The sequence below is a fragment of the Rathayibacter sp. AC451 genome (assembly GCF_979253095.1).
This window is the reverse complement of sequence record NZ_CEEDBD010000001.1, coordinates 1,706,230-1,929,931: the sequence shown is the minus strand read 5'-3', so window position 1 is coordinate 1,929,931 and position 223,702 is coordinate 1,706,230. Positions and strand designations below refer to the sequence as shown.

Here is a 223,702-nt window from a genome sequence, read left to right as displayed (position 1 = left end):
GCGGCCCTGCTCGTGGTGCGCCCCCTCTCCCCGCGACTCGACGACGGCCTGCCAGACCTGGAACGGGCTGATCTCGCCCCAGCGCAGGTGCGCCGAGAGGTTCGACGTCGCGTCGTCGGCCGGGCGGTCGCGGCCGTCGGAGTAGTCGTCGAGCTGCTCGGCGATGAAGGCGCGCAGACGATCGGCCGCGGCCTTCTCTCCCGGCACCCAGCGCTCGCGCAGTCCCGCCGCCCAGTCGGGCCGGGTCGGCAGCAGCTCCCAGTCGTCCAGGTCGTCGGAGGCGACCGGGTCGACGACGCCGTCGATCGAGCGCGGACGGGGCAGCGGCGCTCGCGGCACGTCCTTCTTCCTGCAGGCGCGCGCGAAGGGCGTGTAGACGGAGTAGGGCGTCCCTCCGCCGGTCTGCACCGTCCACGGCTCGAACAGCAGCGAGCCCTGGTGGCTCTCGGCCTCGATGCCGCGCGAGCGCAGGCCCTCCTTCACCGCGGTGTCGACGGCGCGCTCGGCCCCTCCGTAGCGCCGGTTCCAGTGCACGGCACCCGCGCCGAGCTCGTCGGCCAGCTGCAGGATCACGGCCTCGGCGGGTCCGCGGCGCAGGAGGAGGGACCCGCCGTGCGCAGCGAGGTCGGCGCCCAGAGCGGTGAGACTGCCGTGCAGCCACCACCGCGCCGCGCCGCCCAGCGGCCGGATGCCGGGCGACTCGTCGTCGAGGACGTAGCAGACCGCCACCGGCCCGCCGCGATCGACCGCCGCTCGCAGCGCGGGGTTGTCAGCAAGGCGCAGATCGTCGCGGAGCCAGACGAGGGTGGGGGAGGAGGTGCTCATGGTGCCTCCATGATCCGCGAGAGCGGAACCGGGGCGAAGTGCTGGCCGCCGCGTTCGTGGAGTGCTAGCGGAGGAGCGCGCCTGGGGAGGAGACCCGTGGCAGCCCGCCGGTCAGGCGGAGGCGACGCGGTCGCGGAGCTTGTCGCAGAGGGCCGTGAGCTGGTCGAGCTCGTCGTCGTCGAGGGCGTCGCCGACGTGCTGCGAGATCGTCTCCATGTGGTGCAGCGCCACGCGGCGGAACATGTCGTAGCCGTCGTCCGTGATCGCGATGACCGTCCCGCGCGCATCGGTCGGATCCTCGCTCTTGACGACGAGTCCGCGGCTGACCAGCCGGTCGATCAGACGGCTCACGCTGGGCTGGGTGAGCAGCACGTGCTTGTTGAGGTCGCGGAGGCGCGCGCGCCGATCGGGCTGCCGCGTGAGGTTGAAGAGCACGTCGTACTCGTTCAGCGAGATCTCCTTGGAGGGGAACTCGGTGCTGAGCGCCCGCATCACGTGCACCTGCGCGCGGAAGAGCGACTCCCAGGCCGCGACCGCACGTCTCGAACTCACCCGACCTCCTCCGTCGTGCTCAGGATACGGTGTCCCCACCCTGGTCCGGGGCGCGAGTGCGGGTTCGGTCCCGCGGGCGGCGGAGCGTCGCGACCGCACGGGCCCGGGAACGACAGAAGGCCGGCCGCTGAGGCGAGCGGCCGGCCTTCATTCCCTTGCACCAAGAGTGTCCTGCAATCACTTCCACGCTTCGCCGCCACAGCAAACGACTAACGCTCTTGAACTATATAACGGATCGATAACGCCGCAAGAGGCCATTTCCTGAGATCTCCCTGAACGCCGCATCCGCTCCCGCCCCCGCCCCGGAACGCGCGCCCGAGGTCCTCGATCCGGAGCCGCCGAGCACCTGCGTGCCACTTCCGGTACGCCCCACCGACGGCCGCCTGCGCCAGGCACTGAGGCGATCGAATTCCGACGAAGCGCGCGCTCCGGACCTGCTGAAGCAGCCCCCGAAGCGCTTCTTCCGAGGAAGGCGTCAGTCCGACCGGACTGCCGGCGAACCGTGCCGGCGAAGCCGCACCTCAGGCTTCGCGCCTCGACCCGCCGCTCGTCTCGAAGGCGATGGGCGAGAAACGCGTGTCAGCGTTTCGAGCGAGCCGAAGGCACCTCGCTCTGCGGTACTCGACCCGTCGAGAAGCCGACCGCGGTTGAGGGAGCGCCTGCGCTCCCTCAACGAACGAGCACCGCCCGATCTCTTCTGAGCGAGGAGCGCGAGCGCCCCTCGCTCAGAAGAGATCGGGCGACGGGGTGGACGCGTAGCGGATCGCGACGTCGGCGTGGCGGTCGAAGCGGTAGCCGACCCCGCGGACGGTGCGGACGATGTCCTCGTAGCGGCCGAGCTTGGCGCGCAGGCGGCGGACGTGCACGTCGATGGTGCGCTCGTTGGGGGCGTCGTCGTCGGCGGCTCCCCAGAGGGAGGCGATGAGCTCGGCGCGCTCGATGGTGCGGCCCTCGCGGAGGACGAGGTACTGCAGCAGCTCGAACTCCTTGTAGGTGAGGGCGGTGGTCTCGTCGTCGAGGATGACGCGCTTGCGGGAGATGTCGATGACGACTCCGCCGGGGGCGCGGTCGAGGTCGGGCTCGGCCTCGGCGCGGCGCTTGGCGACGGCGGCGGGGTCCTGGAGGGCGAGGCGGACGACGTCGACGTCGCGGCCGCCGGCTCCCTGGGGGGCGAGGGCGACGGACGCGTACGTCTCGGCGTCGGGGGCGATCAGGGCGGTGACGCGCTTGAGCTCCTCGACGAGGCGGCCGAGGTCGACTCCGGCGGCGCGCGCCTTGGCCTCGTCGATGCCGACGTAGAGCGCGAAGCCGCGGGCCTCGGTGCCCTGGGGCACGGCGCGCAGACGCGGGGCGGTGGGGACGCTCTCGGGAGCGGCCTGGAGGCGGGGCGCCTCGGTGACGGAGGGGGCGGGGACGGTGCGGGCGTCGAGGAGGGACATGGCGAATCCTTGGGACTGGTCGGATCCGGGACGAGTGTCCGGGGGAGCGGATCCGGGTGTGCGCGAGGGAGCCGGTTCCCGTTCGGGGAGATCCGGCAGAGGCGGATGCGGGGCATCCACGGGGTTCGCTGCGCCTGCGACGCCGTTCCGGCCGGCGGAGCCGATCGGAGGGATCGACCCGGTCACGGGGAGGGGAGGGCGGAGGTGGTGCGGGAACCCGGCGAGGTCAGTGCCTCAAGCGCACATTCGACAGCACATGACGAGGCCGCCGGCCATCATCATGCCGGCATCCCCGATGGCCTCAAGGGAGGTCAGGGCGAGCGCGTTGTCAGTCATGGGGGAAAGTAAAGCGGACTGTGACGGACCGAGTCAACAGATTTCGGGTTCGCGTCCAGGATCCGGCGCGGGATCGGCTCCTCCGGGCGCGTCGCGGCACCCGGAGGAGGGGTGGTTCAGCCCGCGAGCCCGTACAGGCGGTCGCCCGCGTCGCCGAGGCCCGGCACGATGTAGCCCAGCTCGTTGAGGTGGTCGTCGAGAGCGCCGAGGACGATGGTCACCTCGCGGCCCTCGAACGCCTTCTCGACGGCGGCGAGGCCCTCGGGGGCGGCGAGGAGGCAGACGGCGGTGACGTCGACGGCTCCGCGGTCGAAGAGGAACCGGATCGCGGCGATCAGCGAGCCGCCGGTGGCGAGCATCGGGTCGAGCACGAAGCACTGGCGGTTCGAGAGGTCGTCGGGCAGGCGCTCGGCGTAGGTGGTGGGCTCGAGGGTCTCCTCGTTGCGCGCCATGCCCAGGAATCCGACCTCGGCGGTCGGGATCAGCTTCACCATGCCCTCGAGCATGCCGAGGCCGGCGCGCAGGATCGGCACGACCAGCGGCTGCGGGTCGCTGAGTGCGAGGCCGGTGGTCTGCGTGACGGGGGTCTCGATCGTCACGGTCCTGGTGCGGACGCCGCGCGTCGCCTCGTAGGCGAGGAGGGTCATCAGCTCCTCGGCGAGCTGCCGGAAGGTGGGGGAGGGTGCGCTTGTCGCGCAGCACGGTGAGCTTGTGCGTGATCAGCGGGTGGTCGGCTACGTGGACGCGCATAAGCTCAATCTACTTCCCGGTCCGCGCGCGGTCGGACCGGACGCGGGCACGAGGGGGCGCGATGCGCGACAGCGACCTCCGCCTCCCCGCCGCCGCCGACGCGTGGATGGGGCTCGCGCTCGAGGAGGCCCGCCGCGCCGCGAGCTGGGGCGACGTGCCCGTGGGGGCGGTGGTCGTCGACTCCGCCGGCCGCGTGGTGGGGCGCGGGCGCAACGAGCGCGAGCTGCGCACCGATCCGACCGCGCACGCCGAGGTCGTGGCGCTGCGGGACGCGGCGGCTGCCTGCGGCGACTGGCAGCTCACGGGGTGCACGCTGGTGGTCACCCTCGAGCCGTGCGTGATGTGCGCCGGAGCGATTCTGGCCGCGCGCGTCGACCGCGTCGTGTTCGGCGCGTGGGACGAGAAGGCGGGAGCGGTGGGCTCGCTGCACGACCTGCTCCGCGACCGCAGGCACACGCACGTCACCGAGGTGTACCCGGGGCTCCGCGCCCCGGAGAGCACGGCCCTGCTCCTCGACTTCTTCCGCGCGCGGCGCTGAGGCGCTGCACAGTCGAGGAGCCGCGCTCAGTCGCGGGAGTGCCCCGCGAGCCACTCCGCGAGCACGAGCCCGGTCGCCTCGCGCATCCGATCGAAGCGCCCCTCGCGCACGTCGTCGCCGAGCTGGGTCGCGGTGTAGCCCGCCGCTGCCGCGTAGTCGGCGTCGCCCTCGAGCCAGCGACCGGCCATCGCACCGGTGAGCTCCGGGTGGAACTGCACGCCGAGCAGCCACTCGTCGATGCCGAAGGCCTCGACCTCGTAGGCCGCGGAGGAGGCGAGGAGCGTCGTGCCGGCGGGGAGGGCGAAGGTGTCGCCGTGCCACTGCATCACGGGCACGCCCGCGACGTGGCGCAACGGCGACCGCATCCCCTCGGCGGTGGGCTCGATCGAGCGGAACCCGACCTCGCGGGTCGGCCCAGGATGCACGTCCGTGCCGAGGGCGGCGGCGATCAGCTGAGCGCCGAAGCAGATGCCCAGCGTCGGGCGGCGGTGGTGCAGCCGGTCCTGCAGCAGGGCGATCTCGGGCGCGATGAAGGGATGGCGGGCGGTCTCGTAGACGCCGGCACTGGATCCGAGGGTGATCACCAGGTCCGGCTCGTCGAGGTCGACGGAGCCCAGGTCGGTGCCGGCCAGAGCGTCGACGCTCCAGCCCTGCTCCCGGAGGATCGGCTCGAGGACCCCCAGGCCCGCTCCCCGCTCGTTGACGATCGCCAGTGCGCGCGGCACCTCAGCCGACGCTCTCGCGCGAAGGGATCGGGGGTCGGGCGGTATCAGCGCCCGCTCGGGCGACGGGGGCTCCACCGGCATCGGATGCGCTCACGTGGTCTCCTCGGGGATCCGGGGTGGTGCCGGTCGGTGGTCGGATCATCCTAGGGTCCCGCCGGTCGGGCGAGGACCCCTGCGGCCGTCACCGCGAGCGCGTCGGGCCGTGAGGCCGCTTCGTAGGATGGGCGGGTGACCGACGACACCGTGCTGCTCCCCTCCATCGCCGTGCTCGGCCTGGGCTCGATGGGCGGTGCGATCCTCAGCGGTCTGCTCGCGCCCGGCGTCCGCATCGAGGGCGGAGTCCGGGTGACGAACCGCGACGCCGCCAAGGCCGCCGCGTGGAAGGACCACCCCGTGGTCACCGCGTTCGCGACCGAGGACGACGCCGAGGCGAACCGCCGGGCCGTCGCGGGCGCCTCCGTCGTCCTCGTCGCCGTGAAGCCGCACATGGTGCCGGCGCTGCTGGAGGAGATCGCCGGGTCGCTCGCTCCGGGCACGGTCGTCGTCAGCGTCGCGGCGGGGGTCACGGTCGCGACGTTCGAGAGCCGCCTGCCGGCCGGCGTGCCCGTGCTGCGCTCGATGCCGAACACGCCCGCGGTCGTCGGCCGGGCCGTCACCGGGCTGAGCGCGGGGACGCGGTCGAGCGGCGAGGACCTCGCGCTCGTGCGCCGCCTCTTCGAGACCGTCGGCGAGGTGGTCGAGGTGCCGGAGTCGCAGCTCGACGCGCTCTCGACGATCTCGGGATCGGGTCCGGCCTACGTCTTCCTCCTGATCGAGGAGCTGATCGCGGCGGCCGTCGCCAAGGGCTTCACCCCCGAGCAGGCCGCGACCATGGTGACCGGCACGTTCCTCGGTGCGGCCGAGCTCCTCGTTCACTCCGGCGAGGAGCCCGCCGAGCTGCGCCGCCGGGTCACGAGCCCGAACGGCACCACCGAGCGCGCGATCGCCGTGCTGCAGGAGGCGGACCTGGCGTCGCTCTTCACCCGGGCGACGGACGCGGCGCTCGCCCGCGCGCGGGAGCTCGCCGCGTCCTGAGACGGCCCGGGCCTACGAGCCCAGGGCTGCGAAGCGCTCGATGTCGCTGGGCGTGCCGCTGACCACGATCAGGTCGTGGTTCGAGACCACCGTCTGCTCGGTGGCGTAGGTGAACGGCTTGCCCGGGCTCTTGACGCCCACGACGGTGACGCGGTGCTTGCGGCGCACTCCCGACTCGGTGAGCGTGAGGCCCCGGATGGGCTTGGGCGGGTACATCTTCGCGAGCACGAAGTCGTCGTCGAACTCGATGAAGTCGAGCATGCGGCCCGAGACGAGGTGCGCGACGCGCTCGCCCGCTTCCGCCTCCGGGTAGATGACGTGGTTGGCGCCGATGCGCTCGAGGATCTTGCCGTGCGAGCGCGAGATCGCCTTCGCCCAGATCTGCGGGATCTTGAGGTCGACCAGGTTCGCGGTGATGAGGACGGAGGCCTCGATCGAGGACCCGACGGCGACGACGGCGACCTGGAAGTCCTGGGCGCCGATCTGCGCGAGCGCGTCGAGCGAGCGCGCATCCGCCTGGACGGCGTGGGTCACGCGCTCGGACCACTTCTGCACGAGCCCGGCGTCGGCGTCGACGGCGAGCACCTCGCGGTCGAGTCGGTCGAGCTGGCCGGCCGTGGCGGCACCGAAGCGCCCGAGGCCGATCACCAGCACCGGGGCGTCGTACCTGATGCGGTCAACCAACGATGGGCCTCTCTTCCGGTCGTCTGAACAACTGCCTCCGCTGACTCGCGGCGAGCGCGGCGGCGAGAGTCACGGTACCAACGCGGCCCATGAACATCGTCAGTGCCAGCACGTAGACGCCGGACGGCGGGAGCTCCGCGGTGAGCCCGGTCGACAGCCCCGACGTCGCGAACGCCGAGATGACGTCGAACAGCACGTGGTCGAGGGAGGCCTTCGTGATGTGCAGGATGATCACCGACGAGACGGCGACGGTCGTCGCCCCCCACAGCACGACCGAGACGCCCAGGCGCAGGACGTCGTTGGGGATCCGGCGGCCGAACGCCTCCATGTCGTTGGTGCCGCGGGCCTCCGCGAACGCGGCGAGGAACAGGATCGCGAGCGTCGTGACCTTGATCCCGCCCGCGGTCGAGGCCGAGCCGCCGCCGATGAACATCAGCATGTCGGTGACGAGCAGGCTGGAGCCGTTCAGATCGGGGATGACGATGGTCGAGAAGCCGCCCGACCGGGTCATCGTCGAGAGGAAGAACGACTGGAAGACGGTGTCGCCCGCATCGAGCACGCCGAACGTCTTCGGATTGTCGAACTCGAGCACGATGTAGAGCGCCGCTCCGGCGACCAGCAGGATCAGCGAGGTGACGAGCGTGAGCTTGACGTGCACCGACCACTTGCGCGGGCGCCGCCAGCCGCGCGAGAAGGCGTAGATGACGGGGAAGCCGATCGAGCCGAGGAAGACGCCGATCATCAGGATCCCGAGGAACCAGTAGTCGTCCTGGAACGGCGTGAGCCCGGCGGCGTTCGGCGAGAACCCGGTGTTCGTGAACGCCATCGCCGAGTAGTAGAAGGAGTGCCACACCGCCTCGCCGATCGGGATCCCGTCGATCAGCATCCGCGGGAACAGCAGGAGGGCGACGACGATCTCGATCACGGCCGCGCTCACGGCCACCGTGGTGAGCAGCCCGCCGATCTCGCCGAGCCGTACCGCCTGGCCCTCGGCGACGGGGCCCGAGTGGATCCGCAGCGGGTTCGAGTCGCTCGCGACCATGAGCTTGGCGCGGAGGCCGAGGCGGCGCGAGACAGCCATGCCCATGATCGACGCCAGGGTGAGCACACCGAGGGCGCCGATGTTGACGCCGATGAAGATGATCGAGTGGCCGAACGCCGACCAGTGGGTCGCCATGTCGACCGTGGCCAGGCCCGTGACGCAGATGACCGACATGGCGGTGAAGAACGCGTCGTGCAGCGGAGTGACCTCGCCGGCGGTCGTCGAGACAGGCAGGGAGAAGAGGAGCGTGAAGACGAGGATCAGCGCCGAGAAGATGAGGATCGCGAAGCGCGAGGGGGAGCGGCCGGCGAAGTCGTCGATGAGGTCGCGGGCCCGTTCGAAGCCCGACCACGGGGAGACGGGCGAGACCCCGACGGGGCTGCGGAACTGCTGGCGAATGACCACGGCGGATCCTCCACTCGATCGCGGCCATGCTACCCGCTCGCCGAGTCGCCCTCGGGGCGCCGGGACGGGGCGGGGGAGCGACGGCCCGCGACGCGACGGGGCGGGCTGACTACCCTGGGCGCATGCCAGACATCTTCGCGGTGATCGCCGACGGCACCCGCCGCGACATCCTCTCCCTCCTGCTCGAGCAGCGGGAGGCGGGCGCGACCGGCATGAGCGTCTCGCAGATCGTCGCGCGTCTCGAGCTCAGCCAGCCGACCGTGTCCAAGCACCTGAAGGTGCTGCGCGAGGCGGGGCTCGTGAGCGTCCGCGAGAGCGGGCAGCACCGCTTCTACGCCCTGCAGTACGCGCCGCTCGAGGTCGTCGAGGACTGGCTGCTGCCGTTCCTCGAGGCCGACGCCGTCGACGAGCCGGCGCTGCTGGACGCGGCGGCCGCAGCCCGGGCGGAGTCGCTGGGCCGGGCGCTCGCGGAGCGCACGCACCAGGTCAGCGCGGTGGTGCAGGACATCCAGCGCGGTGTCAGCGAGGGGGGCGACGAAGGTGGCGGAGGCGCTGCGCATCCGCAAGTGACGCGTGTCGTGCCGGTCGCCGACGGGTGGTCTGCTAGGCGCGTGACCCGGCCGCCCGCTCGGTCGTGTAAGCTCGCGTGAGGCATTTTCTCGTAAGCGGCCGTCCGTCGGGCGGTCGACCCCCCTGAACGTTGTGAGGTCTTCGTGGGTTCTGTTATCAAGAAGCGTCGCAAGCGTATGGCGAAGAAGAAGCACCGCAAGCTGCTTCGCAAGACTCGTCACCAGCGTCGCAACAAGAAGTAGGCCGAGGCCTCCTTCCCCTTCGAGCGTCCGCTCCCATCCGGGATCGGGCGCTCGTCTGCGTTGCGGGCACGCGCGCCAGGCCGTCCGGGTCTCGAGTGCCGCTCCTCTAAACTGGGAGCATGGTGGACGTCGCGCTGACTCTCGTGGGCAAGCCCGGCTGCCATCTGTGCGACGACGCCCGCGCGGTGGTGCAGCAGGTCCTCGCGGACCTCGAGCACGCTCCTGCGGCTCCGGCCGTCTCGCTGTCCGAGGTCTCGATCCTGGACGACGCCGAGTTGCACGAGCGGTTCGTCGAGGAGATCCCGGTCCTCCTGATCGACGGCCGCGTCCACAACTACTGGCGCATCGACCCGATCCGCCTCCGCAGAGCACTCCTGGAGCACGCATGACCATCCGCCACGTCGTCGCCTGGAAGCTGAACGCCGTCGACCCCGCCCAGCGGGCCGAGCACACCGAGCAGATCTCGGACGCCCTGCGCAGCCTCCTGCCGATCATCCCCGAGATCGAGTCGATGACGATCGGGAAGAACTCGCTGTTCCCGAAGGACAACTTCGACATGGTCCTCATCGCGGATTACGCCGACGCCGACGCGCTGAACGCGTACGTCGAGCACCCCGACCACCGCCGCGTCGCGGGGTTCATCCGCCCGCTGGTCCGCGAGCGTGCCTGCGTCGACTTCGAGGTCTGAACCTCTCCGCGACCGCTCCGACACGGTCGTCGTGATGCGATCGTTGTAGCCGACCCCGCAGAAGGGGGACGGATCGGCCGGTGACGGCGCGCCCATCCCGCATAGTCTCTTTCCCGGGGACGCCTGTCCCCGTTTCCGGGGTGCAGGCTGCGTCTCGCGGGGGAGGAACATCCATGTCACGTCAGTGTCGCCGCACCGCGGCTTCCGCGCTCGTCCTGGCGGCACTCGTCGCGGGACTCGCGCTGCCGGCCTCCGCACAGGCGGCCGAGCTGGGACTCGGCGAGGCTACGAATGCGCCCCTGGAGATCCCGGCGCCGGTGGAGCCGGGGCCCGACGATCCCGGGGCTGGTGAACCCGGTCCTGTCGACCCGGATCCAGTCGAACCAGGGCCTGTGGGTCCAGGACCCGAGAACCCCGGACCGGTCGATCCTCCGGAGATCCCTGACCCGGTGGGCCCAGTCGGCCCGGTGAACCCCGGTCCCGATCCGGTGAACCCCGTGCCGTCCACCAACCCCTCGCCCCCCGTGGTCGTCCCGGTCGAGCCCGGGCCCGCGAACCCGGCTCCGGTGAATCCGGCTCCGGTGAACCCCGCTCCGGTGAACCCGGCTCCGGTGAACCCGGCTCCCGCGAACCCGGCGCCGGCGAACCCTGCTCCTGCCAACCCGCGCCCGGCTCAGCCGCAGGCTCCGAGCGGTGGTGCCGGGGGAGGCACCGCGACGACCGAGGCCGGGTCGAGTGCGCCGCGCTCCTCCGCTCCGGGCCGCACGCTCCTCTCGACGTCGGCCGCCGATCCGGCAGCCGCTCCCGCGCCCGCCGCGGAGGGCCAGCCGGCCGCCGAGGCGACCGCTCCCGCCGTCTCCGTGTACCTCACGCGCGACGCGGGCGTGGACCCGGGCGCGCTGACCGTCGACCTGGCCCGCTTCTACGGGGTCGGCGCGGCGTACGCGGGCTTCCAGCGCGAGGAGACCGCCACGGCGGTCCTCCGCGCTCCCTCGGGCACCGAGACTCCGCTGACCGTCGAGGGCCGCCAGGACGGCGAGACGACCAGCACCGGCTCGACCGTGGTTCCCGCCGCCGCGCTCTCCTCGATCGGCGCCTACACGGTGCAGGTCACCGGCGACCGCGGCTCCTCGGCCTCGACCACGTTCTCGCTGGCGGCCTCGACGGCGCCCGGCGTGCTCGTCGAGCCGCGCGAGTCCACCAGCAGCGAGGCGGGCTCGCCCCGCGGCGCCGTCTGGGGCTTCGGCCCGATCGAGAGCGTGTCGGTCGGCGCGTTCACGACGACCGGCGTCCGTGCCGAGCTCGCCGCCGGAGCGCTGTCGGTCCGGGTCGACGCGCTCGGCTGGTCCGACCTCGCGCTCGGCGACGCGATCGTGAAGGAGCCCACGGCCGAGGTGTACTGCATCGTGGCCGTCGGCTCCGTCTCGGGACGCACCGCCGCGGTGACGATCGCCTACCCCGAGAGCGGCTCCTCCGTCGAGGTGCCGGACGCGTCGCAGGTCTGCGGCATCGCCATCACGACCGCCAAGTCGGGTCTGGTCTCACCCGCCTCGGCGGACGGCACCGGCGGGCTCTCGGCCGGCGTCGGCCTCACCATCGGCGCGGGCCTGCTGGTCGCGATCCTGCTCGCCGGTCTCGTGACCGCCGTCGTGCTGCGCCGCCGCCGCGAGAACAGCGACCTCCTCATCGGCGGTCCGCTGCCGCACCAGCCGCAGGAGTGATCCCGCGGCACGGGTGATCGGAGCCGGCGCGAGCGCCGGGCAGGACGCGGAACGCCCGCGGGACGACGAGGTCCCGCGGGCGTTCCGTTCGTGCGACGTCAGGCGCCGCGTCACTCCGCCGCGCTGAAGCGCAGCAGGATCGTGCGGGCCTCGGGCCGCAGCTGGAAGTCGGGCCAGACGTCCGGGCCGCACGCCCGGGAGCCGAGGCCGTGCTGGGCGGCGTCGATCGTGAGGACCGAGCGGGTCGGCTGCGGCAGCTCGTGCGGGTGCTGCGCGGCGGAGATCTCCTGCGGAGTGTGCCGGGCGAGCGTGAATCCGGGCAGGCGTCCGTGCAGATCGCGCGCCGCCTCGATCCGGAGGCGCGGCGACCCCGCCTCGGCGAGCACCAGTTCGCGCACGGAGGAGCGGTGCCCGCTCTCCTGCGGTCGCGCGTACGGGGTCGTCAGCGCGTCGATCCCGGCCGAGAAGCGACCCACCCGGGCGGCGCGGAGGCTGTCGGGGTAGGACTCGAGCGGACCGGTGCCGAACCAGTCGGCGCGGTCGATCGAGGCGGGCAGCTCGAAGGTGAGCCCGAGGCGCGGCCAGACGAGGTCCCAGCGGCCGGTCGGCACGAGGTCGGCGCGGAGGATCACGGCGTCGCCGTCGGCCGTCCAGTGCTCGTCGAGCAGCAGGGCCGCGTCGAGGTCGGCGGCCGACCAACGGGTGCGGCGGCGGAGGCCGTCCGAGGTGTCGAGGCTCTCGAGGCGGGGGACGAGGCGGTCCAGGCCCGCCTCGCGCCAGCGGACGGCCGAGGACGGAGCGGGCACCCCACGTCCGTCGCCCGCGTTCGGGTCGCCGCTGACGTACGCCGGGAATCCGGCGCCCTCGTCGTTGTCAGTGGGGGCGCGCCACAGCTCGGCGCGCGGACCGTCGACGGCGAGGCCGGCCAGCGAGCGCAGCCGTCCGCCGCCGAAGCGGGCCACGGCGAGGGAGGAGTCGTCGCCCAGGGCGCCGCCGCGGCGGGCGCGCACCCACACGGGCTGCGGTGCCGCGGCCGAGAGCCGGCGCTGCGCGGTGTGCACGACGTGCCCCTCGGGGGCCCAGGCGGCCGCGGCGGCGAGGACGACGTCGACGCTCAGCCAGGTCTCCCCGTCGGCGGCGACCTCGACCGCGGGCAGCGGCACGGTCGCGGAGCCGCCCGCGGCGATCACTCCGGTCTCGAGCACGCCCTCGGCGGTGAGCCGGCCGTCGACCTCCGCGCGCCACAGCACGCGCAGGTCGGCGGTGGAGGCGTCGTGTCGGCGGTTCTCGACGACGACCGAGTCCTCGCCGATGCGCGTGCGCACGGGCGCGACGATCTGCTTCCACTCGAACAGGCCGGGACTCGGGGTGCTGTCCGAGAGGACCATGCCGTCCATCACGAAGTTGCCGTCGTGGACGACCTCGCCGAAGTCGCCGCCGTAGGCCCAGTACTCGACGCCGTCGGCGGTGCGGGCGCGGAGCCCGTGGTCGCGCCACTCCCAGACGAAGCCGCCGTGCAGGCGCGGGTAGCGCTCGACGAGGTCCTCGTACTGGTCGATCGCGCCGGGTCCGTTGCCCATGGCGTGCACGTACTCGCAGAGCAGGAACGGCTTGGAGCGCTGGCGCGCGGACTCGCCGGGGGAGCAGCCGAGCAGGGTGGTGCGCGACGCGTCGTCGCCGATCTGCTCGGTCTCGGGCACCGAGGAGTACATCCGCGAGTACACGTCGGTGTAGGCGCCGGTGTAGTCGCCCTCGTAGTGCACCGGGCGCTCGGGGTCGCGGCCGTGCACCCACGCCGACATGGCGGCGAGGTTCGCTCCGGTGCCCGCCTCGTTGCCGAGCGACCAGAGCACGATGCTCGGGTGGTTCTTGTCGCGCTCGACGGTGCGCTCGATGCGGTCGAGGTACGCCTCGCGCCAGGCGGGGTCGTCGCTCGGGTTGCCGGCCCAGCCCCAGCGCTCGAAGCCGTGGGTCTCGAGGTCGCACTCCAGGACCACCCAGAAGCCGAGCTCGTCGGCGAGGTCGAGCAGGCGCGGGTGCGGCGGGTAGTGGCTGGTGCGGATCGCGTTGACGTTGAACCGCTTCATCAGCGCGAGGTCCTCGCGGGCGGAGTCCTCGTCGAAGGCGCGCCCGCGGTCGGGGTGCGTCTCGTGCCGGTTCACGCCGTGGAAGACGACGCGCTCGCCGTTCACCAGGAAGCGGTCGCCGCGGATCTCGACCGTGCGGAAGCCCAGGCGGAGTGAGACGGTCTCGCCGGTGGAGGCGATCTCGGCGTCGTAGAGGCGCGGCGCCTCCGCCGACCACGGCTCGACGGCGTCCAGGGCGATCGGAGCGACGTCGTCGGCGCTCGCCCACTCGACGTCGACGCCGAGCTCGGGGACGCGCAGGACGACGGGGAACGCCGCGGGCGACGCGGTCAGCTCGGCGTCGATCGTGCCCGTGCCCTCCGAGTACCCGGTGCGGACCCAGACGTCCTCGAGTCCGCCGACGGGGCGGGCGAGCAGGTGCACCGAGCGGAAGATCCCCGGCAGCCACCACTGGTCCTGGTCCTCGACGTAGCTCGACGCCGACCACTGGTGCACGCGCACCACGACGAGGTTCTCTCCCGGGCGCACGGCCTCGGTGACGTCGAACTCCTGCGCGAGGCGGCTGCCGGATCCGATGCCGATCTCGACGCCGTTGACCCACACCCGGTAGCGCGACTCGACCCCGTCGAAGCGCAGGACGACCGCCTCGGCGTCGCCCCACGACTCCGGGACCTCGATCGTGCGGCGGTAGTCGCCGGTGGGGTTCTCGTCCGGCACGAAGGGCGGCTCGGTCGCGAAGGGGAACTGCACGTTCGTGTAGGCGGGGAGGCCGTAGCGGCCGTCGCCCTGCAGCACCCAGTGCGCGGGCACCGGGATCGAGTCCCAGGCGGAGTCGTCGAAGGACTCGGAGCCGACGTCGTCCACTCCCTCGCCCTCGGGGAGCACGTCGAGTCCGCCGAGGGTGCCGGGCGCGGCCGGCAGCAGGCGGAAGCGCCACTGCCCGTCGAGCGCGATCGAGGGGGCGTCGGAGTGGAGCCACGAGCGGGCCCGGCGGCGCAGGCCCCGCCCGGGGCCGGTGTCGGTGAGGTAGTGCTCGGGAGTCGAGGTCGGGGTCACTTCACGGAGCCTTCCGTCAGGCCGCCGCGCCGGAGCGCTGCGGCGCCGCGCGCCTCTGAGCATCCGAGCGGAGTCGAGCCGTCACGTCGTCGTGGGGGGACGCCTCCGCCTCGTGCGGCTACGCCGTCTCGGACGCTAGCACAATCTCGAGTAGACACTCGAATTTCGGTCCTCACATGGTGATGATCGAGATCACCGTCGGCCCCAGGACCGCGATGAAGAGGACCGGCAGGATGAACAGCATGAGCGGGAAGAGGATGTTGACGGGGATCTTCATCGCCTTCTCCTCCGCGCGCATCCGGCGCTTCAGCCGCATCTCCTTCGCCTGCGTCCGCAGCACCCCGCTGACCGAGACTCCGTAGACGTCGGCCTGCACGATCGCGCGGACGAAGCTGCGCAGGTCGGGCACCGACGTCCGCAGCTCCAGCGCGCGGTAGGCGTCGCGCCGCGTCATGCCGACGCGCATGTCCTGCAGAGTGCGCACCAGCTCCTCGGCGAGAGGGCCCTTGCCGTTGTCGCCCGCCCGGGCCATCGCGGCCTCGAAGCCCAGTCCGGCCTCGACGGCGATCAGCATCTGGTCGAGGGTGTCCGGGAGCTCGAGGGCGATCGCGGCCTGCCGCTCGAGCCCGCGGCTGTGCAGGAGCAGATCGGGCACGAAGTACGCCACGACCACCACCACGACGAGGAGCAGGACGAGGATCGGCGGCGGCTGGCGCGCGATGACGAGGGCGGCGGCGCCGGCGGCGAGGAGCATCAGGAGCGGCTTCGCGAGGATCACCCGGCCCAGCGGCCAGGAGGCGGGACGGCCGGCGTGCGCGTGCAGCCGGTCGAGCCGGCGGAGCGCACCGGGCAGCAGCAGCCTCCCCGCGATCCGCTCCAGTCGATCGGCGGCCGAGCGGGTGTCGACCGCCTCCTGGACGAGCCCCTGCATCAGGTTGCGGCGAGCGGCGCTGCGCTCGGCCCCCGCGGGTGCCAGGGCGGCGAAGAGCAGGGGCAGTGCCGCCAGCAGGCACAGGGAGGCGAGGAGCACGATCCGGTCCTCTCAGAACTTGAAGCTGATGACGCGGCGCATCCAGAGGCCGCCGATGAGGAACATGATCGCGGCGACCACCATCAGCACGTAGCCCAGCCAGTGCTCGGTGAACTTGCCCACGTAGCTCGGGCTGGTCAGACTCAGGACGCCCAGGACCACGAACGGCAGCGCCATCAGGATGTAGACGGACATCTTGCCTTCGGCCGCGAGGGCCGAGACCTGGCGGCGGATCTGGTTGCGCTCGCGGATCGTGTCGCCCACCTGGTCGAGCACCTCGGCCAGGTCGCCGCCCACCTCGCGGTGGATGCCGATCGCCTGCCCGACCCAGCTGAGGTCCTCGCTCCGCATCCGCTCGGCCGTCTGGGCCAGGGACACGTTCAGGTCGCGCCCGAGGCGGGTCTCGTTCACGATGCGCGCGAACTCCTCCGCCGTCGGCGCCTCCGACTCGCGCGAGGCGGCGTCGATCGCGCGGAGCAGGGAGTGACCGGCGCGCAGCCCGCTCGCGAGCAGCTGGAGGGTGCCGTCGAGCTGGTCGGCGAACCGGCGCCGACGGCGATCGGCGAGGATCCGCAGGAGGGCGACGGTGACGCCCAGGACGACCGCCACGAGCAGGACGCTGAGGAGAGCGGAGCCGGCGAGCAGCCCGAGCAGGAAGGCCACGACGGACGCCGCCGACACCAGGATCAGCAGCTCGGAGGGCGACTGCGACAGCCCCGCCTCGCGCAGCGCGTCGGCGAGCCGCTCGGCCCAGCCCCGCCGCGTCAGCGCCGCCGAGATCGCCTCGCTCGTCGAGCGGGTCAGCTGCGAGAGCCCGGAGTCGCCGGCGCCGGCGTCGGGACGCCGCCGCTCGACGGGGAGCCGCGGAGTGGAGGAGCCGAAGACCCCGAAGACCACGACGAGCACGGCCGCGTAGCAGAGCACGACCCCCAGGACCGCGATCATCGGCGCTCGCCCGGGACCGGCAGGGCGAAGACCCGCGGCGACACCTCGATGCCCAGCTCGGTGAAGCGGTCGAGGAAGCGGGGCCGCACCCCGGTCGCGACCGGGCCGCCGAGGATCCGGCCCGAGGAGTCCACTCCGGCGTAGTCGAAGACGAACGCGTCCTGCAGCACGACCACATCGCCCTCCATGCCCTGCACTTCGGTGACGTGCGTGACGCGCCGGCTGCCGTCGCGCATGCGGGTGAGCTGCACGATGACGTCGACCGCCGAGGCGATCTGCTCGCGGATCGCGCGGAGGGGCAGGTCCATCCCCGCCATCAGCACGAGGGTCTCGGAGTCGCGAGATGGCGTCGCGCGGCGAGTTGGAGTGGACGGTCGACAGCGAGCCGTCGTGACCGGTGTTCATGGCCTGCAGCATGTCGAGCGCCTCGCCGCCGCGGCACTCGCCGACCACGATGCGGTCGGGCCGCATCCGGAGGAGTTGCGCAGCAGCTCCCGGATCGAGACCTCGCCGCGCCCCTCGATGTTCGCCGGCCGGCTCTCGAGCCGAACCACGTGCGACTGCTGGAGCTGCAGCTCCACCGCGTCCTCGATCGTGATGATGCGCTCGCCGTGCGGGATGAAGGAGGAGAGGACGTTGAGCAGGGTCGTCTTGCCCGTGCCGGTGCCGCCCGAGACGATGATGTTGAGGTGCGCGCGCACGCACGCGTCGAGCAGCTCGGCCATCTCGGACGTCACCGAGCCGAAGCCGATGAGATCCGACACGGTGAGCGGGTCGCGGGAGAACTTGCGGATGGTGAGCGACGACCCGTTCACGGCGAGGGGCGGGATGACGGCGTTCACGCGCGAGCCGTCCTCGAGCCGGGCGTCGACCAGCGGGGACGACTCGTCGATGCGGCGCCCGACCCGGGTGACGATCTTCTCGATCACCGCGCGCAGCTGCGCCTCCGAGCGGAACCGCGTGCCGCTCAGGGTCAGCCGGCCTCCGCGCTCGACGAAGATCTGCTCGTGCCCGTTGACCATGATCTCGGTGAGTGTCGGGTCGTCGAGGAGGGGCTGCAGCGGTCCGAAGCCGAGCACGTCGTCGGCGATCTGGGCGACGAGGCGCTGACGCTCCTCGGGGGTGAGCGGGGCGGACTCGGCGTCCACGATCTCGCCCAGGATGTCGCGCGCCTGCCCGAGCAGGTCCGACTCCGCGAGCGTGGGGTCGTTCAGCCGCGAGCCCATCCGGCGGAAGAGCTCGTCGCCGACCCTGCTCTTGAGGGCGAGCAGTCCGTCGACCCGCTCGCGCTCGTCCTGCTGCCGGTCCGTCTCGGGATCAGGAGCGGGAGCGGGCTCGGGGGCGGGCGGCGCTGCGGCGACGGGCTCGTACGGCGCGTCGCGCGCGGCGTGCCGGGAGGCGAGGCGTTCGGCGAGGCTCACTGGATCCTGACCCTTCTCTGCTGTGCGGCTCCGTCGCTGCCGGTGAACGCGCCCGCGAGCCGGGTCAGCAGCACGGCCGCTCGGGAGCGGCGCTTGGCGAGGAGCAGCGGTCGACCCGTGTTGGTCGCGAGCGCGAGGTCGGCCGAGCGGGGCAGGACCGCGGTGACCGACATGCGGACCGTGGCCTCGATGTCCTTCACCGTGATGCCCGACTTCTTCTCGGCGAGGTTGACGACCAGGTGGCGGTTCTCGGGCAGGAGGCCCAGCTCCTCGAGCACGGTCAGCTCGCGGCGGAGCCCTCGGACCCCGGGGACGTCCATCGCCGTGACGAACAGCGCGTCGGTCGCCACCTCGAGGGCGGCGAGCGTGTGATCGGTGAGCCCGGCCGAGGTGTCGACGACGACGGTGGCGAAGTCGGACGAGAGCTGCCGCAGCAGGTGCGTCACCGCCTCGGACGAGATGCGGTCGGCGTCGGCGGGGTCGATCGGAGCGGCGAGGGAGTAGAAGCCCGCCTCGTGCACGGACAGGTAGGCCTTGAGCACCAGCAGGTCCGAGGACGCCGCCGGGCCGACCGCGTCGCGGAGGGTGTGCACCGGATCCAGGCCCAGCGCGCTCGCGACGTCGCCGAACTGGGCGTCGAGGTCGACGAGGACGGTCGAGAGCGGAGCGGCACTGCCGAGGGCGACGGCCAGATTGACCGCGAGCGTGGTCTTGCCCACCCCGCCCTTGGGCGAGAGGACGACGATGACCTTCTTCTCCCGACCGCCGCGGGGGGCCGTGGGACGATCGCCGATCCGCGCCTGCGCGGCCCGGCTCGATCGGCGGATCACGTCGCCGAGGGAGTCGTCGTCGGCGTCGGGAGAGAGGACGTCCCGGATGCCGGCCCTCATCGCGGCGACCGCGAGGTCGGGGTCGGGCTCCGCGACGAGGACGAGCGTGATCCGCGGGAAGGCGGTGTCGAGGGCGGCGGCGAAGCGCAGCGCCGTCTCGCGCTCGATGCCGGGGCCGATCAGGACCACGTCGACCGGGTCCTCGCCGGGCGGCGGGAGGATCGCCTCGGGGCGCAGCCCGGTGGCGGAGGCGGGGAGCGCGGTGACCCCGGAGCCGTCGTCGACGAGGGCGGCGGTCACGCGGTCGACGAAGGGGGCGGCGTCGGTCACCGCGAGGAAGCGGGTCACTGGAGGAGCTCCTCGGGCGTGATGATGCGGGTGCCGTTCGGATCCGTGCCCTCCGGCTGCTTCGTCAGCCAGATCGACGCGTACTGCGCCGCGTTCACGAGGAGCTCCGCGTCGGCTCCGTTCACGGCGAGCGTCACGTAGACGGACGCGGGGGGTATGGGCACGGTTCCGCTGGTGTCGCCCTCCGCCGTCGTGCCCAGTCCCTGCAGCGTCGTCACGAGGACCTTCTGCAACCGCATGTGGGTCTGCGTCCCGACGGTGAGCACGACTCCGACCGTGTCGCCGGGAGCGAGACCTCCGCCGAGGACGCGCTCGGGGCTGAGCAGCACGGTCACCTCCTGCAGTCCGGCGGGGACGTCGACGCGACCCGGGACCTCGAGGGCATCGGGTGACACCATCCGCACGGTCAGCAGCTGCTCCCCGGTCACCAGATCGACCGAGGTGACGAGGCCGCCGAGGCCGTCGAGCGTCGTCGCGGCGCCGAGGGCGACGGCCGCTCGGGGGAGGGGCTTCACCTCCAGGTACTCGGACAGCTGCTCGGAGGGGAGTGCCGGCGGGAGCGTCGCGGGAGAGCACGAGGACGTCGACCGGCTGCTGGCCCTCGAGAGCGCGCTGATCGGCGCCCCTCGTGTAGAGGGTCACGGCGATCACGCCGATGACGGCGAGCACGAATCCGAGGATCGCGAAGAGGATGCGGAGCTTCACGGGGCAGGGGGTCCTAGTCCGACAGAGTGATGATGGACGCGCCGAGGTCCGCGCCGCCGAGGCTGAACGCGTCGTCGAGCGAGACGAAGGTCGTGAACTTCCCGATGATGCCCTTGCAGGTGCCCTTGCACCCCGCGCCCGGATAGGTCTGGTTGTTCCAGCTCATGCCCGGGAAGTTCCAGCCGAGCACCTGGAAGGCGGCGAAACCGCTGATCGTGTACCAGCCGCTCGACCCGGTGCCGCCCTTGTCGGAGTAGACGGGGAGGAGCACGGTCGTGCCGCCGAGCTTCGACAGCTGGGCGGCGCAGCCGGGGGGCAGGCTGACCCCGGTGCTGCCGGAGACGGGCGCGGGCTTCGTGGTGTCGACCCTCGCCTTGCAGGTGCCCACAGGATCGCGCAGCCAGCCGAATCCGCCGGGGAGGAGCTGTCCGGAGGGGCTCGTGGTCTGGCAGGCGGTGCCGCCGGAGTCGCCGTGCATGCTGATGACCTGGATCGCGCCGTCGAGGCGGAAGACGCACGGCGCGAAGGCGAGGGCGAGAGCGGCCGGACCGGCGGCCGGGCTGCCCCAGGAGGATGTGGCGGACGCGTCCGCCTGCAGGGAGTCGATTCCGAAGACCGGCGCGAACACGGTCGCGAGGGAGCCGGCACCGGTGGCGTCGTCCTCCGCCGATGTCGTGACGCGCACGGACGTGGCGGTCGGGAACGTCGCGGCGGAGCCCGACGCTCCGTCGCCGGCATTGGCGTCGGCGTAGGTCGCGGCGAGCGCGACAGCCGCCGCTTTCACTGCTGTCGTCGTGCAGGGGGTCGTCGCGCAACTCTGCGCCACCGCGAGGGCTGCTGCGTCGGCGCCGTTCTGCAGTTCGGCGCGTTCGACGTTGAGCCGGGCGATGTCGATGGCGAGAGCGGCGCTGGCCAGGACGACGACCATGGCGACCGCGACGACGATCGAGACGGCACCCCGCTCGTCCGCGAGCCCGCGAGTCAGCCGCCGCACCGCATCGCCGCCTTCCCGGTCAAGGTGATGCTGTCGCCGAAGAGACCCGTCATCAACCGGTAGCTGTAGGTGATCGTCGTCGTGCTGCGGGCACCCGCGGTGCAGGTGGCCGGCGAGACGGATATCTGGGCATCGGCGAGGGCGGGGGACAAGTAGAAGGCCGAGTCCTTGACGGCATTTCTCGCCGCCGCGGGATCGTTGTGCAGCGCCATGCTTCTCGCACCCTCTCGGGCGGCATTGGTCAAAGTCGTCTGCGCGGTGAAGAGCAGTGAGAACTCCACTATTCCGACGAGGATGACCATCAGAATAGGGAGGAGTATCGCGAATTCGAGAGCGACAGCACCGTCTTCTTCTCCGAGTCGTCTGTTCATTCGAGACCTCAGGATCGCGAAGACGGGACGGCGTCGCGGGAGAGTGCGACGCCGTCCCTCGGGGGGTGGACTACTCGGCGGCGGGCGCGTCCGGCAGCTCGTCGCTGATGCTCTGGAAGATCCCGGCCAGCTGCGGGCCCAGGAGGACGACGACTCCGATGATGACGACGGCGATCAGGCCCACCAGCAGGCCGTACTCGACAGCGGTCGCGCCCTTCTGCTCTTCGCGCAGGCGGTCTTTCGTCGTGGTGACGAGAGTCTGAAGAGTGATGAGGAGAGAGAGCATGGTGAACCTCCGAGATGGGGTGAGCGAGACCGGTTTACAAGGGGAGCAGGAATTCGACGACCCAGTGTGAGACCGATCGTGCGAATACCAGTGGTGCTGCTGCAGAGAAGGGGCCGGATCACGGGGGTGATCGAGAGCCCGCCGAATAGATTCGGCCGTATTCATTTCTGCGGCATCACTGATGATAGAGAGATCACCCGGCTCGTCTCGTACCCTTCCGGGGGACAAAGCACTTGACGATCCGTCCCTCCGCCTCAGGGGGAGAGTGCGAGCACCACCACGGCCCCGGCGAGCATCATCGGACCGAAGGGCACCGGCGTCCCGCGCCGGGCGCGACCCGTCAGCAGCAGCACCGCCGCGGCGAGGGCCGCGAGTGCGAACCCGGCGGCGGCGCCCACGAGCAGCTCGTTCCAGCCGCGCGATGCGAGCATCGTGCCGATCACCGCGGCGAACTTCACGTCGCCCATCCCGAGTCCGCCGGGCGAGATCAGCGCCAGCACCAGGTAGACCGCGAACAGCGCCAGCCCGCCCAGCAGTGCGCGGAGCCCGTCCCCCGGCCGTCCATCGACGACGCTCGCGATCAGGACGAGCAGTCCGCCGACCGCGATCGCGGGGACGACTAGGACGTTCGGCAGCAGCCGGTGCCGGAGGTCGATCGAGGACAGGTGCACCCCCACGACCGTGAGGAGCACGAGGGCGGCGAGCACGGCGCTCGGGGGGTTCGTCGCCGTGAGCGCCGCCGCTCCCACGGCGCTCGCGGCTCCGGTCGCCACCGCGACGGCGGGGGAGGAGCGACCGGGCGGCAGGCCCCGCTCGACGCGGGGGACGCGCCGGAGCACGGCGTCGAGGAGGGCCCCCGCGACGAAGGCGACGAGGGCCGAGATCGCGACGAGAGCGGCGGTGGCGGGCATGCGCCCATCCTGCCCGTGTCCTCCACCCGGACTCGGCGCATTCCCGGCTTGGCGGTGCAGACTCGCGGCGGCCGCGCGCGGGAGACCCCGCGGTCCGCCGGCGGTGATACGCCGGCGAGCGGGAGAGCGAGACCGTTCCACCGCCACACGGGAGCCCCCTGGCGTGAGACCCCGGGGGGCTCCTCCACTCCCTCCGGATCGCCCCTACTTCACCGAGCCCTCGGTCAGCCCCCCTCGCCAGAAGCGCTGCAGCACGACCATCGCGATCGCCAGCGGGATGATCGACAGCAGCACGCCGCCGGTCGTCAGCTCGTAGAACTCGGGCAGGCGGTCGACCTGGCTGAGCCAGTTGTTGAGGCCGAGCGTGATCGGGAACAGCTCGGTGTCCGACAGCATCACCAGCGGCAGGAAGTAGTTGTTCCAGATGCCGACCAGCTGGAAGAGGAACACGGTCACCAGCGCCGGGGTCAGGATGCGCAGCCCCAGGGTGTGGAAGATGCGCAGCTCACTCGCCCCGTCGATCCGCGCCGCCTCGATGATCGCGGTGTCGACCGTCGCCTGCGCGTAGATGCGGCAGAGGAAGAGGCCGAACGGCGAGACCAGCGAGGGGATCAGCACGCTCCAGTAGGTGTTCGCGATGCCCATCTGGCTGAAGAGCAGGAACAGCGGCAGGGCCGTCGCCGTGCCGGGCACGAGCACGCCCGCGAGGATCGTGCCGAAGACGAGGCGGTTGCCCCGGAACTCGTACTTCGCGAGCGCGTAGCCGCCGGCCGCGGCGAGGTACGTCGCGAGCAGGGCGCCGACTCCGGCGTAGAGCACCGAGTTGAGGAACCAGCGGACGAAGATGCCGCCGTCGTAGGTCAGCACCTGGCCCAGGTTGTCCCAGAGGGCGAAGGTCGGGGCGAACCAGAAGCCGTAGGTGGCGAAGAGGTCCTCGGTGGTCTTCGTCGCCGCGACCACGACCCAGTAGACGGGGACGAGGAAGTAGACCGCGACGACCACGAGGATCCCGGTGACGATGATCGTGGAGGCGCGGTTGCGGCCGGCCGAGCGGTCGGGGCCGCGACCCGACTTCACGGGACGGTTCGCGGTGACCACCCCGGTGGTCGTGGGCTGCACGGTGTCGCGCGTCGCCTGGCTCATGAGGACTTCCTGTTCGAGATCGAGAGGAACGTGAAGGAGAGGACGAACGCGACCAGGGCGATCAGCACGGCCTGCGCGGCGGCGACGTTGTAGTCGTTGTAGGCGAAGGCGGTCGTGTAGGCGCTGAGGTTCGGCGTGTACTGGCTGTCGATCGCGGGCGCGACGGTCTTGAGGACCTGGGCCTCGGCGAAGAGCTGCAGGGTGCCGATGATCGAGAAGATCGTGGTCAGCACGAGCGCCGGGCGGATGAGCGGCAGCTGGATGCTGCGCGCGACGCGGAACGTGGACGCTCCGTCGACCTTCGCCGCCTCGTACAGCTCGACCGGGATCGCCTTCAGCTGGGCGACGATGATCAGCATGTTGTAGCCGGTGTAGCTCCACAGCGAGATGTTCGCGATCGACCACAGCACCGAGTCCGCGCCGAGGAAGTCGGGCTCGAGGCCGACCACGTTCGCCGCGTCGATGATCGGGCTGAGCCCGGGGACGTAGAGGAACGACCAGAGGATCGTCGCGATCACTCCGGGCACGCCGTAGGGGAGGAAGTACGCCGCGCGGAAGAAGCCGGGGAACCGGGCCGAGGCCGACTCGAGCATGAGCGCGAGCACGGTGCAGAGCGCGATCATCACCGGCACCTGGACGATGCCGAAGAGGAACATGCGGCCGATCGACGCGATGAAGTTGCCGTCGGCGAGGGCCTGCGCGTAGTTCGAGAACCCGGCGAACTCCGTCGTCACTCCCGCCTCGCCGAAGAGCCCCGAGCGGGTCACCTTCGTGAAGCTCGAGCCGATGGCCACGACGATCGGGAGGAGGAAGGTGAGGACGAACAGGGCGAGGAACGGGGCGAGCAGGATCCACGGGGCGCGCCCCACGGCTCCGTTGCGCTTGCGGTTCCCGGTGTCGCCGGTGGCCGCGATGGCGGCTGCGGCGGGGGAGGTCGTCGTGGTCATGCGGAGGCCTTCCTGATGCTGAGGCCCTTGTTCTCGAAGACCGTGATGATCTGCCTCTCGGCCTCGGCGACCGCGTCGACGAGGCTGGTGCCGGACGCCTTCTTCCGGAAGCCGTCGCTGAGGATGTTGAAGGACTGCTGGGTGACCGGCCACCAGGACCAGTCCGGGTTCTGCTGCTGCGAGGCGGGCACGAGGACCTCCTCGGTGTAGTTCTGGCCCGAGAAGAACTCGCTCGGTCCCTTGCGCGCCGTGCCGATCTCGCCGACCGCGGGAGACCAGCCGATGCCGCTGTTCGCGATCATCGCGTCGATGCCCTCCTGCGAGGTGGTCATCCAGACGGCGAACTCGAGCGCCTCCTTCGGGTGCGCGCTGCTCGCGAAGACGGCGGCCGTCGAGCCGCCGAGGAAGCTCGAGCCGAAGCCCGAGTCGCCCCAGACGGGCATGGGCGCCGCGCGCCATTTGCCCTCGCCACCGCTCACGCCCTGGATGAGCGCGTCGCCCCAGCTGCCCGTGGTGCAGGAGGCGATGCCGCCCGTCGCCGCCGCCGCGAACCACGCGGGGGAGTAGGCGCCGTAGCCGGTCTCGACGAGGTCCTGATCGATCGCGGTGTCGAAGAAGGAGGCGACCTGCGTCGTCGCCTCGTCGGTCATGTCGATGACCCAGCCGTCCTCCTCCGCGGTGAGCCACTGCGCACCGGCCTGCGTGGCGAAGGCCGCGAAGACGGAGGCGTCAGCGAGGGGGAAGCAGTCGATGTAGGAGTCGGCGCCGCGGAGCTCGGTCGCCACGGCGGCCCAGTCGTCCCACGTGCGCGGCGGCTCGGCGCCCACGCGTCCGAGCACCTCCGGCTGGTAGAAGAAGGCCATCGGACCGCTGTCCTGCGGGATCCCGTAGACGCCCCCGGAGTAGCTGACCTGTCCCCAGAGGGTCGGGTCGTAGAGATCGGCGTAGTCGGCTGCACCGTAGCGGTCGAGGTCGACCAGCCCGTTCACGAGCATGAACTCGGGCAGCGAGCGCAGCTCGACCTGGCCCAGGTCCGGTCCGCCGCCGGCCGCGAGGGCCGAGTACAGCTTCTGGTAGCCGCCCGCGTTGCCGCCGGGGATCCAGACGGCGTCGACCTGGACGTCCGGATGCGACGCGTTCCAGACGTCGCAGACCTTCTGCAGGTCCTTCAGCCAGGCCCAGTACTGCAGGCGGATCGGTCCGCTCGCGGCCGGGATCGCCGGCGCGGTGTTGACCGAGGTGGTGCCGGGGGTGGCGCAGGCCGCCAGCGTCCCGAGTGCGGCCGAGCCGAGTCCGGCGGCCATGAGCTGTCTCCGTGTGAACGGCTTCACTGTCCCTCACTTCGTCGTGGGTGGGTGCCCGGGAGGTCTCCCGGCCCGGTGGGTCGGACGCTATCACAAAATCGAGTGGCTGCTCGAAATTGGTGGGAGCGCGGTCGGAGCGCGAGGTACGCTGTCCGCCTGAGGGCGGCATCCGCTCTCGCTCACAGTGGAGGGACCCGTCGTGTCTGAGACCGTCGAACCCGTCCGCCCCCGCCGCGGGCCCTACGCCAAGTCGGCGCAGCGCCGCCGCGCGATCATCGAGGCGGCCCATGCGGTCTTCGCCTCCCGCGGCTACGCCCGGGGGTCGCTGCAGGACGTCGCCGACCGGGTCGGCCTCAGCCAGACGAGCCTGCTGCACTACTTCCCGACCAAGACCGACCTGCTGCTGGCGGTGCTCGAGCACCGCGACGAGATCACCGGCGACGGCTCGTCCCCGCCCGACCCCGGCGAGAGCATGGTCGAGGGGATCCTCCGCCAGACCCGCTACAACGAGACGGCACCCGGAGTGATCGAGCTCTACGCGGTGCTCTGCGGCGATTCGACGACGGCGGATCATCCGGGTCGCGAGTTCTTCGCCCGGCGCTTCCGGTCGCTCCGCCAGGGGTACGCCGACGACCTGCGCGCCCTGCAGGCCGAGGGGCGGCTGCGCGAGGGGGCCGACCCCGACCGGGTCGCCGCGTCGATCATCGCGCTGTGGGACGGGATCCAGCTGCAGTGGCTGCTCGAACGCGACGCGGTCGACATGGTCGCGTGCCTGGCGGACTACCTCGACCTGATGGTGTCGCCGCCGCCCCGCTGACCAGGCTCTAGGCTCCGGTCATGGGGACGACCTGGAACGACACCGGCTGGATCTGGATCGGCTTCGCGCTCGTGACCGCGGGGCTCGCGGAGCAGAAGGGGCGCTCGCGCTGGCGCTGGTTCGTGCTGGGCCTGCTGCTCGGGCCGCTCGCGCTGGCGCTGGTCGTGATCTGGGCGAGGCCCGAGCCGGGAGTGGTCACGGACGTCCGCTGGAACTTCGCGATCGGAGCGGGGGTCGCGGCCGTCGCGCTGCTGCTCGTGGCGGTGGCGTCGAGCCTGTGGCTCCTGCTCGTGCCGGCGGTACTCGCGGCAGTCGTCGCGGGCCTGCTGGCCTGGCTCAGCCGCCGCGTGCCGTACGAGCGCCTCCCGCGCTGACGGCTGGTGCTCGGATGCGAGGGAACCCCGGACCGTCGAGGGAACCAGGTGCTCCTGGCGGTCTCGACGGTCCGGGGTTCCCTCGGCGGGTGGAGCCCTACGGCAGCAGGCGCGACGGGCCGCGGAAGAGGTAGGTGACCTCGCGCAGGTTCGCCTGGTGCAGCATCAGCATGATCACGCGGGAGAGGCCCATGCCGAAGCCTCCGTGCGGCGGGACGCCGTAGCGGAAGAAGTCGAGGTAGAAGCCGAGCTCCTCGGGGTCGAGGCCCTTCTCGCGGGCCTGCTCGACGAGCACGTCGACGCGGTGCTCGCGCTGCGCGCCGGTCGAGATCTCGACGCCGTTGTAGATCAGGTCGTAGCTGTTGGTGATCGCCGCGTCGCCCTCTCGGCGCATGTGGTAGAACGGCCGGATGCTCGAGGCGTAGTCGGTCAGGAACACGAAGTCGTGCCCGAACTCCTCCTTCACGTACGCCGCGATGCGGCGCTCGCCCTCGGGATCCATGTCGTCGTCGGCGCGGGGCACCTCGTAGCCGCGCTCGGCGACGATCCGCTTGGCCTCGGCGAGGGGGATGCGCGGGAACGGGGTCGTGGGCACCTCGAGGTCGATGTCGAAGAGCGCCTTCACCTCGGCGCCGTGCTTCTCGACGACGGCGGTGAGGCCGGCGACCATCAGCTGCTCGTGCAGCTCCATGACGTCCTCGTGCGACTCGATCCACGAGACCTCGGAGTCGACGCTCGTGAACTCGGTGGCGTGACGGGAGGTGAAGCTCGGGTCGGCGCGGAAGGCCGGCCCCACCTCGAACACCTTGCCCAGCCCTGCGGGCTGCGCCATCTGCTTGAAGAACTGGGGGCTCTGCGCGAGGTAGGCCTTGGTCTCGAAGTACTCGACCTCGAACAGCTCGGCGCGCGACTCCGACGCGCTCGCCATGAGCTTGGGCGTGTGGATCTCGATGAAGTCGTTGTCGATCCAGTAGGTGCGCAGGGCGTGCTCGAAGGTCGTCTGCACGCGGGCGATGAGGTTCTGCTCCGGGCGGCGGAGGTCGAGGAAGCGCCAGTCCATGCGCTTGTCGATGCCGGAGTCGGGGGCGATGGGCGCCTCGGGGATCGACGCGGCGACGATCTCGAGCGTCTCGAGCTTCACCTCGATGCCGCCGAGCTTCACGCGCTCGTCGTGCTTGAGCTGACCCGTCACCGTGACGAAGGAGCCCTGGGCGAGGCCCGAGATCTCCTCGGTGATCGCGAGCTTCGCGGCGGCGACCTCGTCGCCCTCCTCGGCCTCGCGGACGGCCGGGTTCACCAGCTGCACGGCGCCGGACTCGTCGCGGAGGACCACGAACTGCACCTTCTTCTGGTCGCGCACGGTCTCGACCCAGCCGGACACGCGGACGGGTCCGTCCTCGAGCGCGGCGAGCTTCTTGACGGTGGTTCGGGGGAGGCGGGTCTCGTCGGTCACGGTAGGGGAGTCTACCCGCGGGGCGGCGAGGCGGCCGAGGGCGACGGGTAGCGTCGGAGCATGAGCACCGCACTGATCACCGGAGCGTCCACCGGCATCGGAGCCGCCTTCGCGCGGGCGTTCGCGAGCCGCGGCTGGAGCCTCGTGCTCGTCTCGCGCGACGAGGCCCGGCTCGAGGAGGCGGCCGCAGCGTTCCGCGTGCTCGGCGCCCCGGACGTCGAGGTGCTGCCGGCCGACCTGACCGATCGGGAGCAGGTGGAGCGCATCCGCAGCAGGCTCGTCGATCCGGAGCGGCCGGTGCGGGTGCTCGTCAACAACGCGGGCTTCGGGATCGACGGCAGCTTCTCGGAGCCGGACGTCGCGGCGCAGGACGCGGCGTTCGAGGTGATGGTCCGCTCGGTCGCGGTGCTCTCGGGCGCGGCCGCCGAGGCGATGACCGCACGGGGCCGCGGCGCGATCCTCACCGTGGCGAGCGTCGCGGGCTTCGTGCACCTGGGCCCCTACTCCGCGATCAAGGCGTGGGCGACGGCGTTCACGCAGTCGCTCGCGGTGGAGCTGCGCGGCACCGGCGTCCGGGCGGCGGCGCTGTGCCCGGGCTGGGTGCGCACCGAGTTCCACGAGCGGGCCGACATGGACACGTCCGCCATCCCCTCCTTCCTCTGGCTCGACGCCGACGCGGTGGTCGAGGAGTTCCTCCGCGACGTGGCCCGCGGTCGGGTCGTCTCGGTGCCGTCGTGGCGCTTCGGGGTGCCGGTCGCCGTGGTGCGGCAGCTGCCGGACGCCCTCGTGCGCCGGCTGTCGGCGGCGGTGCTGGCCCGCCGCTGAGCACGTCGCGCTGAGCACCCGTTCAGCGTCCGCCCAGGACTGCCGTTCCCGGCGTTCCCCCACGCGGCGTTCCGTACACTTGACGCTCGTGGTTGCCGATCAGATCCATCTCGTGCGGCACGGCGAGGTGTTCAACCCCGACCGGGTCCTCTACGGACGACTCCCGAGCTTCCGACTCTCGGACCTGGGCCACCGGATGGCCCGCGCGGCGGCCGACGACCTGCTCGAGCGGCGCCGTCACGTGACGACGCTCGTCGCCTCCCCGCTCCAGCGCACGCAGGAGTCGGCGCAGCCGATCTCGCAGGCGTTCGAGCTCGAGATCACCAGCGACCCGCGGGTGATCGAGCCGAGCAACCGCTTCGAGGGCAAGTCGCTCGCGGCGCGCAGCTCGGCACTGCGCAACCCGAAGCACTGGCCGTGGCTGCGCAACCCGTTCGAGCCCAGCTGGGGCGAGCCCTACCTCTCGATCTCGGCGCGCATGTACGCGGCGATCGAGTCGGCCTGGCAGGGCACCGCCGAGGGCGACGCCGTGATCGTCAGCCACCAGCTCCCGATCTGGACCGTGCACCGCGCCCTCGCGGGGGAGCGGCTCTTCCACGACCCGCGCAAGCGCCGCTGCGCGCTCCCGAGCATCACCACGATCGAGCGCCGCGGCGACGGCTTCGTCGAGGTCGGCTACACCGATCCCGCCGCGGGCCTCCAGGGCCTCGCGACCGACGTGGGCGCCGTCTGATGCGCCGACGCCTGCTCTCCGTGTCCGCTCTCGCCCTCGTCGCGGCCGTCGTGCTGACCGGCTGCACCCGCGACCAGCTCGCGGAGGACTACCGCAAGGGCGACAACAAGGGCTACATCTCGGGCGACGGCACGATCACCGAGATCGACGAGGCCGACCGCTCCGATCCGATCGTGTTCGCGGGCACCGATGAGAACGGCGAGGCGGTCGATTCGGCGGACCTCGCCGGCCGGGTCGTCGTCGTCAACTTCTGGTACGCGAGCTGCGCCCCCTGCCGGGCGGAGGCGGCCGACCTCGAGTCGGTGAACGCCGAGTACGCGGGCCAGGACGTCTCGTTCGTCGGCGTCAACGTGCGCGACCAGGCTCCCCAGGCCGCCGCCTTCGCGAAGACCCACGGCATCACCTACCCCTCGATCGTCGACGTCGACGGATCCGCGCAGCTCGCCTTCAGCGGCACCGTGCCGCCGAACGCGGTCCCCACCACGCTCGTGCTCGACCGCGAGCACCGCGTGGCCTCGCGGATCCTCGGTCAGCTGCAGGAGGCGTCGATCCTGTCGACCCTCGTCGGCGACACGCTCGCGGACGCGGAGTAGCGCCGTGGGCGAGATCGTCATCAGCGGTCAGCTGCTGCTCGCGGTGCCGATCGCGCTCCTCGCGGGGCTCGTGTCGTTCGCCTCGCCCTGCGTGCTGCCGCTCGTGCCCGGCTACCTCGCGTACGTCGGCGGCTTCACCGACGCCGACGAGCGCCGCGCCCGCGGCCGCAGCCGGGTGCTGCTGGGCGTGCTGCTCTTCGTGCTGGGCTTCTCCCTCGTGTTCGTGCTCTACGGAGCGGCCGCCGGGTCGATCGGATTCTGGATGAGCCGCTACAGCGACGTCATCACGCGCGTCCTCGGCGTCGTCGTCATCGCGATGGGCCTCGTGTTCGTGGGCCAGTTCTCGTTCCTCCAGCGGACGCTGCGCCCGAGCATCCGCCCCGCGACCGGCCTCATCGGCGCTCCGCTGCTGGGCATCGTGTTCGGCATCGGCTGGACGCCGTGCCTGGGCCCCACTCTCAGCTCGATCCTCGCGCTGGGCCTGGGTGCGGGCTCGCCCTGGCGGGGGGCGCTGCTCGCGCTGATGTACTGCCTGGGCCTCGGCCTCCCGTTCCTCCTGGTCGCCTTCGGCTTCAGCTGGGTCACCTCGACCCTCGCATTCGTGAAGCGCCACATCCGCGCGGTCAACATCATCGGCGGCGTCGCGCTCGTGGTCATCGGACTCCTGATGGTCACCGGCGTCTGGAACGCCCTCGTCTACGGAGCCCTCGGCGAGGTGATCTATGGCTTCCAGCCCGCGATCTGAGCGCGGTGACGTCGACGAGCAGAAGCGCGCCGACGCGAACTTCCGCCCGTCCGACCACTACGACTCCGCTGCCGACACGATCACGCAGCCCACGCTCGGCCTCGTCGGCTGGCTGCGCTGGATGTGGCGCCAGCTCACGAGCATGCGCACGGCGCTGTTCCTCCTCCTGCTGCTGGCGATCGCGGCCGTGCCGGGCTCGCTCGTGCCGCAGCGCTCCTCCGACCCCAACGGCGTCACCCAGTACTTCGTCGACAACCCCGATCTGGCGCCCCTGCTCGACCGGGTGCAGGCCTTCGACACCTACACGTCGGCCTGGTTCTCGAGCATCTACCTGCTGCTGTTCGTCTCGCTCATCGGCTGCATCATCCCGCGCACCAAGCACCACTTCGAGGCGATGCGCTCGCGCCCGCCGAAGACGCCGGTGCGCCTGCAGCGGCTCGCGGGCTACACCGTCCGCGAGGTCGAGGGTGCGACGGCCGAGGAGGCGGTCGCCTCCGCCGACGCCGTGCTGCGCCGCGCCGGGTACCGCGTCGAGCACTACGACGACCCCCGCGGGCGCTGGAGCAGCGTGTCGGCCGAGCGCGGATACCTCCGCGAGACCGGGAACCTCGTGTTCCACTCCGCTCTCGTCGGGATCCTGCTGGCCGTGGGCATCGGCGGCGGCTTCGGCTACAGCGGCCAGCGCGTGCTCGTCGAGGGCGGCCAGGGCTTCGCGAACAATCTCGCGGCCTACGACTCGTTCAACCCGGGGCGCTTCTTCGACAGCGGCTCGCTGGACCCGTACCAGCTGACCCTCGACGGGCTCGACGTGGAGTACGTCACGGAGCCGGGCGACGCGTTCGGGCAGCCGATCGACTTCACCGCGAACGTCACGACCACCGAGCGCGGCGGCGGCAGCGAGGAGCGGACCGTCAAGGTCAACGAGCCGCTGGCGATCGGCGGCACCAACGTCTACCTGCTCGGCAACGGCTACGCCCCGACCATCACGGTGCGCGACCCGTCCGGCACGGCGATCTTCACCGACTCGGTGCCGTTCCTCCCGACCGATGCGAACCTGACCTCCGTCGGAGTGGTGAAGGTGACGGACGGACTCGCCGAGCAGATCGGCATGACCGGCTTCTTCTACCCTACGCAGCAGGAGGGCGCGACCGGCGCGTCGTCGTCCATCTTCCCGGACCTGCAGTACCCCGTGCTCTCGCTCAACGTGTTCGCCGGGAACCTGGGCCTGGACGAGGGCGTGCCCACGTCGGTCTACGTGCTCAACACCGACACGCTCACCCGCCTCACCGGCGGCGACACCGGGGTGGCGTCGCTGACGCTCAAGCCGGGGGAGACGGTCGACCTGCCGGACGGCCTGGGCACCGTGACCTTCGAGAACGTGGGAGCCGATCCGGACGTCGTCGGGACCGACAGCGTGCGCCGGTTCGCGTCGTTCGACATCCACCACGACGCCACCCAGGGCTGGGTGCTGGTCTTCGCGATCCTCGTGCTCGCGGGCCTGCTCACGTCGCTGTTCGTGCCGCGCCGGCGGGTCTGGATGAAGGCGACGCCCGCCGAGGACGGCGGGCTGCGGCTCGAGTACGCGGGGCTCGCCCGCGGCGAGGATCCGCAGCTGGTGCGCGCGGTGCGCACGATCGCCGATCGGCACGCTCCGCTCGACTGAGAGCCTGCCGGGGGAGGCCGAACCTGTGCATCCGTGCAGGGGCGGTTCGAAGGAGCGTCGCCTATCCTTGTCCGGTGATCGAGACCCTCTCCCAGTACTCGGTGCTGACCCTGTCCTCGGCGATGGGCGTCTACGCCCTCGCCTTCATCTTCTTCGCGATCGACCTGGCCCGCCGGTCCTCGCTCGCGGACGGGGAGTCGCTCGGGGTCGTCCAGGAGGCCGAGCGGGTCGCCTCCGTCGCCGCCGCCGACAGGGCCGCGAGCGGCAGGGCCACCGTGGCGTCCGGAGGGACGGGCCGTCCCACCGCGACGCTCTCGCGCTTGGGCAGCCGTGTCGAGGACGAGGTCTACAACGCCCCCGCGCGCTCCAAGACCATGCGCATCGGCTTCTCGCTGACACTGCTGGCCTTCGTGCTGCACGCCGCCGCCGCGGTGCTGCGCGGAGTGGCGGCGGGCCGCGTGCCGTGGGCCAACATGTACGAGTTCTCGCTCACGGGCACGCTCATCATCATCGGTGTGTTCCTCGTCGTCCAGCTGCGCTGGGACCTCCGCTTCCTCGGCGCCTTCATCACCGGTCTCGTGCTGGTGCTGCTGGGCATCGCGACGGTCAACTACTACGTGGCCGTCGTGCCGCTCCCGCCGGCACTGCAGTCGTACTGGCTCGTGATCCACGTGCTCGTCGCGATCCTCGGCACCGCGTTCTTCGCCCTGGGCTTCGCGCTGTCGGTCACGCAGCTGCTGCAGGCCCGCCGCGAGGGGGCGGAGGAGAACCCGCGCTCCGTCCTGCGGTTCCTGAAGACCCTGCCCAGCGCGCTCACGCTCGAGAACCTCGCGTACCGCGTCACCATCATCGGCTTCATCCTCTGGACCTTCACGCTCATCGCCGGCGCCGTCTGGGCCGAGAAGGCGTGGGGCCGCTACTGGGGCTGGGACACCAAGGAGGTCTGGACCTTCATCATCTGGACCATCTACGCCGGCTACATCCACGCCCGGGCGACCCGCGGCTGGCGCGGCACCCCGTCGGCCTGGCTCGCGATCATCGGCTTCGCGGCCGTGATGTTCAACTTCGGCGTGGTGAACGTGTTCTTCAAGGGGCTCCACGCGTACTCCGGACTGGACACCGGAATGTAGCTCCGAGCAGCACGAACGAGGCCGAGAGCCCCGGGTCACCGCAGTCCTGCGGATCCGGGGCTCTCGGCCTTCGTCGTGCAGGCGTCCCGGCGTCAGGCGTTCGAGACGATCACGTCGACGAGGTGCGGAGCGAATGGGTCGTCGAGGGCGAGCACGAAGCGCGTGCGCGAGCCCTCCGGATGCACGTCGCGGTAGATGCCGCGGAGGTCGGGGATCGTCTGCCCGCGGCCGGGGCCACGGGTGGCGTCGACCTCGACGGGGACGCGCGGGGCGGAGGCGACTCCGACCGCGTCGAGGGCGATCGCGGCGGCCATCGGGTCGTGCATCGCGGCGGTGCGCTCGCCGAAGTGGCCGACGTAGAAGTCGAAGTAGTAGTCGAGCGCCTGCCCGATCGCCTCCGAGAGCGGATCCCCCGACTGGAGCAGGATCGCGCGGTGCTCCTGGGTCATCAGGTGCCGCATGGTGACGTCGAGCGGCACGAGGGTGAGGTCCCAGTCGGCGGCGACGACCTCGGCGGCCGCGGCCGGGTCGTGCCAGATGTTCGCCTCCGCCACGGCGGTCACGTTGCCGGGGACCAGGGCGGCGCCGCCCATGACGGTGACGGAGTGCAGCAGTCCCGGCAGCTCCGGGTGCTTGCGCAGCGCGAGGGCGATGTTCGTCAGAGGGCCGACCGCGATCAGCCGCAGCTCGCCCTCGTGCTCGCGGGCGAGGCGGAGGAGGAGATCGGCCGGGTCCTCCTCGACCGGGTCGGCACCCTGCGGCAGCTCGACGCCGCCGATGCCGTTCTCGCCGTGCACGTGCGGGGAGCCGCCGGAGTAGGGCTCCTCGAGGAAGTCGTGGGCGCCGACGGCGACGGGGACGTCGGTGCGACCGGCGAGGGCGAGCAGGCCGAGGCTGTTCACCGCCGCCCGGCGGGCATCGGTGTTGCCGCTGACCGTGCTGATGCCGACGAGGTCGGCGAGAGGGGACCGCAGCAGGTAGGCGAGGGCGAGGGAGTCGTCGATGCCGGTGTCGCAGTCGAGGAAGACGGGGACGGTGGGTGCGGTCACGGGGCTCCGATGCTCGAGGAGGAGGGGGTTCGGCCCGGGCATCGGCGACCGGGCCGCTCCATTCTCGCGCAGTGCACCACTCGGTTCACGCCGGCGGGTCGGCTGCGCGCTCGCGGGCGAGCGACAGCGCCCGGACGACGTGCGGCGACCACCGCTCGAGGGACGCCCGCTCCTCGGCGAGGCGGGGCACCTTGACCCACTCGCGGAGCGTCCGGCGGCCCATCACCACCGGCAGAGCGCTGCCGTCGGCGACGAGGTCGAGCGTCTCCTCCCGGGTCAGCTTCACCACCAGGTGCTCGTCACCGCCGAGGAAGCAGACGATGACCCCCTGGAACCGGATCGCGGGGGCGCCGAACATCGTCGCGATGTCGACACCGTCGATCCCGCTCGCCTCGATCAGGTCCTCGAGGAGGGCGCGCCGGTGCGCGAGGGTGCCGCCCGGTCCGGTGCTCATGCCGCGAGGGTAGCGCCGCGCCGCCTCCGGGCGCAGGCCGTGCGGGATCAGAGGAGGTCGTACGCCCCACGGAGCCGGTCGCGCCACCAGGCGAGACGGTCCGGAGAGACGGCGTGCCGCACGAGCAGCTCCTCCGAGACCTCGACGCGCTCGACGGGGATCGCGCCGTCGACGGGTCGCAGCGGCCGCTCGGTGACGTCGGCGGCGAGGAGGGAGGCGGTCCCGAGTCCGCAGTCGTACGGCAGCTCGGGCAGCGCGGCGGCGAGGGCGGCACCCATCGCGAGTCCGACCGAGCTGTCGAGAGCGCTCGACACGACGGCCGGCAGTCCGGCCTCGGCGGTGATCGCCAGGGCGCGGTGCACGCCTCCGAGCGGCTGCGCCTTCACCACCAGCAGGTCGGCGGCTCCGGCTCGCGCGACGGCGAGCGGATCCGCGGCCTTGCGCACGCTCTCGTCGGCGGCGACGGGGATGCCCATGTACTTCACGCGCTTCCGGAGCTGCGCGAGCTCGTCGACGCTCGCGCACGGCTGCTCGACGTACTCGAGGTCGTACTCGGCGAGGGCGTGCACCGCGTGCTCGGCCTCGTCGACGTTCCAGCCGCCGTTGGCGTCGACCCGGATGCGCCCCTCGGGACCGAGGACCCGGCGCACCTCGGCGACGCGCGCGACGTCGTCGGCGAGGGTCTGCCCGCGCTCGGCGACCTTCACCTTGGCCGTGCGGCAGCCGTGGTAGCTCGCGAGGATCGCCGCGACCTCGTCCACGCGGACGGCCGGCACGGTCGCGTTCACCGGGATGCGGTCGCGCAGCGGCGCCGGCAGCGGGGTCCAGCCGTAGTCGAGGGCCGCGCGCAGCCAGGCGGCCGACTCCTCGGCGCCGTACTCGAGGAACGGCGAGAACTCGGTCCACCCCTCAGGTCCGCGCACCAGCGCGATCTCGCGGTGGTCGACTCCCCGGAACCGCGTCAGCAGGGGCAGAGCGACGACGCGGAGTCCCGCGTCGACCTCGTCGAGGGTGGGGAGGGCACGGGTGGGCACGACGTCGTCCATGCCGCCATCATCCTCCGCACCGGCTGCGCGGTCGCCCGGACGCCCCGCTCCCGGGCCCGTGCAGTGCGTGCAAGACTGGCGCGCAGCCGCTCGACCCCCGGAGGAACGCGATGAGCCAGGTCCCGATGAGCCCGCCGCCGGTCGCTCCGCCCGGGCCCGGGCGCACCCCGCTCGGTGCGGGCGCCTGGGTCGCGATCGCGATCAGCGGTGTCCTCGGGCTCGTCTACACCGGCGTGCTCGCCACGCTCCTGGCGGTCGGCGTCGGCCTCGCGGTCGACGCCGCGGAGCCGGCGGCGACGAGCGTCCCCGCTCCCGGGGGCTCGGAGGAGCCGTTCGGCGAGGGCGACCCGTTCGGCGACGACGACTCCGGCGACCCGTTCGGCGACGACTCCGGCGACCCGACCGATCCCCTCTACGGCTACCCCGGCTACGAGGAGGGCGACGCCGCCTCCGTGCTGGACCAGCCCTCCGCCGAGGAGGCGATCGCACTCTCGGAGCAGGCCGTCGCCGCGGTGGAGGCGGCCGTCCTCGGAGAGTGGGAATCTGCCGACGACGAGTACTACGAGCGCTCCGAGAACGCCTACGGCGGCCCGTCCCTGCTCGTCGACTACCTCTCGGCGACCGGCTACGCCGAGGCCGACCTCTCGACCGACGCCGACAAGCAGGCCGTGGTCGACCGCTTCACCGCCGCGCTCGCCCCCCTCGGCTTCGACTCGATCGACATCGCGGACGCGCCGTCCGAGTGGTCGGAGGTCGGCTACACCCTCCCCGGCGAGCTGAGCGACGAGGAGGCGCGGGCGGCACTCTGGGTCGTCACCGCCTCCTCCACCGACCGGCTCGTGCCGGCGGTCGAGCTGGGGCTCGTCGACCTCGACTCCGATGCGAGCGGCGAGGTGGAGGCGATGCTGAACGATGTCGGCCTGAGCCCGGCGCCGAGCGGTGCATTCCTGGCCGGCTACGCGAGCGGAGTGCTCGAGTCGGGCGACCGCGCCGAGTTCACCGCTCGGATGGAGGAGTTCGGCGGCATCGCGACCGCCTGACGACGCCGCGCTATCCGCATCCGCCCGCCCCCGCAAGCCCAGGTCCGCCGCAGGCGTCCCGCCTAGCGTGAGGGCATGGCGGAACCCCGAGCGACCAGACCCCTGCGCGACTACGCGGCGATCGGCGACGGGAGGACGGTCGCACTGATCGCGCGGGACGGCAACGTCGACTGGATGCCGGTGCCCGACCTCGGATCGACCCCCGCGTTCGCCGCGCTGATCGACCCGGAGTCCGGCGGCTGCGTCGAGCTGCGGCCCGAGGAGCCCGCCGAAGTCACCCGCAGGTACCTGCAGGACACCAACGTCCTCGAGACCACGTTCACGACCGAGTCGGGATCCGTCACGGTCACCGACGCGCTCGTCACCGGCATCGCGGGCCGCCTGCCGTGGGCCGAGCTGGCCCGGCGCGTCGACGGGGTCGAGGGCGAGGTGCGGATGCGCTGGGCCGTCCGACCCGGCACGGGCCTGGGCACGGTCTCGCCGTGGATCCAGAACGCCGACGGCCGCTCGCTCATCCGCGCCGGCGACATCACCATCGGCATCACCGGTCAGGAGCACGGACCCGACGGCGACGACGCCCCCTCGGGAGCCGGCGACGAGCTCACCGGGGCCTTCACCGTCACGGGCGGGAAGAAGCCGTCGCGCCACGTCCTCGTGGTCTCGGCCACGCACGACGAGCCGCTGCACTTCCCCGATGCGCACAACGTCGACCGGGGCATCGACCGCACGATCCGCAGCTGGCTCGCCTGGTCCGAGGAGTTCTCGTACGACGGCCCGTGGGCCGACGCCGTGCAGCGCAGCGCGCTCGCACTCAAGCTGCTGATCTACTCGCCCACCGGCGCGATCGCGGCGGCCGCCACCACGTCGCTCCCCGAGTCGCCCAACGGCGGCAAGAACTGGGACTACCGCTTCGCCTGGGTGCGCGACGCCGCCTACACCGCGCACGCGCTCGTGCGGTTCGGTCTGCGCGAGGAGACGCACGCGGCCCTGTCGTGGCTCCTGCGCACCATCAAGGAGCACGGCCCGGACCTGCACATCTTCTACGGGCTCGACGGCTCGCTGCCCAGCGGGGTGACGGAGTACGACGTGCCCGGCTGGGCGGGCATCGGTCCGGTCGTCTCGGGCAACGGCGCGCAGAACCAGCTGCAGCTCGGCGTGTTCGGCGACCTCTTCGACATCTGCCGCATCTACGTCGACTCGGGGAACGTGCTCGACATCCAGACCGGCCGGCTGCTCTCGCGCGTCGCCGACACCACCTGCGACCTCTGGCGCAACCGCGACGCCGGCATGTGGGAGCTGAAGGAGGAGCAGCACTACACGTCCTCCAAGATGGGCTGCTGGCAGGCGCTGGACGCCGCCGTGCACCTCGCCGAGGTCGGGCAGATCCCGGGCAGCCCCGACCGGTGGCGGTTCGAGCGCGACCGCCTCCGCGAGTGGATCGAGGAGCACTGCTGGTCCGAGGAGCTGGGCTCCTACGTGATGTACCCCGGCTCGTCCGAGCTCGACGCCTCGGTGCTGCTGCACGCCCCGAGCGGGTACGAGCGCGGCGAGCGGATGATCTCGACGATCGACGCCCTGGTGGGCGAGCTCGGCCGCGGCGCCCTGATGTTCCGCTACTCCGGCATGGAGGGGGAGGAGCACCCCTTCGTCGCCTGCTCGTTCTGGCTGGCCTCGGCGCTCGCCTGCGTCGGCCGGCACGACGAGGCGATCGCGCTGATGGACGAGCTGGTCGCCACGATGCCCAACGACGTCGGCATCATGTCCGAGATGGTCGCGACCGATGATCTGGCCTTCTGGGGCAACCTGCCGCAGGGCCTCAGCCACCTGGCGCTCGTCAACGCGGCGATCACCATCGAGGAGCTCGCACCCGAGAAGGTCGGGTCGAGGAAGCCCGGGTCGAGGAAGCCCGGGAGCGGCAAGAGGAGGAGTTCATGAGCGAGCTGAGCGCACGTCTGTTCCGCGACACCCGGGCGATCCTGGTCGAGAGCCCGTTCTGGCTCGACGGCCGGCTGCTGTGGTGCGACATCTCGACCGGCACGATCCACGCGAGCGCGCTCGACGGAGCCGTCGACGGCTCCGACGACCTGGTCGTGCCCGTCGAAGCTCCGCTGGGGTCGTTCCAGCCGGCGCGCGGGGGCGGCTTCGTCGCGGCCCTGGGCGACCGGATCGTGCTGCTCGACGACGCGTTCGCGATCGAGCGCGAGCTGGCTCCGATCGAGCACGTCCACGCCGGTCTGCGGATGAACGAGGGCAAGTGCGACCCCTCCGGGCGGTTCGTCGCGGGGTCGATGAACCTCACCACCGAGGAGCCGGACGGCGCTCTCTACCGCGTGGACGCCTCCGGGCGCCTCGAGACCCTGCTGGGCGGCTTCGCCGTCGCGAACGGCTTCGAGTGGTCCGGAGACGGCGCGACGTTCTACTTCACCGACACGGGCGTCTCGACCGTCTTCCGCTGCTCGTACGGCGACGAGCTCGGCGAGCCGGAGCCGTTCCTCGTCGGCCGGTCGTTCGACGGCCTCGCCCTCGACGTCGACGGCTGCTTCTGGACCGGAGCGAACGGCGAGAGCGCCGTGCTGCGCTGGAGCCCCGAGGGGGAGCTCCTCGACGAGATCGCGATCCCCGCTCCGAACGTGACCGGACTGGGCTTCGGCGGAACGGACCTGTCGACCCTGTTCGTCGGCACCGCCCGCGAGAAGCTCGAGGAGCAGCAGCTCGTCGACGCCCCGCTCTCGGGTGGGATCTTCGCGATCGACACCCCCACACGCGGTAGACCTGCGGAGGTGTTCGGCGCAAGTCGTTGAGCGACTCGGGCGGGGGAGCGTAGACCGGAGTTATGGACCTAGGAATCGCCGGACGCACCGCCCTCGTCACCGGAGCCGACTCGGGCATCGGGCTCGCCACCGCCACGCTCCTGCTCGCGGAGGGCGCGACCGTCGTCGTGTCGGACCGCGATCAGGAGAAGCTCGACGCGGCGGCCGCCGGGCTCGACGCTCCGGACGGACGCCTGCACGCCTTCGCCGCCGACGTCACGAGTGTCGAGGAGCTCGCCGCCCTGCACGCGCAGGTCGCCGAGGCCGTCGGCGAGATCGACATCCTCGTGCAGAGCGCGGGCGTCACCGGCGCCCAGGGCCTCTTCCACGAGATCGACGACGAGGGCTGGACCAGCACGCTCGAGACCGACCTGCTCGGGCCCGTGCGGCTCGTGCGCGAGTTCCTCCCTGACCTGCGCAGCGGAGGATGGGGGCGGCTCGTGCTCGTCGCCTCCGAGGACGCGGTGCAGCCCTACGACGACGAGCTGCCGTACTGCGCCGCGAAGGCCGGAGTGCTCGCACTGGCCAAGGGGCTCTCGCGCTCGTACGCCCTCGAGGGCCTGCTCGTGAACGCGGTCTCGCCCGCGTTCATCCGCAGCCCCATGACCGACGCGATGATGCAGAAGCGAGCGGAGCAGCGCGGCACGTCGACGGACGAGGCGATCGCGTCGTTCCTCGACGAGGAGCGCCCGTACATGGAGCTCAAGCGCCGCGGCGAGACCGACGAGGTCGCGGCTGTGATCGCGTTCCTCTGCTCCGAGCGGGCCTCGTTCGTGAACGGATCCAACTACCGCGTCGACTCGGGCTCGGTCGCGACGATCTGATCTCCTTCCGCGCGCCCGGAGTCAACCCCCCATCGCTCTGGGCCCCCGTCCGGGCGGCGTCCAGCCGCAGCAGCCAGACTCGGTGGAGGGGATCACCCCGACACCGTCAAGAGAAAGGAATGGTCCATGACCACCACCCTCGAACGCCACGTCGAAGCCCCCGCCGGCTCCGGAGCCAAGACCAGCCGTCGTCAGAACGCCGAGAAGGGCTTCAAGGCCTCGAAGGAGCTGCTCGACAGCCTCCAGATCGTCCTCGTCGACCTGATCGAGCTCCACGTGCAGGGCAAGCAGGCGCACTGGAACGTCGTCGGCAAGAACTTCCGCGACCTGCACCTGCAGCTCGACGAGATCATCGAGGCCGCGCGCGAGTTCAGCGACGACATCGCCGAGCGCATGCGCGCGCTGCACGGCATCCCGGACGGCCGCAGCGACACCGTCGCGGCGACCACCACCCTGCCCGAGTACCCGCACGGCGAGATCGACACCGCCGAGACGGTCGACCTCGTCACCATCCGCCTCGAGAACACCGCCGCCACCATGCGCGAGGTGCACGACCAGGTCGACGAGGAGGACCCGACCAGCGCGGACCTCCTGCACGCGATCATCCAGAGCCTCGAGCAGTTCGCCTGGATGGTGTCGGCCGAGAACCGCCGCACCTCCACCGCGAAGTAGCACTCCGCAGCACTGACGACAGAGGGACCCCGCACTGCGCGGGGTCCCTCTTCGCGTGCGGTCACCGCTGACCGAGGAGCGCGCGCTTCCTGCTGATCGAGTAGCGCGCGCAGCGCGCCTATAGAGATCCCCGTCCTCGGGGCCGCAGGCGTCCGCTCGGGCACCGACAGTAGGGTCGAGGGCATGAGCACGCAGGTTTCCGAGCTGTTCGACGCGAGCCGGTGGGAGCCGGTGCGCGGCTTCGACGCTCTCGAGGACATCACCTACCACCACGACCGCACCGGGCGCATCGCCCGCGTCGCCTTCGACCGGCCGGAGGTGCGCAACGCGTTCCGCCCGCGCACCGTCGACGAGCTCTACAACGCGCTCGAGGACGCCCGGACGAACCCGCGCATCGGCGTCGTGATCCTCACCGGCAACGGCCCGAGCCCCAAGGACGGCGGCTGGGCGTTCTGCTCCGGCGGCGACCAGCGGATCCGCGGGCGCGACGGCTACCGCTACTCCGACGGCGAGACGGCCGAGGGGATCGACGCCGCACGCTCGGGCCGCCTGCACATCCTCGAGGTGCAGCGCCTCATCCGCTTCATGCCCAAGGTCGTGCTCGCGGCAGTGCCCGGCTGGGCGGCGGGCGGCGGCCACTCGCTCCACGTGGTCTGCGACCTCACGATCGCCTCGGCCGAGCACGGCCGCTTCAAGCAGACGGACGCCGACGTGGGCTCGTTCGACGCCGGCTACGGCTCGGCGTACTTCGCCCGCCAGATCGGGCAGAAGGCGGCCCGCGAGGTCTTCTTCCTCGCCCGCGAGTACTCGGCGCAGCGCGCCTACGAGATGGGCGCGGTGAACGCGGCGGTGCCCCACGCCGAGCTCGAGTCGACGGCGCTGGAGTGGGCCGAGACGATCCTGACCAAGTCGCCCACCGCGATCCGCATGCTCAAGTACGCGTTCAACGCGGTCGACGACGGGCTCGTCGGCCAGCAGCTCTTCGCCGGCGAGACGACGCGGCTCGCCTACGGCACCGACGAGGCCGTCGAGGGCCGCGACTCCTTCCTCGAGAAGCGCGAGCCCGACTGGTCCCCGTTCCCGTGGCAGTACTGAGCCCATGACCCGGGAGCTGATCGCGGTCGACCCCGCTCCGGAGCAGGTGCTGATCGCCCTGCGCGCCGCCCTGGACGGCAGCGGCCCGGCGATCCGCGTCGCCGCCCCCGGAGCGTCGGAATCCGCCGCCGCGGTGGTTCCGCAGCGCGTGGCCGTCGTGGTCGAGACCTCCGGCTCCTCCGGCCCGCCCAAGCGCGTCGCGCTCGCGACCGGGGCTCTGCTGACCAGCGCCGCCGCCACCCTCGCCGAGCTCGGCGGACCGGGCCGCTGGCTGTTGTGCCTCCCCACCCATTACATCGCGGGGGTGCAGGTGCTCGTGCGCTCGATCACCGCCGACGCCGACCCGGTCGTCCTGCCCGAGGGGCACTTCGATCCGCTCGCGTTCCTGGAGCTCGCCCGGACGATGCCCGCGGGCGAGCGCCGCTACTCCTCCCTCGTGCCGGTGCAGCTCGCACGGCTGCTCGACGCGGCGGAGGCGGACCCGGCCCAGGCCGCGACGCTCCGCTCGTTCGACGGGCTGCTGATCGGAGGGCAGGCCGCCCCGCAGCCGCTGCGCGACCGGGCTGCGGCGCTCGGGGTGCAGGTGCGCCTGACCTACGGCTCGAGCGAGACGGCGGGCGGCTGCGTCTACGACGGCTCGCCGCTGCGCGACGTCCGGGTCCGGATCGACGACGGACAGGTGCTGCTCGGCGGGCCGACCCTCGCCGAGGGCTACCTCGACGCCGACGGCGGGTTCGACGTCGACCGCACGGCGGCCGCGTTCACCAGCATCGCGGGGGAGCGCTGGTACCGCACCGGCGACGCGGGCGAGCTGGTCGACGGACGACTCCGCGTGACCGGCCGCCTGGACAGGGTGATCGTCTCGGGCGGGGAGAAGGTCTCGCTCGACGCGGTCGAGAAGGTGCTGCGCGACGGCGCCGTCCCCGATGCGGTCGTCGTGCGCCGTGCCGACGAGCAGTGGGGCGAGGTGCCCGTGCTGGTGACGACGTCCGGGGCGGCTCTCGCCGACGTCAGATCCGCGGTGCAGGAGGCGCTCGGCCGCGCGGCCCGGCCCGCCGCGGTGCTGCGCGTGGAGGCCGTGCCGCTGCTCGCCTCCGGCAAGCCGGACCGCCGTGCCTTGGAGGGCCTCGCCGCGACCGCGGACTGAGGCGTCTCGGTAGGATTCCCTCCGTGTCGAGTACGAGTCGCAAGAAGAAGCCGCAGGCGAAGCCCGGAGCGGCCGTCCCGGCGGCAACCCGCAGAAGGTGCAGGTCGCCCCGGCCGGACCGCGCGAATGGATCGCGGGAGCCCGCCTGCGCACGCTCCCGCTCGCGATCGCCCCCGTGCTGATCGGCACCGGAGCGACCCAGGTCACCGACGAGGGCTGGCACTGGGTCCGCGCCCTGCTCTGCCTCGCGGTCTCGCTGGCGCTCCAGATCGGCGTCAACTACGCCAACGACTACTCCGACGGCGTGCGCGGCACGGACGCGAACCGCGTCGGCCCCTCGCGCCTCACCGGCTCCGGAGCGGCGAAGCCGAAGCAGGTGCTCACGGTCGCCCTGGTCTTCTTCGGCCTCGCCGCCGTCGCCGGACTCGTGCTCACCGTGCTGTCCGGCCACTGGTGGTTCCTGCTCGTGGGCGCCGCCGCCATCGCGGCCGGCTGGTTCTACACGGGCGGCCGCCGCCCCTACGGCTACCTCGGCCTCGGCGACGTGTTCGTCTTCGTGTTCTTCGGCCTCGTCGCCACCGTCGGCACCACCTTCGTGCAGATCGGCCGCACCAATCAGGAGTCGTGGCTCGGCGCGGTCGCCGCCGGCCTCTTCGCCTGCGCGGTGCTGATGGTCAACAACATCCGCGACATCCCGACCGACCGGGCGTCGGGCAAGCGGACCCTCGCCGTGATCGTCGGCCCGACCGTCGCCCGCGCGCTGTACAGCGCGTTCGTGCTGGTGCCCTTCGGCATCTCGGTGATCCTGGCGCTGTTCTACCCGCTCGCCTGGCTGACGCTGTTCGTGCTGCTGGCGATCCTGCCGGCGATCCTCATCACGCTCACCGCGCGCACGGCGAAGGAGCTGATCCTGGCCCTGCAGCTGACGAGCCTGGGCGGGCTGGCGTACGCGGCGATCCTCGGGGCGGCGCTCGCGTTCTGAGACGCCACGGCGCCGAGGCGCTGGTGCGCTGAGGCGCCCTAGCGCTCCTCGCGCGATCGGTCGACCGCGGCGTCCTCGATGTCGTCGTCGGTCGGGGCGCGGGGCACGTCCTTGCGGCGCTCGTAGATCGCCTCGGCGATGGCCTCGCGGGGCCTGCGCAGGACGATGTAGGAGAGCGACATGCTGGCGATCGCCGCGACGACGCCCGCGGTGACCGCCGCGGTCAGCTCGGAGTCGACGAAGTTGCGGGCGGGCAGGTAGACCAGGACGAAGACAGCGGCGAACATCGCCAGACGCAGGAGCGAGTAGACGACGACGGCGCGGCTGAGTTTCACCGGGACAGTGTACGTCGGCCCCCGCACGCGCTTCCGTGAGCACCCCGGGAGCCTCCTGTCCAGCCTCCGAGCGCCCGGTCCGCGAACAGCAGGCGGACGTAGACTGAACTCTGTGATCCGCCTCGTTATCGGCCTGCTCGTGGCCCTCGCCGTCTTCACGGTCTACACCGTGATCGATGTCGCGATGAGCAATCGCCACGCGGTGCGCGCGATCCCCAAGTGGTCCTGGGTCCTCGTGGTCCTCCTGCTGCCGGTGATCGGCGCTGGGCTGTGGTTCTGGATCGGCCGTCCCCGCAAGCAGCGTGTGAACGGGCGCCGCTTCACGGCTCCGGACGACGACCCCGACTTCCTCGGCACGATCCGCCAGGAGCGCGATCCCGAGAAGGAGCGCGAGCAGGCCGAGCGCATCGCCCAGCTCGAGCGCGACCTCGCCGATCTGGACGACCCCGACAAGTCCGACGGCCCCGGCCGACGGGATGCCTGAGCACCCTCCGGTCGCGCCCTCCACCCGTTCCGCGGTCGACCTCCTCGCCCGCTTCGTCGCGCTCGGCGTCCGCGACGTCGTCGTGTCCCCGGGATCGCGGTCGCAGGCGCTGGCCCTCGTCGCCGCCGAGCTCGAGACGCGCGGGGCGATCCGGTTGCACGTGCGCGTCGACGAGCGCTCGGCCGGCTTCCTCGCGCTGGGGCTCGCGCTGGAGTCCGGACTGCCGGCGCTGGTGATCACCACCTCCGGGACCGCGACCGCCAACCTGCACCCCGCCGTCCTCGAGGCCGACGCCTCGGACGTGCCGCTGATCGTGCTGACCGCGGACCGCCCGGACGAGCTGCGCGGCATCCGCTCCAACCAGACGACGGAGCAGCGCGAGCTCTACGGCCGCGCCGTGCGGCTGTTCGAGGACGTCCCCGCGCCCGGTCCCGAGTCGCTGCCGGAGGAGACCGCCGCGCTCGCCGACCGGGCTCTCGCCGCTGCGCTGCACCCCGGCGGCCCGGTGCACCTCAATCTGGCGTTCCGCGATCCGCTCTCCTCGCGGCTGCCGGCGTTCGAGGTCCCCGTGGCCGAGGCGCCCCCCGTGCGCGGTCCCGCCGAGGAGGTCGAGCGCGTCGTCGCCGGGCCGGACGAGCCGCTGACGGTCGTCATCGCCGGGGACAAGGCGGGGGACGTCGCCGAGGCGACCGCCCGCGCGGGCGACTGGCCCCTGCTGGCCGAGGTCTCCTCCGGGGCGCGCTTCGGGCCGCAGCTGGTGGTCGCCTGGCGGCGACTGCTCGGCGAGCCGGACTTCGGCGGGCGGGTGCGGCGCGCGATCGTGTTGGGACATCCGACGCTCTCGCGGGAGGTGCCGGAGCTGCTGCGCCGCGAGGACGTCGAGGTGATCGTCGTCGACCGCGGTCGCCCGCAGTTCTACAACCCGGGCCGTCGTGCGCGGCGGGTCGCGGGAGTGGAGGTGGTGCGCCCCGCCGACGCGCCGCGTCCCGATCGCGCCGAGCGCGCGTGGGCCGGCTCCTGGGTGTTCAGCAGCCGCGCGCTCGTGGAGGATCCGGACGCGCTGCCCGAGGCCCCCGACGGCGGCACCATGTCGCTGGAGGACCGGCGCAGCTTCGCCCGCAACGCCCTCGCCGCCGTGCGCGCGCCCCTCACCCGCGAGTTCGTCGTGTCGGCGGTCTGGCGCGTGACCTGGCCGCACGACCGCCTGCTCTTCGGGGCGTCGCGCCTCATCCGCGTGGCCGACGGCGTGCTGCCGGGCAAGAAGGTCACGGTGCACGCCAACCGCGGCCTCGCCGGCATCGACGGCACCGTGTCGACGGCGCTCGGCATCGCCGTGGCGTCGCAGTCGACCGAGCGCGGAGCGGCGGGAGTGACGCGCGTGATCCTCGGCGACCTCACGCTGCTGCACGAGGCTGGCGGACTGATGCTCGCTCCCGGCGAGCGGCGGCCGCGGGTGCAGCTCGTCGTCGTGAACGACGGGGGAGGCACGATCTTCGACGGCCTCGAGGTCGCGTCGAGCTCGGCGCCGGACGCGTTCGACCGCGTGCAGTTCACTCCGCAGTCGGTGGATCTGGAATCGCTGGCGCGGGCGTACGGATGGTCGTACTCGCGGGTCTCGACGCGCGGGGAGCTCGAGCAGGTGCTGACGGCGCCGGGGGACGGGCCGGGGATCGTGGAGGTGCCGCTGGGGCGGTGAATCGTGCGGGAAGGCGCTCCTCCACCGGCGTGGGCCGAGCCGGTTCCTCCCCCGATGCCGAGCACTGCGGAACGCGTGACGGGACTTGCCGCTTCACTGAACGCATGGCGGAGACGGGATCGGATTCAGCGGCGCTGAGCAAGGTGCGGGTTCTCGGCGACCGAGCGGCGGAGCTCGCGCTCAGCGCGGCACCGGTGCTCCTCGCCGCCGCGGAGGCCCTGCACGCGGGATACCGAGCGGCGCTGGCGAGCCCTCTGTCGTTCGCGCGAGGGCGGAGCCTCACCGCAAGCGGGGCACGCGATCTCGTGGCGCGATCGATCCGGGCCGAGTTCGCGGTGGTCCTGCAGATCTCGGAGCGGGCCGTGACCCGCGAGATCGAGCACGCGCAGTTGCTGGTCGACGAACTGCCGCGCACGCGCGCCGCACTCGCCGCGGCGCGCATGCGGTGGGAGGCGGGCCAGGTGATCTGCGCGGTCGCGGGGTCCCTTCCCGCGGGTTCGCGCGCGGCTCTCGACGAGCGGGCGGTCGTGCTCGCCGTGGCGATGACTCCGACCCAGCTGCGGCGTGCTCTCGCCCTGCTCCGGGACGAGCTGCACGAGCAGCCGCTCGCTGAGCGGCACGCGCGGGCTCGCGAGGACCGGGCGGTCTGGCTGCGACCCGAGGCCGACGGGATGGCGACGCTCTGCGCGCACGTACCGGCGCCGATCGCGGTGGGCGCGCTGGCCCGTCTCGACCGGATCGCTCGCGGACTGCGCGGTGCCTCTCCTGCCGACGGGCGCGCTGACGAGCGGACTCTCGCCCAGCTGCGCGCCGATGCGTTCGGCGACCTCCTGTGCCACGGCGACGTCGCGGGCACCTCACCGGAGGTCGGCACGGAGGCGCCGACGACCTTCCTCCCCGGCATCCGTGCGGAGGTGAGGATGACGATGGCGGCGACCACCGCGTCGGGAGCCGACGATGCCCCGGTCGACCTCGACGGGTACGGGCTCGTGCCCGCCGACGCGGCGGACGAGCTCGTCGGATCGGGCACGAGCTTCACGCCGGTCGGGATCGACGAGAGGACCGGCGCGGTCGTCTCGGTCGGGCGCACGCACCGCGTGCCACCACCGCGGATGCGGCTGCTGGTGCGGCTGCGCGACCGGACCTGCCGCTTCCCGGGCTGCACCCGGTCGGCGTCCGCGACCGAGGCCGATCACACGATCGAATGGCGGAAGGGCGGAGAGACATCTCCCGGGAACCTCGCCTCGCTGTGCGTCGCCCACCATCACGTCCGGCACGGCGATCGCTGGACCTACGTCCTCCATCCGGACGGCGTGGCCGACTGGACCACGCCGACCGGGAGAAGCGTGACGACTCGGCCCGTGGCGCTGGAGCGCCGTCCGGTGCTGCCGAGCACGGTGTCCGTCGAGGAGCCGCCTCCCTCCTGAGGAGGGGAGAGCGGTGGCCGGCGCCGACGGCCGCCGCAGTCGGTCGGTGCAGAGAAGCGGAGGGGCGAGAGGATCCGGCTCGGGGAGTCGTGATGACCGCCACGTCGATGCGCCTTCGCGCGCGACGTCGAGAGTGGACGCTCGCGTGCGCGGCTCAGCTCAGCGCGTCCTGCACCGGGCGGAACTTGATCCGCGTCTCGGCCAGTTCGGCGTCGGGGTCGCTGTCGGCGACGATCCCGGCACCCGCCCACGCAGTGAGATCGCCGTCGTCGTCGATCTGGGCGCTGCGCAGGCCCACGGCCCACTCGCCGTCGCCGCGGCCGTCGATCCAGCCCACTGGCCCGGCGTAGCGGCCGCGGTCGAAGGGCTCGAGCTCGTCGATCAGCTGGAGCGCCGAGGCGGTGGGCGTGCCGGCGACGGCGGCCGTCGGGTGCAGGGCGTCGACCAGGTCGAGCGCCGTCGAGGCATCGCCGAGCGTGCCGCGCACGTCGGTGGCCAAGTGCCACAGGTTCGGGAGCTTCAGCGTGAACGGCTCGCCGCTCGCGCTCAGCGACGATGTGTGCGGCCGCAGCTCCCTCAGCAGGCTCGCGATCGCGAAGGCGTGCTCGGAGCGGTCCTTGGCGCTGTCGAGGAGACCCTGCGCGATGGCCGCGTCGGACGCCGCGTCCGTCCCGCGCGCGCTCGTGCCGGCGAGGACCCGCGCGGTGATCGCTCCGTGGTCGACCCCCACGAGGGTCTCGGGGCTCGCGCCGACGAAGCCGTCGACGGCGAAAGTCCAGCAGTCGGGATAGGTCGAGGCGAAGTCGACCAGGATCCGCCGCAGATCCGCACCGCGGGGCAGGTGCCCGCGGAGGTCGCGCGCCAGCACGACCTTCTCGAGCGCCCCGGCGCGGATGCTGCCGACCGCCGAGGCCACCGCCGAGCGGTAGCCGTCCGGCGTCATCGCGCCGGGCAGGAGGGAGAGGCGGTACTCGTCGCCGAACGGCCGTGCGGCGGGCCGGTCCGCGCCTGATCCGCCATCGGAGGTGATCGTGGTGAGCCAGGAGCGACCGCCGCGCGCGCCGACGACCGTCCGCGGCACGATCAGCACGCTGGTCGCCGACGAGCGGCTCGAGAAGGCGAACGCACCGAAGGCGACGAGCCCCGAACCCGGCAGTCCGATCGGATCGTCGACCACGGCGGAGGCGCACAGCGCCCGCCACGCGTCGGCGGCCTCGCGCAGTCGGTCGGGCCCCGAGAACTCGAGCCGGAGCGCCTCGCCGAGACCGACGAGTCCGGAGCCGTTCCGCTGCCAGAGGAGGGGACGCCGCGGATCCGCGAGAGAGGGGAGCGCCGCGGGGGAGTCCAGCGGGGTCGTCCCCACGTGGAGAGGAGGAGCCCCGGCGCCGATGAGCGTCACGCCCTAAGGCTACGCCCGCGCCGATGGGCCCTCCTCCGGATCGGGAGGGTGTGCAGACCGGCCGCCCCGCGCCGGAGCGGCGGACGTCCCACGCCCCGCGCCCTCCCGCAGGATCCGCGCCGGTACCGTGATGCGCGCCGGAGCCGCCCGCTAGGCGGAGCAGGGCGGTTCCGGTTCCTCGCACGTCCTCCCGCAACCCCGCGCGGGAGGCGGATCCACAGCCGCCGCGCCGCCGCTCGCTCTAGACTCGATGATCGTGACTAAGGCAGACCTCACCAAGCGCCCCGACGAGGTCGCCGCCATGTTCGACACGGTGGCGCCCGCTTACGACCTGACCAACACGGTCCTCTCCGCCGGCAACGACCACCTCTGGCGCATCGCCACGACGCGGGCCGTGAACCCCGTGAAGGGCGAGCGGATCCTCGACGTCGCCGCGGGCACGGGCACCTCCTCCGCCTCCCTCGCGCGCTCCGGTGCCGAGGTCGTCGCCGCGGACTTCTCGCCCGGCATGATCTCGGTCGGCCGCCGGCGCCAGGCCGGCAACGAGCTGATCGAGTTCGTGCAGGCCGACGCGATGGACCTCCCCTTCGAGGACGAGTCCTTCGACGCCGTCACGATCTCGTTCGGACTGCGCAACGTCGCCGAGCCGCGCACGGCGCTCGCCGAGTTCTTCCGCGTGGTGAAGCCGGGCGGTCGCGTCGTGATCTGCGAGTTCTCGACTCCGCCCGTGAAGCCCCTCGCCGCGGCCTACGACCTCTACCTCTCGCGGGTGATGCCGGCCGTCGTGAGCATCGCCTCGTCGAACGACCCCGCCTACGACTACCTCGGCGACTCCATCCGTGCCTGGCCCGAGCAGAAGGTCGTGGCGTCGTGGCTGCGCGGAGCCGGCTTCGAGCGCGTCGCCTACAAGAACCTCACCTTCGGAATCGTGGCGCTGCACCGCGGCATCAAGCCGATCGTCGCGACCTCATGAGCGCCGGAGCCGACCCGGGCCGAGACGTTAGGGTTTCAGTGTGAACGCCACTGCGCCCGTCGCCCGCCGCAGCCCGTCCCTGACGGCGCAGCTCGGCCTCTCCGAGCGCATCTTCTCGACCGCGTCGGACCGCTCGCTCGCCCGCGCGATCGACGAGGGCCTCGAGCTGGTCGAGTCGGGGCTGGTCCACCAGCTCTCGTTCGCCGACCAGGTCGCCGACGTCTCGACGCGCTACCTGCTCGAGGCGGGCGGCAAGCGCGTCCGCCCGATGCTCACGCTCCTCGCCGCGCAGCTGGGCCGCGGCAACACCCCGCAGGTGCTGCTGGGCGCCCAGGCGATCGAGATCACGCACCTCGCCTCGCTGTACCACGACGACGTCATGGACGAGGCGGAGAAGCGCCGCGGCGTCCCCTCCGCCCAGACCGTGTGGGGCAACAACGTCGCGATCCTCACCGGCGACCTGCTCTTCGCCCGCGCCAACCAGCTGATGATCGAGCTCGGCGACCGCGCGATCCGCCTCCAGGCCGACACCTTCGAGCGCCTCGTCCTCGGCCAGCTGCACGAGACCGTCGGCCCGACCGACGGCGAGGACCCGGTCGAGCACTACCTCTCGGTGCTCGCCGACAAGACCGGCTCGCTCATCGCGGCCGCCGGTCGCACCGGCGTCGTCTTCGCCGACGGCCCGGCCGAGTACGAGGAGGCGATGCGCGTCTTCGGCGAGAAGATCGGTGTCGCGTTCCAGATCGTCGACGACGTCATCGACCTCTCCCCGCAGCCTGAGGAGACCGGCAAGAACCCGGGCACCGACATCCGCGCCGGCGTCTCCACGCTGCCGATCCTGCGTCTGCGCGAGCGGGCTGAGTCCGACCGCGAGGCGGCCGTGCTGCTGGCCCGCATCGAGAGCTACGTCAGCCGCACCCACGACGAGATCGCGCACACCGACGAGCAGCACGCCGACATCTCGGACGCCATCGCGCAGCTGCGCGACCACGACGTGACGGCGCAGACCCTCGCCGAGGCCCACCGCTGGGCCGACGAGGCCGTCGCCGCCCTCGCCCCGCTGCCCGACGGCTCGGTCCGCAAGGCGCTCACGCGCTTCGCGGACACCGTCGTCGACCGCAACGGCTGACCCCGATCGTCGCGGCGCTCCCTGCGCCGCAGGAAATGAGACCGGACGTGCGCCGCGGCGCCCCGGCAGGAGGAACGCAATGACCAAGCTCAGGCTGGCCATCGTCGGCGCGGGGCCCGCGGGCATCTACGCCGCCGACCTCATGATCAAGGCCGAGAAGAAGTACGACGTCTCGATCGACCTGTTCGAGCAGCTCCCGGCGCCGTACGGCCTGGTCCGCTACGGAGTCGCCCCCGACCACCCGCGCATCAAGGGCATCGTCAACGCCCTGCGCGAGGTCCTCGACCGCGGAGACATCCGCATCTTCGGCAACGTGCACTTCGGCACCGACCTCACCCTCGAGGACCTGAAGCGGCACTACCACGCGGTCATCTTCTCGACCGGAGCGATCCGCGACGCCCCGCTCGACGTCCCCGGCGTCGACCTCGAGGGCTCGTACGGAGCGGCCGACTTCGTCAGCTGGTTCGACGGGCACCCCGACGTGCCGCGCACCTGGCCGCTCGAGGCCTCCTCGGTCGCGGTCATCGGCAACGGCAACGTGGCGCTCGACGTCTCGCGGATGCTCGCCAAGCACGCCGACGACCTGCTGCCCACCGAGGTCCCGCCGAACGTCTACGAGGGCCTGAAGGCGTCGCCCGTCACCGACGTGCACGTCTTCGGCCGCCGCGGCCCGGCGCAGGTCAAGTTCACGCCGCTCGAGCTCCGCGAGCTCGGCGAGCTGCGCGACGTCGACATGATCGTGCACGACGAGGACTTCGTGCTCGACCCCGCCTCGCAGGCCGCGATCGAGACCAACAAGCAGGTCATGGTCATCAACCGCGTGCTGAACCAGTGGCGCACGCGCGAGACGGGCGGCGCGTCGCGCCGACTCCACCTGCACTTCTGGGCCAAGCCGCTCGAGTTCGTCGACGACGGGGAGGGCCGCGTCGCCGCGATCCGCTACGAGCGCACCGAGCCGGACGGCGAGGGCGGCGTGCGCGGCACGGGCGAGATCCGCGAGGTGCCGGTGCAGGCCGTGTACCGCGCGGTCGGCTACTTCGGCTCCCCGCTCGACGGCCTCCCGTTCGACGAGATGCGCGGAGTGATCCCCAACCGCGAGGGCCAGGTCCTCGACGACGAGGACCAGCAGGTCCACGGCGTCTACGCCACCGGCTGGATCAAGCGCGGCCCGGTCGGCCTCATCGGCCACACCAAGTCCGACGCGATGGAGACCGTGGGCCACGTGCTGCGCGACCAGGCGTCGTGGTGGACCCCGGCGCACCCCGAGGAGTCGGCGATCGTGGCGCTCCTCGAGGAGCGCGGTGTCGCCTACACCGACCTCGAGGGCTGGCACCGCCTCGACGAGCACGAGCAGGCGCTCGGCGCTCCGGAGGGACGCGCCCGCGTCAAGGTCGTGCCGCGCGAGGACATGATCGCGATCTCCCGCGCCGAGACTGTCGCGGGCTGACCCCACGCTCGTCCGAAGGCCCTCCGGTGCGCACCGGGGGGCCTTCGTGCATGTCGGAGGGCTCCCGTACACTGCGGGCAGCCGCGAGGGCGGCGCGAAGGACGGGGATGCGATGACCAGCACGACGACAGCGGGGCCGCACGATGTCATCCGGGTGCGCGGTGCCCGGCAGAACAACCTCCGGGGCGTCGACGTCGACATCCCCAAGCGCCGCATCACCGTGTTCACGGGGGTCTCGGGCTCGGGCAAGTCGTCGCTCGTCTTCGGCACGATCGCCGCCGAGTCGCAGCGGCTCATCAACGAGACCTACCCCGCCTTCGTGCAGCAGTTCATGGGCTCGCCCGCGCGGCCCGACGTCGAGTCGCTCGACGGGCTCTCGGCGACCATCGTGGTCGACCAGGAGCGCATGGGCGCCAACGGCCGCTCCACGGTCGGCACCGCGACCGACGCGTACACCATGCTGCGCATCCTCTTCAGTCGGATCGGCGACCCGCACGCCGGCACGAGCGGCGCGTTCTCGTTCAACCTGCCCGAGGGCATGTGCCCGCGCTGCGAGGGCACCGGCCGCGCCTCCGACATCGACCTCGACGCGCTCTTCGACCGCTCGAAGTCGCTCGAGGGCGGCGCGCTCGACGCGATCCCCAACTTCGTCGTCGGCGGCTGGTACTGGAAGGCCCTCGCCGAGTCGGGCCTGTACCCGGCCGACCGCCCGATCGCCGAGTTCACCCCGGAGCAGCTCGACGCGTTCCTCTACCGCCCCGCCACCAAGATGGCGATCGGGGGGATGAACCTCACGTACGAGGGCCTGGTGGTGAAGGTCACCCGGCTCTACCTGGCGAAGGAGTCGCCCCAGGCGCACATCCGCGCGTTCGCCGAGCGCGTGGCCACCTTCGCCGCCTGCCCCGAGTGCGGGGGAGCGCGGCTCACCCGCGCGGCGCTCGCCTCCCGCATCGCCGGGCGCAACATCGCCGAGTGCTCCTCGATGCAGGCGACCGACCTGGCCGAGTGGCTCCGCGGCGTCGACGACCGCTCCGTCGCCCCGATCGTCGAGACCCTGCTCGGCACCCTCGACTCGCTCGTGCAGGTCGGTCTCGGCTACCTCTCGCTCGATCGCGAGTCCGGCACGCTGTCGGGCGGCGAGGCGCAGCGCGTCAAGATGGTGCGGCACCTCGGCTCCAGCCTCACCGACATCACCTACGTCTTCGACGAGCCGACCGCCGGACTGCACCCGCACGACGTCTCGCGCATGATCGAGCTGCTGCGCCGCCTCCGTGACAAGGGCAACACGGTGCTCGTCGTCGAGCACAAGCCCGAGATCATCGTGATCGCCGACCACGTCGTCGACCTGGGGCCGCGAGCGGGTGCGCACGGCGGCGAGATCCGCTTCGAGGGATCGGTCGAGGGCCTGCGCGGCTCCGACACCCTCACCGGGAGGCACCTCGACCACCGCGTGCCGCTGAAGGCGGAGGTGCGCACGCCGACCTCGTTCGCCGAGATCCGCGGGGCGGCCACGCACAACCTCCGCGGCGTCGACGTCGACGTGCCGCTCGGGGTGCTGACGGTCGTCACCGGCGTCGCCGGGTCGGGCAAGTCCTCGCTCATCCACGGCAGCCTCGCCAAGCGGCCCGGAGTGGTCGTGGCCGACCAGTCGCCCATCCGCGGTTCGCGCCGCAGCAACCCGGCGACCTACACCGGCGTCCTCGACGCGATCCGCGCGGCGTTCGCGAAGGCCAACGGAGTGAAGCCCGCGCTGTTCAGCGCCAACTCCGCCGGAGCGTGCCCCGTCTGCAAGGGGGCGGGGCTCATCTTCACCGAGCTCGGACCGGCCGCCACCGTCTCGTCGGTCTGCGAGGAGTGCGAGGGCAAGCGCTTCACCGCCGAGGTGCTCGAGTACCGCCTGCGGGGCCTGAACATCCACGAGGTGCTCTCGCTGCCGATCGTCGAGGCCGCCGAGTTCTTCGGCTCGGGTCCCGCGCACACGATCCTCGCGCGCCTGGTCGACGTGGGCCTGGGCTACCTGACCCTCGGTCAGCCGCTCAACACGCTCTCGGGCGGCGAGAGGCAGCGCCTCAAGCTCGCGATCAACATGGCCTCGAAGGGCGCGGTGTACATCCTGGACGAGCCGACGACGGGCCTGCACCTCGCCGACGTCGACAACCTGCTGGGTCTGCTCGACCGGCTGGTCGACTCCGGCAGCTCGGTGATCGTGATCGAGCACCACCAGGCGCTGATGGCGCACGCCGATTGGATCATCGACGTGGGCCCCGGCGCCGGTCACGACGGCGGCTCGATCGTCTTCGAGGGCACGCCTCGCGATCTCGTCGCGGACGGAGCCACCCTCACCGCCCGCGCGCTGAAGGCGTACGCGTCCTGAGCGGGGCATGGCGCCCGGACGTCCTGGGGCCCGGCTTCGAGCAGCGCACCCTGCCCCTCGGCGAGGACGACGAGGGAGAGGTCGTCGCGACCCTGGTGCGCCACCGGCCGGCCGCGCCGCGCTGGCCGGGCCCCGCCTCCGGAGTGGACGTCCTCTACGTGCACGGCTGGAGCGACTACTTCTTCCAGACCGAGCTCGCCGAGTTCTGGCACGGGCTCGGCGCGCGCTTCTTCGCCCTCGACCTGCGCAAGTACGGCCGCAGCCTGCGGCCCCACCAGACACCGGGCTTCGCGACCGACCTCACCGTCTACGACGAGGATCTCGCGGCCGCCCGGGCGGCGATGGCCGAGCACAAGCACCGCGACCGCCGGCTCGTGCTGATGGGGCACTCGACGGGCGGGCTGACGCTGAGCCTCTGGGCGGCCCGCCATCCCGACGAGCTGTCGGCGCTCGTCCTCAACAGTCCGTGGCTCGAGTTCCAGGCCCGCTCGGTGGGCCGTCAGATGCTCGCGCCGTGGATGATGCTGCGCGCCCGCGTCGCTCCGCACGGCACTCTGCCCCCGATCGATCAGGGCTTCTACTCGCGCACCGTCTCGGCGACGCTCGAGGGGGAGTGGGAGTACGACCCCGCCTGGCGACCGGAGCGCGGGTTCCCGGTGAGCCCGGCCTGGCTGGCGACGGTGCTCGCGGGGCACCGCCGCGTCGAGCGCGGGCTGAACCTGCGGATGCCCGTGCTGACGATGCTCTCCTCCCGCAGCGTGCTGCTGCCGTGGTGGAGCGACGAGATGCGCTCGGCCGATGTGGCCCTCGACGTGCGGTCGATCGGCGAGCGCGCCGCGACGCTGGGATCCACGGTGACGATCGTCCGCCTGGACGGAGCCGTGCACGACGTCGTGCTCTCGGCGCCCCGGATCCGAGCTCGCGCCTACGCCGAGCTCGAGCGGTGGGCGCGCGGCTACCTCGCCCCCGACCGCCCGGCGGAGGGGCGGGGCGCGTCCTTCGCCGAGCGGCTCAGCGCGAGAACGGGCCGCGCAGCGCCGCCCACTGCAGGAGCATGATCGTCTTCGCGTCCACGATCTGGACCCCGATCTGGGTGAGGGCCTCGTCGAACGAGAGCTCCACGACCTCGGTGTCCTCGCCCTCGTCGGCGAGGCCGGCGAAAGCGCCCTCCCGGGAGCCGGCGCGGTAGCGTCCGGCGTAGAAGTGCAGCATCTCGGTGATCGAGCCGGGGCTCATGTAGGCGTCGAAGACGTGCTCGAGCCGGCCGACCTCGAGACCGGTCTCCTCCGAGGCCTCGCGGCGGGCGCCCTCCTCGGGCCCCTCCTCGTCGAGCAGGCCGGCGGGCACCTCGAGGAGCATGCCGTCGAGGTTCCCGTTGACGTAGGTGGGGTAGCGGAACTGCCGCACGAGCACCACGGTGCGCGCATCGGCGTCGTACAGCAGCACGGCCGCCCCGTTGCCGCGGTCGTACGTCTCGCGGTGCTCGGTGGTCACTCGGCCGTCGCGGTGGCGGTACTCGAACTCGGTCGTGCGCAGGACGTACCAGTGGCTCGAGAGCAGGGTCACCCGCTTCACGTCGACGTCGGGGTTGCCGGTGAGGTCGTAGCCCTCCTGATCGAGGCCGGTGCGGCCCCGGCGGTCGGGCTCGTCGATCCCGGCGGTCATGCTCGTGCTCCTGCGGTCGACATCCCTCAGCGGAAGTTGACGAACTGGAGGTCGAGATCGAGGTCCGCGCTCTTGAGCAGCGCCATCGTGGCCTGCAGGTCGTCGCGGCTCTTGGACGAGACGCGCAGCTCGTCGCCCTGGATCTGCGACTTGACGGACTTGGGGGCCTCGTCGCGGATCAGCTTGTTGATCTTCTTCGCGTGCTCCTGGTCGATGCCGTCCTTGAGCGTCGACTCGATCCGGTACTCCTTGCCCGAGGGGAAGGGCTCGCCGGAGTCGAGGCTCTTCAGGCTGATGCCGCGCTTGATCAGCTTCGACTGGAAGACGTCTAGGATCGCGTTCGCGCGCTCCTCCGTGTTGGCCTTGATCAGGATCTTCTCGCCGCTCCAGGCGATCGAGGCGCCCACGTTCTTGAAGTCGTAGCGCTGCTCGACCTCCTTGTGCGCCTGGTTGAGGGCGTTGTCCGCCTCCATCTTGTCGACCTTGCTGACGACGTCGAACGTTGAATCTGCCATGACTGCGAGTTTAGCTTCCGGGCGTCCCGGCCTCCCGGGCGGTGCGGGGCGTCCGCGGAGGCTGTGCTGGTACCACTGGAGGATGCGCCGTCTCCCCGTTCTGCTCCTGCTGCCGCTCGTCGGCGCGCTGCTCGCGGGCTGCAGCGCCGTCACCACCTCGACGATCGAGTACGAGGGAGGCGTCGTGACGGTCCCGCCGGCGGCTCCGGCACCCGCGTCGGTCGATCCCGCGCTGCTCGAGGACCCGGATGCGACGGCCGCGGCCCCCGTGCGCTTCCTGACCAGCCCGGAGTGGCTGACCGGCACCGCCGAGGGCAGTGGGATCCCGGAGCGCGCGCTGACCGCCTACGCGGGAGCCGCGCTGCTCACCTCCTCCGTCGATCCCGACTGCGGCCTCGACTGGGCGACCCTCGCCGGCATCGGCTACGTCGAGAGCAGGCACGGCACCATCTTCGGCAGCGCGCTCGGCGAGGACGGGCGCGCGGCCGAGCCGATCTACGGCCCGCGCCTGGACGGCACGGAGTTCGACCGGGTCGAGGACAACGACCGCGGGGCGCTGGACGGCGACCCGGAGGTCGACCGAGCGATGGGTCCGCTCCAGATCATCCCGGCGACCTGGATGCGCTGGGCCTCCAGCGGCTGGGATCCGCAGAACGTCGACCAGCAGGCGGTGACCGCCGCCCGCTACCTCTGCGAGGCCGGTGGCGACCTGTCGACGGAGTCGGGCTGGCGCGCGGCCATCGCGGCGTACAACCCCGCGACCAGCTACGCCGGCAAGGTGGCCGAGGCGGCGTCGCGCTACGCCGCGGCGGCCGAGTGACGCGTCCCCGCGCCGATTTCCGATCCGCCCGCCCCGCGGGTATCCTTTACCAGCGCCTTCGGTCGAGAGCACGACTCCCGGTCGGGTGCGCCACGGCGAGTTACCCTAGCGGCCAAAGGGATCTGACTGTAAATCAGACGGCGTAGCCTTCGGGGGTTCGAATCCCTCACTCGCCACACGCATCGCAGAACGCCCCGATCACCAGCAGGTGACCGGGGCGTTCCGCGTCCAGGGCCCCGTCTCCGGGGCCCGCGCTCTCAGCGCCGCAGGCGCAGCGTCACCAGCTGGAACGGCCGGAGCGACAGGGTCGCGCCGGATCCGGTGGCGGAGGAGACAGTCGCGTCGTCCTCGAGCGGGCGCTCCAGCAGGTCGGTCGCCACCACCGCCGAGACGGCGAAGTCGGCGGCCAGCTCGATCGTCGAGCGCAGGCCCAGCGCCTCGTAGAGCCGCACGATCACGTCGCCGCTGCCGTCCTCGGCGAGCTTGACCGCCTCCACGACGGCCGCGGGGGAGGAGAGTGAGACGAGCGGAGCGAGCTCCTCCTCCGCCGCCCCGTCGACGAGGCGCTCGGGGAGGTTGATCCGGTAGCCGGCGGTCACCGCGTCCTGCGTGGTGGCCCCGACGACGACGCCGACGCGCAGACGGTGCTGCCCGCGGTCCTGCTGCGGGTCCGGGAACACGGCCGAGCGCAGCAGCGAGAGCCGCGCCACCGTGGTGCTGCCGCCGCCGCGGCGTGGCTGCCGGGTGACGTCGTAGCCGTAGGTCGAGTCGTTCGTGATCGCGACCCCGTACGCCCCTTCGCCGACGCGGATCCAGCGGTGCGCGCTGGTCTCGTAGCGGGCCGCGTCCCAGGACGTGTTCGCGTGCGTCGGCCGCTCGATGTGCCCGAACTGGATCTCGGAGGCGAACCGGTCGGCGTGCACGTCGACCGGGAACGCGAGCTTGAGGAGCTTCTGGCTCTCCTGCCAGTCGATGTCGACCGTGAGCCCGAGCTCGGCCGAGCCGGGCTCGAGCGTGATCGTCTCGACGAGGCGCGAGGAGGAGAAGGAGCGCTCGACGATCACCGAGACCCCGTCCTCACCCAGGCGCACGCCGTCGGCGGCGACCAGGTCGGTGACGTGCCGTCGGTAGTGGTGGTCGATGTCCCAGGCGTCCCACTTGTTCGGGGTGTCGCGGTGCAGCTGGAACACGCCCGCGCGCTCGCCCGGGGGCACAGCGTCCCGGCCCGTCGCGAGGTCGACCAGCTCGGCCAGCAGGCCGTCGGAGTCGACGCGGACGCGGATCCGCTCGTTCTCGAGCACGAACCCGCCGTCCTGCTCCTGCACCCGGAGTCGCGAGGGCGCGACCGCGGAGGACGTCGCGCCGAGCGCGGCGACGCCGGCGCGTGCATGCGGAGCGGCGTTGACGCGCAGCGCGTGCTCGCCCGTCCCCGCCAGCGCTCGAAGGGCCTCGGCGATGACGGCCTCCAGTCGCACGGCGATCGCCGCGTAGTTGCGCTCGGCGTCCTGGTGCACCCAGGCGATGGAGGAGCCGGGGAGGATGTCGTGGAACTGCTGCAGCAGCACGAGCTGCCAGAGCTCCCGCAGCTCCGCGGCCGGGTACTCGGAACCGGTGCGCACGGTCGCGGTGCTCGCCCACAGCTCCGCCTCGCGGAGGAGGTGCTCGCTGCGGCGGTTGCCCTGCTTGGTGCGCAGCTGGCTCGTGTAGACGCCGCGGTGCGACTCCAGGTAGAGCTCGCCGCTCCAGACCTCGGGCTGCGGGTACTCGGCCTCGGCCGCTTCGAAGAACGCGCGGGGCGACGAGTGCTCGACGCGCGGCGAGCCCTCGAGGGAGGTCGTGCGCGCGATGGTCGCGACCATCTCGCGGGTCGGGCCGCCGCCACCGTCGCCGTAGCCGTAGGGGAGGAGGGAGGCGGTGCTGCGGCCGTGGTCGGCGAAGTTGCGCTCGGCGTGGGCGAGGTCGGACGCGACGAGGTCGGAGTTGTACTTGTCGACCGGCGGGAAGTGGGTGAAGATCCGCGTGCCGTCGATGCCCTCCCAGTCGAAGGTGTGGTGCGGCATCGTGTTGGTCTCGTTCCACGAGATCTTCTGCGTGAGGAACCAGCGGGCCCCCGCGGCGCGGGCGATCTGCGGCAGGGCGCCGGAGTAGCCGAAGGAGTCGGGCAGCCAGACCTCCTCGCACTCCACGCCGAACTCCTCGAGGAAGAACTGCTTGCCGGCGACGAACTGGCGGGCCATCGCCTCGCCGCCCGGCAGATTGGTGTCGGACTCGACCCACATCCCGCCGACCGGCACGAACTGACCGGCCGCTACCTTCTCGCGGATCCGCTCGAACAGCTCCGGGTAGTGCTCCTTCATCCAGGCGAACTGCTGCGCGGACGAGCAGGCGAAGACGAAGTCGGGGTGCTCGTCCATCAGGGCGATGACGTTCGAGAAGGTGCGCGCGCACTTGCGGATCGTCTCGCGCACGGGCCAGAGCCAGGCGGAGTCGATGTGCGCGTGCCCGACGGCGTGCAGTCGGTGGGCGCTGGGGACGGCCGGGCTCGCGAGCACGCCCTCGAGGGCGCGGCGGCCGGCCGCGGCGGTTCCGGAGACGTCGGACGGGTCGACCGCGTCGGTCACCGCCTCGAGTGCGACGAGCAGCTCGGCGCGGCGGGGTGAGCCGACCACCAGCTCGTCCAGCAGTCCGCGCAGCACGCGCACGTCCTGCAGCAGCTCCCAGACGTCGACGTCGAGCAGTGCGACGTCGACGCGGCGCAGGACGTACTGCGGAGCGTCGCCGGCCGTCGCGAGATCGCCCACGGTGGTCGGGCGGAAGCTCCAGTCGCTGCCGACGTCGGGGTTCGCCGCGGCCTCGATCAGCACGTCGACCCGACCGTCCGCGTCGACCGCTCCGGCCGCCGTGCTGTTGAACGGCGAGATCGCCTTCACGATCACGCCGTCGGGTCGCCAGACGAGCGCCTCGGACTGGAAGCCCGACTGACCGCCGTCGAAGCCGAGGTCCACGACCAGCTCCGCTCGCACGCCCTCGGGCAGCGCGCCGTCGACGAGCCACTCGGCGGGCACCGAGCCCGACACCTTGAGCCAGAGCGTCGACCAGGGTCGGCCCCAGGCGGTTCCGGCCGAGAACGGAGCGTACTCGGCCGAGGCGGCCTCGGCGAAGGGCACAGGTTCGCCGGGTACCTGCCAGGCGAGGAGGTCCAGCGGAGCGGTGGCGCGGTGGACGGCGGGGAGCAGGCGCTCGCGGACGAAGCGGTCGACGCGCTCTTCGACGAGCAGGCGGCGGTCGTGCATGAGGGGATTCCTTCCGGAGGGAGCGGTCGGCCGGGCGCGGGCTCAGCCCTTGACGGCGCCGGCCAGCGCCGAGGCGCCGCCGAGACCGCGCTGGACGAGCACGTAGAGCGCCAGGACCGGCAGCGAGTAGACGAGGGAGTAGGCGGCGAGCTGGCCGTAGGCGACCGCGCCGTTCGCGCCGAAGAAGTTGAAGATGCTGACCGCGGCCGGCTGCTTGCCGGGGCTGAGCAGCAGCACGAAGGGGACGAAGAAGTTCCCCCACGCCTGGACGAAGGTGAAGATGAAGACCACCGCGATCCCGGGGCGCATCAGCGGGATGACGATGCGCACGAGCGTGGTCATCGACGAGGCGCCGTCCATCCAGGCGGCCTCCTCGAGGCTGATCGGCACCGAGTCCATGAAGTTCTTCAGCATCCAGATCGCGATCGGCAGCGACGAGGCGGTGAGGAAGAACACGGTGCCCATCAGCGAGTCGATCAGGTTGAGCTGCACGAACAGGCTGTAGACCGGCACCATCATCGCGGTGATCGGGAGGCAGGTGCCGAAGAGGATCCCGTAGAGGAACGGCTTGGTGATCCGCATCCGGTAGCGCGAGAGCGGGTAGGCCGCGAGCAGTCCGAGCACGACCGTGAGCAGCGCGGCGCCGCCCGAGAGCAGCACGCTGTTGCCCAGCGGCCCGAAGGTCAGCTCCGGGGTGAGGACGCTGCGGAAGTTCTCGAGGGTGACGACCGTGGGCAGCCGGACCGAGAGGGTCGGAGTCGCGTCGATGGAGGCGAGCACCAGCCACAGCAGCGGCAGGGCGAAGCACGCGCCGATGATCAGCAGCACGGTGTTCGAGAGAGTGCGCATCACGCGGTGCGAGGGGGCGGACATCGAGATCGACATGGTCAGTCCACTTCCGAGCGCAGCGCGCGCACGTAGAACACGGAGAAGATGCCGCCGACGAGCAGCATGATGGTGGCGATCGCGGTGCCGAAGCCGATCTGGCCGAACTTGAACGCCTCCTGGTAGGCGAGTAGCGGCAGGGTCGTCGCCGAGGTGCCGGGTCCGCCGCCGGTCATGACGTACACGAGCGTGAAGACCGAGAGGGTCTGCAGAGTCGTGATCATGGCGTTCGTCGCGATGGTGCGGCGGATCATCGGGATGGTGACGAACAGCAGTCGCTTCACTCCGCTGGCGCCGTCCATCTCGGCCGCCTCGGTGATCTCCGGCGGCACGTCGGCGAGAGCGGCGGAGTAGACGAGCATCGAGAACGCGGTGCCGCGCCAGATGTTCGCCACGATCACCGTGACCATCGGGAACACGTAGAGCCAGCTCGGGCCGCTGATCCCGAGCAGGGCGAGGATCGAGTTGGCCGTGCCCTCGTCGCGGAAGAACGCGTAGGAGGCGAAGGCCGCCACGATCTCGGGCAGGACCCACGCGGTCACGACGATCGTGCCGACGATGCTGCGGACGATCGGCCCGGAGGCCCGCATCAGCAGGGCGAGACCCAGGCCCAGCACGTTCTGCCCGATCACGGCCGAGCCGAGCACGAACACGACCGTCAGGATCACGGCGTGGGGGAAGTCCGGGTCCTGGAACAGGGCGACGTAGTTGTCGAAGCCGACGAACGAGTCCGCCGCGGCGGTGCTCCCCGAGAGGGAGGAGTCGGTGAAGGATCCCCAGAACGAGACGAGGATCGGCCCGAGCAGGAAGATCGCGAGGATCACCGTGGCGGGGCCGAGAGGCAGGGTGCGCAGGAGCGAGCGGCGGCGGTGCAGGGCCGCCGACCTCGCCCCTTCGCCGGTCGGCGGCCGGGAGCGGGTGGGCTCCCGGCCGTCGACCGGTCGCGCGGGTGCGCGGAGGGAGGGGGTCACGCTACTCGGCTTCCGTCACGCCGTCGGCTCCGACGATGCCCTCGACGGCCTCGTCGTACGCGGCGGCGGCTTCGTCGACGCTCTGCTGCCCGGTCATCACGGACTCCATCGCGACGGTGATCGCGTTCGAGATCTGCCCGTAGTCCTCGGTCGCGGGGCGGAAGTGCGTGTTCGGCACGAGGCTCGAGAAGAACTCGAACGACGGGTTCGCGGCGGTGTACTCCGGGTCTTCGGCCACATCGGCGCGGACCGCGATCTGCGAGTTCGAGATCGCGTACGACTGGGAGTTGTCCTTGTTCAGCGCCGTGGTGAGGAAGTCGAAGGCGAGGTCGGGCGCCTTCGTGTTCGCGCCGATCGCGAGGGTCCAGCCGCCGGACATGCTGGTCGCGCCGGGGGCGTCGCCGAACTGGGTCGGCATCGGCGCCAGGGCGAGGGTCGAATCCCACTCGGGCCAGGGGCTGGAGCCGCCCTCGATCCAGGCACCGGACTGCCAGGAGCCGTCCAGGGCGATGGCGAGGGTGCTCGACGGCAGCCACTCCGCGGTCACGTTGGTGAAGATGTTGGGGTCGAGCGCCTGCTGCGGAGTCGGGCCGAGGCCGTCCTGGTAGACGTCGCCGATGAAGGAGAGGGAGTCGCGGAAGCCCTGGCTGCCCGTGATCCACTTCTTGGAGTCGGCGTCGTAGAGGGTGTCCTCGGTGCCGTAGAGCAGCATCTCGAGGCCCTGCATCGAGGCGGCCTCGCCGGCGGCCTTGCCGGAGTAGACGTTCAGCGGGATCACGTCGGGCAGCTCTGCCTTGATCGTCGCGGCGGTGTCGATCACGTCCTGCCAGGTCGCGGGCGCCCAGGGCGTCGCGATGCCGGCCTGCTCGAAGAGCTCGGTGTTGTACCAGAGGCCGCGGGTGTCGGTGCCGAGCGAGACCCCGTAGGTCTTGCCGTCCGGGCCGAGACCCGCCTGCTTGGCTCCGTCGGCGAACTGCGACCAGTCCTCCCACTCGGCGAGGCGGTCGTCCAGGGGCAGGAGGTAGCCGGCCGCGGCGTCGGACTGGATCTTGAAGGTGTCCTCGTACTGCACGTCGGGGGCGGTGGCCGCCGACTTGTTCATCAGCGCGAGCTTCGTGTAGTAGTCGGGGCCCTCGCCCTGGATCGGGACCAGCTCGATCGTGACGCCCTCGTGGGCGGCCTCGTACTGCTCCTTCGCATCCTCCATCAGCGTCTGCATCTGGGCGAAGGTGGCGGTGGTCTGGTAGGCCACCTTGATCGACTTCGGCTCCTCGCCTCCGGCGGAGGGAGTCGACGCCGAGCAGGCCGTGAGGCCCATCACGACGGTGAGTGCAGCGGCGGCGACCGCGACTCGACGGGACATGAAAGCTCCTTTGCTTCAGGGTCGCGACTGCGACCGGACGACCCCCGCCCCCGGGGGGAGGGGCGAGGGTCGGAGCGTCCGCGCACGCGGGTCGGCTCCGGGGGCCGAGCGAGTTGTCCCACCGGCCTCCGGGCTATTTATAAATCGTCTTGAATAACTCTGTCAAGAGCGATGGCCAGGTGCAGAGCCGGGCGATGATGACGATCAGGTCTCGATGAGGAGCGACGCCGTCGCGGGCGTCAGCGCGCGGTCGAGGACCACGCAGGCGGCGCCGATCGCCGCGATGTCCTCGCCCAGCCGGGAGCTGCGCAGCTGGACGCGATGGGTCAGCATCGAGGCCGGGTCCTCGGCGAGGGCGGTGGCGACGACAGGCAGGACGGCGCCGGCCGCCCGCTCCCAGAAGGGTCCGCCGAAGATCACGTGATCGAGATCGAGCAGCCCCGCGATGTTGAGCACGCCGCGGGCGATACGCTGCGCCGCGACGCGGACGATGGCGGCGGCGTCCTCGTCCTGGGCGTCGGCACGCTCGAGCAGGCGGCTGAACCCGGCGTCGACGGAGCTCGGATCGAGCACGTCGCGCGGAGGAGGCAGGATGCCGCGCTCGACGGCCTCCGCGACGAGCGCGCTCGGAGCGATGGAGTCGCCCAGGCAGCCGCGCCGCCCGCACCGGCACAGTGGCCCGTCCGGGTCCACGATCAGGTGGCCGATGTCGCCCGCATTGCTGCTGGCGCCGCGCACGATGGCGCCGTGCACGACCAGGCCCGCTCCGACTCCGGTGCCGTAGTAGAAGAGCAGGCCGTTCGCGCCCACGTCCTGGGTCGAGATCCAGGTCTCGGCCACCATCGCGGCCGTCACGTCCTTCTCGACGTGCACCGGGAGACCCGTCGAGGCCGACAGCGACTCTCCCAGCGGCACGTCGTGCCACTCCTCGAGCAGCGGCGGGTCGAAGATCCGGCCCTGCTCGGCGTCGAGCGGACCCGGGAAGGCGATGCCGACCCCCAGGACCCGCTCCCGATCCACGCCCGAGGTCTCGATGATGGCGGCGACCGAGGCGCTGAGGCGGGCGATGGTCTCCTCGGGGCGGATGCCGCGCGGGGTGCGCGTGCGGGCGTGGGCCACGGTGCGGCCTTCGAGGTCGAGCACCACGCAGGTGGTGACGGTGGGGTCGATGTGTAGCCCGATCGCGAAGCGCGCATCGGGTTCGAGCTGGAGGATCGTGCGCGGCTTGCCCGGGCCGGACCCGGATTTGCCGGCCTCCCGCACGAGTCCGTCCTGCAGGAGCCGCCGGGCGACGTTCGAGAGCGTCTGCGCCGAGAGCCCGGTCTGCGCGGCGAGCTCGATCCGGCTGATGCCGGCGGGCGCGCGGCGGATGAGCTCGAGGACGAGCGCCTGGTTGTAGCCGCCGAGCGCCGGGAGGTTCGTGCCCCGCTTCATCGCTGCTCGCGGGCCAGGAACCCGGCCAGCGACAGCGGCGGCCGCCCGGTGAGGCGCTCCACATCGTCCGAGACGTGCTCGAGCTGCCCCGCGGCGATCGCGGTGTACGTGCTCACCCAGGCGTCGACCTGCCAGTCGGGGGCGTTCCAGCGCTGCCGCGAGGCGTAGGCCTCCTCGAGCGTCTCGTCGACGAACACGGCGGGGCGGCCGGCGGCCGTCAGAGTGGCGGCCACCTCGTCGAGCGTCAGCGCCTCGGGCCCGGTGAGCTCGTAGCGCGCGTCGCGGTGCTCGTCGGGGGAGCGGAGGATCGCCGCGGCCGCGCGCGCCACGTCCTCGCGGGCGACGACCGCCGCGCGTCCCGTCCCCGCGGGCCCGCGGATCGCGCCGTCCTCGCCGAGCATGTCCGGCAGGAAATCGAGGTACAGCGCGTCGCGCAGGAAGGTCCAGCCCATGCCGGAGTCGCGGAGCGCGTCCTCCGTCGCGGCGTGGTCCCGCGCGAGGGTGAACACGGCGTCGTGCGCCGCTCCGGCGAACGAGGTGTAGACCACGTGCTCGACGCCCGCCTCCGCGGCGGCGGCGACGAGCGAGCGGTGCTCCGCCAGGCGGCGCTCGTTCTCGGACGCCGAGACCATCAGCAGCAGGCGGACGCCCACGAGCGAGGCGCCGGGCTCGGCGAAGGTCGAGCGCACCACCTGCGCCCCGGCGAGCTCCGGGGCGCGGGAGGGATCGCGGACCAGCAGTCGGAGGGGGAGGCCGGCGTCGGCGAGCTCGCGTGCGACGCGCCCGCCCACGGCTCCGGTGGCTCCAGTGATCGCGATCGGGATGCTCATGCCTCCATGATGGCGCGGTCCCTAGGCTGGGACCATGAGCGCCCACGCCTCCCTCCTCGCCATCGCCCGCTCGATCGCCGTCGAGGCGGCGCACCTGGCCCGCCAGCGGCGGGAGTACGGCGTCGAGATCGCCGCGTCGAAGTCGTCGCCCGAGGACGTCGTCACTGCCGCCGACCGAGAGGTCGAGCAGCTGATCCGGCGCCGTCTCGCCGAGGCGCGGCCCGACGACGGCTTCCTGGGGGAGGAGTCGGGCGGCGGAGACGGCACGAGCGGACTCACCTGGGTCGTCGATCCGATCGACGGCACGGTCAACTACCTCTACGGCATCCCCTCGTACGCGGTGAGCATCGCAGTGGTCGAGGGGGAGCCCGACCCGCGGACCTGGAGGGCGCTCGCCGGCGCCGTCGTGAACGGCGCGACCGGCGAGGTCTTCACGGCCGCCCTCGGCGAGGGCGCTCACCGCGACGGAGCGCCGCTGCGCGCCACCGCGCCCGCCTCGCTCTCGCTGGCGCTGGTCGGCACGGGCTTCGGCTACGACTCCGCGCGCCGGATGCGCCAGGGCGCGGTCGTGCAGGAGCTGCTCGGCGAGGTGCGCGACATCCGGCGCATCGGCTCCGCGGCGCTGGATCTCTGCTCCGTCGCCTCGGGGCAGCTGAACGCCTACTACGAGCGTGGACTGAACCCGTGGGACCAGGCGGCGGGCGTCCTGATCGCTCAGGAGGCCGGCGTGCGGGTCGCCGGCTTCGACGGCCGACCGGCGAGCTCCGACCTGCTGATCGCGGCTCCCGCCCCCTCTTCGACGAGCTGGAGCAGCTGCTGCGCCGACTGCGCGCCGACGAGGTGTGAGCGCTCTCTCGGGAGTGCTCAGGCGCAGGGTCGATGCATGCGTGCGAATGAGCGCGCAACGGAGCGATGCTGCGACCGGTGGATCACGCTCGGATCGTGCCTGGGCACCCGCCCCTCTGGTCGTATTCCGCAGTCCGTGGCATCCTTTATGAATTCGTGACATTCGCACAGGATGCGGTCACGGAGACCCGAGCAGTGCCCCGATCCCTGACGGAGCGCCCCTCGCCCGCCTGTCCCCGACGGAAGATCCCGATTTCGTGAGCCCCGATTCGCCCTCCCCCGCTGCGTCCGCATCGACCCTCGGCGAATCGCCCCTCCCCGGATCCACCCCGCCCCTGTCCCGGCGCGAGCTCCGCGAGCGCGAGCGCGCCGAGGCCCTCGCCGCCGAGGTCGCGGACGCGTCGGAGGCCCCGGCCCCGGTCGTGACCGACCTCCGCGAGGCCGAGCGCCGCGTCGCCGCCCTGCGCGCCGCCCCCGCTCCGGTCCCGGCTCCGCGCGTGACGCCGCTGCGCGCTCAGCGCCCCCGCGTCGGCGGCCTCGTCGCGATGTCGTTCGCGGCTGCGATCGTCGCCGCCACCTCGCTGCCCGCGACCTCGCTCCTCACCGCCGAGGACGTGCAGGCGCAGAACCTGACCGCGGCGATCGCCCCGGGCTCCTCCGTCCGCGAGGGCGCGCAGTCCTTCGTCGCCGGCGCGGTCGGCGCCGAGACCGTCGCCCGCGACTCCTTCGGAGTGCAGGAGCGCAAGACGCAGACGAACGTCGCCGCCATCGTGCGCACCTCCGACACCGGTTTCACGAACGACCAGAACGCGTCCATCCAGTGGCCCTTCGCGGTCGGCGTGCCGGTCGGCGACCGCTTCGGCTACCGCAACTGCGCGGGCTGCTCGGTCAACCACGGCGGCACCGACTTCAACCCCGGCAACGGCTCGCCGATCCAGGCGATCGCCGACGGAGTCGTGCGCACCGTCATCGACGGTGAGGGCTCGCTCGGCGTGCACGTCATCGTCGACCACGAGATCGACGGCGAGCTCGTCTCGAGCGTCTACGCGCACATGCAGCACGGCACCGCGGCCGTGAAGGAGGGCGACCCGGTGAAGGTCGGCCAGCTCCTCGGGCTCGTCGGCAGCACCGGCATGTCGACCGGCCCGCACCTGCACTTCGAGATCCGCATCGACGGCGTCACGAAGGTCGACTCGTACCTCTGGCTGAAGGCCAACGCCGGGCGCTGATCCGCCGGCACCTCACCCGCCGACCACGCCACCTGCCGACCGGAGCCGCGCGCTCGCCGCGGCCGAGGGGGTGCGCGATCCGCAGGGCTCGCGCCGTCTGCAGGGGCGCGTACGGTCTGCAGGGCTCCGTACCATCTGCAGGGGTTCGCGGAGAGGGAGCGCGATCCTCCGCAGGAGCGCCCCCACACGGCCTCGGATCTCCTGCGGATCGAACGAGTGCCTGCAGATCGAACGTGCGCCTGCGGATCGAACGAGTGCCTGCAGATCGAACGAGTGCCTGCGGATCGGACCGTCTCCCGCGGAGGCCGGGGGAGACGGCGAACCGGCCGGACGCCCGGCGACGCCCCTCGCGCCGCGTCAGCTCGTGCGGAGCCAGACCGTGCTGTCGCCCGGCAGCACGCGCTCTGCCAGGGCCTCCGACGCGAGCACGACCGCGCCCGCCGGCAGGTCCACCGGCTCCGCGCCCGTGTTCGCGATCACGGTGAGGCTCCCGGTGCGGAACGCGACGACCTCCTCAGGCCAGCCCTCGAGCCACTCGATCGTGCCCTCGCCGAGTCGCGAGGCGCGTCGCTCCGCGAGCAGGGCGCGGTAGAGCTCGTAGGTCGAGCCCTCCACTCCGCGCTGGGCGTCCCGGGCGAGGGGCGCCCAGTCGCCGGGCTGGGGGAGCCAGGAGTCGCCGCTCGGGCTGAATCCGTAGGCGGGAGCCTCCGCCTCCCACGGCAGCGGGACGCGGCAGCCGTCGCGGCCGTAGCGCTCGCCCTTCGTGCGGAACCACGTCGGGTCCTGGCGCGATTCGTCGGGCAGATCGATCGCCTCCGGGAGGCCGAGCTCCTCGCCCTGGTAGACGTAGGCCGAGCCGGGGAGCGCGAGCATGAGCGCCGTCGCGGCGCGGGCGCGGCGCAGGCCCAGCACGGGGTCGGGCAGTCCGGCGCTCTTCGGGCCGATGCCGTAGCCCTGGGGGTTGTCCGCGGTGAGCGCGAGGCGGCTCGCGTGGCGCACGACGTCGTGGTTCGAGAGGACCCACGTCGACGGAGCACCGACCGCGGCGAAGGCGGTCAGCGAGGAGTCGATGATGTCGCGCAGCGCGGGTCCGGCCCACGGCGTCTCGAGGTAGGCGAAGTTGAAGGCCTGGTGCATCTCGTCGGGGCGCACCCAGCGCGCGAGCTTCGGCAGCGGCTGCACCCACGCCTCGGCGCAGAGCACGCGGTCGGCCGGGTACTCCGCGAGCAGCTCGTGCCAGTCGCGGTAGATCTCGTGCACGCCGTCCTGCGCCCAGTAGGGGGCGGTCTCGGGGTCCGCGTCGTCGGCGGGCGCGACTCCGCCCATCGATCCGCTGTCGGCGGGGGGCGTGTAGTCGGGCAGGCCCTCGGCCTTGATCATGCCGTGGGCCACGTCGACCCGGAACCCGTCGACGCCGCGGTCGAGCCAGAAGCGCAGGACCTCGCGGAAGCGCTCGCGCACCCACTCGTTCGTCCAGTCGAAGTCGGGCTGCGTGGTGTCGAAGAGGTGGAGGTACCACTGGCCGGCGGTGCCGTCGGGCTCGGTCACCCGGGTCCAGGCGGGGCCGCCGAAGACCGATTCCCAGTTGTTCGGCGGCAGCTCGCCGGTCTCGCCGCGGCCGTCGCGGAACAGGTAGCGCGCGCGCTCGGCGCTGCCCGCCGGCGCAGCGAGCGCCTCCTGGAACCAGCGGTGGGCGCTGGAGGAGTGGTTGGGCACGAGGTCGACGATGATGCGGATGCCCAGCGCGTGCGCGCGGGCGAGCATCGCGTCGAAGTCGGCGAGGGTGCCGAAGAGCGGATCGACGTCGCAGTAGTCGGCCACGTCGTAGCCGGCGTCCTTCTGCGGCGAGGTCATGAAGGGGGAGAGCCAGATCGCGTCGACGCCCAGCTCGGCCAGGCTGTCGAGGCGGCCCGTGATGCCCGGGAGGTCGCCGATGCCGTCGCCGTCGGCGTCCGCGAAGGACCGCGGGTAGATCTGGTAGATGACGGCGGTGCGCCACCACTCCGCCCCGGGGGTGCTCGGAGAGTCGGTGGGGAACACGACCGACTCGTCCGCGGGCGCGCCGGAAACAGTAGATTCGAGGGGCATGCGGCCAGGATAGAGCACCCCCTCAGGGGCAGGCGGTGCACGACGTCGTAGGGTCGACGGGTGATGGACGAGACTCCCGACGAGGCCCGCGCCCGCCGCCGCAGGGCGCTGCTCTGGGTGGTGCCGCTGCTGGTGCTGCTGATCGGCGGCCTGCTCGCCGCGACGCTCGCCGTCGGCGGCTTCGCGGCGCGGACGATGACGGGGGCGCAGGGCGCCGCCGTGTCCGGAGCGGCTCTCCTGCGCTGAGCGGTCCTCGCCGGCTGCGGGAATCGACTCCGAACGGGGCTCTCGCCCGCTCCGGGAACCGTTCCGCGTCCACTCGAGCAGCCACGCGTCGGGGAGTCGGCCTCGGACGGGGTCCGCGCTCACTCCGAAGCCCGTTGCGCGTCCCCTCGTGCGGATGCCCGTGCGCGGGCCGACGCCGACCGGGCGCTCCCGACCGGACCCCGTTCCGCGTCCACTCGCGCAGCGCGACCGGTCTACGCCGTCGCGGCCGGTCCGTCCTCGTCCTCGGGCTGCGGGGCGCGCGAGGTGCCTGCCGCCTCCTCCGAGGTGTGCCCCGACTCCGGTCCCGTCGTCGTCCGGGCCTGCTCGTCGGCCCGCGAGACGGCCTCGGCGAGCTCGTCCGCCACGAGGTACCCCGTCGAGACGGCCTCGGCCCGGTACGCCGCGCGGCCCACCATGTGCGCCGAGACCGGCACGGTGAGCAGCTGGAACCCGATCACGAGGATGATCGTGCCGGCCGCGGCGAACCCCGGATTGCGGATCGCGACGGCCAGCATCACGCAGATGAGGCCGAGGACCTGCGGCTTGGTGCCCGCGTGCATCCGCGAGAGCAGGTCGTCGAACCGCATCAGGCCGACGGCGGCGATCAGCGACAGCGCCGCTCCGATGATCAGGAGCACGGCGGTGAGGATGTCGAGCACGGTGTCCACCTCAGTCCTCCTCGCGGTTGGCCATGAACTTGGCGACGCTGATCGAGCCGAAGACCGCGAAGAGCGCGAGCCCGAGGGCGACGGGCAGCGTGGTCGCGTGCTCGTTGACCGCCATGTCGGCGCCGAGGCCGCAGATGATCGTCGCGACGAGCACGTCGGCGGCGACCACGCGATCGAGCACGGAGGGGCCGATCAGGATGCGCACCAGCGCGAGCAGGCAGGCGATGCCGAAGAGGGGCACGAGGACCCAGACGAGCCAGTCGATCATCGCGTCGACCCCGCTGCCGCGTCGAGCGGCTCGCTCACCCGGGCGACGTCGTCCTTCGAGCCGATGGCCCGGACGATGCGCGCCTCGGTCCGCAGCACGGTGCGGCGCACCTCCTCGATGCGCTCGCCCTCGTCGTGGGTGACGCCGAGCACGTGCAGGTAGAGCACGTTCTGCTGCGGGTCGACGTCGATGACGAGCGAGCCGGGCACCAGCGAGACCGCCTCGGTGGTCCAGACGAGCATGCCCTCGGAGCGGCTGCGCAGGTGGACGGCGACGATCGCGTTGTGCACCGGGACGGGCAGGGTGAGGATCTGCCACGACACCCGCACGGAGGCGATCGCGATGTCGAGGGCGAGCCGCAGCAGGAAGAGCAGCACGAACCACGGGTTGATGCGGTTCGAGAACTCGACCGGCGGGAGGTAGAAGACCCGGGTGATCAGGAGGGCGATCAGGAAGCCCGAGGCGATCGAGAGCACCGAGACGTCGTCCCAGAGCAGCACCCAGATGCCGACGAGGGTCACGAACATCGCGACGCGGTTCCACACGTCGACGCGGCGGCGGGGGCTCATCGGGGGCCCTCCTCTCCGAAGGACGAGTCGCGGTACACGGTGGCGATGTAGGTCGACGGATCCGCGATGTCCCGCGCGGCGTGCGCGCTCGCGTCGTAGAGCGGACCGGCACCGAGGGTCAGCCCGACGCTCACGAGCACCATGCCGGCGGTCGCGAGGACCATCATCGGCGGCGAGTGCCGGGTGCGGACGGTGCCGGTGTCGTGCGGGTCCTCCTGCAGCTGGTCGATCAGCGGCGACTCGTAGCCGGGCACCTCCTCCTGCCGGCGCCAGAACGCCATGTTCCAGACGCGGGCCACCGCGTAGAGGGTGAGCAGCGAGGTGACGGCACCGGCGCCGATGACGGCCCAGATCAGCCAGGAGGGCTGGTCGACGGCCGACTCCGTGCCGGCCACGAACAGCCCGACCTTGCCGAGGAACCCGGTGAAGGGAGGGATGCCTCCGAGGTTCATCGCGGGGACGAAGTAGAGCAGGGCCAGCAGCGGCGAGGCCTTGAGCAGCCCGCCGAGCCGGAGGATCGACGTCGTCCCGCCCACGCGCTCGATCAGCCCCGTCGCGAGGAACAGGGTCGTCTGCACGGTGATGTGGTGGATGACGTAGAAGATCGTCGCGGCGTAGCCGGCCTCGGTCCCGATCGCGATGCCGAACACCATGTAGCCGATGTGCGAGACGAGCGTGAACGAGAGCATGCGCTTGATGTCGGCCTGCGCGACCGCGCCGAGGATCCCGACCACGAGCGTCAGCAGCGAGACCACGAGCAGCACCGCGCTGAGATCGTCTCCCGGGAAGAGCAGCGTCTCGGTGCGGATCAGCGCGTAGACGCCGACCTTGGTGAGCAGTCCCGCGAACACGGCGGTGACCGGAGCGGGCGCCGTCGGGTACGAGTCGGGGAGCCAGAACGACAGCGGGAACACGGCCGCCTTGATCCCGAAGCCCAGCAGCAGAACGACGTGCAGCACGAGCTGGACGTCGGCGGGGAGCTCGGCGATGCGTATCGAGAGCTGCGCCATGTTGACGGTGCCGGTCGCTCCGTAGAGGAGACTGATCGCCGAGAGGAAGAACACGCTCGAGACCAGGCTGACGACGACGTACGTCGTGCCCGCGCGGATGCGCGGCGCCGTGCCGCCGAGGGTGATCAGCACGTAGCTCGCGGCCAGCAGGATCTCGAAGCCGACGTAGAGGTTGAAGAGGTCCCCCGCGACGAACGCGTTGAGGATGCCCGCCGAGAGGATCAGGTAGGTCGGGTGGAAGATCGTGACCGGCGTCTCGCGGTTGCCGTCGACCAGGCCCTGGCCCACCGAGAACAGCAGGACGCCGAGCAGCGTGATCGACGTGATGACGAGCATCAGCGCGGCGAGCGGATCGACCACCAGCACGATGCCCCACGGCGGTTCCCAGCCGCCGACGTAGACGGCGCTGCCGCCGTCCTCGCCCGTGAGCACGAGCACCAGCAGCACGGAGGAGATCACCAGGACCGCCGACAGCGTGACGATGTTGACGAGGATCTGCGCCCTGCGGTGCCGGCCGAGGACGAGGGCGACCGCGGCTCCCAGCAGCGGCAGCGTGACGACGAGGGGGATCAGGACGTTCATCGATCCTCCTTCCTGTCGTCGCTCATCGAGCTCTCGCCGTGCCGGGCCGCCGTGCCCTCGTCGCTCGCCTCGAGCAGATCGTCGAGCGCCTTGTCGTCGGCGGTGGTCTGCGCCGAGATGCCCGCCGCATCGGCGCGCACCGAGGCGTCGGTCTCGTCGTCCTCCACCTGGTCGGCGTTGGCGAGGCGCCAGCGCCGGTAGATCATCGCGAGCAGGAACGCCGTGATGCCGAAGGTGATGACGATCGCGGTGAGGATCAGCGCCTGGGGGAGCGGATCGGCCATGCCCTCCGCGGTCTCCTCGTAGCCGCGCCCCTCGATCACGAACGGAGCGAAACCGGAGCGGCCCGCCATCAGCAGGATCAGGATGTTGGTCGCGTTGCCGATCAGGATGAAGCCGATCAGGATCCGCGTGAGGCTGCGCTCGAGCATCTGGTACACGCCGGCGGCGTACATCACGGCCATCACGGCGACGAGGACGAGGGTGGTGCTCATGCGTCGTCCCCCCGTCCCGGTCCGCCCACGACGGTGGAGCCGGTGGGGAGCTTCGTCTCGAGTCCGTCGACCGTGCCGGCGCCGGGGCCGGGGGTGCTGTCGGTCGAGTGGGTGACGCCGTCGCCCGATGGCGCGCCGTCCTCGGCCTCCTCGCCGTGGCGGTCGACCTCGCCGCCGAGGCTGCGGAGGATGTCGAGGGCGAGTCCGATCACGATGAGGTAGACCCCGATGTCGAAGAGGGTGGAGGTGCCCAGGTGCAGCTCGCCGAGCACCGGGAGGTACAGGTCGAGCCAGCTCGCCTCGAGCACCTGGAGGCCGAAGAAGAGGGAGGACACCGCGGTGCCGACGGCGAACAGGAGTCCGAGGCCGAGCACCTTCCCGGCGTCGATCGGAGCGGCCTCGCCGAGTTCGAAGCGACCGCCGGCGAGGTACCGGGCAACGAGCGCGAGGCCGGCGAGCAGGCCGCCCGCGAACCCTCCGCCCGGGGTGTTGTGGCCGGTGAAGAGCAGGTAGACCGAGACGATCATCGCGGGGTGGAACAGCAGGCGCACGAGCACCTCGAGCACGATCGAGCGGTTCTCGGGCCGGAGCGTGCGGCCGGCGACGAGCCAGGATCCGCGGTCGCCCTCGCCCGAGGCCTGCTCGGACTCGGAGGCGGGAGCGGTCAGGTCGCTCGCGCGCTCGCGGCGGTCTCCGGCGCCGGGCTGCTCGAGCCGCGGCGCTCCTCCGGCCCGGCTGGAGAGGAAGATCAGGCTCGCCACACCGGTCGCCACGACGACGAGCACCGAGATCTCGCCCATGGTGTCCCAGGCGCGGATGTCGACGAGCAGGACATTGACGATGTTGCGGCCCTTGCCCTCCTCGTAGGCGAGGCGCGGCAGGTCGACCGAGATCGGAGTCGCGGTGCGGGCGCCGAGGGCGATCGTCGCGACCACGGCCATGACAGCGCCGACCGAGATGCCGATGACCGCCCGCAGGCGCTTGCGCATCGGCTGGTGCTTCGCGGCGATCCGGGTCGGGAGCCGGCGGAGCACGAGCACGAAGACGACCAGCGTGACCGTCTCGATGAGCGCCTGCGTGAGGGCGAGATCGGGAGCGCCCTGGAGGGCGAAGAGCGCGACCATGCCGTAGCCCGTCGCTCCGGCGAGGAGCACCGCGGCGACGCGGTTGCGCGCGATCGCGCAGAGGATCGCGGCGAGGATCATCACCGCGGCGACGGCGAGCTGACCGGGGGTGTCCCAGAGGACGAGCTCGTCTGGCCAGGTGCGGTTGACCGCCGCGGCGCCGCCCGCCCCGAGGACGAAGACGGCGAAGATCACCGTGAGGTAGCGGGGGAGCGATCCGCGCTGGACGAACTCCGTCACCGTGCTGGCGACGCGGTCGAGCCAGCGCACCGTGGCCCAGTAGCCCTCGGCCGAGTCGATGCGGTTGGGCACCTTCGACTGGATCCGCGCGACCGTCACGCGCTTGGCGAAGAGGAGGAGGCCGATCGCGATCACCAGCGCGCTGAGACCGAGCGCCGGCTCGAAACCGTGCCAGAGCGCCAGGTGGTAGCCGCCGTGGTCGGAGGCCTCGGCCGCGGCGACGAGCTCCGGATCGCCGTCGGGAGCGCCGAACGGCAGGGTGTCGGCGTACACGGCGATGAGGGGGTCGAGGAGGTTCGCTCCGATGCCGAAGACGACGCTCGCGGCGGCGAGCAGCACCGGAGGAGCGGTGAAGGTCCACGCCTCGTCGTGCAGGTGCGTGTCCTCGAGCCCCTTCTTGCGGGCGAAGGCGCCCCAGAAGAAGCGGGCCGAGTAGGCCACGGTGAGGATCGAGCCGAGCACGAGTCCGATCAGGGCCACCCAGCCCCAGACCGAGCCCTGCTCGATCGCCGAGATCAGGCTCGTGAAGACGGCCTCCTTGGCGACGAACCCGAGCAGCGGGGGGATGCCCGCCATCGAGAGCACGCCGAGCAGCACGGTCCCCGCGAGGACGGGCGCCTGCCGCCCGAGTCCGCTGAGCTTGCGCAGGTCGCGGGTGCCGGCGCGGTGGTCGACGATGCCGACGGCGAGGAAGAGCAGCGCCTTGAACAGCGCGTGGCCGATCAGCAGCGTCAGCCCTGCGAGGGCGGCGTCGCGCGAGCCGAAGCCCACGGCGACGGTCAGGAAGCCGAGCTGGCTCACGGTGCCGTACGCGAGCACGAGCTTGAGGTCGTACTGGCGGAGCGAGCGCCAGCCGCCGACGAGCATGGTCCAGACGCCGACGCTGACGACGACGGGCAGCCAGACGGAGTCGTCGGCGAAGCCCGGCGCGAGGCGGGCGACGAGGTAGATGCCGGCCTTCACCATCGCCGCGGCGTGCAGGTAGGCGCTGACCGGGGTGGGCGCGGCCATGGCGGCCGGCAGCCAGAAGTGGAAGGGGACGAGCGCCGACTTCGAGAACGCCCCGAGGAGCACGAGCACGAGGGCGACCGAGACGATCGGGCCGGACGGTGCCGCCTCGACGATCTCCGCGAGGCTCGTGGTGCCCGCCTGGACGATCAGGATCACGATGCCGACCAGCATCGCCAGACCGCCGAGGGTCGTCACCAGCAGCGCCTGGAGTCCGGCACCGCGGCTCTCCTTGCGGCCGTTGTAGTGGCCGATCAGGAGGTAGGAGAGGACGCTCGTGGCCTCCCAGAAGACGAAGAGGATGATCACGTCGTCGGCGGTGACCAGCCCGTACATCACTCCGGCGAAGGCGAAGAGCAGGGCGGCGAAGCGCCCGAGCGACGGCTCGTCGCGGCGGAAGTAGCTCGCGCAGTACGCGAGGACGAGCGCGCCGACTCCGCTGACCACGAGGGCCAGCACGATCGAGAGCGCGTCGAGGCGGAACGAGAGCGCGATGTCCAGCGCGGGGATCCACGGCACGCTCTCGTGGATCTCACCGCCCGACAGGATCGTCGGCAGCGCGGCGGCCGTGGCGACGAACGTGCCGGCGGGCACGAGCGCCAGGGCGTAGAACGTCTTCGGACCGAAGCGGTCGACGATCCACGGCGTCACGACGGCCAGGGCGAACGAGATCACGAGGATGAGGAGCATCACATGTTCCTCTCAAGATCCATCCAGCACAGTCGTGAGTCGAGTTTATCGGAGGGGTGGGCGGCGGAACCTGAGTGCGGGAAGGCTTGACGCGCCCGTGCGGCGCCGTGAGGGCCTCCGGTCCGGCGCCGGCCTCCTCTAGCGTGGGCGCATGGCCCGCTCCCTCCTCCCCGACCAGCTCTGCCGGATCCGCGTGCACGACGTCGCCTCCGGCACGTCGACCACGGTCTTCGAGTCGAGCACCGTGCTCGTCGAGGCCCCCAACTGGTCGCCCGACGGCTCCTCCCTCGTGGTGAACGGCGACGGGCTGCTGTTCCGGCTGCCGCTCGAGGGCGCCGGCGCCGGTGCGCTTGTCCCGATCCCGCTCGTCGGCGTGCCCGAGGAGCTCAACAACGACCACGTGCTCGCTCCCGGCGGCGGTCTCGCGTACGTATCGGCGCGCGACGGGCACCTGTACGCGGTGGCGCTCGACGGCTCGGCGCCGGCGCGGCGGCTGACGGAGGAGGTCGACGGGCGCCGCTTCAAGCACTACCTCCACGGAGTCTCACCCGACGGCACGACTCTCGCCCTGATCGGCGGCGGCGAGGACGCCTCCGGCCGCTGGGTCACGAACGTGTACACGATGGCCGCCGAGGGCGGTCCGCTCACCGCGCTGACCGCGGACGAGCACCCCGACGACGGTGTCGACTTCGACGAGACGGGCGAGGTCCTGTACTTCAACTCCGAGCGCGGCGGTGGCGGGCGGGCCCAGCTGTTCCGGATGCGTCGCGACGGCTCCGGGCTCGAGCGCGTCGTCGAGTCCGACACCGTCGACTGGTTCCCGCACGTCTCGCCCGACGGCGCGCACCTGCTCTCGCTCGCGTACCCGGACGGCACCGCCGGGCACCCCGAGAACCTCCCGGTCGAGCTGCGCCTGCTCGATCTCGCGGGGCGGCCCGCAGGCTCGCTCGAGCCCGGTCGCGTCGTCGAGCGGCTCTTCGGCGGACAGGGCACGATCAACGTCGCCGGGTGGGCGCCGGACTCGTCCCGCTTCGCGTACGCGGACTACCCGCTGCTCGAGCACCTCTGAGCCGAGCGCGATCCGCTGAGCCCGAGTTCCTCGCGCGACCCGGTCGTCATGTCGGCTGAGTGCTTGCTCCACATAGCCCGGAGGGGGAGTGAGCGCCCCGCACCCAGCGGGTTGAATCGGAGGATGACGATCGACAGCGCCTCCACCGCCCGCGACTCCTCCACCCGCGCCCCCCTCGGCGCCTCCGGCATCGAGGTGTTCCCGCTCTCGCTCGGTGGGAACGTCTTCGGCTGGACCTCCGGACGCCAGACCTCGTTCGACGTCCTCGACGGCTACGTCGCCGCGGGCGGGAACTTCATCGACACGGCCGACTCCTACTCCGCATGGGTCCCCGGCAACAAGGGCGGCGAGTCCGAGACGATCATCGGCGAGTGGCTCAGCCGGCGCTCCGACCGCGACGACGTGGTCGTCGCCACGAAGGTCAGCCGCCACCCGGAGTTCCAGGGTCTCGCCCCCGACACCGTGCGCGCGGCGGCCGCGCCTCGCTCGCGCGTCTGCGCACCGACCACATCGACCTCTACTACGCGCACTTCGACGACGACGCCGTCTCGATCGAGGACATCGCGCGGGTCTTCTCCGAGCTGGTCGACGAGGGTCTCGTCCGCGCGATCGGCGTCTCGAACTTCAGCGCCGACCGCATCGCCCAGTGGATGCGCTTCGCCTCGGAGGAGGGACTGCACGCGCCGGTCGCGCTGCAGCCGCACTACAACCTCGTCGAGCGCGCCATCGAGGCCGACCTGCTGCCGCTCGCCCGCGAGCACGGCCTGGCCGTCGTGCCCTACTACGCCCTCGCGTCCGGGTTCCTGACCGGCAAGTACCGCGACGGCTCCACGCCCGACTCGCCCCGTGCCTCCGGAGCCGCGCAGTACCTCGACGCGCGCGGTCGCCGCGTGCTCGCGGCCCTCGACGCGGTGGCGGAGGCTCACGGTGCCGAGGTCGCGACCGTCGCGCTTGCGTGGCTCCGCTCGCAGCCCGGAGTCGTCGCCCCGATCGCGAGCGCGCGCGTGATGGAGCAGCTGCCCGCCCTGGTCGCCTCGGCGACCCTCGTGCTCGGCGACGACGAGCTCGCTTCCCTCGACGAGGCGAGCCGCTCCTAGCGGGGTAGGTCTCGATACGGCCCTGCAGGGGAGCCTTTGCTGATCGAGTAGCCCGCGCAGCGGGCGTATCGAGATCCCCGTTGTCTGGAGCGGTGGGTCTCGATACGCGCCTGCGGCGCTACTCGACCAGCAGGGAGTCCTTGCTGATCGAGTAGCCCGCGCATCGGGCGTATCGAGATCGCCGTCCCCTCGACCAGCAGGGGGCGCACCGCCCCACCCGCGGTCACCGCCGCTCCAGCGAGGTGCTATTGTCTAACGGTGCCAAATCGCGGGCACGCCCCGAGAGGGGCAGGTCCTCCGGGTCCGATGCCCGCAGGTGCGCCCCCTTAGCTCATTGGTAGAGCACTTCCTTGGTAAGGAAGAGGTAGTGGGTCCGATTCCCACAGGGGGCTCCGTTCCCGCAGGTCGAGCCTGCGAAGGACGCGCGGCGGGGTAGCTCAGGTGGTTAGAGCACACGGCTCATAATCGTGGTGTCGCGGGTTCAAGTCCCGCTCCCGCTACGTTCGGGAAGAACCCCGGCTCCTCGCGAGCCGGGGTTCTTCTGCGTTCCGGAGGCGGCGCGGGCCGCGGATCAGACCGCGCAGCCCGCGAAGAGCACGTCGTCCGAGGCGACCAGGTCCTCCAGCCGCAGCAGCCGGTCGAGGTCGTGACCGGCCGCGAGCGCGTTCGCACGCTCGGCCGCCGTCTGCGGCGCGAGCCGCCCCTCCATCACACCGCCCAGCGCGCGCACCGCGCACGCCGCGACGACGCCCTCGGGCGTCCCTCCGATGCCGAGCACCAGGTCGACCGCGCCCGCCGGGTCGGCCGCCTCGATCGCGACCGAGACGTCGCCCTCGCCGCGCAGCGACAGCGCCACTCCGGCGTCGCGCAGCTCGGCGATCAGCCCCGCGTGCCGCGGCTTGTCGAGCACCGCGACGACGAGCTCCTCCACCGGCTTGCCCAGTGCCTCCGCCAGCGCCCGCGCGTTCTCCCCGGGGGAGCGCTCGAGCGAGACGACTCCCGCGCCCGCCGCCGAGCAGACCAGCTTGTCCATGTAGAAGACGTCGCGCGGATCGAAGAGGGCGCCGCGCGGGGCGAGCGCGATCACGCAGACCGAGCCGGGCAGCCCCTCGGCGGTCAGCCGCGTGCCGTCGAGCGGATCGACGGCCACATCGCACGACGGCGAGGACCCCGACCGAGCCGCTCGCCGTTCGCGAGCATGGGGGCCTCGTCCTTCTCGCCCTCGCCGATGACGACCGTGCCGTCGAACGGAGCGTCCGCCAGCACCGCGCGCATCGCGGCGACCGCGGCCTCGTCGGCGGCGACCTTGTCGCCGCGACCGTGCCAGGCGCGAGCCGCCTCGGCCGCCGCGCGCACGCTGTCGGCGATCGCGTACCGCAGCTCCACGGAGTAGGCGTCCGACGCGATCAGCCGCACCTCGCTCACGAGCGGGCCGGCTGCGCGGTGGCGGTGCGCACGAGGCGCTCGAGCGTGCGCAGTCCGTCCGAGGACAGCACCGACTCCAGGTGGCCCTGCACCGACGCGACGTGCTCGCCGCGCAGGGCGTCGACCACTCCGCTGACCGGGTCGCCCGACACCTCGAGATCGAGCAGGGGAGTGCGCTCGACACCCGATCCCGCGACCGACGAGAAGGTGTTGTAGAAGCCGATCGCCGCCTCCTCGCCGAAGACGTCGACCGCGAGTCGCACGCCCTGGCGCGGCGCGGGCAGCGGCTCGACGGGAAGGCCCGCGAGCAGCGAGAGCATCTGGTGGCTGAGGCACACGGCGAGCATCGGGCGCTCGGAGTCGAGTCGCTGGGTCATCAGCTCGCGCAGGCGCGCGATGCGCGGCTCGGAGTCGTCGCGCGGGTCGCCCGGGCCGGGCCCGAACACGACGAGGTCGTCCGAGAGCACGTCCTCGACGCTCGACCAGCGCTCGACGCGGGCGTCCATGCCGAGGTGGCGCAGCTGGTGCGCGAGCATCGTCGTGAACTGGTCCTCGTTGTCGACGATCAGCGCGGTGTGCCCGTCGAGGCCCGCGATGTGCTCGGGCGCCTGCGGGCGGAGCCAGAACGACGCGAGCCGCTCGTTGCGCGCCTCGAGCGCCTCGGCGACTCCGGGCTGCGCGTTCAGATCGACGGCGGGCGGGATCTCGCGACCCGGCAGGAGTCCCAGCGCCGACAGCACGCCCGAGGCCTTCGCGCGCGTCTCGGCGACCTCACCCTCCGGAGTCGAGTGGCGCACGAGGGTCGCGCCCGCGGGCACGGTCAGCCGGCCGTCGGGCTGGAGGTAGGCGGTGCGGATCAGGATGGGCGCGTCGACCGTGTAGCCGTGCTCCTCGGGCTCGAAGAGCGCGAGGACGCCGGAGTAGTAGCCGCGCGGCTCCTTCTCGTACTCGGCGATGACGGCGCAGGCGTTCTCCATCGGGGAGCCGGTGACGGTCGGCGCGAACATCGTCAGTCGCAGCACCTCGCGGACGTCGAGATCGGTGCGCCCCTCGAGGAGGTACTCGGTGTGGCTGAGGCGCGACATCTGCTTGAGGAAGGGACCGAGGATGCGTCCGCCGTTCGGGCAGACCGCGCTCATCATCTTCATCTCCTCGTCCACGACCATGAAGAGTTCCTCGCTCTCCTTCACGTCGGCGAGGAACGCGAGCACCTCCTCTCCGGTGGGCCCGGCGGCCGGATGGCGGAAGGTGCCGCTGATGGGGTTCATCATCGCGACGCCGTCACGCACCGAGACGTGCCGCTCGGGGGTCGCTCCGACCGCGGTCACCGTCTGCGCGCCGTCGACGCCGGGGGTGTGGATCGCGAAGGTCCAGTAGGCGCCGGACTCGTCGGTCAGCAGGCGGCGGAACCAGGCCAGCACCGCCTCGACCGGAGCGGCGTCGGTGTGCGCGACGAAGGCGCGGGCGATCACGAAGTTCGCGCCCTCTCCGCGGCCGATCTCGTCGTCGATCACGTGCCGGACGATGTCGGCGTACTCCTCGTCGGGCACGTCGAAGCCGCGCTCCTCGACCGGGATCTCGCGCTCGGGGAGCAGTCGGAGGACCTCGTCCAGCGGCACGCTCTCGCGCTCGCGGACGAGGAGGTTGCGCAGCGGCGCTCCGTCGTCCTTCGCGGCGAACCCGCGCTCGCGCACCTGGCGGTAGGGCACCAGCGTGAGCACGTCCCCGCCGTTCAGCGGGATGTCGGCGAGCCCGTCGACGTCGACGACGTCGCCGGTGAAGACGTCCACCTCGGAGCGGCCCTGCCGGAGCACGACGGCGAACGGCAGCGATCCGTCGGAGGAGAGGATGCGGGAGAGGAGCGAGGTCATCGTGGTCCTTGGTTCGGGGTGTCCCTCACCCGGGCCCTGACATGCAGAACGACCGCCCGGACGAGGCGGTCGTGTGCGAGGGGTTCGCGCGTCGGTCCGCCTAGGAGGCGGGCCACCAGGGGCTTCGGTTCGACGTGCGCACGGGGGGAGTCTAGGGGACCGCGCGACGGGCGGCCAAGCGGGAGGGGGTGGCGCGTCCCGAACGGGTGTCTGTCTCCGCTCTTCGGCCCCGTGATAGGAATACCCGCCCGGATCACCGCCGACGATCGGCGCTTCACGCGAGGACACGCATGCTCCGCTCCACCTCTTCCCTGCTGATCACCGCCGCCCTCGGCGCGACCCTGATGCTCGCCCCCGCCGCCGCCGCGTCGACCACGACCCCCACTCCCGTCGCGAGCACGTCGGCCCCGTCGCCCGCGCCCACTGCGACGCCGACCCTCACCCCGGCCCCGGTGCCCACCGTCTCGCTGCCGCCGCTGCCGGTGCCGACGCTCACTCCGGCACCCGTCTCGGAGGAGTGCTACGAGGAGGGCGAGTCGCCCATCGAGTTCGCCGGCGTCGCGACCATCAGCTCCGGTGGGACGCAGACCGAGATCTCGATCCCGGGCGGGACGCTGCGCGACTGCCTCACCTCGTGGAGCTACACGATCGAGGTCCTGATCGACGACGAGTGGCAGGCGGTCGCCGGAGACGGCTCCTCCTCCCGCGAGGTCCCGCCGCTCGTCGAGACCCGGTGGCTCGGCGGGGTCGAGGAGAGGGTGCGCTACATCTACCGCGGCTACTCGGGCACCGTCCCCGGTCCCGACTTCGTGGTCGCGGAGTTCTCGCTCGCGGCCGCCGTCGATCCCGAGCCCGCTCCGGTCGTCCCCGTCCCGATCCCGGTGACCCCGGCGCCGTCCCCCACGAGCACCAGCACCGTGCCGACCGCGCCTCGCACGGCCGTCCCCACCGCCGGCCACGCGCTGGCCGAGACCGGATCGGATGCCGGAGCGCTGCTGCCGATCGGCGCGCTGGCGCTGCTCGCCGGAGCCGCGGCCCTGGTGACGCCAGGGCTGCGCCGCCGCGTCAGCTGATCGTCCGCGGGGCGGGGCGCTCGGTCGTCTCGCCCCGCAGCGTCCGCAGCAGGAGCGTCGCCCCCGCGGTGGCGGCGGGGGTCGCGACCACGGCGCCGCCCGGGATCAGGAACGCCAGGTAGACCGCGACTCCGAAGCCGAGGGACATCCCTCGGCGCTCGCCGAGGAGTCGGCGGCGCTCGGCCAGGGTCATCCCGCGTGCGTCTCCCGCGAACCCGGTCAGTTCGAGGGCCAGGGCCCGCCCGCCGACGAGGGCGCCCGCGAGGAGGCCGATGATCTGGCCGACGACCGGGATCACGCCCAGCAGCACGAGCACGATCCCGATGCCCACCGAGGTGGCGATCAGCACGGCGGAGTCGCGGAGCGAGCGGCCGAGCCCGCTCCAGAACCCGGTCTCGCGCTCGTCGGGCACCCCGCCGAGCTCGTTCTCGACGCCGCGCCAGATCCGCTCGTAGAAGGGATCGCCCACGAGCAGCGTGACGGCTGCGAAGACCACGACCCCCAGGGCGACGAGCGCCCCGACCGCGGCGACCGAGATCGCCAGGCGCGCGCTCGACGCCCAGGCGTCGCTCCAGCCGTCGGCGAACGGCGTCAGCGCGGTGACGACGTCGCCCACGCGGGTCACGACCAGCACGAGCAGGCCGACGAAGACGAGGCCGACGATCAGGGGAGGGATCGCCCCCAGCAGCATCGCCCGGGGCGAGCGCACCCAGGTGCCGAAGCCGCGGAGGAAGAGGCGGGCGCCGAGGCCGAGTTCGCGGAGGACCGTCATGGTCCGATCCTCCCAGCCCCGTGCCGCGGCTGTCAGACGAGTTCGAACGGAGCGAGCAGGCCGGACATCGCCTTCGGGAGCGGCCTCGCGAACTCGTCGCGCCGCGAGGTCGTGACGCCCATCGCCACGAGGCCCTCGACGAGGCGGACGGCGGCCGAGACCCCGTCGATCACCGGCACGCCCAGCTGCCGCGAGAGCTCGCGGCAGAAGTCGGCCATGCCGGCGCAGCCCAGCACGATCACGTCGGAGCCGTCGGCCGCGAGCGCGGCGGCGCACTCCTCGAGCACGACCCGGCGGGCGTCGGAGCGGGGGTCGTCCAGCTCGAGCACCGGGATGTCGCAGGCGTGGACGCCGGCGCACGCCTCGCCGAAGCCCGCCCGGCGCGCGATGTCCCACGCGCGTCCGCTGGTCCGCGAGAGCGTGGTCACGACGCTGAAGCGGCGGCCGACGAGGGTCGCCATGTGCATCGCGGCCTCGGCGATGCCGACGACCGGGCCCCGCGCGAGCTCGCGGGCGGCATCGACCCCCGGATCGCCGAAGCACGCGACGACGTAGCCGTCGCTGCCCGCCGCGTCGCCCCGGACGATCTCGTGCAGCAGTCCCGGCACCGCCAGCGCCTCGTCGTAGTGGCTCTCGATCGAGGCGGGCCCCATCGGAGGCGTCACCGCTGCGATCTCGGTGCCGAGGGAGGCGACGGAGCGGGCGGCCCGGCCGATCGCCTCCGTCATCCGCTCGCTGGTGTTCGGGTTGACGACGGTGATGCGCATGGGTTCCTCGGGGACGTGGCGGGAGGGGGAGGGCGGCTGCCCGCAGCGGGCGGCCGCCCGGGTGGATCAGGCGGCGCTGCCGTCGCTGACGTTCTCGAGGTCCTCCTCGAGGCGCCCGATGCGCGGGGCGCGGCGCTCGAGCAGGGCCATGGCGATGAAGCCCAGTCCGCAGCCGAGGAACCAGCTGTAGTCGCCCAGCCAGGTGAAGGAGGGGCCGCCGGCCTCGGCGATCCAGCGGGGCACGAGCACCGAGGCGACCGACGGGACTCCGCCGATGATGGTGGCCCACACGGCGTTCGGGTTGAAGCCCCTCGAGAACCAGTACCGGCCCGTCTCGCTCATCGTGTAGAGGTCGTCGACCCAGACGCGCTGACGGCTGATCAGGTAGTAGCCGGCGATCAGCACGCCGAACAGCGGGCCGATGAGGGCGCCCAGGATGCCGAGCGTGTAGTGGATCGCGGTGTCGTTCGAGTACCAGTTCCACGGGGTCAGCAGCACCGAGCCGACCGCGGCGATCATGCCGCCCATGCGCCAGCTGATCTTCTTCGGGTTGACGTTCGAGAAGTCGAACGCGGGCGAGATGAAGTTGGCGACGATGTTGATGCCGATCGTCGCGATGACGAAGGTCAGCCCGCCGAGCAGCACCGCGAACCAGGTGTCGATCCGCTCGACCGTCTCGATCGGGTCGGTGATGAGCTCGCCGAAGACCGGCACGGTCGCGGACGCGGTGATGACGGTGAGGAGGGAGAAGAAGAGGAAGTTGATCGGGAGCCCGAGCAGGTTGCCCTTCTTCACCGCGCCGTAGCTGCGGGCGTAGCGCGAGAAGTCGCCGAAGTTGAGCATGGGACCCGAGAAGTAGGACACGACGAGCGCGACGGCCGAGATCATCACCGGCAGCGACGCGGCGAAGTCGAGGACCTCGCCCGAGCCGAGGTTGAGCGAGATGTTCTCCCAGCCCGCCTGCGACACCAGGTACACGGCCAGGACCAGCATCACCACGTAGACGGCGGGGCCGGCCCAGTCGATGAAGCGGCGGATCGACTCCATGCCCCGCCAGAACAGCGCGGCCTGCGCGACCCAGAGGATCGCGTACGAGAGGTAGCCGAGCGCGGAGAGTCCGAGGAAGGACGCCTCCGGGGTGTTCCAGGAGGCGAGGTCGGGGAAGAACTTGAGGAACACGATGTTCAGCGACTGCGCCGCCAGATAGGTCTGGACGCCGTACCAGGCGATCGCGATCAGGCCGCGGATGATCGCGGGGATGTTCGCGCCGCGGATCCCGAAGATCGCCCGGTTGATGACCGGGTAGGGCACGCCGGTGATCTGGCTCGGCTTGGCGACGAGGTTGCAGAAGATCTGCACGATCACGATGCCGACGACCAGGGCGACGAGCACCTGCCAGCCGGCGAGGCCGAGCGCGAAGAGGGATCCGGCGGTGACGTAGCCGCCGACGCTGTGCACGTCCGACATCCAGAACGCGAAGATGTTGTAGCTCGACCAGCGCTGCTTCACCAGCGGAGCGAGGTCCTCGTTCGCCAGGCGGTCGTCGTAGCCGGGCTTGATCAGGGCGGCACCGACGGGGAGCTCGGCGGCGACGGGCGGGACGGTGGGCAGGTCGGTGCGGGGTGCGGTGGCGCGGTCGGTCATGGAGGATCCACCTCTCGGGCGGCCGGGCGCGGGCCCGGCTCGGATCGGATGTGTCAGGGTGGTCGTGGTGGCGGACCGAGGCGGTCGGCCGTCCCCGCGGAGTGCGTGAGGCGCTGTGCGTGGATGCTGTGAAGCAGTCGCTTCACAGCATGTGAACCTATTGCTTGACACCCCCGGGCTCGTTTCGGCTCCGTTACGGGTGTGTGACGATCGCCGGAGGAGGGTCGCCGATGATCACCGACGCCCCCGAGCCCGACTCCGACGGGCTGCCCGTCGCGCCCTCCGGCACCGTCCCGACGGACGACCCCGTGGAGGTCGCGGCGAGCGCCCTCGCCGCCGGGACGGATCGCGAGCGTCTCGGAGCGCGCCTCCGTGAGCTGCGCCTCGCCTCCGGCCTGTCGCTGCGCGCCCTCGCCCGCGAGCTCGGCATCTCGGCCAGCGCGGTCTCGCAGATCGAGCGCGGCTCGATGCAGCCCTCGGTCGGGCGCCTGATCGCGGTCGTCGGCGCACTCGGCGTGCCGCTCTCGGCGGTCTTCGACGAGCCGGCGCCCCCGTCGGTCGCGACGGCGGTCGTGCGGGCGGGGGAGGTCGCTCCGGTGACCCTCGACGGCGGAGTGCTCTTCCGTCGGCTCGCGCCCCGCTCGGTCGAGGCGGTCGACTTCTTCGAGTCGACCTATCCGCCGGGGTCGACCTCGACGGCGCACCGCCGGTTCCTCCGGCACGACGGCTTCGAGGTGGGCACGGTGACGCTCGGCGAGCTGACGGTGGAGTTCGAGGACGAGACCGTCGTGCTCGCGGCCGGGGACGGGATCACGTTCCCGTGCGAGCGCCCGCACCGGATGGTGAACCGCGGGGAGTCGACCGCCGTCGCGACCTGGCTGATCGTTCACCGCTGACGCGATCGGCGACGGCCCGATCGCGCGGCACCACCTGCGTATGGGAGAGTGTCGGCACTCCTCCACAGCGGGGGAGGTGGTGGTGACTGTCCACACCCCCGGGCGGAACGAGGCCGAGGGACCTCCTCGATGTCGGTGCCGACCGGTGTGATGTGCGCCTCGAGCGATTGGTGCGGAACATGGACGGACGGCAGGACAGCGGGCGGAGCGACGGGTGCCCGGAGTGGTGCGCGGGCGAGCACGACGACATCGGAGGGCGCGCCGAGCGGCTGCACCGCTCGGCGGCGAGCAGCGTGCCGCTCGTGCAGTGGCCGGACCGGGGGCCGCTCGGTCGGCCGGAGGCGCTGCTCGTGCACGTGTCCCTCTGCCGGCCGGGTCCGGCGGGCGAGGTGAGGATCCGCCTCGAGGCGGACGCCCTGGGGGTGCTCGATCTCGATCTCAGCGGGGCGGCGCGCCTGGCCGGGGCGATCGACGCCTCCCTGCTCCTACGCGGAGCCGCGCGATGAGACGCGGGGCGGATTCGGCGGCAGGAGCTCGCTCAGCTCCAGGTCGAGCGCCTCGCAGAGGGCGAAGAGCGTCTTCAGCTGCGGGTTCGCGGGAGACCCGGGCTTGGACTCGCCCTTCTCGAACTTCTGATAGGTGTAGCCGGCGAGGCCCGCGGCGTGGGCGATCCGCTCCTGGCTCTCGCCCTTGGCCATGCGCGCGCGGTGGAGGTTCGTTCCGAGCTCCCGGGCGTACTCGGCCCAGTCTCGTTCGGGGCGGGGTGTCGACATGCTGGCCAGCTTCCGAGAAGAAGGGTCGGGGGTCAGCCATACGCGCATGGGTATTTCGCGATGGCCATACGAGGCGTGCCACCCGGAGGAGGGGGAGGCCTCCGGGGCCCGCGGGAGCCACCGCGTAAGATGTCCGGGTGCCAGTGAACCCCGAACTGACCGGTCGCGCCTTCGCGCCCACCGCGTCGTACCAGGTGGGGCGCGAGAAGGTGCGCGAGTTCGCCCGCGCCGTGTCCGCCGCCTCCCCGCTCCACCACGACCCCGAGGCCGCGCGCCTGGCCGGGTACGACGACGTCATCGCGCCGCCCACCTTCCCCGTGGTGATGCAGGAGCTCACGGTCGCGCAGCTGCTCGCCGAGCCCGACGCCGGGATCGACTACAGCCGGGTGGTCCACGGCGATCAGCGCTTCGTGCACTCCCGCGCCATCGTCGCCGGCGACGAGCTCACCGCGACCCTCGCCGTCGCCAGCGTCAAGCAGCTCGGACCGCACTCGATGATCGTCCTCGAGTCCACCGTGGCCGATGCGCACGGCGAGCACGTCGTGACCTGCATCTCCACGCTCGTCGTCAGGGGTGACGAGTGATCGCCGCGGTCCCCGTCCTCGCCGACCTCGAGATCGGGCAGGTGGTCGGCGAGCGGAGCTTCCACTTCACGCGCGACGTCCTCGTCCGCTACGCCGCCGCGTCCGGCGACTTCAATGCGATCCACTACCGCGACGACGTCGCGGCCGAGGTGGGCCTGCCCGGCGTCCTCGCGCACGGGATGCTCACGATGGGCACGGCCGTGCAGGTCGTGGCCGACTGGATCGGCGACCCCGGCCGCATCGTCGACTACCGCGTCCGCTTCACCCGCCCGATCGTCGTCGATCCCCGCGAGGGAGCCGATGTCCTCGTCGTCGCCAAGGTCGGCGAGCTCGACGTCGACGCCGGAGCCGCGCGCATCGACCTGGCCGTCACGGTCGCCGGCCAGGCCGTCCTCGGGAAGGCGCAGGCGCGCGTCTCGCTCGTCTGATCCCATGCCCGCGCCCTCCCTCTCCGAGCTGACGACCCTCCGCGTCGGCGGTGCGCCCGAGCGCTACTACGAGCCCGCCACCACGGCCGAGCTCGTCTCGGTGCTGCAGGAGCTCTGGGCCGCCGACGAGCCCTGGCTGCTCGTCGGCGGCGGCTCGAACCTGCTCGTGGGCGACGACGGCGTCGAGGGCGCCGTGGTCCGGGTGCGGACGGCGGGTGTGGAACGGCTCGACTCCGACCGCCCCGGCGCGGTGCACCTGCGAGTGCAGGCGGGCGAGTCGTGGGACGGCCTCGTGGCGCTCACCGTCGAGCGCGGCTGGACCGGGCTCGAGGCGCTCAGCGGCATCCCCGGCACGGTCGGCGCCTCCCCGGTGCAGAACATCGGCGCCTACGGCCAGGAGGTGTCGGACACCCTGGTGGCGGTCGACTTCCTCGACGAGGGCGCGCGGGAGCCGGTGCGCCTCACGGCCGCGGAGCTCGAGCTCGGCTACCGCACCTCCGTCCTCAAGCAGGGGCGCCGCGGAGCGGTGCTCGCCGTCGAGTTCGCCCTCGAGGAGACCGACGGGGTCGGCGCGCCGATCGCCTACGCGCAGCTCGCGTCGGCCCTCGGAGTCGAGCTCGGCGACCGGGTCCCGCTGGACCGGGTGCGCGAGACCGTGCTGCGACTGCGCTCCTCGAAGGGCATGGTCCTCGACGCCGACGATCCGGACACCGCCAGCGCGGGGTCCTTCTTCACCAACCCCATCGTGACCCGTGCCGCCGCCTCCGGACTGCCCCCGACGGCGCCGCGCTGGCCCGTCGAGCCGTCCGCCGAGGCCGATGTCGTCACTCCTCTGGACGCCGTCGCCGCGGGCGCGCCGATCGGACTGCCGGCGCCCGCCGCGCCTGACGCCCTCGTGAAGCTCAGCGCCGCCTGGCTGATCGAGAACTCGGGGATCACCCGGGGCTTCGCCCTGCCGGGGTCGCGTGCCGCCGTCTCGAGCAAGCACACGCTCGCCCTGACGAACCGCGGCAGCGCGCGTGCCGAGGAGATCGCGGAGCTCGCCCGCTATGTGCAGGGCCGCGTCCTCGCCGAGTTCGGCGTCCTGCTGCACCCCGAGCCCGTGGTGGTCGGCACCAGCGTCTGACACGCTGTCGCACGACAGGGGTCGCCGGATCGGATGTCGTGCCGGATCAGGCGTCGCGCCGGATCCAGCGGAAGGTGAGTCGGCTCGCGATCAGGCCCAGCACGAGCCAGACGCCGAGGACGATCGCGACGCCACCCAGATCCCAGGCGCCGTCCACCTCGAGCTTCTCGAAGTCCGACGGCAGGAACACGGCGCGCATGCCCTGAGCGATCCACTTGAGCGGGAACACGCTCGCGATGTTCTGCAGCCAGTCGGGGAGCGTGGTGAACGAGAGGTACGAGCCCGAGACGAACTGCAGGACGAGCAGCGGCGGCACGATGACCGCGGTGGCGCTCTTGCCCGAGCGGGGGAGCGCCGAGACCGCGATGCCCAGGATCGCCGAGGTGGCGACTCCGGCGAGGTAGACCCAGGCGAACGTGGCCCAGCGCCCGCTGTCGGTCGGCAGCTGGACCGAGAAGACCGTGGCGGCGACGACCAGGAGCAGCGCCGTCTGGGCGAGACTCGTGACGAGCACCTGGCCGAACTTGCCGAGGAAGTAGCTCAGCACCGGCAGCGGGGCGCCGGCGAGGCGCTTGAGGGTTCCGTCGCTGCGCTCGACCGCGATGTCGACCCCGAGATTCTGCACGCCCGAGAGCAGGATGCCCGCGGCGGCCAGCCCCGGGACGTAGTACTCGGCCATCGTGATGCCCGGGTCCTGCGGATCGGCCTGCATGACCGCGTTCTCGCCGAACGCGACCGAGAAGATCGTGAGCAGCAGCACGGGGAAGAGGAAGGTGAAGAAGACCTGGTCGGGGGCGCGGAAGTACGAGCGCACCTCGTAGCGGGCGCGCGCGGCGCCCAGTCGCAGGGTGCGGCCGGGGCCGGTGCGCAGCCTGGTGCGGGGAGGGGCCTGGACCGCGGTGCTCATACCGTCTCTCCGATCACGTCGAGGGCGATGCCGCCGTCGCCGGCCCGGTCGTCCCGGATGAGGTCGAGGTAGATGTCCTCGAGGCTGGGCCGCAGCACCTCGAGCGCCGGGGGCTCGCCCAGCCGGGCGCAGAGCTCGGCGACGAAGCGCGCCGGCTCGGTCGTGCGCACGCGGTGCGCGACCCCCGACTCCTCCCACTGCACGATCGGGACGCGCGCCTCGTCGCCGCCGATCTCACCGACCGGGCCGATGGCCAGCAGGCGCCCGCCGGCGATGACGGCGGCGCGATCGCCGAGGCGGGCCGCCTCGTCGAGGTAGTGCGTGGTCAGGAGGATCGTGGTGCCCTCGCTCTTCAGCAGCGCGACGAGATCCCAGAACGAGTGCCGCGCCTCCGGATCGAAGCCGGTCGTCGGCTCATCCAGGAACACCAGCTCGGGGCGTCCGATGATGCCGAGGGCGACATCGACGCGACGGCGCTGGCCGCCCGAGAGCTTGCCGATGCGCGAGCGCGCCTTGGCGGTGAGCCCGACGGCCTCGATCGTCTCGTCGACGTCGCGCGGACGGGGGTAGAGGCTCGCGAAGTGCGCGATCTGCTCGCGCACCGTCGCGTTGCCGGATTCGCCGCTGGACTGCAGCACGATGCCCAGGCGCGACTTCCAGGCGAGATCGCCGTGGCGGGGATCCACCCCGAGCACCGAGGCCTCGCCGCCGGAGCGGTCGCGATAGCCCTCGAGGATCTCGATCGTCGTCGACTTGCCGGCGCCGTTGGGTCCCAGCAGGGCGAAGGTCTCGCCGCGGTGGATGTCGAACGAGATCCCGGTCAGGGCGGGTGCACCGCCGTAGTCCTTGCGCAGATCGCGGACACGGACTGCGGCGTCGGGGGTCATCGCACCAGCGTGCCCTGTCGCGCGCCCGAGCGACAGCGCCGGCACCGCTTCGGCGCAGCACTTGCGCTGACCCCGCACTTCGCGCAGTCGCCGCCGCGCATCCTCAGCTGTTGAGGGCCCTGCGCCCTGTGAGCGGTCGCCCCTTGCTCCTTGCGGAGGATGTGCATCCCGAGCAGAGCACTTCCGCGACCGCTCGTCCTCGCCCGCCGCGGTCCCCTCCCCGAGCGCACCCTCAGCAGAGCGCACCACTCGGCCACCATCGCGGCCGAGCCCCCTTCCCTCCTGACGTTCTCCACGACAGGCACAGGCGAGCGCAGCGTCGCGAAGCCGAACCGGTGATCCGCGTGTCAGCGGATCGCCGTAGGCGGACGCAGGACGCTCTGCGGAACGCGACCACTCAGCCGGCCGACCGCGGCCGATCGACGACGGAGGAGGAGAGAGGCGGCCCGGCACCGCCGAATCGGCACCGCCGAACCGGTGATCCGCGTGTCAGCGGATCGCCGTAGGCGGACGCAGGACGCTCTGCGGAACGCCCCGCCTCGTCGAGCCGACCGCGGCCGATCGACGACGCAGGAGGAGAGAGGCGGCCCGGCACCGCCGAATCGGCACCGCCGAACCGGTGATCCGCGTGTCAGCGGATCGCCGTAGGCGGACGCAGGACGCTCTGCGGAACGCCCCGCCTCGTCGAGCCGACCGCGGCCGATCGACGACGCAGGAGGAGAGAGGCGGAAAACTCAGCCGAACAGCTTCTGCAGCCGCTGCACGCCCTCGAGCAACGCGTCGTCGCCGAGGGCGTAGGAGAGGCGCAGGTAGCCGCTGGGGCCGAAGGCCTCGCCGGGGACGGTCGCGACCTCGGCCTTCTCGAGGATCAGGTCGGCGAGCTCGAGCGAGGTGGTCGGCGTGACGCCGTCCCACTCGCGGTTCAGCAGCCCGCGGACGTCCGGGTACACGTAGAACGCGCCACCGGGGGTGGGGCACTCGACTCCGTCGATCGCGTTCAGCTCGGCCACGATCGTGCGGCGGCGGCGGTCGAAGGCGAGGCGCATCTCCTCGGCCGGCTCCTGCGGTCCGGTGAGAGCGGCGATCGCGGCCCGCTGCGAGATGTTGGAGACGTTGCTCGAGAGGTGCGACTGCAGGTTCGAGGCGCCGGCGATGGCGTCGGCCGGGCCGACCATCCATCCGACCCGCCAGCCGGTCATCGCGTAGGTCTTGGCGACTCCGTTGACGAGGATCGTGCGGTCGCGCAGCTCGGGAACGGCCTCCACGATCGAGGTGGCGCGCTCGAGGGGGCCGGCGTCGTCCTGCCCGTCGACCGCGTAGACCAGGTTCTGGTAGATCTCGTCGGCGATCACCCAGAGGCCGTGCTCCTGGGCCCACTCGCCGATCGCACGGGTCTGCTCGGCGGAGTAGACGGCTCCGGTGGGGTTGGAGGGGGAGACGAAGAGCAGCACCTTGGAGCGCTCGGTGCGAGCCGCCTCGAGCTGCTCGACGGTGACGAGGTAGCCCTGGTCGGCACCCGCGAAGACGTCGACCTGCACGCCGCCCGCGAGCTTGATCGCCTCGGGGTAGGTGGTCCAGTAGGGGGTCGGCACGAGGACCTCGTCGCCGTCGTCGAGGAGGGTCTGGAAGGCCTGGTAGACGGCCTGCTTGCCGCCGTTGGTGACGACGACCTGCGAGGGCTCGACCGCCCATCCGGAGTCTCGCGCGGTCTTCTCGGCGATCGCCGCGCGGAGGTCGGGGAGTCCCGCCGCGGGGGTGTAGCGGTAGTTCTTCGGGTCGAGCACCGCGGCGGACGCGGCCTCGACGATGTGCTCCGGGGTGAGGAAGTCGGGCTCGCCCGCCGCGTAGGAGATGACGGGGCGTCCCTGCGCCTGGAGGGCCTTCGCCTTCGCGTCGACCTTGAGGGTCGCGGACTCGGCGATGGCGGAGATTCGGGCGGAGACGCGCGTGGGAGCAGACACGAGCGAAAGCGTATCCTCTGCGCGCGAGGGGGCGCATCCGGGCGGCGCGGCCCGGCTGGACACTCCTCTCGGGTCCACGTACACTCGTCCGAGGTAGTCGAACTCTGCCAGTCTTCACCGCGCCCGACAGGGTCGGAGGAGGGTGCCGCGGAGTTCGCCTCCTCCTCGGATGCTCGCAACGGCATCCATAGGGCGGTGGCTCAATTGGTAGAGCAGCGGTCTCCAAAACCGCAGGTTGCAGGTTCGAGCCCTGTCCGCCCTGCACATCGATGCCCGTCGCTCGCGGTCCCCGCGATGCAGCGGTCATCGGTCCAGGGTCGCCCGCAGGGCGGCCGGCCACACCGGAGGTTCCGGTGCGGGAAAGGTGCGTGCAGGTGGCCGGGAAAGCAGTCGACGAGCCGAGCGAGGACGTCGTCGCGATCGCGAATCAGCAGCGTGCGGCGCGGCGCAATCCGTTCGCGCGGATCGCCCTCTTCATCCGGCAGGTCATCGCCGAGCTGAAGAAGGTCGTGACGCCGACCAGGAAAGAGCTCGGCAACTACGTCGTGGTGGTCCTGATCTTCGTCGTCATCATGATGGCGCTGGTCTCGTTCCTCGACTGGGTGTTCGCGCTGGCCGTGACCTACGTCTTCGGCACACCAGCCGCCTGACCCGGTGGCATCCGACACCGCTTGGGCGGAGGATGCCGGCCACAGCGGTACGCGCCCTCGCGGCGCCGACCGCATCGATCGAGAGAGAGTTGTGACGAGTGTCTGACAGAAACCGCGACGACGTCGACTGGTCGACGGCTGCCGAGCAGTCGTCGGAGGTCGAGGAGGCGCAGGAGGGCGGCACCCTCACGCAGGCCGAGGACTCCAGCGAGCCCGCCGAGGAGGGCGCCCTGAGCGTCATCGACGAGAACGAGTCCGAGGAGGACCTGGCGTCCGACCTCGAGGCCGCGCTCGACGCCATCGGCTCGGTCGACGACCCGGAGGCCGACGCGGCCGTCGACGAGGCCGCTCACATCGACACCGTCGAGGAGGCCGAAGCGGCCCTCGAGGCCGTCGAGGACGAGGCCGAGGTCGCCGCGGAGGACGCGGAGGCCGAGGGCGAGGACCTCGCCGACATCGACCCCTACGAGGCCTTCCGCACGGAGCTCCGCGGCAAGCCGGGCAAGTGGTACGTCATCCACTCCTACGCCGGCTTCGAGAAGCGCGTGAAGTCCAACATCGAGAACCGCAAGGTCTCGCTCGAGGCCGAGGACTACATCTTCGAGGTCCAGGTCCCAATGGAGGACGTGGTCGAGATCAAGAACGGCCAGCGCAAGATGGTCACCCGCGTGCGCATCCCCGGCTACGTGCTGGTGCGCATGGACCTCAACGAGGACTCGTGGTCGGTCGTCCGCCACACCCCCGGCGTGACCGGCTTCGTGGGCAACGCCCACAACCCGACTCCGCTGCGCTTCGAGGAGGCCTTCACGATGCTGAAGAGCCTCGTCGAGATCAAGGACGTCGCCCCCTCGAAGGCGCCCGGCGCGAAGGGCCAGAAGCAGGCCCAGCGCGTGCTGCCCGCCGAGGTCGACTTCGAGATCGGCGAGACGATCACCATCAAGGAGGGCTCGTTCGCGGGTCTCCCCGGCTCCATCAGCGAGATCAAGCCCGAGAGCGGCAAGCTCACGGTGCTCGTGTCGCTGTTCGAGCGCGAGACCCCGGTCGAGCTGTCCTTCGACCAGGTCACCAAGCTCTGACGTCCTGACGTCGCGACGACGCCCTCTCCGCTCCGGCGGAGGGGGCGTCCGTCGTTCCGGGACGCGCTCGTCGGCGCCGCGTCGGTGCGATCTGCAGGGGATCCGACTGGAGGAGCGCTTTCCTCCGCATCGCTGGGGACGACCCGGCCCGATTCCCCTGCAGATCGTGCCGGTGCCCGCAGATGGGGCGGGTGCCCGCAGATGGTGCGGGGCCTGCAGACGGTGCGGCGCCCGCAGACGGCAGCGGCGGATGCGGATCCGCCCTGTCGGGAGTAGCGATACCCGTGTAAGCTCGTACGGGTTTTCGTGTCGGCGCCCGTCCGCGTGCGCGCCGTCCGACCCTCCTCCACCGCGATCCGACTCCGTCGGGTGCGCGGGAGAGCGGCCGGGAACCCCCGACCACTCGAACCCTGAGAAAAGGAATCAGAATGGCCCCCAAGAAGAAGGTCACCGGCCTGATCAAGCTCCAGATCAAGGCCGGCGCGGCGAACCCCGCGCCCCCGATCGGTCCGGCGCTCGGTCAGCACGGCGTCAACATCATGGAGTTCTGCAAGGCGTACAACGCGCAGACCGAGTCGCAGCGCGGCAACGTCATCCCCGTCGAGATCACCGTCTACGAGGACCGCTCCTTCACCTTCATCCTGAAGACCCCGCCCGCGGCGGAGCTCATCAAGAAGGCCGCCGGCGTCGCCAAGGGCTCCTCGACCCCGCACACCGTGAAGGTCGCGAAGCTCACCCAGGCGCAGGTCCGCGAGATCGCCGAGGCGAAGCAGGTCGACCTGAACGCCAACGACATCGACGCGGCCGCGAAGATCATCGCCGGCACTGCGCGCAGCATGGGAATCACCGTCGAGGGCTGATCCCATTCCAGCGCTTGCACGGGGTGATTCCCGTGCTGCGCGGACGGCGGCAGCCCGACGGTACATTGGCCCGTCGTCCTCGGGAGACTGCGAGAAGTGACAGCGACCCTCAATGGGTCGCACGACACCTCCTCCTGGCCTCCGGGAGCAGCCACACCGCTCTGCGACTCGTCACGTCGCGTCACTCAAGAACTCAACATCCCGTGGGAGAGCCCGCCAGGCTCTAGAACCACATTCTCGTTTCAAGGAGAAACAACATGGCACAGAAGTCGAAGGCCTACCGGGCCGCCGCAGCCAAGCTCGAAGAGGGCAAGTACTACACGGCCGATGAGGCCGTCGCCCTCGCTCGCGAGACCGGCTCGGCCAAGTTCAACAGCACCGTCGAGGTCGCGCTGAAGCTGGGCGTCGACCCGCGCAAGGCGGACCAGATGGTCCGCGGCACGGTCATCCTCCCCCACGGCACGGGCAAGACCGCCCGCGTCATCGTCTTCGCGACGGGACCGGCCGCCGAGGCCGCGATCGCCGCGGGTGCCGACGAGGTCGGCGGCGCCGAGCTCATCGAGAAGGTCGCGGGCGGGTACACCTCGTTCGACTCCGCCGTCTCGACGCCGGAGCTCATGGGCCAGGTCGGTCGTCTCGGAAAGGTGCTCGGCCCCCGCGGCCTCATGCCCAACCCGAAGACCGGCACCGTGACCCCGGACGTGGCGAAGGCCGTGACCGAGATCAAGGGCGGAAAGATCGAGTTCCGCGTCGACAAGCACGCCAACGTGCACCTCGTCGTCGGCAAGGCCGCGTTCACCGAGGAGCAGCTCCAGGAGAACTTCAAGACGGCTCTCGACGAGATCAACCGTCTCAAGCCCTCCTCCTCCAAGGGCCGCTACATCCAGAAGGCCGCCGTCTCGACGACCTTCGGCCCCGGCATCCCGCTGGACGTCAACGTCCTGTCCTAGGACGTCGCTGCCCCGAGGCAGCACCGACAGGAGGGGGTCCGCGTGAGCGGGCCCCTCCTTCGTCGTTCCCGGGGTCGGAGCCGGCCGCGCGGCGGGGCAGACTGGTCGTCGTGCTCCAGGATCAGCAGCGACCCTCCGACGACGCCCCGACCGCGGTCCGCCGAGCGGTGCCCGCGGACGCGCCGGCGCTGGCCGAGGTCGCCGCTCTCACGTTCCCGCTCGCCTGCCCGCCGCACACGAGCGACGAGGCGAAGGCCGAGTTCATCCGCGCGGTGCTGTCCGAGGAGCGGTTCGCCGCGTACCTCGTCGACCCGCACCGGTCCCTGTTCGCGGCCGAGGACGCCTCCGGGGCGCTGGTCGGCTACACGATGCTGGTGCGGGGCGAGCCGGCCGACGAAGACGCGGCCGCCGCGATCAGCCGGCGCCCGAGCGTCGAGCTGAGCAAGTGCTACGTGCTGCCCGGTGGTCACGGCAGCGGGATCGCCTCGGCGCTGATGGCGGCGTCGCTGGACGATGCGCGATCGACCGGCGCGGCGGGCGTCTGGCTCGGGGTGAACCAGGAGAACGAGCGGGCGCGCCGGTTCTACGTCCGGCACGGGTTCGCGGTGGTGGGCGAGAAGCGCTTCCTGGTCGGCGACCGCTACGAGGACGACTTCGTCCTGGAGCGCCCGCTGCCCTGATCCCCGTCGCGAGGGACCGCTCCGCGACGGGACGCGCACGGGAAGGCGCACCGGAGTGGCATCCCGCGGAGGACCGAGGTCAGCCCTCGCAGACGGTGAGCACGATCTTGCCGCGCGTGTGGCCGGTCTCGAGCTGCTCGTGCGCCTCGCCCGCCTTCTCGAGCGGGAAGACGCCGTCGATGAAGACGCGCACGTCTCCCGACTCGAGCAGGCGCGAGACCACGGCGAGCGTCGCTCCGTCGGGCGCGACCTTGAAGGTGGAGGCGCGCACGCCGGCGGCGGCCGCCTCCTCGAAGAACCCGGGCCAGCTGCCGGTCGGCGCGTTCACGACGAGTCCGCCGGGGCGCAGCACGCGCAGCGAGCGCGAGCCCGTGTCGTCGTGCACGTTGCCGACCAGGTCGATCACGACGTCGATGTCCGAGAGCATCTCGTCGAAGCGCTCGGCCGTGTGGTCGATCACCTGGTCGGCGCCCAGCTCGCGGAGCCACTGCAGATTGCGCGTGGACCCGGTGGCGGTGACCGTGGCGCCGAAGTACGAGGCGAACTGCACGGCGAAGTGGCCGACTCCGCCGGAGCCCGCGTGGATGAGGATCCGCTGCCCCTCGTGCGCCTTGGCCAGCTCGACCACCATGCCCCACGCGGTGAGCGCGGCCAGCGGGACGCCGGCGGCCTCCACGTGCGACAGCGTCGAGGGCTTCCGCGTGACCGAGACGCTGGGCACGCTGACGTACTGGGCGTAGGAGCCGGAGTAGCGGGGCACCATCACGAATCCGTAGACCTCGTCGCCGGGCCGCAGCGGATGCGCGGGGTACGGGCTCTGCACGACGACGCCCGAGAAGTCGTGGCCGAGCACCGCGGGGTACGAGGTGATCTGGGAGGCGACTCCGCGGCCCGCCCTGGTCTTCACGTCGAGCGGATTCACTCCGGCCGCGACCACCTTCACCAGGAACTCGGCGTTGATCGCCGAGGGGGTCGGCACGGTCGCGAGGTGCAGCGCCGAGGCGTCGCCCGGGGCGTCGATCACCGCCGCCGTCATGGTGTCGGGGAGGACCACCTCCTCGGGGATCTCGCCGATCGTGAGGCCGTGTCCGAGCGCACTGCTGTGCATCATCGCCCTTCCTGTGTCCCGGCCCCGGTGGTGGTTCCAGGGGTGGGCGACGCGCTGGCGTGCGTCCCCCGACCCCGTCTCCGAGCGCCGCGATCAGTCAATCGAGGTAATGAGTCCGGGCTGTTACGGCGGTGTCACCCGCCCGAGAAGATTGGCTCTCCGTGCCCCGATGGGGAGGTGAGGCGGCGTCGGGCTCGGGGCGCAGCGGCGTCTGGCACGATGAGGGGATGCTGCGACGACGTGCCGGAGGCCCCCTGCTGATCGGCGGATCGGTCCTCGTGCTCGCCGGTCTGATCCTCCTGCTCGGTGCGCGGCTCAGCCTCTCGCGCTGGGTCTACGTGAGCGAGATGGGAGCGCCGGGCATGCCGACGGCGGGCGCGGTGCGGATCGCGCTGCTGCTCGTCGCGGCCGGCGGCACGGCCGTCGCGCTCGGCGCCCGGCACGTGCGGTCCCGGCTGCTGCCCTCGCTCGCGCCCTCCCTCGTGCTGCTCGCCGCCGCCGGGTGCTTCGCGCTCGCGTCGCAGGTGACCTGCACGGCGGGGTGCCCGCTGCCGGTGGGGGAGAGCTTCAGCTGGCAGGACCTCATTCACACCAGCGCGGCGGTGCTGGGCTTCGCGTCGGCGTGCGTCGCGATGCTCCAGCTCGCGGCGGCACGGGAGCGCCCGGCCGTCGCCCGGCTCTCGCTCGTGGCCGGAGTGGCGGTGGCCGTGATCGCGGGAGCGGGCGCGATCCTGTCGCTCCTCCGGGTCTGGATGCGCCTGGGCGGAACGCTGGAGTTCGTCGCGACCGCCGTGGCCCTGCTGTGGCTCGCGACCGTGGGCCTGGTGCTCGCGCGGGAGGACCTCAGCGCCGCGCGAGCCAGTCGCGGACGCGACTCCGCAGCACCTCGGTCTGCCGCTCCTGGCCGTCGTCGCGCGCCGGCACCCGCTCGAGCTCCGCGTCGGGAAGACCTCTCGCCCACTGCTCCGCCACGGCGACCGGGTGCACCGGATCGCGCTCGGCGGCGATGACGAGGGTGCGCGCGATGACCTGCGACAGCTCGCCGGAGTCGCGGTACGCGGCGTTGCGGGGAATCTCGGCGAGGCGCACGGCGCGCTCCGCCGCCCGAGGCGCGCGGAACTGCTGCACGAGGCCCTGAGCCCCGGCGGGCGACTCCTCCACGGCCCGCTGGAAGAGGCCGGAGGCGCGGAAGAGCCGCTCGCCCCGCTTGGCACCGTGGTCGTGCAGCAGCTGCGCGAGGACGGGGAAGACGGCGAGGTTCTCGGGCATCGGCTCGGAGGTGAAGGCGGGGCGCACGAAGACCGCCCGGTCGATCGGCAGCACGCGGCGCGCGACGAGGCGCAGGGCGATCGCGGCCCCCATCGAGATGCCGAGGACCGTGAGCGGCTTGTGCGCGGCTCCGGCGCGGATCACCTGCTCGGTCACCTCGTCGGCGAGGGCGTCGAGCGAGAAGTCGGAGCCGGCGCCCACGAGGTCGGAGGCCCCGTGCGCGCGGACGTCCGGGGCGAGGACCTCGCTGCCGGGCGGGAGCGCCGGTCGGAGCAGGCCGAGCGGCTGCGAGCGGTCGCTGCCGAGCCCGTGCAGGAGGAGGACGGTCACCGCGCGCCCGCGCGGGTTCTCTCGTGCAGCTCGGCCATCAGCATGCCGGCGAGGCGGACGAGGACGTGGATCTCGTCCTCGTCGCGGTCGACCCAGCGGAACTCGGGCTCGGCGTCGATCGGCACGAAGTCGCGGTGCTGCTCCCAGACCACGAGCGTGCGCTCGGCGCCCAGGACGTACTGCTGCCAGAAGACCTGCCGCAGGTAGTGGCGCGGGATGCTGCGCCACGGCTTCGTGGTCGTCTTGATCTCGCAGAGCTCGAGCCGGCCGTCCTCGCGCAGGCCGATGCCGTCGGGGGTGGCGAGGTGGCGCCGCTCCTGGCTCGCGTGGAAGAGGGTGCTGCTGGGCTCGATCTCGTGCTCGCGGAGAACCCAGGCGGCGATCTCGGGCTCGCGGGCCCGGCCGTGATCGGTGAACGCGTTGCCGCCGAAGCCGCTGCCGTAGAGCTTGTCGAGGGCGACGCGGTCGATGGCGGCCGTGGAGGAGAGGCGCGCGACGTCGGTCGCGGTGATGCCGCGGGAACGGGCCCGGAGCCAGGCGACGCGATCGGTGGAGTGGGCGACGACCCGCTTCAGGTGGGGCGGCTCGGCCTCCCGGAAGACGGGCTGCGTCTCCCAGGGGAACGTGAGCTGCAGATCGGGCACCGATACATTCTGCGCCCGTTCCGAGGAGGTGCCGAATCGGCACGCGGGGGCGCGGTGTTCGCCGAGCGCGAGATCGGGGCGGACGCTCGACCGGCGCGGGAGAGCGTCAGGAGGCGGCGAGGAAGGAGTCGACGACCCCGGGGGAGAGGAGGTGGCGGCGGACCATGAGGGCCGCTCCGCGGACGCCGCCGCCGCGGTCGCCCGAGGCCTGCACGATGTCGAGGGAGCGGGTGGCGAGGGGGAGGGAGCGGCGGTAGACGACCTCCCGGACGCCCGCGAGCACCTCGTGGCTCGCCTCCGCGATGCTGCCGCCGATCACGATGACGGAGGGGTTCAGCAGGTTCACGCACGTGGCGAGCACCTCGCCGATGTCGCGGCCCGCCGTGCGGGTCAGCTCGACGGCGGCCGGGTCGCCCTGGGTGAGCAGCCGCACGACGTCGGAGGTGCTCGCGACCCCGCCGCCGAGCCGCCGGGCGATGGCGGAGCCGCTCGCGATGGCCTCGAGATCGGCGTCGCCGTGATCGCCGGGGACCTGGACATGGCCGAGGTCGCCCGCGGCGCCGAGCGCTCCCCGCTGCAGTGCGCCTCCGCTGACGATGCCCGCGCCGATGCCGGTCGAGACCTTCACGTACAGCAGGTCGTCGACGCCGGAGTAGTGGTCGGCGTGCTCGCCGAGGGCGAGGAGGTTGACGTCGTTGTCGACGAGCACCGGCACCGGGAGCGACCGCGCCACGAAGGCGGGGATGTCGAAGCGGTCCCAGCCGGGCATGATCGGCGGCTTCACCGGGCGGCCCGTGGCGTGCTCCACCGGACCCGGCACTCCGACTCCGACCCCGGCGAGCGGGCCGGCGCCGGGGAGGTCCGCGAGCAGGGCGGCGGCGGTCTCGAGAGCGTGCCCGAGGACGGCGAGAGGGCCGTCGGCGATCGCGATCGCCTCCCGTCTCTCGGTCAGGACGGTGCCGTCGAGGTCGGTGACCGCGGTCGTCGCGTGGGCGGCGCCGAGGTCGACGGCGAGGAGGGTGCGGGCCGAGGCGTCGAAGGCGATCCGCGCCGCGGGTCGGCCGCCGGAGGAGGGAGCGTCGTCGCGACGGACGACGAGTCCGGTGGCGGCCAGCAGGTCCAGCTGCGCCGAGACCGCCGCGCGGGGGAGGCCGGTCTCGGCGACGACGTCGGCCCGGGTGCGGGCGCCGCCGTCGGCGAGCAGCAGCAGCAGCTCGCCCGGGGCGCTCGTGGCGGAACGGCGACGGGACGGCATGGCGGAAGTCAATCACAGCGCGGGGCCTTCTGCTCCGAGCCAGTCCGACTTTCTACGCCTCCTGGAGAAGTTCTGCTTGTTGGGACTCAAAAGCCCGCGTAGGGTTCGGAGCACCCACGTTCGACGTCGATCAGGAGCACCCCGGTGGCCACACCAACAGACCTCTCCGTCCAGCTGTACTCGGTCCGCGAGTCCCTCGCCGCCGATCTGCCCGCCACCCTCGACCGCCTCGCAGGCATCGGCTTCACGAAGGTCGAGCTCTTCTCGTTCGTCGACCTCGCCGAGGGCTACCGCTCGGCGCTGCCCGCCAGCGGCCTGACCGCCCCGAGCGCCCACGCGCGCCTCCTCGGACCGCAGGAGGGCACCTCCGTCGACGAGATCTTCGACATCGCGGCCTCGCTCGGCGTGCAGACCGTGATCGATCCGCACGTCGACCCGACGCGCTGGACCACCGCCGACGATGTCGAGAAGATCGCCGACGAGCTGAACGCGCTCGTCGACTCCGCCGCCTCGCGCGGCCTCACCCTCGGGTACCACAACCACGCGTTCGAGTTCGAGAACCGCATCGACGGCCGCAGCGCCTTCGAGCACCTCGCGAGCCTGCTCGACGAGCGGATCCTGCTCGAGCTCGACACCTACTGGGCTGCGGTCGGCGGCGACGACCCCGCCGCGGTGCTCGGCCGCCTCGGCGAGAAGGTCCGCTTCCTGCACATCAAGGACGGACCCGTCTCGAGCGACACCCAGGAGCAGCTGCCCGCAGGCGACGGCGCGATGGACATCCCGTCGATTCTCGCCGCCGCCCCGCAGGCACTCCCCGTGCTCGAGTTCGACGCCTACGCGGGCGACATCTTCGAGGGCCTGACCACGGGCTTCACCTACGTCTCGGAGCTCTCCGCATGAGCGGCGCGGGACGCGTCGGCGTCGGCGTCATCGGGGCCGGGAACATCAGCACCCAGTACCTCACCAACCTGACGGTCTTCCCCGACCTCGAGGTGCTCTTCGTGGCCGACATCGACCTCGAGCGCGCGAAGGCCCAGGCTGAGGCGTTCGGCGTGCCCGGATCGGGCACGGTCGAGGAGCTCCTCGCGCACCCCGGCATCGAGATCGTCGTCAACCTGACGATCCCGGCCGTGCACGTCGAGGTCGCCCGTCGCGCCCTCGAGGCCGGCAAGCACGTCTGGACCGAGAAGCCCTTCTCGCTCGACCGCGACAGCGGCGTGGAGCTGCTCGCCCTGGCGAAGGAGAAGGGGCTGCGCGTCGCCACGGCGCCCGACACCTTCCTCGGCGCGGGCCTCCAGACCGCGCAGCGCGTCATCGAGAGCGGAGCCATCGGGACCCCGCTGTCGGCGATCACGCTCTTCCAGGGCCCCGGCCCCGAGGGCTGGCACCCGAACCCCGAGTTCTTCTTCGCACCCGGCGGCGGACCGCTGCTGGACATGGGTCCGTACTACATCACCACCCTCGTGCAGAACCTCGGGCCGGTCGAGAGCGTCACCGCGGTCTCCTCCCAGGCCCGCGCGACGCGCGTCGTCGGCTCCGGACCGCGCGAGGGCACGGAGTTCCCCGTCACGATCCCGACCCACATCGGCGGACTGCTCCGCTTCGAATCCGGTGCCTCGGCGCAGGGCGTCTGGAGCTTCGAGTCGAGCATGCAGCGGATGGGCTTCGTCGAGATCAACGGCTCCGAGGGCACGCTCGTGCTGCCGGACCCCAACATGCACGACGGCGAGGTCACCCTGTACCGCCGCGGAGAGAAGGAGCCCGAGGTCATCGAGGCCACGGGCTCGACCTTCTCGCGCGGAACCGGCGTGCTCGAGCTCGCCCGGGCGATCCGGGCCGATCAGCCCGAGGCGGCGTCGGGCGATCTCGCGTACCACGTGACCGACGTGATGCTGTCGCTCCTCGAGGCCGCCGAGACGGGTGAGAGGGTGCTCGTCGAGAGCACCGTCGCGCCGCGCCCCGCCGTCCCCGAGGACTGGGACCCGAGCGAAGCGACCCTGGTCTGATGAGCGGTGCCCTGCGCGTCGGCGTGCTCGGCGGCGGGTTCATGGCGGCCGTGCACAGCCGCGCGGCCCGCAGCGCCGGCGCGGTCCTGGCGGGCGTCGCCTCCTCCAGCCCGGAGAAGGGCGAGAGGGCGGCGGGCGAGCTCGGCTTCGAACGCGCCTACGCCGACGCGCGGGCGCTGATCGAGGACGACGGCATCGACGTGATCCACGTCTGCACGCCCAACGCCAGCCACGCCGAGCTCGCTCTCGCGGCGATCGACGCGGGCAAGCACGTGGTGTGCGAGAAGCCGCTGGCGGCGACGGTGGCGGAGGCCCAGGCGCTCGCGAGCGCCGCGTCGGCCGCGGGGATCGTCGCCGCCGTGCCGTTCGCCTACCGGTTCCACCCGATGGTGCGCGAGGCGCGCGCCCGGGTCGCCGCGGGCGAGACCGGTCGGCTGGTCACGGTGCGCGGCAGCTACCTGCAGGACTGGCTGCTGGGCGCGTCCGACGACAACTGGCGTGTGGATCCGGCCGCCGGCGGGCGCTCGCGCGCCTTCGGCGACATCGGCTCGCACCTGGTCGACCTGCTCGAGTTCGTGTCGGGCGAGCGGATCGAGTCGCTCGCGGCGATCACGAGCACGATCCACGCCGAGCGGGGCGGCCGCGCGGTCGAGACCGAGGACGTGGCCGGAGCGATCGTCCGTCTGGCGGGCGGCGCCGTCGGCACCCTCCTGGTCTCGCAGGTCACGGCCGGGCACCGCAACGAGCTCGTGCTGGAGGTGTCGGGGCTCGAGGAGTCGCTGCGCTTCGAGCAGGAGCTGCCCGAGACGCTCTGGGTCGGGCGCCGCGACAGCGCGGTGCTCGTGCCGCGCGACGGCGCGATCCTCGCACCGGATGCGGCCCGCCTCTCGATCGTGCCCAGCGGGCATCCGATGGGCTACCAGGACGCGTTCACTGCGTTCGCCCGCGACACCTACGCGGCGATCGCCGGAGCCGAAGTCGAGGGTCTGCCGACGTTCGACGACGGACTCCGCGCCGCCCGCATCACCCAGGCCGTGCTCGACGCGGCCGACTCCGGCGCCTGGGTCACCGTGCCCGGCGCGCTCTGACACCCCTGTCGAAGGAGACAGCGCCATGAGCGAGAAGACCTACGCCGCCACGCACCCGGTGACCCTGTTCACCGGCCAGTGGGCGGACCTGCCCTTCGAGGAGGTGGCGCGCCTGGCGTCCGAGTGGGGCTACGACGGCCTCGAGATCGCGGCGTCGGGAGACCACCTCGACCTCCAGCGCGCCGACGAGGACGACTCGTACGCCGCGTCGCGGCTCGAGATCCTGGACCGCCACGGGCTCGAGGTCTTCGCGATCTCGAACCACCTCACCGGGCAGGCCGTCTGCGACGACCCGATCGACTTCCGCCACAAGGCGCTCGTGCGCGACTACACCTGGGGCGACGGCGACGCCGAGGGCGTCCGGCAGCGGGCGGCCGAGGACATGAAGCGCTCGGCCCGCGTGGCCCGGAAGCTCGGCGTCGATGTGGTCGTCGGCTTCACCGGGTCGAAGATCTGGCCGTACGTCGCGCAGTTCCCGCCGGTGCCCGCCTCGGTGATCGAAGAGGGCTACGAGGACTTCGCGACCCGCTGGAACCCGATCCTCGACGAGTTCGACGCCGAGGGCGTCGTGTTCGCGCACGAGGTGCACCCGTCCGAGATCGCCTACGACTACTGGTCGAGCGTGAGGACGCTCGAGGCGATCGACCACCGGAAGGCCTTCGGGTTCAACTGGGACCCGTCGCACATGATGTGGCAGAACATCGACCCGGTCGGGTTCCTCTGGGACTTCAAGGACCGGATCCACCACGTGGACTGCAAGGACACGCGGATGCGTCCGCAGAACGGCCGGGCCGGCGTGCTCGGCTCCCATCTGCCGTGGGGCGATCCGCGGCGCGGCTGGGACTTCGTCTCGACCGGACACGGCGACGTGCCATGGGAGGACGCGTTCCGCGCGCTCGAGGCGATCGGCTACTCCGGCCCGATCTCGATCGAGTGGGAGGACGCGGGGATGGACCGTCTGCACGGAGCGGCGGAGGCCGTGGGGTTCATCCGCTCGCTGCTCTGGAAGACGCCGACGGCGTCCTTCGACGCGGCGTTCTCGAGCCAGTAGGGCGCTGCTGCCGGGGTCGGAGGGGCTACTCGGCGGCCTTGGCGGCGCGCTCGGACTTGAGGCGCGCCTGCTCGCGGCGGACCTCGGCGTAGCGGTTCTGCTCGACGCGCAGCCACTCGGGGACCTCGTCGAGGAGGGCCTGGATCTCGTCGGTCGTGAGCGCGTCGGTGATGCCGCCGCGGGCGAGGCCCGAGATCGAGACGTTCAGCCGCGAGGCGATGACGGGGCGGGGGTGCGGCCCGTTCTCGCGGAGCTCTACGAGCCACGCGGGCGGGTTCGCGGCGAGCTCGTCGTACTGCTCGCGCGTGATCGCCGACTCCTGGAACTCCTCCGGGGTCGCGGGCAGGAAGATCTGGAGCTTCTTCGCCGCGGTCGCAGCCTTCATCGTCTGTGTCGCCTTGGCCATGCGGCAACCCTACCGTCGCGCGCACAGCGCCTACCCTGGTCGGATGAGCGACGAGCCGGACACCCCGCAGCAGGACGCCGACGTCGTCGGGACGGAGCGCCTGGACGAGGCTGCGGTCGAACGGTCGGAAGGGGACGAGCCGGGTGCGGACCTGCCCGATGCGGACGAGCCCGTCGGCCCGGTGTTCTCGGTCGCTCTCGCGCCGGGCGTCACCCCGACGAAGTGGACGCGCATCTGGGGCGATCGTCGCTCCGACCTGCCGCTGCGGGTGCTGGCGCTCGCCGAGGACGAGACGCCGCGCGCGCTGCTCGACGGCCGCGCGCAGGTCGCGTTCGTCCGCGGGGACGTCGATCCCTCCCTCCTCAGTGCGATCCACCTCTACGACGAGCAGCCCGTCGTGGTGCTCGGCCGAGAGCATGCCTTCGCCGACGCGGAGTCGGTCGACGTCGCCGATCTCGCCGACGAGCACCTGCTGCAGGAGCCGTCGGCCGTGCAGGAGTGGGCGGCCGTCGCGGTGGAGATCGCCGACGGCTCGCGACGTCCCCTGCCGCGGATGGCCGGCCTCGACGACGCCGTCGAGCAGGTCGCAGCGGGAGTGGGCGTGCTGATCGTGCCGCAGGCGATCGCCCGCGTGCACAGCCGGAAGGACGTGCGCGCAGTCCCGGTGACGGGAGTCGCTCCGACGTCCGTGCGCCTGGCCTGGGTCACGGAGGAGAAGACGGACGACGTCGAGGACTTCATCGGCGTGGTGCGCGGCCGCAGCGCCAACACGACGCGGGGCACGGCGGCGACGCCGAAGGTGGAGTCGCGCGCGAAGGCGGCGAAGGCGAAGGCCCGCGAGGCGCGCGAGAAGGCCGAGAAGGCGGGCGGCGGGAAGAAGAAGCCCGCGCGCCCCGGGCCGGCGAAGCCCGTCGTGCGGCGCACGCGGAAGCCCCGTGGCCGCTGAGCCCTGGAGCCTGCGCCCCGCCGTCGCCGGTGACGCGGAGTGGATCGCGGAGCTGCGGGCCGTCGTGATGCGCCCGGATCTGGAGCGCCTCGACCGGTACGACGAGCATCGGGTGCGGCACCGGTTCCTCGACGGCTTCGCGCCCGAGCGCACCTGCGTCGTCGCGGTCGACGGCACCGACTCCGGCTGCATCGCCTTCCGCCTCGAGGACGACGCCGTCTGGATCGAGCACTTCTACCTCGCGACCGCCGTGCAGGGGCGGGGGATCGGCTCCGCGGTGCTGCGGCGGATGATGGAGGCGGAGGCCCGCCCCGGGCTGCCGTTCCGGATCGACGTGCTGAAGCTCAGTCCCGCCCGCCGCCTGTACGAGCGGCACGGCTTCCGCTGGGAGCGCGCGGAGGAGTGGGACGACATCCTCGCGACGCCCGTCCCGCCGCTCGAGCGCTGACTCGGCCCGGATCTACACTCGCAGGATGCGCCACGGCATCGTCATCCTCCCGCAGGAGTCCTGGTCCACCGCCCGCCGGAAGTGGCAGTCGGCGGAGGGGCTCGGCTTCGATCACGCCTGGACGTACGACCACCTCTCGTGGCGCTCGCTGGCCGACCAGGTCTGGCACGCGACGGTGCCGACCCTCACCGCGGCGGCGCTCGTCACCGAGACCATCCGGCTCGGCACCTTCGTCGCGTCGCCGAACTTCCGGCACCCGGTGCCGTTCGCGAAGGAGATCGCGACGCTCGACGACATCGCCGGTGGGCGCTTCGTCCTCGGGATCGGCTCGGGCGGCACGGGCTTCGACGCGTCGGTGGTCGGGCAGCCCGCGTACTCGCCGCGGGAGCGGCACGAGCGCTACGTCGAGTTCGTCGCAGGGCTCGACGTGCTGCTCCGGCACGAGGAGCCCGGCTCGGGCGGCATCGACCTCGACGGCGAGTGGTCTCACGGCGCGCGGGGCGCGCATGGTGGGCGAGCCCGTGCAGCGGCCGCGCGTGCCGTTCGTGCTCGCGGCGAACGGTCCGAAGGGCCTCGCGCTCGTGGCCGAGCGGGCGCAGGGCTGGGTCACGACGGGGCCGGAGGCGTCCTCGGGCGAGGAGTGGTGGGCCGCGGTCGGCGTCCTCGGCCGCCACCTCGACGACGCACTGGAGGCGGCGGGCCGCGATCCGGGGACGCTCGAGCGGCACCTGTCCCTCGACTCCGGACCGCACTTCTCGCTCGAGAGCGTCGACGTGTTCGACGAGATGGTCGGCCGCGCCGCGGAGCTCGGTTTCACCGACGTGATCTCGCACTGGCCGCGCGCCGAGGGGATCTACGCGGGCGACGACGAGGTGCTGTACGAGGTGGCTGCGCGGTTCTGACGGGCGGGCGCCGGGTGGTGGCGGGTCTCTGTACGCCCCGGCGGGGCTGCTCGACCAGCGGGAGGGGCGTGTCAGAGGAGCGTGCGCACGAGGCGGCCGACCACCGGCAGCTCGGTGAAGCCCTCGGACGCGAGGAAGTGGCGGCCGCCGGGGACGACGTCCACCGGAGCGCCGAGCGCGGAGGCCAGGGAGTCCGTCGCGGAGGCGGGCACGAACGGGTCGTCGTCGGAGCGGACGACGTGCACGGCGCCCAGATGCGGAGCCGCCTCCGCGAGCACGGAGGCCGGGTCCTCGCCGAGGAAGCCGTCGAGGGCCGGCAGGGCCGGGAGGTGCTCCACGAATCCCGACACCAGCACGGCGCCGTCGACGTGCGTGCCGGTGGCGGCGATCGCGCGCAGCGCGGTGATGCAGCCGAGACTGTGCGCGACCACGACGAGGCGGACCGGTCCGCGGGCGGATCCCAGAGCCTCCCCGACGCTCGAGCGCCAGGCGGCCGCATCCGGAGCCATCGCATCGGGCAGGACGACGCGCGTGACCGCCGCGCCGAGCGCCTCGGCCTCGCGCTCCAGCCACGGGAACCAGTGGGCGCGGACCGAGGCGCGGTAGCCGTGGACGATGAGCAGGCGCGAGGACATGCCGGGGACAACCGCGCGGCGCGGAGCAGGATTCCCGGCGGCCGGGGTCACGCCTCCGGAGTGAAGAACGCCTCGATCGCGCGGGCGAGTGCGACGAGGTCGTCGACGTGCGCGAGCTCGCGGGCCGAGTGCATCGAGAGCAGCGGAACGCCCACGTCGACGGTGGCGATGCCGAGGCGGGTCGCGGTGAGGGGCCCGATCGTCGAGCCGCACGGGACGGAGTTGTTCGAGACGAACTCCTGGTACTCGACGCCGGCCTGCGCGCAGACGGCCGCCCAGAGCGCGGCGCCCCGCGCATCCGTCGCGTAGCGCTGCGAGGCGTTGATCTTGAGCAGGGGACCTCCGCCCGCGACGGGGTGGTTCACCGGGTCGTGCCTGTCGGCGCGGTTCGGGTGCACGGAGTGGCCCGCGTCGGCCGAGAGGCACCAGGAGGCGGCGATCGCGCGCGCCCGCTCCTCGACTCCGGCGCCGAGCGAGGCCGAGACGCGGTTCAGCACGTCCTCGAGGAACGGGCCGCTGGCTCCGGAGCGGCTGGCGGACCCGAGCTCCTCGTGGTCGAAGGCGGCGAGCACGCTGATGTGACGCGGCGGGGCGGAGGCGGCGCTCGCCGCGAGCAGGGCGACGAGGCCGGCGTGGACGGAGCTGAGGTCGTCCATCCGCCCGGCCGCGAACAGCGCGTCGTCGAGGCCGAAGCGCCGGGGCGGCTGGGTGTCGCAGGTGACGAGGTCGTAGCCGGCGATGTCGGACGCGTCGGTGAGCCCCGCCTCGGCGGCGAGGAGGTCGAGCAGATCGACCTCGGAGGAGTCGCCGAGACCGAACACGGGCACGGTGTGCTTCTGCCGGTCGAGGGTGAGGCCCTCGTTCTGCTCGCGGTCGAGGTGGATCGCGAGCTGCGGGATCCGGAGGAACGGCCTCGTGCGCAGGAGCAGCTCGCGCCCGTCGCGCGTCACGACGCGGCCCGCCAGCTCGAGCTCCCGGTCGAGCCAGGAGTTGAGCAGCGGCCCGCCGTAGATCTCGACTCCGGCCTGCAGCCAGCCCTCCGACCCGATCGTCGGCCGCGGCTTGAGGGTGAAGCCGGGGGAGTCGGTGTGCGCGCCCAGGATCCGGAACGGCGTCACGGCGTCGGCGGTCGCCGGGACGTGCCACGCGATGATCGCGCCGTCGCGCACGACGTAGTACCGGCCGGGCTCGGCGGGCCACGCCCGGGTCTCGTCCAGCCCGGTGAACCCTGCGGCGTCCAGTCGCCGCGCGCTCTCGGCAGCGGCGTGGAAGGAGGAGGGGGAGGCCGTCAGGAACTCGGCGAAATCGGCGATGCGGGCGTCACGATCGGTCATCCGTCCAGTGAACCACTCGCGCGCGAGCGGCCGGCGTCACCGCACGACGATGCGGACGAAGGCGACCGGGCGCTCCGCCTCGGCGTTCACGTAGGCGTACTCGCGGGCCGTCGAGAACGCGACGTGCCGCCCGGCGGCGAGGGTCAGATCCTCCTCCCCGTCGCGAGCGAGGAGGAGGGCGCCGTCGGTGACGAGGAGCATCTCGTGCCAGCCGTCGGGGTCGGGCTGCGCGTCGTAGCGCTCTCCCGGCCCGAGCGTCCAGGTCCACAGCTGCGACTCCTCGCGGGAGGGGACCGAGGCGAGCAGCACGGCGACGCTCGCCGGATCCGCGCCGCGCCAGGCCACCTCGCCGATCGACGTCGCAGAGCCGCCGGGTGCCGAGACGAGCGCGGTGAAGCTGGTGCCGAGGGCCTCCGCGAGGCGGTCGACGCCGGTCAGGCTGATGTTGGCCTCTCCGGCCTCCACGTTCACGATCGTGCGCCGGCTGATGCCCGAGCGCTCCGCGAGCGCGGCCTGGCTGAGGCCCGCGTGCTGTCGGGCCTGCCGCAGGTTGCTGCCGACGTGGGCGAGGACCGAGGACGGTTGCATGCGCACTATTCTGCACCCTAGAGTGTGCAGAATGCTGCACTTCCCGCTCCTCCGCTCCCTCCGGTTCTCGAGGCCCGAGTGGGCGCTGATCGGCATCACCGCGGTCTGGGGCGGGACGTTCCTCGCCGTGCACGTGGCGATGGAGCACAGCGGTCCGCTGTTCTTCGTCGGGGTCCGCTTCGTCGTGGCCGGGCTGATCAGCGCCCTGGTCTTCCACCGGACCCTGCGCGGGATGCGGTGGATCGACCTCGGTGCGGGCGCCGCGATCGGACTGATGATCGCGCTCGGCTACGGGCTGCAGACCTTCGGCCTGCAGAGCATCCCGAGCAGCACCTCCGCGTTCCTCACCGCCCTCTACGTGCCGCTGGTGCCGCTGCTGCAGTGGGTCGTCTTCCGGCGGCGACCGGGGGTCCTCACCCTGGTGGGCGTCGCGCTGGCGTTCGTCGGGCTCCTCTTCGTGGCCGGGCCGCAGCCGGGAGTCGCGCTCGGCGCGGGCGAGATCGCGACGCTCGTCAGCACGATCCCGATCGCCGCCGAGATCATCCTGATCGGCGTGTTCGCCGGCCGGGTCGATCTCGGGCGCGTGACCGTGGTGCAGCTGCTCGTCGCCGGCGGGCTCGGGTTCGCGGCCATGCCCGTCGCGGGAGAAGCGATCCCCGCGTTCTCCTGGGTGTGGCTCGTCGCCGCCCTCGCGCTGGGGGCGAGCAGCTGCCTCATCCAGCTGACGATGAACTGGGCTCAGCGCTCCGTCTCGCCCAGCCGCGCCACGATCATCTACGCCGCCGAGCCGGTCTGGGCCGGAGTCGTCGGCCGCCTGGCCGGCGAGCGGCTGCCGGGTCTCGCGCTGGTCGGCGCCGCGCTCATCGTTGCGGGGACGGTCGTGAGCGAGCTGCGGCCGCGGGCGCCACGCGTCTCTGGAGCGGAGCGCGCGGGCGGCGACTCCGTCGACGACGGGGCGAGGGACCCGGCCCCCGTATGACGACGGCCGCCTCTGCGGAGGGGCGCCCTCGTCGGGGCAGCACGATCGCCTTCCCAGGGCGGGCGCCGCTCAGCGCAGCGCCCAGTAGGGCAGCGAGGTGACGACCGCGCCGAGCACGATCAGCACGATGCCGGTCGCGGGCGAGGCCCTCACCTCGCCCGAGCCGAGGTGCTCGGCGACGTAGGAGAGCGCGTCGTGGGTCCGCTTCCGGGCGCGCAGTCCGACCGCGAGCAGCACGAGGCAGGGCAGGCAGTAGATCACGGCGTAGCCGGCGAGGACCAGCAGGCCCTCGGCGGGGCCGAGCCGGGCGTCGAGGAGGCGCTCGATCGCGATGAAGTAGGGGAACGCGTTGGGCAGGTCGGCGCCGGTGAGCAGCGCTCCGAACGGCAGCGCGGTCCAGGGGGTGAACCAGCGAGGGAGCGCGATGCGCCGGCGCGGCCGCGTGCGGAACCGTCGGATCCCCGAGACGACCAGCACGACCCCCGCTGCGGCGAAAGCCAGGTAGCGGATGCCCTGCACGATGCCGTCCACGGCTCCGGCCGCCGCCCCCGCGCCGAGGAACAGGGCGGCGCCGGCGCCGAACACCGTGAGCGCGGCGCCGAGGACCGTCACGAGCGCCGTCAGCGCCGGACGGCGCGGGGCGGCCAGGAGGATGAGGGTCACCGCGACGATCGTCGCGGGGTTGAAGGCGTCGAGCGCGGCGAGCCCGGCGATCGCGAGCAGGAGCGGCCCGCTCACGGCGCGGCCCGGCGCACGGGGACGACGGGCAGCGCCCGGGTCCGCCTGCGCTGCATGGCGGGACCCTAGCGCACCCGCCGTCCGGCGAGCCGAGTGGAGCCGACCGGGGTCAGCTCGACGTCAGGGCCTCGCGGAGCTTCACCCGCGAGCCCATCCGCAGCAGCGAGTTCGTGTAGATCGTGCTGGCCACGGCCATCACGGCGGTCGTCGCCACGATGAGGAGCGCCAGCGAGACGAGCGGCTCCCACCAGTCGGCCTCGCCGAAGAACAGGCGCACGGGCATCGCGACGGGAGCGCTGAACGGGACGTACGACAGGATCGTCATGACGAGCGCGTTGTCGCCGAAGAGCACGACTCCGAAGTACGGCACCATCACGAGCATCATCGCCGGGGTCATCACCGAGCCCGTGTCCTCCTGGCGCGAGACCAGGGCGGCACCGGCCGCGAAGACGCTCGCGACGAGGACGAACCCGAAGACGAAGAAGACGACGAACCAGATCAGCGGCGCCGACAGCAGGTCCAGCAGCTCGGTCTGGCCGGTGACCGCGAGCCCGAGGGCCGCCGCGGCCGCGATGGCGGCGGCGGTGCCGACTCCGATCACCGAGTTGCCGAGGATCTTCCCCGCGAGCAGCGCCCGGGCGGGAACGGCCGCGAGCAGGATCTCGACGATGCGCGACTGCTTCTCCTGCACCGTGTTCTGCATGATCGTCGCGCCCGAGCCGAGGACCGCGAGCATGAAGACCAGGCCGAAGGCGAGCCCGATGAGCGTGCGCAGACCGGACGGGGTCTCGGAGGCGTCGAGGAGCTCGACCGCCGGGCTGACGGAGAGCGAGGAGACGAGCCCCTCGGGAGCCTCGTCGAGGGCGACGACCGAGAAGCCGACCGCGGAGTCGTCGGGGACGAGGGCCGCGTCGACCGCTCCGTCGCGGACCAGGTCCTCCGCGTCGGCCCGTGTCGCGACCTCGGTGACCTCGAGGGTGTCCGCGTCGGCGACGGCGGAGGGCACGGATCCGACGACCGCGACCGGAGTCGCCTCGGCGGTGCGGTTGCCCAGCACGCTCGAGAGGACGATGCCGCCGATCACCAGGGCGAGGGTGATCACGGTCGAGACGATGAACGCCTTCGAGCGGACCTGCGAGAGGATCTCGCGCTCGGCGACGAGGAGCGTCGCGCCCCAGGTGCCGAGCCTCGCGTCGCGGGGGGCGTCCGGACGAGGGGCGCTGCCGGTCGCGGGGGTGGTGGTGCTCGTGCTGGTGCTCATCAGGCTGCTGCTCTCTCGTCGGCACCCGAGGGTGCACTGACCACGATGTCCCGGAAGATCTCTCCGAGGGTCGGCCTCACCGGCCGGAAGGACGACACGGTGCCCCGCTCGACCGCCGCGCGCAGGACCGCGTCGGCGGCCGCCGCGTCGGCGTGGAAGAGGGCCGACGTGCCGGCGAGCTCGGCCACCTCGACGCCGGGGAGTCCGCGGATCCAGCCGACGTCGCCGGTCATCTCGAGCGACCAGCGGTTGCCGGAGTGCTGATCGCGCAGCGCCTCGCGCTCGCCGGCCGCCTGCACCCGGCCGCCCGCGATGATGACCAGGTCGTCGCAGAGTCGCTCGACCACGTCGAGCTGGTGGGAGGAGAAGAGCACCGGCACTCCGCGCGCGGCGTGCTCGGCGATGACGGCGACCACCTCGTCGACGGCCAGCGGATCGAGCCCCGAGAAGGGCTCGTCCATGATCAGCACGTCGGGGTCGTGCACGAGCGCCGCGGCGACCTGGACGCGCTGCTGGTTGCCCAGCGAGAGCGCCTCGAGCTTGTCCCGCCGGCGCTCGATGAGTCCGAGCCGCTCGAGCAGGTCGTCGCCGCGCTGCACGGCGGTCGCCTTGTCGATGCCGTGCAGGCGCGCGAGGTAGGCCAGCTGCTCGCCGATCTCCATCTTGGGATAGAGGCCGCGCTCCTCCGGCATGTAGCCGAAGCCGTGCAGGGCGGCCTGGCCCACGGGCGCGCCGTCGAGGGTCACGGTGCCGGAGTCGGGGCGGAGGACCCCGAGGATCATCCGCATGGTCGTGGTCTTGCCCGCTCCGTTTCCCCCGACGAAGCCGGTGAGCCGCCCGCGGCCCACGTCGAAGCTGACGTCGTCGACGACGCGGCGCTCGCCGAAACTACGACTGATGTTCTGCACGCTGAGCATGCGACCTCCCCGGGATCCGTTGACACCTCCACGCTAGGAGCGGGCCGGATCGAGCGCTTCCGGCCCGGGGGTGAACCCGCGTCTCCGCCTCGGGACGGAGAAAAGACTCAGCCGACCAGGCCCGACCGGTAGGCGTAGACGACCGCCTGCACCCGGTCGCGCAGCGCGAGCTTCATCAGCACGTTCGACACGTGGGTCTTCACGGTGGCGCGCCCGACTCCGAGCAGGTCGGCGATCTCGTCGTTCGAGAGCCCCTGCGCCATCAGCCGCAGCACCTCGATCTCGCGCGGGGTCAGCTGGTCGGGCTCCGGGCCGGTCGACGGGGAGGTCCGCGAGCGGTCGGCGGCCACGGCGCGCTCGATGACCGCTCGGGTCAGCTCGGGTGCGAGCAGCGCCTCTCCGGCTGCGATCGCCCGCACCCCGTAGACCAGGTGCTCGGGAGGCGAGTTCTTCAACAGGAAGCCGCTCGCTCCGGCGTCGAGCGCCTCGAGCAGGTAGTCCTCGCGGTCGAAGGTCGTCAGCATGAGCACGCGCACCGGCGTCCGGGGATCGGCGAGCAGCCGCCTCGTCGCCTCGATCCCGCCGATGCCCGGCATCTCGACGTCCATGCACACCACGTCGGGGCGGGTGCGCGCGACGAGCTCGAGCGCCTCCTCGCCGCTGGAGGCCTCTCCGACGACGTCGATCCCGGGCTGCACCGAGAGGATCGTGCTGATGCCCTGGCGCATCAGGGCGTGGTCGTCGACGAGGACGACGCGGACGTCGCTCATGCCGAGACCCCCCAGGGGGACGGCGACGCGGACGACCCAGCCGGAGCCGGCGCGCGGCCCCGCCTCGAGCGTGCCGTCCAGTGTCGCCGCGCGCTCGCGCATGCCGAGGAGGCCGAGGCCGCCGTTGCGCTGGCGGGGGCCCGGGCGGCCCAGTCCGTCGTCGGCGACCTCGAGCTCGACGGTGGACCCGCTGTAGCGCACGTGGACGCGCGCCCTCGTGCCGGGGCCGGCGTGCTTGAGCACGTTCGTCAGCGACTCCTGAGCGATGCGGTAGAGGTTCAGCCCGACCAGCGGCGGCACGTCGAACGGCTCGCCGACCTGCTCGAGCGTCATTCGGAGCCCGGCCGCCTCGGCGTCGGCGATCAGCGCGGGAAGGGAGTCGAGGCCGAGCGACGCGGTGACCGGGTCGAGCACGGACTCCTCGTCGCGGAGCGTGCCGAGGAGCTGGTACAGCTCGCCGACGGCCGCGCGCGACGTGCCCTCGAGGGCCTCGAGCTGCCCGCGGGCCCTGTCGGTGTCGGAGTCGAGCAGGGTCCGCGCCGCCGCCGCCTGGACGCCCATCAGCGAGACGTGGTGGGCCACGGCGTCGTGCAGCTCCCGCGCGATGCGCAGACGCTCGATCGTGATGGCCTGCCGGGCGACCTTGGCCTGCTCGTTTTCGAGCTGCCGGGTGCGGAGGTCGGTCAGGGCCCGCTGGCGCGCCGACGCCCACGCGTGGTTGCCGAACCACCAGGACCCCGCGAAGTAGAGGACGTTGATCAGGATCTGCTGGAGGAGGTACGCGGCGACCGGAGTGAGCGCGCCGATGCCCGCGCCGTCGAACTCGAGGTCCTGCGTGCTCGCGCGGAAGAAGGTCACGAGCAGCCAGACGGCCATCACGGTCACCAGCACGCCGCGCGCCCAGTCCGCCCGCGCCCGCCTCGGCTCCCAGGCGCCCACGCTGTACATCGCCGTGAAGAGGGCGATGTTGGTGATGGTGAGCTCGGGCACGCGCAGCTCGCCGACCAGCAGGGCGGCCGCCGCGGTGACGGCGAGGACGGGCACGGGTGCCAGGCGGCGGAAGGCGAGCGGCAGCGTCACGAGGGCCAGGAGGCCGATGCTCAGCGGCGGCTCGGCGCCGTCCGGGTACATGCCGATCGCGCGTCCGAGCACGAGCGAGAGGATGGACGCGCCGAACAGTGCGGCGGCGGTCGCCGCATCGGCCCGGTGCTGATCGGCCGTCACGGACGGCCTCCGCCACTGGCGCGAATCGGGGTCGGCAGTCATCTCGCGGGCCAATCTACCGGCGGCTCGCAGGAGGGGCGTCCCCCGCTCAGCGGAGGGTGCGGGTCGGCTTCGCGGCCACGACGTCGTCGGCCCCTGACTCCCGCCCGTGCCGTGGAGAGACGTGCTTCACGGCGCAGGCAGGAGCACGGCCGGGACGTTGTCGACCTTCACCGAGTCGTAGTCGGCGTAGCCGTCCGGCACGTCGACGACGCTCATCCACCAGTTCAGGCTCTCGTTGCAGGCGTCTCCTCGGATCGCGCTCACCATCTCGAGGCTGTCCGCCGGAGCGTCGGTCACGAAGGACGCGGGCACCGTCTCGCAGGTGGGTCCGGGGAGGACGACCGTGATCTGGTCGGGGAGCGGACCGGGACGGTAGGAGGCCCGGCTGCTGTCCGTCGCCCCCACGGGTCCGGGTGATGTCAGGGAGGGGGCGGAGGCGAGCCGCAGATCCTGCACGGAGGAGTCCGTGACGACGAAGCGGACCGTCGGCGCCGGGCAGTCCAGCACGGCCGGATCCCGGCACTCCCGCTCGAGGGAGACGGCCTGCAGGAGGGCCCGGCCGAGCCGGAGCTCCTCCGGGACCTGCACGTCGAAGGCCAGGGATCCGTCGCTCGCGACGTCGACGTCGACGCTCGCCCGCACCGGGTCCGCCTCCACGATGGAGCGGAGCTCGAACCGCTGCGTCGTGCCCGTCTCGAGTCCGTCGCACGGCCCGTCCGGTCCGCGATGCACCGAGAGCACGCCGCCCAGCTCGATCTCGCCGATCTCGGACTGGAAGACGCATTCGTACTCGACCGTCGCCGCGGTCCGGCCGGCTCCGGACTCGGTCGACCCCGCCGCCGAGCACCCGGTCACGGCGCCGACCAGGACGCACGCGGCGCCGAGCATCGCCGTCCCCCGGGTCATGAGGGGAGTCCTGGAGTCATGAGGGAAGTAAGGCACGCGCCGGCCGGGAGGGCAACCGTGCTCCTCCGCCGAGAGCCGACGGAGCAGCGCACCGCGACGACCGGCGCGGTGGAGGGACGCCTCAGCTCCCGGGATGGTGCACGGTGAACTCCACCCGCAGCGCCGGGGCCGTCCGGCGGTCGTAGACGACGGTGAGGTAGCGGCCGTCGATCCGCGCTCCGATCGCCACGAGGTGCGGTCCGGCCTGGAGGAGCCGGGCGCGGTGGGGCTCGCGGTCGACGATCACGCAGGTGCTCTCGAGCAGATCGCCGCGCGAGAGGCGGCCGGTCGTGGTGGCTGTGGGTACCCGCACGGGCACGTGGTGCGGGTCCTGAGCGCGGAGGACGTCGTTGGCGTGGGCGGCGAGCCGGAGCTCGAGGGAGTTCTTCGCATCGGCCGGTCCGACCTTCGCGGTGCGGACGGCGTCCCAGAGAGTGGGATAGCGGATGCGGACGACCTGCTCGATCATCCAGCGCGGGAGGGTCGAGGACTCCGCCCGCTCGATCGCGCGGGTCTGCTCGGGCGTCAGTGGGACGAAGTTGCTCGGGTGGTTCCGGTTCAGCGGATGCCGGAAGTACGAGTACGACAGCGAGGCGCCGACGACCCGGGCGCCGGCGGTCATGGTGGTGGCGGTCAGCTCGGCCAGGTGCGTCTGAGGCGCGAATCCGAAGACGGGGCACCCGAGGGTGGCGAGGGTGGCCTCGATCCGGGCGGGGTTCTCGGCGTCGGATCGGGCAGGGTTCTCGGATCCGGGTGTCGCGGGAGTCGCGGATCCCGGTCTCGCGGGGTTCTCGGCGTCGGGTCTCGCGGGGGTGATCGTGGTCATGGGGTGATCTGCTCCAGTGGCATCGACGTGTCGGCCGGTCGCACGAGTGATCCATGCGCGGGCACGTGCAGGCCTCCGGGCGACCCGGAGGGGTCGACGAGGGCGGGGAAAGGGGGCCGAGTGGGGGGCTCAGAAGTGGGGGAGCGGCCGGCGGGCGGTCGCGCGGGGCGGGTCGTGACTCCGCCGCACATATATCTTGATGTCTGAGTTACTTTACTGAAAAGCTTTCTCAGGGTCAAGCACGGAGGCCGTCCGCGTCGGTCCGTAGGATCGGGGGCGAGGCGCCGATCCGCCGGGGGCCGCCGGGCGACGGCCGGTCCCGGACCGGCGGTCCCGGACGAGTGCGAGGTGCGCGGTGGAGGAAGTGCCCGTCGTCCCCGCGCGCGCCCGGCTCGCCCGCGTGGCCGAGGAGGCGGGGGTGTCGCTCTCGACGGTCTCCAAGGTCCTCAACGGCCGCTCCGACGTCGCGCCGGCGACGCGCAGCAGGGTCGAGGCCCTCCTCGACGCGCACAGCTACCGGCGCCGCGGGGAGCGCTCGACCTCGACCTATCTCGAGCTCGTCTTCCACGAGATCGAGAGCGCCTGGTCGACGCAGATCATCCAGGGCGTCGAGTCCGTCGCCCGCGAGAGCGGCATGAGCGTCGTCCTCACGCTGAGTGGAGACCACCGCTCGCCCGGGCCCGAGTGGGTGACCGGGGTCCTCGGTCGGCGCCCTGCGGGCGTGGTGCTGGTGCTGTCCGGCCTCGCCGAGGAGCACAAGCGCCGGCTGCGTTCCGCCGGCATCCCCTTCGCGATCATCGACCCCTCCGGAGATCCCGCTCCCGACGTGCCGTCGGTCGGGTCGGCGAACTGGATGGGCGGCGTGCTCGCCACGCGGCACCTCCTCGAGCAGGGGCACGTGCGGATCGGAGTCGTCACCGGCCCGGCGGACATGATGTGCTCCCGCGCGCGGCTCGACGGATTCCGGTCCGCGATGGCCTCGGCGGGAGTGCCGGTGGACGAGGCGCTCATCCGGTTCGGCGACTTCCACGTGCCCGGCGGCCGGGATCACGCCCTGGAGCTGCTGTCGTCGGCGTCGCCTCCCACGGCGCTCTTCGCCGGGTCGGACCTGCAGGCTCTCGGTGTTCTCGAGGCCGCGCGGATGCTCGGTCTGCGCGTGCCGGAGGACGTCTCCCTCGTCGGCTACGACGATCTGCCGATCGCGGAGTGGACCTCGCCGCCGCTCACGACGGTGCACCAGCCTCTCCGGCTGATGGGGGAGGAGGCGACCCGCCTCGTCCTCCGGCTCCGGGACGGCGGATCGACGCAGCTCCGGATGGATCTCGCGACGACGCTCGTCGTCCGGGGCTCGACCGCCCGGGTCTGAGACCGGCCACTCCCGGCCGTGCGTGTCGGCTCGCTGTCGACACATTCGTTGCACATGCCAACAAAGTGTTTCGAAAACAATTGACCCCCTTTGCGGGGTCCGGTTACCGTCAGCACACCAACAGATTTCGACACTGAGGTCGAAACTTTCGAGAGGTGCTGTTCGATGAAGAACGATCCCATCCGGGACGACGACCGGGACGCTCCGGTCACTGCCGCCCCCTGCCGGCTGACCGCCGCTCCCTCCCTCCGCCACCGGCGCGGCCTGCTCGCCGGAGCCACCGCCTTCGGCCTCCTCGCGGGCGCGCTGGTGCTGCCCTCGGCCCAGGCCGCGGAGCTCGAGCCGACCGTCCTTCTTCAGGAGGACTTCGAGGACGGCGCGTGGGATCCGCTGGTGCAGAACGGCGGCCCGACGCTCTCGGTGATCCCCGAGGGCGGCGACAAGGCGTTGCTCGTGCAGGGCCGCGCCAACGACTACGACGGGGTCAAGACTCCGGCGAACCTGCTCCAGCCGGGCGGCTCCTACACGATGTCGGCGCAGGTGCGCCTCGCCGGCCCGGCCGGCACGACGGCCTCGGCCCGCTTCGTCGTCGAGCCGAGCTACTCCTGGGTGGGGAACACGACCGTGACCTCCGACGCGTGGACCACGGTGAGCGGCACCTTCGCCGCTCCCGCCGGCGCCGACCCCGCGACCCTCCGCGCCTACATCGGCACGAGCGCGCTCGCCGGGCCGTACGACTACCTCCTGGACGACATCGTGATCACCGGCACCGCGGCTCCCGCGCCCGTCACCTGGCAGCCGACTCCCGACGCCTCCTTCGTGTCCGGAGGAGCGGTCGGAGCGACGACGACACCGGTGACCGCCGCGCGCGGCACCGGGAACCGGGTCGCGCTCACCTTCGACGACGGGCCCAACCCGGGCGAGACCACGGCGATCCTCGATCTGCTGAAGGCCCGCGGCATCCGCGCCACGTTCTGCGTGATCGGCCAGAACGTGCAGCAGGCGGGCGGAGCGGAACTGCTCCGGCGCATCGTCGCCGAGGGTCACACCCTCTGCAACCACGGCACCTCCTACGCCGACATGGGCTCGTGGACCCAGGCGCAGGTCGAGACCGACCTGAAGGCCAACCTCCGCATCATCCGCGAGGCCGTCGGCGACCCGTCGCTCGCGGTGCCGTACTTCCGTGCCCCCAACGGCAGCTGGGGCGCGACCGGCGCCGTGGCCGCGGCGCTGGGGATGCAGCCGCTGGGCCTGGGCTCGACCATCTCGGACTGGGACGGCAACGACCTCAGCGAGGCGACCCTGACGGCGAACCTCCGCGCCGCCTTCACGCCCGGCGCGATCGTCCTCGCCCACGACGGCGGAGGCGATCGCAGTGGCACGGTGAAGGCGGTCACGACCGTCGTCACCGAGAAGCAGGCCGAGGGCTGGGAGTTCGTGCTGCCCCAGGGCGGCCCCGCGGCGGCGGTGCAGCCGGGCCTCTCCTCCGACTTCGAGGACGGCCTCGACGGCTGGGCGGCCCGCGGCGACGGCGTGCAGGTCGCGACGAGCGCCGACGCGCACTCCGGATCGGGATCCCTCCTGGTCACGAACCGCACGCAGCCGTGGCACGGCGCGACGATCGACGCCACCGCCGGCATGCCCGTCGGCACCGCGGTCGGAGTGTCCGTCTGGGCGAAGCTCGCTCCCGGGCAGTCGCCCGCGGGGCTGAAGATCTCGGTGCAGCGCGACAACGGCGGCGGCAGCGCCTACGAGGGCGTCGCCGGAGCCGGCGCGCAGGTCACGGCCGACGGCTGGGTCCGGATGAGCGGCACCTACACCCTCGCGGCCGCGGCCGACCGGGTGCAGATCTACGTCGAGGGCCCCGTGGGCGTCGACTTCCTGCTCGACGACTTCGTCCTCGAGCCGATCGTCGAGACGCCGATCCAGAGCGATGTCCCCGCGCTGAAGGACGTGCTGGGCGCCGCCGGGATCGAGCACGTGGGGGTCGCCATCGACGCCCGCGAGACGGTCGGCACCGCCGCGGACCTCCTCCGCAAGCACTACAACGCCTTCACGCCCGAGAACGCGGGCAAGCCCGAGAGCGTGCAGCCCGTGGAGGGGCAGTTCACCTTCACGCAGCTCGACCAGCTGCTCGACTTCGCCGACGCCGAGGGCATCGACGTCTACGGGCACGTGCTGGCCTGGCACTCGCAGACCCCGGCGTGGTTCTTCCTCGACGGCACGCGACCGCTGACGAGCAGCCCCGCCGACCAGGCGCTGCTGAAGTCCCGGATGCGGGCGCACATCGCCGGGATCGCCGCGCACCTCGACGCGCGCTACCCCGACGGCGACAGCCCGGTCTGGGCCTGGGACGTCGTGAACGAGGTCATCGCGGACGGCGACACCGCGAATCCGCACGACATGCGGGACAGCCGCTGGTTCCAGGTGCTGGGCGAGGGCTTCGTCGACGAGGCGTTCCGTCTCGCCGACCAGTACTTCCCGGACGCCGAGCTGTTCATCAACGACTACAACACCGAGATGCCCGAGAAGCGGGCGGACTACGTGGAGCTCATCGCGGCCCTGCAGGCCCGCGGTGTGCCGATCGACGGAGTGGGCCACCAGGCCCACGTCGACGTCGCCCGGCCGGTGCAGTGGCTCGAGGACTCGATCGAGGCGGTCGAGGAGCTCGATCCCACGCTGCTCCAGGCGATCACCGAGCTCGACGTGAACGCGTCGACCGAGAACCAGGGTGCGGACGTCAGCGGCGCCCCGGTGGACCCGTACAGCCCGGCGTTCGAGGACGACGAGGACGCGGCGGCCGAGGTGGGCTACTACTACCGCGACCTGTTCGCGATGCTGCGCGAGCACGACTCGTCGATCGAGTCGGTGACCTTCTGGGGCATCAGCAACGCCCGCAGCTGGCTCCGGACATGGCCGATGGCGCGCCCGTGGGAGCAGCCGCTCCCGTTCGACGACGACCTCCAGGTCACTCCGGCCTACTGGGGCATCGTGGATCCGTCGAAGCTGCCCGCCCGCCCGGCGGACGTGCTCGCCCCCCGCATCGCCGACACGTCCGACGTGCGCGCGGTCTCGAACGGAGCGTCGGGGGCGAAGGTCTCGTACACGCTGCCGTCGGCGATCGACACGCGCGACGGAGCGGTCCGCCTGATCTGCACCCCGCCGAGCGGCAGCCGCTTCTCGATCGGCACCACGACCGTGACGTGCACGGCGAAGGACGCGGCCGGCAACACCCGGACCAGCACGTTCGACGTGATCGTCACGAGGAAGGTGCCCGGCAAGCCGTGATCCGGTGACTCGCCTTCCGCAGGCACGGCATCGCCCCCGTTCCCCGCTCGCGCGGAGGGCCGGGGGCGGTGCCGTGTGCTGGGCACCGTCACTGCAGGCGGCGGCGCTCCTGTGACAGGTGGTGCGGAGGCCGATCCGAGAGCCGGCTCGGTCGCGGCCCGCTCACCAGGGGACGGCCGACCCGCCCGCTCCGAGCCGGTAGACCTCGGTGCTCACCGGCGCGGCGTCGCCGGACTCGTACAGGCCCCGGGCGAGCGCCCGCAGGCCCTCCACCGCGTCGAGGTCGTCGCTGCCGCAGAGGTGCATCGCTGCGCGGTGGCCGATCGCGACCACCGGGTCGCCCGCCACGAACTCGTCGAACAGGTCGTGCAGCACGTCCGCGCGCAGGATCTGCGACGCCGCGAGGTCCTCGCGACCGGGCGGCGCCTCGAGGAGGAACCGACCGTCGCCTCCGCTGACGACGGCATCCACGCGGCCCAGCCAGGCGAGCGACTCCGCAGCGAGCGCGGAGCCGTCGAGTCCGAGCCGGGCGGCGCTCGCCGCCGTCACGTACTCCCACGCCGCGTCGCGCTCGAGGACGTAGGCCACGGTGAGGCCGGAGGCGTGGGTGCCGAGCACGGGCTCCGCGGTCGCCGCGAACCGGGAGAGCAGCACGTCGCGGGCGCGATCGTCCAGCACGAGCGGATACACCGGCACGGCGTCGGCGCCGACGCGGGCCCGCCCCGTGACGGGGTCGGCGATGACGGCGACCGCCTCCTGAGCACCGCCGACGGGGCGCCGCCGCGAGAAGAGCCCCATGATCAGCGCCGGGGCCCGGGTGCTCCGGGGGCGGGCGGGAGGTGCTCGAGGACGGGTTCGGCGGGGAAGCTCATGCGTCACATCCTCGTCGGTGCCGTACCGCTCCGCTCACAGCGCCGACACCCTGTCGCCGAGGAGCTTCGGGGTGACGCGCAGCAGCGTCGGCAGCAGCCGCGTGCTCACCGATCTGGGGCGCGAGATGGCCGAGCCGATCCGGGCGGTCGGCTCGTGGGTGCTGGCCACTCTGCCTCGGATCGAGAGCGCGCGGGAGCGCTTCGACGCCGGCGCCCGGGAGGCTGGAGCGGCGCCCCGCGCCTAGGGTGGGGGCGTGCCCTACGAACCGGATGCCGCGACTCCCGAGGACGCGTCGCCCTTCGCGCGACCGCTCGCCGAGCGCTCCCTCGACGACTACGTGCCGGGCCTGGTCCTCGAGCACGGCTCGTACCGGGTCACGAACGCCGAGATCATCGACTTCGGCCGCCGCTTCGATCCCCACGACATGCACGTCGATCCGGAGCTCGCCCGGAGCACACCGCTCGGCGGGCTCGCGGCCAGCGGCTGGCACACGACGGCGATGATGATGCGGATGCTGGTCGAGTCCTACCTCAACCAGGCGACCAGCATCGCCCTCGCCCGGCGTCGACGAGCTCCGCTGGTCGGCGCCGGTCCGGCCCGACGACGTCCTGCGCGCCCGCTTCACGGTCCTCGAGGCGCGTCGCTCCGCCTCCCGGCCCGATCGCGGTGTGGTCCGCACCCGGATCGAGCTGCTGAACCAGGATCGCGTCGCGGTGATGAGCCAGGTGATGACGAACCTGATCCTGCGCCGCGCCGAGGGCTGAGCGGTCGGCGCGCGCTCGCCCGGCGACCCTCCAAGAGTTGTCGTACTCGAGCTCGAGTACGACGACTTCTGGAGTCTCGCGCTCGAGGGCGATGACTTCTGAGCACTCGAACGTGTCGGGGCGCCGCGAGAGGTGGCCGCCTCGGCGAGGCGAGGCCGCTGTGACGAGGCGGGGTGATCCGGACTCCGGTGGCGACCTGCGGTCAGCCGTCGGCACTCCGCCGCGCGAGGATCGCGCCGTGGGGACGGGGGCCAGGCGCCTCCGCTGTGCGGGTGTGCGTCTCGAGGACCTCGAAGCCGACAGCACGGAGCTCGTCCGCGAGTGCCTCCGGCGGCCATCGGTACGCTGTGGTGATCGCGTGGTCGAAGGCCTCCACCTCCGAACCGGCGAAGAATCCCACGAGGAGCGTGCCGCCCGGCCGGGAGGACGCGCGCGAACTCGGCGAGTGCGCGCGGGAGGGCGCTCGGGCGGTGGTGGATCAGCGAGTACCAGGCCAGTACCCCGCCCAGGGCGCCGTCGCTCTCCTCCAGGGCGTCGATGTCGCCGACGGTGAAGGGCACCTCCGGGTGGGCCCGCCGAGCGAGCTCGATGAAGGTCGGCACGCGATCGACACCGCTGACGTCCAGGCCCCGTTCGGCCAGGTGGGCCGTCCACTGCCCGGGGCCGCATCCGGCGTCGAGCAGGCGTCCCTCCACGCTCCGCGCCCACGACGAGACGAGGTGCTCGTCCGACGGGTGCACTGAGGACATCGAGCCGAAGAGCGCGGCGTACTCCTCGGCGCGGGCGGAGTAGGACTGGACGATGTCCCCGCTCGACGACCGGCACGCCTCGGTGAGCAGTCGCATCGCCTTCGGTCCGACTCCGTGCAGCGCCGCCAGCGGAGCGAGATCCCGTCCGCGGAGGTCCTCGAGGGTGCGGATGCCGACGGCTGCGAGCGCTCGAAGTGCGGGGGCTCCGATCGCGGGGAGTGCGGTCATGTCGAGGCTCCGTTCTCGTCCGCGCCCCACTTCTCGAGCGCGGTGATCGCCTCGCGCAGCGCCAGCCCGCGGTCGGTCAGCGCGTAGGCGCGGGTGTTGTGCCGCAGGGGCAGGCGGGTCAGCACGCCGGCCGCCTCGAGCTCGCGGAGGCGCGTCGCCAGGATGTTCGTCGGCACGCCGAGGTCGCGCTGCAGGTCGCCGTAGCGCTGGGGCCCGTCGAGCAGCCGCTCCACAATGAGCAGGGCCCATCGGGCGCCGACGGCCTCGAGAGCCGCGGCGAGGTCGCTCATGCGGTCGGATCGACGTCCGGCTTCATCCAGAACGGCGAGTAGTGGTAGCCGTCGACGTCGTCGAACTGGCGCTGGTACATGAACGGGTAGTCGTCGGTGTCGCCGACCCGCCCACCGGCGGCCGCGGCGCGCTCGACGAGCTCGTCCACCGCCTCGCGGCTGGGCAGATCGAACGAGACCGTGATCTTCGAGGGCGTGCCGGGGCCGCCGATCAGGTCCTCGGTGCCGCCGACGCCCGCATACATCTCGCGGCTGCCGAGCATGACGTACTGCTCCGGAGCGATCGAGAAGCACGACACGTTGTGGTCCGACATCTCGGCGTTCAACGTCCAGCCGAGGGCGGTGTAGAAGGCGGTCGCGCGCTCGACGCTCTCGACCGGGCAGGTGAGGAAGAGGCTCATGGGAGTCATGCTTGCAAAATGCAAGTGCCTGCGCAAGAGCGGGACGGGCATCCCCGAACGCCTCGCGCCGCCCCCTGCCTCGCAGCGCCGTCGGCCCTCGTGATCGCTGGGGATCCCGAGCGCTCCTCAGCTGGCCGGAGCCTCCGTGATCTCGATCGGCAGCTCGGCGTCGATCCGGTCACCGCTCCCGGTGCGCACCGCGAGCACGGCCGCACCGAGGGGCAGATCGGAGGGGAGGTCGAAGGAGCCGCTGACGGTGGAGCGCTCGCCCTCGGGCGCCGGCCGGCCCAGCACGATCTCGTCGCCCATGGCCGACGGGGTGAGGGTGACCGCGACGTCCGAGGCGGCGCGGCTCGTACCTCCGGTGTCCTCGCACGTCTCGTGGATGAAGTCGGCGTGCACTCGGACGATGCCGCCGGGGTGCAGGGCCGACTCCCGCAGCTCGAGCTCCGGCATCGCGCAGGACGCGGCCGCGGTCGTTCCGGTGCAGCCGGCCGTCGCGAGGGCGAGACCGGCCAGCAGTGCGGCCGCTCCTGCGATCCGTCGACGCCTCGCGCGAGTCCGCGAGGAGCTCCGCGGCGCCGGTCTCGCGGCACCGCGGTCGCCCCGCGCGAGGGCACGGCCCGTGGTCACTCCGCCGGATCGACGACGAGGCCGACGCCGCCGCCGCGCCGCACGGGCTCGGCCGCTGCCGTCATGAGACCCGACGGGTCGACCTCGATCGCGGCCACCGCGCCGATCTGCGCGGCCGAGGTGAAGGAGTCGCCCGAGGGTGTCAGCTGCTGCCCGAAGGGGGCGAGGTCGTCGGCGTACGCCTCGATGAACTCGGGCTCGGCCGTGGTCGAGGCGGTGTTGCGCTGGGAGGCGCGGGGTGCGGCCACCGCCTCCGGCAGCGTCATGCCGAGGTCGATGCGGTTGACCAGCGTCTGGAGCACCGTGGTGATGATCGTCGATCCTCCGGGCGAGCCGACGACGAACTTCACCTTCCCGTCGTCGAGCACGATCGTCGGCGACATCGACGACCGCGGGCGCTTGCCCGGCTCGATGCGGTTCGGATCCGTGGCGACGTACACAGTGGAGAAGTCGGTGAGCTCGTTGTTGAGGAGGAACCCGCGTCCGGGGACGGTCATCCCCGAGCCGCCGGTCTGCTCGATCGTGAGCGTGTAGGACGCGGCGTTGCCCCACTTGTCGACGACGGAGAGGTGCGTGGTCGAGATGTTCTCGGTGTCGCTCTCCTGCACTGCGGCGGCGGTGGCGCATCCGGACCCGTCGAGAGCGCCGGGGGCGACGGGGCGGACCGAGGCCGTCGTCGGGTCGATCGTGCAGTCGCGCGAGTCGGCGAACTCCTGGCTGAGCAGAGTGCCGGTCGGGACATCGGTGAAGGCCGGGTCGCCGACGTAGGCGCCCCGGTCGGCGAAGGCGCGGGCGGACGCCTCGAGGTAGAGGTGCAGGGCGCTGCCCGTCTCCTCGGCGCCCAGGTCGTGGTTCTCGAGGATGTTGAGCGCCTCGCCCACGGCGATTCCTCCGGAGGAGGACGGCGCCATGCCGTAGACGTCGAGCCCGCGGTACGAGACGCGGGTGGGTGCCTGCTCGAGCACCGAGTAGGCGGCGAGGTCGGCCTCGGTGAGCGAGCCGGCCGGAGCGGGGAGCGCGGAGCCCTCGGCGACGCGGGGGTTCTGCACCGTGTCGGCGATCTCGGCGGCCAGTGGACCCTCGTAGAACGCGCTCGGACCGCGCAGGGCGATCCCGGCCAGCGTCTTGGCGAGATCCGGGTTGCGGAAGGTGCTGCCCACGCGCGGAGCGTCACCGCCGGGGAGGAACAGCTCGGCCGTGTCGGGGAACTCCTGGAACCGCTCGAGGTTGTCGAGCGTCTGGTTCCGGAAGGTCTCGTCGACCGGGAAGCCCTTCGCGGCCAGCGCGATGGACGGCGCCAGCACGGCGGGGAGCGGCAGGCTGCCGAAGCGGTCGACCGCGGTGTCCCAGGTGGCGACCGTGCCGGGGACTCCGACCGAGACGCCCGACGAGACGAGCTCGGGGGAGAAGCGGTACGGGGCGCCCGTCGCCGGGTCGAGGAAGGCGTCCGGAGTGATGCCCGCCGGCGCGGTCTCGCGACCGTCGATCGTGCTCACCGCGCCGGTGGCCGCATCGAAGTAGACGAAGTACCCGCCGCCGCCGATGCCGGCACTGTACGGCTCGGTCACGCCGAGAGCGGAGGCGGTCGCGACGGCGGCGTCCGCGGCGTTGCCGCCGGCCTTCAGCACCTCGAGCCCGACCCGGCTCGCGAGCGCATCGACCGACGAGACCGCTCCGCCGTAGCCGACCGAGGTCGCGGGCGCGACGACCGGGCCGCCGAGGTAGTCGCGGATCTGCTCGGGCGAGGGGAGGCGGCGGGTGTCGAGAGCGGACGCCGGCGCGGCACCCGCCACGGCGAGGGAGGCGACCGCGACCAGCGCGAGCGCTGTCCGTCGCAGAGCGTGTGTCGTGGCCATGGCGTTCCTCCGGGGAGTTCGGTGGGGTGCGAAGCTGAGTTCCCCCAACCTAGGGGCGCATCGCGTCGCGGACCACCCTTCCTCCCCAGGTCGGGCGGGTTCCTCCTCCGCATGATCGGGAGCCCGACGGCGCCTCGCGCCGGGGTGACGGCGCAGGCTGCGGAACACGGTGGGTCAGAACCCGGACGGCAGGACGAGAACGGCGAACGCAGTGGGGACGCCGGACTCGTAGGCCTCGACCGTCACCTCGGTCCGGTCGGCGTTCCTCCGGCCGAGCACGCAGGTGAAGACGAGGCTCTGGCCGGGCTCGTAGCGCCCGTCCCCGCCCGCGGCCGCCCTCGACGGGCCGACGAAGCAGAGGAAGTCGCGGGGCCCTCCGACGACGATCGGGCGGGCCGCGTCGGGCTCGGACGCGGTGAAGACCATCTCGTTCACGACCAGCGTCTCGGTGGCCGTGTTCGTGACCGTGAACGCCGTCTCGACGAGTCCCCCGTCCAGGACGGGCGTGCTCCACGTCCCGACCAGGCCCTCGAACGCCGTCGGTGGCGGTGTGCTCGCCTGCGCGGCGGGTGCGCTGACGGCGGCGACGATCAGGGGTGCCGACCAGCCGAACGACTGGGCGACCAGGCGGCGCGAGGGCCCGGAGGGGGAGGGCGGGGGCGTCGTCGGAGTCTCGGGTCACGGGTTCACGGTAGGGCCGTGCGTCACCGGGAGGAGGCCGTCGAGGTGTCCTCTTGCAGACATGTCCGCAAGAGGGCGCCGGTCGTGACGTGGAGCCCCGGATCCGCGCGCTGCTCCGGGCCTCGCCGATCCTCGAGGGCGCGGGGTCGCGCCGACAGCCTGAGCACCTCCCACGGCGTGTCAGCGCTAGAGGGGACAGTACTGCTCTATCCGGCAGTCGTCCTTCTTCGGTAAATTGTCAGCATCCCGGTCCTGATCGAGGGCGGCGCCGTGGGGTCGGTGCAGAAGCGGTGCTCCTCGCCGCTGTCGTCCCGTCGCTCCTCGACCCTGACCGAGTCCCGTCCCGCGACGCCGACGCCCTTCGGCGCGCGGGCCAGAGCCGCAGCACCGACCGGTCGGCCGTCGCGCCGACAGAATCGATGGAACCCTTGTCTTCTTCGTCCCCGAGCGCGCCGCCCGCGCGCGCCTTCCTCCGCCGCCTGGGCGTCCTGACCACGGCTCTCGCCGTCGGTGCGGGGCTCGCTCTCGCCGGCGCCGCGCCCGCCCAGGCCGGTGACGCCGGCCGCTACCTCGTGACCGTCGACTCGCGTGCCGTGTCGCAGGAGGTCGTCGCCGCGCTCGGTGTCAGCGACCTCGTCACCTACGAGGGCGGCACCGCCGGCTTCACCGCGACGCTCACCGCCCGCCAGCAGGCGCTCCTCGAGGCCGACCCCCGCGTGGTGGCCGTCGCGCCGGCCGACGTCCTCGTCGAGGGCCAGGCGCAGACCCTGCCCTCGCACGTGCTGACCGCCGAGGCGGACAAGGCCCCGGTCAGGGCCGGCGACGGAGTCACGAACTACTCCGGACCCGCCGTGGCCGTGATCGACTCGGGTGTGAACCCGAACGCGGACTACAACCTCAAGGAGCAGGTCAACTGCTTCGGGTCGGGCACCGCGTCCGACTCGAACGGGCACGGCACGGCCGTCTCCGGCTACATGGCCGCCTACGACGACGGGATCGGCACCGTGGGAGTCGCCCCGGGCGCTCCGATCTACTCGATCCGCGTCCTCGACGCGAACAACAAGGGCACCGCCGAGAACATCGTCTGCGCGCTCGACTGGGTGTCGAAGAACGCCGCGTCCCGCAACATCAAGGTCGTCAACATGTCCCTGGCCGCCGTCGGCGCCGACGACAACAACTGCGGGCGGACGAACAACGACGTCATGCACCAGATGGTGTGCGAGGTCGTCGGCAAGGGCGTCACGATCGTGAGCTCGGCCGGCAACGCGTCGACCCCGAAGAGCCTCGCCGGCGCTGTCCCCGCGGCCTACGACGAGGTCCTGACCGCGACGAACATGGCGAACTACGACGGTAAGCCGGGCTCTCTGGCCGCCGTGCCGTGCGCGAACGTGACCACCAAGGACGACACGGTCGCCATCAACAGCAACTACGCGACGGCGGCCGACCAGGCGCACACCATCGCGGCTCCCGGCATGTGCCCGTACACCACCAAGCTCGGCGGCGGCTACGCCTACGTCCAGTCCGGCACCAGCATGTCGGCCGCGGCCGTCAGCGGCGTCGTCCTCGACTGCCTCAGCTCCGGAGGATCCTGCGTCGGCAAGGCGCCCGCGCAGGTCCGCAGCCAGGTCATCGCGCAGGCGAAGGCCGCGACCGAGCGCGGCCGCTCCTTCCAGGGCGACCCGACCCGTCCCACCGCCGGCAAGTACTTCGGCTACGCGATCAGCACCATCCCCGTCGGCTCCGTGCCCGCGCCCTCGCCGACCGCGACTCCGAAGCCGACGGCGACCGCGACCCCCTCGCCGACCGCGACTCCGAAGCCCACGGCCACCGCGACCGCGACCCCGCGGCCCACGGCGACCGCGACCACCGCGCCGGTGGACACGGTGAAGCCGACCGTCCGGATCACGTCCCCCGCCTCGGGGACGACCGTCACCGGGACGATCCGCCTCGTCGCCGCAGCCAGTGACGACGTCGGAGTGACCGCCGTCGCGTTCTACGCGAGCGGCACGAAGCTCGGCAACGGAGTGAAGCAGGCCGACGGCTCGTGGACGCTCTCGGCGAGCTCGTCCGCGTACCCCAACGGCTCCTACTCCGTGACCGCGAAGGCGCAGGACAGGGCCGGCAACGTCACCACGAGCGCCGCTATCACGCTGCGCGTCGCCAACTGACGCGACTGAGCTGATCCGAGGAGGGGGTGCGCCGCGAGGCGCACCCCCTCTGCTGTCCCCTCGGGCCGGCCCTCACCTCCCGGGATCGGGCAGGTGCGGCGGGACCGGCCCGATCCGGTGCACGACAGCCGTCACTCGCCCCGCCCGTCGAGTCCCAGCGTCGTCACCAGCTCCGCGACCCGCACCCGGCCGGTGGCGTCGAGACCGCGGACCGGGCGAGGCAGGCTGTCCACCGCGACGAGTCCCAGGTGCTCGGCGATCGCGGCGATGACCCGGTAGCTGCCGCCGTGCTCCGCGAACAGGTCCCACAACGGCTGCAGCCGCTCCGACTCCGCCGCCGCGGCAGCGTCATCGCCCGCCTGCACCGCGCGGGTGATCGTCAGCGCGGGCGACGGGAGTGTTCCGCCGAGGACCGAGTACCAGGCGTCGCAGCCGCTGCTCAGCCCGAGAGCGGCGGAGGGATCGCCGGACACTCCGAGGGTCACCCCGGCGCCCACGCGCTCGCGGATCGTCCTCACCCGTCGACCCGCGGCCTCACGACCCGCGGGGACGCCGGGGATCTTCAGGGAGGCGACGTGAGGGAGTCGAGCGACGGCCGAGTAGAGGTCGTCGCTGAAGGTGACGTGCGTCGTGCGGGGGTTGTCGTAGACCACCAGCGGGACGGAGACGTGCCCGGCGACGTCCTCGAACAGGCCGAACACCTCGTCGTCCGTCAGCGGCTGGTAGGTGACCGGAGCCAGCAGCAGCGCGCTCGCGCCCGCGTTCTGCGCGTCCTCGGCGAGGGCGAGCACCTGCGATGTCCGCAGCGCGCCGATCCCGACCACGACGGGGACCGCTCCGGCGTGCGCGACGGCGGACGCGGCGACGCGGCGGCGCTCCTCGCGGTCGAGGTAGAGGTAGGAGCCGGTCGAGCCCAGAGCGGTGATCGAGTCGACCCCCGCTCGGACCAGGCGCTCGACGAGAGCGGCGAACGCCCGCTCGTCGACCGCGTCGTCCTCGAGAGGTGTGAGAGGGAAGGCGCTGAGTCCGGTGAGCATGACGGTCCGATCCGCGGGTCGAGGGGCGACGACCCAGTGTCCTCGTCGAGGGGGACGACGCACCATGCCAGAAGGAGCGGTCAGGGGAGGACCACGGCGGTCCGCGCGTTCGATCCGCGCACGCGCGGCCGGTGGTGTCACCCCCTGGAAGGGGGTGACATCTGACCGGTCCGCGACGGCCGGAACGGCGCCGTCGAGCGAGGCGCCCTGACATGCTGAGCGGGTGCTCCATCGACGACGAGGTCGGCGGTGAGCGTCACTGACGCCACCGCGATCCGCGACCTGATCCCTCGCATCGCCGACGGCGACACCGCCGCGTTCGAGCGGTTCTACGCTCTCACCGCCGCGCAGGTCCTCCGGATCACGCACTCCGTTCTGCGCGACCGCGCCCAGGCGGAGGAGGTGGCGCAGGAGGTGTTCCTCGAGGTCTGGCAGAACGCCCGCCGTCTCGATCCCGACCGCGCGGGCCTGATCTCGACGATGGCGCGTCGCCGGGCGATCGACCGCGTGCGCGCCACCCGGTCGTCGCGGGAGCGGGATCACGCCTTCGCGACTCTCGACTACCGGCCGGAGCGGGACGCCACCGCCGAGCAGGGGGACGTCCGGTTCGTCTTCGCGCCCGTCGCCGCCGCGGTCCGGGCGCTGCCCCGCGTCCAGCGCGAGGTGCTCGTGCTCGCCTACGTCCAGGGCTGCAGCCACTCCGAGATCGCCCGCGCCCTGGAGCTGCCGCTCGGCACCGTGAAGACGCGGCTGCGCGACGCGATCCTGCGGCTGCGCTCCCGTCTCGCCTCCGCCGCGCCGCGCTGAGACCCCGCGGGGACGCCCGGTCGGACGCGGCGACGGACCGTTATGAGAAGGAGACGCTCCACGGTCCCGGCCCGCTGTCGGCGCTGTCGGCGGACTGCTAGAAATCGAGAGGAACGCCCGGGGGAAACGATGGTGCGTCTCGACCGACGACCCACCTCTCGATGAAGGACACCACCGTGCCTGCTCCCTCTTCCCGCGCCCGCTCGGCGCGCTCCCTCCTCACCGTCCTGGCGGCCTCCAGCCTCGCTCTCGGAGGGGTGCTGATCGTCGCGCCGTCGGCGAGCGCCTCGACGACCCCGAGCACGGCGCCCACTGCGACTGCGACTGCGACTGCGACTGCGACCCCGACGGCGGCACCGACATCGTCTGCGACGCCGATCGCGACTCCGACTCCGACGGGAACCGCGACCGCGACCCCGACGCCCACCGCCGCACCCGTCGCGACGCCGCCCGCCACCGCACCGGCGGAGCCGACTCCGACCGCCGCCCCGGCGCCCGTCGACGACACCTGCTTCGAGGACCTCGGAGGCGTTCCCAGCGCCACCACCACCGAGCCGGTCGGGACGACCGCCGTCGCGCCCGGCGGCCTCGTCGTGCACCTCGAGCCCCTGACGATCCGCGACTGCGTCGTCTCGGGCGAGATCCGCGTGGTGGCGACCGCGGTCCTCGACACCGACGGCGACTACACGCCTCCGACCTCGCGCTGGTACGACCTCGCCGAGTTCGCCGACGGAGGCGACATCCCGCTGGCCGTGTCCCCGGGCTCGTACTTCGTCTTCGCCGAGTACATCGCCCGCGCCGAGGGCGAGGCCGACCTCGAGCACGCCTTCTACGTCCACTTCGTCGACGGCGCCCCCGGCTACTTCGCCGTGCCGCCCGCGCCGGCGGCCGCTTCCCCGTCGGCCCGCCCGACCGCGGCCACGACCGGAGCGCGCCTCGCCGAGACGGGAGCCGGCACCTCCGCACCGCTGCTCGGCGCCGGCGTCCTGCTCGCCGCTGGCGGCGCACTCCTGATCGCCCGTCGGCGCACCGCCCGGGTCTGAGCGCCCGTCGGGGTGCCCGCGACCGCACGAGCGGATGACGGCACCCCGACTCCCGACCGTGCTCGGTCGCCGCCCGGCGAGTGGAGGACCAGCCTCGCAGTGCGGATCGCTCCGCGGCGGTCAGTCGGAGCCGAGCGTGCTCTTCGGGTACTCGCCGAAGCGCCGCTCGTACGAGGCCGAGAAGCGTCCGAGGTGCGCGAAGCCCCACCGGTGCGCCACCTCGGCCACGGTGACCGTTCCGGCCTCGCCGGCGCGCAGCTCGGTGTGCACGCGATCGAGGCGGATGCGGCGGAGGTGGTCGAGCGGAGTGACGTCGAGCTCGCGACGGAACGTGCTCTGGAGCACCCGCACGCTGAGGCCGGCGGCGGCGGCGACGTCCTCCATCCGCACGGGGAGGTGGGCGTGGGCGTGCAGGTACTCGATCGCCGTGCGGAGCCGGTCGCTCGTGGGCAGCGCGAGCGGCGTCGACACGGCGAGGCCGATGTGGGGGAAGGTGTCGAGCAGGGCGATCGCGGCAGAGCGGTTGGCCTCGCTGCGCAGGAGGGCGGGGCTGTCCGGGTCCTGGATCACGCGGGCGACGGTCGCGACGGTGCCGGCCCAGCGCTGCAGGGCCTCGCCGGTGGGGTGCGATCGGGTGTCGAAGAGCAGCGGTCCCGCGGAGCCCTCGTGCTCGGCGGCGACCCTCTCGAGGAACTCGCCGTCGAAGTGCATCAGGTTCTGCCGGTGGTCGGCGAAGTCGAACTCGGCCGGTCGGCCGGCGACGAACATCGCCGGTCGGCCGTGGTCCAGCCGCACGGCGTCGCCGGTGAGGTCCAGCGCTCCGGAGCCGGCGGTGATCCAGGAGACGATGTACTCGCCCTCGGTGCGGATCGTCCCGCGGATCGAGCCGCGGAAGAGGTTGCCGCGGAGGGTCAGCTCGTCGTCTCCGACGGAGGTGTAGCGGTAGGAGAAGTCCTCGCCGGTCCGCCCGGCGGTGAATCCGCCGCCGTTGTACTCGCCCTGCAGGAGCGAGAGGGCCTCGTCGAAGTCGCTGCCGGCGATCTCGGAGCGCACGAAACGGTCGGCGTCCTCGTTCATCACGGGCAAGGGTCCCACGGATGCGGCGCCTCGACCTGAGAACGCCCGCGGCGGCTTCGCTGCGAGGACACGTGAGGACCCGGCGACGCTCACGCCGCGCGGAGCAGGACGCCCTCGGGGCCGATCGTCTTCGTCATCGCGAGGACGGTCGCCGTGCGGAACTGCGAGAACAGGTGCGTGCGGTGCGCCACGTCGCTCTCGACGGTCAGCGCGAACATCCTGCCGCGGGCGGCGGAGGACCAGCTGCGGATGTCGCCCGCGCCGATGCGGAGGATCCCGCTCTCCTCGCCCAGGTAGACGGCGTCGGCGGTGATGGCGACGCTCCCGCCGCCGTCGTGGTCCGACGTCGAGCACGCGAAGAGCGGGGTGACGTCGGCGGGCACTCCGGGAGCAGCGGGGGGAGAAGTCCAGGAAGTCGGCACCCGACCCGTCCACTGCGCTCATCGCGACCACCCCCTCCTCCTCATTATCGACAGGACCCGCGCCGCGACGGGCTCCCGGCACCGACCCTTGCCATCTCGCGACGTGTCTGAGTGCCCGCGCGCGACGGGCAGCTCTTCCGCGCAGACGCGAACGCCGACCGGCACTCCCGGAGGAGCGCCGGTCGGCGGTGGCTGGTCCGGCGCGTCAGCGCTGGACGAGCGGGATCGCGATGTCGGTGACGTCCGCTCCGAGAGTGCCGAGCGAGGTGGCGGTGCCGTTCAGCAGGCCGACCTCGTAGAGCGACCCGTTGACGGCGGCGAGGCCGATCGAGGCGACGGAGCTGCCGCCGCGGAGCACGGAGTACACGTCGAAGCCGGTGACGCCGGCGGCGTCGACTCCGAGCTTCCCGGTCGGCGCCAGCGAGCCCGCGTTGGCCGGCGACTGGATCGCGATCTGGTCGAGGGCGGTGTCGAGCACGAAGAGAGTGGTGGCCGTCGCCGGGTCGAGATCGTTGTTCGTGTACGCGGCCCCGTTCACGCCGGTGGCCACGGCCGGCGCGGCGTAGCTCAGCGCGCCGTCGGACACCGTGGCGGCGCCCGGGGTGGCGAACGGCTGACGGAGGTTCTGGCCGGTGTCGCTGATGACGCGGAGCGCGTTGGCGGCGGGGTTGAAGTCGACGCCGAAGCTGGTGCCGCTGAGCGCGACGGTGAGCCGGGTGACCGGGGTGGCCACTCCGGTCTTCGCGTCGAGGGAGTAGACGCCGGCGCTCGCCGCGGAGTTCCCGACTCCGTAGAGGCTGCCGTCCTGAACGCGGTAGTCGATGCCGACGAGAGGCGGTGTCGCCGCCGGTCAGCCCGCTGACGGCGACCCGGCCGGTGACCGTGCCGGGCTTGGTGGGGTTGAACTGCACGAGTCCGGTGCCGCCGTCGGCGAGACCGACGACGCGCAGCGTGCGCGCCACCGAGCGGGCGGCGTCGACCAGACCCCTGTCGGCGGCGCTGACCGAGGCGCTGCGCGACTCGTTGCTGGCTGCGGCGGGAGCGGCACTGCTCGCACCTGCGACGACGGGCGCCACGGCCAGCACGCCCGCCACGGCGACGGCGGTGATACCTACGGAGAAAGTCCTGCTCATGGTGTACTCCTTGACGCTTCGGTCGCCGGAGATCGGCGACTCGCAGGGAGGTACTGCCCGGCAGGCGCGAGCGTTCACCCGACGGCGCGATTCTCCGCATCGCCGTCGCGAGGGGTCGGCTCAGCTGTGCGTCGTGTTCTGCCGGATCTCGTCGAGACTGACCTCCGGAGCGCCGCCGGCGGCCGCCTCCGGGTCCATCCAGACGAAGTCCCAGTGGTGGCCGTCGAGGTCGTCGAAGCTCTTCGAGTACATGAAGCCGTGGTCCTGCTCGCCCGCGGGTGCCGCGCCCGCGGCGAGGGCCTTCGCGTGGAGCGAGTCGACCTCCTCCCTGCTGTCGGCGCTGAGGGCGAGCTGCACCTCGGTCGAGGTGGTGGCGTCGATGATCGGCTTGCTGGTGAACTCGGCGAAGAACTCCCGCGTGAGCAGCATCGCGACGATCGTGTCGCTGATCACCACGCTGACGGCGTTCTCGTCGCTGAACCCCTCGTTGATGGAGTATCCGAGCGACTCGTAGAACGCCCGGGACCGGGCGAGATCGCTGACGGCCAGGTTGACGAAGATCATGGTGGGCATCGGTGCGCCGCTTCCCTCGAGGTGCCGGTGGCCCGCCGCCGCCGGTCGTCCCTGAATGATGATGAGCGCTCCACGACGGTGTCAAGAGACGCGGCCCGGCCCGCGGCGACGGCCGGCAGTGCTCTCACGTCGCGAGCGAGCGCCCGGACCGACGACCCCCGGGAACCGCCGTCACTCGACGGCTGCCGGGCGCAGGCGGGACTCGATCACGACGACGTCGTCGCCGTACTCGGCATCCGCTTCGGCCTGCAGGGTGCCGTCGTCGTGGACGACGACGACCCACGCTCGGCCGCGATGCTCACCGAGACCGAGCAGACCCGTCACCGTACCCATCGCGTTCGAGTAGTCCTCGATGGCCCGCGCGACTGCGTCGGCGTTCGAGGGGTCGCCCGGCGTCGGTTCGGGCCGCGGCGTCGCGGTCGACGGAGCGAAGGGGTCCGAGAAGACCGGTGTGCGCGTGAGAGTGAAGGAGGTGCCGTCCCACGTCCCGACGACGTCGTAGTCGCCCCACGTGCTGCCGGACAGGCTCTCCTCTCCCTCGACGTCGTCCCAGTCCCACCCGGTGATGGTCGGTCCACCGCACGCGGGTGGGAGGGACTGGCCGACAGCGCCCAGGCAGAGCTCCGCCCCGTCGCCGTCGTCGAGGACGAAGGCGCGTGCGGTCAGCTCACGGCGCGTGCCCTCCGTGGGCACGACGCTGCCGTCGACCACGGGTGCCGAGGCGCACCCGCTGAGAACGGCGACGGCGCAGAGCAACGGCACAGCGGCGATCCGGATGCTCATGCGATCAGTGTGACGCGGATCGACGTTGTCGACCAGGCCGGCCCTCAGCGGGAGGCGCCGCCGTCGTACAGTCTCGTCATGGGTGCATCGGTCCGGCGTCGCGTTCGAGGGTGGTGGCTCGCGCTCGCGTTCGTCGCCCTCCTGGCGGTGGTCCTCCTCGCCGGCGACCGTTCGGGCAGCTGCGCGGAATATGCGGACTCGCCGGGCGTGTGCACCGGCGTCGACGAGGATCCGCGGACCTGGGTCCTCGTGGGGATCGGCGTCCTGGTCGTCATCGGCGCGCTGTACCGAGCGTTGCGGCGGCGGTAGTCGGAGCAGGGGAACCGGAACGGCCGTGCGGGACCCCGGATGAGAGGATCCACGTGTGATGGTCGACGACGAGCGCAGACCGTGACTCCGGTCGAGGACGGGATCGCCAGGCCGGCCGACCGCGTCTCGACGGTGACCTCGGCTGAGGAACTGCAGGCGCTCGACGGACACGCGTCGCCTCGCGTCCGTCGCGCGGTCGCGGGCGACAGTGCGGTCGACGACGCGACTCTGCGGAGGCTGCTGACGGATGAGGACGAGCTGGTGCGCCTCTCGGCCGCGGGCACGGCGGTTCCTCGCCCCTGGCTGGAAGCGGCACTCCTCGGTTCGGCCGACCCCTGGGTCAGGCACGAGCTGGCATCGCGCTTCTCGGTCGGCGAGCGAGAGCTCTCCCGGGAGGCGCAGGAGGCGCTGGTCCGCGATCCGCTTCCCTCGACCCGTGAAGCGATGGCGCGGCGCACCGGTTTCCGCGACCTGTTCGAGCTGCTGCTGGCAGACGAGGCACCCGACGTCCGTGCGCTGTGCACGACGAATCCGCGTGCGGGGCGCGCCGACTTCGACAGGCTGCTCCGAGACGGTGACCGTCGGGCTCGAGCGATGGCGGTCGAGGTCGGGCTGCTCTTCCCGGACGACGACCACCTCCTGCTCGTCGCGAAGGACCGATCGGCTCTGGTGCGCTGGACTGCTCTCCACCGGCCGGGACTGCCCGGCTGGTTCCCCCGGATGCTGCTGGACGATCCGGCTGCCGACGTGCGGACCGCCGCGGAGTCGGCTGTGGAGGGAGCACTCTGGGAGCGCGGAGCCGAGGACGAGGCCAGGAGCGACGAGGAGGACCTGCGGCGGAGGGCCACCCCGGACGAGTGGCTCTCCCACGAGACCTGACGCGCCGGTCCGTCCTCGCGCGCTGCCCGTAGGCGCCGATGCTGTCGTCGCCAGCGGCTCGGCCGGTGCCATGACGGGTCCGGTGCTCGTGGGTCTCCACATGGTCGCCTCGCCCGCCAGGGCAGCGCCGCTGTCGGATCGCGAACTCTGCCGCTGGAGTCTCAGTCCTCGGCCACGGTGCCGTCGAAGAGGACCGAGCCGTTGAGGACGACCCGCAACCGCCCGGAGCCTTCCGTGCTGATGGTCACGACACCGTCCTGGTACTGGGTCATCACCTCAGGGGACTCGGGCTGAGGGTCGTCTGCTCTAGAGGGATCCATGATCGAACACTAGGCGCCGGGAGTGGAGTCGGGGAGCCGCGGATCGCCCACTCGCCACGGAGAGCCGTCGGCGCACCGGTACCCGCGACTCAGGGGCCGTCCGGTGCGGGGTCGGTCCGCTTCCGGGAGGCGCCGTGACCCCAGCGGTTCCACGCGAGGACGTAGATCGCCAGTCCGGTGACGAGCCCCGCGATCACCCACAGCACGACGAGGTAGTCGATCCAGGAGCCGACCGGCGGGGCGCCGGGAAGGAAGTTCCGCAGCGGGATGACCGCGAAGAGCATCGCGCCGATCCAGCTGGTGAGGGTCGCCTCCACCCTCCGGCGTCCGGTGTAGGCGCTGATGGCGACGAACAGGACCAGCACAGGGGTGACCGCCATCAGCCCGAGCAGCACGATCCCGAAGGCGACGGTGCTCGCCGAGCGGGTCGCGGTGATCACCACCGACGTCAGCGGTTCATCGCCGTCGGCCGTGGGGACGGTGTTGCCGGGACGGTCGACCGTCACGGTGTCCAGATGCCACCCGGGAACGGAGTCGTCGAGGCAGACCTGCGTGGGCACCGCGGTGTGCTCGTGGTCGTCGTGATCGTCCTCCCCGAGGAAGGCGAACGTCGTCAGGTCGGCCCGGTAGCTGTCGAAGGGCCACTCCTCGACGGTCCCCTCCGCGAAGTCCGACTGCACCGAGCTGTCCAGCACCTCGCCCGCCGGGAACGTCAGGACGCTCGGCCCGTCGACCGGGAAGGTCACCAGGCTGATCGTCTCGTCGGCCGTGTACCCGTCGGACGAGGTCAGCCCCTCCGACGGCACCAGGGTCAACTGGAACTCCAGCCGCTGACGGGCCGCGTTCACCTCCGCCGGCTGCAGCTTCACCGTGACGGGGTCGTCGCCCGCGATGACCGTCTCGCAGCCCTCGCTCGACTCCCGGATGCCGCTCGCGTAGAGCAGCACGACCGTCGCATACACGAGCACCGCCGCGACGACGGCCAGGAGGACCGGCCACCGACGTCGTGACGGACGGGGGCGAGGGTCGGTCATCTGCTGAGCGTATCGAGTCGAGGGTCGTCACCGATCGATCGCGCGTGCGGGAACGCTCTCGGATCGCGGGAGGAGAACGGGGGATCGCTCGCACCGTCTCCTCCGACGCCGACCGGCGCTGCACCGCTGCGCGGCCGACTCCGTCGACGCGGATCGAGCGGACGTCGGTGCCGGTCTGCGGTTGCGAAGGTACGAGTCCGGTGCGAGCGCAGGAGGATCAGCGCTCAGCGCCGGCCCGTCAGCACGGGGTCGCGCGCGCTACCGCCTCCGAGAGGGTGAGGGGGCTGCCCAGGAGGTAGAGGTCGGAGCGGTGCTTGACGGCGAGAGCGGTCAGGGCCTGCTGCGGGACGCAGGAGGGGCGGCTGAGCACGATGGGCGCTCCCATCGCCGCGGCGACGGTTCCGGCGGAGAGGGCGTCGGCGAAGCCCTCTCCCGAGGCGAGGAAGGCGCTGGTCGCCAGCGCCCCGCCGTCGTAGAACGCGTTGATCTGACCGCTGGTGTCGTAGCGGTTCTCGCCGCCGATGCGGCGCAGATCGTCCGCGAGCCCGCGTCCGACGAGGTCGAGGCTGATGCCGTCCGAGATGGACGGCTCGAGGCCGAGGAGCACGGTGCGGTCCGCGTCGAGCCGCCTGAGGGCATCGGCTGTGCCCTGGTCGACGGCGTCGCGCTTGCCGTCGACGAGGAGGACCGGTGCGCCGCGTCGACCGGCTGCGGGGCCGATCGAGAGCGCGTCCGGGAAGTCGTTGCCGGTGGCGAGGAACACCTCCGGACGGTCCTCGCCGCGGAAGGCGTCCGCGACGATGAGCTGCGACGTCTCGTACCGATCGATTCCGCCGATGCGGCGGATCGAGGGGGTGAGCGCGGCGAGCTCGTCGTACACGGCGGCGCTCACCGTGGCGGGGCTGCCGACCACGACCACCCGCTCCGGCGCGAGGCGCACGATCTCGTCGCGGACCACGGAGGGCACGCCGTCGGGGTCGGTGAGCAGGAGCGCTCCGCCCTGCACCGAAGCGGCCGGCCCTGCGCTGAGCGCGTCGGGCCACTTCGCACCGCTCGCGACGTAGAGCACGGGGATGCCGGGAGTGAAGAAGCTGCGTGTCGCTGCGACGGACGTCGCGTACCGATCGGTTCCCGCGATCCGGGCCGTCGTCGAGTCGTAGGCCGGCAGCGTGAGGTCGATGCCGGTCGTCGTTCCCGCCCCGACGGTCACGGGCGTGGCGGTCGTCGCGTCCTCCGAGGCCCGCCAGAAGGTGTCGGCGCTCGCCGGTGCGGTGGTCGAGGACGTGCTCTCCAGTGCGCGGAGGAGGTAGCGCCCCGCAGGCAGGCCCGTGATCTGGAACGGCGAGGTTCCGCCTCCCTGGATGTTCATGTATCCCGAGCCCATGGGCCAGGCGGAGTCCGTGCCCTCCTCGAGGAGCCACGCCTCGGCGGAGTAGGGGCGCGTCCCGGTCGCGGCAGCGGGTGCGCCGGCGGTCCCCGTCACCGAACCTCCGGGCAGCAGGGTGATGTCGGCGTCGGTCGTGCTCGCCGTGATCCCCGGCGACCGCGCGGGGATCGGCGTGCCGCCGAACCAGGTCCGGGCGTAGGGCTGCCCGAATCCGGCACCGGCGAGGAGGAAGTAGGTGGCACCGGCCGGCGCCGAGAACGAGAAGTCCGCCGACGTCGAACTCCGGATCTGGAAGCCGTCCCAGTTGTACAGCGACACGAAGGGCTGGACGCCGAACGGGAGGGCCCCGCTGCCGCCGGCCCCGTCGGCGACGGTGACCGATCCCGAGATGGTGATGGTCCCCGACGCGGTGCCCGCCGCGGGGTCCTTCCCCGTGGGACGAACGAGTAGTTCCCGTCGACGGCGCCGACGGCGTCTCCGAGGGGAACCGTCCGGCCGTCGACCGGACGCGGCGCCGACAGGCGAACGGTGTCGGTGACCGTCGAGTCGGGCGCGGCGGAGGCGAGCGGCGCGACAGCACCGCCGAGCAGCGCCGCCGTGACGGTGAGAACGAGCAGAGGAAGGCGGCGACGGCGAGGCACTGGTGCTCTTTCGGTCAGAGGCGCCGGAGGTCGACGGCATTCGGATGCTAGCCGGTCGTGACGTCGGTGACGCGTCGGATCTCGTGACGTGACGAGAGCTCCCCCGGAGGGTCGACCCTCGCCTGGGTGCCTGAGTGCGGCGACCGTAGCGCGCGTCGCGCTGAAGTGGGGGTACCCGAGTCACGGAGGAAGGAGCGCCGATGCGTCATCCTGATCACGTCAGGCGTGCGACGTGTCGTCCTGGCCGCGCATCCGTCCCTGAGGAGCCCTTCATCATGCCCGACGACTCGACGGTCACTGCTTCCGGTCCATCGCGCCGTCAGGTGGCCGCGGCTGCAGCGTGGTCCGCCCCCGTCGCGATCGTGGCCGTCGGTGCTCCCGTCGCGCAGGCGTCCATGACGCCGCCCGCTCCGTTCGACGGGCTGTCGGGGGTGTGGGGTGCACCGCAGAACCTCGGCGGTGTCACCCGTGTCGATCTCACCGTCACGAATACGGCGACGACCGGTCTGCTGTTCAACGGCATCACTCTGAGCCATTCGAACATCGATGAGGGTGATCAGCAGACTCTCACGATGGGAGCGGTGGGGTGGCGGTCCTCGAACGACTCCTTCGATCGGGGCTCCGCGGCGTCGCCTCCGATCAGGATCTCGTCGTGGCGTGCAGGCACGGCATCTCTCCAGCCGGGGCAGTCCGTCGTCTTCGGTGTGTTCGTCGCGCGCTCGGGCAGCGTCGCCCTGGAACCCGTCGTCAGCGAGTACTGGAACGGAGGCGCCGTCCCGCCGTTCTCCTTCCCGCCGCTGACGTTGCGGACTTGGTAGGAGTCGCTTCAGTGGCCTCCTAGGCGCCACCGCGGTCGCGCTCGTCGAGCCGAGGCTGCGAGGCACGGCAGAGCCGGCGGGCACCGCGGACCTGATCACCGTGCGACACGGACCGCTGGCAGAACCCTCCACCGAGCGCTGCCGGCCGCCCGCGTGACGAGCGCTGTCCGCGGAGTGCGGGGAAGCGGTGCGACTGCGAACGGCTCGCGCTGTGGAGGTGCGCGCGCTTTCTGCGGTCACGTCGTGTCGCTGGGGCGGCGGTCGCTCGTGTCTACTCCTCGTCGCGCAGCCCGAGCGCGACCAGGGACGCCGCCGCGTCATGGACGCGCTTCGACGCGTCGTCGGCGTGCCCGTGGTGTGCGGTGACGGCCGCGGTGAGCTCGGCGCCAGTGGCGTGCGGGTGCTGCCAGATGGTCGCCGCGATCCCGTCGAGCACGTGCACGGTGCCGGTGGCGAGGACGATGACGCGCTGCCCGTCCGTCACCGCGTTGCGCGCGGGGACCTCCGACCAGCGGTCCTCCGTCGTCGGCGGTGTCGCGAGCAGGCCGGCGACGATCGGAACGAGCTGTTCGGCGTCGCGGTAGCGGACGCGGTGCACGCCGCCGATGCCGGCGGCGAGGCGGGCGAGGGTCGGGATGCCGTTCTCGAGCGCCGACAGCGCACTCGTCTCGGGGACGAGGAGCGGGATCGCGTCGGCCAGGTCGAGGAGTTCGAGCTGCGCCGGACCGATCAGGTACGGGTCGCGGTCCAGGATCACGAGCGCGGCCAGCCGCGGGTCGGCGGGTGCCGGGAGGAGGCCGAGCTCGTCGGGGGAGAAGGGCCGCTTGGGCATGCCCTCCGCAGTGCGGATCAGGAGGGGTTTCTCGTAGGGGAGGATCCGTCCGTCCGGGGTGATGCCGGTGGTCTCGTCTGTGAGGTATCCATAGGAGCGGCCCAGGGTCGCGGCGGCCGTGGTCTTCCCCCGGCCGGAGGGGCCGACGAGCACGATGGCAGCGCCGGTGGGGTCGGTGAGGGCGCAGGCGTGCAGCATCAGGAGCGAGCCCTGCGCGGCCTCGATCGCCCGCAGCGTCACCTCCGCGATCGCCATGGCGGCGTCGTGCTCGAAGGGAGTATCGGCGCGATGCAGCGAGAAGCGGGAGCGGGCGGCACTCGACCCGCCAGTGACCGTCGTACGGCTCCACAGCCGTTCCAGCACCGCCTGCTCGACTCCGTTCAGCGACCGGTGATCGACCTCGATCCGCTGTCCGAGACCTTCGATGACGAGCGACGTGCCGTGAGTCGCCATGCGTGCGGGTTCTAGTAGTTGATCGGGTCGAATGTGACTGACGCGAAGGAGACCGGCGTGTCCGTGTAGCCGTCCGGCGTGACGGAGACGACGGTCGTGCTGTTCACCAACGCGCCGGGGAAGTTGATGTAGCAGTTGACCTGGATCCCCTGCCCGGGCTGGAACAGTCCACGACCGCGGACATGGGCAGCGGACGTGACGTCATCCGAGACGCTGGAAGTACGACGGGTCGACCAGTTGCTCGACGTCCCGAGCATGATGTAGATCCCCCCATTGGGATCCGTGGGCAGGAAGAGAAGATTGTCGAGCTGAAGAACCGTGCTCGACGTGTTGATCAGAGTGAAGGTCGCCATTCCGATGCGATCCGCTTGTCGCACCGGGGTGCTCCAGGTTCCCGTGAGCCCGTCGAACGGCTCCGCAGGGGGAGTGCTGGCCTGGGCGGCCGGCGCACCGACCGCGGCGACCACGAGCGGCACCGACCAGCCCGCAGCCTGTGCGATGCGACGACGCGAGGGGCCGGAGGCGTCGGAGGTGGTGTCTTCGAGGTCGGTCACGGGGTGCTCCAGGGCGTTCGGTCGTGCGGGGTTTCGGAGGAACGGCCACCGCGCAGCGTGACGCGGGCCGACGTCCGTGCCGTGCAGCATCCGCACGGTCCGGTCGGCGGGCGCAGGGGACGCGGTACTCCACGGGTTCAGTGTGACGCACCCGAGCACCGTCACCCCCAGATCGGGTACCCCCCTTTCAGCGCGCTCGGTGAAGGGTCCCCTGTGGCGGGCAGCGCCGTCCCGGAAGGGGCTCCCGCGGACGTCCGGCGGGGGATCCTCCTACTGCCGGTCGAGTTCGACCAGCCGGCGTTCGTCGTCGGCCAGCTGGTTCCGCAGGAGCTCGATCGACCTCGGCGTGAAGCGCCTCACCTGGAGGTCGAGGATCGCGTCGGCCACCACGCCGCCGACACCGAATTCCGCGGCGACGGCCGCCCTCTCGTCGTCGCGACCTCCCGAGACGTCCGCGCACACCCGCACCAGCCTCCCGGGGTCCGAGAGGACTCCGATGCAGGCGCTGAGGATCTCGACGCGTGCCACGAGGTTCTGGCGTTCGTCGTCGTCCATGCGGTCACCGTACCGCCCCGCCCGGAGTGGAGGGATCCCGAGCGGACGGCGTCCCCCTCCGCTCAGCGCCGCTCGCCCTCTGCGGCGGTCGGTCGCGCCCTCGGCGCCGGTCGAGGAGGCGACCACAGTGCCGCAGCGATCGACGCGACGCCGAAGGCGCCGGCGCTGCCGGCGAACAGCGTCAGCAGCCAGCCCGGACCGAGGACGATCTCCTCCCCGGACTGAGAGAGGAACGTGCACTCCAACCCGAGCGGGAACGGCGTGATCCGTCCCCGCACGATCCACCCCTCGTCGACGCCGCTCGCTGGCGGCGCCTGCCGGTCGACCAGGCACGTGTACTGCGGATCCCGCGCCTGGTAGAGCGAGCCGGCCACCGGAACGGCGAACAGGCCGGTCAGGAGGAGGAGCCAGACCACCAGCGCGGCGTGGGCACTGCGAGTCACTCAGACCTCCAGCAGCAGGAACACCACGAGGTGCCCCACCACGATCGCGGTCACGACTCCCGCGGTCGTCGCGATCACGCGGAACGCCTTGCCTCGTCGCTGGTCCTCACACATGCGCCCAGTCAAGCAGGACCGCCGCTCAGGAAGCACGCGTCCCCCTCTCGGGGCGCCCGGCTATCGTGCAGGGATGCCCACGAGCGATGAGACCTGGACCCTGGCCGACCACGACGTCCCCCTGTACCGGAGCGGGGACGGCGAGCGCGCCCTCATCCTGATCCACGAGGTCTGGGGTGTGGACGGGCACATCCGCTCGGTCGCCGACCGGTACGCGGCCGAGGGGTTCCGGGTCGTCGCGCCCGAGCTGCTGGCCGAGAGCGGGCTGCTCGAGCAGCTCGACACCGAGCAGCGGGCCGACTACGACCACCCGGTGCGGCGCCTGCCGCGGCAGGTCGAGCTGCGCACCTTCTTCGCGCCCGTCTTCACTCCCGAGCACGCGAAGCGGAGCATCGCGGTCCTCCGAGCGCTCGTCACGCGGCTGCTGAGCGAGGACGGCGTCACGAGCGTCTCGGTCACCGGGTTCTGCTACGGCGGCACCTTCAGCTGGGCGCTCGCGCTCGCGGAGCCGCGGCTGGCGGCGGCGGTCCCGTTCTACGGGCACGTCACGGCGTCCGACGAGGAGCTGGCCGCGCTCGAGGTCGGCGTGCTGGCGTTCGTGGGCGACCAGGACGCGCCGCTCGTCGAGCAGGTGCCGCGGGTGCGCGAGGCGACGGCCGGGAAGGACGTCGAGGTGGTCGTCTACGAGGGCGCCGGACACGCGTTCTTCAACGACTCCAACGACGGCACGTACGTTCCGGAGGCGGCGGCCGACGCGTGGACGCGGGCGCTGGCGTTCCTCGAGAAGCGGGCGATCTAGAGGGACCACCCGGACCAGGGCTCAGCCGGGAAGCCGGATCGCGCCCGTTCGCGCGGCGGAGGGGGAGGGGCTTCGCCGAGAGCCAGCCGCGCTGCACGGCGTGGGCGCCGGCCTGGAAGCGGCTCTCGGCTCCGAGCATCTCGAAGAGGGTCGCGATGTGGCGGCGGCAGGTGCGGACGCTGATGTCGAGGCGGCTCGCGAGGACCTCGTCGGTCAGACCCGAGGCGAGACCCGCGAGGATCGCGGACTGCACAGCGGAGAGGTCCGGTCCGCCGACCACCGTGGGCGCCGAGTCGGCGGCGGCGCTGAACGGCGAGGCGAACTCCCACGCGGCGTCGAAGACCCGCACGAAGGCGGCGACCACATCGGGGGAGCGGATGACGAGGGCGGCGCGGTCGTCCTCGTCGCGCTGACGCGACACCAGAGCCAGCTGGCGGTCGAAGACGAGCATGCGGAACGGGACGATCGGCAGGGTGCGGAACTGGGCGCCGAGCGGCTCGAGCTCGGCGATCGTGCGCTGGGTGGGAACGTGGTCGCGGCGGCGGTCGTGGTAGATCGTGCGGCGGACGACGCCGCGGGCGAGCAGCTCGCGGTCCTTCTCGTTGCTCTCCTCGTGGCGCTCCACGCTCGTGCTGACGCCGGGCTGCACGATCAGCACTTCGCGCGAGATGCTCCGGCCGACGTCCAGGAGGAGGCGCATGACGGTGTCCGGGTCCTCGACGACCTCGACCTGCGACGCGGTGCCGACGGCGTCGCGGGCCTCGCGGTAGGCGGGCAGGAGCGCCATCAGCTCGCTGCGGCGGTGCGCGACGCCCGCCCGCAGCTCCTGGATGCGGCGCTCGTCCTCGTCGACCAGCTCGGCGAGCGCGACGTCGGGGGCATTGGTGGCCAGTGCTGCGCCGCCGTCGTGCAGCGGCGTCAGCAGGCGCCGCTCGAGCAGCTCATCGCGGGCGGACTCGAGGTCGCGGATCCGTACGCCGAGGTCGATCGACGCGCCCTCGAGCGTCCAATCGGCGCGCGTGGACACGTACAGATAGAGCCCGACGGCGTTCTCGCTCAGCATCACGGCCCCCTGCTCCTGCTTACCCCGCCAGCATCCTACGGGGCGCCGGCGACGCCCGGCCGCGGGAGTCGCGGGCCGGGCGTCAGCGGGGCCAGAGGCGGGCGGCCCAGGCGCGGGCCGCCCGCTCCGGGTCGGCGGAGCGCTCGGAGCCGTCGGTGTCGGGAGCCGAGTGCTCGGGCTCGTCCTCCGGCTCGTCCCGGTCCGGCTCCCGCTCAGCCATGGCGCCGTCCCGACCCGCGCACGACGACGGCGAGGACCACGAGCTCCGCGGCGAGCACGAGAGCGACGATGCCGAAGACGAGCGGACCGGCGAGGGCGAACAGCGGGGTCATCGCGGCCATCGCGATCACCGGGGCGAGCAGGGCGACGACCAGGCCGGTCCGGCGCGAGGCGGGGCTCGAGCGGACGACCCGGACGATCGTGAGGCTCGTGGCGGCGACTCCGATCAGCACCAGGGCGATGATCAGGCCCGGGATCGCGGCTCCGGCGATCAGGAGGGCGCCGAGCGCGGCCCAGGCGACAGCGCCGGCGGCGGCGAGGGCGACGGCGCGCCCGGTGCGGGAGGGGGAGGAGACGGTGGAGGAGGTCATGAGGTCGTCCTTTCATCGGGGGTGGAGGGAGGCGTCCGGAGGTCGGACGCGATCCAGTCGCGGGCGTACAGGCCCAGGAGGGCCTCCTCGCGCGGCAGGTAGCCGAGGCGGTTCATGAGCATGTGGTTCTGGTGGAAGGCCAGGTGCTGGGGCGAGCGGGGGACTCCCAGGTGCCCGGCGGCGGCGAGGTAGTCGTCGACGGCGCGGAACCAGCGGCGGCGCCACGCCTCCACTCCAGGGTCCGCGGCTGTGCTGCGCATCCGCTCGGCGACGGCCCCGCGGTGAGCGGCGGCGTGCTCCTCGAGGCGATCGCGGAACCGGGTGTCGCCGGTCACCGCCCCCGTCCACCAGTCGGTGTGGGTCGCCCAGAAGCGCGGCCACGGCGTCCGGCCGCGGGCGGGCCAGGCGTCGGCGCGGGCACCCCAGGTGAGGGCGCCGGCGGTGTCGGCGAGCAGGAGCGCGGCGAGGCCGTCGCGGCGTGCCCCCTTCTCGTGGGCCGAGACGCCCCAGAGGGCGAGCTCGGAGGAGAACTCGAAGAGCTGCTCGGCGAGTTCGACGCCGTCCAGCCCGCCGTACTTGTCGATCTCGGGCTCGTAGACGGCGGGGCGGGTGCCCACGGCGCGGGAGGCGCTGCCGAGGACGGCGGCCGTCGCTCCGGGGACGAGCTCGACGACGCGCTGCCGGGGCCGCGTCGCGATCAGCTCGAGGTGCGCGCCCAGGTCGGCCATCGAGCGCACGAGGCGGTCGAGGCTGCGGCCCGGTCCGAAGACGCGCAGCCGCAGGTGCGGTCCGGTCTCGTCGAAGTAGCGGAGGAAGAACCAGCGGCCTGCGCCCAGCACGCGCACCTCGGCGAGCAGCGGAGGGAGGAGGCCGGCGATGACGTCGTCCCCGCCCTCGACGCCGCCCGTGTACAGGCAGGCGTACCACCACTGCGGGGTCGCGGCGACGGCGCCCGGGTGCGGAGCGGATCCGGCGGTGATCATCATCGGCTGCTCCTCTCGGGGATCGCGCGGCTCGCAGGGATCGGGCGGCTCATCGGTCCCACTCCAGCAGGAGGAGGTGCTCGACAGCGCGGTGGCCGCCCTCGTCGTCGACGTGGCCGAGCTGCCCGGCGGCGGGCAGGGCCTCGGTGATCTCGGAGTCCCGCGACGTCGGGGGTGACGAGCGCGGCGAGCATCCGGAGCGAGTGGGGACTGCGCAGATCGACGGGGACGGGCTTCCGCGAGACGGGGTCGGCGGGGAAGTGCTGCCGCACGCAGCGCACGAAGACCTCGTCCGGGAGTGAGTGGGAGCGCCGCCACCGGCCGAAGGAGCGCAGCAGCTCGGCGTCGTCCGCCGTCGGCGCGGGCAGGGCGGCCCGCGGGACGCTCCAGGTCGCGCGGCGGGTCACGATGCTCCCGTTCACGCGCCGGGGGGTCGCGACGACCTGCTCCGCGTCGGCGAGCGAGGCGAAGGCGGGGGCGCCGGCGCGCGGCAGCAGCCACGGGTCGGCGAGGACGGTGAGGAGGCGCTCCACTCCGCTGTGCAGGTGAGACGGGACGAGGCCGAGGTAGAACAACGCGATCGCCCGGCCGCCGGGAGCGAGGAGCTCGAGCGAGTCGCCGACCGGGTCGTGATGGAGCGCGATGTCGGCCAGGTCGACGTCGCCGGAGGGCGTACCGGCCACCGGCTGGTCGACGGGCAGGCGCAGTCGCGGCAGGATCCCGGACGCCGCGGACTGCATGCCGTTGACGTCCCAGGAGGGCACGATCTCGAGGGGCAGGGCGCCCGCGGCGAGCCGGTGGGCGCGGGCGGCGAGGCGTGGAGCGAGGCCCGCGTGCAGCGGGGCGAAGCGCGAGACGAGTCCGCCCTGGCCGCCGAGGAGCTGGTTGACGACGAGCAGCGGCTCGTCGCCGTGCGCGATCTGCACCGCGAGGGCGGCGCTGGGCCGGGGCATCGACCGACCGCGCGGCCGCTCGTCCGGTCCGTCGCTCGCTCGCAGGCGCGCGGTGGCGAGGGCCGTGGTCAGCGCCTCGTCGGAGCCGGCCGCGAGGAGCCAGCGCCAGGCCGAGGGGGCGGTGCCGCCGACCCCGTGCGCCGCGACGAAGGCGGCGACGAGCGCGTCGTAGGCGGGGGAGCGGCGCACGAGGCGGCCGAGCGAGGCCCGGTAGCGCTCGAGCTCGCTCCGGATGCCCGGCGGCGGGTCGGCGACCGCGGCGGACGGGGCGGCGTCGACGTAGACCTCGAAGCGGCTGCGGGCCGGGTCGGCTCCGGCAGCGCGGAGGCTCTGCTCGGCGCGGTCGCGCAGGGCGGCGCGGGCGCGGCCCCGCTCGCGGCCTTCGAGCGCGGTCACCCGGCGTGCGTCGGCGGCGATGCCGGTGAGGAGCGCGGTGGCGGGGTGCGCGGGAGCGGAGACGGAGAGGCAGGCCGCGAGGGCATCGAGGCCGCCGCGCTCGCCGTAGGACCAGGGAGCGACGACGCGCAGGAGCCCGGAGTCGAGGAAGCGGACGTAGGAGGCGAAGGGGTCGTCGCCGCCGATCGCGCCGAGCAGGACCCGCAGCGGAACACGTCCGAGCGGCTGCAGGCGCTCGAGGACGCCGCCGCGGAGAGGGACGCGCAGCGTCCGCCGCCACACGACGTCCGGGCTCTCGAGGAGCGCCGGGACACCGACGGGCTCGCTCGCGGGGTCGAGGCCGCCGGTGTCCAGCGGCTCGACCTCGAAGGCGTGGGCCGCGCGCTCGTCGCGGGCGAGGACGTCGAGCCAGGCCGCGGCGTACGCGTGGGTGACGGCGACGGCGCTCGCGCGGGGCGCGGGGTCGCCGGCCAGGCCCACAGTCGTCAGGGTGCCGAACGGGCTGGTCTTGCGGGCCGCGCGTCCGGCGTACGCCAGCAGGCTGCGACCCGCGTGCCGCCCGGGCAGCAGGGGGTCGCGTCCGGGAGCGGCGGCGAAGTCGGGGCTCGCGTCGGCGATCGCCGTCAGCAGCTCGGGATCCTCGCGGAGCGCCTCGAGGCGGCGGGAGGCGGCCGCGACGCCGGTCGAGACGGCCGCGGAGTACTCGACCGCGAGCGCGGCGTGCTCCGCGGCGAGGGCGGCCCACTGCCGAAGGGGCGAGGGATCGATCCCGTGCGCGGAGAGGGCGACGAGGAGGGCGTCGATCCGCTCGTCGGGCCCGGGAGCCTCGGACCGGGTGCGCCGGCGGACGGCGAGAGCGGTGCGGCGGAGGGCGCGATCGTCGTCGAGGAGCGGCACGAGGGCGTGCAGCGCGTCGCCGGCCCGCTCGCCCTCGGCGAGGAGGAGCTGCTCGAGGTCGTCGAGCCGGGCGGCGAGGGCGTCGGCCTCCGCGAGTCCGAGGGCGACGCGCTCGACGGCCAGTCCGGCGACGCGGTCGATGCGGAGGGACGCGCTCGCGGGGGCGCCGGTCGGGGTGGGGCGGGACGCGGTGAGGATCGTCATGAGAGTGCTCCCAGCAGGGTCGTGACGCTCCGGGCGGCGCCCGCGACGAGGAGCGTGAGGAACAGGAGGCAGCCGACGGCGTAGCCGATGTAGAACCGGCGGCGCGCGGGGGAGACCGCCTGGAGCGCCGGCGACAGAGGCAGCCTCAGCACGAGGTGGGTGAGGTACGAGAGCGCCTGGCCGCGCACGTTCACCTCGCCGGCGAGCGCGGAGACCGCGTGGTAGCCGTCCGACGGCGTGACCGGATTGAGGTTCATCACGGTGAGCAGCGCCTGCAGGATGAGCAGGACGAAGGCGAGGTCGCCGATCTCGCCGGGGACGGTCATCGCGACGATCGCGGCGGCGCCGAACCAGAGCTGGTCGTTGACCGGACCGGCGAGCGAGAGGAACGCGCGGGCGTGCCGGTCCGGCACGCGGTAGGCGTCGGTGCGGTCGACGTAGCCGACCGGCATCACGTAGAGCATCAGGCCGATGCCGGCCTCGCGCACCGGCACCCGCAGGTACTGGCAGACCAGGGCGTGCGCGGTCTCGTGGGCGGCGATCTGCAGGAAGAGCAGCGGGTACACGACCCACACGTGCTCGGGCATCGCCCAGCCGGCGCCCGCGGTGGCGAGGGCGACGGCGCCGAGTACCAGACCGACGGCGGCGAGGGCGCTCCAGAGACCGACCAGCACGCGACCCAGGACCGCCCGCAGCGGGGCGGTGACCGGCTCGAGCAGGCGGTCGACGCTGCGGGTGAGGGGCAGTCGGAGCAGGTGCTCTTTTCGCATGAAGCGGGCGACGCCGCGGCGGCCGCCGATGCGCTCGGGCGGCTCGACGAGCGCGCCGGCCTGGCGCAGACTCCGGGCGAGGCGGGCGAGCCGGTCGGCGACGAGTTCGGCGTCGCGCTCGCCCCGGATCCGCTCGACGAGCTCGTCGCCCGTCGTCGCGCCGTCGAAGTGGCAGAGCAGGGGGACGACCTCGCGGCCGAGGGCGACGTAGCGGCCCGAGTCGGCGAGGAAGAGCAAGGGGCGGTCGTCGAGCCCCGAGAGGAGCTCGGCGTCGGCGCGCAGCTCCGGGCGGGAGCCGAGGAACCAGTCGAGAGGGGCGTCCTCGCCGAGCGGGGCGAGGTGACGCGCAGGGGCCGTGGTGCTCACAGGGGGCCTCGCTTTCCGGGCGGTGACGATGGGAGGAGAGAACGGTGTGGGTGCCGGCGGTGCGGGCACGGCGCGGAGGAGGGGAGCCTCCCGTCGCGCGTCCCGCACCGCCGCGGCGGTCAGTCTCCGACGCTGGAGAAGCTGCCGGCCGAGGAGGCCGAGGAGGCCGGGCAGGAGGCCGAGCCGGCCGTGGCGAACGACGCCGCGGTGGTGAAGCCGGCCGCCACCTGGTTGTCGAGCTCGTCGACGGTGAGGTCCTGTGCGAAGAGGTCCTGGTTCTCGCCGGGGATCTGGGTCATGGTCGTGGTCCTTCCGTAGGTGGTGCGAGGGGTGGTGCGGATGAGGGTGGTGCGGTGGGCCGGCTCCGGGAGCGGAGCCGGGGTTCGAGCTCGGACCGGATCAGCCGAACGAGGAGGCGGAGCCGGCCGAGGAGGCGGTCGATCCGGGGCAGGAGGCGGACCCGAAGGTGCCGGCCGATCCCCACGTGCCGAGGGCGGTCTGCCCGTCGAGCTCGTCGATCGCGAAGTCGCCGTCGAGGTCCTGTGCGGTGAGGTCGTCGCGACCCTGGTCGTCGGTCATGGTGGTGTCCTTCCGTAGTGGGGAGAAGTGAGTGGTGGTGGGAGAGGGGCGAGCCGGCGGCTCAGCCCCAGGAACCGACGGTGCCCAGGCTCGAGGCCGAGGACGCGGGGCAGGAGGCCGAGGAGGCGGAGGATCGGAGCTGAGCGAGGCGAGGGCGGCGTCGCTGGGCAGCTCGCCGATCTCGAGGCCCTCGATGTCGACCGAGAAGAGGTCGTCGTCGTGCGAAGGGGTCTGGGTCATGGTGCGGTCCTTTCGGTGGGCGGCGCGGGTGTCGAGCCGGTGGGGGAGCGCGGACTACCGGGTGGTGTCCGCGTCGGTGATGTCCTCCCCGGCGCGGTGGCCGAGGGAGGCGGCGAACATCTGAGCGTTCGCGTAGCCGTCGACGTCGAGGAGTCGGCGGAGTCCAGAGGTGAGGAAGCCCGCGAAGGGGCTCCCGTCGAGGCCGAGGGAGAAGGCCTCGAGCAGCGCGGCCGAGACGGCCGCTGCGGCGCGGGTGTTGGCGAGACGCTCGCCGTGGTCCCCCCAGCGCTCGAGTGCGTCGGCGAACGGGGCGATCGCGACGAGGATCACGGGGGAGGCCGCGAACTCGAGCTGGAGCACCAGGTCGTCCGCGTCCTCGTCGTGCAGGTCGGCGAGCGGCTCGAACGCGTCTCCGGCCAGCCGGTAGACGGCGGGGGCGGCTCCGGTCATGCGCCGGGCGGCGACGAGGAGCTCGATGCCGAGGCCTGCGGCGACCTCGTCGGGCCACGCCGCCGCATCCGCCGCGTGGCCGGCCCGGACGACCCGGGCGACGACGGCGGGATCGAGCGGGACGTCGGAGTGGAACCGCACCGACTCGCGGCGAGCGAGAACCTCGTCGAGGGTGAGGACCGGCTCCGGGACGGCCGCGGGGACCGCCACGCGGGGCAGCGCCGTCGGGCGGACGCCGCTCACGCGGGGGCGGCGGCCGGCGCCCGCGGTCGGGCGTCGGCGCAGCTGGTCCGGGCCGAGCCGCACCGAGCGCTGCAGGTCGCCGATGATGGCGTGCTGGGCGCGGAGCCCGCCGACCGGGGTGGGGCGGGGGACGTCGAGGGGGAACGCGATCGGATCGCTCGTGGTGGTCATCGTCGGATCCCTTCGGTGCTGGTGGCGGTACTGGTGGCGGTGCCCGTGATCGAGACGACCGCGGTGATCGGCTCGAGGTCCTGGTCGATGCCGAGGAGCCCGCCGAACGCGTCGTCGTCCCACGCGGGGGCGACGCGGACGTCGAGGCCGTGCGCCGCGCCGAGGAGGCGCAGGTGCGTCACTCCGACTCCGGCGTCGAGGTGCACGATGCGCCAGCCGAACGCCGCGTACTTCGACGCGACGCGGCCCAGGGCCCCGGTCAGCACGATCACGGCGTCGGCCGCGGGATCGGCGCCGGCGGGCGACTCCTCCGGATCGGCCCAGGGCAGGTGCGCCCACGTGTCGTCGCCGCGCTGGTAGCCGTAGACGCCCGATGCCAGGCCCTCGACGCGCCGCACCAGGACAGTGATCTGGACCGAGCCGAGGTTGCCGCCCGAGGCCGCCCAGCGGCGGACCTTCCCCTCGCGGGGAGTGCCGCTCTCGCGGTTGCCGGCGGTGCGGACGACGAGGTCCGAGAGGACGCCGGCCGTCAGCGCGCCGGTGGGTGCGGCAGGCGGGGCCGTGCGCTCGGCGAGCGGCGACGCGACCGCGCTCGGCCAGCGCTTCGACTCGCGCTGCAGCAGGATGTTCGACTGCTTGTAGTGGACCTGGTGGTCCTTGGGCGACGAGAGCGACCGCGGGGCGAAGGCGGTCGACGCCTCGAAGGCGTAGGCGAGCGGGATGCCGTCGGGGGTGGACGAGACGGCGACGAGCCGCTCCTGCACGAGGGTGCCGAGATCGACGCGGACCAGCGACTGCTGCGACGGCGCAGTGCCGACGCGCGCCAGGATCGCGGTGATGTCGCCGACGATGAGTGCGGCGGCCAGGGGGTGGTCGGCGGCTCGAGGGTCGTCGTGCGGCTCGGCCTCGATCTGGTCGGCCAGGTCGTCGAACCGCGCGGTGTAGGACGGATCGACGAACGGGCCGGAGTAGAGGGAGCGGCCGCGCAGTCGCACCGGGTAGACCCCGATGCCCGCCTCGGCGGCGCTGTCGGCGCGGCGGCGGAGCTCGCTCGAGTCGCCCACGAGCACCATGAGGGTGCGGTCCGAGACCGCGTGCGCGGCTCCCGGCACCGCGAGCTCGACGTCGCCGATCTCGGTGCGGCGCAGCTCCTCGACGATCGACTCGGCGAGGGAGCCGGCGGTCGGGCCGGCGTCGACGAGCACGCGGGCCGAGCGGAGGCGGCGCACCGTCTCGGCTCCCGACGCGTTCACGCGGGTCGAGTCGATGGAGCGGCTGTAGAAGGCGAGGGCGGCGGGATCTGCATCGGCCGGGGCGGGCTCGCCGTCGGCGTCCTCGAGCAGACCGCTGGCGTAGAGCAAGGCGACCGCGGAGTGGGTGGAGCGCAGCGGACGTCCGGTGTCACCGGCGAGGTCCTCGACGGTGCGGCTGCCGTCGAGCAGGGGGAGGAGAGCGCCGAGCACGTCGGCGGCGGCGCGCCCGCCGAGGAGCTGGCGGGTGGGGCCGCCCTCGACGAGGACTCCGTCCTCGCCGGGCACGACCACCAGGCCAGGGGCGAGGCGGGGCAGGCGGGGGAGTCGGAACTGCGGGTCGGCAAGGGCGGCGACGCCCATGGCGTCGGCGGCGAGGACGGCGTTCTCAGGCACGGGCGGTGCTCCTCTCGGTGACGGTGGCGGTGGTGACGGCGGCGGAGACGGCGGCGGTGCTCGCCCGGCCGAACTCGGCGGCGAGGTCGATCCAGGAGGAGTCGGGCCGCGGTACCCCGCAGCGCCGGCAGCCGTGGACCGGGATGAGCTCCGTGCGCTGCACGGTGCCGCTGAGCAGGTGCGCGGTGCGGACGATGTTGCGCTCGTCGGCGATGCGTCCCTCCCGGGCGGCGTCGGCGACCAGGCCGAGCAGGGCTGCGGCGAGGGAGACGTGGTGGGGGAGGAACCCCGTGGGTCCCGCCGTCTCGTCGGCCGCGTAGCGCTCCCAGAGGGCGCGGGCCTTGTCGATCCCGGCGTCGTGCTGGCGCTGGCGCTTCTCGAAGCACCGCTGGCAGCCTCCGACGGTGTCCGCAGGGCCCCCCGAGCCGCCGGGGACGACGGTCGGGCCGACCCGCAGCCGCGGGTGGGTGAAGACGGCCTGGGCGAACGGCGTGCCCGTCTCGGCGGAGGAGCGGTCGACGGCCTCGAGGAGGGCGGCGGACTCGCGCCAGGCGATCACGATGCGCAGGTCCGGGTGGGGCCAGTGCGCGGGGTCCGTCCCCCGTCCGCCGGCGACGACGTCGGTGCGGGTGACGTCGCCCCGGGCACGCAGCTCGGTGGTCAGTCGGTCGGCGACGGCGACGGCCGCGTCGCCCGCGGCGAGGAGGTGGACTCTCATGGTGGTTTCCCTTCGGGAGTGCCGTCAGGCGAACGGCTGGGGGAGCGGGTTGATGCCGGCCTCGTCGGCGGCGGGGTGGCCCATCGCGACGGGGGCGTCGTAGAGACGCGGGTGGGCGAGGTAGCGGCCCGTGTGCACGAAGGACAGCGGCATGAGCTCGGGGACGATGACGCGGACCACGCGGAACCCGGCGGCGCGCGCCTCCGCTGTCGTGATCTCGACGACGACGGCCTCGGCTCCGATGCGGGCGAGCCGGTCGACCATGCCCTGCAGATCGCCCTCGGTGTCCCCCGTCAGCTGCGACGGGATCTCGGACAGCCGCCGTGAGGACACGGACTCGAGCAGGAAGTCGAAGTCCCGGATCCGCTCCGGCTGCCCCATGTAGCTGGCGCCGTGGAAGACCGAGGTGAATTCGTCGACGTCGTCCGGCCGGCCGCGGGAGGCCTGCATCGCGATCCTCGAAGAGGCGGACTCGCGGAGCATCTTGGCGACGGAGTCGACCGGATCGAGGGACGTGTTGCACATCACCAGCTGGCCGAGGACGCGGTTCTCGGGCGTGACGTCGATGGAGTAGAACGTCGGCACTCCGACGTCGGTCGTCGCGTCGAAGAAGCGGGTGCGGACGTGGCTCGTGCGGTAGCGCTCGAGGAACGGTGCGAGCCGCTCGTCGTCGACGTCGATCTCGAGCTGCGGGAGGGCGAGCCGCTGCAGCCAGGTCAGGGCGATGGAGTCGCGCTCGATCACCTCGCCGAGTCCGTTGACGACGGCCTGGGCGAGCGAGGTGTGCGTCGCGCAGCCGGTCGAGATCGGCATCGTGAACCGCTCCGCCATCGTGCGGGCCGGGATGTGCAGCCAGGTGGACACCGCCGGCACGTAGACCGGGCGTCCGTGGGTGAGCGACCAGCCGCGCACCCACCGCAGCGGGGCGGCGGTGTCGACCGCAGCGTGGATCGACCGCGGGTTCCGCAGCTCCGTCTCGGAGCACTGCGGGAAGCGGCGCAGGTCGATCGCCTGCTCGCCGAGCTCGTCCGAGGAGGCCCAGATCAGCTGGTCCTCCTCGACGAAGCAGGAGGCGTAGCGCTCGATCGCCTCGGCGAGGCAGAGCCGGGAGGCCTTCTCGGGATCGAGGGCGCCGCCGGCCCCGTCGATCTGGCCGCGGGTGGAGCGGCCGCCGGTCGACTCCCGCACCGTGTCGTTCAGCGGCGAGAGATCGCCGATCTGGGCGACGTAGATGGGGAAGCCGGGCTCTCCGGGCTGGTTCGGCAGGCGGTCGATGCCGTTGACGACTCCGAACGGGCCGACGAGGCGGTCGAGGTCGGCGAGCCGGCCGAGGTCGTGCTGGGCGCCGAGGGGCGCGGCGGTGGGGGCGGTCACGCTGCTCTCCTTCGAGGCGGTGGCGGTGGCGGGGGCGAGGTCGGGGCGGGCGGCGGACTCGAGGAGGCTCATCGCTTCTCCCCCTGGTCCCAGCGGAAGAGCCACGTGGCGAGTCCTCCGGCGACGACGGCCACTCCGGCCATCACTCCCCAGGCGACCCAGACGTTCGCGGCGTCGGTGGCACCGACGAGATCCACCGAGAGGGCGTTCGCCAGCACCGTGGTCGGCAGCCAGCTCACGACCGCCGAGACCTCCGGCGGGAACACGCTCAGCGGGATGATCGACCCGGACAGCATCAGGGCGACGGGGATCAGCAGCGACACGATGGTCGTCGCGGCCTCGGCGTTCGAGGCGCGGGAGCCGATGAGGTACCCCAGGGCGAAGAGCATGGTCAGCCCGAGCAGCGCGGTCACGATCAGCCGGGGCATCGCCGCGGGACTCACGTAGCCCAGCACCGCGGTGACGCCGACCACGAGGCCCAGCTGGGCGACTCCGAGCAGGAAGCGGGCCGGCGACTGCGACAGGATGAACGTCGACCTCTTCAGCGGAGTCGTTCCGAGCAGCCGCAGCGTGCCCTTGCCGCGCAGGGCGACCACGGGGACCGCGGTGCCGAGCAGCGCGAGGGAGAGGAACGACACCATCACGATCGACGCGAGGCTGTTGCGCAGCGGGTCGTTGACGGGGCTGCCGTCGCTGTAGGCGGTGGTGATCGCCGACTTCGCGATCCCCTCCGACGCCACGGCGTCCACGAGGCCGCGCCACTGGGGCGCCTCGTCCGCGTCGAGCAGCACTTGCGCTCCGGAGGAGCCGAGAGTGACGATCGCGGTCGCGTCGGTGGTGGTCTCGCCGGCGGGGAGGGAGGAGGCGGCGAAGCCGTCGGCCTCGAGCCGGTCGATCAGCGCGGCGCTGCCCGTCGACTCCTGCACGGCGACGACCGGCTGCGGCGACTCCGCGTCGATCGTGTTCGCGAGGAACCAGAACAGGCCGAGGAAGAAGAGGGGGAAGAAGAGGAGGAAGAACATCGTCTTCCCGTCGCGCAGCAGCTCCCGCGCATTGGTGAGGCTGAGCTCGGCGAGGGCCGAGCGGGGCGGGGCCTGGAGGGTGGCGGTCATCGGTTCTTCCTTCCCTGCCGCTTCGTGCTACCGGTGCGGGAGTCGTAGTCGCTCGTCTCGGCGAGTGCGAGGAAGACGTCCTCGAGCGTCTCGGTGGCGACCGTGAGGTCGCGGGCGCCGGAGCCCGCCGAGGAGAGGTGGGCGAGGAGGGCGTCGGAGTCGGTGGTGGCGATGGTCACCCGGACGCCGGCTCCGGCGGGGGCCTGCTCGACCGAGACGACGCCCGGGTGGCGGCGCAGGGCGTCGAGGTCGGCGGCGGCCGGGACGGTGAACGACACCCGGCGCTGCGCCGAGCGCTGGCGGACGAGGTCGTCCGGAGCGCCGAGGGCGACGACCGAGCCGTCGACCACGATCGCGACCCGGTCGCAGAGCACCGTGGCCTCGTCCATGTGGTGCGTCGTGACGACGACGGTGGTGCCGCGGTCGCGGAGGGAGGAGACGAGACCCCAGAGGCTCTGCCGGGCGGCGGGGTCCAGCCCCGCCGACGGCTCGTCGAGGACCACGATCTCGGGATCCCCGATCAGCGCGACGCCCAGCAGCAACCGGCGGCGCTGACCGCCCGAGAGCTTCTTGACCCGCACTCCCGCCTGGTCCGCCAGGCCGATCCGCTCGGCGATCTCGGCCACCGGACGCGGTGAGGCGTGGAGCGAGGCGAACAGGCGGAGGGTCTCCGCGACGGTGAGCGTGTCGTAGAGGCTCGCCTCCTGCGGCTGCACGCCGACGCGGGTGGTCAGCTGCTCGCGGTCGACGGAGGGGTCCAGGCCCAGCACGCGGACCGTGCCTCCGGTGGGGCGGCGGAGCCCCACGATGAGGTCGATGGTGGTGGTCTTGCCGGCGCCGTTGGGGCCGAGCAGTCCCAGGACCTCGCCGCGGCGGATCTCGAGGTCGATGCCCGCGACGGCGTGGAAGCCGTCGTAGACCTTCTCGAGTCCGCGGAGCTCGATCACGGTGTCGGTGCGGGAGGCGGTGGCCGCCGAGGAGGCGGTGCCCGGTCGTTCGAGGATGCTCATGCTCTTCCTTCGGTCGGCGTCGGTGCGACGTGTCGGTCGCGGGGGGAGAGGGATGGTCACCAGTCCCAGACGTTCGGGGTGGGGACGGGCAGCTCGGGCAGGGGCACCGCGTCGCGGTGGTCGATCGCCGACTGGACGATGTCCGTGGCGGTGGAGGCCGTGATCGCGTCGGCGTGGGCCGGCGTCGCCGCGGCGGCGGTGAGGCCGAGGGCGACGACGGCGGTGACGAGGATGCGACGGGACTTCGACATGTTCTGCTCCTACTCCGGGCGGCCCCGGTGGTGATGCGTCCAGCGGCTGAGCCGGGCGGTGGTCGTGTCCGCCTCGGTGGCGGTGAGTCGAGACTCGCGGAGGCCTCGGGGCGCCACAACATCACCTTCCGGGCATGCCCGGATGGTGCCATCGGCCCCGTCCGCCCGATCCGGACACGGTGTTCCGAAGGAGCCGTCCGAGGGACGCCGAAGAGCCCCCGATCCGCGGAACGACGGGGATCGGGGGCTCTCGGTGGTGACGGCGGGCGGCGGGTGCAGCACCGGGGACGGGCGGCTCGCGGACGTGCGGCAGGTTGCGGTCACGGCAGGTTCGGGACAGGGCCAGAGGGCCCTCCGCTCACGCCGCCTCGGTCACCCGGCCGCCCTTCAGGAGCAGCCGGCGCTGAGCTCGACGGGCCACGGCGGAGTCGTGCGTGACGATCACCAGCGTCAGCCCCAGGCTCGTCCAGAGCGACTCGAGCAGGGTCATGATGTCGTCCCGGGTGTCCTCGTCCAGCGCGCCGGTCGGCTCGTCGGCGAGCAGCACCGACGGCTCCTTGACCAGGGCGCGCGCGATGGCGACGCGCTGCTGCTGACCGCCCGACAGCTGCGCCGGCAGATGGTCGGCCCGATCGGCGAGCCCGACGGAGGCGAGGGCGGCGCGCGCCCGCTCCGACCGCTCCGCGGCTCCGATCCTCTGCGGGGCGAGCGCCGTCTCGACGTTCTCGAGCGCGCTGAGCGTCGGGATCAGGTTGAAGCTCTGGAACACGATGCCCACCTCCGACGCCCGGATCGCCGCGAGCCGGCGGTCGCCCGCGGAGGAGATCTCGTGCTCGCCGAGCACGACGGTGCCCGAGGTGGGCCGGTCGAGGGCGCCGAGCATCTGCAGCAGCGTCGACTTGCCCCCGCCGGTCGGACCCTGGATCGCGACCATCTGGCCGTCCGGGATGGTGAGGGTGACGTCCTTCAGCGCGGTGACGGGGGTCTTCGCGCCGGTGTAGCTCTTGGTGACGTTCGTGAGGGTGTACATGTCGTCCTTCGGATCGAGGAGGGAGGGGGTCAGCCGACGGAGCGGAGCGCCGCGGCGGGGCGCAGCCGCGCGGCCCGCCAGCCGCCGAGCGAGCCGGCGAGGACTCCGCCGAGGATCGACAGCCCGACGGCGAGGAGGAGCACCGGGACGGTGACCGGAAGTGAGAGCGCGACCTCGGTGGCGGTGGCCGCCGGGGCGGCTCCCGGCCCGAACCCTCCTCCGGGGCCCGCCGCGACGCTCGCAGCGGAGGAGCCCGACAGGGTCGGCGCGACGGCGTTCACGATCGCGATGCCGGCGAGGCCCAGGGCGATGCCGACGGCGCCTCCGATCAGCCCCTGCACGACCGACTCTCCGGCCACCTGGCGCACGAGGGCGCCGTTCGACCAGCCGATCGCCTTCAGGGTGCCGAACTCGCGGGTGCGGCGGGCGACTCCCGAGAGGGTGAAGAGCGAGGCGATCAGGAACGCGGCGGCCAGCACGAGCAGCGACAGCCAGGTGCCGAGGTCCGCGACGAGATCGCCGGCGGTCGAGAGGATCCCGACACGGTGGAGGCGAGGTCGGCCTGCGTCGAGACGGTGCTGTCGGGCAGTGCCGCCTCGAGTTCGGACTGGATCCTCGTGATGTCGTCGGCCGACGCGGCCTGCACGTAGACCGACGAGATCAGGCCGGTCTCGCCCGAGAGCGTCTGCGCGACGTCGAGGGGGACGTAGGTGTCGGAGGCGGTGCTCGCGTCGGGCGAGTCCGTCGTCACGATGCCGATCACGGTGAACGCGGTGCCGCCGACCTCGAGGGTCGAGCCGACCGTCAGTGCGGCGGTCGTGGCGTAGGAGGAGTCGAGCACGACCACGTCCTGCCCCGCGTCCTCCGCGGTGAAGGTGCGCCCGTCGGTGAGGACCACATCGGCGAGGGGGCCGATCGCGCTGCCTGCCGGGTCGAGGCCGAGCACCGAGAACGAGTCGACGCCGAAGGAGGAGCCGCCCGCGCCGTCGGGACCGCCCGCGGGGGCCTCCCCGGCCGCGGCATCGCCCGGTGCGGCGGCGGCGCCGCGGTCGGGCAGCTCGCCCGAGAACGTCGTGCTGGTGAGCGAGAGCACCCCGATCGCGGTCTGCACACCCTCGACGCCGAGCGCCGTGGCGACGGCGGACGCGTCGAACGCCGTCGTGCCGCGGTCGACCTCGAGGCGCGACTGGCTGACGGACGTCGTGCCGTCCTGGGTCGTGCCGTCGGCCTCGCCGAAGTCGAACCGCTGGCCGCCGTCGCCCGCGGCGGGCGCGGCGGCGGCCTGCGTCACGGTGATGTCGGTGCCCACTCCGTAGACGGAGTCGAGGACGGACGCCTGCGCGTTCCGCACCCCTGCGGAGAACGAGGAGACGAGCAGGACGAGGGCGATGGCGAGGGCGGTGCCGGCGGCGACGACGATCGTCTGCCGTCGCCGGTTCAGGAGCTCTCGCCGGAGGTAGGTGGCGAACATCGTGTCCTTCGAGTCGGGGGAGGGGCGCCCGGGAGCGGGACGCGGGGCGGAGAGGTCCGCCCGGTTCCCCGACGGTAGGGACGCGGTTTCTGCGCGCTGTATCGAGCGGTTGTGGGTCGCCTATGAGGCGCCGCCCGCGGACCGCCCCCCTCCGACACGGGGGCGCTGTTCCGCGCCATGTCGGCGAGCCGGAGCGAGGCGCCCCCGGTCGAGGGTGACGGGCAGTGCGGCGCGGCGCCGGAGTCGATCACCGGGCGACTGCCCCGGGATCACGCGGAACCTCCCGGCCGAGAAGGCCAGACGGCTCCCAGGGAACCGTCAGACGAAGAGGAGTCGAGGAATCGTCGACCCGGGCCGAGGCGTGGAGCGCGCCCCCGGCCTCTCCCTACCTTTCCCCTACGGACGTGGGGTGATCACCGCACTGCCGCCCTCCGACCTCCTTCCTCCGAAAGGGAACACGTGCCCGAGAACTCCATCTCCCGCCGCAGTCTCACCAAGTCCGCCGCCTGGAGCGTCCCCGTCGTCGCCGTGGCGGTCGCCGCTCCGATGGCCGCCGCGTCGACCACTGCGATCGACCTCGTCGTGACGCGCACCTGCTACGGGCTCGGCCTCGGCCGAGGAACCGCACCCCGCTTCACCGTCACCACGGTCGACGGCTCGCTGATCCCGCAGAACACGACGCTCCGCCTCGCGGGCAACTCCCTCGTGAGCGTCGGGGTGACCGCGAGTGGTGCCGCAGTCGGTGCGCTCAGCGGCGGTGCGCAGATCCTGACCGTGACCGCGCCGGTCGCCAGCGTGACCGTCACCTTCGGAGCGCCGCTCGCCGTCATCCTCGACGGCTACTTCTCGCTCTCGGTTCAGTCGCTCCCCACCGGGTACACGGACGGCAACCCCGCGAACAACGCCGCGGCAGCCGAATTCACCGGTGCGAGTGTCGCCGGAATCTTCATCGGCACCTGCGGCCTCGTCGACCTCCGCGTCTGAGCGGACGAAACAGGAAGGGCGGAGGCGGAAGCCTCCGCCCTTCCGTCGTTCCCGCACCCTTCCCCCCGCGCCCGCCGCGGTCCTAGGCTCGCGCTCATCCGGAACGAGCCGACGGAGGCGCCGATCATGACTGCGACACGCGAGAAGACCACCGCCCCGCCCGAGCTGAAGCGGGTCCTCGGACCCAAGCTCCTGCTCCTGTTCGTGGTCGGCGACATCCTCGGCACGGGCATCTACGCCCTCACCGGGCAGGTCGCGGCCGAGGTCGGCGGAGCGGCGTGGCTGCCGTTCCTCATCGCGTTCGTCGTCGCGACGCTCACCGCCTGCTCCTACCTCGAGCTCGTGACGAAGTTCCCGCAGGCGGCCGGAGCCGCGCTCTACGCGCACAAGGCGTTCGGCATCCACTTCATCACCTTCCTCGTCTGCTTCACGGTGATGGCGAGCGGCATCACGTCGGCGTCCGCCGCGTCCGGAGCGTTCGCGAGCAACTTCGCCATCGGCTTCGGCCTGGGCGAGGGGGCCGGCGTCAAGATCACGATCGCGCTGGTCTTCATGGTGCTGATCGCGCTGGTGAACCTCCGCGGGGTCGCCGAGAGCGTGGGCCTGAACGTCGTGCTGACCCTGATCGAGCTCTCGGGCCTGCTGCTCGTGATCTTCGTCTGCTTCTTCGCCGTCTTCGGCGGGCAGGCCGACTTCTCGCGGGTCGTCGCCTTCGAGACGTCGGGCGACAAGTCGCTGCTGCTCGCGGTGAGCACGGCCACCTCGCTCGCCTTCTTCGCGATGGTGGGCTTCGAGGACTCGGTCAACATGGCGGAGGAGACCAAGGAGCCCAGCCGCATCTTCCCGAAGGTCATGCTCACCGGGCTCGGCATCACCGCCGTGGTCTACATCCTCGTCTCGACCCTCGCTGTCGCGATCGTGCCCGTCGGCGAGCTCGCCGGCAACGACACTCCGCTCGTCACGGTCGTCGAGACCGCCGCGCCCGACTTCCCGATCTCGACGCTGCTGCCGTTCATCTCGCTGTTCGCGGTGGCCAACAGCGCGCTGATCAACATGATGATGGCGAGCCGGCTGCTCTACGGCATGAGCAAGCAGGGTGTCCTCCCGCCGTTCCTGAAGAACGTGCTTCCGGGGCGCCGCACGCCGTGGGCGGCGATCCTCTTCACCACCGTCATCGCGCTGCTGCTCACCGCGTACGTGTCGCGCGACACGCAGAACCCCATCGCGGTCCTGCTCGGCGGCACCACGTCGCTCCTGCTCCTCGCGGTCTTCGCGGTGGTCAACGTCTCGGTCCTCGTGCTGCGCAGGCAGCCCGTCGAGCACTCCCACTTCCGCACGCCCACCGCGCTGCCCGTGATCGGCGCGCTCGCCTGCGTCTACCTGGTGCTGCCGATCACCTCGGGCCGCGACATCGCCCAGTACGAGATCGCGGCGGTGCTGCTCGTGATCGGCGTGCTGCTGTGGTTCGCGACCTTCATCGACCGGCGTGTGCGCGGCTACGCCCGCTCGGCGGCCGTCGAGGAGCCGGAGAAGGCCGGCGTCGCGGCACCGGACGCGCACGGCGAGGACATCGGCCGTTGATAGCGGGGTCATAGGGAACCTCCCGATACTGGGAGGCATGCCCAGCCCCGCTCCCTCGAAGCACCTCGCCCCCGCGCAGCGCACGCGCCTCAAGCGGGCCGACGGATCCCCGATCCGCGTCCTCGTCGTCGACGACGAGAGCACTCTGACCGACCTGCTGCAGATGGCTCTGCGCTACGAGGGCTGGGAGGTGCGCACCGCGGCCGAGGGCCGTTCGGCGATCACCCTGGCGCGCGAGTTCCGGCCCGATGTGATCGTCCTCGACGTGATGCTGCCCGACATCGACGGGCTGCAGGTGCTGCAGCGGGTGCGCGCCGACGGCAGCCAGACGCCCGTGCTCTTCCTCACCGCCAAGGACGCCCTCGACGACCGCATCGCGGGGCTGACCGCGGGCGGCGACGACTACGTGACCAAGCCCTTCTCCCTCGAGGAGCTCGTGGCCAGGATGCGCGGCCTCATCCGCCGCAGCACCCTGCTCGCGAACGACGCCGACGACCCCCGTGTCGTCGTCGGCGACCTCGAGCTCGACGAGGACAGCCACGAGGTGCGCCGCGGCGACACGTCCATCGAGCTCACGGCCACCGAGTTCGAGCTGCTGCGCTTCCTGATGCGCAACCCCCGGCGGGTGCTCAGCAAGGCGCAGATCCTCGACCGCGTCTGGTCGTACGACTTCGGCGGCAAGTCGAGCGTCGTCGAGATCTACATCTCGTACCTCCGCAAGAAGATCGACGCCGGGCGCGCGCCGATGATCCACACGGTGCGCGGTGCCGGCTACCTGCTGAAGCCCGCCGACTAGTGGCCTCCCGCCCCGCCTTCGGCGACTTCGCGACCCGATCGGCGCTGCGCGGCTCCCGTTCCGGGCGATCCGGCGGGCGGGTGCCGTGGACGCTGCGGCGCCGCATGGTGCTCGCCGTCGTCCTGATGGTGGCGATCACCGCTGGAGTGGTCGGTGCGGTGAGCGTGCTGTCGCTGCGCGGGATCCTCTACGAGAGCACCGACACGCAGCTCTCGCAGTCGCTGAAACGGCTGCAGGAGTTCGACGGCCCGGGGCCGTTCGCGGGCCCGTCGGGCATCGAGCGCGCGACCTCGTGCCCCGACGACTCGTTCGGCGGCCCGAGCCAGAACCTCAGCACGATCACGGCGGTGCGCGGCGGCGACGGCTCCTTCGTCGGCGCCTACATCGACGGCGACGGCGACTGCCGCCAGTTCGCGGAGGAGCCGGACTCGGTCCTCGCGCAGGCGGTCGCGGCCGGGGGAGACGAGACGACGGTCGATCTCGGCGGCGCCCTCGGCGCGTACCGGACGCAGGCGGCCGTCGTGGACGGCTCCGTCGTCGTCGTGGGCGTGCCGCTGGGCGGGACGACGGAGGTCCTCGGCTCGCTGACGGCGGTGGTCGTCGCGATCACCCTGCTCGCGATGCTGCTGGTCGCCCTCCTCGCCACGGCGATCATCCGCGTCGCCCTCCGACCGCTCGACCGCGTCGAGGCGACCGCGACCCGCGTGGCCGAGCTGCCGCTCGAGCGCGGTGCGGTGGAGCTGGTCGAGCGCGTCCCGGAGGAGGACGCCGACACCCGCACCGAGGTCGGCCGCGTGGGCGCCGCCTTCAACCGCATGCTCGATCACGTCACCGGGGCGCTCCAGGCGCGCGAGGCGAGCGAGAGCAAAGTGCGCCAGTTCGTCGCCGACGCGTCGCACGAGCTGCGCACGCCGCTGGCCGCGATCCGCGGCTACGCCGAGCTGCCCCGCCGCGGTGAGGCCGAGCTGTCCGAGGCCGCCGCCTACTCCCTCGACCGGATCGAGTCGGCCGCGACCCGGATGACCTCGCTCGTCGAGGACCTGCTGCTCCTCGCCCGGCTCGATGAGGGCCGCGACCTCGAGAAGGAGCCGGTGGACCTGACGATGCTGCTGATCGAGGCGGTCTCGGACGCCCACGTCGCCGGTCCCGACCACGAGTGGGACCTCGAGCTGCCGGAGGAGCCCGTCGAGATCCGCGGCGACGGCTTCCGCCTGCACCAGGTGCTCGCGAACCTGCTGCGCAATGCGACCGTGCACACCCCGCCCGGCACGCGTGTCGTGGCGGCGCTCGCCGAGGAGCGCGATGACCGGGGTCGGCCGATCGCGGTCGTGACGGTCACCGACTCCGGGCCCGGCATCGCCCCCGAGCTCGTCCCCGTGCTGTTCGAGCGCTTCGCCCGCGGCGACTCCTCGCGCGCCCGCACGACCGGATCGACGGGGCTGGGGCTCGCGATCGTCGCCGCGGTCGTCGACGCGCACGGCGGACGCGTGCTCGTGGACTCGGAGCCGGGCCGCACCGCGTTCCGCGTGGAGCTGCCGGCCTAGACCGACACCCGATGCGCCGGCGCGCGTCGTCGAGCGCGCGCCACCTGCAAGTCTCCGTGCCGTCTGCAGGCCTCCGTGTGATGTGCAGGTGATCCGACAGAGAAAGGGCTTCCCGCCGCGGATGCTCGTCCGTCACCGGCAGGATCCCCTGCAGATGGTGCGCACCCCCTGCCGAGGACGCACGTTCCACGGCATCCGCCCGTCTGCAGGGGCTCGTCCGATGTGCAGGGGATCGGAGCGTGCGGCGCGATTCCGCCGCAGGAGCAGGCCTCGATCAGGTCGCATCCCCTGCGGATCGTGCAAGTGCCTGCGAATCGTGCAGGCGCCTGCAGATCGTGCAAGCGCCTGCCGATCGAGCATCGCCCGGCGGTGGGACCCGAGCGCCCTAGACCGACACCCCGATGCGCCGGCGCGCGTCGTCGAGCGTGCGCACCACCTGGACGACCTCGTCGAGCGGATGCAGCGGCGACTCCGTGCGCCCCTCGGCCAGGTAGGTCGCGAGGTGCACCGCCTCCCACGCCAGTCCCTCCCCGGCACGCAACGGCGACTCGTCGAGCCAGGTGCCGGAGTCGTCCCCGCGCGTGAGCGTCACCCCGCCCGGACGCCAGAACGCCGGGTGCACGTCGATCCGGCCCTCGCTGCCCGCGACGCTCGCGGCCTGCAGCGTGTCGGCCAGCACGGTGGAGGTGGCGAGCGACTGCACGCCGCCCGCGTGGCGGCCGACGATCGTGGCGGTCGCGTCGACTCCGGTGTCCGTCAGGCCGCCCGAGACGACCGTGCTCTGCGGAGTGCCGGCGATCATCGAGACGAACGAGGACGCGTACACGCCGACGTCGAGCAGCCCGCCGCCCGCGAGCGCGGGGTCGAAGATGCGGCTCGTGGGGTCGAAGGGGAACGCCGCGCCGAAGTCGGCCGAGACCAGGGCGGGCGCCCCGACGGCGCCGTCCTCCATCAGGCGGCGCACCACGTCCATGTGCGGGAGGTAGCGCATCCACATGGCCTCCATCGCGAAGACCCCGGCGTCGCGCGCGGCGTGCACGATCATCTCGGCCTCGCCCGGAGTGGGTGCGAACGGCTTCTCCACCAGGATGTGCTTGCCCGCGGCGATCGCGAGCAGCGCCTGCCGCGCGTGCTCCGAGTGCGGCGACGCGATGTAGACGACGTCGACCTCGGGATCGTTCACGACGGCCTCGTAGCCGGCGGACGCGCGGGCGATGCCGAAGCGGTTCGCGAACTCCTGCGCGCGCTCCAGCGAGCGCGAGCCGACGGCGACGACCTCCTGGCGAGTGTGCGTGCGCAGCGCTTCCACGAAGCTGGTGGCGATGCCGCCCGGGGCCAGGATCCCCCATTTCAGAACGGGGGAGTCGAGGAGGGAGGGGAGCCGGGGTTTCGGGAGCGTCAGTGCCATCCCTCCACGCTAGGGCCCCGGCGCGGCCGCGCGCGAGGGGTCAGCGGCCGCGCGCGAGACGTCGGTGCCGGCGCGCGAGGGCTCAGTGCCCGCGCCGCAGCACCCGCTTCAGCAGCGGCACCGGCTCCCGCTCGGTCGGCTCCTCCACCTCGAGCCCGTAGAAGCGGCCGATGTCGCCGACGAACGCGGCCCGCCGGGCCCTGTCGTAGGCCCGCAGCTCGCGGCGGAACGCGATCACCGTGGCGACGCACATCAGGATCATCACCACGCTGAAGGGCAGGGCCGAGAGGATCGCCGCCGTCTGAAGGGCGTCGAGACCTCCCGCGATCAGCAGCGCGATCGCGAGCAGCGCCGTCGCGAGGGCGAAGAACACGCGGATCGGGTTCTTCGGCTCCACGGAGCCGCCGGTCGCGATCATCGCCATGACCAGGGCGCCGGAGTCGGCCGAGGTGACGAAGAAGACTCCGATCAGGAGGATCGCGCCCAACGTGACGACGGCGCCGCCGGGCAGATCCGCGAGCATCTGGAACAGAGCGAGGTCGGAGTCGACGGCACCGCCCGCGCCGACCAGTCCGCCTGCGCCGTACAGCTCGCGGTGGAGGGCCGTGCCGCCGAGCACGCTGAACCACAGGAACGTCATGATCGTCGGCACGAGCAGCACACCGGCGACGAACTCCCGGACGGTGCGGCCCTTCGAGACGCGGGCGATGAAGATGCCGACGAACGGCGCCCACGACATCCACCAGCCCCAGTAGAACGTCGTCCACGAGGCCTGCCACTGCTCGCCGCTCTCGCCGGCGAACGCGCTCACGGTGAAGGAGAGGCCGAGGAGGTTCTGGAGGTAGTTGCCGAGCGACTGCACGAACTCGCGCAGGAGGAACTGCGTCGGCCCCGCGAACAGGACGAACAGCAGCAGCGCGCCGGCCAGGATCAGGTTGCCGGACGAAAGCCACTTCATGCCCTTGCCCACGCCGGACACGAGCGAGAGGATCGTGAGCCCGGTGACCACGGCGATGACGACGAGCTGCACAGTGAGCGAGGACTCGACGACGCCGGAGGCCTCGAGCCCGGCCGAGATCTGCGTGACTCCGAGGCCCAGCGAGGTCGCGACTCCGAACATCGTGCCGATCAGGGCGACGACGTCGATCGCGTTGCCCCAGCCGCCGCGCACCCGTCTCCCGAGCAACGGCTCGAGGGCCCAGCGGATCGACACGGGGCGGCCCCGCCGGTGGATCGCGTACGCGAGAGCGAGGCCGACGACCACGTAGATCGCCCACGCGTGCACGCCCCAGTGCAGGAACGTCTGCGACAGCGCGCTCTGCGCGAGCTGCTGCTCGGTGCCCGTCACTCCGGGACGCGGATTCGCGAAATGGTTGAGCGGCTCGGCGACGCCGTAGAACACCAGACCGATGCCCATACCGGCGGCGAACAGGAGGGCGATCCAGGCGGCCATCGAGAACTCGGGCTCGTCGTCGTCCTTGCCGAGCTTGATGTCGCCGAAGCGGCTGACCCCCATCCAGATCGCGAACGCCACGAACGCGGCGGCGATCAGCACGTAGTACCAGCTGAAGGTGTTGACCACGGTCGTCTGGAGGGAGGCGAACACCTCGGTCGCCGTGCCCGGCGCGAGGAGTGCGAAGGCGACGATCGCGAGGATCAGGATCGCGGCGGGCCAGAAGACCCACGGGGCGAGCCTCTGGGTGGGGCGCGCGGAGTCGGTCGCGACCGCTGTCTCGGTCATGGTGGAACCCTCTCGTCGAAACGGACAAGGGTACACGGCCTGCTCCGGAGCCCGCCTAGGCTCGGTCCGTGACCCCCACCGCTCCCGCGCCGCGGCGCCGCAACCTGCCCGGCCTGATCGCGTTCGTCCTGGCGGTGATCCTGACGATCAGCCAGATCGTCCAGGTCTGCCTCACGACGATCGTGCCGGTGCTCGCCTACCGCGGCGGGCTGGACACCACCGAGATCGGGGCTGTCTTCATCGTCATCGGGATCGCGCAGCTGATCCTCGCGGCGCTGACCACGATCCTGGGCGTCGTGGCCGTCTCGCGCCGGGGAGCCCCGAAGACGCTGGCCGCGATCGCCCTGGGCGCCGGCGCGAACGGAGTGATCGTGCAGCTGTCCGCGCTGATCCTGCCTCCGCTGATCGGCGTCGGCCTGTCCTGATCCCGGCGGCGGACGGTTCCGCCGTCCTCGCCCGACGCTAGGTCGCGCGTCCGGCGCTGTAGTGGTTCTGCACCTGCGCCTGAGTGAGGGCGGTGGAGTAGACCGCGGCGTAGCGGAGGCTGCCGCTGAAGTAGGCCGGGCCGACGTTGGGCCAGGAGCCGCCGAGGGTGTCGTAGCCGATCCGCCAGTAGCCGGTGGTGTTCTCGGGGCTTCGGTAGGCGGCGTTGGAGGCGACCCGCTGCCCGTCGAGGTAGAGGGTCATGCCGGTGGTCGGCGAGAGGGTCGAGACGACGTGGTGCCAGTTGCCGTCGTTCACGGCGGTCGGGCTCGTCAGGGCTTCGACGCCGAAGTTGTAGATGCCGAAGACGAGCTTCCCGTCGCGCCCGATGTAGGTGTGGCGGTCGTATTGGCCGCCGCCTGCGGAGGCGCCGGCGCCGAAGGAGAAGAGCTTGCCGCCGGCGACGGTGGTCTTGAACCAGATCTCTGTGCTGAAGGTCGTGGGGTTCCTCAGCTCGAGCGTGTTGGTGAGGTGGTTCGTCGTGCCGTTGAGCAGCCAGGATCCGCCCGCGTCGCGGGGGCACGCCTTCGGTGTCGTGGACGAGCTCGTCATCACGCCCTGGTAGGTGCCGGGGTACCCGCCCGAGTCGGTGTCGGCGGCGGTGCGCGAGTTGGAGGCCTGCGCGAGTGTGTAGGAGAAGAGCGCGGCGGTCCTGTCGGCGGCGTAGGCCGCGTCGCAGGTGAAGAAAGCGGCGGCGCTGCCGACGGTGTTGTTCGAGTTCGTGATGGCGGCGGTGTAGGCGCCCGAGGTGGCGGGCGTCAGCAGCAGTCCGCCGGCGAGGGCGGCCACGGCGACGGCCGCGAGGGCCTTCCGCGGCTGCGCGAGAGCGGAGCGGAGGCGCGCGAGGAGCGGGACCCGCACGACGCGGTGACGGCTCATCGGGTCGCCTCCTTCGCGGCGGCGCGGCGGCCGTGCTCTCCGGTGTGCTCGGTCGCGGCGGGCAGCCCGATCGCGAACGTGTAGATCAGGGGCAGGGCGCACAGCAGCGCGAACACGATCCAGCCCCAGACGGGCAGGTGCAGAGCGGAGGAGACGCTGTACCAGTCCTGCTCGTTCGCGGGGACCTTCAGCCGTCCGACCTCGCCCGAGACCAGGTCCGCCGGGGCGGCGCCCTCGGCGCTGACGCGGATGGGCAGCAGTCCGGTCGACACCAGCACGGCGTCGGTGAACCCGTTCGAGACGGTGGCCTCGAGGACCACCAGGCCGACGAAGGGGCGCAGGAGGAAGACGGTGATCGAGGCGACCAGCGAGAGGCCCAGGATCCGCATCGCCGCGCGGTGGGTGGGCGAGGGCAGCAGGCGGGTGAGCAGCTGCACCAGGACGGCGCCGGCGAGCAGGAGGGGGAGCGCCTTGGCGAGCCAGCCGACGCCGGGGAGCGACGTGGTGACGACTCCGATCAGCTGCTCCTGGCCGGTGGCCCACGGGTCGACGGCTCCGTTGATGTCGCCCTGGGTGACGAGGGTGCCCTCGGGGGCGATCTCGACCACGCGGTGGGTGTAGGTCTCGTCGGGCGTGGTGGAGGGGTGGAAGCTGACGACGTCGCCGACGCGGACGTCCTGGATCGCGGTGGGAGTGGTGAGGACGAGCGTGCCGACCGGCGCGAAGGTGCCCATCGACGGGGTCTGCACGATGAACCAGCGGCCGCCGGAGGCCTGGAAGAGGAGGCCGAGGGCGACGACGCCGAGGAGGAGGACGGAGGCGGTCCAGATCAGCGCGGTCCGCAGGCGCCTGGGGGAGCGCGGTGCGGGGGTGGCGGCGGGAGCGGCGGCGGCGGGGGTGTCCGTGAGCGTCATGTCCTCCGCCTCCTCGACGGTGTCGAGAGCGGGGCCGCCTCGGGTGCGGCCCCGCTCATCGGGTGGTGCGGTGCGGGGCCGCTTCGGGTGCGGTTCCGCTCGGGGGTGGTGCGTGCGGGACCGGAGGGGCGGTTCCGCGATTCGGGTGGGGGGAGTGGCGGGGAAGCCGGGGTGGTGCGGGTGTTGTGGGGGTGGTGCGGGTGTTTCAGGGGGTGGGTGCGCCGGGGACTAGCTCGCGAAGGTCCAGGTGAGGGGGAGCGAGGCGGAGAGGTTCTGGTAGGTGTTGCCGGCGGAGTTGTCGAGGGTGACGGCGATGGTGAAGGGGGTGCTGGTGCCTGCGGCGACGGGGGCGGTGGCGAGCGACTTGGCGGCGGTGCCGGCGAGGGCGGCGGCGGTGCCGTTGTAGACGGTGGTGCTGCCGGAGGTGATGAGGACGTTCACCTTGGCGCAGAAGTCGGTGGCGGTGCCGGCCGGGCTGCCGTTGGCGCCCTGCGTGCAGGCGGAGCCGGGGGTCAGGGTGAAGGTGTTCGCCGCGACGGTGCCGGCGTTCTTGATCGTGATCGAGGTGCTGACGGTCTGGCCGGGGACCATCGTGGTCGAGCCGCCGAACTTGTTGATGGTCGAGCAGGTCGCGGTGTTGGTGCTGATGGAGCCGCCGTCGGTGCTGAGGCAGGTGACGGGGGTCGTGCCGGTCGACTTCTCCTCCATGATGAGGGAGCCGGAGGCGGCGGTGTTGTTCGAGTTGGTGATGCTGGCGACGAAGCCGGACAGGGTTCCGGACATCGAGACGGAGAGCAGTGCGGCGGCGGCGACGCTGGTCGCGATCACCAGCGGGGCGAAACGAACGCGCTTGGTCTTGGTGGTGGCGGTGTGGTTCGACATGACAGGACTCCTGATCGGGTAGAAGGTGAACTGCCGGGCAGTTCGTCTCGGTGCTGCTGATTGCTTGATGATTAAGCTACTCCGCGATAAAGATACTTTTCAATTAGACTTTTACCCCCTGTTAGTGGGACGCCGCCCTCGAGGTGTCCCTCCCCGCTCGAGAAGGCTCCGCATGACTCCGACCCCCACCCCGCCCGACGGCGAGGCCGGCATCACCTCGGTGGCGCACCTGCGCCACGCGCTCCGTCTGCTCGAGACCGCGCAGCGGCAGCTGCGCAGCAGCATCGCGTCCGAGGTCGGCGTGGGGCTCTCGGAGCTGACGGCCCTCGAGACCATCTCCGACCTGACCGGTCTCACCCCCAAGATGCTCGGCCTCGAGCTCGGCCTCACCACCGGCGCCGTGACGGCCCTGCTCGACCGGCTCGCCGCCTCCGGGCACGTCGACCGGCTCCCGAATCCGCGCGACCGGCGCAGCGTCCTGCTCGGGCTCACCGACTCCGGCGCCGCGCTGCTGTCCCGCGTCGAGGAGCGCTACGACGCCGTGAGCGCCGAGGTGCTGCGCGCCTCGCCGCGCCTGGGCGAGGAGGACATGGCCGAGGAGCTGGCGCGCGCCGCTGCCGTCATCACCGCGCACACCATCCGCTGACGCGGCGCGGGCGGTAGCGTCGGAGCGCCCTGCCGTCACGGGCTGCAGGAGGAGGAATCGTGAGCGAGCCCCGCGAGGTCCCGTCCGAGTCGCCGTTCGCGCTCCTCGGCGACGAGGAGGCGGCCGTCTGGTACTCCTACATGAAGGTGCACCTGCGCCTGCGCTACGAGCTCAACCACCAGCTCCGCACGGCGACCGGGCTGTCCCTGGCCGACTACGACGTGCTCGTCGCGCTGACGAGCGAACCCGACGGTCGGATGAGCGTCGCGGACCTCGCCGCGAGGATCGGATGGGAGCGCAGCCGGGTCTCGCACCGGCTCCGGGGCCTGCGCGAGCGCGAGCTCGTCGAGACGCGGCCCGCGCCCCGCGATCTGCGCAGCACCGAGGTCGTACTCACCGAGGTCGGCCGCACGGTGCTGCGGGAGGCCGGGCCCGGCCACATCGACTTCGTGCGCCGCGCGTTCCTCGACGCGCTCGACCCGGAGCGGATGGCGGCGATGCGCGAGTCGCTCGACGCCGTCTACGACCGGCTGATCGAGCACGGCACCCTTCCGCGACCGGTGGACCACCCCTGACGCCTCTTCCCTTCCGCGTGAAGTTTCACCTATTCTGAGCGCACCGACCCGAGGAGCGCTGTGGACGAGACTCTCGCGACCCTGATCGACCGCGTCGCGATCCGCGAGCTCGTCGACACCTACGCGCGCGGGGCCGACCGCCGGGATGCGGCGCTGGAGGCGTCGGTGTTCGCCGACGACGGCGAGGTGCTCGTCGTCGCCGGCGACCCGGAGGCGACGGAGCCGCTCGACACGATCCGCGGACGGGACGCACTCGTGCGGACCTTCGAGGGCCTGATCGCGCAGTACGAGGCGACCACCTACCTGAACGGGCAGTCCTCGATCCGCTTCGCCACCGCCGACGTCGCCGAGGGCGAGACGTACTGCCTCGCGCTCCACCTGCTGCACGACGCCGGGCAGCGGTACCTGGTGACCATGTCGATCCGCTACCTCGACCGCTTCGAGCGGATCGACGGCCGCTGGAGGATCGCGGTGCGCCGCCTCGTCATCGACTGGACCGACCGCTCGCCGTCGTCGCCGTGACACGCCCCACCACCACCGAAGGAGAACCATGCCCCTGGACACCCTGATGCACGCCAACCTCTTCGAGGTGTTCGGCGAGCGCGACTCCGAGAAGCGCCGCGCCGCGATCACACGCACCTACACACCCGACGTCGAGTTCCTCGATCCCGAGGAGGTGGTCGTCGGCCACGACGCCCTGCACGCGAAGGCGCAGCGCCTGCTCGACGACGCCCCCGGCTTCGTCTTCTCGGCCGTCGGCCCCGTGTACGAGAACCACGACCTCGGCCACCTCGCCTGGAACTTCGGTCCCGAGGGAGCGCCTCCGGTCGTGTCCGGGCTCGACATCTGCCTCGTCGTCGACGGACGGATCGCGAAGATCTACACGACCCTCACCTGAGCGGACCTCAGACCGTCATGTCCCCCACCGGCGGCTCGGACCCGAGGATCCGGTAGCGCAGCTGCACGACCCCGCGGGGCGAGGTGGCCGCCGGTTCGAGGAGTTCCAGCATCGCGGGGGCCGCACCGCCCTCGAAGACCCGCTTGCCCGCGCCGAGCACGATCGGATGGAGCCACAGCGTCAGCTCGTCGGCGAGGCGCTCGGCGAGCAGGGTCTGCACCAGGTCGAGGCTGCCGATCACGTGGATCCGCTCGTGGCGCGTCCGCAGCTCGTGCACCGCCGCCGCCAGGTCGGGTCCGAGCAGGGTCGACCGCTCCCACGGCAGGGGCACGCCTCGACGGGACGCGACGTACTTGGGGATCGAGTTCAGCAGCCGGCCGATGCCGGGGTCGTCGTGCCGCGGCCAGTAGTCGGCGAAGATCTCGTAGGTCCGGCGGCCCAGCAGCAGCGCGTCCATCCCCTCCACGCCGGACTGCACCCAGGCGCCGGCGACCTCGTCGAGGAGCGGCGCCTGCCAGCCGCCGAACGCGAAGCCGCCCTGCTGATCCTCGTCCGGTCCGCCCGGCGACTGGGCGATGCCGTCGAGTGACGCGAACAGGTCGATGCGCACGAGTCCCACGGGCCGCTCCTCCGCTCAGGGCCGCCGTTGCCCGGCGGACGGGGAGACCGTCCCACACCGGCCGTCGGTCGGGCAAGGGCCGCGCGCGCCCTCCCGGCCGTAGGGTGGGCGCGTGGACGGGACCGGGGTGTTCGAGGCGGAGCGCGGCCGGCTGACCGGGCTCGCCTCACGGCTGCTCGGCGACCGGCACGAGGCCGAGGACATCGTCCAGCTGGCCTGGCTGCGACTGCACGGCAGCGACGCCGTGCTCGAGAACCCCGCCGCCTGGCTGACCACGGTGACCACGCGGCTCTGCCTCGACCGGCTCCGCGCCCGCATCCCCGAACCCATCGAGGCCCGAGAGGACGCCCCCGCGTCCGGTGTCGATCCCGCCGACTCCGTGGAGCGGAGCGAGGCGGTGGGGCGGGCGCTGCACGTCGTCGTCGACCGGCTCGCCCCGAACGAGCGGGTCGCGCTCGTGCTGCACGAGTCCTTCGGCTACTCCTTCGACACGATCGGCGGGATCCTCGACCGCTCGCCGGCCGCCGCGCGCAAGCTCGCCTCGAGGGCGCGCGAGAAGGTCGCGAGCGCCGGGCAGGACGGGCCGGTGTCCGATCGGAGCGTCGTCGACGCGTTCATGGCGGCGGCGCGGGGCGGCGACCTGGCCCGGCTCCTCGCGCTGCTCGCCCCCGGCGCGACGGTCCGCGCCGACGCCTCCGCGATCGCGGCGGGCACCCCCGAGCGGATCGACGGGCGCGAGGCCGTCGCCGCGTTCTTCGACGGCAGCGCGCACGCCGCGCTCCCGGTGCTCACCGCCGGACGGCCGGGGTTCGCCTGGTTCCACCTCGGCGAGGCCCGGGTGCTCTTCGACTTCGAGGTCGTGGACGGCCGGGTCGAGTCGATCGTGTTCCGCGCCGCTCCCGCGTCCCTGGCGGGCGTCGTGCGCCGGCCCCGCGACACGCCGGCGGTCACATCCGAGGGCCCCCGCCCGTCGGAGTAGCAGGAGCCGCCGCGCAGCGCGACGGCAGGAGGAGGACACCGTGAAGACCATGACGTGCCGCGACCTCGGCGGGCCGTGCGCCCTCGAGCACCGCGGAGCCACCGCCGACGAGATCATCAACGCCCAGGACCGCCACTTGAAGGACGCGGTGAAGGCGGGCGACGAGTCGCACCGCGAGGCGCGCGAGGCGATGAAGGGCCGCTGGATGCGGCCCAAGAAGGCGCTCGACTGGTACAACGGCGTCAAGCGCGCCTACGCCGAGCTGCCCGAGGACTGAGCGCACGACGGCGCCCCTCCCTCCGCGGGGAGGAAGGGGCGCCGTCGTCGGTCAGCGGCGGGTCAGCAGGCGGCCGCCGCGTACGGCGCCGACCCGGAGAACGCGGGCTGGTCGACCGCGGTGCCCGTGACGGTGGCCGTCCCCGCGGGGACCGAGCGCAGGCGCGTGGTGAAGGCGGCCGAGGCGGAGGCGCCGGGGGCGACCGACGCGAACGACTTCGACCCGTAGGCGGTCTCGACCTGCACGGCGGCCGGAGCGGTGTCGGTGTTCCGCACCGTCACCGTGAGCACGACCTTGCCGGCGATGCAGCGCGTCGACGCCGTCGGAGCGAGCTCCAGCGTGTCCAGGCTCACCGCGGCCGAGGTCGAGGGGGCGACCAGGGCGTCGGTGTAGCCGTCGTACGAGGCGGTGACGCCCGTGACTCCGGCCGGGACCGTCGCCGTGGCGGTGCCGCCGCTCAGGCGCACGGTCTGGCTCCAGCTGCCGCCGCGGAAGGTGACCGAGCCCGCCACGTCGCCGGAGTCGGCGGCCGTCACGGTCGCGGTCGCGGTCCGGCCCTCGACGGCGAGCGTCGTGGTCGAGCCGACGGCCTTGACGGGCGCCCACTCCTTCATCGCGGTGAGCACCGTCTGCGGGACGCTGACGAACGCGCCGTGGCGCGGGCTGGCCGGCAGGCCGCCCTTCGTCGAGACGTTCCAGTCGGCCGACTTCGACAGGCGCGAGGCCTGCGAGCTGCCGGCGATCGCCGCGCCCGAGGTCACGAAGGCCTTGTAGCCGCCGCTGCCGTAGTTGTCGACGAGGAACGCGTAGCCGTCACCGGTACCCGTCGTGTCGTTCGGGTCGCCGGCGTTGAGCTTGACGATCTCGGGGCCCTCGCCCTCCTGACCGGTCTCCAGGCGGGTCATGTTGGTGTCGGTGAGCTGCCAGGTCGTCGTGGGGTCGGCGCTCCAGTTCGACGCGGTCGTCGGGGCGGTGAGCACCGTCGACTTCTCGAGGAAGATGTCCTTCCCGGCCTCGAGGACCCCGGCGGCGCCGCCCTCCTCGTTCTTGGTGAAGCGGTAGTAGTAGTCGCCGATCTTGGTGATCGTCGAGTCGATCCGCGCGTAGCCGGTGTCCTGCCACGTGGCGGGCGGCTGCGTGAAGGTGCGGAAGTCGCGCGTGATCACCGAGAAGACGCGCGAGTAGAGCTTGTCGCCGTTCGTCTTCGTGGCATCGGAGTAGAGCCGCGACGAGAAGAAGACGACGTACGACTGCAGAGCGTCGTCCCAGTACGCCTCCGGGGCCCAGGTCATGCCGGCCGCGGGCTGGTTGACCGTGATGCCGGTGTCGGCGCCGTTGGTGCGGGTCCACTGCACCAGGTCGGTCGACTCCCAGACCTCGATCTTCAGGCTGCCCTTGGACTGGGCGTCGCCCCAGCTCGTGCCGCAGGAGATGCAGAGGTCGGTGGCGACCATGTAGTACTTGTCGCCTTTGTGCGAGCGGAGGATGAACGGGTCGCGCAGTCCGCGGGTGTCGGTCGTCGACGTGATCACGGCCTTGCCGCCGTTGACGGGGGAGAAGGTGAAGAAGTCGTTGCCCGACGTCGCCGCCTGGTAGATCTTCTCGTCGCCGTCGGACTTGAAGTACGCCGAGGCGTAGCCCGCGTCGGGAGCGGTGCGGCCCAGCTCGGCCACCGTGAGCGCGAAGGTGCGCGACTCCGAGACTCCGTTCAGCGTCGCGTTCGCGGTCAGGGTGACCGCCGCGTCGCCGCTGCCGTAGGCGGGCCGGGTGACGACTCCGCCGCCCTGGTAGGGGTCGGCCGCGCCGACGGCCGGCGCCTGGTAGCCCGCGGTGGTCGGAGTGACGAGCGCCGGGTCCGAGGACGTCCAGGTGATCGCGGTGCCGTTCTTCGCGCCCTTCACGACGAGGGGCAGGTTCTCGGTGGTGCGCGGAGCGAGCACGATGGCGTCGAGGTCGTCGTTGATCCGCGGAGCGAGCACGACGAGATCGAAGGTGATCGGGCCGCCGGAGCTCGGCGTCGCGGTCACGGTGACCGGGGTGTCGGTCGTGATCGTGCGCGAGACGACTCCGGTGGTCGAGACGACCGCGGGGTTCGTCGACGCCCAGCTGAGGGCGATGCCGTTGCTCGTCGTGGGGAGGTTCAGGTTCCCTGAGACGGCGGTGAGCGACGGGTTGCCGTTCAGCACCACCGGCAGCAGGTCGGAGCGCAGCAGCCCCGCCGTCGCCGCCGACTTGGCCTCCGCGGTGGGCATGCTCGTGGCGACCTGCTCGGCGGTGAGCGAGGTGTCCCAGAACTTCACGTCCGTGACGTCGCCCGTGAAGAGCGCATCGCCCTGGTAGAGGGAGCGGCCGAGGTAGCCGAGCGTGGTCCCGGACGGGATGATGCTCGCCATCGACTTGGCGGCGGTGACCGTCGAGATCTGCGCACCGTCGCGGTAGAGCGTGAGCGTGGTGCTCGAGCCCGTACCCGAGCCGACCATCGTGAGGGTCGTGAAGCCGGGGTTCAGCCCGCCGCCGGCCGGGAGCCGCGTCTCGCCGTTGCCGGTGTCCTTCACCCGCATGCCCGCCAGCACCTGGGCGTTGTAGGCGCCCTCGGAGCTGCGCGGGTTCACGAACACGTGATTGCCCAGCGTCGTCGTGTTCCAGGGGCCGACGCCGTCGCCGATGACCCAGCCGAACTGGTTCGCCGAGGTCTGCGTCTTCACGGTGTACTCGACCGCGAAGGCGTTGTCGGTGCCCGTGACGAGGTTCTTCGGCAGGGCCGCGTAGCCGTTGGCGCGGAACCGGGCGACCTGGTCGCCGCCCGCGTCCGCGAAGGACGCGTCGGTCAAGCCGGTGAGCGTCGCGTTGCGGCCGTTGCCCGAGATGTCGAGGAGGGCCGAGCCCGCGTGCGACATGTCGTAGTGGGCGCTCGGCGCGGGGACGTCGACCGCCGAGGCGGCCGTCGGCACGAGCACGCCGGTGAGGGCGACGCTCGTGCAGGCGAGGGTGGAGAGCAGGAGCGTGCGGGTCCGGCGCGCGGGCGCGGGGTGCTCCGAGGAGCGTCGTCTCATCATCGAGACCTTTCCGATCGGTGGGGTGGGGCTCCCGGGGTCGGCGCGGACGCTCGGCCCGGTCCGCGGTCCCCTCCATCGGGGAGAGCGGGGGTGTGTTCACAGTTAACGCGCCCGGCACGGCGGGGAACAGTGCCGATGAACCCTTTCAGTAGAGAGGGTCGCGGACGCCGCGGGTCCGGCCTGCTGACGCGCCGCCGGACCGCCGCGTCGGGATCCGGAGCTCCCCGCCGAGGTGGCCGCCGCTCCCGCCTCGCTGCCGACGACGTCGACGGGTCCCGCCGCGGGGTACACGAGTGTCCCGGAGGAGCGCCCGCCTCCCGTGATCGGAGCGCCACCATGTCCCGCGCGGCCGATCCCCGCGGAGCCCTCGGGTCTGGTGGACACGATCTCCCGTGCTCCGCTCGGCCTGATCGCACGATCTGCGGCGTCGGTGACCTCGGTCGATGCCCGCATCGACCTTCGGCCTCCTCCTTGCAGCTCGCACGATCAGACCGTGCTCGCGACGGCGATCTCGTGTCCACCAGGCCCTAGTGTGTGTTCGCACGCGCCGCCGCGGGCAAGAGGAGGCTCGTCATGCCCGAGTGGTACACCCTCGGCGTCGTCGCGCTGGTGATCGTCGTGGTCGTCGTCGTGATCGTCCGGTTCCGCATCAACCCCGTCATCGCGCTCGCGCTGGGCGCCGCCGCGATCGGCCTGCTGACCGGACTCGGACCCGTCGACACGGTCTCGACCATGTCGACCGGCTTCGGCGAGGTGATGGCCGAGGCGGGCATCCTGATCGGCTGGGGCGTGCTGATCGGCGCGATGCTCAACGAGATGGGCGCGATCGTCCGCCTCGTCGAGGGCCTGATGCGCGTCTTCGGGCGCCGTGGGATCCCGTACGCGCTCGGACTCTCGCTCGCCACGTACCTGCAGACGATCTTCGTCGACGTTCTGATCGTGATCGCCGCCCCGCTGGCCCGGAGGATCGCCCCGCGCCTGGGTCCCGCCGGTACCGGCATCATCGGCGTCACCTTCGCGGTCGGCCTCGAGATGGGCATCGTGATGATGGTGCCCGGCTTCGCGGCGGTCGCCCTGGCCGGGCTGCTCGGCGTCCCCCTCGGGGTCATGATGCTCGGCGGCTTCGCCGTCGTCGCGCCCACCGTCGTGCTCACGATCCTGCTGATGTCGCTGGCCTTCCGGCTCGGCTTCTGGGATCCGGAGCGCGATCAGCAGGTCGTCGTGCGCGACGACGACGAGGAGGCCGTGCTCGCCGGAGCGTCCGGCGCCGTCGGTTCCGCCGCCCCGGCCACCGGCACCGTCCGCACCGCCGTCGGCGGGGTGCCGCGCGGACCGGCCGCCCTCCGGCCCGGTGCCGTCGAGGAGCGCCAGCGCCCTCTCCTGCTGCTCTTCGCGCCCATGCTCGTGGCGCTCCTGCTGATCGCGTCGCAGGCCGTGCTGAGCGTGGCCGGCGCGGAGGTGCCCGCGATGCAGTTCCTCGGCAATCCGATCATCGCCCTGCTGCTCGCCGTCATCGCCACCGGAGTGATCGGCCGCCTCGCGGTCGGCACCAAGCGCATCGAGAAGGCCGTGGTGAAGGGCTTCCAGGACGGCGGCCAGATCTTCCTCCTCACCGGGATCGGCGGCTCCCTCGCCGCCGTCATCGCGCAGGGCGATCTGGGCGACGTGCTGAAGGGCTACTTCTCGGCGTCCTCCTTCGCTCCGCTGCTGCTCGTCTGGCTCATGGCCGCGGTGCTGCACATCGCCGTCGGATCGGTCACCCTCTCGGCGATCACCGCCGCCGGGGTCATCGCGCCGGTCGCGGCGTCGCTGGGCCTGGACCCGCTGCTGATCGCGCTCGCCGCGGGCTCCGGCGCGCTGTTCTGCATCCACGTCACCTCGAACACGTTCTGGCTGCTGCAGTCGTTCCTCGACCAGTCGGTGCGCGGTGCGCTCAAGACCGTGACGGTGGGGGTGTCGCTGGCGTCGGTGCTGGCGCTCGGGATGACGCTGGTGCTCTCGCTGTTCCTGTAGGGGAACGAGGCGGGCCCCGTTCCTGGTCGATGGCGCGGCTCCTGGCGCGCTGTGACTCGGCTGCCCGTTGAAAGCGAGGGAATGTCAGTGGTCGCTGGTTCTGTGCTCGTATGACGGGAACAGAAGTGGTGGAGGTGCTCGCGCTGGTGCGGGAGCGCGGGGACCGGGCGGGTGAGCTGGCGCGGTCGGCGTCGCCGGTGCTGCTGGCGGCGGCGATCGAGCTGCATGCGGCGTACGAGGCAGCGGTGTCATGCCCGGAGGCGTTCGCGCGGGGTCTGCCGCAGGGCGGGTCGGCGGATCTGGTGGAGCGCTCTGTCCGGGCGGAGCTCGCGGTCGGCTGTGGAGTGTCGGAGCGGGTGGTATCGCGGGATCTGGAGGAGGCGCGGCTGCTGATCGAGGATCTGCCGCGCACGCGCGAGGCGCTCGCGGGGGCACGACTGCGGTGGGAGGCGGGCCGCATCATCTGCGCGACCGCGGGCACCCTTCCAGCGGAGTCGCGAGCGGTGTTCGATGAGCGGGCGTGCGTGCTGGCGCTCGAGCTGACGCCCACGCAGCTGCGGCGCCGGGTGGCGCGGCTGCGTGACGAGCTGCACGTCGAGCCGCTCGCCGACCGGCACGCGCGGGCTCGGGAGGATCGTGCAGTGTGGGTGGTCCCGGAGGCGGACGGCATGGCGCTGCTCTGCGCGCTGCTGCCCGCTCCGGTCGCTGTCGGCGCGCACGCACGCCTCGACCGCATCGCGAGATGCCTGCGCGAGGGGGATGGACCCGGTGGCGCCGAGGAGGAGCGGACGCTCGCGCAGCTGCGCGCCGATGCGCTCGCCGACCTCCTGTGCGATGGGGACGTGACCGGCACGGCTCCCGGTGACACGCCGGCGGCCTCGACGTTCGTGCCGGGGGTCCGTGCTCAGGTGCGTCTGACCCTCGCCGCGAGCACGGCCGCGGGACTCGACGACGCGCCCGCGGTCCTCGACGGCTACGGCCTGGTGCCCGCGGGTGCCGCTCGCGAGCTCGCCGGAGTCGCCTCGTCGTTCACGCGCGTCCTCACCGATCCGCGGACGGGCGCGGCGGTGTCGGTCGGGCGCACGCACCGGGTGCCGCCGCCGCAGATGCGCCTCGCTCTGCAGCTGCGCGATCAGACCTGCCGCTTCCCCGGCTGCACCCGCGTCGCGGCCCGGACGGAGGCGGATCACACGATCGAGTGGCGCCACGGAGGAGAGACCGCGCTCGAGAACCTCGCCTCGCTCTGCGTCGCCCACCACCACGTCCGCCACGGCGATCGCTGGACCTACGTCCTCCACCCCGACGGCACCGCCGACTGGACCACCCCCACCGGACGCCGCATCACCACGAGACCACCCGGCCTCGCCCCGACCCCCGCTGGCCGTCCCGCACGCCCGCTCTTCACCGACCCGCCCCCCTTCTGACGCGAGCAGTTCGAGTCGGGACCGGGGTCGTCCCGACCCGCTCTCCGACGTGTGTCGATCATGTTTCGGCCGCCGACACGCGCCCGAAACACGACTCACCTAGGTTCCTGAAAGGGTTCACACGCCATTCCGAGGTCGACGACGTCGAACGGGTGAGCGCGAGCCCCTGCACCTCTCCGCGCCACCTCACCGACCCACTCCGACACGGGAAGAACTCCGCTTGAGAACACGTACCGCCCTCGTCTCCGGTTGCGCCGCGCTCGCGCTCGCCACCGGCGGACTCCTCGTCGCGCCCGCCGCGACGGCCACCACCCTGCCCGGCAGCACCACGACCGCCCCTGACTACAGCCGCGTCGACCTCGTCCGCCCGGCAGCCGCTCCCGCCTCGCTCGTCGAGCCCGAGTCGTACCCGGTGCGCACCCCGCTGACGGAGGTGCCGGTCGATCCGACCGACGCCTCGCTGGTCCGCGGAGTCACGCCCTACGACGCCATCGCGCCGATGCTGAACGACCTCGCCGAGAGCTCCGACCGCGTCTCGACCCAGGTCGTCGGGCAGTCCGCCCTCGGGCGCGACATCTACCTCGTGACCCTGACCGCTCCCGAGACCGCGGCCGAGACCGCGCAGCAGGAGCAGTGGCGCGATCGGCTCAAGTACGACCCCGCGAGCGCGAAGGCCGATGCCGAGCTGATGGCCGGCTACAAGGTGCCGACCTGGTTCAACGGCAACATCCACGGCAACGAGTGGGAGGGCACCGACGCGATCCTGAACTACATCGAGCGCCTCGCCACCGCCGAGGACGCCGAGACCGAGGAGCTCCTCGCCGGCAACCGCCTCTACTTCACGGTCACGAACAACCCCGACGGGCGTGCGCTCGGCCAGCGGGCCGTCGCCACCGGCTACGACCCGAACCGCGACATGATCACCGGCGCGACGAACGAGTCGGCCGTCATCCGCGACCTCTCGAGCGTGCTGCAGCCCACGTACTTCATCGACATCCACGGCTACACCGGCATCCTGCAGGTCGAGCCGTGCGGCCCGCCCCACGGCGAGAACTACGAGTACGACCTCTTCCTGCCGCACGCCTACGCGACCGCGCTCGAGATCGAGCGCCGCGTCGTCGAGGCCGACGTGCCCGGCAACACCTACCTCGCGGCCGACGGCAGCGCGACGGAGGAGAACACCGGCAAGATCCTCATCCCCTACCGCGACATCCGCGCGGGCTGGGACGACTGGCCCCCGATCTTCGCCCCGCAGTACGTCGCCTTCCAGGGCGCGATCACGAACACGGTCGAGCTGCCCCTCGGGCGCACCGACGACGTGGCGCAGCACCAGGCCAACGCGGACATCGACATCGAGGTCGCCGACATCGTCATGGACGCGACGGTCGACTACATCGAGGCGAACCGCGACGCGCTGCTGACCAACCAGGTCGCGATCTTCGAGCGGGGCGTCACCGGCGCCCCCGCCGTCGAGATCCCCGCCGACGTCGCCCCGTCCGACCTCCCGGCCGGCACGCCGACCGAGTGGACCGAGATCTGGGACGAGACCGACGTCTACACGACCGAGTACCCCCGTGCCTACGCGATCCCGGTCGACGGCACCCAGCGCTCGACGTCCGACGCCGAGACCCTCGTCGCGCAGCTCCTCGCGCACGGCGTCGAGGTCGGCCGCACCACGTCCGAGATGACCGTCGAGGGCCGCACCTACGCGGCGGGCACCTACCTCGTCGACATGCACCAGAGCGTGCGAGGCCTCGCCAACGTCCTGCTGGCCGACGGCACCGACATCTCGGGCCGCGTGCCCGAGATGTACGACGTCTCGGCCTGGAGCCTCGCCCTGCTGTGGGGTGCCGACGTCCAGGCGCTGGGATCGACCACCGACGTCCTGCCGGACGTTCCCGTCGAGCCCGTCACCGGGGTCCTCCCCTCCAGCACCGTCCCGAGCGGAGCCGACCACCTCGCCTTCGAGCCGCGCGGCGTCCTGGAGTACCAGGCGGTGAACGCGCTGCTGGCCGACGGCATCGCGCTCGAGCAGTTCGAGGACGGCACGATCGCCCTCCGCGCCGACGACGCCGGTCTCGCGGCCGCGGAGGAGGCGGCGTCGGTCTTCGGAGTCGACTTCACGGCGACCACCGCCGAGCGGATCCGCGACGAGGAGGGCACCGCGCTCGCCTCCGTGCGCGTCGCCTACTCCGGCTCGCACGAGGACCGCGACGCCCTCGCCAAGCTCGGCTTCGCCGACGCGGTCGCCGTGGACGCCGAGACGCTGACCACGGGGGAGGCGACCCTCGCCGACGCCGACGTGCTGCTGCTCGGTCGCGCGCTGTCCTTCACTCCGGAGCAGGCCGCCGGCCGCACCGCGGTCGAGGAGTTCCTGGCCGCGGGCGGCGACGTCGTGGGCCGCGGAGCGGCGGGAGCCTCGTTCGCGACCGACTTCGCCCTCACCCAGCTCACCGCCACCACCGCCACCGGCGGCTCGAACGGCATCGTGTCGGTCGAGACCCCCGAGGGCGGCGTCCTCGGCGACTACCCGCAGGACACGGCGTTCGTCTCGCCCGCGATGTGGTTCTCGGACCTCGACGCGAGCGTCGCCATCGAGCAGACCTACGGCGACTTCGTGGCCGGTCACTGGACCGACAGCGAGGGCGCGTCGCGCACCGACGCGGCCGGACAGGCGTCCGCCGTCTCGTTCGCGACGGAGTCGGGCACCGAGGCGTTCCTCTTCGGCACCTCGCCGGTCTTCCGCAACCACCCGGTCGGCGCGTTCAGCGACGTGGCACGGGCCCTGCTCTCCGTCGTGCCGGAGGGCGCGGCGGTCGAGCTGCCCGCGACGCCGGAGCCGACGGCGACGCCGGAGCCGACCGTCGAGCCGACGGCGACGCCTGAGCCCACGGTCGAGCCGACGGCGACGCCGGAGCCGACGGTCGAGCCGACCGCGACGCCTGAGCCCACCGCCACGGCGGCGCCCACCGCCACGGCTGCTCCGTCCGCCACCGCGGTGCCCCTCCCGACGACCGGATCGGGCGGACTCGCCTCGACCGGTGTCGAGACCGGGCCGTGGCTGCTGCTGTCGGGAGGCGCGCTCGTCCTCGGACTCGGCGCCCTGCTGATCGCGCGCAGCCGCCGCGAGAGCACGGAGAGCACCGAGAGCTAGCATCGGCGCACGGGAGGGGGCCGGCGAGCACGACTCGTCGGCCCCCTCCCGCGCCGCCCCCACTCCACCCCGATCCCGCCGTCCCCCCGATCCCGCCGTCCCCAGGAGGACCGATGCCGTCCCGCTCCACCCGCACCACCGGGATCGTCCTCGCGATCGTCGGCCTCGTGGCCGTCGTCGTCGCGATCGTCCTCCTCGTCCGTCCGGGCGGGGGAGCGGCGGCGCCCGGAGCGACCGCCGGCACGAGCCCGTCCGCGAGCGGGACAGCGCCCGCGGTGCAGGGCGGCCAGGCGTCCGCCGGACCCGGCCCGAGCGGGGACGCACCCGACGACCCGTCCGCCGAACCCTCCGCCGAATCCCCAGCTGCTCCGGCCCCCGACGCCTCCGCGCCTGCCGGCTCCGCTCCCGATGCCCCCGCTGCGGCGCCCGCGGTCGACGCCTTCTCGGCGTCGCCCTCGACAGTGTCGTGCGCCGGCGATCGCACGGCCGTCCGCCCCGTCTCGCTCTCGTGGTCGACCAGCGGAGGCGCGACCGCCCGCCTCGCGACCGGCACCACCGACGCCGGTGCGGGCGACCCGGTCGAGCTCTCCGCGTCCGGCTACGGGCTGAGCGTGGCCTGCCGCGACTCCGAGACCCTCGTCGCCCTCACCGTCGAGGGAGCCGACGGCTCCACCGCCCAGCGCACCCTCGTCATCTCCGCCGAGGACTGAGCACCCGCTCGACGCGCCCCGCACGGCAGAATGGAGCGCGATGACCTCCACACCGCCTCCGCTCGGCCTCCTCCTCGACGTCGACGGCCCCATCGCCAGCCCGATCAGCCGCACGATCGCGATCCCCGCCATCGCCGACGACCTCGTGCGCCTGGCGAACGCGGGCATCCCGATCGTCTTCAACACCGGCCGCTCGGACGCGTTCCTGCGCGAACGGGTGCTGCCGTCGCTGCTCGAGCGCGGGGTCTCGCCCGAGGCGCGCATCGTCTGCGTCTGCGAGAAGGGCGCCGTGTGGTTCACGGTCGACTACCGCGGCACGTCCGAGCCGATCGTCGACGAGTCCCTCGCGATCCCCGAGCCGGTCGCCCGCGATCTCGAGCGCATGATCCGCTCCGACTACGACGACCTCGTGTTCTTCGACGAGACCAAGCGCGCCATGGTCTCGGCCGAGCAGCTGGTCGACCTGCCCAGCGACGAGTACCTCGCCCGCCAGCTCGTCTTCGACGCCGACGCCCTGCAGATCATGACCGCGGCCGGCCTCGGGGTCGAGCGCCGCGGCATCCGCTACCCGGACGACTCCGGAGCCGTCGACTACCGCATCGACCCCACGGTCATCTCGACCGACATCGAGTCGAACCGCCTCGGCAAGGACCTCGGCGCCCAGCGCGCGGTCGAGCTGCTCGGCGCGACCGGTCCGATCCCGCAGCGCTGGCGCACCGTCGGTGACTCGCGCAGCGACTACGCCATGGCCGACTGGCTGTTCGAGCACGCGTACGACGTGGCCCACGTCGACGTCCGCCCCGCCGAGGGCGTGCCCGAGAAGCCCTACCCGGTCCTGGTGGTCGACGACCTGGTGAACGACGCGGCGGGCGCGGCGATCCTGCGCCGCTGGACCGAGCTCGTCGACGACGAGACGACTCCCGAGGCGGGCGACGGCGTCTCGCTGTACACCCGCGGCTGATCCGCCACCCCTCGTCCGCGCGGATCGCGGCCGCTAGCGTTCGAGGCATGAGAATCGCAGTCACCGGTGGATCCGGCAAACTCGGCCGCAGCGTCGTCGCCCGCCTCCGCGCATCCGGCCACGACGTCTACAACCTCGACCGCGCGGGCGAGCGCGGCGCCGGCTTCGTCCGCATCGACATCGCCGACTACGGGCAGGTGGTAGACGCGCTCCAGGCCGTCGGCGACCAGTACGAGGGCATCGACGCGCTCGTGCACCTCGCCGCGATCCCCGCGCCCGGCATCGTCCCCGACATCGCCACCTTCCAGAACAACATGCTCTCGACGTTCAACGCGTTCCACGCGGCGATCCGCTCGGGCATCCGGAACATCGTCTACGCGTCCAGCGAGACCGTCCTCGGCCTGCCGTTCGACGTGCCGCCGCCCTACATCCCGGTCGACGAGAAGTACCCGGCCCGTCCGGAGTCGGTCTACTCGCTCACCAAGCACCTCGAGGAGCAGCTCGCCATCGAGCTCTGCCGCTGGCACCCGGACCTCAAGATCTTCGGCCTGCGCTTCTCGAACGTGATGGACGAGGCCGACTACGCCGAGTTCCCCTCGTTCGACTCCGACGCGCTGCTGCGCAAGTGGAACCTCTGGGGCTACATCGACGGCCGCGACGGCGCTCAGGCCGTCGAGAAGGCGCTCGAGCACGAGGGGACCGGCTTCGACCGCTTCATCATCGCGGCGGCCGACACCGTCATGTCGCGCTCCAACGACGAGCTGATCGCCGAGGTGTTCCCCGGTGTCGAGGTGCGCGGCGAGGTCGGGGCGAACGAGACCCTGCTGTCGATCGACCACGCCCGCGAGGTGCTCGGCTACGCGCCCGAGCACTCGTGGCGCGACTCGCAGCAGGGCTGATCGGGCGACTCCGCCCGCAGCACCCTGCAGATCAGCACCCCGCACATCAGCACCCTGCACGAACGCGACCGGCCCGCCGGGATCCGAGGATCCGGCGGGCCGGTCGCATTTCCGCGGGTGCGGCTAGCGCTGCATCAGCTGGGGGATGTAGTTGAACGTGTCGGGGTCCGGTCCGGTGCGGTGGCCGCGGTCCAGTGCCGTGATGTCGGTCATCGACTCGTCGTCGAGCTCGAAGTCGAAGAGCGCGAAGTTCTCCTCGACGCGGGCACGCGTGACCGACTTGGGGAACACGATGTCGCCGCGCTGGATGTGCCAGCGGAGCACGACCTGCGCCGGGCTGCGGTCGACGTTGCGCGCGATGCGGGTGATCGTGTCGTCCTCGAGCACGAGGCCCTGGGCGATGGGCGACCACGCCTCGGTGGCGATGCCGTGCTCGACGCCGTACGCGCGGAGCTCGTCCTGCACGAGGTAGGGGTGCACCTCGATCTGGTTCACCGCGGGCACGATGGTGGCCTCGGCGCGCAGGCGGTTGAGGTGGTTCGTCTGGAAGTTGGAGACGCCGATCGCCTTCGCCTTGCCGCTGCGGTAGATCTCCTCCATCGCCTTCCAGGTCTCGAGGTAGTCGCCCACGTTCGGCAGCGGCCAGTGGATGAGGAACAGGTCGACGTAGTCGAACTTCAGCTCGCCGAGCGTCTGGTCGATCGCGGCGAGGGCGTCCTCGCGGGCGTGGAAGCCGTTGTTGAGCTTCGAGGTCACGAAGACCTCCGAGCGGTCGAGGCGGGAGGCGCGCACGGCCTCGCCGACGCCCGCCTCGTTGCCGTACATCTCGGCCGTGTCGATGTGGCGGTAGCCGACCTCGAGCGCGGCGAGGGTGGCGTCCTTCGTCTCCGCGGGGTCGATCTGGAACACGCCGAAGCCCAGCTGCGGGATCTCCACTCCGTTGTTGAGGGTGATCGTGGGGACCGTGGTGGCGTCCGTGCTCATACTGAGTCTCGTCCTTTCATCGGGGAGGCCGCGCGCTCGACGCCCGCGGCCAGAACTCCAGTCCACGCCCCGAGGCCTGTCAGCTGCAACCCCTTGAACACTCAGGGAGCGTCGAGCCGAGAGGCCGACCGCGGACTACTCGTCCGCCCGGTAGACCTTCCGGAACGCGTCCTTGCGCGCGATCTTCCCCCCGCGGAACTCGTAGATGTCGCAGCCGCGCGTGACCTGGGGCTCCCCGTCGGGGCCGGTCCCGGTGAAGGACCACGTCGCCGCACCGCGGGTCCCGGCGATGAGGGGATGCGCGTCCTCGTGCCGCTCCTGACCGGTGTCGAAGGCGAGCATGAGTGCGAAGCCCTCCCTGACCTGCTCCTTCCCCGACCAGGTCCGGCCGGGCTCGGGGCCGACGGACGCGCCGTAGACGCAGTCGTCGGTGACGTGGCTCATCAGCGCTTCGAGGTCGTGGCGGGTCCAGGCGTCGCTGAACGCGGCGAGGATCTCGGGCGTCATCTCACTCGTGCTGTCGTCGGTCGAGAGGGGATCGTTCATGAGCGGACTCCGGTCCTTCGAGTCGGTGGACCGTCGTCGGTCGCTCTGCGACCGTGGCAGGTGCCGGGCCGCGGGGGCAACGCCCTCTAGCGGCCATGTCCGGTAGCGGACGACACCGGCTCGCGGGGCGCGAGGCGACGGGCGGAGCGGTCGGCGAGCGTGCCGCCGAGCAGCGCGGCGATCGCGAGGGCGAGCAGGAGGGGGACGTGCCCGGTCAGCGGGACCAGCGCCGCGATGATCAGTGGGAAGAAGAAGCCGAGGTAGGTGAGCGTGTAGAACGTCGCCGTGAGCCTCGCCAGGTCGTCGGGAGCCGCCATGGTCTGCACGGCTTTGAGTCCCGAGAGCAGGCAGATGCCGTACCCGGCCCCGAGGAAGGGGGCGGCGAGGAGCACGAGCCACGGCGAGCCCGAGAGTGCGGCCGGCGCGAGCAGGAGTGCCCCGGTCGCGAAGCAGATCGTGCCGACCGGCCCGTTCCGTCCCCGCAGCGCCCGGTCGATGCGGGCCGAGAGCAGCTGCACCGCGGTCCCGACTCCCAGGGTGATCAGCATGACGAGGGTAGCGAACGCGATGCCGAGTGAGCCGAGCCCGCCGGTCACGAGGCTCGGCCCGACGGCGAACGAGAGCCCGCAGCTGCCGAAGACGAACGGAGCGATCGGGGCGACCGTGCCGCGGAACCGGCTGCGGTAGCGGGCGGGCACGCGCAGGTCGCCCAGGAGCGAGCGCCGGTGCGGGCTCGAGGTGCGCGTCTCGGGCGCGCGGAGGACGGCGAGCAGGGTGAGCGAGGTCACCCCGGCGTGCACGAGGTAGGGGAGGACGGTGGGGTTCGGCGCCCACTGGGCGAGCACCCCGCTGATCGCAGCCCCTCCACCGAAGCCGATCGAGAGCGAGACGCCGCTGCGGCGTGCTCCGGTGCCCGCCGCCGCGGACAGCTCCTTCACCCAGCTGCTGCCGACGACGGCCGCGACCGCCACGCTGACCCCGGCGAGCAGGCGCGCGACGCAGAGCCCCGGCAGGTTCGTGCCCGCGAGCGCGAACACGACGCTCGCGACGGCGCCCAGCGCCACTCCGGCCAGCATGATCCTCCGCCGGCCGAAGCGGTCCGACCACGCCCCGGCGAGCGCGAAGCCCGGCACGATGCCGATCACGTACACGGCGAGCAGCAGCGTGACCTCGGTCTGCTCGAAGCCGGCGACCTGCCGGTACATCACCATCAGCGGGATGAACTGGTTGCCGCCCCAGCCCAGGGCCGCCATCGCGGCGGCCACGAGCAGCCACGAGGACGCGGGCCGCGCGGGCGGTCGGGGTGCGAGGCGGGGCCGCATGGCGTCCTTCGGTCGGAGGCCCGTCCGCGCGTCTCGAGGGAGGTGCCGACCTCCGAGTCTCCTGAGGTCGGGATCCCGAGCACAAGCGCCGCTTGCGGACGTGTCCGCAAGCGGACGCGGTCTCAGTAGCTGATGCTCGGCGCGAGCAGCCCCCCGGCGACAGCCGTGACGACGAGCCCGCAGTGAGCGGCCGCGAGCAGGAGTCGGCCTCCTGCGGCCGCCACCGCCCGCCCGCGCCCCGGTGCCGCGCGCAGCCCGCGGAGGCGGAACGCGGCCAGCGCGACCGCCGGCACCGCGCCGAGCACCGCCGCTAGCGTCAGGACCTGCGCCGACCGCAGCAGGAGCGCCGGAGGGGGGACGCCGTCGGACAGCAGCGAGGAAGCGACGACCGACCAGAGCGCGCCCGCGGCGACGAGCGCGATGAGGCTCAGCAGGACGAGCAGCCGCGCGATCCGCTCGGCCCGTCGCCGCTCGACGCGCACCCCGTAGCAGCGGCGCACCAGCGCGAGCACCGGCACCGCGATCAGCGCCAGCAGCAGCACCACGACCGAGAGGCCGGCGATCGCAGGGAGCGCGGCACGCAGTGCCGGCATCGGCTGGAGTGTGAACGCGGGGTTCAGCGCGATCGCCGTCACCGTCCCGTCCTGCTGGTCGACCGCGATGCGGCGCTGCCCGCCGACCTCCTGCCAGACCCACGGCTCGACCTCGACGAGCTCGACCGGGGTCCCGGACGCGTCCGTCAGCGCCGAGACGATGACGGCGTCCTCGCCCGCTCGGGCGACCTCGACGGGCGAGAGGGCGGCGAAGAGGCGGAGGAAGGTCGACTCGCTCCGACGCGACACCTGGTAGGTGCCGATGACGGCCTCGGCGTGCTCGGCCGCCGTGGAGGTCGCGGGAGGAGCGGAGCCGTCGGCGGGGAAGTAGCGGTCGACGAAGCCGCGCGACAGGGCGTCGCGGATCGCGACCGACGAGTCCGGACGCAGTCCCGTGCTGTTCAGCGACACGAAGATCCCCGCACCGTCGTCCGGCAGCAGGTCCAGCTGCGCATGGAACGCCGTGAGGTCGCCGCCGTGGCCGAGCACGCGGTGGCCGTTGCGGTCCTGCTCGAACCAGCCGAGCGCCATCCGCGGCCCTGCGGCCAGACCACCGAGGGACTCGTCGAGCGCGGGCTCCTGCATCCGCTCCAGGGCGTCCGGGCCCAGCAGCGGCGAGTCGTCGGCGAGCTGCGCGAGGAGGAACGCGCTCATGTCGGCGGCGGTCGCCGAGATCGCCCCGGCCGGCGCCGGAGCGACGATCTCGAAGGGGACCTCCTCGGAGGACTGCGCGACGCGGTAGCCCCGGGAGATCGCGGCGTCGGCCGGCAGAGGCTGCTGGAGGGTCGCGGTCGTCATGCCCGCCGGGCCGAACACGTCGTCGGCGACGACGTCCTCGAACGTCCGCCCGGTGATCCGCTCGACGACGTAGGCCGCGAGCCCGTTCGAGTAGTTGGAGTACGAGGGCACCGTGCCCGGTTCGAAGACCTGCTCGGGCGGGTCGACGACGAGGGAGTCGCGCAGCGCAGTGGGCGCGCCGCCCGGACCCGCGATGACTCCCGCGATCCGGTCCTCGAACCCCGCCGTGTGGCTGAGGAGGTGCCGCATCGTGATCGGCCGCTCGAAGGCGACGGGCAGCGGGAAGTCGAGGTGGTCCTGAACCGGCTCGTCCAGGTCGAGCAGTCCGTCTTCGACGAGCTGCATCGCGGTCGTGGCGGTCACGAGCTTCGAGATCGATCCGATCCGGAAGAGCGTGCCCGCCGGATCGACCGGCACGGGATCCCCGCCGCCCGCGCCCGTGTCCGCCCAGCCGAAGCCCCGCTCGGTGACGACCTCGCCGCTTCCGACGATCGAGACGACCGCTCCCGCGATGCCCTCGCGCTCGAGCGCGGCGGGCAGGAGGCCGTCGAGCCAGGCGTCCGCGTCGGCCGTGGTGAGCGCGGGGGGATCCGCCGGGGCGGCGTGCGCGGGAGCGGCGACGGCGGCGCTCGCCGCGAGGAGGAGTGCTGCCGCGAGGGCGAGGATCACCCGGCGGATCGGGGGGAGCGGGCGGTGCACGGCGGGTCCTTCGGGCGGAGTCGTCCGCGGAGCAGTCGCGCCGCGGGCACGGCGAGACGCATCGCCCCTCCCCGGCCCTGCGACTCTAGTGAGAGCGGGTGCCGGTTCACCGCCGCGAACGACCCCCAGGTCGGGCGTCAGGCCGCGCTGTCCAACCGCAGCATCGCCTCGCGAGCGAACGCCGTCGCTCCGCCGCGCCACACGCGCTCGAGCGTCAGCACGTCGTCGCCCGCCGCGCGCGACGTGGGCAGCTGCGCGGCGGCGGCGTCGAGCACCGCGGCCCGCAGCTCGGTGTTGATGTTGATCTTGCCGAGTCCCGCGCCGATCGCGCGGCGCAGGTCGGCCTCGGGGATCCCGGAGGCTCCGTGCAGGCTCAGCGGTACCCCGCTCGCTGCGCGGATCGCGTCGATGAGCGGCCAGTCGAGCTCGGGCTCCGCGGCGTACGTGCCGTGCACGTTGCCCACCGAGGTCGCCAGCACGTGGGCGCCCGACGCCGCCAGGAACGGCGCGACCAGGGCCGCGTCCGTGCGGGCGGAGGGCAGCGAGGCGAGCGCGCGGTCCTCGTCGCCGGCGAGGGCGCCCAGCTCGGCCTCGACGACGACTCCGGAGCGGCGCACCGCCTCGGCCGTGAACGCCGCGTTCTCCTCGAACCCCAGGGCGCTGCCGTCGGCGAGCACCGCGTCCGCTCCCGCCTCGACAGAGCGGAGGATCAGGGCGAGGTCGGTCGCGTGGTCGAGCTGCACCGAGACGGGCACCGAGGCGCCGTCCGCGAGAGAGCGCATCGCCGCGAGGAACCGCGGTCCGTGCCGGTCGGCCGCCGTCTTCGGGGTGACCAGGAGGATCACCCCGCGGCCCAGCTCCTCCGCCGCGTCCACGACCGCGAGGGCCGTCGAGAAGTCGTAGCAGGTGAGCGCGCCGACCGCCCCACCCGCGGCCTGCCGCTCGCGGATCAGGTCGTCCATCCGGACCCTCACGCGAGGCCTCCGGCGACGAGCCAGACGACGTACGTGAGTGCGAAGCCGACGACGCCGAGGATCGTGGTGAGCACGGTCCAGGTGCGCAGCCCGTCGGCGACGCTGAGCCCGAGGTAGCGGGTCACGACCCAGAAGCCGGCGTCGGTGACGTGCGAGAGGCCGAGCGAGCCGAAGCCCACCGCGACGGTGATGATCGCGATCTGCAGCGCGGTGTAGCCGCCGTCGGCGACCCCGGTGGCCAGGAGCCCGCCCGTCGTGACGATGGCGACGGTCGCCGAGCCCTGCGCCGCGCGCAGCACGAGCGAGACCACGAAGCCGAGCACGATCAGGGGCACGCCGAGAGTGTCGAGCGTGCTCGCGAGAGCTCCGCCGATGCCGCTGGCCTGCAGCACCGCTCCGAACACCCCGCCGCCGGCGACGACGAGCAGGATCGAGGCGATCGGAGGCAGGGCGCTCTCGAAGATCTCGTTGGTCTGCGTGAGCGACCACCCGCGCTTCACCGGCAGGGCGAAGAACGCGATGCCGACGGCGACGAGCAGCGCGAGCACCGGAGTGCCGACGAAGACGCTGAGGCCGTGCGCGAAGGTGCCCTCGGGCAGGATCAGGGCGCCGACGGTGCCGACGAGGATCTGCACGATGGGGATCGCCACGAGCAGGATGATCAGCCCCGCCCGCGGCGGGGCGAGCTCGGTGCCGTCGCGGCCGACGGTGCGGATCGCGGAGGTGACTCCGCCGACCTCGGCGAGCTGCGCGGCGACGGCCGGCGCGAGCTCGTAGTCGCGGCGGTTCATGATCGCCGACACGGCGTAGGAGAGGACTCCGAGCACCGCGCAGATGGGCAGCGCGATCAGCGCGATGAGGCCGACGTCGGCGCCGAAGACGCCCGCTCCGGCGACGATGCCCGGGTGGGGCGGCACGGCGACGTGGACGGCGAGCATGAGGCCCACCATCGGCAGGCCGAACTTCACCGGGCTCAGGCCCGCGACCTTGCTGAACGCGTAGATGATGGGCACGAGCACGATCACGCCGACCTCGAAGAAGACGGGGATCGCGACGAGGAACGCCACGATCGTCAGCGCCACGGCCACCCGCTTGGGCCCGAGCACGCGGGTGAAGTGGTCGGCGAGGCTCTGCACGCCGCCGGACACCTCGATGAGGCGGCCGAGGATCGCGCCGAGCGCGATGATGAGCGCGACCTTCCCCATGGTGCTGCCCACGCCGTTGGCGACCAGCACGAAGATGTCCTCGAGCGGGATCCGCGCCGAGACGGCGACGAGCACGCTGACCAGCAGCAGGGCCACGAAGGCGTGGATCTTGAAGCGGATGATGAGCACGAGCAGCAGGGCGATGCCCGCCGCCGCGATCCCCAGCAGGACCGGGGTGTCGAGGGTGACCGCCGGGGCGATCGGTGCGTCCGCGGCACTGCGGAGCGCGGTGGCGAGGCTCATCGGGCGTCCTTCGGGGCCAGGTGCTGCGGTGCGATGACCCTGATCACGGCGGAGTCGTCGGCTGCGGCGAGTCCCTGCGCGGCGCCCAGCAGGTAGAGCTGCTCGGCGGCGGCGGCGATCGGAGTGGCGAGCCCGGACGTGCGCGCGGCCGTCGTCACGATGCCCATGTCCTTCACGAAGATGTCGAGGCGGCTGAGCACCTCGGCGCCCTCCTCGTCGTAGGCCTGCAGCATCCGCGGGCCGCGGTTGCCGAGCATGAAAGAGCCGGCCGCTCCGGCCGAGAGCGTCTCGAGGGTCGCGGCGACGTCGAGCCCGAGCGCCTCGGCCAGGGCCAGCGCCTCCGCACCCGCGGCGATGTGCACGCCGCAGAGCAGCTGGTTGACGGTCTTGAACGCCTGGCCGTCGCCGGCGCGGTCGCCGATGATGCTCAGCGTCGACGCGAGCAGCTCGAGCACGGGCTGCGCCTTCGCGCGGGCCTCGGGAGCCGCTCCGACGACGATCAGCAGGTCGCCCGCTCCGGCGCGGACGGGTCCGCCGCTGAGCGGGGCGTCGACGAGGTGGACGCCCAGCGCGTCGAGCTCCGCGGCGACCGAGACGACGTCGTCGATGCCGACGGTGCTCGTCATGATCACGACGGCGCCGGGCTCGAGCGTCGAGGCCACGCCGTTCTCACCGAAGAGCACGTCGCGCAGCTGGGCGCCGTTGCGCACGGCCAGCAGCACGGCGTCCACGCCGGCCACCGCGCCGCGCGCGGAGTCGAAAGGAGTGATGCCGGCGTCGGCGGCCAGCGCGAGGCGGGGCTCGGCGATGTCGAAGCCGTGCACGGTGAGCTCGGTGGCGAGGCGGGTGGCCATGGGCAGGCCCATGGCGCCGAGGCCGAGGACGGCGACGCGGTAGGAGGGGGTGGTCACGGTGGTCCTTCTTCCTGGGGAGTGGGGGAGGGGGTGCTCGCGGGTCACGCGACTGCGGGGGTGGGACGGGTCAGCGTGCCGACGACGGCGGCGAGCGACTCGTCGTCGCCGACGTTCCCCGCGAACACGATGTAGGGGATGCCGCGGGCGGGGCCGTCGACCGGCTCCCAGAGCGAGACGATCCCGGGCAGCATCGGGCCGCGCACGATCGCGTGACGGATGCCGAGCCCGTGGGTGGCCACGTCGCTGGACGTGATGCCCCCCTTGGCGATGACGAATCGGGGGCGCGTGCGGGCGAGGACGCGCTGCACGACGTCGACGACCGCGGCCGAGACCCGCCGCGAGATGTCGAGGCTCTCGTCCTTGTCGTCCGTGCGGCGGAGGAGGCGGCTGGTGTGCACCGCGACGTCGCCGCGGCCCAGAGCGTCGACCGCGGCGTCGACGATCCCGTCGAGGTGCGCGGCGTCCTCGGCCAGGACGGCCTCGACGTCGATCTCGAGGGTCTGCTCCAGCGCGCCCTGCGCGGTGAGCACCGCGAGCTGGCGCGAGGTGAGCCCCACGTGCGAGCCGACCACGATCAGCCCGCCGACGGCGTCGCTCCCGGCCGCTCCGTAGACGTCCTCCGCGGTGAGCGGCGGGTGCACCTCCTGGCCGATGCGGGCGCGGACGAACGGGGGGCCGACGCGGAAGAGGAACCGCTTGCCCTGCTCCTCCGCCGCCGCGAGCCCGAGGGCCAGCAGGCGCATGTCGTCCTCGTGCACGGCGTCGACGACGACCGGCACGGACGCGGTCAGCGGCAGGAGCGCCCGGACGATCCCGTCCACTCCGCCGCGCAGCACGGAGAGGTCGAGCCGGACGACCTGCCCGGCGCTCCAGCGGCCCTGCGTCTTCTCGGCGACGTAGTCGGCGAGGTCGGAGGAGGAGTAGCCGAACGTCGCGTCGCGGGCGAACTCGGTCTCGGCGATGGGAGTGAGCCCGTCCGGCGTGCGCATGAAGTGGACGCCGCCGATCGTCACGCGGCCGGCATCGGGGAAGGCGGGGACCAGCAGCACGGCGTCGAAGCCGTGGCCGGTCGACTCCCGCACCGTCTGCTCGATGACGTCGGTCTCGAGCGGGTAGTGCCCGCGCAGGGTCGAGTCGCCGCGGCTGACGAAGGCGATCGGAGTGCCGGCGGCGTCGGCCGCGCTCGTCGCGTGGGCGACGATCTCGCGGTTGCGCCGGGCGGCCGAGTCGGGGTCCAGGCTCCGCGTGTTCGTGAGGACGTAGACGGCGGGGGCGCCCTGCGCCAGCGCCCAGTCGAAGTCCGCCGTCTCCCACGAGGTGAGGACGGGCAGATCGGCGACCGACTGCGTCCCTGTGGGGTCGTCGTCCAGGACGATCAGCACCCTGCCGCTCCGCTGGACGGCCGCGGCGACCTCGGCCGCATCGACCGGGACGTGCTCGGGGTGGCCCGCGAGGGCGCTCGACTCTTCCATCATCACTCCTTTGTAGCTGATAGCAGATATCATACAAGTGAAAGGAGCGGCGTCAAGCCCGGACCCCGGTTCAGCGCAGGGTCGGCAGGACGTGCTCGCGGAAGTCGTCCGCCGTCTGCTTCATGTGGTCCGCCATCGCCCGGCGCGCGCCCTCGGGCTCGCCGGCCCGCACCGCCTCGAGGACCGCGGCGTGCTTCGCGATCGCCCGGCGCTGGATCCGCTCGATCGCCGACGTCTGGGCCCGCTTCTCGCGCATCACCCTCGAGAGCGGGGCGAAGACCGTCCCGACGAAGACGTTGCCGGTCGCGCGCAGGATCACGTCGTGGAAGGCGATGTCGGCCTCGACGAACGCGGCGACGTCGTCGGCGTCGTGCGCCGCGCGCTGGAGGCTCAGCAACCGCTCGAGCTCCTCGAGGTCGGCATCGGAGCGGCGGACGGCGGCGAGTGCGGCGGCTCCGCTCTCGATCATCTCGCGCACCTCGATCAGCTGCAGCTCGGTCACACCGGGATCGGCGCCGCGGGCCGTCACGCGCAGGATCGAGGCCAGATCGGTCCAGAGGGCGAGGGTGCGACCGAGCCGCGCTTGCCGCGCCGGACGTCCAGCACGCCCAGGCCCTGCAGCCGTTTGAGCGCCTCGCGCATCGTCACGCGGCTCACGTCGTGCTGCTCGGCGAGCTCGGCCTCGCTCGGCAGCTCGGAGCCGACCTCGAGGACCCCCGCGACGATGTCGTCGAGCAGGGCGTCCGCCACGGTCGTGACGAGGGAGGCGCGGACCACGGCAGGGTCTCCCGTCGGTAGAGGGCTTCCAGTGTACGGGCGGGCCGGGTCGCGGCCCGGGAACGGCGAAGGCCCCCGGCACGGATGCCGAGGGCCCTCGTCGTCGCGCTCCAGGAGCGCGGTGCGCCGACTTACGCGCGGGACTTGCGACCGGTGATCGCACCGTAGACGAGCAGCACGATCAGGGCGCCGACGATGGCGAGCGCCCAGGTGCCGAGGTCGAAGAAGTTCTCGAGGCCGCGACCGAAGATCGCGCTGCCGATGAAGCCTCCGAGGAGGGCGCCGACGACACCGAGGACGAGCGTGATGATCCATCCGCCGCCCTGACGGCCCGGGAGGATCGCCTTCGCGATGGCTCCGGCGATGAGTCCGAGGATGAGGAATCCGATGATGCCCATGATGTTTCTCCTTCGTGGTCGTGCTCGACCGGCCGTTCCGATGCGAGCGTCGACGCCTGTCGTGATGGCGTCCTGTGAAGTTCTCTTCCGGTCAGCGGAGTGAGCGCTGCACCTTCGCGCGGGCCTTGTCCGCGATGGAGGCGAAGTGCTTGGCCTCGCGCTTGGAGGTCTTCTTGAGCTTCTTGCGCGTCTTCTTCGTGGCAGGGTCGTTCCACACACCGAGTGCGAGATGACGCAGCTCCTCGTAGCGGGCACGTCCGGCGCGGGCGCCGAAGACGTACGCTGCCAGAGCGACGAGCGTCAACAGGACGAGGCGGGGATTCATGCGGTGACCCTTCCATCGGAGAGCACAGGGGCGTGCTCGACCACCATTTGACTCTCCTGCGCAGTGCGTGGCAATTCAGCGCCCGACCATTGACAGCGACCCCTCCGGCCTGGTTCGCGTGCGCGCAGTGCCGCATCCGGGTGCCTCCCGCGAATCGCGGACGCGGCTGAGCGGCGGAGTCGTTGACGGGCGGGAGGCGGCGGAGACCCGCAGTCGACGGAGGGCGTCAGGCGACGGAGTCGGCGAAGCGCTCGTGCAGGTACGCCCCGTACCCGCCGTCCACCCGGTTGTCCCGTCGGCCCGAGGTGATCACCTCGCCCCGGTCCGTCGCTCCGACCCGCGCTCCGATCGCGTGCAGGCGCTCGACGAGTCGCACGTCCTCGTGCAGGGCCTCGGCTCCGAAGCCGCCGGCCAGGAGGTAGCACCGGGCGCGGACGCCGAGGTTCGCCCCGTGGATGCTCCCGATCGACTGCTCCCGCTCGCGCGTCTCGCGCCACCGTTCGTACATCTCGGGAGCGAGGTCCGCCGGGTCGGGCCGGACCGTCCCGACGAGGGCGTCGTGCCGGTGCGCGTGCTCCACGTGGGCGCTCAGCCAGTCCACCGGGACCACCGTGTCGGCGTCGGTGTTCGCGATCCAGACCCGGTCGAGCGGTTCCGGAGTGGAGGAGAGGGCGTGCGCGATGCCGGCCGCCCGCGCGGCCCCCACGCCGCACCGCTCCAGCTCGAGCACGTCGGCCCCGGCGGCCCGGGCCCGCTCCGCCGTCGCGTCGGTGCAGCCGTCGGCGGCGACGAGCAGCCGCACGGACACTCCCGGGTGCGAGCGGACGAGGCGCGTGGCGCTCGCCTGCACCGAGGCGACGAGTCCGCCGATCCGCTCCTGCTCGTCGTGCGCGGGGACGACGACGAGCACGTGCTCCACGCGCCTCACAGCAGGCCCGTGCGGCGCGCGACCGAGCGCGGATCGCGGGCGTGCACCTCGAGCAGCACGTCCTCCTCCTCGTGCCGCACGAGACGGTGCAGGCCCAGGCGCCCCACGGCGGCCTGCACGGCGTCGCCGTCGAGCTCGAGTCCGGCGACGGGGTGCCGCCAGTGCACCGTCACCAGCTCGCCCGACGGGGAGAGGGCGTCGCGCACGCCCCGCAGGACCTCGTCGAGCGCCGCAGCGCCGAGGTAGTAGCCGACCTCCGAGAGCACGATCAGGTCGAACGGCCCCTGCGGCACGCGAGCGGTGATGTCGTGCCGCTCGACGCGCACGTGCGGCAGCGGAGCGAGTCGTCGCGCGGCCCGCTCGACCGCGGCGGCCGAGACGTCGATCGCGAGCAGCCGGTCGGCGCGCTCGGCGAGGGCCTCGGCCAGCACGCCGATCGACGAGCCGATCTCGAGCACCGTCTCGTAGCGCCGCTCGGGCAGGCTCGCCAGCGTGAGCGCACGCTTGCGCTCCTCGTACCAGCGGCTGGTGTACCCCCAGGGGTCCTCGTGCCGCTCGTACAGGTCATCGAAGTAGGTCGTCCGGCCGTCCATCGCTCCTGACCCTAAGCAGGATGCGGACGCCGGGCGGCCACTTGTCCGCGCGACCGAGGTGCGCTATCCGGCGACTCGGATCAGGTGGTCGTCGCCCAGGAAGTGGCGGACGAAGAGCGGATGCAGCACCGCCGGGCCGCCGTCCGGCTCCTGCCGCGTCTGGCTCGCGTACTCGCCGAGCGCCGAGCGCCTGCTCGAGCGGCCGTCCTCGTCGACCTCGACGCGCACCAGCGACGCCCACGGCACCGCCGCGTCGTCCGGCCGCGCCCAGTGCCAGAGCCAGATCGGCGCGGCGAGCACGGGCTGCCCGAGCAGGGCGCCCACCTCGGCGCACACCTCGCCGACGACCCGGTGGTCGCGGTGCCCGTCGCCGGCCCACGTCGAGAGCACCAGCACGGTCCCCGGCGCACCGGAGGCGCGGCGCCGCACGTCGTCGGCGATGCGGTCGCGGTGCTCGGGAGTCGCGGAGTCGGGCACCTCGAGGAAGCCCAGCCCGATGCCGTCGCCGAGCCGGTCCAGCGCCGCCCGTGCCTCCCGCCGGCGCTCCGCGGCGATCGCGGGGGAGGGCTCGCCGTGGGAGGCCGCTCCGTCCGTCACGATCACGACGTCCACCGGCACTCCGCGGCGACGTGCGAGCACGATCGTGCCGCCGCAGCCCAGCGTCTCGTCGTCGGCGTGAGCGGCGACGACGAGTACGCGCCGCACACCGTCGAGCACCACGGCGACCGGGAGGGCGTCGCGCCGGCCGTCGCTGCGCCACACCTCGAGGGGCGTGCCCTCGAGGTGCCCGTCGAAGCTCACCACGCGTCCGAGGACCCCGAGGAGAGGACCGCTCGCCCGAGCGCCGCGTCGTCGCGCTCGGCGTGGTGCTGGCGGACGTAGAGCGCGAGGTCGGCGGCGCGCTTGGCGTGCTCCTCGTCCAGCGCCAGCGGAGCCGGCCCCAGGGCGCGGCCCGCGCGGGCGAGCACCTCCTCGCACGCCGATGCCGTGCTCGCCCGGGTCCGCTTCGCCAGGAGCGAGCCGGCCGCGCCGGTCGCCGCGCCGGCGTCCACGAGCCGGGCCGCCTCGGCCAGAGCCCGACGCGCCGCCTCGAGGGCGGTGTCGATCGCGCCCAGGTGGGCCAGCAGGTGCGGATCCTCGCGGCGTGCGGCGGCCGAGGCGACGACCGCGCCGATCCCGCGCGCCCCGCCGTACCAGCAGGCCGCGACCGCGATGCCGCCCCAGGCGAACCCGGGACGCGAGAGGTACCAGCCCGCCGCGCCGACGGGAGCCGCCGTCGCGGCGGTGAAGCGGACCGGCCCGCTCGGGATCTCGGCGAGACCCTCGCGTGCCACGCCCCCTCCTGCACGCGGGCCGAGCCGTCGCGCAGGGCCACCGCGAAGAGCCGGCGCTCGCCGGAGGAGTCGCCCACGTGCGCCGTGACCAGAGCGGCGTCCAGGCGGTCGGCCAGCGAGCACCACGGCTTCACCCCGTCCAGTCGCCAGCCGTCGCCGTCGGCGCGGGCGACCAGCGGATCCTCGCCGCCCTCCGCCGCGAAGACGCCCCAGACCGCGTCCGGGGAGACGCCGACGTCGGCCGGCGCGAGGCCCGCCTGGGCGAGGATCGCCAGGGCGTCCAGGTGCGGTTCGACGGTGCGGGCGACCCCGAGGTCGTGACGGGCGAGCCGAGCCAGCAGTGCGAGCAGCTCCGCGGTGCGGCCGGAGCCGGGGAGCGGAGCGTCGGGGCCCAGCGCGCGGGCGAAGGCGAGCGCGCCGGCCACGTCGGTCGGCAGGGGCGCGTGCAGGGGGAGGGAGGAGGTGAGCGGTTCCATCGCGGGCGACGCTACCGAGTGGGTCGTCGTCGCCGCGCCGATTGCCCGCGAGGCGGGTCGGTGCTACCCGGTCACAGTTCCAGCGCGTTGATCCGGTGTAGGAGGCGCCCGAGCTGCTCGACCTCGCCGACGCCCCAGCCGCGCAGCTCCTCGTGCAGCTGCGCCTGATCGGACGAGCGGCTCTCGCGTAGCCGCTCGGCGGTCTCCGGCGTGACGGACAGGATCGTCGACCGTCCGTCGGCCGGGTCGGGGGAGCGGGAGAGCAGGCCGAGCCGGTCCAGCGCCGTGATCTGCCTGCTGAGCGTCGACTTGTCGGTCTCGAGCAGCTCCGCCAGAGCACCGGAGGAGACGGGCCCGCGCCGCTCCAGCGCCGACAGCGTCTTGTACCCGGCCGCCGTCAGCTCCGGATGCACGCGCTCGGCGTAGGAGCCCATCATCGCCCGCACCCGCGTGAACAGGGTGCTGAGTTCGCCCTCGACCGAGGCGATGGCCGCGTCGACGTCGCGGGCGGGGGTGGGGCTCTCTCCGGTCATGCCTCCATCGTGCCCGGTCCGCCCGAGGACCCGACTTGCATCGGAGGCTCGGCATGTCGTACGCTTCCCGAAGCCAAAGACCGCCGGTTTCCGGTGCGCGCACGAGCAGGGCCCCGGCCCCGCGAGATCGCCACTCGGACGAAGGATTCGCGAAGCGAATGGCCCGCGCAGGTGTGAACGAGATCATGAACCGCGAGAGATCGCGTCTTCCGAAGCTCCGAGCGCTTGCGCCGGAGCTTTTTTCTTTGCCTGCCTTCGGGCTACCGGCACGAGAATTCACAGGAGTAGCCATGGCGAACAAGGAAGCCTCGGTTGCCGAACTCACGGAGAAGTTCCAGAGCTCGACGGCCGTTCTGCTGACCGAGTACCGCGGTCTCACTGTTGCGCAGCTGAAGACGCTGCGCAAGGACATCAGTGAGCACGCAACCTACGCCGTGGTGAAGAACACGCTGACCAAGATCGCGGCGAACAACGCCGGTATCTCGTCCTTCGACGACGAGCTCGCTGGCCCCTCGGCCATCGCGTTCGTGCACGGCGACCCCGTCGCCGTCGCGAAGTCGCTGCGTGCCTTCGCCAAGGCAAACCCTCTGCTCGTGGTGAAGGGCGGTTACTTCGACGGTAACCCCCTGACCGCAGAAGAGGTGGGCAAGCTCGCCGACCTCGAGTCCCGTGAAGTGCTGCTCGGCAAGCTCGCCGGCGCCTTCAAGGCCTCGCTGTTCGGCGCCGCATATCTGTTCAACGCCCCGCTGTCCAAGGCCGTTCGCACGGTCGAGGCGCTGCGCGAGAAGCAGGAGTCCGCGAGCTGACGTCTTCCTCCGGGAGACAGCGCACGCGGTTCGTAGACAAGAAAAACTAGGAGAAAAATCATGGCAAAGCTCACGCAGGACGAGCTCATCGAGGCCTTCAAGGAGCTCACGCTCATCGAGCTCTCTGAGTTCGTCAAGAAGTTCGAAGAGGTCTTCGAGGTCACCGCCGCCGCGCCCGTCGCGGCTGCCGGAGTCGCCGGCCCGGCCGCTCCCGCCGAAGAGGTCGAGGAGCAGACCGAGTTCGACGTCGTGCTCGAGGCCGCCGGCGAGAAGAAGATCCAGGTCATCAAGGAGGTCCGCGCGCTCACCAGCCTCGGCCTCGGCGAGGCGAAGGCCGTTGTCGATGGCGCCCCCAAGGCCGTCCTCGAGGCCGTCAACAAGGAGACCGCCGAGAAGGCCAAGGCTCAGCTCGAGGCCGCCGGCGCGACCGTCACCGTCAAGTAGTACCCGCCCCTCGGGGCACCGCACTCCCGACCCGCGTCCTCGACGCCGGGCCGGCAGCGCATGAGCGCAGGGCGCCGTCTCCTCGGAGGCGGCGCCCTTCGCCGTTCCCGCGCGGTTCCCGCACCGTGTCTCCGCGGGCCGGGATCCGCGCGGGCTCTAGAATCGGGGCGTGTCCGCTCCTGATCCGCTCGCAGGCCTGCCCGCCCGCGACGTGCCGCCCAGCGAGGTCTCGCTCAGCGAGCTGCTGAGCGACTTCGTGTCGGTGACCCACCGCATCACCCGCCTCGCCGCGCAGGCCACGGACAACCAGGAGTCGCAGGCCGTCTGGCGCACGCTCTCGGTGCTGCTCTCGATGGGCCCGATGCGACTGGGCGAGCTCGCCTCGCAGAGCCGCGTCTCGCAGCCCACGATGACCAAGATCGTGAAGAACCTCGTCGAGAGCGGCTGGCTCGCCCGCATCGCCGATCCCGCCGACGCCCGCGCCTGGCAGATCCAGCTCACCGACGTCGGAGCCGACGCCCTGGCGACCTGGCGCTCGGAGCTGGGCGACGCCCTCACGCCGATCTTCGCCGACCTCGCCCCCGAGGACCGCCGCGTCCTCGAGCGCGCGGTCGAGATCATGCACGAGCGCCTGGTGGTCGGCCCCCGCGACTGAACGACGGTGTGGGTCGTGCCCGCTACGGTCCCTGCGTGACCCGCTTCCTGCTCCACGCCGACGCCGATGCGTTCTTCGCCTCCGTCGTGATGCGGCGGCGCCCGGATCTGCGGAAGGTCCCGATGGCCGCCGTCGCGCACGTCTTCGTCGCCAGTGCCAACTACCCCGCCCGTGCGCTCGGGGTGCGCGGCGGCATGCCGGTGCAGGAGGCGCGGGCGCTCTGCCCGTCGCTCGCCCTGGTCGACCTGCCGCACGACGCGATCGAGGAGGCGAGCGACGCGCTGTTCGACCTCTTCGCCTCCTCCGCCCGCGCCGTCGAGCCCGGATCGATGGAGGAGGCGTTCCTCGACGTCGGGGCTCGGGACGAGTCGAGCGCCCTCGCGGCGGCGCGCGAGCTGCGCCGGAGGGCCGCGGTCGAGCTCGGCCTGCCCGTGAGCGTCGGCATCGGATCGACGAAGCTGATCGCGAAGCTCGCGTCCCGGGCCGCGAAGCCGGACGGGCTGGTACTGATCGGCACCTCCGAGGAGGCGGACCTCCGCGAACGGCTGCCGCTGGTGGACGCCTGGGGCGTCGGACCCGTGAGCCGGGAGCGGCTCCGGGTGATCGGGGTCGAGCGCCTCGGCGATCTCGACGACGTCTCGGACGGCGAGCTCACGAGCGTCTGCGGGCCCGCGATGGCTCGGCGCCTCCGCGGATACCGAGCGGGATCCGACGACGCCGTCGTCCGCCCGGTCGAGGAGCGCCGCACGCTGAGCTCGGAGGGCACCACCACCGGGTACGACCGCGCCGACCACGCGCCGTCGGAGCTGATCCGGTCGTGTCTCGCGCGCGTCTGCCGGCGTGCCCGGCGTGCGGGTCTCGTCGCGACAGGACTCTCCCTCTCCCTCCGCCCCGCCTCCGGTGGGCCCTCGATCGTGCTGCGACGGGCCCGCGCCGACGCCTCGGCCGACGAGGAGGAGTGGGGCGCCACGGTGCGGGAGCTGCTCGCCGAGGGGGCGCCTCCTCCGCTCCTGGGGGCCGCCGTGACCCTCACCGGACTCGTGCCGCGGGGGAGCGCACCGGTGGCTCTGTTCTGAGACCCCGCCTCGCGCCACACTGGGGCCGTGCGCCTGCGTCTCGAACTCGTCCCCCTGCCCGTCGCCGACGTCGATCGTGCCGTGGCCTTCTACAGCGGTGTCGTCGGCTTCGCGATCGACCACGACGTCCGCCCGGCCGAGGGGATGCGCATCGTGCAGCTGACTCCGCCGGGTTCGTCGTGCTCCGTCGTCGTCGGCACCGGCATGGGGCTCGATCCCTCCGACGGGGTGGTCCGCAACCTCCACCTCGTCGTCGACGATCTGGCCGAGGCGCGGGAGGAGCTGGTGGGCCGAGGCCTCGCGGCCAGCGAGGTGCAGGACATGGGCGGCGTGCTCTACGCGTACTTCGCCGATCCCGACGGCAACTCCTGGGCGCTGCAGCAGATCGGCGCCGCGGCCCGGCCGCCGGCCTGAGCAGGGGTCGAGGGCTCAGTCCTCCGGCCACTCCACGCGCGCCTGCACCTCGGGGTGCTTGCGGAGCCACGCGGCGATGAACGGGCAGCGCGGCACCACGGTGCCGCCGGCCTCCGTCACAGCCGAGACGGCTGCGCGGGCGAGGGCGCTGCCGAGACCGTGCCCCTCCCACTCGTCCTCGACGACGGTGTGGGTGAAGACCACGCGGTCGCCGCGGAGGGAGTAGGCGGCGAAGCCGGCCGTCTCGCCTCCCACGGATATCTCGAACCGCGATCGCTCGGGGACGTCCTGGATGACGGGGGAGTCGGAGTCGCTCATGCTCCAATTCTGCTCCTCATGCTCCGATCCGCGCCCTCACGCTCCGATCCGGGCCCTCACGCTCCGATCCGGGCCCTCACGCTCCGATCCGGGCCCCTCGCGGCGCCGAGGTGCTCGTGCGGATCACGAGCGACGCCGGGATCGTCGTGTGCCGGGCCGGGGGCGGCGATTCGCCGCGGGTGAGAGCCGCCAGCGCCTCGAGGATCAGCTGGACCGCCAGCTCGCCCTGCTGACGCGGGTCCTGGCGGATCGAGGTCAACCCGAACAGGTCGGCCAGCGGATGGTCGTCGATCCCGATGATCGAGACGTCCTCGGGCACCGACAGTCCCAGCTCCCGGGCGGCCAGGACGATGCCGATCGCGATCTCGTCGGAGGCGGCGAAGATCGCGGTGGGCCGGGTCCGCGGGTCGCCCAGCACCTGGCGCCCGGCGCGGTGCCCACCCGGGATGTCGAAGCGCGTCGGGACGAACGAGCCCTCGTCGAACTCGAGCCCCGCCGCGTCCAGCGCCTGGCGGAACCCGGCGAGGCGCTTGGTGTGCACGCGGAAGTCCATCTCCTCTTCCGCCAGCCCGCCGATGTGCACGATGCGCTCGTGTCCGAGCGAGAGCAGGTGCTCGGTGGCCAGGCGTGCGGCGGCCACGTCGTCGATGCTGAAGGTCGGGATCCCGGGGAGCTCGCCGCCGATGCCGACGACCGGCTTGCCGAGCGCCAGGAGCGCCTCGGTCTCGCCGGGCGAGATCTCGAGGGTCACGGCCACGATCGCGTCGACGCGCTTGCGCACGAGGTAGTACTCGAAGACGCTGCGGCGCGCGTCGCGGTGCTTGTCGATGTTGTAGAGGAGCAGGTCGTAGCCGGCGGCGAGGAGGGCGTGCTCGATGCCGTCGATGATGCCGCCGAAGAACCACTGGTTGATCACGGGGATGATGACTGCGACGTTGTTGCTGCGCCCGGTGACGAGGCTCGAGGCGTTCGCCGACACGACGTAGCCCAGGCTCGCGGCGGCCTTCTCGACGCGCTGCTTGGTGCCGGCCGAGACGTAGCCGCGGCCGCTCAGCGCCCGCGAGACCGTCGCCTTCGAGACTCCCGCGAGCTCGGCGACCTCTTCGATGCCCGTCACGGCGTACCTCCCGTCCCGCCCGGCGTCGATGCTGGAAACGGTTCCAGGAAGTTATACCCCGTCCGTGGGGTCCTGACCATTCGGCAGGCACACCGCATGCCGCAGTTCCGGGGACGGATCCGCGGTTCGACGCCGAATCGTTATCTCAGAGAGCGCTCTACCGGACACGTTGTGGTTTCATCGAACTTGTGGAAAGGTTTCCCTCCGTGGGAGCCCTGCCCACGTGTAACCGGTGATCCGCACGGAAGACCTCCCTGCGGCTCTCGAGTCTGACGGGCCCCGCCCTCGGCTGAACCACCACTCAATGAGGAGGAACCATGCGGTCATCCCTGCACCGCCGTATCACCCTTCCGGTCGCCGTTCTCGCGGCTGCCGGTATCGCGCTCGCCGGCTGCTCCGGCACGAGCGACCCCAACGACCCGAACGCCGGCGGCGGCTCCGGCAACTCCGTCGGCAACGCCGACGGCGTCGTCAACGTCTACGGCACCATCAACGGTGACGAGGCCACCCTCCTCGAGGAGTCCTGGGCCGCCTGGGAAGAGGAGTCGGGCATCGACATCAAGTACACCGGCGACAAGGAGTTCGAGAAGCAGATCGGCATCAAGGTCCAGGGTGGCGACACCCCCGACCTCGCGATCTTCCCGCAGCCGGGTCTGCTCGCCGACACCGTCGCCTCCGGCAAGGTCCAGGAGCTGCCCGAGGGCGCCCTGACCAACGTGCAGGAGAACTGGTCGGAGGACTGGCAGAAGTACGGCCAGGTCGACGGCACCCAGTACGGCGCGCCGCTCATGGCGAGCGTCAAGGGCTACATCTGGTACTCGCCGGCCAAGTTCGCCGAGTGGGGCGTCTCGGTCCCCACCACGTGGGACGAGATGGAGGCGCTCGGCAAGACGATCGCCGAGAAGTCCGGCGGACCGTCCTGGTGCGCGGGCTTCAACTCCGGTGAGGCGTCGGGCTGGCCCGGCACCGACTGGATCGAGGACGCCGTCCTCCGCGAGGCCGGCCCCGACGTGTACGACTCCTGGGTCGCGGGCGACACCCCGTTCACCGACCCCGAGATCAAGGCCGCGTTCGACTCCGTCGGATCGATCCTTCTCGACCCGACCCTCGTCAACGCGGGCTACGGCGACGTCTCGTCGATCAACTCGACCGCGTTCGGCGACGTCGCGCAGAACATCGCCAACGGCACCTGCGCGCTGACCCACCAGGCCTCCTTCTTCGAGGGCTTCCTGATCTCGGCCGGCGCCGACGTGTCCGAGGACGGCGACGTCTGGGCCTTCCTCACCCCGCCGACCTCGGCCGACGACCCGCAGGCCGTCACCGGTGGTGGCGAGATGGTCGCCGCCTTCTCCAACGACGAGGACACCGCGAAGGTCCAGGAGTACCTGGCCAGCGCCGACTGGGCCAACAGCCGCGTCTCGCTCGGTGGAGTCATCTCGGCCAACAAGGGACTTGACGCCGAGAACGCGGGCAGCGCGATCCTGAAGGACTCGATCGCGATCCTGCAGAGCGAGGACACCACGTTCCGCTTCGACGGCTCGGACCTCATGCCGAAGTCCGTGGGTGCCGACAGCTTCTGGAAGGGCATGGTCGACTGGATCGACGGCTCGAGCACCGATCAGGTCCTCGAGGAGATCCAGGCCGGATACACCTCCTAGCGGCAACGAGGACGAGGGCCGCCGCTCACTGGGCGGCGGCCCTCGTCCTCGCTAGGCTTCAGCTGAGTTCAGAGTCGCACTCGAAAGGGCGTCCATGTCCGCATTCTTCCAGTGGCTCGCGAGCATCCCCCGCTCGCGCAGATCCCGATCATCCTCCTCGCCTTCGCGGCCGTCGTCGCGATCATCCTGTTCTTCGTGGAGATCGCGCCCCGCCGAGGCACCCTCTACACGGTCCTCCGTCTCGCGGTGACCGTGCTCCTGCCCGTCGTGCTGCTCCTCGCCTTCGGTCTCTACAACTCGGTCATGTGGGTCGCGGTCGTCGCCGCGGTCCTGGGCGGCGCGCTGTTCCTGCTCGACTTCCGATCCCGCAAAGGCGCGGGCTACGGACTCCAGCTGGTCGCGTTCATGGCCCCGGCCGCGTTCTTCATCCTGATCGGCCTGATCTACCCGACGATCACGACCGCGCTGAACGCCTTCATGAAGAACGACGGATCCGGCTTCGCCGGGCTCGACAACTTCGTCTGGGTCTTCACGAGCCCCGACGGCATCACCGCCTTCCTCAACACGGTCGTCTGGGTGCTCCTCGCCCCGATCACCGCGACGGCCATCGGCCTCGCCTACGCCGTCTTCATCGACAAGAGCCGCGGCGAGAAGTTCTTCAAGCTCCTGGTCTTCATGCCGATGGCGATCTCGTTCGTCGGCGCGTCGATCATCTTCAAGTTCTTCTACGACGTCCGGCAGGGCGACCAGATCGGCGTGCTGAACGGGATCCTCACCGCGTTCGGCGCGACCCCCGTGGACTGGCTGGGCCTGGAGCCCTGGAACACCCTGTTCCTCGTCGTCGTCCTGATCTGGACCCAGGCGGGCTTCGCGATGACCGTGCTCTCGGCGGCCATCAAGGGAGTGCCGGCCGAGCAGCTCGAAGCGGCGTCGCTGGACGGCACCAACGCGTGGCAGTCGTTCTGGAACGTCACCGTCCCGGGCATCCGCTCCTCGATCGTCGTGGTCCTGACGACCATCTCGATCGCGTCCCTCAAGGTCTTCGACATCGTCTCGGCGATGACCGGCGGCCGCTCGGACACCACGGTGCTGGCCTTCGAGATGGTGCGCCAGTTCCAGCTCGGAGCCCGCAGCGGCTACAGCGCGGCCCTCGCGGTCATCCTGTTCCTGCTCGTGCTGCCGATCGTCGTCTACAACGCCCGCCAGCTCGCCAAGCAGAGGGAGATCCGATGAGCGTCACGCCCACTCCGATCCAGGTCCCGGTCGACCGCACCACCGAACGACGCCTCGCCCGCGGGGAGTCGAAGATCGAGACGGCCAGCGGCAAGGTCCGCAAGGCGACCACCTCGCGCGGAGCGACCCTCGCGGCGGCGATCATCGCGGCCATCTGGACGATCCCGACCCTGGGTCTGTTCATCTCGTCGTTCCGCCCCGCGAACGACATCAAGACGACCGGCTGGTGGACGATCTTCGCCAACCCGGGCTTCACGCTCGACAACTACGCGAACGCGCTCAACTCGGGCGACAGCCTGACGCTGGGCAAGGCGTTCGTGAACTCGCTGGTCATCACGCTGCCGGCGGCGCTCATCCCCATCACCATCGCGAGCCTCGCGGCCTACGCGTTCGCCTGGATCGACTTCAAGGGCCGCAACACGCTCTTCGTCCTGGTGTTCTCGCTCCAGATCGTGCCGATCCAGATGGCGCTCGTGCCCCTGCTGCAGCTGTTCTCGGACGGACTGCGCATCGGCAACCTCTACATCCTCCCCGGGCTCGGGGTGAACGGGTTGGACGGCTCGTACGCGAAGGTGTGGATCGCGCACACGATCTTCGCGCTGCCGCTGGCGATCTTCATGCTGCACAACTTCATCTCGGAGATCCCGGGCGAGGTCATCGAGGCGGCGCGCGTGGACGGAGCCGGCCACGGCCAGATCTTCTTCCGCATCGTCCTGCCGCTCTCGGTGCCGGCGATCGCGTCCTTCGGCATCTTCCAGTTCCTCTGGGTGTGGAACGACCTGCTGGTCGCGACCGTCTTCACCTCGGGCGAGGGGTTGCCGATCACGAAGGCGCTGCAGGACCTGTCCGGCTCGTACGGCCAGTCGTGGGAGCTCCTCACGGCGGGCGCGTTCATCTCGATCATCGTGCCGCTCATCGTGTTCTTCGCCCTCCAGCGGTTCTTCGTCCGCGGCCTCCTCGCCGGCGCCACCAAGGGCTGAGCGGCCCGCGGTACCGCGATCCGCGGCGTTGTCGTCGTCGGCAGTAGCTTCGCTACAGCTCTCCTCCTCCGCCTTGCGCCTCGCGGCACCGCGCGCCGCTCCACGGCCCGGGACTCCTGTTCAGCAGGGGCCCCGGGCCGTTCGGCGTTTCAGCGGCCCGCTCGGGTGGGTCCGGGGTCTCGATACGCCCCTGCGGGGCTACTCGACCAGCAGGCAGGTCCGGGTCGCCGCCTTCGCTGATCGAGTAGCCCGCGGAGCGGGCGTATCGAGATCCACCTCATCCGGTGCTGGGAGCGGGTGTGCCGCAAGCACGGATCCGCCCTGGGCGGAAGCGGGAGAAGGTGTCGGCGGCCGGGGTTATGGTCGAGCGATGAGCAGGATGGGCGACGTGGCGGCGAGCGGCGGCATGCGTCCGGGAGCGGTGCGGGGGAAGATCTCGAGCAGCGACCCCGATCGTCAGCGCAAGCAGAACGAGGACGCTCCCCGCATCGACCACCTGCTGCGGCGCATCGCCGACCTGTTCCGCGATCACCGCGCCAAGCTGACGCTCACCGTCGTCCTCGTGCTCGTGGGCGCCGCTTTCACCGTCGTGCCGCCGCTGCTCACCCAGCTGGCGTTCGACCGGGGCCTCTTCCCGCCCGACGGCACCCCGAACCTGCCCGTGCTGCTCGAGCTCGTCGGGATCATGGTGCTCGTGTGGGTGCTCTCGGCGGTGCTCGGCGTCTGGCAGACCCTGCTGACCGCCACGGTGGGCAACTCCGTGATGGGCGAGCTGCGCATCCGGCTGTTCCGCCACCTCCAGGCGATGGAGCTCGGCTTCTTCACCCGCACCCGCACCGGAGTGATCCAGTCCCGGCTCGCCAACGACGTCGGCGGTGTCGCGAGCGTGCTCACCAACACGGTGTCGAGCGTGCTCGGCAACACGGTCACGGTGATCGCCGCGGTCGTCGCCATGCTGCTGCTGTCGTGGCAGATGACGATCGTCGCGCTCATCCTGATGCCGGTGCTCGTCGTCGCCCAGCGCCGCGTCGGCCAGGTGCGCGCACGCATCGCGACGAAGACGCAGGAGTCGCTGTCCGAGATGACGGCGATCACGCAGGAGACCCTGAGCGTCTCGGGCATCCTGCTCGCCAAGAGCTTCGGACGCCAGGAGTCGGAGGTGTCGCGGTACGCCGACGAGAACGGCCGCCAGATCGACCTGCAGGTGCGCCAGCAGATGTCCGGGCAGTGGTTCTTCGCGACGGTGCAGATCTTCCTCTCGGTGATCCCCGTGGTCGTCTACCTCGCCGCCGCCTGGCTCATCCTCGGCGGCACGACGGTCACCGCCGGCACGGTCGTCGCCTTCACCACCGTCCAGGCCCGACTGATGTGGCCGCTGCTCGGACTCATGCGCGTGGCACTCGATCTGCAGACCGCCGGCGCCCTCTTCGCGCGCATCTTCGAGTACCTCGACCTGCGCCCCGCGATCATCGACCGCGACGGCGCGCGCGATGTCGACGGCGAGCTCGGCCGGGTCGAGCTCGACGACGTCGTGTTCCGCTACCCCGACCAGACCGAGGAGGCGCGCCCCACGCTCGACCACGTCTCCGTCTCGATCGAGCCGGGGCAGTTCGTGGCCTTCGTCGGGCCCTCCGGCGCGGGCAAGACCACGATCTCGTACCTCGTGCCGCGCCTCTACGACGTGACCGGGGGCGCCGTGCGCTTCGCCGGCACCGACGTGCGGGAGCTGCGGCAGGAGTCGCTCGTCTCGCACATCGGCATCGTCAGCCAGGAGACGTATCTCTTCCACGCGACGATCGGCGACAACCTCCGCTACGCCCGTCCCGGGGCGACGCAGGAGGAGCTCGAGTCGGCCGCTCGCGCGGCGAACATCCACGAGACGATCGTCTCGTTCCCCGACGGCTACGACACCCTGGTCGGCGAGCGCGGCTACCGCCTCTCGGGCGGCGAGAAGCAGCGCCTCGCGATCGCGCGCGTGCTGCTGAAGGACCCGGCCGTCCTCATCCTCGACGAGGCGACGAGCGCCCTCGACACCGTCTCGGAGCGGGTCGTGCAGGCCGCCCTCGACGACGCCTCCCGCGGTCGCACCACCATCGCCATCGCCCACCGCCTCTCGACGGTCGTCTCGGCCGACGTGATCCACGTGGTCGCCGCCGGACGGATCGTCGAGTCGGGGACCCACCGCGAGCTGCTGGCTCTCGACGGCCTCTACGCCTCGCTCTACGCGCAGCAGGCCGAGACGACGATCACGGCCTGAGGCCGGGCCCCGTCCGCCCGGGTCGCCGCGGAGCGGGCGCTGCTCGTGGGGCAGGGCCCGCTCCGTGTCCACTCGGTGTCGAGCCGAGACGGGGATCAGGCCCTGAGGCGGGTCACTCGCAGGCGACCCCGTCGCCGTCGCGGTCGAGCTTCCGGCTGTAGCCGGCGTCGCCGGTGCGGATCGGAGCGGCTCCCGCTGCGCGGACCGCGGTGCAGTTCTCGTAGTACGTCGAGGCGCCAGCGGGTGCGGGGACGGCGGCCGCGGGCGCGGCGGGCGCTGCGACGGGGGCGGGGACGACGACGGCCTGCGCGGCGGCGGATGCGGCGGCGGATTCGAGCTCGGCGATGCGCGTCTCGCGTTCGGTGATCGTGGTCGCGGAGGAGGACGCCTCCGCAGTGAGCGTGTCGATCCTCGACTGCAGACCAGTGGCGGAGGACGTGGCCGCGGCGAGGTCGGAGACGGCGGTCGCGAGTTCCTCCTGCTGCTCGGCGAGCGTGTCCTGCTGTTCGGCGAGCGTGTCCTGCGACGCGACCAGCTGCTCCGTAGCGGCGTCGAGCTGCTCCTGGATGCCGGCCTTGCCGGAGCCGGCGGCGCCGGTGCCGAGGAGCGAGCCGACGGTGAGAGCGCCGATCGAGGACCAGACCAGCGCCCAGAGGGGGACGGTACGGCGCTTCGTGTCCGCGGGGCGGCGCGCGGAAGACAGCGGCGGCGGCCATGAGGTGCTGTTCGTGCTGGTCGTCATGGCGGTGCCCCCGTGCAGTTCGTCGTCTGTCCCCGAGAAGTGGGGCCGACTCACGCTAGTTCGCGCCAGCGACGACGACAACACGGTTGTTGTGCCTAGTCGGTGACGCCACGACGGACCTCGCACCGGGGACCTCGCACCGGGGACGCGCACCGACCGGCGCCGGTCACTCCGCCGGGCGGTCCTCGAGCATCTGCTCCATCAGAGAGATCTCGGCCTCCTGCGCTTTCACGACGGAGGTGGCGAAGTCGGTCGCGACGCGGTCGCGGCTGCGCGAGAGCAGCGCCTCGGCCATGTCGATCGCCCCGCGGTGGTGCGCGATCATCAGCTGGAGGAACCGGCGGTCGAGGTCGCGGCCCGAGGCCGCGGTGAGCTCGGCGATCTGCTCGGGAGTGGCGAGGCCGGGCATGCTCGAGGGCACGACGCCCTGCTCCGTGCCCATGCCCATCGACGAGTGCTCGTCGGCGGCGCCCTCGAGCGTGGGGCGGCCCATCCAGGTCATCGACGGCTCGGGGGAGGCCTGCGGGAGCCCCCAGGAGACGAGCCAGCCGAACAGCTGGCCGGCCTGCTGCTGCTGAGTCAGCAGGATGTCCTTCGAGACGGTGAGGACCTCGGAGTCGGTGCTGCGCTCGTGAGCGATCAGGGCGAGCTCCGCGCCCTGGAGGTGGTGCACCTGCATGTCGCGCGCGAAGCCCGCCTCGGCACTCGTCGAGGACGGAGTCGAGTCGGGCGCGAAGGGCGCGAGGGCGCCGATCACGTAGCCGCCGGCCGCGCCCAGGAGGAGGGCGACGACGGCCACCGCGGCGACGAGGAGGCGGCCCCGGCCGCGGGGTGCGCCGGTGGATCCGCCCGTCACTGCTTGCCGGGGGCGTCGATGCCGCCCGTG

General features: G+C 72.4%; 217 protein-coding genes, 4 tRNA genes and 8 pseudogenes (2 of these 229 running past the window's edge). 99 read left to right on the top strand and 130 right to left on the bottom strand.

The annotated features are described in order from the left end of the window. The 4 genes and pseudogenes from AC0CID_RS09255 to upp form a co-directional block, all read right to left on the bottom strand. Positions 1–825 carry the 5' portion of a cryptochrome/photolyase family protein gene (locus tag AC0CID_RS09255; RefSeq protein WP_207406108.1) on the bottom strand. 642 nt of this gene lie to the left of the window's left edge, so the window shows 825 of its 1,467 coding nt (coding positions 1–825); it begins with the start codon at positions 823–825; the stop codon falls past the left edge of the window. 111 nt (positions 826–936) lie between these two features. Continuing rightward, positions 937–1,317 (bottom strand): MarR family winged helix-turn-helix transcriptional regulator, encoded by a 381-nt coding sequence (locus AC0CID_RS09250; protein ID WP_207406123.1) that lies wholly within the window; start codon positions 1,315–1,317, stop codon positions 937–939. A gap of 785 nt (positions 1,318–2,102) precedes the next feature. Further along, positions 2,103–2,816, bottom strand: a complete 714-nt coding sequence (locus AC0CID_RS09245; protein ID WP_465226563.1) for a winged helix-turn-helix domain-containing protein — start codon at positions 2,814–2,816, stop codon at positions 2,103–2,105. A 452-nt stretch (positions 2,817–3,268) separates the two neighbouring features. Next, positions 3,269–3,902, bottom strand: a pseudogene (upp, locus tag AC0CID_RS09240) (uracil phosphoribosyltransferase). 61 nt (positions 3,903–3,963) lie between these two features. On the opposite strand from upp, the gene AC0CID_RS09235 reads away from it, so the two are divergent. After that, positions 3,964–4,440, top strand: a complete 477-nt coding sequence (locus tag AC0CID_RS09235) for a nucleoside deaminase (RefSeq protein ID WP_465226562.1) — start codon at positions 3,964–3,966, stop codon at positions 4,438–4,440. Positions 4,441–4,466: 26 nt separating this feature from the next. On the opposite strand, the gene AC0CID_RS09230 is transcribed toward AC0CID_RS09235, so the two are convergent. After that, a complete protein-coding gene (locus AC0CID_RS09230; RefSeq protein WP_465226561.1) occupies positions 4,467–5,165 on the bottom strand; it encodes a glutamine amidotransferase-related protein in 699 nt (232 codons plus the stop codon). A gap of 228 nt (positions 5,166–5,393) precedes the next feature. Here AC0CID_RS09230 and proC point away from each other — a divergent pair, with 228 nt between their 5' ends. After that, a complete protein-coding gene (proC, locus tag AC0CID_RS09225; RefSeq protein WP_465226560.1) occupies positions 5,394–6,239 on the top strand; it encodes a pyrroline-5-carboxylate reductase in 846 nt (281 codons plus the stop codon). A 12-nt stretch (positions 6,240–6,251) separates the two neighbouring features. Here the strand turns inward: proC and AC0CID_RS09220 are convergent, their stop codons facing one another. Together AC0CID_RS09220 and AC0CID_RS09215 are read right to left on the bottom strand one after the other, a co-directional pair. Then, positions 6,252–6,923: a potassium channel family protein gene (locus AC0CID_RS09220; protein ID WP_055790397.1), complete on the bottom strand. Its 672-nt coding sequence runs from the start codon at positions 6,921–6,923 to the stop codon at positions 6,252–6,254. After that, on the bottom strand, positions 6,916–8,286 hold the full coding sequence (locus AC0CID_RS09215; RefSeq protein WP_465228073.1) for a TrkH family potassium uptake protein: 1,371 nt from the start codon (positions 8,284–8,286) through the stop codon (positions 6,916–6,918). The genes AC0CID_RS09220 and AC0CID_RS09215 overlap by 8 nt, the downstream gene beginning before the upstream one ends. Positions 8,287–8,492: 206 nt before the next feature. Between AC0CID_RS09215 and AC0CID_RS09210 the strand changes: the two genes are divergently transcribed. From AC0CID_RS09210 to AC0CID_RS09190, 5 genes are all read left to right on the top strand, one after another. Then, the gene (locus AC0CID_RS09210; RefSeq protein WP_465226559.1) at positions 8,493–9,020 is read left to right on the top strand and encodes an ArsR/SmtB family transcription factor; all 528 of its coding nucleotides are present in this window, start codon (positions 8,493–8,495) and stop codon (positions 9,018–9,020) included. Positions 9,021–9,083: 63 nt separating this feature from the next. Then, the gene (locus AC0CID_RS09205) at positions 9,084–9,182 is read left to right on the top strand and encodes a 30S ribosomal protein bS22 (protein WP_003792170.1); all 99 of its coding nucleotides are present in this window, start codon (positions 9,084–9,086) and stop codon (positions 9,180–9,182) included. 119 nt (positions 9,183–9,301) lie between these two features. After that, the gene (locus AC0CID_RS09200; RefSeq protein ID WP_465226558.1) at positions 9,302–9,571 is read left to right on the top strand and encodes a glutaredoxin family protein; all 270 of its coding nucleotides are present in this window, start codon (positions 9,302–9,304) and stop codon (positions 9,569–9,571) included. After that, positions 9,568–9,870, top strand: a complete 303-nt coding sequence (locus AC0CID_RS09195) for a Dabb family protein (protein WP_251944018.1) — start codon at positions 9,568–9,570, stop codon at positions 9,868–9,870. The genes AC0CID_RS09200 and AC0CID_RS09195 overlap by 4 nt, the downstream gene beginning before the upstream one ends. A 467-nt stretch (positions 9,871–10,337) precedes the next feature. Continuing rightward, the gene (locus AC0CID_RS09190) at positions 10,338–11,591 is read left to right on the top strand and encodes a hypothetical protein (RefSeq protein WP_465226557.1); all 1,254 of its coding nucleotides are present in this window, start codon (positions 10,338–10,340) and stop codon (positions 11,589–11,591) included. A 110-nt stretch (positions 11,592–11,701) separates the two neighbouring features. Here AC0CID_RS09190 and AC0CID_RS09185 read toward each other — a convergent pair whose 3' ends face one another. From AC0CID_RS09185 to AC0CID_RS09125, 13 genes and pseudogenes are all read right to left on the bottom strand, one after another. Next, the gene (locus tag AC0CID_RS09185) at positions 11,702–14,734 is read right to left on the bottom strand and encodes a glycoside hydrolase family 2 TIM barrel-domain containing protein (protein WP_465226556.1); all 3,033 of its coding nucleotides are present in this window, start codon (positions 14,732–14,734) and stop codon (positions 11,702–11,704) included. Positions 14,735–14,906: 172 nt separating this feature from the next. Beyond that, positions 14,907–15,764, bottom strand: coding sequence for a type II secretion system F family protein (locus AC0CID_RS09180; protein WP_465226555.1), 858 nt, complete (start codon positions 15,762–15,764; stop codon positions 14,907–14,909). A 12-nt stretch (positions 15,765–15,776) separates the two neighbouring features. After that, a complete protein-coding gene (locus AC0CID_RS09175) occupies positions 15,777–16,709 on the bottom strand; it encodes a type II secretion system F family protein (protein ID WP_465226554.1) in 933 nt (310 codons plus the stop codon). Continuing rightward, positions 16,706–18,130, bottom strand: a pseudogene (locus tag AC0CID_RS09170) (CpaF family protein). Before AC0CID_RS09170 ends, AC0CID_RS09175 begins: the two are co-directional and overlap by 4 nt. Further along, on the bottom strand, positions 18,127–19,308 hold the full coding sequence (locus AC0CID_RS09165) for an AAA family ATPase (protein ID WP_465226553.1): 1,182 nt from the start codon (positions 19,306–19,308) through the stop codon (positions 18,127–18,129). The pseudogene AC0CID_RS09170 and the gene AC0CID_RS09165 overlap by 4 nt, the downstream one beginning before the upstream one ends. Next, positions 19,305–19,823, bottom strand: coding sequence for an RcpC/CpaB family pilus assembly protein (locus AC0CID_RS09160; RefSeq protein ID WP_465226552.1), 519 nt, complete (start codon positions 19,821–19,823; stop codon positions 19,305–19,307). The genes AC0CID_RS09165 and AC0CID_RS09160 overlap by 4 nt, the downstream gene beginning before the upstream one ends. A gap of 203 nt (positions 19,824–20,026) precedes the next feature. Continuing rightward, complete coding sequence (locus tag AC0CID_RS09155) at positions 20,027–21,007, bottom strand: pilus assembly protein TadG-related protein (RefSeq protein ID WP_465226551.1); 981 nt, start codon at positions 21,005–21,007, stop codon at positions 20,027–20,029. Then, positions 20,995–21,378 carry a TadE/TadG family type IV pilus assembly protein gene (locus tag AC0CID_RS09150; RefSeq protein WP_465226550.1) on the bottom strand — a complete coding sequence of 128 codons (384 nt, stop codon included), beginning with the start codon at positions 21,376–21,378 and terminating at the stop codon, positions 20,995–20,997. Before AC0CID_RS09150 ends, AC0CID_RS09155 begins: the two co-directional genes overlap by 13 nt. Positions 21,379–21,448: 70 nt before the next feature. Beyond that, positions 21,449–21,664 carry a Flp family type IVb pilin gene (locus AC0CID_RS09145; RefSeq protein WP_465226549.1) on the bottom strand — a complete coding sequence of 72 codons (216 nt, stop codon included), beginning with the start codon at positions 21,662–21,664 and terminating at the stop codon, positions 21,449–21,451. Between the two features lie 254 nt (positions 21,665–21,918). Continuing rightward, a complete protein-coding gene (locus tag AC0CID_RS09140) occupies positions 21,919–22,575 on the bottom strand; it encodes a prepilin peptidase (RefSeq protein ID WP_465226548.1) in 657 nt (218 codons plus the stop codon). Between the two features lie 204 nt (positions 22,576–22,779). Beyond that, positions 22,780–23,718, bottom strand: a complete 939-nt coding sequence (locus AC0CID_RS09135; RefSeq protein WP_465226547.1) for a carbohydrate ABC transporter permease — start codon at positions 23,716–23,718, stop codon at positions 22,780–22,782. Further along, positions 23,715–24,665, bottom strand: a complete 951-nt coding sequence (locus AC0CID_RS09130; RefSeq protein WP_207405480.1) for a carbohydrate ABC transporter permease — start codon at positions 24,663–24,665, stop codon at positions 23,715–23,717. Before AC0CID_RS09130 ends, AC0CID_RS09135 begins: the two co-directional genes overlap by 4 nt. Beyond that, positions 24,662–25,996 carry an ABC transporter substrate-binding protein gene (locus AC0CID_RS09125; RefSeq protein ID WP_465226546.1) on the bottom strand — a complete coding sequence of 445 codons (1,335 nt, stop codon included), beginning with the start codon at positions 25,994–25,996 and terminating at the stop codon, positions 24,662–24,664. The genes AC0CID_RS09130 and AC0CID_RS09125 overlap by 4 nt, the downstream gene beginning before the upstream one ends. Positions 25,997–26,168: 172 nt before the next feature. Here AC0CID_RS09125 and AC0CID_RS09120 point away from each other — a divergent pair, with 172 nt between their 5' ends. Both AC0CID_RS09120 and AC0CID_RS09115 read left to right on the top strand, forming a co-directional pair. Then, positions 26,169–26,786 carry a TetR/AcrR family transcriptional regulator gene (locus AC0CID_RS09120; RefSeq protein ID WP_465226545.1) on the top strand — a complete coding sequence of 206 codons (618 nt, stop codon included), beginning with the start codon at positions 26,169–26,171 and terminating at the stop codon, positions 26,784–26,786. A 20-nt stretch (positions 26,787–26,806) separates the two neighbouring features. Next, positions 26,807–27,160: a hypothetical protein gene (locus tag AC0CID_RS09115; RefSeq protein WP_465226544.1), complete on the top strand. Its 354-nt coding sequence runs from the start codon at positions 26,807–26,809 to the stop codon at positions 27,158–27,160. Between the two features lie 97 nt (positions 27,161–27,257). Here AC0CID_RS09115 and aspS read toward each other — a convergent pair whose 3' ends face one another. Continuing rightward, positions 27,258–28,613: an aspartate--tRNA(Asn) ligase gene (gene aspS / locus AC0CID_RS09110; protein WP_465226543.1), complete on the bottom strand. Its 1,356-nt coding sequence runs from the start codon at positions 28,611–28,613 to the stop codon at positions 27,258–27,260. Positions 28,614–28,673: 60 nt separating this feature from the next. Here aspS and AC0CID_RS09105 point away from each other — a divergent pair, with 60 nt between their 5' ends. The 6 genes from AC0CID_RS09105 (at position 28,674) to ccsB (ending at position 34,302) form a co-directional block, all read left to right on the top strand. Beyond that, the gene (locus AC0CID_RS09105) at positions 28,674–29,438 is read left to right on the top strand and encodes an SDR family NAD(P)-dependent oxidoreductase (protein WP_465226542.1); all 765 of its coding nucleotides are present in this window, start codon (positions 28,674–28,676) and stop codon (positions 29,436–29,438) included. A gap of 88 nt (positions 29,439–29,526) precedes the next feature. Then, entirely contained in the window at positions 29,527–30,171 is a 645-nt protein-coding gene (locus tag AC0CID_RS09100) for a histidine phosphatase family protein (protein WP_465226541.1), read from the top strand. A gap of 20 nt (positions 30,172–30,191) precedes the next feature. Continuing rightward, positions 30,192–30,764 (top strand): TlpA disulfide reductase family protein, encoded by a 573-nt coding sequence (locus tag AC0CID_RS09095; protein ID WP_465226540.1) that lies wholly within the window; start codon positions 30,192–30,194, stop codon positions 30,762–30,764. Positions 30,765–30,768: 4 nt separating this feature from the next. Further along, on the top strand, positions 30,769–31,509 hold the full coding sequence (locus tag AC0CID_RS09090; RefSeq protein ID WP_207405466.1) for a cytochrome c biogenesis CcdA family protein: 741 nt from the start codon (positions 30,769–30,771) through the stop codon (positions 31,507–31,509). Continuing rightward, positions 31,487–33,172 (top strand): cytochrome c biogenesis protein ResB, encoded by a 1,686-nt coding sequence (gene resB, locus AC0CID_RS09085; RefSeq protein ID WP_465226539.1) that lies wholly within the window; start codon positions 31,487–31,489, stop codon positions 33,170–33,172. The genes AC0CID_RS09090 and resB overlap by 23 nt, the downstream gene beginning before the upstream one ends. Before the next feature lie 74 nt (positions 33,173–33,246). After that, a complete protein-coding gene (gene ccsB, locus AC0CID_RS09080; RefSeq protein ID WP_465226538.1) occupies positions 33,247–34,302 on the top strand; it encodes a c-type cytochrome biogenesis protein CcsB in 1,056 nt (351 codons plus the stop codon). Between the two features lie 92 nt (positions 34,303–34,394). On the opposite strand, the gene AC0CID_RS09075 is transcribed toward ccsB, so the two are convergent. The 3 genes from AC0CID_RS09075 to AC0CID_RS09065 form a co-directional block, all read right to left on the bottom strand. Then, positions 34,395–35,351 (bottom strand): nucleoside hydrolase, encoded by a 957-nt coding sequence (locus AC0CID_RS09075; protein ID WP_465226537.1) that lies wholly within the window; start codon positions 35,349–35,351, stop codon positions 34,395–34,397. Between the two features lie 85 nt (positions 35,352–35,436). After that, positions 35,437–35,805: a hypothetical protein gene (locus tag AC0CID_RS09070; protein WP_465226536.1), complete on the bottom strand. Its 369-nt coding sequence runs from the start codon at positions 35,803–35,805 to the stop codon at positions 35,437–35,439. Between the two features lie 47 nt (positions 35,806–35,852). After that, positions 35,853–36,851, bottom strand: a complete 999-nt coding sequence (locus AC0CID_RS09065; RefSeq protein ID WP_465226535.1) for an o-succinylbenzoate synthase — start codon at positions 36,849–36,851, stop codon at positions 35,853–35,855. 110 nt (positions 36,852–36,961) lie between these two features. On the opposite strand from AC0CID_RS09065, the gene AC0CID_RS09060 reads away from it, so the two are divergent. The 8 genes from AC0CID_RS09060 to AC0CID_RS09025 all read left to right on the top strand — a co-directional run bounded on the left by AC0CID_RS09060 (position 36,962) and on the right by AC0CID_RS09025 (position 45,421). Further along, positions 36,962–37,891 carry a hypothetical protein gene (locus AC0CID_RS09060; RefSeq protein ID WP_465226534.1) on the top strand — a complete coding sequence of 310 codons (930 nt, stop codon included), beginning with the start codon at positions 36,962–36,964 and terminating at the stop codon, positions 37,889–37,891. A gap of 75 nt (positions 37,892–37,966) precedes the next feature. Continuing rightward, on the top strand, positions 37,967–39,826 hold the full coding sequence (locus AC0CID_RS09055) for a glycoside hydrolase family 15 protein (RefSeq protein ID WP_465226533.1): 1,860 nt from the start codon (positions 37,967–37,969) through the stop codon (positions 39,824–39,826). Continuing rightward, a complete protein-coding gene (locus AC0CID_RS09050) occupies positions 39,823–40,692 on the top strand; it encodes an SMP-30/gluconolactonase/LRE family protein (RefSeq protein WP_465226532.1) in 870 nt (289 codons plus the stop codon). Before AC0CID_RS09055 ends, AC0CID_RS09050 begins: the two co-directional genes overlap by 4 nt. Positions 40,693–40,724: 32 nt before the next feature. Then, positions 40,725–41,525, top strand: a complete 801-nt coding sequence (locus AC0CID_RS09045; protein WP_465226531.1) for an SDR family NAD(P)-dependent oxidoreductase — start codon at positions 40,725–40,727, stop codon at positions 41,523–41,525. Positions 41,526–41,651: 126 nt separating this feature from the next. Continuing rightward, entirely contained in the window at positions 41,652–42,197 is a 546-nt protein-coding gene (locus AC0CID_RS09040) for a Dps family protein (protein WP_055790487.1), read from the top strand. A 183-nt stretch (positions 42,198–42,380) separates the two neighbouring features. Next, a complete protein-coding gene (locus AC0CID_RS09035) occupies positions 42,381–43,292 on the top strand; it encodes a 1,4-dihydroxy-2-naphthoyl-CoA synthase (protein WP_465226530.1) in 912 nt (303 codons plus the stop codon). A gap of 4 nt (positions 43,293–43,296) precedes the next feature. Next, a complete protein-coding gene (locus AC0CID_RS09030) occupies positions 43,297–44,439 on the top strand; it encodes an AMP-binding protein (RefSeq protein ID WP_465226529.1) in 1,143 nt (380 codons plus the stop codon). A 97-nt stretch (positions 44,440–44,536) separates the two neighbouring features. After that, positions 44,537–45,421, top strand: coding sequence for a 1,4-dihydroxy-2-naphthoate polyprenyltransferase (locus tag AC0CID_RS09025; RefSeq protein WP_465226528.1), 885 nt, complete (start codon positions 44,537–44,539; stop codon positions 45,419–45,421). A 38-nt stretch (positions 45,422–45,459) separates the two neighbouring features. Here AC0CID_RS09025 and AC0CID_RS09020 read toward each other — a convergent pair whose 3' ends face one another. Next, a complete protein-coding gene (locus AC0CID_RS09020; protein WP_207405442.1) occupies positions 45,460–45,756 on the bottom strand; it encodes a DUF4229 domain-containing protein in 297 nt (98 codons plus the stop codon). Between the two features lie 112 nt (positions 45,757–45,868). On the opposite strand from AC0CID_RS09020, the gene AC0CID_RS09015 reads away from it, so the two are divergent. From AC0CID_RS09015 to AC0CID_RS09005, 3 genes are all read left to right on the top strand, one after another. Continuing rightward, positions 45,869–46,240 (top strand): PLDc N-terminal domain-containing protein, encoded by a 372-nt coding sequence (locus AC0CID_RS09015; protein ID WP_207405440.1) that lies wholly within the window; start codon positions 45,869–45,871, stop codon positions 46,238–46,240. Next, positions 46,233–47,936 carry a 2-succinyl-5-enolpyruvyl-6-hydroxy-3-cyclohexene-1-carboxylic-acid synthase gene (menD, locus tag AC0CID_RS09010; protein WP_465226527.1) on the top strand — a complete coding sequence of 568 codons (1,704 nt, stop codon included), beginning with the start codon at positions 46,233–46,235 and terminating at the stop codon, positions 47,934–47,936. The genes AC0CID_RS09015 and menD overlap by 8 nt, the downstream gene beginning before the upstream one ends. A gap of 104 nt (positions 47,937–48,040) precedes the next feature. After that, positions 48,041–49,363, top strand: coding sequence for an HNH endonuclease signature motif containing protein (locus AC0CID_RS09005; RefSeq protein ID WP_465226526.1), 1,323 nt, complete (start codon positions 48,041–48,043; stop codon positions 49,361–49,363). A gap of 154 nt (positions 49,364–49,517) precedes the next feature. On the opposite strand, the gene AC0CID_RS09000 is transcribed toward AC0CID_RS09005, so the two are convergent. Beyond that, entirely contained in the window at positions 49,518–50,762 is a 1,245-nt protein-coding gene (locus AC0CID_RS09000) for an isochorismate synthase (RefSeq protein WP_465226525.1), read from the bottom strand. Positions 50,763–51,018: 256 nt separating this feature from the next. Here AC0CID_RS09000 and ubiE point away from each other — a divergent pair, with 256 nt between their 5' ends. From ubiE to AC0CID_RS08975, 5 genes are all read left to right on the top strand, one after another. After that, a complete protein-coding gene (ubiE, locus tag AC0CID_RS08995) occupies positions 51,019–51,735 on the top strand; it encodes a bifunctional demethylmenaquinone methyltransferase/2-methoxy-6-polyprenyl-1,4-benzoquinol methylase UbiE (protein WP_465226524.1) in 717 nt (238 codons plus the stop codon). 40 nt (positions 51,736–51,775) lie between these two features. Beyond that, complete coding sequence (locus tag AC0CID_RS08990) at positions 51,776–52,864, top strand: polyprenyl synthetase family protein (protein WP_465226523.1); 1,089 nt, start codon at positions 51,776–51,778, stop codon at positions 52,862–52,864. 79 nt (positions 52,865–52,943) lie between these two features. Then, entirely contained in the window at positions 52,944–54,311 is a 1,368-nt protein-coding gene (locus AC0CID_RS08985) for an FAD-dependent oxidoreductase (RefSeq protein ID WP_465226522.1), read from the top strand. A gap of 112 nt (positions 54,312–54,423) precedes the next feature. After that, a complete protein-coding gene (locus AC0CID_RS08980; RefSeq protein ID WP_465226521.1) occupies positions 54,424–56,685 on the top strand; it encodes an ATP-binding cassette domain-containing protein in 2,262 nt (753 codons plus the stop codon). Continuing rightward, complete coding sequence (locus tag AC0CID_RS08975; RefSeq protein WP_465228072.1) at positions 56,682–57,743, top strand: alpha/beta hydrolase; 1,062 nt, start codon at positions 56,682–56,684, stop codon at positions 57,741–57,743. The genes AC0CID_RS08980 and AC0CID_RS08975 overlap by 4 nt, the downstream gene beginning before the upstream one ends. Here the strand turns inward: AC0CID_RS08975 and AC0CID_RS08970 are convergent. Next, positions 57,697–58,350: an NUDIX domain-containing protein gene (locus tag AC0CID_RS08970; RefSeq protein WP_207405426.1), complete on the bottom strand. Its 654-nt coding sequence runs from the start codon at positions 58,348–58,350 to the stop codon at positions 57,697–57,699. The two genes, AC0CID_RS08975 and AC0CID_RS08970, sit on opposite strands and share 47 nt — an antisense overlap. Positions 58,351–58,376: 26 nt before the next feature. Next, a complete protein-coding gene (locus tag AC0CID_RS08965; RefSeq protein WP_465226520.1) occupies positions 58,377–58,865 on the bottom strand; it encodes a YajQ family cyclic di-GMP-binding protein in 489 nt (162 codons plus the stop codon). 82 nt (positions 58,866–58,947) lie between these two features. On the opposite strand from AC0CID_RS08965, the gene AC0CID_RS08960 reads away from it, so the two are divergent. Both AC0CID_RS08960 and AC0CID_RS08955 read left to right on the top strand, forming a co-directional pair. Continuing rightward, complete coding sequence (locus tag AC0CID_RS08960; protein ID WP_465226519.1) at positions 58,948–59,685, top strand: lysozyme family protein; 738 nt, start codon at positions 58,948–58,950, stop codon at positions 59,683–59,685. A 94-nt stretch (positions 59,686–59,779) separates the two neighbouring features. Beyond that, positions 59,780–59,861 (top strand) — tRNA-Tyr (locus AC0CID_RS08955). Positions 59,862–59,942: 81 nt separating this feature from the next. On the opposite strand, the gene AC0CID_RS08950 is transcribed toward AC0CID_RS08955, so the two are convergent. The 6 genes from AC0CID_RS08950 to AC0CID_RS08925 form a co-directional block, all read right to left on the bottom strand. Then, positions 59,943–62,978 carry an alpha-mannosidase gene (locus tag AC0CID_RS08950; RefSeq protein WP_465226518.1) on the bottom strand — a complete coding sequence of 1,012 codons (3,036 nt, stop codon included), beginning with the start codon at positions 62,976–62,978 and terminating at the stop codon, positions 59,943–59,945. 42 nt (positions 62,979–63,020) lie between these two features. Beyond that, entirely contained in the window at positions 63,021–63,863 is an 843-nt protein-coding gene (locus AC0CID_RS08945; RefSeq protein WP_465226517.1) for a carbohydrate ABC transporter permease, read from the bottom strand. Between the two features lie 2 nt (positions 63,864–63,865). Beyond that, positions 63,866–64,834: a carbohydrate ABC transporter permease gene (locus AC0CID_RS08940; protein ID WP_465226516.1), complete on the bottom strand. Its 969-nt coding sequence runs from the start codon at positions 64,832–64,834 to the stop codon at positions 63,866–63,868. Between the two features lies 1 nt (position 64,835). After that, positions 64,836–66,197 carry an extracellular solute-binding protein gene (locus AC0CID_RS08935; RefSeq protein ID WP_465226515.1) on the bottom strand — a complete coding sequence of 454 codons (1,362 nt, stop codon included), beginning with the start codon at positions 66,195–66,197 and terminating at the stop codon, positions 64,836–64,838. A gap of 204 nt (positions 66,198–66,401) precedes the next feature. Then, entirely contained in the window at positions 66,402–67,631 is a 1,230-nt protein-coding gene (locus AC0CID_RS08930; RefSeq protein ID WP_465226514.1) for an ROK family transcriptional regulator, read from the bottom strand. After that, complete coding sequence (locus AC0CID_RS08925) at positions 67,628–68,461, bottom strand: SDR family oxidoreductase (RefSeq protein WP_465226513.1); 834 nt, start codon at positions 68,459–68,461, stop codon at positions 67,628–67,630. Before AC0CID_RS08925 ends, AC0CID_RS08930 begins: the two co-directional genes overlap by 4 nt. Positions 68,462–68,495: 34 nt before the next feature. Between AC0CID_RS08925 and AC0CID_RS08920 the strand changes: the two genes are divergently transcribed. After that, positions 68,496–69,467: an inositol monophosphatase family protein gene (locus tag AC0CID_RS08920; RefSeq protein ID WP_465226512.1), complete on the top strand. Its 972-nt coding sequence runs from the start codon at positions 68,496–68,498 to the stop codon at positions 69,465–69,467. Between the two features lie 97 nt (positions 69,468–69,564). Continuing rightward, complete coding sequence (locus AC0CID_RS08915) at positions 69,565–70,536, top strand: M23 family metallopeptidase (protein ID WP_465226511.1); 972 nt, start codon at positions 69,565–69,567, stop codon at positions 70,534–70,536. 357 nt (positions 70,537–70,893) lie between these two features. Here AC0CID_RS08915 and AC0CID_RS08910 read toward each other — a convergent pair whose 3' ends face one another. Beyond that, complete coding sequence (locus AC0CID_RS08910; RefSeq protein ID WP_465226510.1) at positions 70,894–72,624, bottom strand: glycoside hydrolase family 13 protein; 1,731 nt, start codon at positions 72,622–72,624, stop codon at positions 70,894–70,896. Between the two features lie 60 nt (positions 72,625–72,684). Here AC0CID_RS08910 and AC0CID_RS08905 point away from each other — a divergent pair, with 60 nt between their 5' ends. Further along, positions 72,685–72,870 carry a hypothetical protein gene (locus tag AC0CID_RS08905; RefSeq protein ID WP_465226509.1) on the top strand — a complete coding sequence of 62 codons (186 nt, stop codon included), beginning with the start codon at positions 72,685–72,687 and terminating at the stop codon, positions 72,868–72,870. A 233-nt stretch (positions 72,871–73,103) separates the two neighbouring features. On the opposite strand, the gene mnhG is transcribed toward AC0CID_RS08905, so the two are convergent. From mnhG to AC0CID_RS08875, 6 genes are read right to left on the bottom strand one after another with little or no spacing between them, the layout of a single operon-like run. After that, positions 73,104–73,559: a monovalent cation/H(+) antiporter subunit G gene (gene mnhG, locus AC0CID_RS08900; RefSeq protein ID WP_465226508.1), complete on the bottom strand. Its 456-nt coding sequence runs from the start codon at positions 73,557–73,559 to the stop codon at positions 73,104–73,106. Between the two features lies 1 nt (position 73,560). Beyond that, entirely contained in the window at positions 73,561–73,827 is a 267-nt protein-coding gene (locus AC0CID_RS08895) for an MrpF/PhaF family protein (protein WP_465226507.1), read from the bottom strand. Continuing rightward, entirely contained in the window at positions 73,824–74,396 is a 573-nt protein-coding gene (locus AC0CID_RS08890) for a Na+/H+ antiporter subunit E (RefSeq protein ID WP_465226506.1), read from the bottom strand. Before AC0CID_RS08890 ends, AC0CID_RS08895 begins: the two co-directional genes overlap by 4 nt. Then, positions 74,393–75,988 carry a Na+/H+ antiporter subunit D gene (locus AC0CID_RS08885; protein WP_465226505.1) on the bottom strand — a complete coding sequence of 532 codons (1,596 nt, stop codon included), beginning with the start codon at positions 75,986–75,988 and terminating at the stop codon, positions 74,393–74,395. The genes AC0CID_RS08890 and AC0CID_RS08885 overlap by 4 nt, the downstream gene beginning before the upstream one ends. Then, entirely contained in the window at positions 75,985–76,482 is a 498-nt protein-coding gene (locus AC0CID_RS08880) for a Na(+)/H(+) antiporter subunit C (RefSeq protein ID WP_465226504.1), read from the bottom strand. The genes AC0CID_RS08885 and AC0CID_RS08880 overlap by 4 nt, the downstream gene beginning before the upstream one ends. Next, positions 76,479–79,544: a Na+/H+ antiporter subunit A gene (locus AC0CID_RS08875; protein ID WP_465226503.1), complete on the bottom strand. Its 3,066-nt coding sequence runs from the start codon at positions 79,542–79,544 to the stop codon at positions 76,479–76,481. The genes AC0CID_RS08880 and AC0CID_RS08875 overlap by 4 nt, the downstream gene beginning before the upstream one ends. A 151-nt stretch (positions 79,545–79,695) precedes the next feature. Between AC0CID_RS08875 and AC0CID_RS08870 the strand changes: the two genes are divergently transcribed. The 4 genes and pseudogenes from AC0CID_RS08870 (at position 79,696) to AC0CID_RS08855 (ending at position 82,210) form a co-directional block, all read left to right on the top strand. Continuing rightward, positions 79,696–80,613, top strand: coding sequence for a TolB family protein (locus AC0CID_RS08870; RefSeq protein WP_465226502.1), 918 nt, complete (start codon positions 79,696–79,698; stop codon positions 80,611–80,613). Between the two features lie 123 nt (positions 80,614–80,736). Continuing rightward, positions 80,737–81,710: pseudogene (locus AC0CID_RS08865) on the top strand (aldo/keto reductase). 320 nt (positions 81,711–82,030) lie between these two features. Next, positions 82,031–82,102: transfer RNA gene (locus AC0CID_RS08860), tRNA-Thr, on the top strand. Positions 82,103–82,136: 34 nt separating this feature from the next. Next, positions 82,137–82,210: transfer RNA gene (locus AC0CID_RS08855), tRNA-Met, on the top strand. Between the two features lie 71 nt (positions 82,211–82,281). Here AC0CID_RS08855 and AC0CID_RS08850 read toward each other — a convergent pair. Then, a pseudogene (locus tag AC0CID_RS08850) lies at positions 82,282–83,066 on the bottom strand (fructose-bisphosphatase class II family protein). 65 nt (positions 83,067–83,131) lie between these two features. Beyond that, a complete protein-coding gene (locus AC0CID_RS08845) occupies positions 83,132–85,006 on the bottom strand; it encodes an anthranilate synthase family protein (RefSeq protein WP_207404594.1) in 1,875 nt (624 codons plus the stop codon). Between the two features lie 290 nt (positions 85,007–85,296). On the opposite strand from AC0CID_RS08845, the gene AC0CID_RS08840 reads away from it, so the two are divergent. Continuing rightward, positions 85,297–86,079: a hypothetical protein gene (locus AC0CID_RS08840; protein ID WP_465226501.1), complete on the top strand. Its 783-nt coding sequence runs from the start codon at positions 85,297–85,299 to the stop codon at positions 86,077–86,079. On the opposite strand, the gene AC0CID_RS08835 is transcribed toward AC0CID_RS08840, so the two are convergent. The 3 genes from AC0CID_RS08835 to AC0CID_RS08825 form a co-directional block, all read right to left on the bottom strand. Further along, positions 86,072–86,851 carry an EI24 domain-containing protein gene (locus AC0CID_RS08835; protein WP_465226500.1) on the bottom strand — a complete coding sequence of 260 codons (780 nt, stop codon included), beginning with the start codon at positions 86,849–86,851 and terminating at the stop codon, positions 86,072–86,074. The two genes, AC0CID_RS08840 and AC0CID_RS08835, sit on opposite strands and share 8 nt — an antisense overlap. Positions 86,852–86,883: 32 nt before the next feature. Continuing rightward, positions 86,884–87,618: an aspartate/glutamate racemase family protein gene (locus tag AC0CID_RS08830; RefSeq protein WP_207404575.1), complete on the bottom strand. Its 735-nt coding sequence runs from the start codon at positions 87,616–87,618 to the stop codon at positions 86,884–86,886. 66 nt (positions 87,619–87,684) lie between these two features. Further along, the gene (locus tag AC0CID_RS08825) at positions 87,685–89,262 is read right to left on the bottom strand and encodes an NCS1 family nucleobase:cation symporter-1 (protein WP_465226499.1); all 1,578 of its coding nucleotides are present in this window, start codon (positions 89,260–89,262) and stop codon (positions 87,685–87,687) included. Between the two features lie 230 nt (positions 89,263–89,492). Here AC0CID_RS08825 and AC0CID_RS08820 point away from each other — a divergent pair, with 230 nt between their 5' ends. After that, complete coding sequence (locus tag AC0CID_RS08820; protein ID WP_465226498.1) at positions 89,493–90,158, top strand: helix-turn-helix domain-containing protein; 666 nt, start codon at positions 89,493–89,495, stop codon at positions 90,156–90,158. Between the two features lie 179 nt (positions 90,159–90,337). After that, positions 90,338–90,664 (top strand): DUF6907 domain-containing protein, encoded by a 327-nt coding sequence (locus AC0CID_RS08815; protein ID WP_207404556.1) that lies wholly within the window; start codon positions 90,338–90,340, stop codon positions 90,662–90,664. On the opposite strand, the gene AC0CID_RS08810 is transcribed toward AC0CID_RS08815, so the two are convergent. Beyond that, positions 90,644–90,931, bottom strand: a complete 288-nt coding sequence (locus AC0CID_RS08810) for a helix-turn-helix domain-containing protein (RefSeq protein ID WP_207404553.1) — start codon at positions 90,929–90,931, stop codon at positions 90,644–90,646. The genes AC0CID_RS08815 and AC0CID_RS08810 overlap by 21 nt on opposite strands. Before the next feature lie 137 nt (positions 90,932–91,068). On the opposite strand from AC0CID_RS08810, the gene AC0CID_RS08805 reads away from it, so the two are divergent. The 3 genes from AC0CID_RS08805 to AC0CID_RS08795 are packed head-to-tail and all read left to right on the top strand — an operon-like array spanning position 91,069 to position 93,069. Then, positions 91,069–91,515 carry an FAS1-like dehydratase domain-containing protein gene (locus AC0CID_RS08805; protein ID WP_207404549.1) on the top strand — a complete coding sequence of 149 codons (447 nt, stop codon included), beginning with the start codon at positions 91,069–91,071 and terminating at the stop codon, positions 91,513–91,515. After that, positions 91,512–91,943: a MaoC/PaaZ C-terminal domain-containing protein gene (locus AC0CID_RS08800; RefSeq protein ID WP_374070492.1), complete on the top strand. Its 432-nt coding sequence runs from the start codon at positions 91,512–91,514 to the stop codon at positions 91,941–91,943. Before AC0CID_RS08805 ends, AC0CID_RS08800 begins: the two co-directional genes overlap by 4 nt. Before the next feature lie 4 nt (positions 91,944–91,947). After that, positions 91,948–93,069, top strand: coding sequence for a UDP-N-acetylmuramate dehydrogenase (locus AC0CID_RS08795; protein WP_465226497.1), 1,122 nt, complete (start codon positions 91,948–91,950; stop codon positions 93,067–93,069). Between the two features lie 46 nt (positions 93,070–93,115). Here AC0CID_RS08795 and AC0CID_RS08790 read toward each other — a convergent pair whose 3' ends face one another. From AC0CID_RS08790 to AC0CID_RS08780, 3 genes are all read right to left on the bottom strand, one after another. Further along, positions 93,116–93,976 (bottom strand): ABC transporter permease, encoded by an 861-nt coding sequence (locus AC0CID_RS08790; protein ID WP_207404543.1) that lies wholly within the window; start codon positions 93,974–93,976, stop codon positions 93,116–93,118. Further along, positions 93,973–94,863, bottom strand: coding sequence for an ABC transporter ATP-binding protein (locus AC0CID_RS08785; RefSeq protein WP_207404539.1), 891 nt, complete (start codon positions 94,861–94,863; stop codon positions 93,973–93,975). Before AC0CID_RS08785 ends, AC0CID_RS08790 begins: the two co-directional genes overlap by 4 nt. A 734-nt stretch (positions 94,864–95,597) precedes the next feature. After that, positions 95,598–96,824 carry a pyridoxal phosphate-dependent aminotransferase gene (locus tag AC0CID_RS08780; RefSeq protein ID WP_207404535.1) on the bottom strand — a complete coding sequence of 409 codons (1,227 nt, stop codon included), beginning with the start codon at positions 96,822–96,824 and terminating at the stop codon, positions 95,598–95,600. 189 nt (positions 96,825–97,013) lie between these two features. Here AC0CID_RS08780 and AC0CID_RS08775 point away from each other — a divergent pair. The 6 genes from AC0CID_RS08775 to AC0CID_RS08750 all read left to right on the top strand — a co-directional run bounded on the left by AC0CID_RS08775 (position 97,014) and on the right by AC0CID_RS08750 (position 101,040). After that, a tRNA-Trp gene (locus AC0CID_RS08775) sits at positions 97,014–97,086 on the top strand. Between the two features lie 112 nt (positions 97,087–97,198). After that, positions 97,199–97,474, top strand: coding sequence for a preprotein translocase subunit SecE (secE, locus tag AC0CID_RS08770; protein WP_068208793.1), 276 nt, complete (start codon positions 97,199–97,201; stop codon positions 97,472–97,474). Positions 97,475–97,572: 98 nt separating this feature from the next. Then, positions 97,573–98,550 carry a transcription termination/antitermination protein NusG gene (gene nusG, locus AC0CID_RS08765; protein ID WP_207404531.1) on the top strand — a complete coding sequence of 326 codons (978 nt, stop codon included), beginning with the start codon at positions 97,573–97,575 and terminating at the stop codon, positions 98,548–98,550. Positions 98,551–98,978: 428 nt separating this feature from the next. Continuing rightward, positions 98,979–99,410, top strand: coding sequence for a 50S ribosomal protein L11 (rplK, locus tag AC0CID_RS08760; RefSeq protein ID WP_055790620.1), 432 nt, complete (start codon positions 98,979–98,981; stop codon positions 99,408–99,410). 257 nt (positions 99,411–99,667) lie between these two features. Further along, complete coding sequence (gene rplA, locus AC0CID_RS08755; RefSeq protein ID WP_207404520.1) at positions 99,668–100,360, top strand: 50S ribosomal protein L1; 693 nt, start codon at positions 99,668–99,670, stop codon at positions 100,358–100,360. Positions 100,361–100,470: 110 nt separating this feature from the next. After that, entirely contained in the window at positions 100,471–101,040 is a 570-nt protein-coding gene (locus tag AC0CID_RS08750; RefSeq protein WP_465226496.1) for an N-acetyltransferase family protein, read from the top strand. Positions 101,041–101,119: 79 nt separating this feature from the next. Here AC0CID_RS08750 and AC0CID_RS08745 read toward each other — a convergent pair whose 3' ends face one another. Then, positions 101,120–102,148, bottom strand: a complete 1,029-nt coding sequence (locus AC0CID_RS08745; RefSeq protein WP_465228071.1) for an NADP-dependent oxidoreductase — start codon at positions 102,146–102,148, stop codon at positions 101,120–101,122. Positions 102,149–102,375: 227 nt separating this feature from the next. On the opposite strand from AC0CID_RS08745, the pseudogene AC0CID_RS08740 reads away from it, so the two are divergent. Then, positions 102,376–102,960: pseudogene (locus tag AC0CID_RS08740) on the top strand (DUF998 domain-containing protein); the annotation flags it as partial. Between the two features lie 31 nt (positions 102,961–102,991). Here AC0CID_RS08740 and AC0CID_RS08735 read toward each other — a convergent pair. From AC0CID_RS08735 to AC0CID_RS08725, 3 genes are all read right to left on the bottom strand, one after another. Then, positions 102,992–103,747, bottom strand: a complete 756-nt coding sequence (locus tag AC0CID_RS08735) for an alpha/beta fold hydrolase (RefSeq protein ID WP_465226495.1) — start codon at positions 103,745–103,747, stop codon at positions 102,992–102,994. Next, entirely contained in the window at positions 103,744–104,391 is a 648-nt protein-coding gene (locus AC0CID_RS08730; protein ID WP_207404509.1) for a YqaJ viral recombinase family protein, read from the bottom strand. The genes AC0CID_RS08735 and AC0CID_RS08730 overlap by 4 nt, the downstream gene beginning before the upstream one ends. A gap of 106 nt (positions 104,392–104,497) precedes the next feature. Beyond that, a complete protein-coding gene (locus tag AC0CID_RS08725; protein WP_465226494.1) occupies positions 104,498–105,646 on the bottom strand; it encodes an ROK family transcriptional regulator in 1,149 nt (382 codons plus the stop codon). A gap of 144 nt (positions 105,647–105,790) precedes the next feature. On the opposite strand from AC0CID_RS08725, the gene AC0CID_RS08720 reads away from it, so the two are divergent. From AC0CID_RS08720 to AC0CID_RS08705, 4 genes are read left to right on the top strand one after another with little or no spacing between them, the layout of a single operon-like run. Further along, entirely contained in the window at positions 105,791–106,546 is a 756-nt protein-coding gene (locus AC0CID_RS08720; protein WP_465226493.1) for a sugar phosphate isomerase/epimerase family protein, read from the top strand. After that, positions 106,543–107,652: a Gfo/Idh/MocA family protein gene (locus AC0CID_RS08715; RefSeq protein ID WP_465226492.1), complete on the top strand. Its 1,110-nt coding sequence runs from the start codon at positions 106,543–106,545 to the stop codon at positions 107,650–107,652. Before AC0CID_RS08720 ends, AC0CID_RS08715 begins: the two co-directional genes overlap by 4 nt. Then, positions 107,652–108,740 carry a Gfo/Idh/MocA family protein gene (locus tag AC0CID_RS08710; protein WP_465226491.1) on the top strand — a complete coding sequence of 363 codons (1,089 nt, stop codon included), beginning with the start codon at positions 107,652–107,654 and terminating at the stop codon, positions 108,738–108,740. Before AC0CID_RS08715 ends, AC0CID_RS08710 begins: the two co-directional genes overlap by 1 nt. Positions 108,741–108,765: 25 nt before the next feature. After that, the gene (locus AC0CID_RS08705; RefSeq protein ID WP_465226490.1) at positions 108,766–109,791 is read left to right on the top strand and encodes a sugar phosphate isomerase/epimerase family protein; all 1,026 of its coding nucleotides are present in this window, start codon (positions 108,766–108,768) and stop codon (positions 109,789–109,791) included. 25 nt (positions 109,792–109,816) lie between these two features. On the opposite strand, the gene AC0CID_RS08700 is transcribed toward AC0CID_RS08705, so the two are convergent. Beyond that, entirely contained in the window at positions 109,817–110,197 is a 381-nt protein-coding gene (locus AC0CID_RS08700; RefSeq protein WP_242683089.1) for a DUF5997 family protein, read from the bottom strand. A gap of 43 nt (positions 110,198–110,240) precedes the next feature. On the opposite strand from AC0CID_RS08700, the gene AC0CID_RS08695 reads away from it, so the two are divergent. The 4 genes and pseudogenes from AC0CID_RS08695 to AC0CID_RS08680 all read left to right on the top strand — a co-directional run bounded on the left by AC0CID_RS08695 (position 110,241) and on the right by AC0CID_RS08680 (position 112,493). Next, positions 110,241–111,143 (top strand): LysR family transcriptional regulator substrate-binding protein, encoded by a 903-nt coding sequence (locus AC0CID_RS08695; RefSeq protein ID WP_465226489.1) that lies wholly within the window; start codon positions 110,241–110,243, stop codon positions 111,141–111,143. Continuing rightward, positions 111,133–111,591, top strand: a complete 459-nt coding sequence (locus AC0CID_RS08690) for a GNAT family N-acetyltransferase (protein WP_465226488.1) — start codon at positions 111,133–111,135, stop codon at positions 111,589–111,591. The genes AC0CID_RS08695 and AC0CID_RS08690 overlap by 11 nt, the downstream gene beginning before the upstream one ends. A gap of 25 nt (positions 111,592–111,616) precedes the next feature. Then, positions 111,617–111,979: pseudogene (locus AC0CID_RS08685) on the top strand (LLM class flavin-dependent oxidoreductase); the annotation flags it as partial. Between the two features lie 118 nt (positions 111,980–112,097). After that, complete coding sequence (locus tag AC0CID_RS08680) at positions 112,098–112,493, top strand: hypothetical protein (protein WP_465226487.1); 396 nt, start codon at positions 112,098–112,100, stop codon at positions 112,491–112,493. A gap of 71 nt (positions 112,494–112,564) precedes the next feature. Here AC0CID_RS08680 and AC0CID_RS08675 read toward each other — a convergent pair whose 3' ends face one another. From AC0CID_RS08675 to AC0CID_RS08665, 3 genes are read right to left on the bottom strand one after another with little or no spacing between them, the layout of a single operon-like run. Next, on the bottom strand, positions 112,565–113,128 hold the full coding sequence (locus tag AC0CID_RS08675; RefSeq protein WP_465226486.1) for an RBBP9/YdeN family alpha/beta hydrolase: 564 nt from the start codon (positions 113,126–113,128) through the stop codon (positions 112,565–112,567). A 47-nt stretch (positions 113,129–113,175) separates the two neighbouring features. Beyond that, positions 113,176–114,462, bottom strand: a complete 1,287-nt coding sequence (locus AC0CID_RS08670; RefSeq protein WP_465226485.1) for a M18 family aminopeptidase — start codon at positions 114,460–114,462, stop codon at positions 113,176–113,178. Between the two features lie 36 nt (positions 114,463–114,498). Further along, on the bottom strand, positions 114,499–115,050 hold the full coding sequence (locus AC0CID_RS08665) for a helix-turn-helix transcriptional regulator (RefSeq protein WP_465226484.1): 552 nt from the start codon (positions 115,048–115,050) through the stop codon (positions 114,499–114,501). Positions 115,051–115,081: 31 nt separating this feature from the next. On the opposite strand from AC0CID_RS08665, the gene AC0CID_RS08660 reads away from it, so the two are divergent. Then, entirely contained in the window at positions 115,082–116,029 is a 948-nt protein-coding gene (locus AC0CID_RS08660) for a DMT family transporter (RefSeq protein ID WP_465226483.1), read from the top strand. Between the two features lie 69 nt (positions 116,030–116,098). Here the strand turns inward: AC0CID_RS08660 and AC0CID_RS08655 are convergent, their stop codons facing one another. The 6 genes from AC0CID_RS08655 to AC0CID_RS08630 form a co-directional block, all read right to left on the bottom strand. Further along, positions 116,099–116,767, bottom strand: a complete 669-nt coding sequence (locus AC0CID_RS08655; RefSeq protein WP_465226482.1) for a GAP family protein — start codon at positions 116,765–116,767, stop codon at positions 116,099–116,101. A 109-nt stretch (positions 116,768–116,876) separates the two neighbouring features. Continuing rightward, positions 116,877–118,028, bottom strand: coding sequence for an ABC transporter permease (locus AC0CID_RS08650; protein ID WP_465226481.1), 1,152 nt, complete (start codon positions 118,026–118,028; stop codon positions 116,877–116,879). Then, complete coding sequence (locus AC0CID_RS08645) at positions 118,028–118,945, bottom strand: ABC transporter ATP-binding protein (RefSeq protein ID WP_465226480.1); 918 nt, start codon at positions 118,943–118,945, stop codon at positions 118,028–118,030. The genes AC0CID_RS08650 and AC0CID_RS08645 overlap by 1 nt, the downstream gene beginning before the upstream one ends. A gap of 107 nt (positions 118,946–119,052) precedes the next feature. Further along, positions 119,053–120,939, bottom strand: coding sequence for a response regulator (locus AC0CID_RS08640; RefSeq protein ID WP_465226479.1), 1,887 nt, complete (start codon positions 120,937–120,939; stop codon positions 119,053–119,055). 168 nt (positions 120,940–121,107) lie between these two features. Beyond that, positions 121,108–121,887, bottom strand: a complete 780-nt coding sequence (locus AC0CID_RS08635; protein ID WP_465226478.1) for a hypothetical protein — start codon at positions 121,885–121,887, stop codon at positions 121,108–121,110. A 121-nt stretch (positions 121,888–122,008) separates the two neighbouring features. After that, positions 122,009–122,752: a hypothetical protein gene (locus AC0CID_RS08630; RefSeq protein ID WP_465226477.1), complete on the bottom strand. Its 744-nt coding sequence runs from the start codon at positions 122,750–122,752 to the stop codon at positions 122,009–122,011. Positions 122,753–123,116: 364 nt separating this feature from the next. Here AC0CID_RS08630 and AC0CID_RS08625 point away from each other — a divergent pair, with 364 nt between their 5' ends. Together AC0CID_RS08625 and AC0CID_RS08620 are read left to right on the top strand one after the other, a co-directional pair. Beyond that, positions 123,117–124,118 carry a LacI family DNA-binding transcriptional regulator gene (locus AC0CID_RS08625; protein WP_465226476.1) on the top strand — a complete coding sequence of 334 codons (1,002 nt, stop codon included), beginning with the start codon at positions 123,117–123,119 and terminating at the stop codon, positions 124,116–124,118. A gap of 165 nt (positions 124,119–124,283) precedes the next feature. Beyond that, a complete protein-coding gene (locus AC0CID_RS08620; protein ID WP_465226475.1) occupies positions 124,284–127,406 on the top strand; it encodes an endo-1,4-beta-xylanase in 3,123 nt (1,040 codons plus the stop codon). Positions 127,407–127,568: 162 nt separating this feature from the next. Here the strand turns inward: AC0CID_RS08620 and AC0CID_RS08615 are convergent, their stop codons facing one another. After that, entirely contained in the window at positions 127,569–128,204 is a 636-nt protein-coding gene (locus AC0CID_RS08615) for a DUF1444 domain-containing protein (protein WP_465226474.1), read from the bottom strand. A gap of 145 nt (positions 128,205–128,349) precedes the next feature. Between AC0CID_RS08615 and AC0CID_RS08610 the strand changes: the two genes are divergently transcribed. Beyond that, on the top strand, positions 128,350–128,523 hold the full coding sequence (locus AC0CID_RS08610) for a hypothetical protein (protein ID WP_465226473.1): 174 nt from the start codon (positions 128,350–128,352) through the stop codon (positions 128,521–128,523). Between the two features lie 9 nt (positions 128,524–128,532). After that, a pseudogene (locus tag AC0CID_RS08605) lies at positions 128,533–128,805 on the top strand (MaoC/PaaZ C-terminal domain-containing protein); the annotation flags it as partial. A 711-nt stretch (positions 128,806–129,516) separates the two neighbouring features. Here AC0CID_RS08605 and AC0CID_RS08600 read toward each other — a convergent pair. From AC0CID_RS08600 to AC0CID_RS08575, 6 genes and pseudogenes are all read right to left on the bottom strand, one after another. Continuing rightward, positions 129,517–129,792, bottom strand: a pseudogene (locus AC0CID_RS08600) (class I SAM-dependent methyltransferase); the annotation flags it as partial. 224 nt (positions 129,793–130,016) lie between these two features. Next, positions 130,017–130,310 (bottom strand): winged helix-turn-helix transcriptional regulator, encoded by a 294-nt coding sequence (locus AC0CID_RS08595; RefSeq protein WP_207406127.1) that lies wholly within the window; start codon positions 130,308–130,310, stop codon positions 130,017–130,019. After that, complete coding sequence (locus tag AC0CID_RS08590) at positions 130,307–130,711, bottom strand: VOC family protein (protein WP_465228070.1); 405 nt, start codon at positions 130,709–130,711, stop codon at positions 130,307–130,309. The genes AC0CID_RS08595 and AC0CID_RS08590 overlap by 4 nt, the downstream gene beginning before the upstream one ends. A 126-nt stretch (positions 130,712–130,837) precedes the next feature. Beyond that, positions 130,838–131,344, bottom strand: a complete 507-nt coding sequence (locus tag AC0CID_RS08585) for a hypothetical protein (RefSeq protein WP_465226472.1) — start codon at positions 131,342–131,344, stop codon at positions 130,838–130,840. Further along, positions 131,341–133,200: a gamma-glutamyltransferase gene (gene ggt / locus AC0CID_RS08580; protein WP_465226471.1), complete on the bottom strand. Its 1,860-nt coding sequence runs from the start codon at positions 133,198–133,200 to the stop codon at positions 131,341–131,343. Before ggt ends, AC0CID_RS08585 begins: the two co-directional genes overlap by 4 nt. Before the next feature lie 174 nt (positions 133,201–133,374). After that, positions 133,375–133,635 carry a hypothetical protein gene (locus tag AC0CID_RS08575; RefSeq protein ID WP_465226470.1) on the bottom strand — a complete coding sequence of 87 codons (261 nt, stop codon included), beginning with the start codon at positions 133,633–133,635 and terminating at the stop codon, positions 133,375–133,377. Positions 133,636–134,309: 674 nt separating this feature from the next. On the opposite strand from AC0CID_RS08575, the gene AC0CID_RS08570 reads away from it, so the two are divergent. Then, positions 134,310–136,049 carry a S8 family serine peptidase gene (locus AC0CID_RS08570; RefSeq protein ID WP_465226469.1) on the top strand — a complete coding sequence of 580 codons (1,740 nt, stop codon included), beginning with the start codon at positions 134,310–134,312 and terminating at the stop codon, positions 136,047–136,049. Between the two features lie 131 nt (positions 136,050–136,180). Here the strand turns inward: AC0CID_RS08570 and AC0CID_RS08565 are convergent, their stop codons facing one another. Then, positions 136,181–137,086: a dihydrodipicolinate synthase family protein gene (locus AC0CID_RS08565; RefSeq protein WP_465226468.1), complete on the bottom strand. Its 906-nt coding sequence runs from the start codon at positions 137,084–137,086 to the stop codon at positions 136,181–136,183. Positions 137,087–137,335: 249 nt separating this feature from the next. On the opposite strand from AC0CID_RS08565, the gene AC0CID_RS08560 reads away from it, so the two are divergent. Further along, on the top strand, positions 137,336–137,893 hold the full coding sequence (locus tag AC0CID_RS08560) for a sigma-70 family RNA polymerase sigma factor (RefSeq protein ID WP_465226467.1): 558 nt from the start codon (positions 137,336–137,338) through the stop codon (positions 137,891–137,893). A gap of 161 nt (positions 137,894–138,054) precedes the next feature. Then, entirely contained in the window at positions 138,055–138,936 is an 882-nt protein-coding gene (locus AC0CID_RS08555; protein WP_465226466.1) for an LPXTG cell wall anchor domain-containing protein, read from the top strand. 120 nt (positions 138,937–139,056) lie between these two features. On the opposite strand, the gene AC0CID_RS08550 is transcribed toward AC0CID_RS08555, so the two are convergent. The 5 genes from AC0CID_RS08550 to AC0CID_RS08530 all read right to left on the bottom strand — a co-directional run bounded on the left by AC0CID_RS08550 (position 139,057) and on the right by AC0CID_RS08530 (position 142,924). Beyond that, positions 139,057–140,013 (bottom strand): helix-turn-helix transcriptional regulator, encoded by a 957-nt coding sequence (locus AC0CID_RS08550; RefSeq protein WP_465226465.1) that lies wholly within the window; start codon positions 140,011–140,013, stop codon positions 139,057–139,059. A gap of 89 nt (positions 140,014–140,102) precedes the next feature. Continuing rightward, positions 140,103–140,396: a hypothetical protein gene (locus AC0CID_RS08545; protein WP_465226464.1), complete on the bottom strand. Its 294-nt coding sequence runs from the start codon at positions 140,394–140,396 to the stop codon at positions 140,103–140,105. A 244-nt stretch (positions 140,397–140,640) separates the two neighbouring features. Continuing rightward, complete coding sequence (locus AC0CID_RS08540) at positions 140,641–141,258, bottom strand: DUF4394 domain-containing protein (RefSeq protein ID WP_465228069.1); 618 nt, start codon at positions 141,256–141,258, stop codon at positions 140,641–140,643. Between the two features lie 430 nt (positions 141,259–141,688). Further along, positions 141,689–142,141 carry a VOC family protein gene (locus AC0CID_RS08535; protein ID WP_465226463.1) on the bottom strand — a complete coding sequence of 151 codons (453 nt, stop codon included), beginning with the start codon at positions 142,139–142,141 and terminating at the stop codon, positions 141,689–141,691. Between the two features lie 171 nt (positions 142,142–142,312). Next, entirely contained in the window at positions 142,313–142,924 is a 612-nt protein-coding gene (locus tag AC0CID_RS08530) for a hypothetical protein (RefSeq protein ID WP_465226462.1), read from the bottom strand. 78 nt (positions 142,925–143,002) lie between these two features. Between AC0CID_RS08530 and AC0CID_RS08525 the strand changes: the two genes are divergently transcribed. Both AC0CID_RS08525 and AC0CID_RS08520 read left to right on the top strand, forming a co-directional pair. Next, positions 143,003–143,233, top strand: coding sequence for a hypothetical protein (locus AC0CID_RS08525; RefSeq protein ID WP_465226461.1), 231 nt, complete (start codon positions 143,003–143,005; stop codon positions 143,231–143,233). An 81-nt stretch (positions 143,234–143,314) separates the two neighbouring features. Beyond that, entirely contained in the window at positions 143,315–144,112 is a 798-nt protein-coding gene (locus tag AC0CID_RS08520) for a hypothetical protein (protein WP_465226460.1), read from the top strand. Positions 144,113–144,521: 409 nt separating this feature from the next. On the opposite strand, the gene AC0CID_RS08515 is transcribed toward AC0CID_RS08520, so the two are convergent. Together AC0CID_RS08515 and AC0CID_RS08510 are read right to left on the bottom strand one after the other, a co-directional pair. Next, the gene (locus AC0CID_RS08515; protein ID WP_465226459.1) at positions 144,522–145,466 is read right to left on the bottom strand and encodes a DUF4436 family protein; all 945 of its coding nucleotides are present in this window, start codon (positions 145,464–145,466) and stop codon (positions 144,522–144,524) included. Positions 145,467–145,704: 238 nt separating this feature from the next. Continuing rightward, on the bottom strand, positions 145,705–147,171 hold the full coding sequence (locus AC0CID_RS08510) for a cell wall-binding repeat-containing protein (protein WP_465226458.1): 1,467 nt from the start codon (positions 147,169–147,171) through the stop codon (positions 145,705–145,707). A 598-nt stretch (positions 147,172–147,769) separates the two neighbouring features. On the opposite strand from AC0CID_RS08510, the gene AC0CID_RS08505 reads away from it, so the two are divergent. Next, the gene (locus tag AC0CID_RS08505; protein ID WP_465226457.1) at positions 147,770–148,312 is read left to right on the top strand and encodes a hypothetical protein; all 543 of its coding nucleotides are present in this window, start codon (positions 147,770–147,772) and stop codon (positions 148,310–148,312) included. A 271-nt stretch (positions 148,313–148,583) separates the two neighbouring features. Here AC0CID_RS08505 and AC0CID_RS08500 read toward each other — a convergent pair whose 3' ends face one another. From AC0CID_RS08500 to AC0CID_RS08485, 4 genes are all read right to left on the bottom strand, one after another. Next, positions 148,584–149,597 (bottom strand): hypothetical protein, encoded by a 1,014-nt coding sequence (locus tag AC0CID_RS08500; RefSeq protein WP_465226456.1) that lies wholly within the window; start codon positions 149,595–149,597, stop codon positions 148,584–148,586. Positions 149,598–149,608: 11 nt separating this feature from the next. Then, the gene (locus AC0CID_RS08495) at positions 149,609–150,151 is read right to left on the bottom strand and encodes a hypothetical protein (protein WP_465226455.1); all 543 of its coding nucleotides are present in this window, start codon (positions 150,149–150,151) and stop codon (positions 149,609–149,611) included. A 270-nt stretch (positions 150,152–150,421) separates the two neighbouring features. Further along, on the bottom strand, positions 150,422–150,706 hold the full coding sequence (locus tag AC0CID_RS08490) for a hypothetical protein (protein ID WP_465226454.1): 285 nt from the start codon (positions 150,704–150,706) through the stop codon (positions 150,422–150,424). Positions 150,707–150,768: 62 nt separating this feature from the next. Beyond that, positions 150,769–151,149: a hypothetical protein gene (locus tag AC0CID_RS08485; protein ID WP_465226453.1), complete on the bottom strand. Its 381-nt coding sequence runs from the start codon at positions 151,147–151,149 to the stop codon at positions 150,769–150,771. A gap of 187 nt (positions 151,150–151,336) precedes the next feature. Between AC0CID_RS08485 and AC0CID_RS08480 the strand changes: the two genes are divergently transcribed. Next, positions 151,337–152,062, top strand: coding sequence for a dienelactone hydrolase family protein (locus tag AC0CID_RS08480; RefSeq protein WP_465226452.1), 726 nt, complete (start codon positions 151,337–151,339; stop codon positions 152,060–152,062). Here the strand turns inward: AC0CID_RS08480 and AC0CID_RS08475 are convergent. The 18 genes from AC0CID_RS08475 to AC0CID_RS08390 form a co-directional block, all read right to left on the bottom strand. Then, positions 151,971–153,125, bottom strand: a complete 1,155-nt coding sequence (locus AC0CID_RS08475; RefSeq protein ID WP_465228068.1) for a LuxR C-terminal-related transcriptional regulator — start codon at positions 153,123–153,125, stop codon at positions 151,971–151,973. The two genes, AC0CID_RS08480 and AC0CID_RS08475, sit on opposite strands and share 92 nt — an antisense overlap. A gap of 82 nt (positions 153,126–153,207) precedes the next feature. Then, positions 153,208–153,345 carry a hypothetical protein gene (locus AC0CID_RS08470; protein ID WP_465226451.1) on the bottom strand — a complete coding sequence of 46 codons (138 nt, stop codon included), beginning with the start codon at positions 153,343–153,345 and terminating at the stop codon, positions 153,208–153,210. Beyond that, complete coding sequence (locus tag AC0CID_RS08465) at positions 153,338–153,715, bottom strand: hypothetical protein (protein ID WP_465226450.1); 378 nt, start codon at positions 153,713–153,715, stop codon at positions 153,338–153,340. The genes AC0CID_RS08470 and AC0CID_RS08465 overlap by 8 nt, the downstream gene beginning before the upstream one ends. After that, the gene (locus AC0CID_RS08460; protein ID WP_465226449.1) at positions 153,712–154,701 is read right to left on the bottom strand and encodes a lantibiotic dehydratase C-terminal domain-containing protein; all 990 of its coding nucleotides are present in this window, start codon (positions 154,699–154,701) and stop codon (positions 153,712–153,714) included. Before AC0CID_RS08460 ends, AC0CID_RS08465 begins: the two co-directional genes overlap by 4 nt. After that, positions 154,698–157,148, bottom strand: a complete 2,451-nt coding sequence (locus tag AC0CID_RS08455) for a hypothetical protein (RefSeq protein WP_465226448.1) — start codon at positions 157,146–157,148, stop codon at positions 154,698–154,700. The genes AC0CID_RS08460 and AC0CID_RS08455 overlap by 4 nt, the downstream gene beginning before the upstream one ends. Next, complete coding sequence (locus AC0CID_RS08450) at positions 157,145–158,284, bottom strand: M50 family metallopeptidase (protein ID WP_465226447.1); 1,140 nt, start codon at positions 158,282–158,284, stop codon at positions 157,145–157,147. The genes AC0CID_RS08455 and AC0CID_RS08450 overlap by 4 nt, the downstream gene beginning before the upstream one ends. Positions 158,285–158,403: 119 nt before the next feature. Then, a complete protein-coding gene (locus AC0CID_RS08445; RefSeq protein ID WP_465226446.1) occupies positions 158,404–158,583 on the bottom strand; it encodes a thiocillin family RiPP in 180 nt (59 codons plus the stop codon). Positions 158,584–158,683: 100 nt separating this feature from the next. Further along, the gene (locus tag AC0CID_RS08440) at positions 158,684–158,863 is read right to left on the bottom strand and encodes a thiocillin family RiPP (protein ID WP_465226445.1); all 180 of its coding nucleotides are present in this window, start codon (positions 158,861–158,863) and stop codon (positions 158,684–158,686) included. Between the two features lie 294 nt (positions 158,864–159,157). Beyond that, positions 159,158–159,967 (bottom strand): nitroreductase family protein, encoded by an 810-nt coding sequence (locus AC0CID_RS08435; protein ID WP_465226444.1) that lies wholly within the window; start codon positions 159,965–159,967, stop codon positions 159,158–159,160. After that, positions 159,964–161,613 (bottom strand): nitroreductase family protein, encoded by a 1,650-nt coding sequence (locus AC0CID_RS08430; protein ID WP_465226443.1) that lies wholly within the window; start codon positions 161,611–161,613, stop codon positions 159,964–159,966. Before AC0CID_RS08430 ends, AC0CID_RS08435 begins: the two co-directional genes overlap by 4 nt. After that, positions 161,606–162,331, bottom strand: a complete 726-nt coding sequence (locus tag AC0CID_RS08425) for a hypothetical protein (protein ID WP_465226442.1) — start codon at positions 162,329–162,331, stop codon at positions 161,606–161,608. The genes AC0CID_RS08430 and AC0CID_RS08425 overlap by 8 nt, the downstream gene beginning before the upstream one ends. 24 nt (positions 162,332–162,355) lie before the next feature. Then, a complete protein-coding gene (locus AC0CID_RS08420; RefSeq protein WP_465226441.1) occupies positions 162,356–163,777 on the bottom strand; it encodes a YcaO-like family protein in 1,422 nt (473 codons plus the stop codon). After that, on the bottom strand, positions 163,774–164,817 hold the full coding sequence (locus AC0CID_RS08415; protein ID WP_465226440.1) for an ABC transporter permease: 1,044 nt from the start codon (positions 164,815–164,817) through the stop codon (positions 163,774–163,776). The genes AC0CID_RS08420 and AC0CID_RS08415 overlap by 4 nt, the downstream gene beginning before the upstream one ends. Continuing rightward, positions 164,814–165,827: an ABC transporter ATP-binding protein gene (locus AC0CID_RS08410; protein WP_465226439.1), complete on the bottom strand. Its 1,014-nt coding sequence runs from the start codon at positions 165,825–165,827 to the stop codon at positions 164,814–164,816. Before AC0CID_RS08410 ends, AC0CID_RS08415 begins: the two co-directional genes overlap by 4 nt. Positions 165,828–165,883: 56 nt before the next feature. Continuing rightward, positions 165,884–166,078 (bottom strand): hypothetical protein, encoded by a 195-nt coding sequence (locus AC0CID_RS08405; protein ID WP_465226438.1) that lies wholly within the window; start codon positions 166,076–166,078, stop codon positions 165,884–165,886. A gap of 358 nt (positions 166,079–166,436) precedes the next feature. Next, positions 166,437–167,108, bottom strand: a complete 672-nt coding sequence (locus AC0CID_RS08400) for an ABC transporter ATP-binding protein (RefSeq protein ID WP_465226437.1) — start codon at positions 167,106–167,108, stop codon at positions 166,437–166,439. Positions 167,109–167,137: 29 nt separating this feature from the next. Then, complete coding sequence (locus AC0CID_RS08395) at positions 167,138–167,587, bottom strand: FtsX-like permease family protein (protein ID WP_465226436.1); 450 nt, start codon at positions 167,585–167,587, stop codon at positions 167,138–167,140. Further along, positions 167,566–168,579: an ABC transporter permease gene (locus tag AC0CID_RS08390; protein ID WP_465226435.1), complete on the bottom strand. Its 1,014-nt coding sequence runs from the start codon at positions 168,577–168,579 to the stop codon at positions 167,566–167,568. The genes AC0CID_RS08395 and AC0CID_RS08390 overlap by 22 nt, the downstream gene beginning before the upstream one ends. 459 nt (positions 168,580–169,038) lie before the next feature. Here AC0CID_RS08390 and AC0CID_RS08385 point away from each other — a divergent pair, with 459 nt between their 5' ends. The 4 genes from AC0CID_RS08385 (at position 169,039) to AC0CID_RS08370 (ending at position 173,484) form a co-directional block, all read left to right on the top strand. Further along, complete coding sequence (locus AC0CID_RS08385; RefSeq protein ID WP_465226434.1) at positions 169,039–169,563, top strand: hypothetical protein; 525 nt, start codon at positions 169,039–169,041, stop codon at positions 169,561–169,563. A 126-nt stretch (positions 169,564–169,689) separates the two neighbouring features. After that, a complete protein-coding gene (locus AC0CID_RS08380) occupies positions 169,690–171,144 on the top strand; it encodes an APC family permease (protein ID WP_465226433.1) in 1,455 nt (484 codons plus the stop codon). Between the two features lie 37 nt (positions 171,145–171,181). Further along, complete coding sequence (locus AC0CID_RS08375) at positions 171,182–171,940, top strand: response regulator transcription factor (RefSeq protein ID WP_278250069.1); 759 nt, start codon at positions 171,182–171,184, stop codon at positions 171,938–171,940. Next, positions 171,940–173,484 carry a sensor histidine kinase gene (locus AC0CID_RS08370; RefSeq protein ID WP_465226432.1) on the top strand — a complete coding sequence of 515 codons (1,545 nt, stop codon included), beginning with the start codon at positions 171,940–171,942 and terminating at the stop codon, positions 173,482–173,484. Before AC0CID_RS08375 ends, AC0CID_RS08370 begins: the two co-directional genes overlap by 1 nt. A 385-nt stretch (positions 173,485–173,869) precedes the next feature. On the opposite strand, the gene AC0CID_RS08365 is transcribed toward AC0CID_RS08370, so the two are convergent. Both AC0CID_RS08365 and AC0CID_RS08360 read right to left on the bottom strand, forming a co-directional pair. Further along, positions 173,870–174,892, bottom strand: a complete 1,023-nt coding sequence (locus AC0CID_RS08365; protein ID WP_465226431.1) for a Gfo/Idh/MocA family protein — start codon at positions 174,890–174,892, stop codon at positions 173,870–173,872. A gap of 82 nt (positions 174,893–174,974) precedes the next feature. Next, a complete protein-coding gene (locus AC0CID_RS08360) occupies positions 174,975–176,633 on the bottom strand; it encodes a BCCT family transporter (protein ID WP_207406193.1) in 1,659 nt (552 codons plus the stop codon). A gap of 68 nt (positions 176,634–176,701) precedes the next feature. On the opposite strand from AC0CID_RS08360, the gene AC0CID_RS08355 reads away from it, so the two are divergent. Further along, on the top strand, positions 176,702–177,058 hold the full coding sequence (locus AC0CID_RS08355) for a hypothetical protein (RefSeq protein WP_465226430.1): 357 nt from the start codon (positions 176,702–176,704) through the stop codon (positions 177,056–177,058). A 37-nt stretch (positions 177,059–177,095) separates the two neighbouring features. Here the strand turns inward: AC0CID_RS08355 and AC0CID_RS08350 are convergent, their stop codons facing one another. The 3 genes from AC0CID_RS08350 to AC0CID_RS08340 form a co-directional block, all read right to left on the bottom strand. Further along, positions 177,096–177,995: a LamG domain-containing protein gene (locus AC0CID_RS08350; RefSeq protein WP_465226429.1), complete on the bottom strand. Its 900-nt coding sequence runs from the start codon at positions 177,993–177,995 to the stop codon at positions 177,096–177,098. Beyond that, complete coding sequence (locus AC0CID_RS08345; RefSeq protein WP_465226428.1) at positions 177,992–178,909, bottom strand: signal peptidase I; 918 nt, start codon at positions 178,907–178,909, stop codon at positions 177,992–177,994. Before AC0CID_RS08345 ends, AC0CID_RS08350 begins: the two co-directional genes overlap by 4 nt. Positions 178,910–179,137: 228 nt before the next feature. Continuing rightward, positions 179,138–179,791, bottom strand: a complete 654-nt coding sequence (locus AC0CID_RS08340) for a hypothetical protein (protein ID WP_465226427.1) — start codon at positions 179,789–179,791, stop codon at positions 179,138–179,140. A gap of 172 nt (positions 179,792–179,963) precedes the next feature. On the opposite strand from AC0CID_RS08340, the gene AC0CID_RS08335 reads away from it, so the two are divergent. Genes AC0CID_RS08335 through AC0CID_RS08320 form a run of 4 tightly spaced genes read left to right on the top strand, consistent with a single transcriptional unit; the run spans position 179,964 to position 181,910 of the window. After that, complete coding sequence (locus AC0CID_RS08335) at positions 179,964–180,437, top strand: MarR family winged helix-turn-helix transcriptional regulator (RefSeq protein ID WP_465226426.1); 474 nt, start codon at positions 179,964–179,966, stop codon at positions 180,435–180,437. A 59-nt stretch (positions 180,438–180,496) separates the two neighbouring features. Then, positions 180,497–181,012, top strand: a complete 516-nt coding sequence (locus tag AC0CID_RS08330; RefSeq protein WP_465226425.1) for a MarR family winged helix-turn-helix transcriptional regulator — start codon at positions 180,497–180,499, stop codon at positions 181,010–181,012. A gap of 60 nt (positions 181,013–181,072) precedes the next feature. Beyond that, positions 181,073–181,534, top strand: coding sequence for a nuclear transport factor 2 family protein (locus tag AC0CID_RS08325; RefSeq protein ID WP_465226424.1), 462 nt, complete (start codon positions 181,073–181,075; stop codon positions 181,532–181,534). 28 nt (positions 181,535–181,562) lie between these two features. Continuing rightward, complete coding sequence (locus AC0CID_RS08320) at positions 181,563–181,910, top strand: nuclear transport factor 2 family protein (RefSeq protein WP_465226423.1); 348 nt, start codon at positions 181,563–181,565, stop codon at positions 181,908–181,910. A 7-nt stretch (positions 181,911–181,917) separates the two neighbouring features. Here AC0CID_RS08320 and AC0CID_RS08315 read toward each other — a convergent pair whose 3' ends face one another. Further along, the gene (locus AC0CID_RS08315) at positions 181,918–182,529 is read right to left on the bottom strand and encodes a dihydrofolate reductase family protein (RefSeq protein WP_465226422.1); all 612 of its coding nucleotides are present in this window, start codon (positions 182,527–182,529) and stop codon (positions 181,918–181,920) included. A 112-nt stretch (positions 182,530–182,641) separates the two neighbouring features. Between AC0CID_RS08315 and AC0CID_RS08310 the strand changes: the two genes are divergently transcribed. Together AC0CID_RS08310 and AC0CID_RS08305 are read left to right on the top strand one after the other, a co-directional pair. After that, a complete protein-coding gene (locus AC0CID_RS08310; RefSeq protein WP_465226421.1) occupies positions 182,642–183,508 on the top strand; it encodes a sigma-70 family RNA polymerase sigma factor in 867 nt (288 codons plus the stop codon). A 49-nt stretch (positions 183,509–183,557) separates the two neighbouring features. Then, positions 183,558–183,785 carry a hypothetical protein gene (locus tag AC0CID_RS08305; protein ID WP_242683518.1) on the top strand — a complete coding sequence of 76 codons (228 nt, stop codon included), beginning with the start codon at positions 183,558–183,560 and terminating at the stop codon, positions 183,783–183,785. A 62-nt stretch (positions 183,786–183,847) separates the two neighbouring features. Here AC0CID_RS08305 and AC0CID_RS08300 read toward each other — a convergent pair whose 3' ends face one another. Beyond that, positions 183,848–186,838, bottom strand: coding sequence for an immunoglobulin-like domain-containing protein (locus AC0CID_RS08300; protein WP_465226420.1), 2,991 nt, complete (start codon positions 186,836–186,838; stop codon positions 183,848–183,850). A gap of 576 nt (positions 186,839–187,414) precedes the next feature. Here AC0CID_RS08300 and AC0CID_RS08295 point away from each other — a divergent pair. The 6 genes from AC0CID_RS08295 (at position 187,415) to AC0CID_RS08270 (ending at position 196,002) form a co-directional block, all read left to right on the top strand. Then, positions 187,415–188,854, top strand: coding sequence for a GntP family permease (locus tag AC0CID_RS08295; protein WP_465226419.1), 1,440 nt, complete (start codon positions 187,415–187,417; stop codon positions 188,852–188,854). A gap of 110 nt (positions 188,855–188,964) precedes the next feature. Further along, positions 188,965–190,278 carry an HNH endonuclease signature motif containing protein gene (locus AC0CID_RS08290; RefSeq protein WP_465226418.1) on the top strand — a complete coding sequence of 438 codons (1,314 nt, stop codon included), beginning with the start codon at positions 188,965–188,967 and terminating at the stop codon, positions 190,276–190,278. 220 nt (positions 190,279–190,498) lie between these two features. Continuing rightward, positions 190,499–193,432, top strand: a complete 2,934-nt coding sequence (locus AC0CID_RS08285) for a M14 family zinc carboxypeptidase (RefSeq protein WP_465226417.1) — start codon at positions 190,499–190,501, stop codon at positions 193,430–193,432. Between the two features lie 113 nt (positions 193,433–193,545). Continuing rightward, positions 193,546–194,142, top strand: a complete 597-nt coding sequence (locus AC0CID_RS08280) for a hypothetical protein (protein WP_465226416.1) — start codon at positions 193,546–193,548, stop codon at positions 194,140–194,142. Between the two features lie 40 nt (positions 194,143–194,182). Next, positions 194,183–195,103, top strand: coding sequence for an HAD family hydrolase (locus tag AC0CID_RS08275; RefSeq protein ID WP_465226415.1), 921 nt, complete (start codon positions 194,183–194,185; stop codon positions 195,101–195,103). 47 nt (positions 195,104–195,150) lie between these two features. Next, a complete protein-coding gene (locus AC0CID_RS08270) occupies positions 195,151–196,002 on the top strand; it encodes an NAD-dependent epimerase/dehydratase family protein (protein WP_465226414.1) in 852 nt (283 codons plus the stop codon). Between the two features lie 123 nt (positions 196,003–196,125). On the opposite strand, the gene AC0CID_RS08265 is transcribed toward AC0CID_RS08270, so the two are convergent. The 17 genes from AC0CID_RS08265 to AC0CID_RS08185 all read right to left on the bottom strand — a co-directional run bounded on the left by AC0CID_RS08265 (position 196,126) and on the right by AC0CID_RS08185 (position 211,116). Next, positions 196,126–196,986, bottom strand: coding sequence for an aldo/keto reductase (locus AC0CID_RS08265; protein ID WP_465226413.1), 861 nt, complete (start codon positions 196,984–196,986; stop codon positions 196,126–196,128). Positions 196,987–197,121: 135 nt separating this feature from the next. Continuing rightward, positions 197,122–197,532, bottom strand: a complete 411-nt coding sequence (locus AC0CID_RS08260) for a nuclear transport factor 2 family protein (RefSeq protein WP_207407837.1) — start codon at positions 197,530–197,532, stop codon at positions 197,122–197,124. An 86-nt stretch (positions 197,533–197,618) separates the two neighbouring features. Then, positions 197,619–198,854 carry an MFS transporter gene (locus tag AC0CID_RS08255; RefSeq protein WP_465226412.1) on the bottom strand — a complete coding sequence of 412 codons (1,236 nt, stop codon included), beginning with the start codon at positions 198,852–198,854 and terminating at the stop codon, positions 197,619–197,621. 122 nt (positions 198,855–198,976) lie between these two features. Beyond that, entirely contained in the window at positions 198,977–200,944 is a 1,968-nt protein-coding gene (locus AC0CID_RS08250) for a serine hydrolase domain-containing protein (RefSeq protein ID WP_465226411.1), read from the bottom strand. Positions 200,945–201,081: 137 nt separating this feature from the next. Continuing rightward, positions 201,082–201,906 (bottom strand): class II fructose-bisphosphate aldolase, encoded by an 825-nt coding sequence (locus AC0CID_RS08245; protein WP_465226410.1) that lies wholly within the window; start codon positions 201,904–201,906, stop codon positions 201,082–201,084. 8 nt (positions 201,907–201,914) lie between these two features. After that, positions 201,915–203,366, bottom strand: a complete 1,452-nt coding sequence (locus tag AC0CID_RS08240) for a GntP family transporter (protein WP_465226409.1) — start codon at positions 203,364–203,366, stop codon at positions 201,915–201,917. Continuing rightward, positions 203,363–204,277: an NAD(P)-dependent oxidoreductase gene (locus AC0CID_RS08235; RefSeq protein WP_465226408.1), complete on the bottom strand. Its 915-nt coding sequence runs from the start codon at positions 204,275–204,277 to the stop codon at positions 203,363–203,365. Before AC0CID_RS08235 ends, AC0CID_RS08240 begins: the two co-directional genes overlap by 4 nt. A 44-nt stretch (positions 204,278–204,321) precedes the next feature. After that, positions 204,322–205,755 (bottom strand): four-carbon acid sugar kinase family protein, encoded by a 1,434-nt coding sequence (locus AC0CID_RS08230; RefSeq protein WP_465226407.1) that lies wholly within the window; start codon positions 205,753–205,755, stop codon positions 204,322–204,324. Positions 205,756–205,822: 67 nt separating this feature from the next. Further along, positions 205,823–206,281 carry a FadR/GntR family transcriptional regulator gene (locus AC0CID_RS08225; RefSeq protein WP_465226406.1) on the bottom strand — a complete coding sequence of 153 codons (459 nt, stop codon included), beginning with the start codon at positions 206,279–206,281 and terminating at the stop codon, positions 205,823–205,825. Beyond that, a complete protein-coding gene (locus AC0CID_RS08220; protein WP_465226405.1) occupies positions 206,278–206,529 on the bottom strand; it encodes a FadR/GntR family transcriptional regulator in 252 nt (83 codons plus the stop codon). The genes AC0CID_RS08225 and AC0CID_RS08220 overlap by 4 nt, the downstream gene beginning before the upstream one ends. Before the next feature lie 131 nt (positions 206,530–206,660). Then, positions 206,661–206,927, bottom strand: coding sequence for a GlsB/YeaQ/YmgE family stress response membrane protein (locus AC0CID_RS08215; RefSeq protein WP_207408070.1), 267 nt, complete (start codon positions 206,925–206,927; stop codon positions 206,661–206,663). A 91-nt stretch (positions 206,928–207,018) separates the two neighbouring features. Then, a complete protein-coding gene (locus tag AC0CID_RS08210) occupies positions 207,019–207,252 on the bottom strand; it encodes a hypothetical protein (RefSeq protein ID WP_055791000.1) in 234 nt (77 codons plus the stop codon). Between the two features lie 226 nt (positions 207,253–207,478). Next, positions 207,479–208,171 (bottom strand): glycosyltransferase family 2 protein, encoded by a 693-nt coding sequence (locus tag AC0CID_RS08205; protein ID WP_465226404.1) that lies wholly within the window; start codon positions 208,169–208,171, stop codon positions 207,479–207,481. 5 nt (positions 208,172–208,176) lie between these two features. After that, positions 208,177–208,773, bottom strand: coding sequence for an SAM-dependent methyltransferase (locus AC0CID_RS08200; RefSeq protein ID WP_207407220.1), 597 nt, complete (start codon positions 208,771–208,773; stop codon positions 208,177–208,179). A 63-nt stretch (positions 208,774–208,836) separates the two neighbouring features. Continuing rightward, the gene (locus AC0CID_RS08195) at positions 208,837–209,577 is read right to left on the bottom strand and encodes a PIG-L deacetylase family protein (RefSeq protein ID WP_465226403.1); all 741 of its coding nucleotides are present in this window, start codon (positions 209,575–209,577) and stop codon (positions 208,837–208,839) included. Beyond that, on the bottom strand, positions 209,571–210,107 hold the full coding sequence (locus tag AC0CID_RS08190; protein ID WP_465226402.1) for a hypothetical protein: 537 nt from the start codon (positions 210,105–210,107) through the stop codon (positions 209,571–209,573). Before AC0CID_RS08190 ends, AC0CID_RS08195 begins: the two co-directional genes overlap by 7 nt. Positions 210,108–210,654: 547 nt before the next feature. Continuing rightward, positions 210,655–211,116: a MarR family winged helix-turn-helix transcriptional regulator gene (locus tag AC0CID_RS08185; RefSeq protein ID WP_465226401.1), complete on the bottom strand. Its 462-nt coding sequence runs from the start codon at positions 211,114–211,116 to the stop codon at positions 210,655–210,657. Between the two features lie 290 nt (positions 211,117–211,406). Between AC0CID_RS08185 and rplJ the strand changes: the two genes are divergently transcribed. From rplJ to AC0CID_RS08160, 5 genes are all read left to right on the top strand, one after another. After that, positions 211,407–211,922, top strand: a complete 516-nt coding sequence (gene rplJ / locus AC0CID_RS08180; protein ID WP_055791018.1) for a 50S ribosomal protein L10 — start codon at positions 211,407–211,409, stop codon at positions 211,920–211,922. 60 nt (positions 211,923–211,982) lie between these two features. Continuing rightward, the gene (rplL, locus tag AC0CID_RS08175) at positions 211,983–212,366 is read left to right on the top strand and encodes a 50S ribosomal protein L7/L12 (protein ID WP_055791021.1); all 384 of its coding nucleotides are present in this window, start codon (positions 211,983–211,985) and stop codon (positions 212,364–212,366) included. Positions 212,367–212,535: 169 nt separating this feature from the next. Further along, the gene (locus AC0CID_RS08170; protein WP_465226400.1) at positions 212,536–213,021 is read left to right on the top strand and encodes a MarR family winged helix-turn-helix transcriptional regulator; all 486 of its coding nucleotides are present in this window, start codon (positions 212,536–212,538) and stop codon (positions 213,019–213,021) included. Positions 213,022–213,056: 35 nt separating this feature from the next. Further along, on the top strand, positions 213,057–214,097 hold the full coding sequence (locus AC0CID_RS08165; RefSeq protein WP_465226399.1) for a Y-family DNA polymerase: 1,041 nt from the start codon (positions 213,057–213,059) through the stop codon (positions 214,095–214,097). A gap of 27 nt (positions 214,098–214,124) precedes the next feature. Further along, positions 214,125–214,511: a VOC family protein gene (locus tag AC0CID_RS08160; RefSeq protein WP_465226398.1), complete on the top strand. Its 387-nt coding sequence runs from the start codon at positions 214,125–214,127 to the stop codon at positions 214,509–214,511. A 15-nt stretch (positions 214,512–214,526) separates the two neighbouring features. Here AC0CID_RS08160 and AC0CID_RS08155 read toward each other — a convergent pair whose 3' ends face one another. Continuing rightward, positions 214,527–214,829 carry a GNAT family N-acetyltransferase gene (locus AC0CID_RS08155; protein WP_465226397.1) on the bottom strand — a complete coding sequence of 101 codons (303 nt, stop codon included), beginning with the start codon at positions 214,827–214,829 and terminating at the stop codon, positions 214,527–214,529. A 76-nt stretch (positions 214,830–214,905) separates the two neighbouring features. Next, positions 214,906–215,946 (bottom strand): LacI family DNA-binding transcriptional regulator, encoded by a 1,041-nt coding sequence (locus AC0CID_RS08150; protein WP_465226396.1) that lies wholly within the window; start codon positions 215,944–215,946, stop codon positions 214,906–214,908. Between the two features lie 317 nt (positions 215,947–216,263). Between AC0CID_RS08150 and AC0CID_RS08145 the strand changes: the two genes are divergently transcribed. The 4 genes from AC0CID_RS08145 to AC0CID_RS08130 all read left to right on the top strand — a co-directional run bounded on the left by AC0CID_RS08145 (position 216,264) and on the right by AC0CID_RS08130 (position 222,074). After that, a complete protein-coding gene (locus AC0CID_RS08145; RefSeq protein WP_465226395.1) occupies positions 216,264–217,604 on the top strand; it encodes an ABC transporter substrate-binding protein in 1,341 nt (446 codons plus the stop codon). A 111-nt stretch (positions 217,605–217,715) separates the two neighbouring features. After that, positions 217,716–218,837: a carbohydrate ABC transporter permease gene (locus AC0CID_RS08140; RefSeq protein WP_465226394.1), complete on the top strand. Its 1,122-nt coding sequence runs from the start codon at positions 217,716–217,718 to the stop codon at positions 218,835–218,837. After that, positions 218,834–219,817: a carbohydrate ABC transporter permease gene (locus tag AC0CID_RS08135; protein ID WP_207407239.1), complete on the top strand. Its 984-nt coding sequence runs from the start codon at positions 218,834–218,836 to the stop codon at positions 219,815–219,817. Before AC0CID_RS08140 ends, AC0CID_RS08135 begins: the two co-directional genes overlap by 4 nt. Before the next feature lie 379 nt (positions 219,818–220,196). Further along, positions 220,197–222,074, top strand: coding sequence for an ABC transporter ATP-binding protein (locus AC0CID_RS08130; RefSeq protein ID WP_465228067.1), 1,878 nt, complete (start codon positions 220,197–220,199; stop codon positions 222,072–222,074). A 112-nt stretch (positions 222,075–222,186) separates the two neighbouring features. Here AC0CID_RS08130 and AC0CID_RS08125 read toward each other — a convergent pair whose 3' ends face one another. The 3 genes from AC0CID_RS08125 to AC0CID_RS08115 all read right to left on the bottom strand — a co-directional run. Next, complete coding sequence (locus tag AC0CID_RS08125) at positions 222,187–222,816, bottom strand: excalibur calcium-binding domain-containing protein (protein ID WP_465226393.1); 630 nt, start codon at positions 222,814–222,816, stop codon at positions 222,187–222,189. A 166-nt stretch (positions 222,817–222,982) separates the two neighbouring features. After that, positions 222,983–223,672 carry a DUF305 domain-containing protein gene (locus tag AC0CID_RS08120; RefSeq protein ID WP_465226392.1) on the bottom strand — a complete coding sequence of 230 codons (690 nt, stop codon included), beginning with the start codon at positions 223,670–223,672 and terminating at the stop codon, positions 222,983–222,985. Then, positions 223,669–223,702 carry the 3' end of a DUF3105 domain-containing protein gene (locus AC0CID_RS08115; RefSeq protein ID WP_465226391.1) on the bottom strand. The gene runs 299 nt beyond the window's last position, so the window shows 34 of its 333 coding nt (coding positions 300–333); the start codon falls outside the window, past its right edge; it ends in the stop codon at positions 223,669–223,671. Before AC0CID_RS08115 ends, AC0CID_RS08120 begins: the two co-directional genes overlap by 4 nt.

Bases quoted from the DNA above. Each gene is read 5' to 3' on its own strand.
- AC0CID_RS09250 (WP_207406123.1), bottom strand. From the start codon at position 1,317: ATGCGGGCGCTCAGCACCGAGTTCCCCTCCAAGGAGATCTCGCTGAAC.
- AC0CID_RS09245 (WP_465226563.1), bottom strand. From the start codon at position 2,816: ATGTCCCTCCTCGACGCCCGCACCGTCCCCGCCCCCTCCGTCACCGAG.
- AC0CID_RS09235 (WP_465226562.1), top strand. From the start codon at position 3,964: ATGCGCGACAGCGACCTCCGCCTCCCCGCCGCCGCCGACGCGTGGATG.
- AC0CID_RS09210 (WP_465226559.1), top strand. From the start codon at position 8,493: ATGCCAGACATCTTCGCGGTGATCGCCGACGGCACCCGCCGCGACATC.
- AC0CID_RS09200 (WP_465226558.1), top strand. From the start codon at position 9,302: ATGGTGGACGTCGCGCTGACTCTCGTGGGCAAGCCCGGCTGCCATCTG.
- AC0CID_RS09195 (WP_251944018.1), top strand. From the start codon at position 9,568: ATGACCATCCGCCACGTCGTCGCCTGGAAGCTGAACGCCGTCGACCCC.
- AC0CID_RS09175 (WP_465226554.1), bottom strand. From the start codon at position 16,709: ATGATCGCGGTCCTGGGGGTCGTGCTCTGCTACGCGGCCGTGCTCGTC.
- AC0CID_RS09150 (WP_465226550.1), bottom strand. From the start codon at position 21,378: ATGAACAGACGACTCGGAGAAGAAGACGGTGCTGTCGCTCTCGAATTC.
- AC0CID_RS09145 (WP_465226549.1), bottom strand. From the start codon at position 21,664: ATGCTCTCTCTCCTCATCACTCTTCAGACTCTCGTCACCACGACGAAA.
- AC0CID_RS09140 (WP_465226548.1), bottom strand. From the start codon at position 22,575: ATGCCCGCCACCGCCGCTCTCGTCGCGATCTCGGCCCTCGTCGCCTTC.
- AC0CID_RS09135 (WP_465226547.1), bottom strand. From the start codon at position 23,718: ATGAGCCAGGCGACGCGCGACACCGTGCAGCCCACGACCACCGGGGTG.
- AC0CID_RS09130 (WP_207405480.1), bottom strand. From the start codon at position 24,665: ATGACCACGACGACCTCCCCCGCCGCAGCCGCCATCGCGGCCACCGGC.
- AC0CID_RS09115 (WP_465226544.1), top strand. From the start codon at position 26,807: ATGGGGACGACCTGGAACGACACCGGCTGGATCTGGATCGGCTTCGCG.
- AC0CID_RS09105 (WP_465226542.1), top strand. From the start codon at position 28,674: ATGAGCACCGCACTGATCACCGGAGCGTCCACCGGCATCGGAGCCGCC.
- resB (WP_465226539.1), top strand. From the start codon at position 31,487: ATGGCTTCCAGCCCGCGATCTGAGCGCGGTGACGTCGACGAGCAGAAG.
- AC0CID_RS09070 (WP_465226536.1), bottom strand. From the start codon at position 35,805: ATGAGCACCGGACCGGGCGGCACCCTCGCGCACCGGCGCGCCCTCCTC.
- AC0CID_RS09065 (WP_465226535.1), bottom strand. From the start codon at position 36,851: ATGGACGACGTCGTGCCCACCCGTGCCCTCCCCACCCTCGACGAGGTC.
- AC0CID_RS09060 (WP_465226534.1), top strand. From the start codon at position 36,962: ATGAGCCAGGTCCCGATGAGCCCGCCGCCGGTCGCTCCGCCCGGGCCC.
- AC0CID_RS09055 (WP_465226533.1), top strand. From the start codon at position 37,967: ATGGCGGAACCCCGAGCGACCAGACCCCTGCGCGACTACGCGGCGATC.
- AC0CID_RS09050 (WP_465226532.1), top strand. From the start codon at position 39,823: ATGAGCGAGCTGAGCGCACGTCTGTTCCGCGACACCCGGGCGATCCTG.
- AC0CID_RS09045 (WP_465226531.1), top strand. From the start codon at position 40,725: ATGGACCTAGGAATCGCCGGACGCACCGCCCTCGTCACCGGAGCCGAC.
- AC0CID_RS09040 (WP_055790487.1), top strand. From the start codon at position 41,652: ATGACCACCACCCTCGAACGCCACGTCGAAGCCCCCGCCGGCTCCGGA.
- AC0CID_RS09035 (WP_465226530.1), top strand. From the start codon at position 42,381: ATGAGCACGCAGGTTTCCGAGCTGTTCGACGCGAGCCGGTGGGAGCCG.
- AC0CID_RS09030 (WP_465226529.1), top strand. From the start codon at position 43,297: ATGACCCGGGAGCTGATCGCGGTCGACCCCGCTCCGGAGCAGGTGCTG.
- menD (WP_465226527.1), top strand. From the start codon at position 46,233: ATGCCTGAGCACCCTCCGGTCGCGCCCTCCACCCGTTCCGCGGTCGAC.
- AC0CID_RS09005 (WP_465226526.1), top strand. From the start codon at position 48,041: ATGGCGGAGACGGGATCGGATTCAGCGGCGCTGAGCAAGGTGCGGGTT.
- AC0CID_RS08985 (WP_465226522.1), top strand. From the start codon at position 52,944: ATGACCAAGCTCAGGCTGGCCATCGTCGGCGCGGGGCCCGCGGGCATC.
- AC0CID_RS08980 (WP_465226521.1), top strand. From the start codon at position 54,424: ATGACCAGCACGACGACAGCGGGGCCGCACGATGTCATCCGGGTGCGC.
- AC0CID_RS08970 (WP_207405426.1), bottom strand. From the start codon at position 58,350: ATGACCGCCGGGATCGACGAGCCCGACCGCCGGGGCCGCACCGGCCTC.
- AC0CID_RS08965 (WP_465226520.1), bottom strand. From the start codon at position 58,865: ATGGCAGATTCAACGTTCGACGTCGTCAGCAAGGTCGACAAGATGGAG.
- AC0CID_RS08960 (WP_465226519.1), top strand. From the start codon at position 58,948: ATGCGCCGTCTCCCCGTTCTGCTCCTGCTGCCGCTCGTCGGCGCGCTG.
- AC0CID_RS08950 (WP_465226518.1), bottom strand. From the start codon at position 62,978: ATGCACGACCGCCGCCTGCTCGTCGAAGAGCGCGTCGACCGCTTCGTC.
- AC0CID_RS08945 (WP_465226517.1), bottom strand. From the start codon at position 63,863: ATGTCGATCTCGATGTCCGCCCCCTCGCACCGCGTGATGCGCACTCTC.
- AC0CID_RS08935 (WP_465226515.1), bottom strand. From the start codon at position 66,197: ATGTCCCGTCGAGTCGCGGTCGCCGCCGCTGCACTCACCGTCGTGATG.
- AC0CID_RS08930 (WP_465226514.1), bottom strand. From the start codon at position 67,631: ATGAAGCGGGGCACGAACCTCCCGGCGCTCGGCGGCTACAACCAGGCG.
- AC0CID_RS08925 (WP_465226513.1), bottom strand. From the start codon at position 68,461: ATGAGCATCCCGATCGCGATCACTGGAGCCACCGGAGCCGTGGGCGGG.
- AC0CID_RS08920 (WP_465226512.1), top strand. From the start codon at position 68,496: ATGAGCGCCCACGCCTCCCTCCTCGCCATCGCCCGCTCGATCGCCGTC.
- AC0CID_RS08910 (WP_465226510.1), bottom strand. From the start codon at position 72,624: ATGCCCCTCGAATCTACTGTTTCCGGCGCGCCCGCGGACGAGTCGGTC.
- AC0CID_RS08895 (WP_465226507.1), bottom strand. From the start codon at position 73,827: ATGATCGACTGGCTCGTCTGGGTCCTCGTGCCCCTCTTCGGCATCGCC.
- AC0CID_RS08890 (WP_465226506.1), bottom strand. From the start codon at position 74,396: ATGAGCCCCCGCCGCCGCGTCGACGTGTGGAACCGCGTCGCGATGTTC.
- AC0CID_RS08885 (WP_465226505.1), bottom strand. From the start codon at position 75,988: ATGAACGTCCTGATCCCCCTCGTCGTCACGCTGCCGCTGCTGGGAGCC.
- AC0CID_RS08880 (WP_465226504.1), bottom strand. From the start codon at position 76,482: ATGAGCACCACCCTCGTCCTCGTCGCCGTGATGGCCGTGATGTACGCC.
- AC0CID_RS08875 (WP_465226503.1), bottom strand. From the start codon at position 79,544: ATGCTCCTCATCCTCGTGATCTCGTTCGCCCTGGCCGTCGTGACGCCG.
- AC0CID_RS08870 (WP_465226502.1), top strand. From the start codon at position 79,696: ATGGCCCGCTCCCTCCTCCCCGACCAGCTCTGCCGGATCCGCGTGCAC.
- AC0CID_RS08845 (WP_207404594.1), bottom strand. From the start codon at position 85,006: ATGACCTCGCTCCTCTCCCGCATCCTCTCCTCCGACGGATCGCTGCCG.
- AC0CID_RS08840 (WP_465226501.1), top strand. From the start codon at position 85,297: ATGCTCCGCTCCACCTCTTCCCTGCTGATCACCGCCGCCCTCGGCGCG.
- AC0CID_RS08835 (WP_465226500.1), bottom strand. From the start codon at position 86,851: ATGACGGTCCTCCGCGAACTCGGCCTCGGCGCCCGCCTCTTCCTCCGC.
- AC0CID_RS08830 (WP_207404575.1), bottom strand. From the start codon at position 87,618: ATGCGCATCACCGTCGTCAACCCGAACACCAGCGAGCGGATGACGGAG.
- AC0CID_RS08825 (WP_465226499.1), bottom strand. From the start codon at position 89,262: ATGACCGACCGCGCCACCGCACCCCGCACCGACCTGCCCACCGTCCCG.
- AC0CID_RS08820 (WP_465226498.1), top strand. From the start codon at position 89,493: ATGATCACCGACGCCCCCGAGCCCGACTCCGACGGGCTGCCCGTCGCG.
- AC0CID_RS08815 (WP_207404556.1), top strand. From the start codon at position 90,338: ATGGACGGACGGCAGGACAGCGGGCGGAGCGACGGGTGCCCGGAGTGG.
- AC0CID_RS08810 (WP_207404553.1), bottom strand. From the start codon at position 90,931: ATGTCGACACCCCGCCCCGAACGAGACTGGGCCGAGTACGCCCGGGAG.
- AC0CID_RS08795 (WP_465226497.1), top strand. From the start codon at position 91,948: ATGCCCGCGCCCTCCCTCTCCGAGCTGACGACCCTCCGCGTCGGCGGT.
- AC0CID_RS08790 (WP_207404543.1), bottom strand. From the start codon at position 93,976: ATGAGCACCGCGGTCCAGGCCCCTCCCCGCACCAGGCTGCGCACCGGC.
- AC0CID_RS08785 (WP_207404539.1), bottom strand. From the start codon at position 94,863: ATGACCCCCGACGCCGCAGTCCGTGTCCGCGATCTGCGCAAGGACTAC.
- rplK (WP_055790620.1), top strand. From the start codon at position 98,979: ATGGCCCCCAAGAAGAAGGTCACCGGCCTGATCAAGCTCCAGATCAAG.
- rplA (WP_207404520.1), top strand. From the start codon at position 99,668: ATGGCACAGAAGTCGAAGGCCTACCGGGCCGCCGCAGCCAAGCTCGAA.
- AC0CID_RS08745 (WP_465228071.1), bottom strand. From the start codon at position 102,148: ATGCACAGCAGTGCGCTCGGACACGGCCTCACGATCGGCGAGATCCCC.
- AC0CID_RS08725 (WP_465226494.1), bottom strand. From the start codon at position 105,646: ATGCCGTCCCGTCGCCGTTCCGCCACGAGCGCCCCGGGCGAGCTGCTG.
- AC0CID_RS08715 (WP_465226492.1), top strand. From the start codon at position 106,543: ATGAGCGGCGCGGGACGCGTCGGCGTCGGCGTCATCGGGGCCGGGAAC.
- AC0CID_RS08710 (WP_465226491.1), top strand. From the start codon at position 107,652: ATGAGCGGTGCCCTGCGCGTCGGCGTGCTCGGCGGCGGGTTCATGGCG.
- AC0CID_RS08705 (WP_465226490.1), top strand. From the start codon at position 108,766: ATGAGCGAGAAGACCTACGCCGCCACGCACCCGGTGACCCTGTTCACC.
- AC0CID_RS08700 (WP_242683089.1), bottom strand. From the start codon at position 110,197: ATGGCCAAGGCGACACAGACGATGAAGGCTGCGACCGCGGCGAAGAAG.
- AC0CID_RS08695 (WP_465226489.1), top strand. From the start codon at position 110,241: ATGAGCGACGAGCCGGACACCCCGCAGCAGGACGCCGACGTCGTCGGG.
- AC0CID_RS08680 (WP_465226487.1), top strand. From the start codon at position 112,098: ATGGTGGGCGAGCCCGTGCAGCGGCCGCGCGTGCCGTTCGTGCTCGCG.
- AC0CID_RS08675 (WP_465226486.1), bottom strand. From the start codon at position 113,128: ATGTCCTCGCGCCTGCTCATCGTCCACGGCTACCGCGCCTCGGTCCGC.
- AC0CID_RS08670 (WP_465226485.1), bottom strand. From the start codon at position 114,462: ATGACCGATCGTGACGCCCGCATCGCCGATTTCGCCGAGTTCCTGACG.
- AC0CID_RS08665 (WP_465226484.1), bottom strand. From the start codon at position 115,050: ATGCAACCGTCCTCGGTCCTCGCCCACGTCGGCAGCAACCTGCGGCAG.
- AC0CID_RS08660 (WP_465226483.1), top strand. From the start codon at position 115,082: ATGCTGCACTTCCCGCTCCTCCGCTCCCTCCGGTTCTCGAGGCCCGAG.
- AC0CID_RS08650 (WP_465226481.1), bottom strand. From the start codon at position 118,028: ATGAGCACCAGCACGAGCACCACCACCCCCGCGACCGGCAGCGCCCCT.
- AC0CID_RS08645 (WP_465226480.1), bottom strand. From the start codon at position 118,945: ATGCTCAGCGTGCAGAACATCAGTCGTAGTTTCGGCGAGCGCCGCGTC.
- AC0CID_RS08635 (WP_465226478.1), bottom strand. From the start codon at position 121,887: ATGACCCGGGGGACGGCGATGCTCGGCGCCGCGTGCGTCCTGGTCGGC.
- AC0CID_RS08630 (WP_465226477.1), bottom strand. From the start codon at position 122,752: ATGACCACGATCACCCCCGCGAGACCCGACGCCGAGAACCCCGCGAGA.
- AC0CID_RS08620 (WP_465226475.1), top strand. From the start codon at position 124,284: ATGAAGAACGATCCCATCCGGGACGACGACCGGGACGCTCCGGTCACT.
- AC0CID_RS08615 (WP_465226474.1), bottom strand. From the start codon at position 128,204: ATGGGGCTCTTCTCGCGGCGGCGCCCCGTCGGCGGTGCTCAGGAGGCG.
- AC0CID_RS08595 (WP_207406127.1), bottom strand. From the start codon at position 130,310: ATGAGCGACCTCGCCGCGGCTCTCGAGGCCGTCGGCGCCCGATGGGCC.
- AC0CID_RS08590 (WP_465228070.1), bottom strand. From the start codon at position 130,711: ATGAGCCTCTTCCTCACCTGCCCGGTCGAGAGCGTCGAGCGCGCGACC.
- ggt (WP_465226471.1), bottom strand. From the start codon at position 133,200: ATGGCCACGACACACGCTCTGCGACGGACAGCGCTCGCGCTGGTCGCG.
- AC0CID_RS08565 (WP_465226468.1), bottom strand. From the start codon at position 137,086: ATGCTCACCGGACTCAGCGCCTTCCCTCTCACACCTCTCGAGGACGAC.
- AC0CID_RS08555 (WP_465226466.1), top strand. From the start codon at position 138,055: ATGAAGGACACCACCGTGCCTGCTCCCTCTTCCCGCGCCCGCTCGGCG.
- AC0CID_RS08550 (WP_465226465.1), bottom strand. From the start codon at position 140,013: ATGAACGAGGACGCCGACCGTTTCGTGCGCTCCGAGATCGCCGGCAGC.
- AC0CID_RS08535 (WP_465226463.1), bottom strand. From the start codon at position 142,141: ATGCCCACCATGATCTTCGTCAACCTGGCCGTCAGCGATCTCGCCCGG.
- AC0CID_RS08530 (WP_465226462.1), bottom strand. From the start codon at position 142,924: ATGAGCATCCGGATCGCCGCTGTGCCGTTGCTCTGCGCCGTCGCCGTT.
- AC0CID_RS08525 (WP_465226461.1), top strand. From the start codon at position 143,003: ATGGGTGCATCGGTCCGGCGTCGCGTTCGAGGGTGGTGGCTCGCGCTC.
- AC0CID_RS08515 (WP_465226459.1), bottom strand. From the start codon at position 145,466: ATGACCGACCCTCGCCCCCGTCCGTCACGACGTCGGTGGCCGGTCCTC.
- AC0CID_RS08505 (WP_465226457.1), top strand. From the start codon at position 147,770: ATGCCCGACGACTCGACGGTCACTGCTTCCGGTCCATCGCGCCGTCAG.
- AC0CID_RS08500 (WP_465226456.1), bottom strand. From the start codon at position 149,597: ATGGCGACTCACGGCACGTCGCTCGTCATCGAAGGTCTCGGACAGCGG.
- AC0CID_RS08490 (WP_465226454.1), bottom strand. From the start codon at position 150,706: ATGGACGACGACGAACGCCAGAACCTCGTGGCACGCGTCGAGATCCTC.
- AC0CID_RS08480 (WP_465226452.1), top strand. From the start codon at position 151,337: ATGCCCACGAGCGATGAGACCTGGACCCTGGCCGACCACGACGTCCCC.
- AC0CID_RS08475 (WP_465228068.1), bottom strand. From the start codon at position 153,125: ATGCTGAGCGAGAACGCCGTCGGGCTCTATCTGTACGTGTCCACGCGC.
- AC0CID_RS08470 (WP_465226451.1), bottom strand. From the start codon at position 153,345: ATGGCTGAGCGGGAGCCGGACCGGGACGAGCCGGAGGACGAGCCCGAG.
- AC0CID_RS08465 (WP_465226450.1), bottom strand. From the start codon at position 153,715: ATGACCTCCTCCACCGTCTCCTCCCCCTCCCGCACCGGGCGCGCCGTC.
- AC0CID_RS08460 (WP_465226449.1), bottom strand. From the start codon at position 154,701: ATGATGATCACCGCCGGATCCGCTCCGCACCCGGGCGCCGTCGCCGCG.
- AC0CID_RS08455 (WP_465226448.1), bottom strand. From the start codon at position 157,148: ATGACGATCCTCACCGCGTCCCGCCCCACCCCGACCGGCGCCCCCGCG.
- AC0CID_RS08445 (WP_465226446.1), bottom strand. From the start codon at position 158,583: ATGACCCAGATCCCCGGCGAGAACCAGGACCTCTTCGCACAGGACCTC.
- AC0CID_RS08440 (WP_465226445.1), bottom strand. From the start codon at position 158,863: ATGACCGACGACCAGGGTCGCGACGACCTCACCGCACAGGACCTCGAC.
- AC0CID_RS08435 (WP_465226444.1), bottom strand. From the start codon at position 159,967: ATGACCACCACGAGCGATCCGATCGCGTTCCCCCTCGACGTCCCCCGC.
- AC0CID_RS08425 (WP_465226442.1), bottom strand. From the start codon at position 162,331: ATGAGAGTCCACCTCCTCGCCGCGGGCGACGCGGCCGTCGCCGTCGCC.
- AC0CID_RS08420 (WP_465226441.1), bottom strand. From the start codon at position 163,777: ATGAGCCTCCTCGAGTCCGCCGCCCGCCCCGACCTCGCCCCCGCCACC.
- AC0CID_RS08415 (WP_465226440.1), bottom strand. From the start codon at position 164,817: ATGACCGCCACCCTCCAGGCCCCGCCCCGCTCGGCCCTCGCCGAGCTC.
- AC0CID_RS08410 (WP_465226439.1), bottom strand. From the start codon at position 165,827: ATGAGCATCCTCGAACGACCGGGCACCGCCTCCTCGGCGGCCACCGCC.
- AC0CID_RS08405 (WP_465226438.1), bottom strand. From the start codon at position 166,078: ATGTCGAAGTCCCGTCGCATCCTCGTCACCGCCGTCGTCGCCCTCGGC.
- AC0CID_RS08400 (WP_465226437.1), bottom strand. From the start codon at position 167,108: ATGTACACCCTCACGAACGTCACCAAGAGCTACACCGGCGCGAAGACC.
- AC0CID_RS08390 (WP_465226435.1), bottom strand. From the start codon at position 168,579: ATGTTCGCCACCTACCTCCGGCGAGAGCTCCTGAACCGGCGACGGCAG.
- AC0CID_RS08380 (WP_465226433.1), top strand. From the start codon at position 169,690: ATGACTGCGACACGCGAGAAGACCACCGCCCCGCCCGAGCTGAAGCGG.
- AC0CID_RS08375 (WP_278250069.1), top strand. From the start codon at position 171,182: ATGCCCAGCCCCGCTCCCTCGAAGCACCTCGCCCCCGCGCAGCGCACG.
- AC0CID_RS08365 (WP_465226431.1), bottom strand. From the start codon at position 174,892: ATGGCACTGACGCTCCCGAAACCCCGGCTCCCCTCCCTCCTCGACTCC.
- AC0CID_RS08360 (WP_207406193.1), bottom strand. From the start codon at position 176,633: ATGACCGAGACAGCGGTCGCGACCGACTCCGCGCGCCCCACCCAGAGG.
- AC0CID_RS08350 (WP_465226429.1), bottom strand. From the start codon at position 177,995: ATGAGCCGTCACCGCGTCGTGCGGGTCCCGCTCCTCGCGCGCCTCCGC.
- AC0CID_RS08345 (WP_465226428.1), bottom strand. From the start codon at position 178,909: ATGACGCTCACGGACACCCCCGCCGCCGCCGCTCCCGCCGCCACCCCC.
- AC0CID_RS08340 (WP_465226427.1), bottom strand. From the start codon at position 179,791: ATGTCGAACCACACCGCCACCACCAAGACCAAGCGCGTTCGTTTCGCC.
- AC0CID_RS08335 (WP_465226426.1), top strand. From the start codon at position 179,964: ATGACTCCGACCCCCACCCCGCCCGACGGCGAGGCCGGCATCACCTCG.
- AC0CID_RS08320 (WP_465226423.1), top strand. From the start codon at position 181,563: ATGCCCCTGGACACCCTGATGCACGCCAACCTCTTCGAGGTGTTCGGC.
- AC0CID_RS08305 (WP_242683518.1), top strand. From the start codon at position 183,558: ATGACGTGCCGCGACCTCGGCGGGCCGTGCGCCCTCGAGCACCGCGGA.
- AC0CID_RS08300 (WP_465226420.1), bottom strand. From the start codon at position 186,838: ATGAGACGACGCTCCTCGGAGCACCCCGCGCCCGCGCGCCGGACCCGC.
- AC0CID_RS08295 (WP_465226419.1), top strand. From the start codon at position 187,415: ATGCCCGAGTGGTACACCCTCGGCGTCGTCGCGCTGGTGATCGTCGTG.
- AC0CID_RS08290 (WP_465226418.1), top strand. From the start codon at position 188,965: ATGACGGGAACAGAAGTGGTGGAGGTGCTCGCGCTGGTGCGGGAGCGC.
- AC0CID_RS08280 (WP_465226416.1), top strand. From the start codon at position 193,546: ATGCCGTCCCGCTCCACCCGCACCACCGGGATCGTCCTCGCGATCGTC.
- AC0CID_RS08275 (WP_465226415.1), top strand. From the start codon at position 194,183: ATGACCTCCACACCGCCTCCGCTCGGCCTCCTCCTCGACGTCGACGGC.
- AC0CID_RS08270 (WP_465226414.1), top strand. From the start codon at position 195,151: ATGAGAATCGCAGTCACCGGTGGATCCGGCAAACTCGGCCGCAGCGTC.
- AC0CID_RS08265 (WP_465226413.1), bottom strand. From the start codon at position 196,986: ATGAGCACGGACGCCACCACGGTCCCCACGATCACCCTCAACAACGGA.
- AC0CID_RS08260 (WP_207407837.1), bottom strand. From the start codon at position 197,532: ATGAACGATCCCCTCTCGACCGACGACAGCACGAGTGAGATGACGCCC.
- AC0CID_RS08255 (WP_465226412.1), bottom strand. From the start codon at position 198,854: ATGCGGCCCCGCCTCGCACCCCGACCGCCCGCGCGGCCCGCGTCCTCG.
- AC0CID_RS08245 (WP_465226410.1), bottom strand. From the start codon at position 201,906: ATGGACGACCTGATCCGCGAGCGGCAGGCCGCGGGTGGGGCGGTCGGC.
- AC0CID_RS08240 (WP_465226409.1), bottom strand. From the start codon at position 203,366: ATGAGCCTCGCCACCGCGCTCCGCAGTGCCGCGGACGCACCGATCGCC.
- AC0CID_RS08230 (WP_465226407.1), bottom strand. From the start codon at position 205,755: ATGATGGAAGAGTCGAGCGCCCTCGCGGGCCACCCCGAGCACGTCCCG.
- AC0CID_RS08215 (WP_207408070.1), bottom strand. From the start codon at position 206,927: ATGGGCATCATCGGATTCCTCATCCTCGGACTCATCGCCGGAGCCATC.
- AC0CID_RS08210 (WP_055791000.1), bottom strand. From the start codon at position 207,252: ATGAATCCCCGCCTCGTCCTGTTGACGCTCGTCGCTCTGGCAGCGTAC.
- AC0CID_RS08200 (WP_207407220.1), bottom strand. From the start codon at position 208,773: ATGGACGGCCGGACGACCTACTTCGATGACCTGTACGAGCGGCACGAG.
- AC0CID_RS08185 (WP_465226401.1), bottom strand. From the start codon at position 211,116: ATGACCGGAGAGAGCCCCACCCCCGCCCGCGACGTCGACGCGGCCATC.
- rplJ (WP_055791018.1), top strand. From the start codon at position 211,407: ATGGCGAACAAGGAAGCCTCGGTTGCCGAACTCACGGAGAAGTTCCAG.
- rplL (WP_055791021.1), top strand. From the start codon at position 211,983: ATGGCAAAGCTCACGCAGGACGAGCTCATCGAGGCCTTCAAGGAGCTC.
- AC0CID_RS08155 (WP_465226397.1), bottom strand. From the start codon at position 214,829: ATGAGCGACTCCGACTCCCCCGTCATCCAGGACGTCCCCGAGCGATCG.
- AC0CID_RS08145 (WP_465226395.1), top strand. From the start codon at position 216,264: ATGCGGTCATCCCTGCACCGCCGTATCACCCTTCCGGTCGCCGTTCTC.
- AC0CID_RS08135 (WP_207407239.1), top strand. From the start codon at position 218,834: ATGAGCGTCACGCCCACTCCGATCCAGGTCCCGGTCGACCGCACCACC.
- AC0CID_RS08130 (WP_465228067.1), top strand. From the start codon at position 220,197: ATGGGCGACGTGGCGGCGAGCGGCGGCATGCGTCCGGGAGCGGTGCGG.
- AC0CID_RS08125 (WP_465226393.1), bottom strand. From the start codon at position 222,816: ATGACGACCAGCACGAACAGCACCTCATGGCCGCCGCCGCTGTCTTCC.